Raw genomic sequence first — 222,568 nt, forward strand, 5'->3', positions numbered from 1 at the left:
TGACCTCGATCGCTCCGACGCCCGCATCGACCAGTGCCCGTGCGACCGGGACGATGTCGTCTTCCTCGAGCCCCCGAAGCACCGCGATGACGCCGTTCTCGACGATGCGATCGAGGACCTGTTGTTCGTTGGACATCAGTCTACCACCGGCTTCGCGCTCCGCCCTCAATACGGTTTCCCAGGAGGGTTCGGTGCCGGAGTACCACCGGGAGAACGACCGTAGAACGGGACGTCGGCCGCGATACTACTCGAGCGCGTCGCGAACGTCCTCGAGCGAGGCGTCGAAACCGCCACCCTGGGCGATTCGCTCGGAGCCACCCCCGCCGCCGCCGAACGTATCGGCGAGGTCGTCCACGACGGTCGTCGCGGATCGCTCACCGGGTGCGCCGACGACGACGTAGGTTCCGTCGACGTCCCCGACGGCGACAACCACGTCCGACTCGTCCTCGTTTCCGGACGTGTCGTCTCCCTCGATCGCGTCGATCCGTTCGCGGACGGCGGCTTTCGCTACCTCCGTGGAAAGATCGCCCGCGTCAGCGACGAACAAACGGTCGCCGTCGCTGTCGATCGGTTCGGCCTGCCGAAGCCGCTCAATCGCGAGTTCGCGTTCGCGGTCCTCGAGCCGATCGGCCAGGCGCTCGCGTTCGTCGACCACTCGCTCGAGATCGTCGGGGACGTCCTCGAGCGACGTGCCGAGTTGGCGCTTCGCGTCGAACGCGGCCCGCTTTTCGTCCGTCCGGTGATCGATCGCCGGTGGCCCGACGGCGAGTTCGACCCGGGTTACCCCGGCACCGGGGTTCGCCCGTCCGAGAACGGAAATCGGGCCGATCTCGCGGGTGTTCCTGACGTGGGTGCCGCCACAGGCGGCGACGTCCCAGACGTCCTCGGCGTCGGCTTCGGTCACCGACTCGCCGCCGTCGCTCGAGACGGCCACGGTCGTCCCGCTCCCGAATCCGGTCGTCCGGTCGGCCCCGTTCTCGTCGCCCCCGCCGATCGTGACCAGTCGAACGCGGCCCTTCCCGAACGCGCCGTCCTCGGTCGCCTCGTTGAACGCGACGTCCTCGCGCTCGCGGACCTCCGCGACCGGCACCGACTCCCACGAGACTGACTGGGAGTCCCAGACGACGCGGTTGACCCGCCGCTCGAGATCGATCAGCGTCTCGTCGTCGATCTCGGAGTCGGTCTCGAGGTCGACTCGAATCCGCTGCTCGTCGATGTCGAACCCGGCGTAGTCGAGATCGTCGAAGAGCCGACGGCCCGCACCGTAGAGGACGTGACTGGCGGTGTGTGCCCGCATGCAGTACATCCGGAACGACCAGTCGACGGCACAGAGGACGCGATGGCCGACCGAGAAGGACGGTTCCGCGGCCAGGTAGTGTACCGGTTCTCCATCCTCGAGCTGGACGTCGACGACGTCGACGTCGCCGATCGTACCGCGGTCGGCCGGCTGGCCGCCGCTCTCGGCGTAGAAGTAGCTGCGATCCAGCCAGACGCGGCGGCCGTCGACCGAGGTGACTTCGGTTTCGAACCGCGTGACGTAGGGCTCCGCTGCTGCCCGTTGCCCACTCATCGGTTGAACTCTGTCGGGAGGTCCTAAAAGTCTGCTCGCCGATTCGACGCCGTGGGGTGGTACTCGACCCGGGGGACGATGGACTTTTTTCGATCACGTCATCAGTTCGGTTCGATGGAAGCGAAACTCGAAACGGACGGTCTCTCGCGGGTAATCGACGGCGAGCGAGTCGTCGACGACGTCTCCGTCCGCGTCCGACCCTCGACCGTCGTTGCCGTCGTGGGACCGTCCGGTGCGGGCAAATCATCGTTTCTCCGCCTGCTCAACCGGCTCGACGAACCCACCGAGGGGACCGTCTTCCTCGACGGGACCGACTATCGGGAGTTCGACCCCCAGCACCTTCGACGACGGGTCGGTTTGATCCCGCAGGATCCAGCCCTCCACCCGGGTACGGTGGCCGAGAACGTCGCGGCCGGGGCACGCCTCGGAGACGATTCGATCGATCGTGAGCGCGTATCGACGCTCCTCTCGCGAATGGGGCTGTCGGGCTACGAGCATCGCGACGTCGCGGACCTCTCGGGTGGAGAGCGCCAGCGCGTGTCTATCGCACGGACGCTCTACGTCGATCCCGAGGTGCTCCTCCTCGACGAACCGACCGCCCACCTCGACGCTGAGACCGAGGCGCGGATCGAGGACCTCCTCGCGGAGTTGATCCGGGACGACGACCTGACCTGCGTTCTGGTCACCCACGACACCGCACAGGCGACGCGACTCGGCGACCGCGTCGTCAGATTCGCCGACGGCCGAATCGTCGAAAGCGGGGGTCCGGCGGAGGTTTTCGCCTGAATGACGACCACCGCAGACGCGCTCGAGAGTTTCTTCGAGCACGCGACCGACCCGGTCGTTCTCCGCGGGTTCGTTCAGATCCTGGCCGCCGTCTTCCTCGCGTTCCTCGTTTTGGGCGTGATCTACGTCCGGGATCTCGGGTTCGAACGGGAAGTCGTCCGGACGGCCGTGCAGGGACTCGTCCAGATTACCGCCGCCGGCGCAGTGATCGGCATGCTGCTGGTCGCACACATCGCGTGGGCCGCCGTGGCATTGTCGGTGATGCTCTGCGTCGCGGCGTGGATCTCCCACGAGCGCGGCGCTGCCATTCCGGGCGTCTTCCGCACGTCCGTCGTCTCGATCGGCTTCGGGGCTGGCCTCGTCATCGCGACGATGACGCTGGCGGGCGTCATCGACGCGACGATGCGGGACATGATCGTCATCGGCGGCATGATCATCGCCAACGCGATGCAGACGAACTCGCTGTTGCTCGACCGGTTCACGGGCGAACTCGTGGAGAACCGCTCGCGGATCGAGGCGGCCCTGAGCGTCGGAGCGGCACCGGAACGGGCGATCCGCGAGCACGTCTCGACGAGCATCTACGCGTCGCTCATCCCGGTGCTCGACAGCATCAGGAGCCTCGGGATCGTCAAGATTCCGGGGCTGATGGCGGGGATGATTATCGCCGGCGAAAATCCGATCTACGCCGCCCAGTACCAGTTCGCCGTCATGCTGATGCTGTTCGGAGCCAGCGGGCTGACGGTCGTCGCGAACACGATACTCGTCACTCGCAACGTGTTCACCGACGCGAAACAACTCGACGATGCCGTCCTCGACGCGATCGAGAGCTGAGTGGGATCCGTCTACAGCGATTCGTCACTCCGACAGCGTGACGTCGAGATACTCCTCCAAGGCCTCGATGAGGCCGCCGCCGATCCCGGCCTGAGTCGCCCGGCCCTGCTCGACCGCGAGGATGTCCTGCTCGCGGACGCCCAGTTCCTCGGCGAGCTCCTCGCGCTGGAGGCCAGCCTCCTGGCGGGCCTCGACCACGACGTCACCGTAGTCGGAGACGAGGTACGGAAGCGGGTCGTCGTCGTAGTTCGTTCCCTCCTTCTCCCAGTGTTCGGAGTCGCCGTCCCACACGGGGTTCGCTTTGGCGACGTTCTGGGCAGCCTTCTTCTTCCGGTTCGGCTCGTCGTCCTGCCCCGTTCCGCCGCCGTCCTGCCCGTTGCCCCCACGGCGCTCGCTGCCGCCTTTCCGGCTGTCGTCGTGGGGCGCACAGTCCGGACAGACCTCGAGTTCGGCACCGGCGACGTTCGCGCGCCTGAGCCTGTCGCTTTCGGCACCGCAGAGTTCGCAGTTCGTCCCTCCGCCGCCGGAGGACGAACCCGTCGAGTACTTGGCCATGGTAGCTTTTGGCAACTGTCGCATTTCAACTCTCCGTTCCGCTCAGTTCCGTGTGACCTCGGCGCAGGCAGCGGGGAAAAAGAAAGGGCTTTTGTAACCCCGATGGATACGATTGAGTGCGGACAGAAAGACACGGCGAGCGTGGGTAGCCAAGCCAGGCCAACGGCGCAGCGTTGAGGGCGCTGTCCCGTAGGGGTCCGCCGGTTCGAATCCGGTCCCACGCATCGCACGGGTGGACGCAGTCCACCTAAAAAGCGCGGCCGAAGGCCGCGAAACGCGAGGCGGGCGTGGAACCGTCAGGTCCCACGGAACGTCGAACGGGCCTTGCCCGTGAGACGGTCTGCCGCCGAGCGACACGATGCAGGTGATTCCCTCGAAGGGACATCACCCACGCACAACTTCCTTCGGGAACCCACACCGGATAGCGGCGAGTCTCGCGTCTCCCGACGAGCGGCCTCGCCGGCCACCGCCTCGAGTGCGGTCGGTCAGAGACGTCGTCGACGTGATCCGGCTAGTCCGATCCTACCGTACTGAACGCGGGACGTTACAATGTCCGTGGTAGTGGTGAGGCCGGTGCATGTGCGGTATCGTCGGCGCGTACGGGTGGGCCGATGAGAGCGTCCTCTCCTCGATGCTCGACTGGGTCGAACACCGGGGACCGGACGAAGAAGGGACGTATCTCGATCGAGACGCCGGGATAATGATGGGGGCACGGCGGCTCTCCATCGTCGACCTTTCCGGCGGTTCGCAACCGAAGGTCAACGAAGACGGGACGGTTAGCGTCGTCTTCAACGGAGAGATCTACAATCACGCCGCCCTCAGAGAATCGCTCGAACGGGAGGGCCATCGGTTCGAGAGCCGGTCCGATACCGAGGTCCTGGTCCATCTCTGGGAGGAATACGGCGAGGCGATGGTCGACCACCTCGAGGGGATGTTCGCCTTCTCCATCTGGGATCGGGATGCGGAGACGGTCTTTCTCGCTCGCGACCGACTCGGCATCAAACCGCTGTACTACGGACGGGCCGACGGCGGCTACGTGTGGGGGAGCGAACTCCCCGCCTTGCTGATCGGCGGCGTCGATCGCACGCTCGACCCGGCGGCCGTCTTCAATCACTTTTCGCTCGAGTACGCGCCCGGTTCGCAGACGCTGTTGCGGGACGTGAAAAAGGTACAACCGGGGCAGACGGTGCGGATCGACGCCGACGGCGTTCGGGAGCGAACGTACTGGAACCTGCTGGACGTCGAAACCGGCGGGACGACGCTCGACTTCGCGAGCGCGGCCGACCGATTGCGGGAACTGCTGGAGCGGTCGGTCGAAAAGCGACTCATGGCGGACGTCCCCGTCGGAGCGTTCCTGTCGGGCGGGCTCGACTCGTCGGCCATCGTCGGCATCGCCTCTGAGCGGACCGAGGACCCGCTCGAGACCTACGCCGTCTCCTTCGAGGACCCGCAGTTCGACGAGAGCGAGGAGGCCCGGCTCGTCGCGGACCACTTCGGAACGAACCACCACGAGGTCACCGTCGACCTGTCGTCGATGGAGCTGTTCGACGACCTGATTCGGTACCTCGGCGAGCCCACGGGCCACCTGCAGATGCTCCCGCTCTTTCTCCTCTCGGAACGCGCCAGCGAAGACGTCAAAGTCGCCCTCGCGGGTGAAGGAGCGGACGAACTGTTCGCGGGCTATCCCCGGTATCGACGGGTGTCGGAGTACAAACGAGCGGTCGATTTCCTCCCGCAGTTCACTCACACCGTCGCGGGCGCGATGGCCCCGGTGGCACCGGTCGGGGAGAAGTACCTCAGGTACTATTCGTGGCTCGAGGACAACGCCGAAGTGACGTTACACCACGCCTGCGGGTTCATGCCGTTTCGACCGGACCCCGAGGAGTTCCTCGACACCGGGGAAACCGCCGAAACGGCGGGGCTCCGCGGGTACGTCACCGACGTGACCGGGCGGGTCGACGACCCGGCTCCCGAACAGCACATGTCGGCGTTCGAAACGAGGTACACGCTGCCCAACTACCACCTGTTCAAGGCCGATCACACGAGCATGGCGCAGTCCCTGGAGCTTCGAGTCCCGTTTCTGTCGGCCGACATCGCCGAGTTCGCCCACTCGTTGCCGCTCGAGTACAAGATCACGGACGGGACTGCGAAGCGGGTGCTCAAACGCGCCGTCGGCGACCTGCTCCCCGACGACATCCTCGAACGGAAGAAGATGGGGATGCGACCGCCCGTCGAGGACTGGTTCCGGGAGGAGCACGAGGCGATCGAAACGTGGTTCGCCCGGGAGAAACTCGAGAACGCGCCGTACGTCGACGCCGACGAGGCGATGGCGCTCCGGACCGCCCACCGGCGCGGCGACGAGTCGGCGGGACGAACGCTCTGGCTGATCCTCACGTACGTCGCGTGGTACCATACGTTCATCGACGAGCGAACGTCGATTATCGACGGCCGGTTACCGGAGCGGAAGGTCCCGTGATACACGGAGTAGACGCCAGAATCACCCGATCCGGCGCTGGCAGGGTGAACCGTCGTGCCGGGGAGAGCCCGCCGACGAGCAGCGGGCCTCGCTCCCTCCCCTCGTCGTACCGCTCGAGGAAGGGACCTGTTCTCGAGCGCGCGAACACGGCCACGGGGATCGCGGAAGCGACTTCGTCGACGGCGGGGAGACGGTAACGACTTTCCTGCCGCGTCCGAAGGTCGAGACATGGACCTGCAGGTCGTCTCTCGAGAGCGCGTCGTCCCCCTGACCGCCGTCCTGAGCGTCGTCTCGCTCGCGGTCGTCTTCGCGGCCGCGGGCAACCGGATTCCCAGTTCGGCGGTGCCGATCGCACCGCAGTGGGTCCTCGACCTGATTCCGACGATCAACGCCGTGATCAGCGCGGTCGCCATCGCGACGATCGCAATCGGGTGGCGGGCGATCCGTCGCGGCGCGATCGATCGCCACCGGGTCGCGATGGTCGCCTCGTTCGGACTGTTCGCGACGTTTCTCGCCCTCTACCTCTATCGGCTCGTCGCGACCGGCGGTCCGGATCCCTTCCCCGGGCCGGAGGCGGTCGCGCTGTACGTCTACTATCCGGTCCTCGCGGTTCACATTCTGCTGGCGATCGTCTGCGTGCCGCTGGTCTACTACGCCCTCCTGCTGGCGTTCGCGTACCCGATCGAGGAACTGCGCCGTACCAGTCACGCCCGGTTCGGCCGCGTCGCGGCGAGCCTGTGGCTGATCTCGTTCTCGCTGGGGATCGTCGTCTACGTGCTGTTGCACGTCGTGTACTGATCTCCCCTGACTACCGATCACGTTTTTTACCGATCGGGCGAGAACACTGCCCGTGCTCTCCGATATCGGTTCCGCGGACGCCGCCACCGCCGCGTTCGTGCTCGTCGTCGGCGTCTGGGTGCTCTCCGACTGGTCCATCGCCTATCGCCGCGGGCGTCCGTCCGGGGCGGCGAGCGACCGCGGCTCGAGACACGCCGTCGGCGCGGGGATGATCGGCGGCGTTCTCGGCGCGGTGGCCGCGTCGGTGTTCGTTCCGTCGCTGGCCCTGCCGACCTCTCGGCTCCTCTTCTGGTGCGGTCTCGCGGTAATCCTCGCCGGCGTCGCCGTCCGACAGTACGCCGTTTGGACCCTCGGAGCGGCCTTCTCGCTCGAGGTAACGGTCGATGCGAACGACGAGGTGATCGAGAGCGGACCCTACGGATGGGTTCGCCATCCCTCCTACACGGGCGGGTTGCTGTCGCTCGTCGGGATCGGGATTACGACGGGCAACGCGTTGAGCGTGCTCGTGGCGCTCGCCGCCGGGCTGGCGGGCTACGGCTATCGAATCCGGGTCGAAGAACGGGCGCTACGCGAGGCGCTCGAGGAGTACGACGCGTACGCGGCGCGGACGCCGTATCGGCTCGTGCCGTTCGTCTGGTAGTCGACCGTCAGTCGTCGGCGTGGAGCGTTCGCTCGCCGACGTCGGGGCGGGTCACGTCGCGGTCGGTCTCCTCGTCCTCGATGTCGTAGGGGTACTCGCCGGTGACGCAGCCGAGACAGAGGTCGATGCGCTCCTTTCCCAGGACCTCGGCGACGGCGTCGGTCGAGAGATAGGCGAGGCTGTCGGCGTTGATCGCCTCGCGGATCTCGTCGGTCGACTTGTCCGAGGCGATCAGCTCCTCCCGGGTGGCCATGTCGATGCCCATGTAGCAGGGGGCGACGATCGCCGGCGCGCCGATGCGGACGTGGACCTCCTCGGCCCCGCAGTCTTTGAGTAACCCGACGAGTTGCGTCGAGGTCGTTCCGCGGACGATCGAGTCGTCGATGACGGTGACGGTCTTGCCCTCGATCGTCGACTTGATCGGGTTGAGCTTCAGCCGGACCGCGCGCTCGCGCTCGTCCTGGGTCGGCATGATGAACGTGCGACCGACGTACCGGTTCTTCATCAGCCCCTCGGCGAACTCGACGCCGTCGTCGTCCGCGTCGCGGGGCTCGCCGTCGGCCGTCGTCTCGCTCGCGGCGTCGGCGTAGCCGGAGGCGAACGCGCGCCCGGAGTCGGGGACGGGCATCACGACGTCGGTCTCGACGCCGCTTTCCTCCCAGAGCTTTCGGCCCAGGTTCCGGCGGGCCTCGTAGACCAGCGTCTCGTCGATGACGCTGTCGGGACGGGCGAAGTAGACGTGCTCGAAGAAGCAGTGGGCGGTGTGGTCTTTCTCGATAAGCTGATAGGAGTCGAAGCCCCGTCCGTCGTCCTGCAGGACGACGAGTTCGCCCGGCCGCACGTCACGGACCAGTTCGCCGTCGAGAGTATCGATCGCGGCCGATTCTGAGGCCAGCACGTAGCCGTCCTCGAGTTCGCCGATACAGAGCGGGCGGTTGCCCTGCGGATCGCGGACGCCGAGGACGGTCTCGTCGTGGCTGATCGTCAGGGCGTACGAGCCGTGAATCCGTTCCATCGTGTGTTTGACGGCCCGGACGAGGTCCTCCTCGAGCAGGTTGCGCGCGAGGTCGTGGGCGATGACCTCGGTGTCGCCGTCGCTGGTGAAGGCGTGGCCGACGGCGGCCAGTTCCTCGCGGATCTCGTCGGCGTTGACGAGGTTCCCGTTGTGGGAGAGACCGAGCGAGCCGCTCTTGAACGAGACGGAAAACGGCTGGGCACACGAGGTGTCGACCGACCCGGCGGTCGGATAGCGGACGTGGCCGATCCCCGCCGATCCGTTCAACGTCTCGAGGTCGTCCTCGCCGAAGACGTCGCCGACGAGCCCCATCTCGACGTGGCTGTGTTGCTGGAAGCCGTCGTGGGTGACGATGCCGGCCGACTCCTGCCCGCGGTGCTGGAGTGCGTAGAGCGCGTAGTACAACGGCCGCGCCGCCGATCGACCGTTCAGTGAGACGCCGACGACGCCGCACTTCTCGGTCATTCCTGTTCGCCGGGGAGTCTCGCCCCGCCCATCAGTCATGGGCGTCCGTAGGGGACCGGACCGATAAAAATCCCCGTGTTTGTGCTCTCAACAGTTGACATAGTCGGCGAGGTTATTCACGAACGTGAATATATCGAGGTTGCCCTCGTCGCCGTCGATGGCCGCGCGAACGACGGCAGGAGTGGGACGGTCGCTCGAGTCAGTCGACGGTCGGCACCGGCACCGACTCGAGCACGGACGAGACCACGTCCGCCTTCTCGATCCGGTCGACGGTCGCGTCGGGCGTCAATACGAGTCGGTGGGTCAACACGGGGTCGGCGACGCGTTTGACGTCGTCCGGCGTGACGAACTCCTGGCCCGAGATGGCGGCGTATGCGCGGGCGGCCTCGAACAATCGCTGGGTCCCGCGCGGGGAGACCCCGACCTCCACGCGGGCGTCCGTCCGCGTAGACCGGGCGATTTCGACCATGTACTCGAGCAGATCGGCCTCGACGTGGACCGACTCGGGCACCTCGCGCAACCGTTCGACCGTCTCGCGCTCGAGTACGGCGTCGACCGACGGGGTGGTCGTCTCGCGGGCCGCCCGTCGGCGGAGCAGTTCGGTTTCGTCCGCCTCGTCGGGATAGCCCATCGAGGTCTTCACGAGGAAGCGGTCGACCTGGGCCTCCGGCAGGGGGAAGGTCCCCTCCTGCTCGACGGGGTTCTGGGTCGCGATGACGAAAAACGGCTCCGGCAGCGCGTGCGTGTCGCCGTCGACGGTGACCTGTCCCTCCTCCATCGCCTCGAGCAGCGCGGACTGGGTCTTCGGCGGGGCGCGGTTGATCTCGTCGGCCAGCACGACGTTCGCGAAGATCGGTCCCTCGGTGAACTCGAAGGTCCCCTCCTGTTCGTCGAAGACGTGGGTCCCGGTCACGTCTGCCGGCAGCAAGTCGGGCGTGAACTGGATGCGCGAAAACGAGAGTCCGAGCGCGTCGGCGACGCTGCGGGCCGTCAAGGTCTTGCCGGTCCCCGGCACGTCCTCGAGCAGGACGTGTCCGCGGCCGACGAAGCCCACCAGAATCGTTTCGAGGAACTCGCGGTCGCAGATGACGGCGTCGCCCACCGCATCGGCGACGGACTCACACACCTCGCTCGCGCGGCGTACATCCATGCTCGTTGTCAGGTAACCGCCGCCCAAATCAGTTGCGTTCACCGATGGTGGGGCGAGTGACCCATTTCTCGGACGTGGGTCGTCAGTCGTGGCCGACGATCGGTACCGGTTCGTACGGTTCGGCGAGGTACTCGAGGTCCGATTCCGAGAGCGAGACGTCGACGGCTTCGGCGGCTTCCTCGAGTTGCTCGACGCTCGAGACGCCGACGATGGGCGCGGTGACGTGGTCGTTGTGGAGGTGCCAGGCGATCGTCAGCTGGGCCATCGAGACGCCGCGGTCGGCGGCCAGTTCCGCGACGCGTTCGTTGATCTCTCTGCCGCCGCCGCCCCGGTAGACGGCGTGGCGATCCCCACGCTCGTCGGCCTCCTCGCTGCCGCGAGCGGTCGTATCGAACTCGTCGTGCGGCCGGGTCAGGTAGCCCCGGGCCAGCGGACTCCAGGGAATGACGCCGATTCCTTCCGCGTCGCACAGCGGGAGCATCTCTCGCTCCTCCTCCCGATACACGGGGTTGTAGTGGTTCTGCATCGTGACGAACCGCTCGAGGCCGAGGCGGTCGCTCGTATGAAGCGCGTCGGCGAACTGGTAGGCCCACATCGAGGACGCGCCGAGATACCGCACCTGATTGCGCCGAACCGCATCGTCGAGGGTCCGCAGCGTCTCCTCGATCGGCGTCTCGTCGTCCCAGCGGTGGATCTGGTAGAGGTCGATCGTCTCGAGGCCGAGTCGCTCGAGCGAGTTCGCCAGTTCCCCCTCGATCGCCTTGCGCGACAGCCCCTGCGCGTTGGGGTTGTCGTCGTCCATCGAGCCGTAGACTTTCGTCGCGACGACCAGCGAGTCGCGGTCGTGCTCCGCGATCACGTCGCCGACGATCGATTCGCTCGCCCCGCCGCGGTAGACGTTTGCCGTATCGATGAAGTTGATCCCGAGATCGATGGCGCGCTCGAGAATCTCCCTGCTTTCCTCCTCGCCGAGCTTCCACCCCTCGCTCTGGTACCCCAGGTTCATCGTCCCGAGACAGAGCTGGCTGACCGTCGTGCCGGTCGATCCGAGCGTGGTGTACTCCATACCCCCACTCGGGAGGAACGGCCGTATAATACCCCGACCCGCGGCAACCCGCTCGAGCGTACGGCATCCGTCGTCGCCCGAACCCGGGAGCCGTCACCCGAACGACGGGAGCACGTCCGCCCCGAACGCGTCGATGAACGCCGGCTGGTTCGTGTTGACGTTGTGAACGAACACCCGATCGACGTCGTGCTCGAGGTCGGCCTCGAGCCACGCGAGGTGGTCGTCGAGGTCGGCCGAGACGCGGACGTTCTCCTCGACGTCCTCCCTGTCGATTCGCTCGGCGAGTTCGTCGTAGTCCTCGGGCGTCCGGAGTTCCTGGGTCACCGTTCCCGGCACACAGTTGGTGCGCCACTGGTCGTACGCGCCCTCGAGCGCGCCGTCCTCGTCCTCGGCGTAGGAGTGCTGGGCCTTCAGGTAGACCGGCTTCTCCGGTGCCTTCTTGTTGAACGACTCGATGCGGTTGGCGTCGTCCTCGTGGTCCGGCGTCCCGATGGTGATCATGCCGTCGGCCCACTCGGCGAGCCACGCGGCCGTCTCCTCGGATAGCGCCGCGCCGAAAAGCGGCGGCGGGGTCTCTGGCCGCGAGTACAGCGTCGCCCGTTCGACGTCGATTCGCCCGTGATGGATCACGTCCTCGCCGTCCCAGAGCCGTCGCATGATCTCGGCGCACTCCTCGAGACGGGCGTTTCGCTCGCGTTTGATCGGCCAGTCGGTGCCCGTGATCCCCTCGTTCAGCAGTTGGCCGCTGCCGACGGCCAGCCAGAACCGCCCGGGGTACATCTCGCGCAGCGTCGCCGCCCCCTGTGCGACGATGGCGGGATGGTAGCGATAGCCCGGCGCGTTGACCGTCCCGAACGTCATTCCGGTGGCCTCCATCGCCGATCCGAGCCAGGACCAGACGAACCCCGACTCGCCCTGTCGCTCACTCCAGGGGTGGAAGTGATCCGAGGCCAGCGCGTGGTCGAACCCCCGCTCGTCCGCGCGCCGGACCCACTCGAGGAGGTCGCTCGGCGCGAACTGCTCGTGGGAGACGTGGTAGCCGACGTCGGTCACGATCCGATCAGCTCCGGTGGCGGCGTCGACGCACCCGTTCGCTCCTCTCTCCGAACTGATCGAGAATACGACGGGAACACGGGTCCACACACCAGAAAACGGCACTTAGTTCCGCGGCACGCGTATGCATGATGAGCCCGCTCGAGTGATCGACGTGGGGTTTCAGCATCCGGTTCGCCGCGGCAAACCGCGACCGTCTCCGTGACGATCCCGCCGCGACAGACCGATCCGCCCCCTTTATGCTGCATTTGCGAGCAAGGAATGGAGATAATCACGCCTTTGGGAAACACTCGCATATGGTACACGGTGACGGGTTCTCGAGCGAAACTGCGGGGTGGTACCGTGGTGGGTGATTCGCTCGCCGATCCGGTCGTGGTGACGATGATCGCGTATTTCGCGCTGACGCTGGCAGTCGGCCTCTGGTACGGTCGCGGGGCGGGCGAGGGGTACGTGGAGTTTACGCTCGCCGGTCGGAACCTGAGCCTGCCGGTCTACCTGATGACCTACTTCGCGACGTTCACGGGCGGCGGGCTCACGATGGGGATCGCCCAGCAGGCGTTCGTCGAAGGGATCAGCGCCCAGTGGTACGCGATGACCCAGGGGCTGGCCTGGATGACGATGACGCTGTTCATCGGCTTCATCTACTCGTTCGAAGTCGTCAGCGTCCCCGAGTTGCTCGGCCGGGTGTACGGCGACTACACGAAGTACTTCGCCGGGCTGTTCACCGTCGCCGGCCAGGTCGCGCTCACGGCCGGACAGACGATCGGTATGGCCTCGGTCCTGTCGGTCGTCACCGGGATCGACCTCAACACCGCCTTCTGGGTGAGCGTCGCCGTCTTCGTCGGTCTCACCGCCTACGGCGGGATGAACACGGTCGCCTACACCGACACGCTCCACGGCGTCGTCATCATCGTCGGCATGATCGTCGCCATCCCGCTGGCCGTCTCGAGCGTCGGCGGCGTCGGGGCGATCACGGCCGACGTACCGACCGGCCACACGAACTGGCTCGGCGTCGGAATCGTCCAGATCGGCACCTGGTACCTGATGTACGTCACGGTCGCTGGCGCGCAACAGCAGATGCTCCAGCGCACGTGGTCCGCCCGGAGCCGCAAGGTCGCGATGTTCGGCACCTTCCTCGCGGGGACGATCATCGTCGGCTACGGGATCCTCACCGCGGCGGCCGGAATGATCGCCAACGCGCAGGGGGCCGAGATCGAGTCCTCGATGGCCTTCGCCTGGACGATCACCAACACGCTTCCCGACGCCTTCGCCGGATTGCTGCTGGCCGCAGCCGTCTCCTCCGTCATTACGGGTGCGGACTCGTTCCTGCTCGCCGGCGCGACGAGTTTCATCAACGACCTCTATATCCCGCTTCGGGGCGGGCGCGATACCCTCACGGACGCCCACCTCGTCCTCACGACCCGACTCACGATCGTCGGGTTCGGCGTGGGTGCGGCGCTGATCGCGTTCAGCGGCATCGAGATCATCGTCATCAACACGCTCGGCATGGGTATCATGTCCGTGCTCTTCGCCGGCTTGGTGATGATGCTCTGGGACGGTACCGTCCGCGAGGCGGGACTTCCGGGCTTCGTCGCCGGGGGGCTCGTCTTCGTGATCTGGGAGTTCGGCCTCGGCTCCCCCGAGTTCTTCGGGGAGGGGCAAGTCGAACCCGCGGTCCCCGCGACCCTCGCGGCAATCGTAACGATCTGGGCCATCAGCGTCACCTACGACGGTGAACGGTTCGACAACGACGAGATTCGCGACCACGCGAGCCGCGACATGGACCGGCTGACCGCCGGCGACGTGACCGACGTCGCGGACGACGACTGATGCGCGGCAGTCTCCGGCGGGGTCCCCGAGCGCCGCCGTTTCGACCCGAAACCGGAGAACTCTCCGGGAACTAACCTCCGCCGACCGCTTGCAGGTGTCGGGATGATCCTTACGCCGCTCATGCTGGACGGTGGAGTAAACCGGTCGCGTGACGGCGACGGCTCTCGAGCCGCGACGCGTCCGACGGGTCCCCGGAGCGATACCGACGACGCGTCCGACCTCCGCCGCGGATCGATCCAGCGTGGTCGGCCGTCGATCGATTTTCGAGGCCCCGATCGGAACGTGGCGGCCGCTCGAGGACCGAACGGTGGGCCGGCCGGTTCGACGCACAGTCTCGGCGCGGGTCGTCGGGCTGTGCGCCGTTCGTGAATCCGACCCGGTACGAATAATGGCACACGACGACTCCACATCCGACGGACGAACCGACGAACGATCGACGGGTGACGAGTCCGGTACAACCGACGATCGGTCCAGCAACGAGGGCGACGACGGGACCGCACGAGAGATGACCGACGGGAGCGGCACGGACGAATCGCGGTCCGACTCCGATCCCGGGCAGACCGGCACGAGCGACACCCACGAGGACGGGATGGACGAGAACAGCAAACAGGAGCAACTCGACGAAGTGCGGGAAACTCCGGACGGGGAGACGCTGACGACCGACCACGGCGTCGAGGTCAGCGATACGGACAACTCCCTGAAGGCCGGCGAGCGCGGGCCGACGATCATGGAGGACTTCCACTTCCGGGAGAAGATGACGCAGTTCGATCACGAGTCGATCCCGGAACGGGTGGTCCACGCCCGCGGCACGGGCGTCCACGGCTACTTCCAGCCCTACGAGGATCCCGATCTCGGCGAGTACGACGACCTCGAAGAACTGACGAAGGCGAACGTGCTGACCGATCCCGACCAGAAGACGCCGGTCTTCGTCCGCTTCTCTACGGTCGTCGGCTCACGCGGCTCGCCCGACACCGTTCGCGACGTTCGGGGCTTCGCGACGAAGTTCTACACTACCGAGGGCAACTGGGACCTCGTCGGGAACAACATCCCGGTCTTCTTCATCCAGGACGCGATGGAGTTCCCGGACCTGGTCCACGCGATCAAACCCGAACCCGACGACGGGACGCCCCAGGCGTCGGCTGCTCACGACACCTTCTGGGACTTCGCCTCCCTCAAGCCGGAGATCACGCACATGATCATGTGGGTCCTCTCGGGTCGCGCGCTCCCGCGCGCGTATCGGATGATGCAGGGCTTCGGCGTCCACACCTTCCGGCTGGTCAACGAGGACGGCGACTCGACGTTCGTCAAGTTCCACTGGACGCCGAAGTACGACACCAGCCAACTCGTCTGGGACGAGACCCAGAAGATCGCCGGCAAGAACCCCGACTTCAACCGGATGGACCTCTACGACGTTCTCGAGGAAGGGTACGAACCCGAGTTCGAACTGGGCGTCCAGATCTTCGACGAAGAACAGGCCGAAGCGTTCGACTTCGACGTCCTCGACCCGACCAAGATCGTTCCCGAATCGGAGGTCCCCGTGCGGCCGATCGGGAAGATGACCCTGAACGAGACGCCGGACAACTTCTTCGCGGAAGTCGAACAGGTCGCGTTCCACCCCGGCAACGTCGTCCCCGGCATCGACTTCTCGAACGACCCGCTCCTGCAGGGCCGGCTGTTCTCCTACCAGGACACCCAGCTCAACCGGTTCAACAGCGCCAACTGGGACGAGATCCCGATCAACCGGCCGGTCGCCGAACGGCACAACAACCAGCGCGCCGGCTTCATGCGCCAGGAGATCAACGAGGGGAAAGTCTCGTACAAGCCCAACTCGATCGGCGACGACGATCCGCAGGAAGCCCCCGCAGAAGAAGGGGGCTACGACCACTACGCCGAGAAGATCGACGGCGAGAAGATCCGCAACCGCTCGGAGAGCTTCCAGAACCACTTCGATCAGGCGCGGCTGTTCTGGAACAGCATGACCGAACCCGAGAAGGGGAACATCGTCGACGCCGCCCACTTCGAACTCGGGAAGGTCGACCGCACGGAGATCCGCGAGCGAATGGTCTACGACCTGTTCAACAACGTCGACCACGAGTTCGCCAAACGAGTGGCGGAGGGGATCGGCGTCGAACCGCCCGAGGAACCGGGCGACGAGATGCCGACCCACGACCGCGAGGACTCGCGGCTGAGCATCGAGCAACGACGAGACGCAGACTCCATCGAGACTCGCAAGATCGCCGTCCTCGTCGACGACGGCTACGACGGCGACCACCTCGAGACGATCCAGTCGACGCTACAGGACGAGGGCGCGCGCGTCAAGCTCGTCTCGAAGGTGCTGGGCGACAAGGAGGCCGAAAACGGTTCCACGGTCGCGGCCGACAAGAGCCACGTTACGACCGAATCGGTGCTGTTCGACGCCGTCTACGTCCCCGGCGGCGACCACGTAGACGCCCTCCTCGAGCAGGGCACCGCCAGGCACTTCGTCGCCGAGACGTTCAAACACAAGAAGCCGATCGCCGCGGTCGGCGACGGTACCGAGTTGCTCGAGGCAGTCGAACTGCCGGGCGTCGACGTGGCGAACGAGCGGGAGGGCGTCGTCTCGGACCAAGGCGTCGTGATGGATCCCGACGGGGAGGACCTCGAGTCGGCCGCCGAGGCGTTCGTCGACGCCATCGCCCGGCACCGCCACTGGGAGCGCGATCCGACGGAGGTGCCGGCGTAGCCGCTCGCCTCGAAGCAGTCCGCTCGGTCTCCGGAGCCCGACCAGGACGCGCTCGAGGCCGTCCATTGCCGCGGGTACGCTTTTCCCGGGCCGTGTGGAACGACTCCCAGTGTCGATTCGTGCGCGTAGTCCGCGATCGGTATCGATCGACGACGGGCGTCCCGTCTCCGAGCAACGATGACGGCTGAGAACGTCCTCCCCATCGACGACTACGGTCTCATCGGCAACGACGACCGCGCCGCGCTCGTCGGGCGCAACGGGTCGATCGACTGGTGCTGTTTCCCCCACCTCGAGTCCGCGAGCGTGTTCGCCGCGATCCTCGACCCCGACCGCGGCGGCCGGTTCGCCGTCACCCCCGCCGGCGAGTTCGAGGCGAGCCACGCCTACGTCGACGGGACCAACGTCCTCGAGACGACGTTCGAGACCGGCGACGGGACGGCCACCGTGACCGACTTCATGCCCGTCCGCGAGAGTGAACCGCCCGACGAGCGCTTCCAGCAGGCGATCTACCGGAAGATCGACGGGCAATCGGGGAGCGTCGACCTCGACGTTCACCTCCAGCCCCGGTTCGACTACGCGCGAGCGGTCACGAAACTCGAGCGCACCGACGATGGGGACGTCCTCGCCTCCGAGGCCGAGGTGGACGCGACGACCGACTCGAGCCTCGACGGTGCGCGGCCGGACGTCGACCGAGAATCCGACGGCGGATCGGGGGACCGCGAGCGATCTGCTCGCGGAGCCGACGGGCGATCGGACGACGAGCGCGGGCGTCTCTACCTCCACGCCGCGGACGCGGTCGACCTCGAGGTCGATTCCGAGGACGCCGTCGCGACGGGCTCCGTCACCGTGGACGGGGGCGAGGTCGTCTGGCTCTGTCTGCAGTACGGCGCGCCCGACTACCGGTCGGCCGACGAGTACGAGCGGATCCTCGAGGGAACGATCGACTACTGGTGCGACTGGCTCGAGGCCTGCGAGGCGTCCGGTCCCGGGCTGCTGGCGTTCGACTCGGCCTGGCGGGACGTCCTCGTCCGATCCGGGCTCGTCCTCAAACTACTGATCCACGAGGAGACGGGGGCGATACCGGCCGCGCCGACGACCTCCCTGCCCGAGGAGATCGGCGGCGGACTCAACTGGGACTACCGGTACAACTGGATCCGGGACGCGAAGTTCACCGTCCAGGCGCTCCACAGCGTCGGCCAGTCGACCGAAGCCGACCGCTACTTCGAGTGGTTCCGCGAGATCGGCCACGAGAAGCCCGCGGAGATCCAGCCACTCTACGGCCTCCACGGCGAGACCGACCCCGGAGAAGACGTTCTCGAGCACTTCGCGGGCTATCGGGGTTCGACGCCGGTCAGGGTCGGGAACGCCGCGGCTGACCAGGAACAACTCGACATCTACGGGACGATGATCCAGGGCATCTACGAGACGATCCGGTACGAGGACGGCCTCTCGGACCAGGACTGGGAGTCGATCCGTGCGTTGGCCGACTACGTCTGCGAGCACTGGGACGAGCGCGACCGGAGCATCTGGGAGTTCCGGGACCTCGAGGAACACTTCGTCCACTCGAAACTGCTGTGCTGGGTCGCGCTCGACCGGGCGATCCGGCTGGCCGACGAGTACGACCGCGAGGGGCCGCTCGAGCGCTGGGATCGCGACCGGGACGCGATCCGCGAGGCGATCGAAACCCGGGGCTACGACGCGGATCTGGGCAGTTTCGTCCAGTTCTTTGGCGCTGGCGACGCGCTGGACGCGACGGCCCTGCTGATCCCGCTGTACGACTTCCTCCCGCCGGAGGACGAGCGCGTCCAGGAGACGATCGAGACGATCCAGTCGGAGCTGGCGACCGACGACGGCCTCGTCTTCCGCTTCGCCAACAGCCCAGCGAGGCCCCGCGAACCCGGCGGCTTCGTCCTCTGTTCGTGCTGGCTGGTCGACGCGCTCGCCCTCTCGGGACGGGTCGAGGAGGCGACCGACCTCTTCGAGCGACTCCTCGAGCACTGCTCGGACCTCGGACTCCTCTCCGAGATGATCCGCGCCGACGACGGCACGTACCTCGGGAACTTCCCGCAGGCGTTCAGTCACATCGGCCTGATCAACAGCGCCATCTACCTCGCCAGCGCCCGCGAAGAAGACGAGGGGTTCCCGCCGGAGGCGCTCTCGAGCGGGCAAGCCTCGCCGCTGTTCAGACGCCACGGCCCCTAACGGACCTACCGTTGCCGATCTCGAGGGCTCGCGGCGTCGCCTGCCCGCTTCAACGGATATATCTCCATCAGGTCGAACAGGGAACTATGCAAACGGTCGAGATCGGCGATCTATCGATCGGCGACGGCCATCCGCCGAAGATTATGAGCGTCCTGAACATGAGCGACAACTCGGGGTACAAACCGAGCGTCGAGACCCGAGCCGAGCGGGCGGCGGCGATGGTCGACGAGGAACTCGTGCCCGCGGGTGCGGACATCATCGACGTCGGCCTCCAGTCGGCCAACCCGAAGTACGAGACCAAACCACCCGAGTATGAACTCGAACGCCTCGAGGAGGCCGCGAACGTGCTCGAGCACGTCGAGAGCGACGTCGTCTTCTCGCTCGAGACCCGCTACGCCGAAGTCGCGGAGGCGGGCATCCAGGCGGGCTTCGATATCATCAACGACGTCTGTGGCTTCGCGGACCCGGAGATGAAGCCCACCGTCGAGGCCTACGACGTCCCGGTCATCAAGATGGCCAGCCCGCCGGACCTCGAGAACCCGGGCGCGCTGAAGACTATCGACGACGTCTTCGAGGCACTGAGCCGTGACGGCTTCACCGACCGGACGATCATCGACCCGGCGTTCGGCGGCTGGTACGACGGCAAGACCTTCGAGGACAACTGGGAGATGTTCCGCCGGCTCTCGGAGTTCCGCGCCTTCGGCCGACCGATCCTGACCGCCACGAACCGCGAGGACTTCCTCGGCGACCTCGCCGACCAGCCCGAAACCGAGAACCAGCTGGCGGTGAGCCTCGCGGCCGCGACGCTCGAGGTCGACCGCGGCGCACACGTCATCCGCACCCACGACACCCGCGAGACCTACGACGTCGTCCAGGTCGCACACGCCCTCTCCGAGGAGCGCAGCGTCCGCTCCGACGGGGTGACGGTCGCCGAGTACCCCGACGCCTCCCGGCGCGAACTCGAGCGCTACCGGACCCTCAGCGAGCGAACGGTCGGCGACGCGGACCTGGGATCGGCGACCTCGTTCGTCGTCTCCGACCTCCCGAGCGAGGACGTCGACGTCCTCCTGAACGCCGCCGAGGTCACGGACGTCGCCGCCGGGGCGACCGACGGACGCGTCTATCTCTCCGGGACCCGCACCGCGTTCGTCGACTTCTTCGACCGGCTGCCGACGAACACGGACGCACTCGAGACGGTCGCTACGAGTCTTCGCGAATCGCTCGCTCGAGCGGACGAGTAACGGTTTCGACGACTCGTACTCGTGAGCCGTCGATCCGACTCGAGTAACTGCGGTCGGTCGTCTGCGCGACGTCAGTCGGCGGCGATCGAGGGTCGAACGAGGCGCAACGAGCCGTCGATGTCCCGCTTCTCACCGCGGCTTCGCAGACGGTCCACCTCGCGGATCACGGCCTCGCCGTCGACGTGGTCGGGAACGCCCATCGGAGACGGCACGTCGTCGAACTCGCAGTAATCGAGCGTGTACAGATCGCCGTTCCACCGACAGAGGTTCGACGGATCGGCCAGTTCGTCCCCTCGGAGGTCGGGGACGGCCTCGGTGACCGCGGTTCGGATGGCCCGCCGCTGCTCGTTCGTGATGTCGGATCCCTCGAGGGGAGTGGCCCGCGGGTAGACGGCGAACCCACCCCGGGGATCGCAGTACGACGACGGGAGGACGGGTGCGTCCGCGGCGGCGGTCGAGACTCGCGCTTCGACGAGGTTGTTCGTCCGTCCCGCGCCGTAGGTTTCGCCCATACCGCAACGACCGATCTTCACCACCAGCGGCTCGTCCCCCGTCAGCCGCGGGGGTACCCCACACGCGATCCGGCTGGCACCGACGCCCAGCATCTCGAAGCCGTCCTCGAGTAGCGGCTCGAGCGCCGCCCGTTCCGCGGGGAGCAACTCCGTGAACCCCTCGAAGGAGCCGCCGCTCAGGGCGGGCCAGCAGTAGTAGTCGTCGTCCGGGACGAAGTAGTAGGTGTCCGCGACGTAGCCGTCGAATCGCGACCGCAAGAACTCCCGGCGAGCGTCGTACACCCGGTCCGCGACCGACCGGAGCGTCTGCAACCGATCGCGGAGCCCGTCTGGGAGGCGCATTCGAGTAGGCCGTCTCGAGCCCAGCGAACTAACCCTTTCGCTGGCTCCGCCGCGTCGGTGCGCGGGTGACGACAGATTTAATCCCGCGTTGGCCAAGGTCCGGGTAGATGGACGACCTCACGGCTGGGGCGGACGAGACGGCCGACGGGGCGCTTACGATCGTCTCCAATCGTCAGCCGTACGGCCACCAGTACACGACGGCGGGCATCGAACCCGTCCGGTCGCACGGCGGCGTCATCACTGCGCTCAACGCGGTGTTGCAGTCGGCCGGCGGCGAGTGGGTCGCCTGGGGCAGCGAGTCGGCCGACTTCGATCCGGCCGTCGTCTCTGCGGACGGCGAACTCGAGGTCCCCCCGGCGGACCCCAGCTACACGCTCAAGCGGGTCGCGCTCGAACCCGACCAGGTCGACGACTACTACTACGGCTACAGCAACCAGGTGCTGTGGCCGCTGTTTCACGCCCACCTCGAACGGATCGACGTCCAGCCCTCGTTCTGGGACGGCTACCGCGAGGTGAACGAGCGGTTCGCCGACGTGCTCGCAGACCGCGACGCGTCGACGGTCTGGTTCCACGACTACCACCTCTTTCTCGCGCCGCGATACCTCCGGAACCGGCTCGAGGGTGACGTCCGAACGGCCCACTTCGTCCACATCCCCTGGCCACCGGCCGAACTGTTCGAGATCTGTCCACAGGGGAAGCAGTTGCTCGAAGGGATACTCGCTAACGATCACGTCGGTTTTCACATCGAACGCTATCGGCAGAACTTCCTCGAGAGCGTCGCCGAAACGCTTCCCGGGGCCGACGTGGATCGCTCGAGCGGCGTCGTCGAGTTCGATGACGGCGACGGGTCGGACGACGGGCGAACGGCGACGTTCGTTCAGCCGGTCGGGATCGATCCGGACGCGGTCGCCGCTCGAGCCGACTCCGCGTGCGCAGACGGCCGCTGGGAGGCGATCGCCAACGCCCACGAACTCCCCGAAGACGTCCCGGTGGCGGTCGGCGTCGACCGACTCGACTACACGAAGGGGATCGACAAGCGCCTCGACGCGCTCGAGTACGTCTGGGAGCGGTATCCCGACGCCCGGGGAACGTTCGCTTACCTGCAGAAAGGCGTCGAGTCCCGGACCCGCATCCCCGCCTACCGGCGGTATCGCAACCGGATCCGCGAGCGGGTCCACGAGATCAACGAGCGGTTCGGGACGAACGAGTGGCGGCCGATCACGTACGTCGAATCCGATCTGCCCTACGAGAGCGTACTCGCGCTCTATCGCGACGCCGACGCCGCAATCGTCAGTTCGACGAAAGACGGGTTCAACCTCGTCGCCCAGGAGTTCGTCGCCGCCTCCCGTGGGACCGGCGGCGCGCTCGTCCTGAGCGAGTTCGCCGGCGTCGCCGACGCCTTCGAGGACGAGGCGCTCACCGTCAACCCCTTCGACGTCGAAGCCCTCGGCGAGGCCATCCTCGAGGCCGTCTCCATGCCGAACGACGAGCAGGAACGACGGACGGCGAACCTACGAGCCAGGGTCGAGGCCGCGACCGTCGACGACTGGTGTGCGACGAACCTCGAGCGACTGTTCGCCGACACCGAGTGATCGGTCCCGACTGCCGTCACCGACGAGTACGTGTAGATGGTTCTGCAACCGGCGACGAGTCGCGTATCAGCCGTGATCGCTTCCCTGCGCTCCAAACCCTTCTTGGCAAGGGTTATACGCGCCCGTCCCAAACGCTGGTGCACGATGACACGTGAGTCTGCCGGAGATACCGGCACCGACGACGGGGATTCCGTCGTCTACGATCTCGATTCCGATTGTACCGCCGACGATCTCGAACGAGGGACACCGTATCTCGCCGAAATCAACGGCATCGTCGACTACGGCGTGTTCGTCGATCTCTCCGACTCCGTCTCCGGACTCGTCCACGAATCCGTTCTCGAGGGGACCTTCGCCGTCGGCGACGAACTCGTCGTCGAACTCGAGAGCGTCCGCGACAACGGCGACATGGCGTTCGAACCCGTCGACGTCGACGACTACACCGTCGAATCCGTCTCCCACGACTACTCTCTGACCGGCACGGATCGCCTCGAGGCCAACCTCGGCGACCAGATCCACCTCGAGGGTGAGGTCGTTCAGGTCAAACAGACCGGCGGCCCGACGATCTTCCACGTGGCCGACGAGGACGGCGTCGTCCCCTGTGCCGCGTTCGAGGAGGCCGGCGTCCGCGCCTACCCGCAGGTCGAGGTCGGCGACGTCGTCCGCGTCACCGGCACGCCGGAACACCGCGAGGAATCGGTCCAGGTCGAGGTCGACGGCCTCTCGACGCTCGAGGGCGAGGACGCCGAGGCCGCCCGCGAGCGTCTCGAGGAAGCGATCGAGACCCGTTCGGAACCCCTCGACGTGGAGCCGCTGATCGACTGGCCCGCCTTCGAGAAGCTTCGCCCGAACCTCCGCGAGGTCGCGCAACTGCTCCGGCGGACCGTCCTCGAGGGGCGGCCGATCCGGATCCGCCACCACGCCGACGGCGACGGGATGTGTGCGGCCGTCCCCGTCCAGATCGCCCTCGAGCGGTTCATCGGCGAGGTCCACGAGGATCCCGAGGCCCCGCGACACCTCATCAAGCGGCTGCCCGCGAAGGCACCGTTCTACGAGATGGAAGACGCCACGCGTGACCTCAACTTCGCGCTCGAGGACCGCGAGAAACACGGCCAGCAGTTGCCCCTGTTGCTCATGCTCGACAACGGCTCGACGGCCGAGGACGTCCCTGCCTACGAGACGCTGGCCCACTACGACATCCCGATCGCGGTCGTCGACCACCACCACCCCGATCCCGACGCCGTCGAGGAACTGCTCGACGCCCACGTCAATCCGTATCTGCACGACGAGGACTACCGGATCACGACGGGGATGCTCTGCGTCGAACTCGCGCGGATGATCGACCCGGATCTCGGCGAGGAACTGCGACACGTCCCCGCCGTCGCCGGCCTCTCGGACCGATCGAAGGCCGACGCCATGGAAGATTACCTCGCGCTGGCCGCCGAGGAGGGCTACGACGAGGATCGACTCCAGGACCTCAGCGAGGCGCTGGACTACGCCGCCTTCTGGCTGCGGTACAACTCCGGCGACCAGCTCGTCCAGGATCTGCTCCAGATCGACTCCGACGACGAACAGCGTCACCGCGAACTCGTCGACTTCTTCGCCGACCGCGCCCGCGAGGAGGTCGACGAGCAACTCGAGGCGGCGATGCCCCACTTGGAGCACGAGAACCTCGACAACGGCGCGCACCTCTACCGCATCGACGTCGAGAACTTCGCCCACCGATTCACGTACCCCGCGCCGGGCAAGACCACCGGCGAGATCCACGACCGGAAGATCGAGGAGACCGGCGATCCCGTCATCACCGTAGGCTACGGCCCCGACTTCGCCGTCCTTCGTTCCGACGGGGTCCGCCTGGACATCCCGCAGATGGTCTCGGAACTCGAGGAGGAGGTCCCCGGCGGCGGCGTCTCCGGCGGCGGTCACCTCGTCGTCGGCTCGATCAAGTTCGTCAAGGGCAAGCGCGAAGAAGTGATCGACGCACTCGTCGAAAAGATGGAAGACGCCGAGATCGACGAGGCGCTCTCGAGCGCCGCGCCGATCGACGACTGACGGCCGACCCCATGACCTGACCGTTCGACGACCCGCTGCCGTCGACGCGATCCGCCCGGGTCTCGACGACCCGCTGGATCGATATTTTAAATCAGAGTATAAATAGTCGAAAACGATCGTTCATTCGCCGGTTCGTCTACGATGTCCCCTCAGTCGGCACCGTGGCGCGGCGTGTAGCCGCACTCAGTGCACTCGAGGGAGTCGTACGGCGCGTGTAGCTCGCCACCGCACTCCTGACAGCGGTATCCGGTTTCGGTCGTGGACTGACTGATTGCCATGTGCGTACTGGCGAGATGCACGATAATAAGCTCGCCTATTACCAGGATTCGATTGTATATATGCGGTTAAATCGATATGGCAGAATCGATCGTTAAGGACCGTCTATAAGGGATAGGGCGACCCCAGATGGGAGCAGGACACGACCCCCAGCGAACCGAACGATCTGGCCCCTCAGAACTGGTAGCGGCGCTCGTCGTCCATGCTCGGGTACTGGTCCGCGCCGGTCATCTCGTCGAAGGTCATCCCCGAGAGGTACTCGTCGTAAGTGACGTCGTACCCCGAGCGCAGGTGGAAATCCAGGTTCCCGCGGTCGACGGTGCTCTGGAAGAGCATGTGGATCGCCCGCCGGACGAGTTCGTCGGTGTCCTCGGGGTCGAGCGCGGTCTCGAGCAGGGCGAGTTCGTTGCGCGTCTCCCGGTCGAGCGAGACGGTCAGTTCGTCGCCGAAGCCGGCGTAGGACTGTTCGACGTCCTCGGTGAGGTCCTCGAGGCTCATAGCCGAGTGCAGGCGAGCGCGGTGGTTAGGCCTTTCGTGGTCGGTTCGTTGCACGCAACCGAGGTTCGACGGCAAGATCGTCGCGAGGAATTCGGCGCGCAATCCGTCGACGACTCGCCGTTCACCTGAGTTTCGTCCGAGGCTACCGCCGTGGGATCGACTCGCGGGAGCACGCTCGTGCGCTCTCGTCCGTACTCCCGGAGCATCGAACCCTCACGGACCCACTCGAGCACGGTCGGACGCGGGTCGAACCCCGTCTCTCGCGAGCTACTGTCACACCTCCGTTACGTTTATCTCGTCGTACTGCGACGGTGAACTGTACCATCGTATGATCCGTCGGCTCGCGTGCCGCTCGGTGTACGATCCGCTCTCGCCCCCGGCCGCGTGACGGACCGGATAGCTGCAGCATTCTCAGTTCGTTCGTTTCGCTACGGTCCGTAGCCGCAGTGCTCTCAGCACACACGCACGCACATGCCGACATCCACCGAGTCGCCGGCACCGAGCCGGGACTCACTCGAGCACGTATCGTTCCGTAATCGACAGCCGGATCCGTCGAGGCCCCTGGGGGACGTACCGGTCGAATCGACGGTTCGACGGGGTGGGCAGTGATGGCCACCCTGCGCACCAGCAGCGAGGGGGCCTCGCTGTGGCACAATCGCTCGTTCCGGCTGTTCTTCACCGGCCAGTTCGTGACGAACGCCGGAGATAGCCTCTACACCGTCGCGGTCCTCTGGATCGCGCACGAACTCAGCGGCTCGACGGTCGTCACGGGCGCTCTCAACGCCGTCTTGCTGCTCCCCTGGCTGTTACAGATCTTCGCCGGCCCGCTGGTCGATCGGTACCGGATCGAACCGCTACTGATCGGCTCCCAGTTAGTACAGGGGGTCGTCGTCCTCGCCTTACCGTTCGCCGCCGTGACGGATCGGCTGAGCGTCGGCGTCCTGTTTACCGTCGTTCCGGTGCTGACGATGGCCCAGACCGTCATGTCCCCGATGCGAGCGGCGGTTCTCCCCAGGATCGTCGACGAGAACCGACTCTCGAGGGCGAACTCCGCGCTGGCAACGATCACCCTGGGACTGGACATGGTGTTCGACGCGCTGGGAGGGGTCTTCATCGCCGTCTTCGGCGCGACAGCCCTCTTCCTGTTCGATTCGGTCACCTTCGCGGTCGCCGCCGCCCTCTTCGCCGGGATCGCGATTCCGACCGCGGACACCTCGGAACCCACCCCCGAGACGAGCAACGGGTCGGTGATCGGTTCCTACGTCGCCGACCTGCGGGCGGGCGTCGACGTCCTCCGCGGGACGGTCTTCGTCGAACTGGTAGCGATGACGGCTATCGTCAACTTCGCGACGGGCGTCACGCTGGCAATCCTCCCGTCGTTCGGCGGTGAACTCGCCGGAGCCGCCGCTTACGGGTTGTTACTCGGGGCACTCGGTATCGGTCGGCTCGTCGGCTCCCTCGCCGCACCGTCCTTCGAAGGCGTCGGGTTCGGTCGCATCACGTTCGGGAGCTACGCGCTCACCGCGGGCGTCTGGCTCGCGGCCGTACTCGCCCCGTCGACGCCGCTCACGGTCGTCTGCTTCGGGCTCGCGTGGATCCCCATCGGGGTCACCAGCGTCCTCACGGCGACGCTGAACCAGACCGTCTTCGCCACGGACGTTCTCGGGCGGATCTCCACGATCAAGGGGACTGCCTCGGGTGCCACCCTCCCGATCGGCTCGCTGCTCGGCGGTGGGATCGCCGAAGTAGTGGGGACGACGACCACCATGGCGCTCGCTGCACTCGGCTTCGGAGTCGCAGGAGCCTACGTTCTGTCTCGATCCCACCTCCGACGGCTGCCAGCGGTCGGGAACGCAGATCCGGCCGCGTTCGGCGTTTCGGATCGGTCGAATCACTCCTCGGAGTAACGGACAGCGACGCTTCTCCCACCGAACCACCCGTTTTTACGAACTGAAAACTCGCCTCGGCTACAACGTCACCCGACCGCCTCGACGGACAGGTGCCGGTCGACTGCCTCACGCACCCGCTCGAGGACGGCCGGATCGTCGCTCGGACGACCGACGCTGACGGCGTCGGCACCGTAGTCGACGTACTCGCGAACGGTCTCGTCGTCCCGGACGCCGTTGTTGGCCACGACGAACAGGTCCGTCGCGTCCGCGACGTCCCGGATCACCGACTCGGAGTCCATCGCGTCCACGTGGACGAAGGACGCTCCCGCGTCCTCGAGCGCGCGAGCGGTCACCACGAGGTCGACGTCGGGGACCTCCGCGCGAACCTTGACGCCGACGGTCGCGCCGGTGGCGACCGTTCGCTCGACGTACGTTTGGAGGCGCTCGGTGGCCGCCAGGAGCGTCTCCCCGCAGCCGGCGGCACAGAGTTCGTCCTGGCGACAGTGGGCGTTGATCTCGAGAAGCGCATTTCGGTCGCGACAGACGCTCGCCGCCTCGACCAGCGGACCGGGCGTCGCGCTGCGAACGTTGAACGCCGGCTGGATCGGGACCGACTCGAGGGCGGCGAGCTGGCGATCGACGAACGCGAGCGGATCGGGCGGCAGGAACTCGGTGCGGTCGCGGTCGGCGACCATCTCCCGTGCGGCCGCTCTCGACGCGTCGTCGACCGCGATGCCGCCGAGGAACGCGGCCCCGGCGTAGTCGGCTCCCGCGCTCGCCCAGTCGGCGTCCGCCTCGCCGCTCAGGCTGGCCAGCGCGAGCCGTGGCGCGAACATCTCAGCCCGCGCGCTCGAGCGCGTCCTCGATCGCCTCGACGACGCGGCGGGCGTCCTCGGGCGACGTGATCTCGATGTCGGTGCGGATCGTCGGCCGGTCGAACTGGGTGTCGTCGCTCTCGTCGATGACGAACGCGTCGGCGAACGGGTAGGCGGTCGCCAGCCCGGCAGTACTGGGCGTCGCGTTGACCGCCTGCATCAGTTCGCCGGCGGGGCCGGAGAACGCCTCGTCGCCGAGAAACGGCGAGACGGCGACGACGGTCGTCTGAGCGAGCGCGTCGGCGACGCCCGGCAACGCGAGCATCGGTCCGATACTCGTCACCGGGTTCGACGGCCCGATGACGACCGGGTCCTCGAGCGCCTCGAGGACGCCCGGTGCGGGTTCGGCGCTCGAGGAGCCGCGGAACTCGACGTTCTCGACGGTCGGTTCGCCGTCGCGGCCGACCCAGTACTCCTGGAAGTGCATCATCCCCTCGTCGGTGTGGACGAGGCTCGCGACCGGATCGTCGCTCATCGGCAGGAGGTCGACGGAGAGTCCGAACGCAGTTGCGAGCCGTTCGGTGACCTCGCTCAGGGTGTAGCCCTGATCGAGCAGGCTCGTCCGCGTGATGTGGACGGCCCGATCCCGGTCGCCGATCGTCATGAACTCGCCGGCACCGGAAAACCGTCGCCAGTTCGCGATCTCTCGCCCGGCGGTCTGGCGCTCCTCCGAGAGGTACTGTGGCTCGGTGGGTAGATCCGCCGCGGAGGCCAGATCCATCAGCGCTGCGTTCGTCCGATGCGTATCGCCCTCGATGCCCCACCACGTCTCCCGGTCGAGTACACCGCCGCCCTGAAACAGCAACGTGTCGACGTCCGGCGAGACGAACAGCCCGCCGAGTTCGACGTCATCGCCCGTGTTGGCGACGATCGTAGTCTCCTCCGGCGAGAACGCGGTGCCGGCACCGTCGAGCAGTTTGGGGGTTCCGGTGCCACCGGAGAGGAAGGTAACCATACCCAACAGTGGCGGACCCGGGTACTTAATCACTATCGCTTGGTAGGCGGCGAACGAGGGCGATCGTGTCGCTTCACGAACGTTTGCGGGATCGAACGGCCACCGTCGTGATCGGTAGCTGACGATTGTTCGACCCTGCTCGCGGTCAGTCGCCCACCCAGTCGGCGAAACTCCCCTCGAGCAGCGTCTCGCGCTGGCGGGCCACGTACTCCCGTTGCATCGCCTCGAGCGCCGCTTCGACGGACGCGCCGCCCTCGAGTTCCGCCCGGACCCGGTCGTGTTTCCAGCGGGCCGGCGTCGTCCGCTGTCTGACGCGGCGACGGAGGGGATAGAGGTACTTCGCGGCCTCCTCGTCGCTCAGGCCCCGGTTGACCAGACCGTCTTCGGCGTGGGCGAGCAGGTCGTCGTACAGCGCCAGCGAGTCGGTCGTCTCCTTGCCGTCGTTCGTGATCCAGTGTAAATCGGCCTCGAGGCCGTCCTCCATCGCGGCGTAGAAGTTCTCGCGGGCGCGCGCCCAGTCGAGTTCGAGGACGGGATGTTCGAGCCGGGTGAAACTCTCGAGCACGCCAGCAAACGCCGCGAGGAAGGCCACGGAGTCGCGGACGGTCGGCTGGGCCGGGATCGGTCGAAACTCGATGCGGGCGTTGGCTGCCGACCGGGTCGGGCCGCCGAAGACCGGCCGCACCCACCGCCAGTAGGTGCCGTGTTTCTGCCGGAAGTACGGGAACTCGTCGTCGAACCGCTCGCCCGGTTCGATCGGCATCGGGACGATGGTGTCGTCGGCCACGACGCGGTCGATCGCCTCCTCGACGCTCTCGAGGTCGCGCGGGAACCGCACTTTCCCCTCCCCCGTGGTGGGATCGTTCAACACGGTCTCGAAGACGCTGATCCGGTGTTCCATCCAGGCGTCCTCGAGGATTCGCTCGGGCGGGACGTCGTCGTAGAGGTCGGCGGGGAAAAACGGCGAGTTGACGCCGAGCGCGAGCAGCGGGCCGGCCGCGCGGAGCGCGTAGTTGAAGTACAGCGGGAGGTCGATGGCGTGTGGCACCTGGTAGTGGGGCTGGATGGACGTGATCAGGCTCTCGGGCATCACCGTATCGGCCTCCAACGAGACGTTCGGCGCGCCGACGAACATCCCCGCGGCGTCGGCCTGATCGGTGTTGGCCATCGCGTGATAGCGCGCGGAGTCGCTCATGTTGGTCGCGATCCGGATCGAGCGCTCGTTGCCCGACTCGTCGACCGCAGTTCGCTCGACGCTGTCCGTGAGGTAGGTGGCGGCGTCTTCCCCCTCCGGCGGGAGCGTCCAGAGGCCGTCGCTGACCAGTCGCATCCCCTCGGTCTCGGTGACGGTCAGCGCCGTCTCGAGGCGGGCCTTGATCTCCGATTCCTGGGCGCGCAAGCCGTGGGCGTTCAGCGGCTGGGGGCTCGTCGTCATCTCGGCGTTGTGCAGGCCGAGTTCCTTCTCGAAGCCGATCAACTCGAGGAGGCGACGGGGAACCCGCCGCAGCGACGCGTCGTCGTCTTTGACCGCGTAGAACTCGTACTCGAAGCCGACGATCGCCTGGGGGTTGTCGAAGACGCCCTCCTCCACGCCCTCCGTAATCACCGCCGCATCTTCCTCCGCCCGCTGGCGGAACGTCGCGGCGTCGACGGAGAGGACGTCGGCGACCCGGGCGGCGAGTTCCTCCTCTGGCATAGTCGGCCCTTGCGGGAGCGACCGACTTGAATGCACGTCCATCGGTCGCGATCCGTCACCGACCCGCACGGCGTCTCAGAACCGTTTTACTCCCCACGTGAGTACACCAGCCCGATGGAGTTCGCCACGTTCGCCGATCGCGCCGGAACGATCGAAGCCGAGCCAGCCGACCTCGAGATCGTCGACCACGTCCGGGCACTGCTCGAGGAGGCGGGCAGCGCAGGCGAGAGCGAGTCCCCGAAGACTGCGAGGGAGCCGGCGACCATCGAGATCGTCGCGCGATTCGTCCAGGGGAGAGTGGTCCCGGCCTGGGACTCGACGAAACTCGACATCGGCCCGTCGACCTGTTACGAGGCCATCGCCCGCGCGGCGGGGACGAACGTCGACGCCGACGACGTCGAGGAACGCCTCGCGGACCTCGGCGAGATCGGCGACGTGGCCGCGAGCTACGACTTCGGCGGGCAGGCGGGTCTCGGCGCGTTCGCCGGAGGAAGCGGCGCGGGTGCTGACGGGGAAGACCTCACCGTTCGCGAGGTCTACGAGACGCTCGAGGACGTCGCCGCCGCCGAGGGATCGGGCAGTCAGGACCGGAAGATCGACCTGCTCTTCGGGCTGTTCAACCGCTGCTCGAGCGAGGAGGCCCGCTACCTCGCCCGGCTGGTCCTCTCAGAGATGCGCATCGGCGTCGGCGAGGGGACCGTCCGCGACGCGATTTCCGAGGCCTTCGACGTGCCCGAGGAGCGCGTCGAGCGCGCGCTGCAGGTGTCCAACGACTACGGGCAGGTCGCCCGCGTCGCCCGCGACGAGGGCCTCGAGGGGCTCGACGCGATGGACCTCGAGGTCGGCCGCCCCGTTCAGGCGATGCTCGCACAGGCCGGGACGGTGACGGACGCGCTCGGGGAGTGGGACGAGGCCGCCGTCGAGTGGAAGTACGACGGCGCGCGCATCCAGTTGCACTACCATCCCGCCGCAGGACCCGAGAACGGGGGCGGGGACGCCGAGACCAGCGTCTTCTCGAGAAACATGGAGGAGGTCACCGACGCCCTTCCGGAGATCGTCGAGTTCGCCGAGGAGACGCTCGAGGGGCCGGCGATTCTGGACGGCGAGGTCGTCGCCATCGACGAGGACGGCGATCCGCTCCCGTTCCAGGAGGTGCTCAAACGGTTCCGGCGCAAACACGACGTCGCGAAGGCCCGCGAGGACGTGGCCGTGCGCCCGGTCTTCTTCGACTGCCTCCACGCCGACGGCGAGGACCTGCTCGAGGAGCCGCTGACGGCGCGCCACGAGCGGCTCGAAGAGGTTCTCACCCCGCCGTCCGCCGACGGAGACGTCGATCCCGAGGACGTCGACGGACTCTCGCTACTGTGGCTCACCGACGACCCCGAGGAGATCGAGTCGATCGACGCCGACGCCCTCGAGTCCGGCCACGAGGGGATCATGCTCAAGAACCCCGACTCGACGTACTCGCCGGGGCGGCGCGGGAAACACTGGCGCAAGCGCAAACCCGACGTGGAGACGCTGGACTGCGTGGTCACCGGCGCGGAGTGGGGCGAGGGCCGGCGGGCGACGTTCCTCGGCACGTTCGAACTCTCGGTACGGGACGAGTCCACCGGCGAGTTGGAAACCGTGGGCAAGGTCGCGACCGGAATCACCGACGAGAAACTGGAAGAACTGACCGAGTTGTTGGAGTCACACATCGCCGCCGAGGAGGGCCAGGCGGTGGACCTCGAGCCGGCGGTCGTCTTCGAGGTCGGCTACGAGGAGATCCAGACCTCGCCGACCTACTCCGCGGGCTACGCGCTGCGGTTCCCGCGATTCCTCGGCGTTCGATCCGACAAGAACCCCGAGGACGCGGACACGCTCGAGCGGCTGGAATCGCTTCGGAGCGAGTAATCGTCGCCGAAGAAGACATAAGTGGGTATACGTCCAGACGTACGTGTATGGGGACGAAAAGTCTCACCATCACGGAGGAAGCCTACGAGCGGCTGAAAGCACACAAGCGAGAGGACGAGAGTTTCACCGACACGATTCTTCGGCTCACTGGTGACGAGCACGACCCGCTGAAGGGATTCGGCACGATGGAAGACGTGGACGGATTTCGGGACGCCGTCGAAGCGACCCGTGACGAACTCGACGACGATCTCCGGACGCGAGCAGATCGATGATCGCCTTCGACACTACGTTTCTTCTGGACTATCTCGACGGAGTCGAAGCCACTGCGGAGTATCTCGAAGCACACGAAGGGAAACCGTTCTGCGTACCGACGCTGGCACTCTTCGAAGTGTATCGTGGTGCAGCCCGCGCCGACGGTCGAGACGGCGTCGAACGCGTTGCAACCGGCCTGGACTGGGCCGACCCGCTTCCGATGACCGAACCGGCCGTTCGGGAAGCCGCGCTCGTCGAAGCGGAACTCCTCGACGCCGGAGAGTCGATCAATCTCGGCGAGACGCTCATCGCTGGAATCTGTCGCCACAACGGTGCCCGACTCGTTACGCGAGACAGCGACTTCGAGCGCGTTCCGGAAGTAGCGGTCGACTCGTACTAGTTGCCGCTCGGGTGAGCGTTCGAACGACCCCGCCGGGTACCGAACGCGGGATGCAACCGCGGCAACAGGTAAGCACCCTTAAGACCCGCCGCCGACAGGATGCTCGTATGCAACCGCGCGACCTGTCCGATCACGTCGCCTACGAGGCAGGCCGGGGGATCGAGGAGGTCGCCCGCGAACTCGACCGCGACCCCGACGAGTTCGTCAAACTCGCCTCGAACGAGAACCCCCACGGCCCCTCGCCGGCAGCGACGGTGGCCATTCGCGAGACCGCCGCGACCGTCAGCTCCTACCCGAAGGCCGCCCACGCCGACCTGACGGCCGAGTTGGCCGACCGCTGGGACGTCGACGACTCGCAGGTCTGGCTGGCCAACGGCGGCGACGGTGCGATCGACTACCTCCACCGGGCCGCGCTCGAGTCCGAGGACGGCGTACTCGTTCCCGATCCCGGCTTCGCTTACTACGGGATGAGCGTGCGCTACCACCACGGCACGGTCCGGGAGTACACGCTCTCGAAGGCCGAAGAGTTCACACAGGACGCCGAGACGGTGCTCGAGACCTACGACGACGAGCGGATGATCTGGCTGACCAGTCCGCACAACCCCACCGGATCGACGATGTCGCTCGCCGAGATCGAACGCCTGGCCGACGAGACCGACGAGGAGACGCTGGTCGTGGTCGACGAAGCCTACGGCGAGTTCGCCGACGGCGAGTCCGCCGTCGCGCTGATCGAAGGCCGGGAGGGCTTCGACGCCCGCGACGACGTCGCCGTCCTCCGGACGTTCTCGAAGGCCTACGGGCTGGCAGGGGTCCGTCTCGGCTACGCCGTCGTTCCCGAGGCGTGGGGCGAGGCCTACGCTCGCGTCAACACGCCGTTCGCGGCGAGCGAACTCGCCTGTCGCGCCGGACTCGCCGCGATCGACGACGACGAACACGTCGCACGGACCGTCGAGACGGCACGGACCGCCCGTGAGTACATGCGCGAGTCGATCGACGCTCGCGTCTGGCCGAGCGAGGGCAACTTCGTCCTCGTCGACGTCGGCGACGCCTCCGTCGTCACCGAGGCGATGAAACGACGCGGCGTCATCGTTCGCGACTGCTCGAGTTTCGGCCTTCCGGGCTGTATCCGGATCACCTGCGGAACCGAGGAGGAGACCGAACTGGCCGTCGAGACGCTGAACGACGTGCTGGCGGACCGCGAGCGCGAGCGTGACGGTGACGCTGCCGTCGAGGACGACGGCGAACCGGAGGTGTGCGACACGTGAGGATCGCCGTCACCGGCACGCCGGGAACGGGGAAGACGACCGCCACCGGGTTGCTCGAGTCCCGTCTCGGCGGCGACTCCGATCTCCCGGATCTCCAGGTGATCCACCTCAACGAAGTCCTGGAACGCGAGGGCTTCTACACCGAGGTCGACGCCGAACGCGAGAGCAAGGTGGCCGACCTCGAGGCGTTGGCCGACTGGCTCGACGGTCGCGACGACGTCGTCATCGAGTCCCACCTCGCACACCACTTCGACGCGGATCGAATCGCCGTGTTGCGCTGTCGGCCCGAGCGACTCGAGCAACGGCTGCTCGAGCGCGGCGAGAGCGAGGCGAAGGCACGGGAAAACGCCGAGAGCGAGGCGCTGGACGTCCTCCTCGCGGAAGCGGCCGAGGAACACGGCCTCGAGTCCGTCTACGAGATCGACACGACCGACCGCGATCCGGCGGACGTGGCCGACGCGCTGGCGGCCGTCGTGACCGGCGACCGCGAACCCAGCGCCGGCGAGGTCGAGTTCGTGGGGTATCTCGAATGACGCTCGACAGACTCCGCCCCTACGCCACGCGGTTTCTGGACCCGTTCGTCAGGGGGTTCGACCGCGTCGGCATGACGCCCAACGGGGTGAGCGTGCTGGCGTTCGGGATGGCCGTCCTCGCCGCGGTTGCGTTCCTGCTGGGCGGGCGCGCCGATCGGATCTGGTACGTCGTCGCCGCCGCGCTGGTGTTCGTGAACGGCTGGCTCGACGTCGTCGACGGCGCGCTCGCCCGCGAACAGGAGGTGGCCTCGGCCGCCGGCGACCTGCTGGATCACGTCCTCGACCGGTACGCCGACATCGTCGTCGTGGCTGGACTCGCCGCCGGGATCGGCAACTACTACCTGGGCTTTCTCGCGGTCACCGGCGTCGTGATGACCTCCTACCTCGGCACGCAGGCCCAGGCCGTCGGCCTCGAGCGCGTCTACGGCGGTCTCGTCGGCCGGGCGGACCGGCTGGCGATCATCGGCGCGGTCGGCTTCCTCGCCTATCCGCTCTCGGGAGAGTACGGCGGGTTCACGATCGTCGGCTGGCTGCTGATCTTCCTGGCCGCCGTCGGCCACCTGACCGCGCTCCAGCGCTTTTACTACTCCTGGCTCGCGCTCGAGTGAGACGACGGGGCTCCGCAAGTGGGAGCGCGCCGCATGGTTTATGGCTCGCCGCGATATAGTTTCGAGCATGGTTCAGTGCGAGATGTGTGGCGCGGAGACGTCGGCCCCGAAGACCATCAAAGTCGAAGGTGCGAAACTCGACGTGTGTTCGAACTGCACCGATTTCGGCACCGAGGTGAAACAGACCTCGAGCTCTAGCTCGTCGACCAAGTACTCGACCTCCTCCAGCGGCGGTTCGTCCTCCAGCAGCGGCAAGAGCAGCGGCGGGGGAACGACCAGCAGTAGTTCCGGCGGCTCGAGCCGCCGACAGACGGACATGTTCGACGACATGGACGAACTCGCGACCGACTACGACGAGCGCGTCCGTCAGGCCCGCGAGAACAAGGGCCTCAGCCAGTCCGATCTGGCCAACGAACTCAACGAGAAGGCGAGCCTCATCCGCAAGATCGAACGCGGCGACACCCTGCCGAGCGACCGCGTCCAGTCCAAACTCGAGCGGTTCCTCGACGTCGACCTCAGCGCGGAGGGTGGGTCGGCCGAGGATTCGGAGTGGTCGGGCGGCTCTTCCTCGGGCAGCTACACCCTGGGCGACGTCGTCAAACGGAAAGACTGACGCCCGGTTCCGGATCGCTCGCCTCGAGCGGCCGCCCGGGTCCCGAACGGTTGCTGCCCCGTCTCGACGCGGTTGCGCACGTCGGGGGCCGGTCGTGTCCCCCCTGATTCGACCGCCGTCGCCACCCAGCGGCGACACGCAAGCTATTTCTTCCGTGCGGCAGGCGTCTCACGTATGTTCATCCTCGTCAACCTGAAGACGTACCCCTGTGACCCCGTCGCGGTCGCCGAAGCCGTCCGCGACGTCGACGACCGAACGGACGCCCGCCTCGCTGTCGCCCCGCAAGCGGCTCACATAGCGCGCGTCGCCGACACCGGCGTCGAGACCTGGTCCCAGCACGTCGATCCGATCGACCACGGCAGCAACACCGGCCACACGCTCGCGGAGTCGGTCGCCGACGCGGGCGCGGTCGGCACGCTCGTCAACCACTCCGAGCAGCGGCTGAAACTCGCCGACGTCGACGGCGCGGTCGACGCCGCCCAGCGTGCGGACCTCGAGACGATCGTCTGTGCGAACAACCCGGAACAGATCGGCGCTGCCGCGGCGCTCGGTCCCGACGCCGTCGCCGTGGAGCCACCGGCGCTGATCGGTACCGGCACGCCGGTTAGCCAGGCCGACCCGGACGTCGTCGAGGACGCCGTCGACGCCGCCCGGGCCGTCGACAGCGACGTCTCGGTCCTCTGTGGGGCGGGGATCAGCACCGGTGAGGACGTCGTCGCGGCGGCCGACCTCGGTGCCGACGGCGTGTTGCTCGCCAGCGGCGTCGCGAAAGCCGACGATCCGGCAGCGGCCCTCGAGGACCTCGTCGAACCGCTGTAACGCCGGTACGGCCGTCCTCGACCGATGGGATTTCGTGTCGGAGAGACATTAGTTACATTGATAATATTGCATACGATTATTCTGATGAGGGGATGGAATGACGGGGGAGCGCGTTTACGTGTCACACACGCCTGGGGATCTCGAGCTGGTACAGGAACTGTTCGCGACTGTCAAGAACTTCCCGATCAACGTCCACGTCGCGCTCGAGGAGGTCGAATCGCGCCAATCGCGGGCGAGACTCGAGGGACGGCTCGCGAACAGTACGGTCGTCGTTCCGGTGTTGACCGAACGCGCCGCCGGGTCGGCGTGGATCAACCAGGAGATCGGCTACGCGCGGGCCAACGGGCTTCCGATCGTTCCCCTGTACGAATCCGAACGACTCCGACGGGGCTTCATCAGCGATCTCGAGGGCGTCTCGCTCGATCGGGAGGACGCCACCGTTACGGTGTTCAACCTGCTCAGTCGGCTACGAAGCGTGCTCGAACCGCTGGGCGCGCTCTCGGTGCCGAACTGGTACGTCCGGTTCCCGTGTACCGTACCCGAGTGCTCGGCCGACGTCACCCTCGAGATCGAGCGCAGCCAGACCAAGCTCTGGAAGCTTCACCGGCACGGAAAGCTCCTCAGCACGACCTGTGAGGGCTGTTCGTCGACGTACTACTTCGAGCCGGCGACGATCGGCTACGTGCGGCGCGAACCCGGCGATCGGTGATCGCTCCCCCGAATCGCTACCTCCGTCCGTTCCGCCGACCGTCGATCCGTTCTGTCGATCCCGATTCGTTCTACAGGCTGAGCAGGCCGAGTGCCTCGGGGCTTGACCCCGAGGCGGTTCACTGACCGCGACGGTGCGGCGTAGGTGTTCATTACGCTGTTGGATCGACCGAGTGAACGCGGCCAGGGGTTCCGATCGTGACGGGGTGACGACGGACACTCCCGCCCGCTACCCGGTCGTCGGATCGTAGCGTCGTTCGTCCCCGGCCCGATCGGGGTAGAGAAGGGGCCAGATAACGAAGGGGTGGCGCTACGATACCCCGAATGCGGGGGGGATTCCCTCGCACCGCTCCGTCCGTTGGACGATCCCCGGCGACCGTTCGTCGCCGGGCTCCGCCTCTCTCCGCCGCGACGAATCGGGACACAAATAGGGCACCGTTCCCGAGACTCCCGTATGGAATCGAGTGCCCAGTGGGGTCGTGGGTCCGGAGTGACCGACCGTCGCGTGCTGTCGCTCGTCGCGGTCGACCTCGTGGCTATCGTCGTGCTGATCGTCGTCGGACAACTCTCACACGGGGACGACCCGTTCGGGAACCCGATCGGCTTGCTCGAGACGGCACTCCCGTTCCTCGTCGGCTGGCTTCTCGTCGCCCCTCTCGCTGGAACGTACGCCCGTCGAGTCGCGACGTCCGCCTTCGAGGCCGCACGATTGACCGCCGTCGCCTGGATTGCAGCCGCGAACGTAGGCCTCCTCCTCCGGTCGTTCGAACAGGTGCCGGGTACGACCGAATGGCCGTTTCCACTCGTACTGACGACCACGGGTCTCGTCCTGCTGGTCGGTGTCCGGGTCGCCGTCGCCACGCTGGTCTTCACTCGGGAGTAGTCCCGATCCATCGCCGGGGAACTATCGACACGTTTCTCCGAGTTTATGGAGAATGTGTCAAAATCGACGCCGGAATTCTGGCATCGAAACCCGTGGTCGACACAGACGCACGTTGATAACTCCGCTTCGGGCTGACATCCACCCCGTCTACGTCTCGTGATTTCTCGATATTACTGCATCGTGAGCTCGTTTTCTCGTCGTGATAGGTCAGGGGGTGGAAGACGATCCCTTCGCGAGAATATATTTGCATAACTTATGGATTGCATACCAAGAACCAATGTGTTGAATATAGATCTTGAATGAATCCAGTATGAGCTAATTATGGGAAACACTTATATGCCTATCTCGCATAGAATTGGATAGATTATGACTGGATATTACGACCTCGTTCTTGGCCTCATCCCAGTCGCACTGCTCGGTACTACCGCTGCCCTGACGGTCGTGGGACTCTCGTTGACGGCAGCAGTACCGGTCGGGGCGCTCGTCGCGATGGCCATCATCGGTCACGCGATGTTCGTGAACGCGCCCGCCGACGTCTCCGACGAGGCCAAGTCGGCGCGCCCACCGCTCAACGCCGACTAACTCTCCGTCTCCGTTTCCCTGCCTTTTATCTCCGTTCCCGGTTCCGTTTTCACCATGACTACGACGCTGTTTTTGACCAGCGACGAGGTCACCGACCTGGCCGAGCCAGCCGACTACGTCGCCGCCGTTCGCGAGGGCTACCGCCAGCGCGGCGACGGTGCGCCGGCACAGCCCCGGTCGAAGTTCTTCCGCGAGGACCCACAGGGGATGCTCACCAGCTACGCCGCGATCCTCCCCGAGACGGGGGCGATGGGCGGCTACATGTACTCGGCGGGTTTCGGCGCGACGGACGCCTGGTTTATGACGCCGCTGTTCGACGCCGACAGCGGCGAACCCCTGGCCATCCTCGACGGCGCGAGCATGAACCCCCACAAGACCGGCGCTGCGGGTGCCGTCGCCGTCGACGAACTCGCCCGCAAGGACAGCGACACGCTCGCCGTCATCGGCAGCGGCTCTCAGGCCCGCGGCCAGTTGCGAGCGACCGCGACGGTGCGTGACTTCACCGAGGTCAGGGTTTACTCGCCGACTCGGGAAAACCGCGAGGCGTTCGCCGCCGACTTCGATTCCGCACTCGAGGCGGACGTACGAGCGGTCGACTCGAGCACGGCGGCCGTCGACGGTGCCGACGTCGTGATTACCGCGACGCAGGCGAGCGAGCCGGTCGTCGACGCCGACGACGTCGCCCCGGGCACGCACGTGACGGCCATGGGCCAGTACTCCCCCGACGCGCGGGAGCTCGACACCGCGACGATCGAACGGGCGACCTACGTGCCCGACCTGCGCGAGCGTGCGACGTTCGACTCCGGCGAGTTCCTGACGGCCCTCGAGGAGGGCGCGGTGACGGAATCCCACGTGCACGCGGAACTCGGCGAGGTCGTCGCCGGCCAGGCCCCCGGCCGAACCGACGACGACGAGATCACCGTCTTCGACAGCGGCGGCACGGGGATCGAGACGGTCGCCGCCGCACACATGCTCTACGAACGCGCCGACGCGGCGGGACGGGGCACGGAACTCGAGTTCGCCCCTGCGAGCGAGGCGCTGACGGGCGACTAACGGCTGGTTCCGAAGCGTTCGTCCACCGACCCCCCACGAACCTCTTGGGATCAGAACCACTCGATCTGCGCCGGCCGTAGACTCCGACGCCGTCGCGGCGTGATCACTGGCGAGCCACTGCAAGCAGTGGGTGAATACGGCAGGCCGAGGTACGGGGGAGCCACCACGCGAATGCAACGGTCGGAATCGACGACAGTCTCGAGCCTCCGGACGATCGGTCCGTCGCTCGCTCCGAGACTGGCCCGACGAGCACCCGGCGAGCGGTCGACTGCTCCTCGATGCGACGGGTCGGAAGCGATCGTGCGGAGCGACGACCGATGAAACGCCGGCACCTCCTGTTGCTCGGACTCGTCGTGCTCGCCGGCAGCTATCTGATAGCCGGCGGGATACTCGATCCGACGAGCGATCCGGACGAGCCCGAACGGCTGGATCGGGACCAGCTGGTCCAGCCCGCCGAGAACGACAGTTACATCTGGCCCTACACCAGCCGCGATCGGTCGACCGACGAACGAACGCTCGCGATCAACCTCCTGATTCACGGGTCCGACGAGCGGGTCCGTCAGGCGCTCGAGGACCAGGCGGAACTCGAGTGGGAGACGCTCGATTCCGATGACGAAGACGTGCCGGAGGGCTCCGAGCACCCCGAGGACCCGACCCGGTGGGACGACGCGCACGGCTCCACCCGATACACGTATTTCGACACCGAGCCCCACGGCGGCGAGGGCGTCTGGGTCGCCGAGCGCTACCAACTCCACGCCGGAACCTACCTCGGGAGTCGCCAGCACGTCCGCGCGTACACGACGGAACACGACGACTGGACGGCGATCCAGGTCCACCAGGAGTACTTCGACTTCTTCCGGCTGCGTCACTCGGTGACCGACATTCAGGACGCCCGGACCACGCTCGAGGGCGAGTTCCTCGAGGCCCCCTACGTCGAGGCGGTCAGCCGGGAGTATCACGGCACCCATCGGGGCTGGAACGACGGCTGGCTCTCGGTGATCGAACTGGCGATCCTTGGGCCGCTGGTGACCTCGGGACTCGTTTGGGTACTCGGATCCATCGGCGGCGAGAAGACGAAAGGGCTCGTCCGCGGAACGCGGCACTTGCTCGGCTGGATCTACCTGAATAGCAGGGGGTTCGTCCTCGCCGGAGCGCTCGTGGCGATCGTTCTCGGCGTGCGGAGCGCTGGGCTCGCCGTCGAGGCGGCGGTCCCGTGGATTACACCGCAGGCGTTCGTCGTCGTGCTCTACCCGGTCCTGGCAGTCGGGTTGCCGGTGACGGCGTTCGTTCTCACCCAGCCACTCGAGCGAGCGAGCCGGTTTCTCCGGCTGCAACGGGTCGCGAGCTGGCTCGGGGAGCCGCTCGAGCCCCAGGCGGCGTTCGGATTCACCGTCGTCGGGCTCACCGTGGGCTTCGTCCTGGATGTCGTCGCCATCGGCATCACGGCGCTGCCGCTCGAGTTGTTGCTCCACCGGTCCGGACTCATCGTCGCACTCGGCCTGCTCGCGGCGGGGACGGCCCGCAGCGACGCGGAGGGGGCGGTCCTCTCTACCATCGGACTCCTCGGATGGGTGGTCGGCCTCGTAATGCCGCTGTTGGGATACCTCTGAGGACTATTCCGTCGGTCGCACCTTGAACCCGTACCGGGTGACCCCTTCCTGGGTGTAGATGCGACGGATCGTCGTCTCGATCCGGTCGCCGACGGTGAAGTCGTCGGGCGCTGCGTCGGTACCCATCGCGGCGATGCTTGCGGTTTCAGCCCCGTCGTCCGCGTCAGCTTCGAGCGCGACGATCGCCGCCGCGTAGTCACCCGATCGGGCCTGCTGTTCGGCGAACTCCGGCGGCGCACCGCCCTGCGAGATGGTGGTGACCGCTTCGATCGTCCCCTCGCCGGAGAGCGTGACTGGCTCGTACTCGGCGAGCGTCCCACAACTGGAACAGGCACCTTCCGGCGGGAACTGCAACGCTCCGCAGTCCGGACAGCGGCCGGCCTCGAGCCGGTAGCGCTGAGGGATCGACCGCCGCCACGAGGGAACGCTGACGTACGCGCCGCCGCCCGCCGGCGGCCCGGTCGTCACGACGCCGCGCTGGCGCAGGTACTCGGCGTAGGAGAGCGCGTCGTCGCCCTCGAGGGCCGTCTCTGTTCGTACCGCGCCGTCGACCCTGACGAAAAGAGCGTCCGCGCCGGCACCGCCGCCGTGCGAGACCGCGAGGATAGACTCGTAGCCGTCCGCGAGCGCCGACGCCAGCGAGACGGGGACGCTGGCGGCCCCCAGATCGCCGAGGTCGTGGACCGTCGCCGCGGCCCGGATCTCGTCGGTGCTCACGCCGGCAGCACCGGCCGCCCGATAGGGGAGTTTGCCGTCGGGTGCCTGGATCGCCGCGGCCTCGGGGTCGGGATCGACCTCGAGACCGTCGACCGCGCCGCCGATCGTCTCGGTGAACGCCGCGCGGTCGTACTGGGTGACGCCCAGCCCCTGCGTCTCGTCCTCACCGGTGTTCCGGAATCGCGTGCCGGGGTAGGGAGTCGCGTACTCGGCGTGGTCGACGATCTCGGCCGGGCCGTCGCCGTGACTCCGGTGCGTCTCCGACGCACCGCTCTCGAGCACGAACGCGGCGGCCCCCGCGCCGGCCGCGTGATCGATGCCGTCGTCCGGGTCGCCCCGCGGCGCGTCCGCGGTGACGACGAGTGCGGTCGTCGAGTCGGCGTCGATCGCGTCCATCCCGGCCCAGATCGCGCGGGTGCCGGCGCGCGTACTGCCGGTGAACGTCTGGCGGGTCGCGGATTCGGAGAGCGCGAGCATCGCGCCCAGGCGCGCCGTGAGGTCCTCCTCGGCCTCGGGCGGTCGCGAGGCGGCGAACGCCAGCCAGTCGACGCTCGCGCCGTCGACGTCGGCGGCCTCGAGCGCCCGCGTGGCGGCCTCGTAGCCCATCGTCAGGGCGTCCTCGTCGGCGGCGGGGACGGCCTTCTCGTTCACGCCGGCGGCGTGGAACTGCCCCCAGGCTTCCTCGAACGCCTCGGCCGTGATGCGGAATCGCGGTGCGTACGCGCCGACGCCGGTGATCGCGGTCATCAGGCGCTCACCTCCGATTCCTTTTCAAAAACGTGAACGACGGCGGCACCACCGCTGCCGCCGACGTTGTGGGTCAGCCCCCGGACCGGATCCTCGACCTGGCGTTCGCCCGCCTTCCCGGTCAGCTGTTTGAACGCCTCGACGACCTGCCCGGCTCCGGTCGCGCCGATGGGGTGACCCTTGGATTTGAGGCCGCCGGAGGTGTTGACCGGGAGCTCGCCGCCGAGTTCGGTCGCGCCGGACTCGATGAGTTCGCCGGCCTCGCCGCGCTCGCAGAAGCCCAGGTCCTCGTAGGCGAGCAGTTCGGCGATGGCGAAGCAGTCGTGGACCTCCGCGAAGTCGAGGTCGTCCGGGGAGACGTCGGCCATCTCGTAGGCCTGTTCGCCGGCCCGCTGGCTCGCGGGGACGCCGGTGTAGGTGTCGCGCTGGAAGAGGCCGACGTTGTCGCTCCCCGCGCCGACGCCCGCGACGCGGATCGGGTCGTCCGTGTACTCGTCGACGACGTCCTCGCTGACGATCAGCGCGCAGGCCGCGCCGTCCGAGGTCGGACAGCAGTGATAGAGGTTGAGTGGATCCGCCACGATCGGGGCCGACTCGGCGTCCTCGAGCGAGCACTCGAACCCCAACTGGGCGTGGGGGTTCTTCGCCCCGTTGGCGTGGTTCTTGACGGCGACGCGGGAGAGCTGTTCGCGGGTGGTGCCGTACTCCTCCATGTGGACGGAGGCCATCTGGGCGTAGACGCCGGAGAACGTCGTTCCAGAGAGGCGTTCCCACTCGGTTTCGCCGGAGACGCCGAGCCAGTACTTCGTCGCGTCGGAACTCATGTCGGACATGATCTCGAAACCGCCCGCCAGCGCGACGTCGGCCATCCCGGACTTGACGGCCTGGACGGCCTGGCGCGTGGCGAAGCCGCTGGCCGCACAGGCGTTCTCGACCCTGGTGCAGGGGACGCCGTCGAGGCCGACGTGTTCGGTGACGGCGGGGCCCGAGAGGCCCAGTTGCCGGCCGCCGACGCCGAGGTTGCCGACGAAGGCCTCGTCGATCTCGTCAGCGTCGATCCCGTGGGGGACGCTGTCCGTCGCCGCCTCGAACGCCGTCCGGAACAGGGACCGGTAGCTCTCCTCCGGGAAGGCTCCATAGTCCGACTGTCCCGCACCGACGAGATACGCGTCTCGCATACCTGTCACTCGGTTCGCCAAAAGTGAAATAACTTCCGTGAAAGATTCACGACCGCGGGATCGTCAGCCTCGAGAACATCACGGATCGTCCGCGACGACGGGTCGCGAGGAGTTCTTGACGACGATGATGCTGCTGGTCGCCATCGCGACGGCGGCGAACAGCGGGTTGATCAGCCCCGCCGCGGCGAGCGGGATCGCGATCGCGTTGTACAGCAGCGCCCAGGCGACGTTCTCACGGATGCGCCGGCGCGTCCCGTTCGCGAGGTCGAAGACCGTCCGCACGTCGGCCAACCCGTCCGTCACGATCACGTCGGCCGCGTCCGCCGCTCGAGCGGTGCCGTTACCCAGCGCGATGCCGACGTCGGCCGCGGCCAGCGCCGGCGCGTCGTTGGTTCCGTCGCCGACCATCGCCGTCGTCCGGCCGTCGGTCAGTCGCCGAATCGTCTCGACCTTCCCGTCCGGCGGGACGCCCGCGAAGACCCGATCGACCGCGGGGTGGTCGCGAAACGTCGCGGTCGCGGCCGCGTCGTCGCCGGTCAGGACGACGACCTCCTTGTCGTCGACCCCCTCGAGGACGTCCTGCCACTCGTCGCGTTCCCGGTCGCCGACCACGGCGACGGCGCGCGCGCGGCCATCGTAGCCGATCACGATCGGGAGCCGACCCTGCTCGCGGGCCGTCTCGACGCGCGCCTCGAGGTCGTCCGGAACCGGCCCGACCTCCCGTTCGACTAACGCTTGCGTCCCGACGACGACCCGGTCGCCGTCGACGACGCCGCTGACGCCCTCGCCGGGGTGGCGTTCGAACGCGGTCGGTCCCTCGAGCGACTCTCCCTCTGCCGGAGCGGGCGCGACGTCACCGGCCGCGACGCCACCGTCGGTGGCCACGTCCCCGTCGCCGGCGGCGGGAACCTCGTCGACGAACGAGACGAGCGCCGACGCGGCCGGGTGATCGGAGAACCGCTCGACGGCCGCGGCCTTCCGGATCGCCTCGCGATCGCCCGCGACCGCGAACACCTCCATCTCGCCCTCGGTGAGCGTCCCGGTCTTGTCGAAGACGACCGCGTCGGCGTCGGGCGCGGACTCGAACAGTTCGACGTTGGTGACGACGACCCCGCGCTCGAGGCCGTCCCGGAGGCCGGAGGCGACGGCCAGCGGCGTCGCAAGCCCCATCGCGCACGGACAGGAGACGACGAGGACGGTCAGCCCGGTCAACAGGGCGTCCCCCACCGCGACGCCCGTCCAGAGCCGGTAGGCGGTGACCAGCGTCGCGACGGCGAGCACCAGCGGGACGAAGATCGTCGCGAGTTTGTCCGCCAGCCGCTGGACGCCGGGCGACCCGCTCTGGATCTCCCAGAGCATCGTCGCGATCCGGTCGAGGGTGCTCTCGGCCTCCTCGCCGACCGCGACGACGAGCGCGCTGTCGGTGACGATGGCTCCGCCGACGACCTCGTCGCCGACGGCTTTCGTCACGGGCAGTGACTCGCCGGTCAGCACCGATTCGTCGACTGCGGCGGTGCCCTCGCGGACGGTCCCGTCGATCGGCACCCGCTCGCCTGGACGGACGACCACCTCGTCGCCCGGCCCGAGGTCGTCGATCGGGACCGTCTCGGTGCCGTCCGCAGTTCGCCGGGTCGCCTCGCGGGCCCGCGCGGCCGTCAGGTCCGAGAGGAGGTCCGTCGCCCGCCCTTTGACCGTCCGCTCGTAGTAGGTGCCGAGCGTGACGACCACGATGACCGCGACGGTCACGTCGTAGTAGATGTGGGTGCTCCCCATCGCGAGTGCGACCGTGCTGTAACAGTAGGCCGCGAGCGCCGCGATGGCGATCAGCAGGTCCATGTTCGGCTGGCCGACGCGGAGACTGACGTACGCTCCCCTGAGAACCGGATACCCCGTATAGAAGAGGACGACGGTCGTCATCAGGCCGATCATGACCAGCGGGAAGTAGACGCCGAAGACCGTCGTCGCGTCGACCTCGAAGATGCCGGTCTCGATGCCGACGTAGCTGGGATAGAGGTAGAAGAGGTACCACGGCATGATCAGCATCGCCATCACCCCGCCGACGAGCAGTCGCTGGATGATCCGGTCGTCCCGACTGCGGCGGTCGCTTTCCTCGTCGGGGAAGCGCGCCCGATAGCCGTGACCCGAGATCACGTCCGGCAGTTCCTCGGCCGAAACCTCGTCGGGATCGTAGACGACCCGTGCCGTGTCCGTCGCGTAGTTGGCCTCGAGCCCGAGGATGCCGTCCTCGCGTTCGCCGAGCAGGGAGAGAAAGCCCTCGCAGGTCGAACAGTGCATCCCGTCGACCGCCAGGAACGTCTCCTCGGCACCGTCGGGGACCTCCCGGATCGCCCCCTCGGCGGCCCGCTCCCGGAGCGCTTCGCGATCGACGTCGTCGACGCCCTCGAGCGCCTCGTGGACCTCGAGACAGCCCCGGCAGCAGAAGCTCCCGTCGACGCCCTCCGCGGTGACGGGCGCGTCCGAGATCGGTAGGTCACAGAGTGAGCAGGTGGACATCCTCGTAGTCTCGTCTTCGGTCGGTCGTTCGTTAGCCGTACTGTCGAACATATTCTCCCCCGCTACCGACGAGCTGGAATCGCCGCTTTCGCGGCTCTATCGCCTGCACGTCCCGCTACGTCGTCCGGACGTCCTGGACGTAGCGCTTGAGCATCGTACCGTCCTCGTCGCGTAATTCGATCACGACCTGGTCGTGTTCGTCCGGGTCGATCGTGAACGCATACGGCGGATCGTGGACGGTTTCGATGGCGTCGCCGCCGCTCATCACCGCGACGTGATCGTAACCCGCCTCGTCGGTGAACGAACACTCGACGAGGTCGTCGACGGCTTCACACTGAAGCTCAGCGGTGATCGGCTCGCTCGTCCCGCTGTCGGCCCCGGATGCGCCGGGCTGGAAGTCGAGCACCATCGGTCCGAACGGGATCGACGCGAGCACGATCACGATCAGCAGAAACGTCGCGAAGTTGAGCTTCGAGCCGTGTCGCGAGATCGTCCGTGCGAGCGTCGATTCGCCGGCCTTCCCGCTTCGGCGCAATCTGATGATCAGCGGGACGACGACCAGGTGGGTCAGCGGTCCCCAGACGACGAGGACGAACCCGTAGGCCATCGTAACGTAGACGAACGTCCACTCGGGCTTGTACGAGAGCACCAGGTTCGAGAACGCCCACAGCATCAGCCCGAACCAGACGAGCGCGCCGCTTTTGAGGAACTGCCAGAACCGCGTGTTGAGGCAGTAGACGTTTACCAGGTTTCGCCACGACGCGTCCAGCAGGTGCCGAACGTACGCGAGCGGTGATCGGGAGTCGACTGACGTTGTATCGGTCATGGTTGTTGTGTGTACGAAAAGTCCCGCCGTCACGACGGTGTCAACGGCAGGCGGGGTCGATCACGCCCCGATCGACCACAGCTGCGTGAGCAGGAACCAGTTCAGGGCGTACGCGACGACGAAGACGCCGAGGAAGACCAGACAGAGGACGAACGTCCCACGCATCTCGTAGGCGTGGACCGGATCCTCCGGGTCCTCGGCCATCTCGAGGCCGCCGTCGGCCACGAGCGCGTCGTTGTCGCCCGGTTCGATGCGCTCGCCGAACAGCAGGGAGCCGACTGCCAGCAGCACGAACAGCGCGCCGCCGGTCAGCGCGAACACCGCGACGACGCCGAAGACGTTGAACAGCGGTGCCGCGCCGATCAGGCTGAAGTCCGCCGTGGGGATGTTCTCGACGACCTGCGCGGTCCGTCGCGGGACGCCGTAGAGGATGCCGAGGTACATCATCATCAGCGCGGTCAGCGCCATCCCGCCGGCGTAGAGGTACGGCTGGATCGTCGCCAGAATCCCGGAGACGAACTTCCGCATGAACATCGTCCGGATGACGAAGTAGACGACGCCCATGAACGTGATCGTCGTGCCGAGCACGACCGTGCTGTGGAAGTGCCCGACCGTCGCGAACGTGTTGTGCCAGCTCATGTTGAGCTGGAGCTGTCCCATGAGGACGCCGGTGATTCCCCCGAGGAAGCCAAAGAGGATCATCGCGAAGATCGACGTCGCGAACATGGGGTTCTTCCACGGTGCGGACGTGAGCCAGCCGAAGAGGCCGCCGCCCTTCCCGCGTTTGCGTCGACCGGCCTCGAGGCCGGCCGGGATCGTAAAGGCGTGGATGAGGCTCGCGAAGGTCGCCCCGTAGAACGCGTAGGAGGTGTTCCAGATGCGCCACCCGGTCGAGACGCCGGGGTCGACCATCAGGTGGTGCGCAGCGCCCATCGTGATGAAGAACAGGTAGAGGATGAACGCGGTCCGCGAGACCTTCTCGCTGACGACCTCCGCGCCGCCGATGACGTGCGTGAAGAGGTACCAGACGACGATCATCGCCACGAGGTTGATCTGCTGGGTGCCGTGGCCGATGATCCAGTACCACTGACGGTAGATACCGCCGTCGAACCACGGGAACAGTCCCATCTGCCAGCCCAGCGCGCCGCCGAAGGCCATGAAGCCGCCGAGGATCGACTGGACGGCGATGACGCCCGCGACGAACGCGCCGAAGGTGACCAGCGGGAGCGTCTTCCCGGGGTTCTCGCGCTTCTCGAACCAGAGCGCGAGGAAGAACGGCAGCGCCGCGACGGTGACCCCGACGAGGAAGACGAGACCGCCCGCGTAGAACAGCGGGTTGATCTCGAGGGGCACGTACGCGGTCAACAGCGGGGCGTTGTCGGTCGTCGGATTACCCGAGACGGTCCAGATGGCGTAGTAGATCACCAGCGCGCCAGCGAGCATCACCACGTAGCCGACCTTCGCCATCCACTGCTGAGGGAGTTTCCGCCCGAGGACCATCGGGCCACCCACGTAGAGGATGGCGACCTCCATGAAGATGATCCAGAAGATCAGCATGCTCCAGGCGTGCATGCTGAGGTGGCGGTAGTAGTCGCCCGGCTCGAGGAGTCCGATGGTCTCCCAGCGGGTCATCGCGATGGTGAGGGCGAACGTCCCGCCGATGAGCAGGAAGACCACGGCGGTCACGCCGAACAGTTTGACGTGGTTCTCGACCGACCGGTGGACGTCGAACCCGGTAACGGAACACTTGCGGAAGCCGTCCGAGTCGTACTCGTTGTCGAACCAGCCGAATACGTCCAGGTTACTCGCCATTGTCTCCCTCCTCCACGATGATCGTCCCGTGCATTCCTCGGTGACCAACGCCGCAGAACTCGTTACAGAGCACGTGGTAGGTCCCCGGCTCGTCGAACTCCATCGGGACGACCCACTCGTTGCCCGGCATCACGTGCAAGTTGATCTGCTGGCTGTAGGAGTCCTCCGGGCGGATCGAGAAGCCGTGCTGGACGTCGTAGGACCCGAGGTGGAAGTCGTACTCCTTCCCGGTCTCGAGGACGACCGGCAGGCCGTCCCAGTTGAACCGCATCCCGACGACGTAGACGTCGTCACCCGGCGGCACGTACGCGCCATCCTCGCGCTGTTCGGCTTCCTCTTTGAACGCGTCGACCTTCTCGCGGAGGTCCTCCTCCTCGACGTCGTAGGTCTCCCCGATCGGGTTCTGATCCCCGATGCGGGTGAAGGCGCTCATCCAGCCGAACAGCACGAGCGCCCAGCCGACGCCGAGGCCGAGCCAGATCGATTCGCGTCTGTTGACGGGTTGTTCCCACCAGTTTCCTTCGGGCGGTTTGATCGGTGACGTCATGGTTTCACCCCGTGGGCAGCGTCAGCAGGTCGATCAGGCCCCACCCGACGTACGACACCGCGAAGAAGAGTAGCGATGCCGCAGCGAGGAGCCAGATCCGGTCGTACAGCCGTTGCATGAACGGGATCTCGTCGCCGCGTTCTGTGGTCGTCATAGCTCGCTTCGTCCGACAGTCGGTACCTTATCTATCTATTGATTCCCCCGAACACATTCGATAGATCAGATCGGTATATATACTGATTTTAATTTCCTTTCATATGAGAACAGAATTAGCCGCCACGAACGGCCCCAGCCTGCCGGCGAAAGGAGGCTCGAGGGACCGCCCTCGAGCGTCACGTTCGACGGGTCGCCGAGCGACGACGGCCCCGCGAATCTACGGGGACGCCTCTCGGCCATTGGTTTCGACCGGACGGGCTAATAGGCGGCCGAAATTCCCGCGCGGTAGGAAGTCACCTGAACACGTTCGGCGTGTGGAGCGGAACCCGTCGTTCGACGGGATGCCGAACGACGACCGGCGAAACTGCTCGAGGAAGGGACTCGCGGCCGATCAGCCGACCACGAGCGTCTCGAGGACGATCGCGATCAGGATCGCCCCGAGGTAGTAGTTCGAGACGTAGAACGAGCGAAGCGCGGCCTCGTCGGTCTCGGTCCGGTACTGGCGAACGACCGACCGGAGGAAGGTCGCACCGAGGGCGACCGAGGTGGCGGCGTAGAGCCAGCCCAGTCCGGCCAGCCAGCCGAGCACGCTCGCCGCGAGCAGCGTCGCGCCGAGATAGAGCATGACGTGACGGCGGGCCGCGAGGACGCCCCGTGCGACGGGGAACATCGGGAACCCCCCGCGGGCGTAGTCCTCGCGGTAGGCAATCGCGAGGCTGTAGAAGTGGGCGGGCGTCCACAGGAAGATCACGGCCGCGAGCACGAGCGCCGGGAGCCCGACGCTTCCCGTCACGGCGACCCAGCCGATCAGCGCGGGCAGCGCACCGGCACCCCCGCCGAGCACCGTGTTCCAGGCCGTGTTGGGTTTCAACAGCACGGTGTACAGGACCACGTAGTAGCAGATGGCCGCGAACGTCAGCGCCGCGGCCAGGAGGTTCACCCAGGCGACCATGATCGCGACCGATCCGACCGCCAGCAGCGTGCCGAACGCGACGGCGTTGCGCACAGGGACGAGGTCGTGGACCAGCGGCCGGTCGCTCGTCCGGTTCATCTTCCGGTCCCGATCGCGCTCGTAGACGTGGTTGAACGTCCCGCTCGCGCCGATGGCGAGCACTCCGCCGGCGAGCGTCGCGATGGCAACGTCTAGCTCGAGCGCCGACCCGGTCAGCGTCGCCAGTCCCATACCTGCGACTGCGACGAGACAGAGCAACCACATCAGCTTCGGTTTGGTCAGCGTCAGGTAGGCCCCGGCCAGCCGTCGGAGGTGGGCGAGTCGCCCGTCCGACTCGAGCGTTCGCTCGCGGTCGACGGCGTCCTCGTCTACGTTGGCGGCGGTCGACGTGGGAGCCGCCGACTCGGGGGCCTCACTCGCCGGTGGTTCCGTCTGGATCGGTTCCGTCAGGTGGTCGTGTGCTGGGTCGTCGAGTGCGGCGTCCTCGAGCGTCAGCACCAGCGCGACCAGCAGCCCGCCGAAGATGGCCATCGCGAGGACGAGGTGGGCGACGCCGGCCGCGGGCGAGGTGCCGACGACGATGACGGCCCCGAGCGCGACCTGGACCGGGTAGAGGACGACGGCGAGGCCGACGGCGGCCGAGACCCGGCGATCGAGGTCGAGTTGCCTGACGGCGAGCGCCGTCGCCGCGAGCAGGACGCCCGTCAGGAGCGCGGCACCGCGGTGGGCCCAGAACAGCAGTCCCTCGCTCGTCACCGGTCCGAGCGTCCAGCCGCTCGAGCAACTGGGCCAGGTCGTACAGGTACTCCCGCTACCGGTGGTCGACACGGCCGTTCCCAGCGCGATCAGTACGTACGCCGCGACGGTGGTCGCAACGAGGAGTCCGCCGAACTGTCGTCGATCGAATCGTGGTATCATAGTTGTGGGCCAGAGGGGGTCGGAGGCGACGCGCAGTACGCGCTCGTATCCTCCGCTACTCACGTTCCGGCCCTATCTCTCCTCCCGAACCCGTTCGGACGCGTTCCAGGCCCGTGGGAAGAGAGTAACGACTGAAACGACTCACACCGATCGCACGATAGCTGTGCGCTCGGGTGTGCAGTGACGTTCAGTGGCTCCCATCCTTCCCCGAACCGGTTCGGGGTGGGTAGCGGATGACTACCGCGGCTCCAATCGCGCGTTGTCGTTCTCGTCGTCGCGACTCCGGCAGGAGCTTCAAGCCGGTCGAGATGGTACGACGGATCGTCGTATGTCCCGTGCGGCCGAGCTGGCGTCCGTCCTCGAGACGGCCGAGACGCTGGCGATCGTCTGTCACGACAACCCCGACCCGGACTGTCTGGCGAGCGCGCTCGCCCTCGAGGCTATCGCGACCGAGAACGACGTCGAGTCGGTGACGATCGCCTACGGCGGTGAGATTTCCCACCAGCAGAACCGGGCGTTCGTCAACATGCTCGACATCGACCTCGAGCACCTCGAGGAGACTGAGGTGGCCGGCTACGACAGCCTCGCGTTCGTCGATCACAGCCAGCCCGGGGCGACGACCCAGCTCTCCGATCGGATCGAACCGGACATCGTCGTCGACCACCATCCTGGCGACACCGTTGACGCCCGTTTCGAGGACATCCGGACGCGCTACGGCGCGACGGCGACGTTATTCGTGGAGTACATCGCGGACCTGGAGGTCGAACTGACGACCAGGCTGGCCTCGGCGCTGCTGTTCGCGCTCCATCGCGAGCGACTGGACTTCGTACGCGATCCGACCAGGCGGGAGTACGAGGCCGCGCTCGCGGTCTATCCGGACGCCGACCTCGAGACGCTCGAGCAACTGTACGGCAGCGCCTTCTCGCCGGGGACGCTCGACGCCATCGGCCGCGCCATCGCCTCCCGAACCCGTCGAGGGTCGTCGCTGGTCGCCAGCGCCGGCAAGACCGGCGAAACCGACGCCCTCCCCCAGGCTGCCGACTACCTGCTCAACCTGGAAGGCGTCGATACCGTCCTCGTCTACGGCATCGTCGGCGACGCCATCCGGCTGAGCGGCCGCTCGATCGACCCCCGCATCCACATCGGGGAGGCGCTCGAGGAGGGGTTCGGCGAACTGGGGGCGGTCGGCGGCCACCACGACATGGCCGGCGGCCGGATCGAACTCGGCCTGTTCGCGGACGAGGCCGACGACGTAACCGAACTGCTCGCGTTCGTCGACGGCCGGCTGACCAGACGATTCTTCGAGGCGCTGAACCTCGACGACTGACACGGATTCTGTACCGATGTACCGGCGCATCCGCCGCTCGGATCGCGGGTACGCCGGAAATGGCTTACAGTAAACCGTCCGGGACGGGTTGCTGTCGACAGTGCCGACACCCTACGGCCGAGATGGGGTTGGGGTGGTCCAGCGATACACCGGTCCGTCCGCTCGTGGCGTGGGTGTCACCTCGCACACCTTCCACTGTCGTCCGGACCGAAACAATCATTATCCGAGAGTTATTTACTTCTATATAACTCCGATCGAGGTTAATTGATCTGGTACGAGTGACACCGGATCGTCGAACGCGGAGACGAAATAGAGGGGTGCTCTCGACGGGTTTATTTCACACACGGCTGTCACCTCCGCCCGCGTCTACGGGTGGACGGTATTCGGCCATACCGCGGCTTCGTCCCGGGGTTTTGGATGCTAAGTCCGATCGCATCCTCGCTACCGGCCATAAATGAATACTATTTGTGGGTGGACGTGATCCAGTCGAAACCGGCCATCGAATCGGACGACGTAGCCGCAATTCCCGTCCACGATCAGTCCCTAATCAATGTTACAATTGGAATCAGTTTCACCTACCTGTCTGACTTTTTAGTTAATCGGTGTCTACCACCGCTTCCCAAGCGGCGGGTGGACTGGAGCAATGAACTGTGTAATCTGTGGTCACGAGTCGGGGTACAATCGAGCGGTGATCGATCGATTCAGCGGGGCCAAAATCGGCCAACTCTGCATGAACTGCGAACGGGACGAGTTCGGGAAGGTGTTCGAGTACGGCAGCCGGGGGGACGACCAGTGCGTGCTGTGTCGTCGCGACGGACACATCGCACTCCCGCGGTTCGTCCCGACGGAGGAACGAAACGGGAATACGATCGTCGTGCGATCGACGATCGACGACGGCGACGCGCCACAGCTGTGTGACGAACACTTCCACGCGATCACGGAGGACGAGCCGCCGAAGCGGGTGGTACGGCGATGAGCATCCACGTGCGAAAACAGGCCGACTGGATGTCGAAAAACGACGAACGGATCCTCGAGTACCTCTGCAAGAACGCCGATTCGCGGCCGCGCGAGATCCGCGACGGCCTCGACGACTACGGCATTACAGCGGTAGCGAGGCGAAAGCCCACCCCTTCAGGGGTGGGATGAAGCCGACAACTGGGAAGCAAACCATGGGTATCAGCCCGCCCGATATTCCCACGTTTTGAGGCCATCCAGGCATACATTACAATTGTAACCGTGGTCACGACGACCGTCACCACGACGTTCCACAACCCATCCCGCGACCGCCGCAGGGAGTGGCAACGCGCCACCCACTTGTACCGCGACACCAAGCAATTCTGCATCAATGGGTGGGAATCCGACAGGTTTGGGATGAGCGTGACCACGGCCAGCATCGATAATCCACTCTACTCAGCCATCCAGAACCAGGCCATCCGCGAAGCCAAGTCTGACTACAAAAAGGACGGCATCGTGGAATACCACGCCAGCCAGCCGTTCGCGGTCAACAACCAGAACTGGGAGATTGACCGAACCGAGAACGGTTCCGTTGTCGTTGGGTTCCCCTGTATCTCGGGTTGGTGGTACACGCCTATCGACGTGTACGACGACATAGCCGACGACGTAGCCCGGCTCGTGGACGGTGAAGCCGACAAGTCCCGATTGCAGGTGTACCGCCGAGGAGACGACTGGTTCTGTACGTTCACCGTCGAGTACGACGCCGAGACAGGCGAGGAGACGGCAATCGGCGTGGACATCGGCCACAATCACTTGCTTGCCGCCGACGCCGAAATGGGCGAGTCGATGTTGGTGTCCGGTCGTGAGGCGAAATACGTCCGCCGCAAATATCGTTCCCTACGCGAGTCGCTTCAAGAAGCGGGTGCGCTTCGCGCACGGAACCGCGTGGGTAACAAAGAGGAGCGCCGGATTCGCGATCTCAACCACAAAGCCTCCCGTCGCCTCATCGACTGGGCCAAACAGTTCGAGAATCCCGTGGTGAAAATCGAGGACTTGGAAGGTATCAGAGAGGGAAGCGACTGGCGTGGCGTTCACTCGTGGCACTTCCATCAGTTGCAGGAGTTCATCGTCTACAAGGCCGAGCAAGCCGGGATTCGCGTCGAACAAGTTGACCCGTTCGAGACGAGTCAACGCTGTTCGGCCTGCGGTGCTGAAGGGTCGCGTGACGGCGACTACTTCTCGTGTTCCGACTGCGACCGTGGCCGCCACGCCGACCTGAACGCCGCCGAGAACATCCGTCAACGGGAGGGAGAACCATGCACGGCGTAGCATCCTCGAAAACGCTCCGCGTTTTCGGGCGCTCGGAAATCTTTGATTTCCGAAGCCTTCGGGTGCCGCGACCCGTGCGGCCTCGTGGACTGAACACTCCACCGTCTGCTTCGCAGACGCCCGGCGTGACCGGGGAGGAAGGCCGCTTTGACCCGGCTGTACGCGCTGAAAAGCACGTCCGGGGTCGTAACCGGACGGCGACCGCTGACGCGGGACGCGAAAGCGTACTTCACCGCCGAGGAAACGCGCAACCTGAATATCCCCTTCGGGGAATCCCACCCCTTTAGGGGTGGGAGGAGGTCAAGCTGCGTCTCGAGTACGTCGACGGGCGTCTCGAGAAACTCGAGCGCGCCGGGATGATCGAACGTGAACAACTGCGGTATCGACTCGCCGACCCGGGGAAGCAGTATCTCGTCGGTGCCTTCGACGCGAGTTCGGTTCGACCGTCGTAACGGTAGCGCTTCGAGCGACCGGCTACTGACGGGAGGCAGGTTCGACGCCGTCGCGCCCGGTCGGTGTTATTGCTGGACGATCACGAGGCCGCTGCCGTGGACCGTGATCGTACACGTCTCGAGCGAGAACACCAGCCTGGCGTCCGTCGTGTGGCGATCCGTCCGGGCCTGGCTGAAGAGCGTGTTCAGCGACTCCGGATCGAGGCGGTCGTAGACGCGTTCGATCTCCGTCTCGTCGGTGTCGGTCACCGTCGCGACGGCGGAGACGATCTTGCCGACCAGTTCCTCGCGTTCCGTCCAGTCGTGCTGGAACACGACCGCGTCTGATGGTCCGTCGCCGGGCGTATCGTCGGGGGTTGAGTGTTTGGTCGTCATTGCCGGATCTATCACACCGTGTGACTGTCACAGTTGTATGCGAGACCGGCGCATAAATCCCTGTCAGACATATTTCACGAGATCGTCGTACAAAACAAACCTCGATCCCCACCCGGCACGGCGTTTGACCGGCCACGATTGTCTTACGCCGACCGACGACGCGCCCAGTCCGGAGCGCGGAGGGGAGTCACTCGATTTCGATGCGGCGCGACTCCGCGCCGAGTTTCCGCTTGGGCAATCGGACCGTCAACACGCCCTGCTCGAGACTCGCCTCGATTTCGTCGGTCTCGACCGGTTCCGGCAGTCGCAGTCGCCGACTGAACGACGCGACCTCGCGCTCGCGACGGAGGTACCGATCGTCCGCCGCGTCGACGGTGCGGTCGCGCTCGCCGCTGAGCAGGAGCCTCTCGCCGGTGAGTCGCACCGCGACGTCGTCGGGTTCGAAGCCCGGAACGTCGACCGTGACGACGAACGCGTCGCCCTCGTCGACGAGGTCGAGGCTCGTCTTCGACGGGCCGACGGAGAGGTCCAGTCGACTCCGATTTTCGAGGTCCTGTTCCCAGGTGCGCGCGGCGGTCTCGAGGCGCTGTGCGGCGCGCTCGAACAGTTCCCGGAGGTCCGTGAACGGATCGGATCGGTTCGGCATGGGCGTCACCGGTCGAGAGTACGCGGTCGGCGACGAAAAACGATACGCGGTCGGCGACGATCCCGTCACGTCGGGGCTCGAGCAATGTGCCACCGCGTGGGCCCGGCAGGCCGGATCGATCACCGGCCCGAACTGTTGCCGCGCACGGAAAGCGGCAGTACTGTGGCCCTGGCCGGGCGTTTTAACGCTGGGCGTCGTAGGAGTAGCTATGCGTTCTGCACTGTTCGTCGTCAGCGAGGAAGGCTACTGGGGAGAGGAGTGCGTCGAACCGCTCGAGACGCTCTCGGACGCGGGCCTCGAGATCACGGTCGCGACGCCGTCGGGTCGCCCGCCGAAGATCGACGAACGGTCGATCGATCCCGACGAGGTCGGCGAGGAGACCGCCGAACGCGTTCAGGAGGTCCACGAGAACGACGAGCGACTGAACGATCCGATCCCGACCGCACAGGCCGAGGCGGAGGGGTACGACGCCGTCGTCTTCCCCGGTGGCCACGGCACCGAATGGGACGTCAACCAGGATCACGACGCGCGGCGACTCCTGCGCGACGCCGTCGAGGGCGAGGACGGCAAAGCGCTGGTCGTCTGTCACGCCGTCGGCATCCTCGCGTTCGCCCGCGATAGCCACGGCGCGTTCCTCGTGAACGGCCGCGACGTCACTGGTTTCCCCAACGAGTGGGAAGAGGGAATCGTCGACGAGAGCGACCTGATGCCCAGCGGGCGCAAACTCCCCTACTGGGTCGAGGACGAGGTGAAAGCCGCGGGCGCGAACTGGGACGCCGAACTCGAGGCCGACACCAGCGTCACCGTCGACGGGGACCTGATCACGGCCCGCGGCCCCGAATCCTCGAGCGCGGCTGCCGAGACGCTGCTCGAGGAACTGGACGCGTAACTACCGCGGAGAAGGCACCGCCTACTCGAGACGGTCCGTTCGCGCCGGCGGGCGCGGACCGACTGAGTTATACGGATCGGTTCCTGAAGACGTGTGTGACCCCCGCCGAACAGAGTGCGACCGATCGAACCGATCCCATCGATCTGCAGAGCCGCAGTTATCGTATCACCGTCGACGACGGCCGAGAGTCGTTCTTCGCGCTCAGTATCGAGGACGACAGCCGCGAGGACGCCTGGCTGATGTCAGACACCGTCCGAGCGCTCGAGAACATGCGCTGATTCTCCGCGCAACCCGACGTCGTTTCTCTCAGGAACCGACAGTGGCCACTGACTGCGAGCAGCGTTCGGTTTCCTGTAGCTGGCGTCCTGGGCGGACGCGAGCGACCTCGAACCGTCCGCTCGACGCGTCGTCGGAATCAGTCCCTTTTTACGGGACGACGGGGAAGTTCCGGTATGAGCTTCGAGGAAGACGATCGCGTCGTCCTGAACGACAAGCACAGCGAGTTCGACGGCGAGACGGGGACCATCACCCAGACGATGGAGTCGATGTTCGGCGACGTCACCTACACGATCAGCTTCGAGGACGGCCAGGAGACCGGCGTCCCCGAAGACGCCCTCGAGCCGGCCGACGAGGACGCGGACGCCGACGCTGCTGACGACGAAGAGTAACTCCACGCGGCGTCGCCGGCGGTCGGCGACGGCCGGGCCGCGACCGCTCATCGGAGCCGACGATCCCAGATGCCACAGATTCCGCTACACTACGTCGACCTACGGACGTTCTGTTACGCCACCGAGGACGAAAAGCGCGTCGAGCAGGCCCTGCGAACGTTCCTCCCGGGCGACGAGGAGGACCCCTTCGAGATCGAGCGCATGGAGAACGAGGGCCACTACGGCGACCGCATCCTCGTTCTCTCGGCGCGCGTCGAGAACGCCGACGACGTCCGCCACGTCCTCTCGCGGCTGGCCGACCTCGAGAACTTCGAGACGCTGCTCGCGGAACTCGACGAACGGGTGACCGAGAACACCGAACTCTTCTTGCGACTCGACAAGCAGGCGGCGTTCAACGGCGAGGTCCGCCTCGGCGAGGGGATCACCTTCCGCGGGAAGGTCGAGGCCTACCCCGCGAAGAAAGAGCAGGCCGTCGAGAACGCCGAGGAGGTCCTCGAGCGCCTGCGAGACGAGAGCGACTGAGGCGTCCGCGAGCGACGACGAACCCGATCGCCGACGCTCGCCCGTCGAGCGCACGGACAAGCGTTTTCCCGCTCGAGCGTGTGTTCTGTGTGATGGATTCTCTCGCACACGTGCTCGTTCCCCTGCAAGCGGGACTCGAGGATCCGCTCGTCCTGGTCGGGGCGCTGGTCCTCGTCCTCGTAGTGGCGACCGTCTGGTCGATGGTCGAGATCGTCGACGCCTACGATCGTGGCGCGCTGACGGTCTTCGGGGAGTATCGCAAACTGCTCGAGCCGGGATTGAACATCATTCCGCCGTTCGTCTCGCGGGTCTACACGTTCGATATGCGCACCCAGACGATCGACGTGCCGAGCCAGGAGGCGATCACGCGGGACAACTCGCCCGTGACCGCCGACGCCGTCGTCTACATCCGCGTGATGGACGCCAAGCGGGCGTTCCTCGAGGTCGACGACTACCAGCGGGCGGTCTCCAATCTCGCCCAGACCACCCTCCGGGCGGTGCTGGGGGACATGGAACTCGACGACACCCTCAGCCGCCGCGAGAAGATCAACTCGCGGATCCGCCAGGAACTCGACCGGCCGACCGACGAGTGGGGCATCCGCGTCGAGAGCGTCGAGGTTCGCGAGGTCACCCCCTCGCGGGACGTCAAAGGCGCGATGGAGCAACAGACCTCCGCCGAGCGACGCCGGCGCGCCATGATCCTCGAGGCCCAGGGTGAACGCCGCAGCGCCGTCGAGAAGGCGGAAGGTGACAAGCAGTCGAACATCATCCGCGCCCAGGGGGAGAAACAGAGCGAGATCCTCGAGTCCCAGGGGGACGCCATCTCGACGGTCCTCCGGGCGCGGGCGTCCGAATCGATGGGCGAACGCGCGATCATCGACAAGGGGATGGACGCGCTCGAGGAGATCGGTCAGAGCGAGTCGACGACGTTCGTCATGCCCCAGGAACTCACGTCGATGGTCGGCCGCTACGGCAAACACCTCTCGGGCAGCGACGTCCAGGGCAACGGCGCAGAACTCGAGAGCCTCGAGTTCGACGAGGAAACCCGTGAACTGATCGGCCTGGACGACATCAGCGAGATCATCGGCGAGATCGATCAGGAGGCGGAGATGGACGTCGAGGCGATGGAACAGGAGGCCCAGGCGATCAAGGAAGGCGAGGACATACCGGCCGAAGGCGGCGACGTCATCGACATCGCGGAGACCCGGCAGGACACCGACGACGAGAGCGACCGGTCCTGACGGAAGCGGGATGCAGGCGAGCCCACTGCTCGAATCCGCGTGCGGAATCCGAACACGACGTTTTTGCCTCCCGCCTGTGACCGTTCCCGTATGCACGTCCACGTCGTCGGCGACGATCCGGTCCGCGAGGCCGTCGTCGCCGCGCTGGGAGACGTCGACGTTTCGATCGCAGACGCCGACCCCGCCGACCTCGAGGCGGCACGCTTCGGGGTCGTCGCCGGCGTCGCCGGTGCCGAGACGTTCACCAGAGCGAACGACGCCGCCCGGTCCGGAGGGACGCCCTGGATCGCCGTCGAGATCGGCGGCGTCGGCGGCCACCCGCTCGAGGGCGTCGACGCGGCGGTCAGCGGCTTCGCGCCCGCGACCGGCTGTTTCGACTGCCTCCGCGCCCGCGTCGCCTCGCACGTCGAGGGGGCGAGCGGATCGCCGTCGGCCGATCGGTCCACGGCGCGACTCGCCGGGGCGCTCGCCGGCCGGGAGTGCGTCCGGGTACTCTCTGGCGACGACCGCTCGGTGATGGGCCACGTCGTCGAACTGCCACACCGACGCCGACGCGTGTTGCCCGTCCCCGGCTGTACCTGTGCTGACGAGCGAGACCGGACGCTCGAGCGCGACGACGATCCCCTCGACCTCGAGACCGCCGTCGAGCGCGTCGAGGCGGCTATCGACGACCGTGTCGGGATCGTCGCCTCTATCGGCGAGGTCGAGTCGTTCCCGGCACCGTACTACCTCGCGACGAACGCCGACACCTCCGGATTCAGCGACGCGAGCGCCGCCGAGCAGGCCGCCGGCGTCGCCGACGACTGGAACGCGGCCCTGATGAAAGCCGTCGGCGAGGCCATCGAGCGCTACTGTGCAGGCGTTTATCGGGACGACGAGTTCGTCCACGCGAGCGAACGCGACCTCGAGCACGCCGTCGCGCCGACGGACCTCGTCCGCCCCGACGACGCACCGGCCTACGATCCCGAGGACACCCACCGGTGGGTCGAGGGAGAGACCCTCGCGACGGGCGAACCGACCCACCTCCCGGCCGCGGCCGTCCAGTTCCCCCAGCCAGGGGATCGGCTCGTCCCGGCGATCACGACCGGACTCGGTCTCGGTTCGTCGACCGCCGACGCCCTGCTCTCGGGGCTCACCGAGGTGATCGAGCGCGACGCCACGATGCTCGCCTGGTACTCGACGTTCGATCCGCTCGGTCTCGCCGTCGACGACGACCGGTTCGCGACGCTCGAGCGCCGGGCCGCGAGCGAGGGACTGTCCGTAACCCCGTTGCTGGTCACCCAGGACGTCGACGTCCCGGTCGTGGCAGTCGCCGTCCACCGCGACCCCGAAGAGACCGGGTCGGACGTCGACCCCGGCTCGGACGCCTGGCCCGCCTTCGCCGTCGGATCGGCGGCGGGGCTAGACGCGACGGACGCGGCGGTCGGCGCGCTCGAGGAAGCGATACAGAACTGGATGGAACTGCGGAACCTCGGCGCGGCGGACTCGACCGAGGCTTCCGGGAAAATCGGCGAGTACGCCGCGTTCCCCGATGCGGCGCGGTCGTTCGTCGACGTCGATCGGACGGTTCCCGCCGGGAGCGTCGGGCCGGACGACGTTCCCACGGGGAAGGCGGCGCTCGAGGAGATCGTCGAGCGACTCGAGGCCGTCGATCTGACGCCCTACGCCGCCAGGCTGACGACGCGGGACGTCGAGACGCTCGGGTTCGAGGCCGTTCGGGTGGTCGTCCCGGGGACCCAGCCGCTGTTTACCGGCGAGCCCTACTTCGGCGAGCGAGCCGAACGGGTGCCACGGGAGTTAGGGTTCGAGCCGCGGCTCGATCGGGCGTATCACCCCTATCCCTGACGGACGGTCTCCTGGGAGCGGACGGTTACGCGTCCTCGTCGTCTCCGTTGCCCTCGCCGTCCGCTGACGGCGGCGTTCCCAGAACCTCCTCCTCGTCACCGTGATCGACCCTGACGACCAGTTCGTCGTCGTAGAGCCGAATCAACAACAGCTGGGTGTCCTCCGTCACGGTGGTCTGGTGGGCCTGGAGTTCCGTCTGATCGTCCGGATCGAGCGTCGCGATGTAGACGTGCTGGTCGGACCGTTCCAGGTGGGACGGGTGGACCGTCCCGTCGACCTGCGAGACGGTGATCCCCTCTTCGTACGTCTGGCGGTCCGTCCGCCGTTCGTGGGCCTCGACGTAGACGGTCTGCGGTTCGCTGGCCTCGCTTTCGATCTCGATCGGGATGACGCCCTGCAGGCTCCCCTCGAAGTGTTCCATCACGCCATCCACACAGCCCGCGAGCGCGACGGTGCCACCGACAGCCGCGGACTGAAGTACCCTCCGACGATTCACACGTAGCGATCGGCACCGGACCCACGTATGCGTTGCGTTACCGGGCCGAGACGGACCGGATCGCGGACACCGGTGTGAGCGGTCGGGAGAGAGTCACTCCCACGATACTTTTGCGTTCGGACGTACAGCTTCGACCATGGAGAAAACAGCGATCGACGACGTCGAGATCGAAACCAACCCGATGGACGTCCACTCCGTCCGCCGACCGGTCTCGCAGGCGCTCGGCTTCACCGATTTCGCGATGAACTACTTCGAACTCGAGCCGGGCGAATCCTTCTCCGGTGGCCTGCACACCCACCACGACCAGGAGGAGGTCTTCTACGTGCAGGAGGGGACGGCGACGTTCGAGACGAGCGAGAGTCCATCGAGCGACGTCGAGGAGGTGACCGTCGAGGCCGGCGAGGTGATCCGCTTCCCGCCGGGCGAGTTCCAGCACGGCTACAACGACTCGGACGAACGGGTCGTCGGCTTCGCCTTCGGCGCGCCCGGCTCCCGACACGAGTGGGACCAGATCGAGTCGGTCGTCTACTGTCGCACCTGTGAGGCGGAACGCGGCCACGACACCGAACTCACCGACGAGGGCGGGTTCCGGATGACCTGCACCGAGTGTGGGACCGCCTTCACGACCGGGTGAATCGCCCGCGACCCCGGGTACGGCCCGACGACCCTCGCAAGCGACGCACGGGGTGGACCCACCGATCGATCCCGGCCCCCCGGACGTACTCGCAGCCGACGGGCGAAGTGGCCGCCATTTTTCACCTCGAGGGAGAGTACTTCGGTATGGGATCGACTGAGTCCACTACCGAGCGCATCGACACCAGCCTGTTCATCACCGTCTCCGGCCCGCCGGGCTGTGGTGCGACGACGCTCTGTGAGCGACTGGCCGACGCGATCGGCTGTCCGTACGTCTCGGGCGGCGACATCTTCCGTGAGATCGCGGAGGAACGGGACATGAGCCTGAACCAGTTGACGGCGAAGGCCGACGAATCCGACGAGATCGATCGGGCGATCGACCAGCGCCTCCAGCAGATCGCCGAGAAGTGGGGGATGGCGAACAAGCCGTTCATCCTCGAGTCGCGACTCGCGGGCTGGCTGGCCGGCGACCGCGCCGACCTGCGGATCTGGCTGGACGCCCCCGAGGAGGTCCGCCTCGACCGCATCGAGGACCGCGTCGAGACCGAAGCCGAGATGCGCGTCCGCGAGGTCAGCGAGGCCGGCCGCTACCAGTCGTACTACGAGATCGACATCGACGACCGCGAGTTCTACGACCTGCACGTCAACACGGCCCGCTGGGGGAAAGACGGCGTCTTCCAGCTGGTCCGGGTCGCCCTCGCGGAGTACGACCCCGAGGTCGACGAGGGAGCGTTCCCGACCCCGTCGATCGACGTCTAGGGGCGTCCCGGCCTCGAACGCTGCCGATCCCCCGTCTCACGTGCGGATCGGGTTCCCACCGATGGCAGCCTCGAGGGCGTCGCGGTCGTCGCCGGCGATAGCCCGTTCGAAGAACGTGCCGATATCGTCGATGGCCGGCGTCGGATCGTGACCGGTGTCGGGGTACGTCCGAAAGGCGGCCGGAACGTCACGCTCGCCACAGCGGAGCGAACGGTCCAGAACCGATCGTCGTGGTCAGTTATCCGGCGAGTAGTTCGGCGCTTCGTCGGTGATGACGACGTCGTGGGCGTGGCTCTCGGCCTGGCCGGCCGAGGAGACGCGGACGAACTCGCTTCGGTCCTTGAACTCGGGGATGGTCGCCGCGCCCACGTAGCCCATGCCGGACTGCATGCCACCCGCCAGCTGGTGGAGTTCGGACTTGAGCGAGCCCTTGTACGGCGTCGCGGCCTCGACGCCCTCGGGGACGTACTCCTCTTCCTCGTCGGGTTCCTCCTTGAGGTAGCGGTCGCTGTCGCCGGATTTCATCGCGCCGACCGACCCCATGCCGCGGTACTGCTTGTACTTCTTGCCGTTCATCGTCACGACGCGGCCGGGGGCCTCGTCGGTGCCGGCGAAGTACGACCCGAGCATGACCGCATCCGCGCCGGCGGCGATGGCCTTGATCGCGTCGCCGGAGTAACGGATGCCGCCGTCGGCGATGACGGGGACGTCGTGCTGGCTGGCGACGTCCGCAACCTGCGCGACCGCCGTGATCTGGGGCATCCCCGCCCCGGAGACGACGCGGGTCGTACAGATCGAACCCGGTCCGATACCGACCTTGATGCCGTCCGCGAAGTCGACCAGTTCCTGGGCGGCCTCGCGGGTGCCGACGTTGCCGACGACGACGTCGGCCTCGACGGATTCTTTGATCTCCTGTGCGCCCTCGATGACGTTCCGGTTGTGCGCGTGTGCGGTGTCGATGAAGAGGACGTCCGCGCCCGCCTCGTCCGCGGCGAGCGCGCGCTCCGTCTCGAACGGGCTGACGGCGACGCCACAGCGGAGGCGACCGTCCTCGTCGCGGACCGCTTCCTTGTACTCGCGGCGCTGGAGGATGCCCTGCATCGTCACGAGTCCCACGAGCAGGTTCTCGTCGTCGACGACCGGCACGCGCTCGATCTTGTGCTCGTACATCAGGTCGAACGCCTCCCGGGCGTCGACGTCCTCGGGCGCGGTGATGACCTCGTCGGTCATCGCCTCCGTCACGGGGTCGTCCTCGTTGACCTCGAGGTGCGGGCGGATGTCCGTGCTCGAGATGATGCCCAGCACTTCGCCGCGGGTGTTGACGACGGGCGCGCCGCCGACGCCTTCGCGAGCCATCAGTTCGTCGACCTCGCGGACGGTCATCTCGGGGTCGGCGGTGACGACCGACTCCTGGGGAATGATGAGTTCGTCCGCGGTCTTGACCCGCTCGATCTCCTCGACCATCTCGTCGACGTTCATGTTGCGGTGGAGGACGCCGAGGCCGCCGTGGCGGGCCATCGCGATGGCCATGTCGCTCTCGGTGACGGTGTCCATCGCCGCCGAGAGGATCGGCACCGATACCTCGACGTTCGTCGAGACGCGGGACGTGAGGTCGGCGTCGTCGGGTTCGACGCGGCTCTCCTTGGGCCGCAGCAGGACGTCGTCGAACGTCAGCGCTTCCGGTACGTCGAGTTTCGCAGAATAGGGCTCGTGCTCGGGAACGTCGTTCGCCATGTAAACCGTCCGGACCCGCGGGGGAAAAGCGTTGCGAGATAGGAATCGGGTGTGACGGGGTGACGTGGCCCTCGAGGGCGGAATTCCGCCCCGAAGCGGTCGCCGAAACGGGCGGTCCGACGACGGGTGATGGGGGAGCCGCGATCCGACGGCCGGCTCACGACTGCCACACCGACGGGTCTTCCCGGTGTCCGTTACCGGAGCGTTCCGGATCGTCTCTCGATACCCGGACTCTCCTGGCCGACGATTACCGGCTGCCGTTCTCGAGTTCGTCCGGCGGGTACCGCGTTCGGCAGTTCGGACACTGGTAGCCGCCCTCGATGTGCTCGTAGAGGCGTTCGCCGCAGTTGTTACACCGGCCGTACGGGTGTTTCATCCTGTATTGCCCTTGGGGCGAACCGGAATAAGTACTCGGCTTCGATCGTGTACGCACGACCTTCCACCTCGTAGTCACCGCCTACAGACGCGGGGTTTCCCGTCGGTAGTCGGTGGCACGACGACCGACGTCGAGACGGTGACCGATGCCGTTACCATCGTTCGTCCGCAACGAAGGGTATGGCCGACCACACGGCCGATCCCTCGGTCGATCCGCCGCCGGGATCGGCGTCGCCGACGGGCTGGAACCCCGACGCCGGGCGGTGGGACCACGCCACGCTCCGTGAGGCGACGGTCCACGGGGTGCGCCTCTACAACGCCGGTGCCTTCCACGAGGCCCACGACTGTTTCGAACTCGAGTGGTACAACTACGGCTCCGGCACCACCGAGAGCCAGTTCCTCCACGGGATGGTCCAGGTCGCCGCCGGCGCGTACAAACACTTCGACTTCGAGAACGACGACGGCATGCGCAGCCTCTTCGAGACGGCGTTGCAGTACCTCCATGGGGTTCCCAACGACTTCTACGGGGTCGACCTGCTGGACGTCCGCACGACGCTCACGAACGCGTTGAACGATCCCGCGGCGCTCGAGGGGTGGCGGATCGTCGTAGACGACGCACGCCCGGAAGCGACGGAGGCGGACTTCGCGTATATCGAGGCACTCGAGGAGTGATCGGGTACGCATCGGCGAGGCCTGTCGTCGGATCGTCCCCGTCACGATCGGCGCGATCGTCGACGGGCGCTAACGTGTCTGGGGACTGTCCAGTCGCCTCGAGAGAACCGAATCCCATTTGGGCGGTGAGTCCAAGGAAATACTGATGAGAGTTGCACAGCTCGGGTCGGGAACGCCGGAAGTCGCAGTCGTCGCAGGGGTCCACGGCGACGAGCCCTGCGGCGTTCGGGCCATCGAGCGGTTGCTCGAGGAACGCCCGACCGTCGAACGGCCCGTCAAGCTCGTCGTGGCCAACGAAGAGGCCCTCGAGCGACGGGTTCGGTTCCTCGACGAGGACCTCAATCGTGCGTTCCCGGGCGATCCGGACGCACAGACCCACGAGAAGCGCCTCGCCCATCGCCTCACCGAGGAACTCGCCGACTGTCTGACCTTCTCGATGCACTCGACGCAGAGCCACGGCGACCCCTTCGCCATCGTCAACGGGGTCAGCGCCACCGCACGCGATCTCGTCCCCCAACTGCCAGTCACGGCGATGGTCGAGACCAGCGAGTTCGCGGAGGGACGGCTGTTCTCCGAGATCGAGACCATCGAGGTCGAGTGTGGTCTCCAGGGGTCGGAGACGGCCGCCCAGAACGCCGACCGGCTGACGCGAGCGTTCTTGACCGCTGTCGGCGTGCTTCCCGGCGACACGATGCGTCGCGAACTCCCGGTCTACCGACTCACTGACGTCATCGAGAAGCAGACCGCCGACTCCTACGAGGTGTTCGTCGAGAACTTCACCGAAGTCGAAGCCGGCGAGACCTTCGCCGCCGCCGACGGCGACGAACAGATCGCCCAGGAAGCGTTCTATCCCGTCCTGATGTCTCCCTACGGCTACCGCGACGTCTTCGGCTACGCCGCCGAGAAAGTCGAGGTGCTGCCGTCGCAGACGGCCGCCGACTGAGACGACTGTCTACGAGGTTCCGGCGAGTCCGTTCTCGAGCGGCTCTAGGCTCGGCTTACAGGGCTTGCCCTGCCGTCGCAACCCCAATCGGAACGGCGAATCCCCTCGAGACGTCGGGTATGCCGACAGCGACGGTCAAACGGTGGTTGGTCAACGGAATCGTCATCACGATTCCGCTCGCGGTGACCCTGATCGTATTCAGCGTCGTGCTGAACTTCGTCCTGGGGATGCTCGAGCCGGTCGTCACGGCCGTGATCTACGTCTGGCCGAACGACCCGCCGACGGTCGTCGTCCAGTTCACGACGCTCGCCTCCCTGGTCGGATTCCTGTTGGCGGTCGGGTTCGTCGCGGAGCAGACGTCCGGCCAGCGCATCTCGCGGACGGTCCACGAGACGATCGAGTCGATCCCGGTCGTCAGCACCATCTACGCGAGCGTCCGCCGGGCCAGCGACATCCTCGCTGACGACGACACCGATCAGTTCCGCGAGGTCAAACTCGTCGAGTTCCCTCACGAGAACGCCCACATGCTCGGCTTCCTGACGGCCGATACTCCGGCGACTATCGAACGACGCCTCGGCGAGAACGACCTCCAGACCCTGATGATCCCCCTCGCACCGAACCCCACCACGAACGGTTTCATCGTCCACGTCCCTACGGAACACGTCCACGAGGTAGATCTGACCGTCGAAGACGCGGTTCGATCGATCGCGACGCTCGGCGTCGCGACCGATCCCAACGAGGACGACGGCAGGACTGACCGTTCGTCGGTGACAGCCGCCGACGACTGACGGTCGACGCGTCCACCGACCCGCGGCCCCGATGGTCGACGACGCGCGTCAGAGAGATACAAGTTTCCCCGCGGCAGAAGCCTTGATACGTCGGCATTCCCTTCGGGCGAGTGATGACAGGTCCAGTGCTGTTCGTCGCGACGGTCGCGGAGCTGTTCCCCAACGGGACCAGCCACTACGCGATCGGCGGGTTGCTCGTCGGGTTGGGAACGGCCGTGATCTATCTCGGAACCGGCATTCCGGCCGGCGCGAGTACGTTCCTCGAGTCGACGCTCTCGTACGTCTCGGACCAGTCGCGATTCCAGCGGTACCGGGCCTCCCGGGACTGGCGGGTCGTCTTCACGCTCGGCATCGTCGCCGGGGCGGCCGTCTATGCGCTGACGTTCCAGAGCGGCCTCGTCTCGCACGGGCTGGCCCAGCCCGCGACGATCGGTGAACTGGTCGACGTCGCCGGGATCACGCTCTGGTCGACCGACGTCCAACCCTGGCGGCTCTTCCTCGGCGGGATCCTCATCGGCATCGGCACCCGTCTCGGGAAGGGCTGCACCTCCGGTCACGGCGTCTGTGGCGTCGGCTCGGCCTCGAGCGCATCCGTCATTGGCGTCGCCACCTTTCTCCTCGTCGCGGTCGGCGTCGCCCAACTCGTCCAGGCGGTGGGGATGAGCCCATGAGCAGCGACGACAGGCACCCGCTGTTCATGCCGCTGGTGTTCGTCGGCGGCCTGCTCTTCGGCTTCGGCCTCGCGTTCAGCCACATGGCCCAGCCCGAGGTCGTGCTCTCGTTCCTCCAGTTCGCCGACTTCGGCCTGATTTTCGTGATGGCTGGCGCAGCGATCGTGACGGGCATCGCCGTCTTCGGCGCGAGCCTTCTCCGTAGCGAGGCCCCGCTCACCGGCTCTCCCTACCGCCGTCGCCTGAAGACGCTCGACCGGAACGTCGTCTTCGGCGGTGCGATCTTCGGCGTCGGCTGGGGACTCTCGGGCATCTGCCCCGGTGCGGCCTACGCCAGCCTCGGGGTCGGCAACGTGATCGTCCTCTACGGCGTCGCCGGCATGTTCCTCGGCGCGTACGTCCAGGGCTACGTCCGCTCGAGGGGCGTCGACACCGGTCCGGAGGCGACGACGACGGACTGACGCTCCCGGTTCGCGGATCGGGATCGATCGATCCGAGGCTCCTACTCGCCGGGACGCGAGAAAATACGCGTATTGATATCGACGTTTCCCCTCCTCTCGCCTCGAGCGGGTAGATCTCCCTGCGCTCGGATCGAAAGGTGGTAAACTTGATAGTAGTCGATACCGACCAATCCGGTACCGAGATGGCTCACCGAGACGACACGGATCGGGTGTTGGCTGCGTGTGCGGAGTGTGAATCGGTCTATACTGCGCGACAGTGGCCCGACGGGTCGATTCGGCTCATCGGTCAGGAGACCTGTTCCTGCGGGTCGAGCGAGTTCGAGGTCGTCACCGAAGGCGACGTCGTGCCGGACTCGGACGATTCGAACCCGTCGAGCGGCATGGGCGACGAGTAACCGGCTCCGACGCGGACAAGGCGACCGTTCCCGTGCCCGTCGCTATCCAACCGACTGATCGCGGAAAAACGTCAGGAGAGCGGGGTCGTCGGAACGACGAGACCGAAACTGCGCCGCGAATCGACGCTACTCTTCCTCGAGAGCCTGCCAGGAGAGTCGCGGGTTCCGAGCCGCGCTCGTCTGATCGATCCGGCGGGCGGTGGTCCGCTCGGGTGCGTCGGCGAGCGTCTCGTCGTCTTCAGCGGCGACGGCGTTGAACGCGGCCGCGAGCCGATCGAGCGTCTCCTTGCTCTCGACCTCGGTCGGTTCTGTCATCAGCGCCTCGGGGACGATCTCGGGCCACTTCGTCGTCGGCGGGTGGACGCCGTAGTCGAGCATTCGTTTGGCGACGTCGGCGGCGTCCTGCTCGCCCGCACTGGCGACGAACTCGTGGTGGAACGGCTCGTACGGAACGTCGTACTCGATCTGACTCGCGAGGTAGTTCGCGTTGAGCACGGCCGTGGCGCTCGCGTCCGCGAGTCCCTCGTCGCCCAGCCGCGCGATGTAGGCGAACGCTTTCACGAGGACGAGCCAGTTGCCGTGGAACCCGTGAACCTTGCCGATCGTGTGCTCGGGGTCGAACAGTTCGTAGGTGGGTTCGCTCTTGCCCGCTTCGTTCTCGCGCACCCGCGGCGCTGGCAGGAACGGGGCCAACTCCTCGACGACGCCGACCGGACCCGCGCCGGGGCCGCCGCCCCCGTGGGGCGTCGCGAACGTCTTGTGGACGTTGTAGTGCATCACGTCGAAGCCCATGTCGCCGGGCCGTGCGCGTCCGAGCAGGGCGTTCAGGTTCGCCCCGTCGTAGTAGAGCAGGCCGCCGACGTCGTGGACCATCGCGGCGATCTCCTCGATGTCGCGCTCGAACAGCCCCAGCGTGTTGGGGTTCGTGAGCATCAGCGCGGCCGTATCCTCCGAAAGTGCGGCCTCGAGTGCCTCGAGGTCGACCCGGCCGTCCTCGTCGCTGGGCAGCGAGACCACGTCGTATCCCCCCAGCGCGGCGCTGGCGAAGTTGGTCCCGTGGGCGCTCTCGGGGACGATCACCTCGTCGCGGTCCCCCTCGCCGTTGTGTTCGTGATAGGCCGCGGCGACGCGGATGCCGACGAACTCGCCGGCCGCCCCAGCGGGAGGTTGCAGCGTCACCGCGTCCATCCCGCCGATCCGGCCGAGGTAGTCCTGCAGCCGGTAGAGGAGTTCGAGCGTCCCCTGGACCGACTCCTCGGAGCGGTCCGGATGGACGGCAGCCGACGGCAGGGCGGCGACGTCCTCCGTGAACTTGGGGTTGTACTTCATCGTACACGACCCAAGCGGGTACGGGCCGCTGTCGATGCCATACACCATCTGGGAGAGCCGCGTGTAGTGTCGGGCCAGTTCGGGCTCCGAGAGGGCCGGTAGCTCGAGCGAATCGCGGGTGAGATCGTCCGGGAGCGGCGATTCGGCGCTCGTCTGTACACTCCCGGCATCTGCGGTCTCAGCGTCGGCGTCGTCGCCGCCAGTACCGTCGATCCGGACGCAGGTCAGGTCCTTCTCCGACAGTAGCGGTTCGTACTGGCCGTTCTCGACGTAGCGGGCCTGATCGTACCGGGCTTGCTCGTCAGCGCCGGTCGTCTCGCGGTCGTCGCTCATCGGACCACCTCCTCGAGCGCCGCGACGAAGGCGTCCAGTCGCTCGTCGGGGACGCCGGCGACGCAGACCTGAATCTCGTGGTCGCCGACGACGTGGACCGCGAAGCCGCGTTCCTCGAGGTCGTCGGCGATCGCTTCCGCGGGCTGGTCGACGCGAGCGACGAACTCGCGGAGGTGGTGGCGGTCGTGGACCGGAGCCTGTACGCCGACGAGGTCGTCGATCCGCTCCGCCAGGTCCCTCGCCCGAGTGACGCCGCGGTTCGCGAGGTCGATCATCCCCTCGGGACCCAGGGAGGCGGCGTGGATCGCCGTCCGCAGGGCCACCCAGGCCTGATTCGTACAGATGTTGCTCGTCGCCCGTTCCCGACGAATGTGCTGTTCGCGGGTCTGGAGCGTCAGCGTGTAGGCGCGCCGGTCGGTCGCGTCCTCGCTGGCACCGACCAGTCGGCCGGGAACCTGTCGCAGGTACGCCTCGCGGGTCGCGAACAGGCCCAGTCCCATCCCGTAACTCGTCGGCAGACCGAGGACGCTCGCGTCGCCGACGACGACGTCGGCACCGACGTCGACCGGCCGCTCGAGGACGGAAAGGGCGATTGGGTCCGACCCGAGGACGAACAGCGCGTCGGCGTCGTTCGCTACCGCTCCGACCTCGGCGAGGCGCTCCTCGACCGTCCCGCGGACGGTCGGGTTCTCGGCGTAGACCATGACGCACTCCTCGTCGACGGCCTCCTCGAGCGCCGCGACGTCGACGTTCGCGTCGTCGGTCGCGTAGGTCTCGACCGAGAGGTCAGTGCCCGCGACGTAGTTCGCGAGCGTCGAACGTCGTTCCTCGCGCAGCAGGTCGGGCACGAGGACGCGGTGGCCGTCGGCGTCGCGCACGCGGTCGGCCAGCGTCGCGGCCTCCCCCAGCGCCGTCGCCGCGTCGTACATCGAACAGTTGGCGACCTTGAGTCCGGTCAACTCGACCAGCAGGGACTGGTACTCGAACAGCGCCTGCAGGAACCCCTGGGAGACCTCCGGCTGGTACTGCGTGTAGGAGGTCAGAAACTCCGAGCGGTCGGCGAGGTGATCGACCAGCGACGGCACGTAGTAGCCGTAGTGGCCCCGACCGAGCAGTTCCGTCAGGTCGTCGTTGCGACCCAGTATCGACCGGACGAGACGCCGCGTCTCGCGCTCCGAACGCGGTTCGATCCCGAACTCGTCGTCGAACTGTACTGCGGACGGGATGTCGAAGAGGTCGGCGACCGAATCGGCCCCGATCGCCTCGAGCATCGCCGTCCGTTCCGCATCCGTGTGTGGTGCGTACGGACTCCCCGTAGCTCGTGATCCGTGCATAGTTAGTTCCGTCTCCGTCGAACGCGACCCGTCCGCGATACCCGACAGGTCGACCGCGACTCGATATCCACCCGTAGTTGCCAGGGGGTAATGAACACACCCCTTCTGTACTCAGAATGTCACGGATCGCGTCACGAGTTCGTATCCAAACCGCCCCCGAAGTCCCGCCGATACGCCGGCAACGTGAGGGACCCGCATCCGTCCGGACGGTCGTTCTTACTGACCGCTCGCGTCCCCGTGACCGCCGTTCCGATCCGGGGACTCGTCGGATCGCGATTCGTCGCCCGCGATACCGCTGTCGCCGTCGGATTCTTCGATCGAATCGTCCGCCGAACGTTGTGCGTCCGAATCGTCGTTCGGGTCGTCAGTGGCTACACGTGGGTCCGATCCGTCCGCGACGCCTTCGGAGGCACCCTCGGGCGCGCCGATTCCGGTGTCCGGATCCGTCTCGACGGCGGGTTCCTCGGCGTCGGCTTGGGGGCGAGCCATCCCGTTGCGCCGTTCTCGAGCGAACACGTCGAGCGTGACCTTCGCGCCGCCGAGAACGACCGGGCCGATGAACAGACCGACGGCCCCGAAGACGACGAGACCGCCGAAGATACCGACGACGACGATCGCGGAGTTGAACGCGCTCGAGCGGCCGATCAGCGCCGGCCGGAGGTAGGTGTCGGAGGCGCTGACGAGCGAGCCGTAGAGAACGAGGATCACGGCGGCTCCTATCGATCCGGTCGCCAGCAGGTAGAGCGTGACCGGGATCCAGACGCCGAACGCGCCCACGAGCGGGAGCAACGCGAGCACGAACGTCGCCACGGTGAGAAAGACCACCGCCGGGACGTCGAGCAGGAACAACCCGATTCCGAGCAGGATCGCCTGGACGCCGGCGACGGCGACGTTGCCGACGACCGAGGCCCACATGAGTCGATCGAGTTTCCGCCGCAGTTCCAGCTGGACGTCGTCCTCGATCGGGAGCACCTGCTGGAACCACGCGACGAGGGCGTCCCCGTCACGCAACAGCGAGAAGAGGACGAACAGCGTCACCGTGATACCGATAAACAGCGACGGGAGACCGCCCGCGAACTCCACCGTCCGCGTCGCGATCCCCTGTAAGCCGGTCGCGATCGGGTCCTGGTAGTTCTCGTACAGTTCGACCAGGTCGACGCTGTAGCCCGTCGACTCGAGCTGGGCTTCGATCGCGCCGACGTCGAGTTCGCCGTTCTGGAGGGCCGCCACGACGTCGAACGCCTCACGGATCGCGATCGCGAGGACGTACGCGAGCGGGAGCAAAATGGTGAGGATCGCCACGGCGACGAGCGTGAGCGCGGCGACCATCGAGCCGACGAGACGCTCGAGGCGTCGCTGCGCGGGCATGAGAATGTACGCGAGGACGACCCCGAGCAACACGTACTGGAGATAGGGGAGAATGACCAGCAGCCCCAACACGGCGCTGACGGCTGCGAGCGCGGTCAACGCCGGATTGTCGGAGAGCCACTCGCCGTCGATACTACCGGACATGCCGCCGGCTACGAGTCGGAGATCAATTAGTGTACTGACCTGTACACGCACAGCGGAATTGTCACGGGGATCGACGGCTGGCCCACGGGGAAGTAGAGGCGACGGACGACGGAGCGGTCACTCCTCGAGCAGCGGCCGCGACGAGTTCGTAACGACGAGAATGCTGCTGCCGGCCATCGCGAGCGCCGCCAGCAACGGGTTGAACAGGCCCGTGACCGCCAGCGGGATCGCAATCGCGTTGTAACAGAACGCCCAGCCGACGTTGCCCTTGACGCGGCGGTCGGTGGCGCGGGCCAGGTCGAAGACCGTTTCGACCGAGGCGAGGTCGTCGTCGACGAGCGCGACGTCGGCCGCGTCGGCGGCCATCGCCGTGCCACCACCGAGGGCGATTCCCAGGTCCGCCGTCGCGAGCGCGGGCGCGTCGTTCGTCCCGTCGCCGACCATCACCGTCTGTCCGCGGCCCTTGAGCCGGTCGATCGTCTCGGCCTTCCCTTCCGGCGGAACGCCGGCGAAGACCCGATCGACGGCCGAGTGCTCCCGGAGACGCCCGGTCGCCCGTTCGTCGTCGCCGGTCAGGACGACCACCTCGGTCTCCGTTGCGGCGATGGCCGAGAGCGTCTCGTCCCACCCCTCGCGGAGTTCGTCGCCGACGACGACGACCCCCTCCGCAGCGCCGTCCCGCCCGACCGCGATCGGAACTCGTCCCGTCTCGCGGCGCTCGGCGATCGTCCGCTCGATGGCGTCGGGAACCCGCCACCCGAGGTCGCGGAACAGGTCGGGGTGGCCGACGACGATTCGCTCGCCGTCGACGATCCCGGCGACGCCGTTACGGTGGCTCTCGAACTCCTCGACGCGGTCGTCGTCCGCGGGATCGTCGTCGCTCGTGGTAGCTCCCTCTGAGTCGGCAGTCGCGTCGACGGCACCACCGTCGGCGACTGGGTCGAGGTCGTCGGCCGGTCGGGCATCGGCGATCGCCCGTCCGATCGGGTGGGCCGACTGCGCCTCGAGCAGGGCGGCACGCTCGAGCAGGGCGTGGTCGCAGTCGGTCTCGACGACGGTCATGTCGCCGGTCGTGATGGTGCCGGTCTTGTCGAAGACGACGGTGTCGGCCTCGCGGATGCGCTCGAAGACGCTGTCGTCGAAGACGACGATCGAGCGTTCCAGGGCGTCGCGGATGCCGGCGGCGACGGCCATCGGGGTCGCCAGCCCGAGCGCGCAGGGACAGGAGACGATGACGACCGTCAGCCCGACGAGCAGGGCGTCGGCGAGTCCAGCGCCGAGGGCGAGATAGGCGACCGTGACGAGGACCGCGAGCGAGAGCACGACGGGGACGAAGATCGTCGCGAGTTTGTCGGCGAGCTTCTGGACGCCCCCGCTGGTGCTCTGGAGGTCCCAGACGAGTTCCGTGATCCGGTCGAGCGTGCTGGTGGCGTCCTCGCCGACGCGGACGGTGATCGCGCCGTCCTCGACCATCGATCCGCCGACGACGGGATCGCCGACCCCCTTCGTGACCGGCAGGGATTCGCCGGTGACGACCGCCTCGTCGATCGCCGCCTCGCCGTCGACGACGTCGCCGTCGACCGGGATCCGCTCGCCTGCCCGGACGATCACCTCGTCGTCCGCCTCGAGGTCGTCGATGCCGACGGTCTCGGGCTCCCCGTCGGGGCCGATCCGGCGGGCCTCGTCGACCTGAACGCTGGTCAGGTCCGAGAGGCGTTCGACGGCCTCGCCCTTGAGCGAGGACTCGTAGTAGTTCCCGACGGTGACGACGACCACGACCGCGACGGTCACGTCGTAGAAGATGTGCGGCCCGCCGACGACGATGGAGATGGTGCTGTAGAGCCACGGCCCGACGGCCGCGACGGCGATGAGCAGGTCCATGTTCGGCGAGCGCGTCCGGAGCGCGACGTACGCGCCCTGGAGGATCGGTTTCCCCGTAAACGCGAGGATGATCGTCGTCAGCGCGGCGATCATCAGGTAAAACGGCGTCGCGAGGTCGCTCGCCAGCGTCGCCTCGAAGAACTCCATCGTCCGCTCGTCGTAGACCCACTCGCCGAAGTAGGTGGGGTAGATGATGACGACGTACTGGAGCATCACCATCATCCCCATCAGGACGCCGACGGCGAGGCGAGCCATCTCCCAGTTGTCCGCCTGACGCCTGCTGAAGGTGTCGTCCCGGTCGTAGGCGCTGTAGCCGAGGCCGCTGATACGGTCTTTCAGGTCTTCGACCGACACCGCGTCCGGATCGTGGTCGATCCGGACCGTCTCGGTCACGTAACTCGAGCGCGCGTCGCTGACGCCGTCGGTCGCGGTCGCGACCGACTCGATGAACGCCTCGCAGGTCGCACAGTACATCCCGTCGACCTCGAGGAACGTCGTCTCGTGACCGGGTGGACGCTCCTGGTCCTCGGGTTCCTCGTCCGCCCGTCGCGTGCGGCGGACGTCCTCGGCGTCGACGTCCTCGACGTCGCCGAGGACCTCGTAGACGTCGCGACAGCCGACACAACAGAACTCGTTGCCGTCGGCGGTGACGCCGCTTCCCGCTACCGGGAGATCACAGAGCGTACAGCCCGTCTCGGTCGCGTGTTCGTCGGTCATCGGTTTGTGGTAGGTTACGTTCCGTGCGGTTCCGTTCGTTCGAGCGCGGTCGTCAGTGGTCGTGGCCGCCGTCCATCCCCGGCACGTCGAGGCCGTCGTAGAACGGCAGTTCCGGGTGCGGGACGTCGATTCCCAGGCTCATCAGTCCGTGGGCGAGCAGGACGTAGCCGAGGACGACGAACGCGACGCCCAGCAGTCGGTGGAGCCGTCGTCGGTGGGCGACGTCGACGCTCTCGATCAGCGTCCCGTAGGCGAAGACGGCCGGGATCGTCCCGATCCCGAGCGCGGCCAGCGCGATCGCACCGCCCGTCGGCGAGCCGATCGTGAACGCGTAGAGGTAGGCCGGGTAGAGGACCGGACACGGCAACAGTCCGTGCAGCGCGCCCAGTCCCACGATACCGGGACCGTTCGCCAGCCGGTCGACGTGGCCGGTGAGCCAGCCGGTGACGCGCTCGAGACCGGGCAGCGAGATCCCGCCGCCCGAGATTCGGCCCCCCAGGTAGTACGCGCCCGTGACGAAGACGAACCCGCCCACGAGGACCCCGACCACGCCGCGAACGCTCTCGACGACGGGAGTTAGCTCCGCCGTCGTCACGAACAGGGCACCCCCGAGCGCGCCGAACGCCGCCCCGAGCACGGTGTAACTCGCCGCCCGCCCGAGGTTGAACAACGCGTGTTGGCGGACGGCGTAGGTCGTCAGATAGCTCGACCGGCCCGACCGGCCGGATCGGCTCCGGGTCGGCGTCCCGCCGTCGGTGCCGACACCGCCGTCTTCCATCCGACTCGCGTAGACGGTCACGAGCGGCCCACACATCCCGATACAGTGGGCACCGGCCAGCAGGCCGATGAGGAGAAACAGGGCGACGTCGATACCGAGCAACGTGAACGGATCCATGGGGAGTCAACTCCGAAACCTCGCCGTTGCTCGGGCTAGCCGCCGGACGGGGTAGTGCGTTTCGCCTCCGGACGGCCGACGCGTTTTTCACCCCCTGGTGAGACCCTTTCATAACGATGCGTGACGTTCCCGAGTATTCGACCGACGCGCAAACAGATCGTCCCGGTGACGATACCGACGAGAGCAGTGGATTGCGTCGTCGGCAGCTACTCGGCACTGCAACGGCGCTGTCGGTCGGTGGACTGGCCGGCTGTTTGAACACGATCGCTTCCGTCGGGGGCGGCCGCGTCGCGGTCGAACCGGAACCGCCTGGCGAGGAACCCGACGCGTCCCCCGAGGAGTTCTACTACGTGCTCGAGGAAAACGGGATCACCGTCGACGAACTCTACCACGATCCTGGCGGGGACGCCGAGAGCGAGACGAACGAGGTGATCCTGTTCTACGAGAGCGAGGCCGAGACCATGGCGGAATCCGACGAGGAAGTCAGACGGATCTACCGGCTGTTTCGGGACGAAATCGTGGCCCACGGCACCGACCTCGAGGAACTCTACACCGAGAACGTCGCGTACGACGAGGACGTCTCGGAGTACTACCCCGAGAACGTCGACGAGTACGACGGCCAGGTCGGAGGGTGGGGTGCGAACGCCCGGTGGGCTCGGCGAGAACTGGACGGCGAGGTGACCGAAGACATGGTCTTCGCCGAAATCGTCGGATCGATGCAGTACCCGCCGGCCGGGCGTATCCGGGCCGACGATTACGGGGAAAGCACCGAGCAACGCGACGAGTCGATCGAGATCGAGATCGGCGACGAGAACGCAACCACTGGTGCGGAAGCGACGACCACGACCGACGCCGAAAACGAAGGCGACTCGGACGACGCCTGACATGACGGCACCGGTCACCCGGTATGACGACCACGAGTGTGGCACAGACGATCGAACCGGACGTGAAGGGCAACCGTGAATATCAGTCGAACGAACACCAAACTATGACACTGTCAGCGTGGGGCCGCTCCCGGAGGAGGTGAGCGCGGTGACGCTATTCGAACTCGAGCGAAACGCGGACTTCGACTCGCTGGTCACCTACCTCGAGCGGAGTTCGAACCCGGATATCCGCCGCCGTGCAGCGGACGTACTCGGCGGCCTCCACAGCGAGGCGGCCGACGAGCCGAGGGACCGCAAGAAGGTCGTCGACGCGCTCGTCGAGGTCGCCAAGGACGACGAGAACGACGAGGTCCGAGCGGCGGCGATCGACGCCCTCGACCAGTACGGCCAGGACGCCCTGGAGCAGTTCATCGGGGAGCTGTCGGGGACCGACATCGACGACGTCGCCACCTGGAAGAAGGCCCAGATCCTGGCCAAGGGACTCGACGCCGACGTTCCGGAACTCCGGATGGCCGCCGCGACGGGGCTGGGTCGGATCGGCGAAAACAACGTCGTCTCGACCCTGGTCGACGCCATCGACGATCCGGATCCACGCGTCCGGAAACGCGTCGCTCGAGCGCTCGGCCGGATCGAATCGCCGGAAGGCGTCCCCGCGCTGACCGACAAACTCCACGAGGACAAGTACGACGTCCGGATCGAGGTGGCCTACGCCCTCGCGGACATCGGGACGAACAACGCCCTCGGGGAACTGACGAGCATCGCCGACGACGAGGACGAGGTGTTGCGCCGCATCGCCGTCGACGCGCTCGGGCGACTCGGCAGTACCGAGGCCGTCGAGATCCTGGCGGGGGCACTCAGCGACGACTCCGACGCCGTCAGGCGGACGGCGATGTTCTCGCTCGTCCAGTTGCTCTCGGAGGCCCCGGCCAACGCGAGCCACCAGGTTCGCGAGAAGATCGTCGACGAACTCGCCGAGGCGAACGAACGCGAGGCGGTCGAACCCCTGATCGAGATTCTCGACCGCAGCACCGAGACGGCCCAGCGGCGGAACGCGGCGTGGCTGCTCGGACGGATCGCCAGGGACGAGTACCGCTCGAACGCCCAGGACGCGCTGATCGAGACGCTGGCCGACGACGACGAGATGACCTCGAAGTTCGCCGCCACCAGCCTCGCGCTGCTCGACGGGGGCGACCTCGAGGACCGGTTACTCGACATCCTCGATGACGACATGCGCGACGACGAGATGCGCGTGAAAGCGCTGTTCGTCCTCGGAAAGATCGGCGGCGACCGGGCGCGGGATCGCATCTCGTCGTTCGTCGACAGGACCGAGAACGATCGGCTGCGAAAACGTGGCTTCTCCGCGTTATCGAAACTCGGCGGCGTCGGCGCGCCGAGTGGTGATCTCGCATGAGCAAGTCCGAGCAGAAACTCGCCGACGTGACCGGGAAGTTCACACAGGTCGTCCGTGACGGCCGCAAACTGCAGGACACGAGTTGGTCGAACGGGCGGATCGTCCTCTCGAACAAGCGACTGGTGATCGTCGGTAACGACGGCAAGGAAACGATACCGCTGTCGAAAATCTCCTCCATCAGGGGCCGATACGACGTCAACCAGGCGATCGCGACGGTGTCGAACTACATCAGCGTCAACTACGGTCCCAACGTCTACCTCGTCTCGATGGACGAGGTCGACGCGTTCGAACTCAAGATCCAGCGAGCCATTCTCGACGGCGAGATCATCCTGATCAAACACCCCGCCGTGAAAGGCGGCGTCATTCAGGACTCCGACTGGCAGAAAGCTCGCGTCAAGATCAACGAGGGGGTTGCGAACTTCGCCCTCGAGAGCGGCAAACTGGTGCAAATCGAGGTCGACGACGTCGGCACCGTCGAGACCGACGAACGCACCATCCGCGGCAGCGATCGGCCGGTTATCGAGGCCGAACACACGGAAGACGACTCGAGCGTCCAGACCTACATCTCGGGGTCGAAACAGAACACGTCGCTCCTGAAGTCTGTCCTCGACAAGGGCGCGGAGAAAAACGCCTCGTCGATCGACCTCTCCTCGAAGGAAGAGGAGGTGCTGATGGCGATCTACTCGGGGGTGTCGCCGTTCGAAGTGCCGGAGTTCCTCGACATCGATACCGACGAGGTCGAGGAGATCTACGAACGACTGATCGAACTCGACGTCCTCGAGGAGGTCCGGGTCCGCCGCGAGGTCGCGCTGAAACCCCGCGGCCGAAACATCGCCAGCGAGGCGATGAACAACAAGTAGGTCCGTTCGTTTGACGACGGCTTCGGCGACCCGACGTTTCTCCTTGCTCACTCGACTCCGCCGACCCATCGACACCGCTCAGGCGACGGATCCCCGCGATGCGACCGGTCTCGAGCGCAGAACCAGTTACTGGGTAGAGACCGCGTAGTACTCCGTGTACTTCACCAGATCGCAGTCGTGAAAGCCGTCCACGACGGCCCCGTCGACCGACGTCTCGGCGTCGTCCATCAACGTCGGCAGTCGCTCCTTCGCCGGTTCGGCGAGTTCGTCGTAGTGGCAGACGCGCGACTCCGGCGGGACCTCCTCGACGCGCTCGAGTGTGACATTATCTCCCATAGTCGTATTCGATAATACGTGGTCGAGAGTACTTGAAACTTACCCACAGTATCGTTCATACGTCCATCGAGGGCGTTCCGTTGAGCCATCATCTGGACGGTTGCCCATTCAATCAGCCGAGAGAAGGCGGATCGTCCCGCGCTCACCGATCGTTCGACTGCATTCGTCCCGATCCGTTCCAACGAACCGGCTCGAAAACGCTTAGGTGGCTCTGGCCCGGATATCGAGGCGTGTCCGATAACCGAGTCGTTCAGGGCCGAATGGTGACCGCGGAGTCGCTGGCGGAACTGATCGAGGGCGAACCGGTGATGGAAGCCGAATCGATCGAGGAGGCCGACCGGGACTGCCCCGAGTGCGGCGGTTCGGTGTTGACAGTCGGCTACATGCCGTCGGTGACGGCGTTCGTTACCGGCTGGAAGTGCCAGGACTGCGACTGGAGCGACACCGACCGCGACTGAGGAGGGGACGAACGGATCGACCGGTTCGTCACCTCGAGAGCGGCCGTCGACGCCGAGGGAACTATTAGTAGCTGCCCGTCGTATTCGATCGCAAGCGCTTCATGGACGCCGACGACCTCCGCGAGCACTACCTGAGCGGCCGATATCTCCGCAACCGATTGGTGCTTCTGGCCTGTCTCACCGTGGTCGGTATCGTCGTCCGCCTAGCGGGGTGGCTCGAGCCAGACGTCGGGAGTGGAACGGCAGGCCGTGAACTCGTGTTGCAACTGGTAGTGGGCGGGATCGTCGTCGGCTGGCTGTTCGCCGCCGTCGTCGGACTGATCGGACTGCTCCGATGGCTCCGGTAACGGCTGACTGCAGCAGTAGACCGGTTAGAGCACGGTCAGCCAGTCCGCAACGAGGACGACCGCGGCGAGAAATACGTGTTCGCCGTCGACGACGAAGCCGTAGTAAAGCGGCGTGCGATCGGGCGTCGCGAACGGGATGTAGGTAGCGACGTACGCGTTCATCGCGAGGACGACGAGAAACGACGGCTCGAGGAGGTCCGCAGCGACGACGGCGACGACCCCGGCCGCGATGGCGACGTTCGCGACCTGGGCGCTGATCCGGGTCCAGCGCGGACCGACGACGATGGGGACCGTCGCGATACCCTCCTCGCGGTCGCCCTCGATGTCCTTGACGTCGAAGACGACGGCGGCGACGGTGATCATCGCGAACACGTAGGCAGCCAGAAACAGGATCCCGGGGGAGGCGAGGACGTCGTAGTAGTAGCCGACCCCGAGCGGGATCACCCCCCAGGCAGCGCCGACGAAGCAGTTTTTCACGAGGAAGACTCGCTTGAGTCCAACCATCGAGTAGAGGACCGCGGCTACGAGCGGCAACAGCAAGTAGCCGGCACCGGGGACGCCGGCCGCGACCGCCACCAGTATCGCGAGCACGTAGAGGGCCACGCCGAGCGCGAGCCAGCGGCGGCCGTACCGCTTCGTGAACGCGGCCCGGCGGGGGACGTTCCGTTCGTCCTCCGCGAGGTCGGTGATCCGGTTGATCGAGTAGACGAACATCGTCGCCGCGAAGACCAGAAATAGCGGCAACGGCTCGAGCGGGAGGCCGACGAGCCGCGCGGTCGTCACGGCGACCGAAACCGTCGCCAGCGAGATGAAGAGGTTGCTGTGAACGGCGTACAGGATGGTCGTGCGGACGCTCGCCGGCAGGGCCGGCACGTCCCGTCCGGGCGTCGAGGTCACATCAGTCGGGCCCCGTCTCGGGACGGGATAGTCCCGACCCGCGGAACCCTAACCTACGCCTGTCGATTCGACACGCCATCCGCCTGCTAGGCGGTAGCGGACCGACGGCCTTGTGCATTGTGGAGCGACGGGGATCACCCGGGAACTCGAGCACGGGGCCGACTGCGACTCGAGGTCCGAGTCGACGATCCGAGAAACCGGCAATCCAGAACAACTGAACGCGCGGCAGAACGCGTTTCTGCGGCAGACAACGCATGGTATAAAGTTCCGACGCCCCTGACGGTGTGTATGGGACGGATCGAGCTGACCAGTAGCCAACATCGGATCTTAACTGTACTCATCAACCGCTATCAGGCGGAGGACTCGCCGATACCGGCGAAGTCGATCGCGAGCGAGGTCGACCGCGAGCCACGCACCGTACGCAACCAGATGTCGAGCCTGAAGGATCTGGGCCTCGTCGAAGGGATTCCCGGACCCGCTGGGGGATACGAACCGACCTCGACCGCGTTCGACATCCTCGATCGGGAAGCGATCGACGATCCGGAGACGGCCGTTCTCGCGCGCGAGTTCGATCGCGTGGACGCGATCGTCGACGAGATCAGCTTCCCCAACGTCCACCATCCGGAGGCCTGTCGCGCGCGGATTCGCTTCCAGCAGTCGATCCGCGATTTCGACGAGGGCGACGCCATCGCTATCGGTGCGATGCCCGACGCGGAACTCCTGCTGGCCGGGGAGATCGAGGCGATCGAGACCACGCGCAACCAGATCATTCTCGACGTGGCCAGGATCGAAGCCTGACCGGCGGCTCGTCTCGCCGGACCCGTGGGGTCGGCCCGCGGAAATATCGTTATGCGGTCACTTCCCGCCGCTCCTCGCCCCGAAAGGCGGACGATCGTGGACAATCGTCGCGAGTACGTTGCGAGTGTTCACGGCAGTGACGAGTCCGCGAATCCGGCGGTACGAAATGTGAGCGCGGAACCGACGCTCGTTCGGTGATCTCGGTGGCGAGTGGAAACTGGCAGGATTTAAGCAAGGTCGGAACGGCCGTTCGAATGGCTATGAAACTTCACGAGTATCAGGCGAAGCAGGTCTTCGCCGACGCCGGCATCCCGACGCCGGCCTCAGAACTCGCCTCCGACGTCGACGGCGCCGTCGCCGCGGCCGAGGAGATCGGGTATCCAGTCGCCATCAAAGCGCAGGTACAGGTCGGTGGCCGCGGCAAGGCCGGCGGGATCAAACTCGCCGAGGACGAGGCCGAAGCCCGCGAGGCGGCCGAGGAGATCCTCGGCATGGACCTCAAGGGCTACCACGTCGATCGGGTCCTCGTCGAGGAGGCCGTCGACTTCGTGAACGAGCTGTACGTCGGGATCACCCTCGACCGCGGGGAGGGGAAGCCGGTCGCGATGGTCTCGACGAAGGGTGGCGTCAACATCGAGGAAGTCGCCGAGGAAGACCCCGACGCCATCGCTCGAGAGCACATCGATCCCTCGTTCGGCATGCACCCCTACCAGGCCCGCAAGGCCGTCTACGACGCGGGCGTCGACCAGGCCGTCGCGCGCGACGTCTCCAACGTCCTGATGACGCTGTACGACCTCTGGGAGAGCCGGGACGGCTCCGACGCCGAGATCAACCCGCTGATGGTCACGAGCGACGACGAGGTCATCGCGGCCGACGCCGTGATGAACATCGACGAGGACGCGCTGTTCCGCCAGCCCGAACTCGCCGAGATGGAAGAGGAAGCGGCGGGCGGCGACGAACTCGAGCAGAAGGCCGACGAGTACGGCTTCGACTACGTCCGCCTCTCGGGTAACGTCGGCATCATCGGCAACGGCGCTGGGCTCGTGATGACGACGCTCGACCTCGTCGACCACTACGGCGGCGAGCCGGCCAACTTCCTCGACGTCGGCGGCGGCGCGAAGGCCGAACGGATCGCCAACGCCCTCGACATGGTCTTCTCCGACGACAACGTCGACGCCGTCGTCTTCAACATCTTCGGCGGCATCACGCGCGGCGACGAGGTCGCCCGCGGGATCAACGAAGCCCTCGAGGCGTTCGACGAGATTCCCAAGCCGGTCGTGGTCCGGCTGGCCGGCACCAACTGGGAGGAAGGGATGGAGATTCTGAACGAGGACCTCGTGACGGTCGAACAGACCCTCGAGGACGCGGTCCAGCGTACTGTCGAGTACGCCCAGGAGGTGAACGAATAATGAGCGTTCTAGTCGACGACGACACGCGCGTCGTGGTACAGGGTATCACCGGCGGGGAAGGCAAGTTCCACGCCGAACAGATGATGGAGTACGGCACCAACGTCGTCGCGGGTGCGGTGCCGGGCAAGGGCGGTCAGGAGGCCGCCGGCGTTCCCGTCTACGACACGGTCCACGAGGCCGTCGAAGAGGAAGACGCCGACACGTCGGTCATCTTCGTCCCGCCCGCGTTCGCGGGCGACGCCATCTTCGAGGCGCTGGACACGGACCTCGATCTGGCCGTCGCCATCACGGAGGGGATCCCGACCCAGGACATGGCGCGGGTCAACAAGCGCCTCTCCGAGACCGACACGCGTCTGATCGGCCCGAACTGTCCCGGTCTCATCACGCCCGGCGAGTCCAAGCTCGGCATCCTCCCCGGCAACATCTTCTCCGAGGGGAACGTCGGGCTCGTCTCCCGCTCGGGGACGCTGACCTACCAGGTGGTCGACAACCTGACCGACCGCGGCCTCGGTCAGAGTACCGCCATCGGTATCGGCGGCGACCCGATCATCGGCACCGACTTCATCGACGCCCTCGAGCTGTTCGAGAACGACCCCGAAACCGAAGCGATCGTCATGTGCGGCGAGATCGGCGGCGAGGACGAGGAAGAGGCCGCCGCCTACATCGACGAACACGTCGACACGCCCGTCGCCGGCTTCATCGCCGGCCGCACGGCCCCGCCGGGCAAGCGTATGGGTCACGCCGGCGCGATCGTCTCCGGCTCCGGCACCGGCACCGCCGAGAGCAAGATCAACGCCTTGAACGACGCGGGCGTCCCCGTCGGCGACACGCCCGAGGAGGTCGCCGACCACATCGAGGAGTTCCTGGGTTAAGGTAGCTCGAAAGCCGCGACGATCGCGGGTCACGAACCGACGTTTCGGCCGTCTTTCTCCCCGATTTCTTCCGTTCAGCATCCCTACACCCTCAGCGGATTCGGACTCCCGCTCGCATTGCTCGGCGTGTACGAGACCGTACTGGCGTCGGTCGACGGCTCGGACGGCGCTGCGGAAACACTGACGCCCGCGATCGACCTCGCTAGGCAGAACGACGCGACCCTCGAGTTCCTCTACGGCGTCGAAGCCTGACGCCGTCGTCGATCGGGTCGGCCGTCAGCGGCCGGCCGAACGTCGATGGGGTCGTCAGTCGTACCGTAACTGTGGCCGTCAGTATCGTCTGTGACGACTGCGGTAACCGTCACACGATCCCCGATCGACCCCTCGGACCCGGAAGCGGGACGACCTGTCCGAACTGTGGCGGGGTGTCGTACTCCGTCCGATCTGCGGACCTCGAGTGGCATCCAGATCGGTAACCCTCGGGCCGTCGGTCCGTCGGCTCGTGGACAGGGTTCAGCCTCCCGGTGAGGGTCTATCGTCGCTCGATTCGAGTTCGAGGGGCGTCGCTATCGGCTCTATCGAACGACATCGAGAGCGTCGAAGCGAAAACGAGTGGGTGACCACAGGGGCCACGACCGACAGGTTGCAAGGCGTCTAGAACGGGAAGAGCTTCCCGAGCAATCGACGGAGGAACCCGGGACTCGAATCGTCGTCGGCGTCTCCCGTATCGTCCGTACCGGTGTCGGCGTCAGCACCGGTTCCGGAGTCGAGGGCGTCAGACTCCCCACCAGTCGTATCGTCGGTCGGGTCATCGACCGTCGCGGATCCGGTATCTTCCGGCGACGCCGAGTCGGTGTCCGACTCGAGACGCCCGAGGTCGAGTCCGACGTCGCCGTCGTCGGCCTCGTCGTTTGCCTCGACGTCCGTCTCCCCCGTTTCGTCGTCGGCCTCGTCGCCGGGCATCGGCAGATCCGGCGCGCGGTCGTTGTCGGCGATCCGATCGGTGTTCGAGTCCGTTTCGTCGGCGGTATCGGAGTCGCTCGAGCCGGTCCAGCCGTCCTCATCGTCCCCGAACACGTTCGCGACGTCGTCGTCGGTCGCACCCTTGGGCGTCTCGTTCCCGCCAAAGACGTCCGTCGCCGTCGTCGTGTCCGTATCGTCGGCCGCGTCGTTCGACTCGTCCGCCGGGTCGATCCAGAGGAACTCCTCGCCTTTCGTTCGGCCGGTCAACAGGAGGTCGGCGAGCTCCTCCTCGTCGGCGCGGAGGTCCTCGTCGATCGGATCGAGCTCCGGCTCGGGTTCGTCCGCGCTGGCGATGATGTCCTCGGGACTCTCGTCCTCGAGCAGCTCGTCGGTGTCGTCGCTCTCGACGTCGTCCTTGAGTTGGCCGAAGACCGAGGCCGCTGTCTGGTCCTCGATCCCGTCGTCCTCGTCGGGTTCTTCCCCCCGGTCGTCCGCGTCGTCCCCACGCTCGACGTCGGTCTCGAACGGCCCTTCGTCTATCCCCCCGAATAGCTCTTCGGCGCTCGAGCCGACCTCAACCCCACCGTCCGTCGATTTTTCGTCGCTCGTACTGTCGGTCATGGACTCGTTCGGTTAAACTACATTATCACACGTAATCAAGTTTTGGAATTATTTTCAGTTATCTCCCGGGAGATATCGAACATATGAGCCTAACGGCCGACGGGGCGTCGTCGCCGTCCACCGGGTGAACGATCGTGTGTTTTTCCACCAGCATCGATTCACAAACGGGGAGAAACGACTAGCGGATGGAGACCGCGGTGGGTGATCGGTTCCGGCGTGACGAACGGGGAACGAGGACGGGGGGAGGTCTCAGTCAGTCGATCCGCTCGAGGGGCGTTCGATCGACGAACTCGACGATGTGGTCGGCGATCTCCTCGCCGGCGTCCTCCTGGAGGAAGTGTGCGGCCTCGTCGATCCAGACGTCGGGTTGGTCGGTCGCCGTGGGAATGTGATGACGAAGCGGATCCCGATCGTGGGACGTGATCGGATCCTCCCTCGCGAACAGCACGAAGGCGGGTTTCTCCCACTCGCCGAGACGGTCCTGGGTTTCGGCCATCAGCTCCGCGCCGGGATCGTCGGGCGACGTCGGAACGAGGCCCGGGAACGTCCGCGCGGCGGCCATGTATCGCTCGTCGGGGAACGGCGCGCGGTAGGCCTCCACGACCTCCTCCGGGAGGTCACGGTAGCAGCCGTTGCGGACGAGTCTGCCGATATCGAGGTCCTCTGCGGTCGCCACCATCTCGGCGAACTCGTGCCACCGGTCGCTCATCTCCTGGGTGCCGTCCGGGACGCCGGTGTTCATCGGCACCAGCCGCGCGAACCGGTCGGACTGGTGGGCGGCGAGCGCCAATCCGAGGACGCCGCCCCAGTCCTGGCAGACGAGCGTGATATCGGTCAGATCGAGTTCCTCGACGAACGTTCGGAGCGCGTCGTAGTGCATCCGGACCGAGTACTCGTCGGGGTCCTCGTACCGATCCGACCGACCACAGCCGATGAGGTCTGGAACGACGACGCGGCCACGCTCGGCCAGGGTGGGGATCATCTTGCGATAGAGGAACGACCACGTGGGTTCGCCGTGCAGACAGAGGAACGTCTCCTCGCCCTCTCCGTCGGTTTCGACGTACGCCATCCGTAGCTCCCCGACGTCGACGTACTGCGGTTCGTACTCGAAGTCCGGAACGTCCTCGAAGTGCTCTTCCGAGATACTGACAACCATACGACGCGATACCATGTCACCATATTCAAAGATTGTGGAACGGAAAGAAACCGTTCACCCATTGCGGACGGCGGAAACGAGTCGCGTCCGCGTCTTCCGACCGGTGCGTCTCTCGAGCGTGCCTCCGATCGAAACACGCCGAACGCGGATGGAGGGGTTGCCATCCGTCACGGGGGTTCGCAAGAGCCGCGACCATCCACAATCATTATGGTCTCGTCAACCACACAATTGGACGTGGTTTACGAGACTGGAAACGCGACGGTCGACGACGCCCTCGAGCGGGTGTTCGCCGGCGAGCGACTCGACCGGACCGACGGGCTCGCGTTGCTGGCACAACCGGTCGACGTGCTCGCGGAGGCCGGTGCGGCCGTGCGCGATCACTTCGGTGACGGGACGGTCGACGCCTGTTCGATCGTCAACGCGAAGGCCGGCAACTGCGCCGAGGACTGTGGCTTCTGTGCCCAGTCGGTCCACTTCGACACCGGCATCGACACCTACGACTTCCTCGAGCCGGAGCGGATCCTCGAGGCCGCGAAGCGAGCCGAACGCGACGGCGCACAGCGATTCGGGATCGTCGTCGCGGAGAAGGGCGTTTCGAAGGAACGCCGTCCCGACGAGTGGGACGACGTCATCCGCGCGATTCGCCTCGTCCGCGAGGAGTGTGACCTCGAGATCGACGCCTCACTCGGGATTCTCACCGGGGAGGAAGCCGAGATCCTCGTCGAGGAGGGGATCAACCACTACAACCACAACATCGAGACCTCGCCGCGGTACTTCCCCGAGATCGTCGACACCCACAGCTTCGAGGACCGGGTGAAGACCCTCGAGATCGCCAAGGAGGCCGGAATGGACCTCTGTGCCGGCGTCATCCTCGGCATGGGTGAGACGCCGACCGACCGCGTCGAGGCGGCCATCGCCCTGCAGGAGATCGGAGTCTCCTCGCTGCCGGTCAACGTGCTCAATCCCGTTCCGGGGACGCCGCTGGCCGAGCAGGGCGTCGACATCACCACCGAGGAGATCGTCAAGACGGTCGCGGTGTACAAACTGCTCCACCCCGAGTCCCGCGTGCGCCTGACCGGCGGCCGCGAGGCCAACCTCGCGCCCGAGGAGCAACACCTGCCCCTCGAGGCCGGTGCCGACGGTATCCTGACGGGCGATTACCTGACGACCGAGGGCCAGTCGCCCGGCGAGGACATCGAGATCATCGAACGGGCTGGCCTCGAGCCCAATCGCGAGGCCAACGAGTTCGACCCCGAGGAGGTCAAGGCCCGCCACGGCGTCGACACGGAGTCGACCGAGACGACGGCGAGTGCGGCTGGCGAACCGACTGACGACTGACCAGCATCGACTGACGACCGCCTGGAGACGACACTACCGACAACAATGGACGACGTTACGTTCGCAGTACTGGGAACCGGAGGTATCGGCCGACGAGCGCTCGAGGTCAGCCAGCACAAGGACCACTTGACCCCCGTCGCGGCGTGTGATCGCCACGGCGTCGCCATCGACTTCGACGGACTCGACGTTGACGAACTGCTGGCCGCGACGGAGGGCAATATCGACAACGAGGTCGCCACGGACGGCGGCACGGGAACCGCAGCAGCCGAGAGCGAGGGCGGCGTCAAACAGCACGGCGAGGACAGAGGCGTCGTCGCCAGCGAACAGGCCCGTCCCAGCGAGGACCCCATCCAGGAGATCATCGATCACGGCGACGGCATCGACGCCGTGTTGCTCGCCCTGCCGAACTACGAGCACGACTTCATCCCGCGGACCGCGGACCGATTCGTCGAGGGTGGCTACTCGGGCGTGCTGATCGACGTGCTCAAACGATCGCGCGTGATCGAGATGCTCGACGAGCGCAGCGAGGCGTTCGAGGACGCGGGAATCACGTTCATCTGCGGCGCTGGTGCGACGCCCGGCCTGCTGACCGGCGCGGCGGCGCTCGCCGCTCAGTCGTTCGTCGAAGTCGAATCGGTCGACATCTGGTGGGGCGTCGGCCTCAAGTCCGGCTACGAGGACAACCGCGGCACCGTCCGCGAGGACATCGCACACCTCCCGGAGTACGACATCGAAACCGCCCGCGAGATGTCCGACGAGGAGATCGAAGCCGTGATCGACGACCACGACGGCGTCATCGAGTTCGAGGACATGGAACACGCCGACGACGTTCTGTTAGAGCGCGCCGGGATCTGCGACGCCGAAGACGTCGAGGTCGGCGGGATTCTCGACGTGCGCAGCGACGAGAAGCCCACGACGACCACGGTCCGGGTCACGGGTCGGACCTTCGACGGCGAGACGGCGACCAACACGTTCCAGCTCGGCGACGAGACGAGCATGGAAGCCAACGTCAACGGTCCCGCGCTGGGCTACCTCAAAGCGGGCGTGCGCCGGAATCGCGCCGGCGAGTACGGCGTTTTCGGACCCGCCGAACTGATGCCCGGCTTCTGAGCCGGCAGTTCGATTCACCGTCACGATCCGTCCATCAGTAAAAATGTCGCCAGCAGTGAATCGTGAAAGTAAAATCAGGTCACCGTCACGGTCCACTCGAATGGACGATCGCGGGTTCGATCTCGAGGACCGACTGGCCCGACGGGAAGCGGACGAACTGAAGCGGGAACTGGCTCCCGTCGATCGGATCGCCGAGCGGGGCTACTTCGCACACGCTGCGGGCAGTGACCTGCCGGTCCTCGACGGCGAGGAGGCGCTGGTGTTCGCCTCGAACAACTACCTGGGATTGACCGACGACGAACGCGTCGAAAACGCCGCGAGACAGGCGGCCTCGGTCGTGGGCACCGGGGCCGGCGCGAGCCGACTCGTCACCGGCGATACGATGGTCCACCGGGACCTGGAACGCCAACTCGCCGAAACGAAAGGGACCGAGCGAGCGCTCGCCTTCTCCTCGGGCTACGCCGCGAACGTGGGGACGATCACCGCGCTCGAACCGGACGTCGTCTTCTCGGACGAGTACAACCACGCCAGCATCATCGACGGCTGTCGACTCGCCGACGCCGAGACGATCGTCTACGACCACTGCGACGCCGCGAGCCTCGAGTCGAAACTCGAAGCGCGCGCCGAGGCGGCGGCCGACGGCGAGTCCTGGCTGATCGTCACCGATTCGGTCTTCAGCATGGACGGCACCGTCGCACCCCTCCCGGCGATCTGTGACCTCGCCGACGCCTTCGGCGCGTGGGTGATGGTCGACGAGGCTCACGCGACCGGACTCTACGCCAACGGCGGCGGAGTCGTCCAGGCCGAAGGCCTCGAGGACCGCGTCGACGTCCAGATGGGGACGCTCTCGAAGGCGCTGGCCAGCCAGGGCGGCTACGTCGCCGGCAGCGAAGCGTTGATCGAGTGGCTGGTCAACGACGCCCGCTCGTTCGTCTTCTCGACCGGCCTCACGCCGCCGGCCGCGGCCGCCGCGAGCGAGGCGCTCCACGTCGCCCGCCACGGCGACGTCCGCGAGCGCCTCTGGGACAACGTCGCCCACCTCAGGGACGGCCTCGAGTCGATGGGCTACCGGGTGCTGGGCGACTCACAGATCCTGCCGGTCCTCGTGGGCGACCGGGAGGACGCCCTCCTGCTCGCCGACGGCTTGCGCGAGCGAACCGTCGTCGCGCCGGCGATCCGTCCGCCGACGGTTCCCGAGGGAACCAGCCGTATTCGGGTGGTTCCGATGGCGACGCACACCCACGAGGACATCGTGGCCTGTCTCGAGGCGTTCCAGGCGGCCGGCGAGGAGGTGGGGCTGCTGTGAGCGACGCGACCCCCGTGGCCGTCGTCGGAACCGGCACCGGTATCGGCAAGACCGTCGTGACGGCCGGCCTCACCCGCTGGCTCCGGGACCAGGGGATCGACGCGCGGGCGATCAAACCCGCACAGACGGGGTATCCGCCCGACGACGACGCCGGGTTCGTCGCCGCGGTCTGCGACGACCCCGCGGCCGCCACCTGCCCGCGCTATCTCGAACCCGCGCTCGCCCCGCGGGTCGCCGCGGACGTCGCCGACGAACCGCTATCCTACGAGTCGGTTCTCGAGGCCTGTCGTACGGAAATCGAGGACGCCGAACTCCCGCTGGTGGAGGGCATCGGCGGCCTCCGCGTGCCCCTCGCCGGCGACGAGGAGGTGATCGACCTCGTGGCCGACCTCGAGGCGACGGCCGTCGTCGTCACGCGGTCCGGGCTCGGAACTCTCAACCACACGGCGCTGTCGGTCGAGGCGCTCGAACGACGCGGCGTCGAGGTAGCGGGAATCGTCGTCAACGGCTACGCGGGGGAGACGCTCGCCGAGCGGACGAACCCCGCGGAACTCGAGCGGCTGACCGGTCACACGGTCGAGACGGTGCCACCGGTCGGCGACGGCTTCACGCCCGGCGAGGACGTCTCCCCTGGCGAGTCGGGGCCGCCGCCCGAACGTCTCGCGACGGCGGTCCACGAGGGGCTGTCGGACGGGTTCCTCGAGCGTCTCGCGGCACTAACGCGCTGAATTGATCCGAACGGCGGATCAGACAGACGACTGCCGCCCGGAGCCGGTGGACGAGGCGTGCTCTACGGTATCGTCGCCGGCGACCGACGATTCGTCGGGTCGGGCGGCGTCAGTCGTCGACCGTTCGTCGACCTCGTCGGTGCCTTCTGCAGCGGCGTCGACGAGCGCGGAGACGACCTCGGACTTCCGGTGGCTGACCTCGAGGTGGACCTGGAGGTCGGTCCGGTCGGCGAACGTCTCGGGACAGAGCGGACAGCACTGTGGGTCGGTCATCTGGCCACTCACCAGTAGAACGAACGCTGGAACTCCCCGTAATAGTGTCGGTGTGTTCACATTCTAACCGTTCAGGTAGCGCTGACGAACGAATCGCCGATCCGCGGTCGGGCCACACCGGACGACCTTTCCCCCGGTAGAGCATTAGGTGTCGGTATGGCACGCGGTATCGGGGCGGTAGAAGCGATCCAGTCCGCGCTGCCGGACTGGCTGTCTGTCGTCTTCGCGTTGCTCACGCAGTTGGGGGACATCTGGTTTCTGGCCTGTCTCCTCGCCGTTCTGTACTGGTTCAACGTCCCCGACCAGGACGACGTCGCGACGCTCGCCGGCGTCTGGATCGCCGGGATGGGGCTGTACAAAGGCCTCAAATCGGTGTTCGGGTTTCCCCGACCCGATCGCCCGTTGCTCGAGGCCGACCTCCTTCCGTGGGTCGTCCGGCCGCTGTACGAGGCGACGGCGTTCGCCACGGGATACGGCTTCCCGAGCGGACACGCCGTCAACACGACCATCGTCTACGTCGGGCTGGCGTATCTCCTCTCCGTCGGAACGCCGCGCAGGCGCTTCGGCGTCGCCGGCGTGCTCGTCGCGACCGTCTCGTTCACCCGGGTCGCGCTCGGACTCCACTATCTGATCGACGTGCTCGCCGGCGTCGCGGTCGGCGTGACGTTACTGTGTGGCGCAGGGCTTCTGATCCGCTGGATGCCGAACAACCGAACGACGGTTCCGCTCGGCCTCGGCGTCGGATTCGCCGGCTTCTTTTTCCGGGCCAGCGATGCGGATCCGGACGCGATATTCCTGCTCGGCGCTGCCCTCGGCGCGTTCGCCGGCTGGCAGTTCGTCGTCCTCGGCCGCGAACTCGTCGCCATCTCCCGCCCGTCCGTGGCGCTTCGACCGCTCGCACTCCGGGGCGGACTCGCGACGATTGCACTCGCGCCAGTCGTCGCTGCGCTCGAGGTTTTCCCCTTCCTGTCCGTCTATTCGGTGGGCGGCGTCGTCGGACTGCTCGCGACCGGGATCGTCGTCGTCCCGGTGCTGCGCTACTCCGAGCGCGCCCGACGAGTCGGCGTCGCAGTGACGTTCTGGCTTCGGATGGCCGTCGTCGGCACGCGGTATCTCTGCAGACCGAGCACGTGGCGACGAGCCGGTAGGCTGGTGCGGCGTTACTCCGTCAAAACCGGTCGATGGCTCCGGAGTCGGTGGCGACGCGCCCGCTCGAACTCCGACAACGAGTGAACGGCTGGTCCCGACGCCGTCGAGTCGCCAGCGCTAGACGAAGTCGTTGAGTCCGGACTGGTTCTCGTCCGCCGGATCGTCGCTCGCGTCTACCTCGGCGTCGTCGTCGGCATCGGCGTCTCCAGCCGTACTCGCGGCAGCGAGCGTCTCCTGCTCGTCCTCGTCGGTTCCAGCGTCGTCCTCGACACTCGATCCGTCGGCGGCCCCCTCGCGCTCGAAGAAGGCCGCTCCCGAGTGTTCGACGGCCTGTTCCTCGAGCAGTTCCTCGGCGTCCTCGACGATGGACTGGACCTTGTTGGTGTCCTTCCCGCTGCCGGTGACGAACGAGACTTCCGCCTCGTCGAGTTCGTAGGTCGCGGCCATTCGGACCGTCAGGTCGCGGTTCTTGCAGTGATGGGTCATCGCCGAGAGGAACGGGAGGATCTCCCGGCGGGCCGTCGCGACGCTCGTGCCCTCGCGTTCGGCGATCCGCTCGGCGATGGAATCGCGAGTGTTGCGTGTCCCCTTGCTGCGGCCGAGTTTCGACCAGTAGCTCGGCGGGCCGTAGCGGGTCCAGCCGCCTTTCGGCTCGCGCCGGGCGGCGGCGACCCCGGCGGTCATGTTGTCGGTGGCGTACCGCCAGAACGAGTAGTTCTGCGTCGAGCGGACGCGACCGAGCCAGCGGTCGGCGTTCGCGAGGAACTCGTAGGCGTCGGCCAGTTCCGCGCCCTCGTAATCCTTCGGGACGTTGTCCTCGATCCAGTTCAACATCTCGTCGGGGTTCTCGTCGACGTCGTACGATGCCCGCAGCGCCCCCTCGGCGTCCTCCTCCTTGATGAGGGTATCGAGGAAGTCGAAGATCCCCTCGGTGGTGTCGCGCTGGCCGGTGACGACGTCGTCGACGGTTAGTCGCTCGGCCTCCTCGGCGATCGCCTGCAGGTCGTTGACCGCCGAGCGCAGGTCGCCGCTGGTGTCCTCGGCGATCCGCTCTAAGGCCGCGTCTTCGTACTCGATCCCCTCCTTCCGGCAGATGTCCCGGAGGACGGGGACGATCGAGCGCTTCGAGACGTCGCGGAACTCGATCGTCTCGCACGCGTTCCGGAGGGACTGGCTCATGTCGTAGAACTCGTTGGCCACGAGGACGATCGGCTGGTTGGCGTCCTTGACGACGCGTGTGACTTCGCGGGAGCCGCCGTAGTCGGCGTTGCCGTGGAAGTTGTCGGCCTCGTCCAGGACGACCAGTCGGCGACCCGCTTCCCCACCCGTGAGGGTCCCGCTCTTGGAGGCCTCGCCCGCGATGCGTTCGATGACGTCGGCCTGGCGGTTGTCGCTGGCGTTGAGTTCCATCACCGGCCAGCCCATGTCGTTGGCCAGCGCGTGGGCCGCGGAGGTCTTGCCCACGCCCGGACTGCCGTGGACGATCACCGCGTCCCGGTGCTCGTCCCAGGTCTCGGCCCACTCTTTCAGTTTATCGCGGGCCTTGTTGTTGCCGCGTACCTCCGACAGCGTCGTCGGACGGTACTTCTCGGTCCAGTCGCTCATTGGGACGTGGTTGGTGCGAGTCGCGTTTAGTGGTTGCGGAGCGTTACTCGTCGACCGTTTTCAGGTCGAGACGGGAGGCTACTCCATCGTACGTATCGTCGCTCGAGACGATGGTATCGCCGTTAGATTCGACGAGGTGAAGTGCGTCGAACGGGGTGAATCCTCGGTCTTCCACGTACGTCGCCGCCGTCACGACCGTCTCCACGTCACCGCGTACCTCGACGAGGTTGGCGGCGTTCGAAACGACGCGTTCGGTATCACGTTCCTCCCGGTAGGCGACCAGCAGGAGTTCGATGAGCGTGAACTGGGACGTCCACAACTCGTCACGGTGTTCCCGGTATACCGTTTCAGCAGCATCCCCAAGCCAGTCCTCGTCCTTGATGAGCGCGAGGAGAAAATCCGTCTCCGCATACATCTATCGTCCGGCCTCGTCGATGGCGTCGTCACGGGCCTTCTCGCGAAGTTCGTCGGCCGACTTATCGACGTCCGCGAATTCGTCCCTGAGTGCCTCGAGCGGGTTGTCGGCGATCGGTACCAGTTTGATCCCGTCAGGAAGCTGAACGACGTGATATCGGTCTCCGTATCGCTCTCGGACCTCCTTCGGGAGCGTGAGACGGCCACGGTCGTCCAGCGCTACGTCGGACATGCCGCCGTCTACGGTGGGCAAAAGCAAAAGTGTTCCCCGGTGTGACCACGATACCCACCACCGGCGTTACGCGTCGAGGGCGTTTCCGGGACCGAACGCCGCGTTCCCCGTGAGTCGAGCAGACCGAATTTACGTCGCGATCTATCGACTTCTCGGTCCGATCGCTCGGTGGGACGCGGGAGGGGTGCGCCGTGTCTGGCGGCTACGGAGCGTCGCTCCCCAGCGACCGTCTCCGGATCGAGCGAGACGCCCGCGTCCGTGGCGTCGCTCGAGACGAACGGAGGGAGCTACTGCGGCATCGGCATCGACGTCACGATCGGTGTGGCGTACTTCGCGTCGTTCGGGACCGCGCTCGAGTCGCCTGCACATTCCGGCTGAACTGGTTTCGCGTTCTCAGGTAGGGATTCGATGTGGTCCGAACCATCAACCGACGCGAACTCATTCGAACCGTCGGCGCGGTCGGTACAACGAGCGCGCTCGCCAGTTACGGCGTCTCCGCCCAGGACGACGAGGACGAAGGGGAGAGTCGTCCGGCGGAAGAACCGGACGTCGATACCGTCGCGGCCGATCCGGCGGACGTTCCCGACCCCGTCGACTGGAACGAGCCGCGGCGTCACGAGATCGAAATCGAGACGCGCGAACTCGTCGCGGAGGTCGAAAGCGGCGTCACCTACCCGTTCATGACGTTCGGCGGCGAGATTCCCGGACCGTTCGTCCGAGTGCGCGAGGGCGACGTGGTTCACCTGACGTTCACCGTTCCCGACGAGTTCAACGCGGACATTCACAACATGGACTTCCACGCGGTGTACGGTCCGGGCGGCGGGGCCGAAGATACGACCATCGCCCCCGGCGACGAAGCGGCGGAAATCGAGTTCACGGCCCGCTACCCCGGCGCGTTCTTCTACCACTGTGCGCCCGGCCAGCACGACTATCACATCGGGTCGGGGATGTTCGGGACCATCCTCGTCGAACCCCAGGAGGGACTCCCCGAGGTTGACCGCGAGTACTACCTCGGGCAGCACGAACTCTACACGGACATGGCGTACGGAGAGGAGGGCCACCACACCTTCGACTTCGACGCCGCGGCCGACGAGAACCCGACGTACGTCCTGTTCAACGGCGAACAGGGCCGGTTCACCGAGGACGGCGACTACGGCCCACTCGAGGCCGACACGGAGGAGACGGTCCGCATCTACTGGGCGAACGCCGGGCCGAACCTCGTGAGCGGCCCCCACCCCATCGGCAACGTCTGGACCCGCTGGTACGAGTACGGGGACGTCGTCTCCGAACCGGCACACTACGTCGAGGGGGCCGCGCTCCCCGCTGGCGTCACCGGCATCGGCGAGATCGACACTCCGGTTCCCGGGCCGATCAGCCTCGTCGACCACGCCCTGTCGCGGACCGTCCGAAAGGGCCTCCTCGCGCAACTGCACGTGGAAGGCGACGCCGACTACGAGACGTTCGATCCCGAGACGTAGACCGAATCGCCCGGATCTGGTCTGTTGACTCCGAGCGGAGTTAGCGAGGAACCCGGTCCGTCGTATTACGCCACATTTATGTTAACAATACTGAGTGTGTAGTGGCATGTCGAAACCGGCAGGCGACCTCCTCGAGCCGCTCTCGGAACTCGCCGTCCCGTTCCCGACCACGAACGATCTGACGGACGACCGACCAGTTGGTTGCGGTGGGGACGATACCCGAGGTCGACGCTCGCCGGCCGCGTTCTGTACTCGTTGCACGAACAACCATTATGCACTTCCCCATCGATATGTGGGATCATGGCCGACGCGGAGCGGATCCCGATCCCGGTCGGCACGGGAACGGTCGCCGGGATCGCGGCGTGGCTGGTCGGCTACGGCGGCACCTACCTGCTGGTCGGCGGGGTGCTTCGCGCGGAGTTTCGCGCCCTCGGCCTCGAGACGCTGGTCGACGCCGCTGGTCGGCCGACGCTCGTCGGCTGGCTGTTCTTCAACGCTCACGGCGTGGAGGTTCACAGCGAGGGCCTCGAGGTCGCGCTCGCACCGGGGAACGGGAACTTCGTCGCGGCCGGCGTCGGGAACCAGGTCGTGCTGTACCTCCTCGTTCCGCTCGTCTTGCTCGTCGCGGGTGCGGTCGTCGTCCGGCGGTATCGAACCCGACTGCCGACGCGAACCGATGCAGCGCTGGCCGGAGCGACGGTGGCCGTGGGCTACCTGCTGTGTACGGTGGTCGCGCTCGTCGCGTTCGCGGCGAGCCTCGACGGGGCGGTCGTCAGACCGGATCCGCTGTACGGCGTCGTACTCGCGGGGCTCGCGTCACCGATCGCGTTCGGGGCAGTCGGCGGCCTGCTCGCAGCCGGAGTGACGCGCGGCTCGGGATCGAATCGGGATACCGGACGAAACGCGACGGGGAGTTCCGACGATCGAGTCCGTTAGCGATACAGGGAGAGATAGAGCATCCCGAAACCGATGATGAACGGGACGGTTTCGACGATGTAGAAGAAAGTCACGGGGGACGATAGCTGTGAGACGATCGTCGTGAGTGCGACCCCCATGCTGAGGAAGGCGAAGCCGATGAACGCGGACTCGAGTCGGTCGGACGGGTTCGCCCGGTAGGACTGGAAACTGATGAGCGTCAACCCGAGTGCGAGGGCGAAGACGCTCAGTTGCATCAGCATCAAGACCACGTCGAGGAGTTCGGATGCGTCGATCATCGTCGATAGCGGTGTCGTGATCGGGAGCGTGCAGGCACTTAGTTCACCCCGAGTTCGTCCCACAGCTGGGAGAAGCGGTCGGGGAGGTTCTCCTCACGGAAGATCCGCACGTCGTACTCGTCGTCCTCGAGCGAGATGACGGTGCTGTTGAAGTTACAGTGGTACTCCTTGTAGTGGTTCCCGTCGTCCGCGACGAGCGTGCGATGTTTGATGAGGTCGTTCTCCTCGAGCAGTTCGAGTCGTCGATAGATCGTCGGCTGGGAGAGATCGAGACGCTCGGCCAGATCTTTCGCCGATCCGGGCTCGCGGCTGATGGAGGCGAGCACCGTCCGTGCGTGCTCGTCCCCGATCGTGTTGAGAATTTCCTCGATGGAGGACTCCTCGTCCATGAATACGTTGTAGCGGTACTCGAACCAAAAGAGTTTCCTAGTTCGCAGAATGCAATGACACTGACACACTCGCCGCGACCGACACCCTGTGGAAAAATCGCTTCCCGGCCACTGGTGGTAATTTCCACCGTCAGAGCGGTGTTTTCAGTTCGTGAGAACACCTATATATATCTCGTCTCGGACGGCGAAGTCACTGCTGTCGCTATAAGAGAAGGTGGTGCAAACGGGTGGGTATGGCAACAACGGATGGCGTATCAAACGGCATGACCGAACCCTGTGAAGAGTGCGAAACGGATACCCTTCACGACGTGTCTGTCCAGCTAGTGACCGAATCGACCAGCGAAAAGAACGCGCAGTACTCCCGCGAACCGTACCGGGTCAAGGAGTGTCTGCGATGCGGTAACCGCGAGAGCCAGCGGATGAACAACGCCTGATCGACGCCCCGACGGAAGTCCGACGGATCCGTCAGTTCGGACGCATACCCCCACGGACGGCGGCGACGTCGTCCGCCCGCCACGGACGGCGGCCCGAACTGGTCGGAACCACGTTTTTCGCCCGTTTCGTTCGGACGGTCTTCGAGACAGCAACGTGACTCGAGGGTTGTGATCCCCGGAGCCGTATGGCCACGTCACCGGTGTCCGATTCCGAACAGAAGCGACGTTCACAGAGTGCTTTTCCACCGGGCGCACGAACCCCGTCGTGATGACGTTCCAGCAGTACGTTACGGACGCGGATTGGATCGTGAAGTTCCTCGCGGGGGCGCTGGTGGGGGTGGGCCTTTCGCTGTTGATATCGGGCGATCCCGTCTCGGTTCCCGCCGTGGGTTCCGTAGACGCCGTCACGGTCGGACTCGTGGGCACCGCTGTCGGGATCGCTCTTCTCTCCCGGACCGGCGGGTGCAACTCGTGTGCCGAAGGGGCCTGCGCCTGTGGCGGAGACTGCCAGTAGCAACGGGGTCACCCGTCTGCGAGCGTGGATCGATCGGCGGACGTGACCTGCAGGTCGTCGTCGAGCCACACCGTGAGTCGCTCCTGGCCCAGTTCGAAGGGGACCGCGACCACGGGGGGCTCCTCATCGTGGACGCGCGTTCCGGCCTCGGCGTCGGCCACGACTGGCTCCCAGCGACGCACGGCACGAGCGTCCCGGTCGTGATCGGCGAAGAACCCGACGACGGCCGGGGCAGTCAGCGCGACCTGGGCCGGATGCCCGATACCGCCCGCGTTGCACGCCGAACACGCGAGTACGGCGTAGACGTCGAACTCACAGCGCTGCCCGCAGACGCCCGGGTCGTCGGACCTGAGTTCGCGCTCGACCGGTGCCGAGCAGGCGTGACAGACTCCTTCCCGGAGGAGGCTAGTCTCGTGGCGTCCGGTCCGCACCGCCGCGTCCAGCGCTTCTTCCCGACTCCGATCCCGCACCCCTCGGTTCGGAAGCCGATAGGTGTGGAAGAAGTCACCACAGTCACCACAGCGGACGTACAGGTAGTGATCCGCTGGGTACTCCGCGGTCAGTTCGGCACCACACGTTGGACAGTCGCCGGCACCGAACGGCTCGAGGCGCTCCCGCTCTGTCAGCGTGCCAGCGACGATCGCCCGATAGAGCAGGTTTCCGGGCGGATTGAGCCGGTATCCGCCGTCGACCTTCCGGACGAAGGTGTCCACGAGTCGATCGAGATGGTAGTTGAACCGGCCGCTGTCCTCGACGCCGACGCGATCCATCAGCGTGGAGAACTCGAGTACGCCCGGTCGCGCGTCGGCTGGGTCGACGGCCTCCCCCAGCGCGACGACGATCCGCGCTCGCGTCTCCTCGCCGATGATCGACAGCGCGTCCTCGAGCGAGAGCGCCGGTACAGGCTCGTATCGATCGGTCCACTCGCCCCCAGTCCCGCTCTCCTCGGCCATAGAAGCACCAACTGGTAGCGCATACGTAAACGTACGCCCCATCGCGGGGGTCCGGACTGGGCTCGGGCTCGGACGCCGGGACGATCCGGTCGTCCAGCGGTCGGTCTCCGGTAGCTACTTGGGTCGACCGTCCAAGGACCGTACATGGGCGGACGCGGACCGAAACGGGAACTGGCCGAGAAGATCGCCGGGGAGATCACCCTGAGCGACGACCCCGGGGCCACCCTCCGCAAGTGGCGGACCGACTTCGACGTCTCGCAGACCGATCTGGCGGCCGAACTCGGCGTCTCCTCCTCGGTGATCTCCGACTACGAGAGCGGCCGCCGCGAGAGCCCCGGAATCGGCGTCGTCGGCCGACTCGTCGAGGGGCTACTGGCCATCGACGAGCGCCGCGGCGGCGATCGCATTCGGCAGTACGGCCGGGTGCTCTCGGCCGGCTTCGACAGCGACGTCGTGCTCGACCTGCGCGAGTACGCGACGTCGATCCACCTCTCGCAACTGTACGACGACCTCGACGCGACCGAAATCGCGACGGGCAACACCGACCGCATCAGCGGCCACACGGTCATCGACAGCATCGAAGCAATCACGCGGCTCTCGAGCGAGGAGTTCTTCCGGCTCTACGGACAGAGCACCAATCGAGCGCTGGTGTTCACCGACGTGACCCGCGGGGAGTCGCCGCTGGTCGCGCTGCGCGTCGTCAACCCGACGCCGAACGCCGTGATCCTCCACGGCATCGACGAGGACGCTCTCTGGGACCACGCGGCCGACCTCGCCAGGATCGACGGCTACTCGCTCGCCATCACGTCCACGCCGCTCGAGGAGATGCTCGATCACCTCGTCACGCTCGAGTGACGATGGTCGATCGAACCGAACGACTGACGCTCGCCGTGACGGTCGTCTTCGGAGTCACGCTCGTCGCAACGGCCGTCGTCGGTCACCCGCTCGTGTGGGTGCTCTGGGCCGTCGCGATGGTAGTTCTGACTGGCGGCACGCTCGTGGCCGTGAACCGGGCCGATCGACGAGACGAGTAGCTACTCGCGGAGCGGCGTGTCGAGTCGTGGCGATCAGGAACGCGGAGAACCGGTTCAGGCGATCTGATCTTCGTACTCGTCGGCGGTCAGCAAGTCCTCGAGTTCGGCCGTATCGTCGGGATCGATCTCGAGCATCCAGCCGTCGCCGAACGGGTCCTCGTTGACGAGTTCGGGGGCGTCGAACAGTTCCTCGTTGACGGCCGTGACCTCGCCGCTCACCGGCGCGTAGAGGTCGGAGACGGCCTTGATGGACTCGATGACGCCGAACTCCTCCTCCTGCGTCAGGTCGTCGCCCTCGTCGGGGAGTTCGACGAAGACGACGTCGCCGAGTTCGTCCTGGGCGAAATCGGAGATGCCGACGCGGACGACGCCGTCGTCCTCGAGTGCCCATTCGTGCGATTCCAGGTATCGTCTGTCGTCGGGTACGTCGAAGGTCATGCTGTATCGATCGGGGTGGTGGTTTTCAACGATGTCGATTCGGTGATCGTTCGGTTCGGCGGGTCGTTAGACGGTGTCGACGAACGGCGTCCGTTCGACGCGCGCTTTCTTCCGTTGGCCGCGGACGACCACCTGCAGGGTCGTCCCCGGGTCGGCGTACTCGACGGGGACGTAGCCGAGTCCGATCGGCTGCTCGAGGGTCGGACTCATCGTCCCGCTCGTGACGGTCCCGACGACGCGACCGTCGGTGTTCGTCACGTCGTAGCCGTGTCGTGGAACGCCGCGATCGATGAGCTGGAAGCCGACGAGTTGCTCCTCGACGCCCTCGTCGTTCGCTCGCTCGAGCGCGTCGCGGCCGACGAACTCGGTCTCGAGGGCGACCGTGAAGCCGATGCCCGCCTCGTAGGGCGTCCGCGGGTTCGACTCCCGATCGAAGTCCTGGCCGGCCAGCAGGAGGCCGGCCTCGATACGAAGGGTGTCTCGAGCGCCCAGTCCGCATGGCTGGCAGTCGAACAGCGACCAGACCCGTTCGGCTTCTGCCGTCGGGACGAGCAACTCGAAACCGTCCTCGCCGGTGTAGCCGGTCCGGGCGGTCCAGCACTCGACGCCGTCGAACGTCGCGTAGGTCGCTTCAAATCGCGAGCGGTCGATCACCGACTCCTCGGCGACCGATTCGACGAGGTCCGGAGCCGCCGGCCCCTGCACGGCGAACATCGCGAACTCGTCGGTCCGGTTGTCGACGGTCGCCTCGAGGTCCCACTCGTTGCGGTAGCCGATCCAGCGTTCGTGGGCCGCCTCGTCCGTCCCGGCGTTGGGGACGAACAGGTAGCTCGGCTCGTCTGAGTCTGCCGCCGCACCGTCCCCGTCTGGGAGTCGGTAAACGACAGTGTCGTCGACGATGGTGCCGTCCTCGTCGGTGATCGCCGCGTACTGAGAGTCGCCGACCGCGAGCCGCGTGACGTCGTTCGTGGTGAGCCGTTGCATCAGTTCGGTCGCGTCCGGGCCGGTGACGTGGATCTGGCCCATGTGTGAGACGTCGAAGATGCCGACGTCCTCGCGGACGGCCTCGTGTTCCGTCCGGATCGAGTCGAACTCGACGGGCATGTCCCAGCCGCCGAACTCCGTGAACTTCGCCTCGCGCTCGCTGTGACGCTCCCACAGCGGCGGCTTCGACAGCGGCATACCAGAGCGGTCATCCGCCGGGTAGTAATGTCTTTTCGTCGACCCGCCAGTCCGCAGACGGATCAACCGACGCATCTATCGTAACCGGTTGCCGAAGCTATAAACCTAAAACTAACGTACCGTTCGAACGTATGAGCGGCCTTACGCTCGAGCCCCAGGCCGACTGGGACCGACAGTACATCGACGGCGAGTGGGTCGAAGCGACCGGCGGCGAGACGATCACGGTGGAGAACCCGGCGACGCAGGAGGCGTTCGCCGAGGTCCCGGCCGCGACGGTCGACGACGTCGACGCGGCCTACGACGCGGCAGAGGCGGCCCAGTCCGAGTGGGCCGCACGTCCCCGCGAGGAGCGCAACGAGATCGTACAGAACCTCCTCGAGGAGATCAACGACCGCTACGACGAGATCACCCAGTTGCTCGCGACCGAGGCCGGGACGCCGTCGTTCCGCGCGACGGCGGAGTTCGCTAGCGCGACCGGTGACGTCGAGATGGCACTCGAACTCGAACCCCCCGAGGAAGAAGTTCGCCCATCGACCTCGATCGAGGCCAAGGACAACCACGTCGTCTACGAACCGGTCGGCGTCGTCGGGATCATCTCGCCGTGGAACTTCCCGTTCCACCTCTCGATGCGCGCGCTCGCGCCGGCGATTGCACTCGGTAACACCGTCGTCCTCAAGCCCGCGTCGGACACGCCGATCACCGGCGGCCTCCTCATCGCGAAACTCTGTGAGGCCGCGGGCGTCCCCGACGGCGTCGTCAACGTCGTCACCGGCCGCGGCTCCGACATCGGCGACCGGATGACCGGCCACCCCACGCCGCGCGTGATTTCCTTCACCGGATCGACGAGCGTCGGCAAGAACGTCGCGAAAAACGCCGGCGAGAGCCTCGCACTACCCGCCCTCGAACTCGGCGGCAACGCCCCCTTCGTCGTCACCGACGACGCGGACCTCGAGGTGGCCGCCAAGGCCGGCGCTTTCGGGTCGTTCTTCCACCAGGGGCAGGTCTGTATCTCGATCAACCGCCACCTCGTCCACGAGGACCTTTACGACGAGTACGTCGATCGGCTGGTCGAGCACGCCGAATCGCTGTACGTGGGCGACCCCTCCGAAGACGAGTCGGTCACGTTCGGCCCCGTCCAGAACGAGACGCAGCGCGACGACATCCTCGCGTTCGTCGAGGAGTCGGTCGAGGCCGGGGCGACCCTCGAGACCGGCGGCGACGCCGACGGCCTGTTCGTCGAGCCGACGGTGCTCTCGGACTGTACCAACGACATGCCGACCGCGTGTAACGAACACTTCGGTCCCGTCGCACCCGTGATTCCCTTCTCCGACGACGAGGAGGCGATCGAACTCGCCAACGACACCGAGTACGGCCTCTCCGCGTCGGTCTTCTGCGAGGACGAAACGCGCGCCCGCGAGCTCGCAGACCGAATCGAGGCCGGGATGGTCCACGTCAACGACCAGCCGATCAACGAGGACCACAACGCGCCGTTCGGCGGCGTCAAACAGTCAGGCCTGGGTCGGTACCACGGCGAGTGGATCGTTCAGGAACTGACCGAACCCAAGTGGATCTCCGTCCAGAACGACGAGCGCGACTACATGATCTTCTGATCGAGGCGGCCCCCAGAGCGGGCTCCGGCCGCTACTCGAGCCGACGTTGCCGATTCTGACTCCTGTCCGTCGGTTTTGGAACCCTCACTGGAAGACGTAGCCACGACCGTTCGCCTCCACGACGATCGAATACGCGCCGTATTCGAACTCGAGGGAGCCGCCCGCGTCGCCGGGACGGGCCGACCAGTGCTCGAGGAGTCGGTTCAGCGCGTCCGGATCGAGCGCGTCGTACAGCGGCTCGAGCGCGTCCGGGGCGGCGTCGGTAACCTCGCTCACCGCCATCACGACAGCGTAACTGACGGTGGGGCTGTCGTGCCAGTCGAAGGAGTGGACCGGTTCGGAGCGGCTGGCGACGGGGAGGTCTGACGGGGAATCCATACAGTACGTGGACGGCCACGGGGGATACCTCGTCGCCCCCACGTGCTGAGCCATTTATATAGTCGATCGACGACGGGCCACGCGTTCGCCGCGGGTCGTCCACTCCCTCAGGAATCCGGGAGTCCGATCCCGGTCGTCCGACCGATGTTCAGGGTGTTGCTGACGAGGTTCGTCTGGCCCCGGCGAAGGCGTTCGGACGCCGATTTCGGGGAAATCCCGAGCGCGTCCGCGACCTCCTCGAGCGTCGTTTCGCGGGGGACCGAGAAGTAGCCCATCTCCAGGGCGCGGAGGACGGCGTCCCGCTGTTTCGCCGTGAGGTTGTACTGCCCCAGCTTCGGGGCCTCGAGTTCGTAGAGCCGAACGACGCGGTACCCGTGGTCGCAGTCGGAGAGCACGTCCTGAAAGTCGGAGAGGTCCTCGTGGGAGAGAAAGCGGATTTTCAGCCGCCACTCGTCACCGTGACCGCTCGCTTTCAGCAGCGTCGTCTTGTCCTGGTTGTTCGCACACCAGGAGAGCAACTCGCCGTCGGATCGATCCCACTCGAACCGGTAGAGGGCGGCGTCATCGAACGTTGCGATCCGGCTCGCGCGGCTCACCCGCGGATCCGTTTCGGCCGCCGTCGTGAACCGCGGTGGCGGTTGCTCGTTCGTCCAGAGATACGGGAGGGGCGGATCCGTCGTGGGGACGAACCGTTCGGCTTCGACGACGAGGTCCGGAAACTCGCGTAACGCGGCCTCGAGACCGATCGCCTCGCTCGGGACGACGAACTCGAACACGACGGTCGGTCCGTCCGCACCGCTGGGTTCCGACGCGGGCGTTCCTTCGTTTCGATCGGCGTGATCGTTCGGTGGTGGTGACATAGGGGCGTCGACGGGACGAAAAACGGGGCTACTGGTCCGCGAACGGGCTATCGGTCTCCTCGAGTCGGTCTTCGAGCCGTCCCGTCCGCTACGTGACGAACTGGGGGTTCGACTCGAGATACGGCCGGAGGCCTTCGAACGCCGCGGACGACGCCCGCAACGTCACCGAATCCTGTGCTTGACTGTAGCGAACGCAGTCCGCGTCGGCCAGTTTCGGGACGTGCGTGTGATACAGCGACAGGTAGACGCGCGTCACGTCCTCGGCGTCGATGTCGGGAAGCGCCGCGTCGTACTCGCGGACGGCGACCTCGTCGGCCAGATCGGCCAGCGCCATCGGGGTGTCGTGCTCGCGGAGACACTGGAGCGCGTGGCGACGACGGTGGTGAGCGAGTAGCTCGAAGGTGGTGGTGACGGTTTCGTGGTTCTGCTGTGACCCAACCATAGGTGTACCGAGCGGTGCTGCGGGGAAGAGGAGCCAGGTTGTATTGACCACGTGCAGTTGGCGACGCTGTGGGTCCACGCCCGGCGGTCGATCACTCCTCGGGGTGGCTGATCGTCAGCGTACTCGTGATGAGGTTCCGGTAGGCGGCGTGAAACCGTTTCGAGAGGGCCTGCTGGGAGATCTCCAGTCGATCCGCGAGGTCGCTCATCGTCACTTCCTGGGGGACCTCGTAGTAGCCCGCCTCGAGCGCGGTGACCAGCGTCTCCCGTTGTTTCGTCGTGAGATCGTACTGGGCGCTCGCCATCGGCTGTTCCTGCTCCTGGATCCGTTTGAGGTCGTACGAGATGTCGTTCCCCGAACAGTAATCCTGAAACTGTGAGAGGCTGTCCCGGTCGTCGAATCGCATGCGTAACTCCCAGCGGTCGGCTTTCCCGACGGCCTGCAGGATCGTCGCCCCGAGTTCCACGTAGGCGTAGACGATCGTCTCGACGTTCTGGGTCCACTCGGCCCGATACAACCGGGCGTCGTCCACCTCGTCGACCACGGTAACGCGTCGAACGGACTCGTCCTCGTGAAAGGCTGACTCGAACGTCTCCTGATCGCCGCCCGTCACCCAGAAGTACGGCATCACGCGGTCCTCCATCGTCGCGACGACTTGCTCGATCTCGACGACCATCCGGGGAACCGCCGTCAGCGCGTGATGCAACGCGAGGTCGGTGGACTTGACCGAGAATTCGGCGATGATGCTCACGGTGCGTCTACGAGTCGCATACACAAGAGTTCGCCGCGTCTACGGCGTCGGCGCAGTAACGCGTTCGATTCCCGATGTCCAACGGCCGCAGTCGTGCCAGGAGCTACCGGCTTCGGCTCGAGGTCGCCTCGAGTACGGGGTTCGGTAGTGCCGACTCGCGTGACAGTCACCGGCGACCGTGAATCGACAGTCACCGACGACCGTGAACCGGGAGACGGTCGTCGATCCACGGACCGTGAACGTTCAAAAGTTCCATACTGTCTCCGGTCCGAACCCTACGCATGATCCCGCCACTTGCGCGTCGGTTCGTCGCGGGAGAGTCGCCGGCGGTGGCGCTCGAGCACGTCCGGACGATCAACGAACGCGAGGTCAGCGCTATCGTCAATCTGCTCGGGGAACACTACGACGACCGGGCGTCCGCCCGTGCGGACGCCGAGGAGTACCGGGAACTGGTTCGCGATATCGGTACCTCGCCGCTGGACGCCTGCATATCGGTCAAGCCGACGCAGTTGGGACTCGACGTCGGGGAGGCCGTCTTCCGGGACCACCTCGAGTCGGTCGTCGCCGCCGCGGCTGAGCACGACGTCTTCGTCTGGATCGACATGGAGGACCACACGACGACCGACGCGACGCTCGAGGCGTACGTCGACCTCGCAGAGGAGTACGGGACGGAGCCGTCTTCGGACGCCGAGGCTGGCGTCGGCGTCTGCCTCCAGGCGAACCTGAGGCGGACCCGGGAGGACGCCGAGCGCCTCGCGGACGTCCCCGGCAAGGTTCGGTTCGTCAAAGGGGCTTACGACGAACCGGCCGACGTCGCCTACACGGACCCCGAACGGATCGATCGGGAACTCGAGACGTTGCTCACCTACGCATTCGAGGAGTTCGACGGCGGCATCGCAGTGGGGAGTCACGACCCCGCGATGATCGACCACGCTATCGACTGCCACGAGGAGTACGGGACCGACTTCGAGATCCAGATGCTCATGGGCGTCCGCGAGTCGCGACAGTACGACCTCGCGACCGACTACGAGGTGGCCCAGTACGTCCCCTACGGTGACCGGTGGCTGTCGTACTTCTACCGACGACTGTCCGAGCGGAAAGAAAACCTCATCCTCGCCGGACGCGCTCTTCTCGGTCGCTAAAGGGAAGCGCTCATTACGGCCCCGTGAGAGTGTCCCTACATGGCCTCGTGGAAACGGGACGTCGCGAGCGGGCTGGTCGTTCTCGGCCCGATACTCATCACCCTGTACGTCATCTACTGGGTGTACGGACTCGTCGCCGGGCTCACCCCCGGCGTCATCCTCGAACCCGGCGTGCTCGAGCCGGTGATTCCGGGACAGGGTGAGCAGGCCCAGCAGACCCGCGAACAGGTCGCCCAGTTCCTCCGGGTCGTCATCATCCTGACGGTCTTCGCGATCCTGACGCTGTCGGTCGGCTATCTGATGCGGACCACCATCGGCGGACTGGTCGAACACATCGTCGACGGCATCGCGAACCGCCTGCCGATCATGCGCGTCATCTACAACGCGTCGAAGATGGCGGCCGAAACCGCCTTCGGCGAACAGGAGTCCCTCCAGGAACCGGTCAAACTCGAGGTCTGGGACGGACTGCGGATGACGGCGTTCAAGACCGGTCGATCGACCGACGACGGACGAGACGTGCTCTTTTTGCCGACCTCGCCGAACATCACGACCGGCTACGTCATCGAAGTCGAGCCGGATCGCTACCAGGAACTCGACGAGGACGTCGAGGACGCACTCACGCGCGTCCTCAGTGCCGGCTTCGGCGACGCCGAGAAACGCGGGATGGACGCCGGCGTCTCAATCGACGTCGTCGACGAAGCCACGATGGAGTCGGGCGAGACGTCCGTCGGAAACCGCGACTCGAAAACCGACGACTGATCGCAACCGTTCGATGCGACCGATCCCGTCGACCACGGCCGTCTACGGCACGTAGATCCGAAAAATAGCTCACTCGAAGTGGGCTGGCAGTCGATCCCGGATCGACCTGCAGTCGATCACTTGCCGAGTTCCTCGAGCGACAGCGTGTAGGTGCCGCTGCCGCTGTAGCGATCGACGAGGATGCCGAGTTCCTCGTCGCCGGAGAGTTCGACCTCGATCTCCTCGTCGCCGCTGGGGGTCGTCGAACCCTCGTCGTAGTCGGAAGTGGTCGGTTGGCGACCGTCGAGCGTCAGGTACAGGTCGAAGTCCGCGCCGGACGGTCCGTCGAGAGTAACCGTCGCGTGGCACGGATCGGCCGTCTGGAGCGAGTAGGAGTAGGTGTCGCTCGGGTTGCCCCACCAGCCGCCGCTGAGTTCACCCTGGGCGCTTGCGGTGTTGACTTCGTCGCCACAGTCGCCCGGTTCCGGATCCGGGTCCGGGTCGGGATCGGGCTCCGTCCCGGGATCGGTGTGAACCGCGTTGTTGGCGTCGACGCGGCCGTACCCCTGTTCTTCGGGGGCGAGACCCACGTCGACGGCGGTCTGTTGCAGGTGTTCCCGGAGTTCGTCGTTCGAGAGGTTCGGCCACGCCGACAGGGCGAGGCCGGCGACCCCCGCGACGACCGGCGAGGCCATCGACGTCCCGGAGTAGGAGGCGTAATCGTTCCAGGTGACCGACGACAGGACGTTGCCACCGGGGGCTGCCAACTCGATCTCCGGACCGACGTTCGAGAAGTTCGACAGCGTCTCGCCCTCGTCGAGCGAGGAGACGGCAACGACCGTGTCGTAGGCGGCCGGATACGAGACGGGGTTTCCGTACCCGTTTCCGGCTGCGGCCACGATCAGCGAACCCTGCGAATAGGCGTACTCGCAGGCCTCCGCCATGAGGTTCGTGGAGCCGCCGCCACCGAGCGACAGGTTGATGATGTCGGCACCCTGGTCGGCCGACCACTGGATCGCGTCGGCGATGTCCGTCAGCGATCCGCCGCCGCTGGTGTCCAGCGCTCGTGCCGACAGCAGCGAACAGTTCGAGATGCCGGCGTGGCCCTCGCCGTTGTCCGTGGCACCGGCCGCGATACCGCCGACGTGGGTCCCGTGGTCCTCGTTGCCGCTTTCAGGATAGGGATCGCTATCCCGGTCGGCGAAGTCGTACCCGGAGTTGGAGACGCTGCCGTCCATGTTCTCCGCGAGGTCCGGGTGGTCGTACTGGATCCCCTGGTCGACGATCGAAATCGTGACGTCCGAGTCGCCCAGCGTTTTCTCCCAAGCGCCCTCACAGTTGACCTGCTGGGGCGCGTACTGACTGCTGTAGTAGGGATCGTTCGGCGTGTACTCCGGTTCGACGTCGCTGGTCGAAGCGTCGTCGTCGGATTCCAGCGACTCCATCTCGAGGGCCTCGAAGGTGACGTTCTCCTCGGCGTATTCGACGCCGTCCGCGTCGAGGACCTGCCGTTTGAAGTTCTCCTTGGCTTCGGCCGCCGCAGCCTCGGGGAACTCTACCGCCGCGTAGCCGAGCGTATCGTTGGTGTGTACGATCTCCGCGTTGCTCGGAATGTTCGATTCGACTGCAGCTTCCGCACTCGCGACCGACGCACCGACGCCGACGACGATCTCGTTCTTTTTCGGCCCTGGTTCCCGTCCGGGCGTGCCGGAGGCAACGCCACTGAGTCCGAAGACGGCACCGAGGGCACCGGTTGCTTTCAGGACTGAACGTCTGTTCATACCGGACCTGTCTTCTGACATAGTCCGGGATGAAGCATCACATGCAGGAATTAAATAATTTCCAAACGGGGAGAAAAATAATAATTCGTTGAAAGAAGGTCCGAAATCAACAGGGGTGTCCCACGGACCGTACCCGACATATTATTCATGGTATTGAGGGAATGACGCAGTAAATAAACTGATGGGACGTTTTCTTCTTTCTGTCCGTCGGAAAAAGTACCAATATTGTAAACAATTACCGCTATTCACGCATCGTACGTTCAAATTTCCACCAGAGATTTGCAACAGTAATTCGGATGAATGACACGATCTGGATCGGGACTGGAATCGGCGCTCGGTCGACAGTTCGATCGGGGACTCACGACTGGCTGGCTGCTGCTCGCGTCGAGTCGTCGTTCGAACGAGGAGCCCAGGCCGAAAACACTCCCAATCCCGCTATCGAGGCCGGATCGGTCCTACGCGCGCGTTATTCGACGTACTCGAACCACTCGTCGTACTCGTCGGTCTGCCGCTCGACGACGTCGAAGAATCGCGACTGGATGTCCTCCGTGATGGGACCGCGGGAGCCGTCGCCGATGACGACGTTGTCGACCTTGCGGATGGGCGTGACTTCGGCCGCCGACCCGGTGAAGAACAGTTCGTCGGCGGTGTTGAGTTCGCCCCGCGAGATCGAGACGTTATCGTGGACCGTGTAGCCCAGGTCCTCCGCGAGTTCGATCACGGTATCGCGGGTGATCCCGTCGAGGATCGACTCCGAGAGCCCGGGCGTGTAGAGTTCGCCGTCGCGGACGAGAAAGAGGTTCTCGCCGGGGCCTTCCGCGACGTTGCCCTCCTTGTTGAGGACGATCGCTTCGGCGTAGCCGTTCCGGCGGGCCTCCTCGCCGGCGAGGAGGCTGTTGACGTACAGCCCCGTCGTCTTCGCGTTCGTGGGAATCTGGCTCGAGGCGTGTTTTCGCCACGAGGAGATCATCACGTCGATCCCGTTCTCGAGGGCGTCTTCACCGAGGTAGGCACCCCACGGCCAGGCGGCGATGGCGACGCGGGTCGGACAGTCCTTCGGGCTGACGCCGAGGGAGTTGTAGCCGTAGTAGGCGATCGGTCGGATGTAACAGGAGGAAAGCTCCTGGCGTCGAATGAGTTCCTTCGTTGCCTCGGTCAGTTCCGCTTTTGAGAAGTCGATCTCCATGTCGTAGGGTTTGGCGGACTGGAACAGCCGTTCCAGGTGTTCCTCCCAGCGGAAGATGGCGGGGCCTTCCTCGGTGTCGTAACACCGGGCTCCCTCGAAGACGCCGCTCCCGTAGTGGAGTCCGTGCGTGAGGACGTGGATCTGTGCGTCGTCCCAGTCGACGAACTCCCCGTCCATCCAGATCGTGTCGACGTCCATCTCGTCGAATCCCATGATCGTAGGTGTTGAAAGCCACCGTACTAAGTGTTCGCGATTTTCGAGGCCGAAGGGACGTCGCGATTCGAGCCGACGTGGTGAGCCACCGCTCGAGGGGCGGGCGACGAGTGACCGACGACGGCTACGCCGACTCGCGGTCGCCAAGCCGGACCGTTTCGACGACGACGGCGACGGAGCCGACGATAGCGACCGCGATCGCGCCGAACTGCAGAACTGCGGCGAACGGCGAGCTCGGTTCGGCTCGGGACGGGCCGGCCTCTGCATCGTCGTGATCGTGGTCGACGTGCCCGTCTCCCGTACCCGCGGTCTCGGTTCCGCTTTCGCCCCCGCCCGTATCCTCGTCCGCCGGCGCGTTCGAGAGCCGGAACTCGTCGTCGATGAACGTCTCCCCGGTCCAGACGTTCAGCCGAACGGTCCACTCGCCGGACTCCGGCAAGATGAGCACGACACCGTAGCGACCCGGTTCCTCGAGCGGTTCGAGAACGGGGCCGATGGTGGTGTCGCTCTCCCCGTGTTCGGCGAGCAGTCGTTCCTCGGTCTCGAGTTCGATCGGCTCGCCGTCGGCTGACAGCGCGAGTTCGACGACGATCGGGGTTCCCTCGGCGGTCTCGAGGACGGGTGGGGCTCGATCCGCGTCTCCGCCACCGCGGCTCTCGCTTCCGTTTCCGTTCGCGTTTTCGCCGGCCGACCGGTCGGCCGGCAACACGGTGAGGGTCCCCTCGTGATCCCCCTCGAGGCCCAGGTCGATCTCGACCGAGTCGTGATCCGGCCCGTCCCCGGCCGTCGTGACGGCGACGACGCCCGGCACGGCAGCGGTGAGCGCGCCCGATAGCAGGAGGACGAGGAGGACGACGGCGATCTCGAGCCGAACGGCTCGGACGATCGACGCGATCGAATCGTCGCGGCCGCCGTCGCTCCGCACGCTCTCGCGCTCGTCGCGGTCCTGCCGGCCGCCGGGACGTACTCCACCGTCGTCGATCGCGGAATCGATCCGGCGGAGGAGGACGAACCGTGAGGCGGTTCCGAGCACGAGCGCGACCGCGACGAGGAGGAGTTTCGCGCCGAGGAGCGTCCCGTGGACCGTTCCGACGAACGCCTCGAGATCGGGGACGAGCCAGGCCGTCAGTCCCAGGCCGGTCGACGCGAGAAGCGTCACGCCGGCGATCGCCAGGACCGAGAACCGCCGGACGGCGGCAGCCGCGACTCGGCGGCGGTCGGGATCGCTCGAGTCCAGGTGGCGGAGCAATTTCGGAAGCACGAGGCCCAGCATCGCCAGGCCGCCGATCCAGACGGCGACGCCGAGTAGGTGTCCGAGCGTGACGACCGTTCCCGCGAGGAGGCCGACCTGACTCGCGGCGTGGCTCGTCGCGCCGATTCCGACGGCGAGACACAGTCCGCCTAGCGCGCTGACGGCCCCACCGAGTCGGACGCCGAGTCCGGGGCCGGAACTGGTGGGCCGATCCGCACCGTACCGGCGCGCGGCGACGGCGGCGACGACCAGCGCCGCCGCGACGGCGACCTGCGCCGCCAGGATTCCGCCCGTCCGACTCGAGCCCACCGTACCCGCGGCCTCGAGCGACCGACCGGTTCCGAGAACGGCTTCGAGGTACAGCGCGCCCGTCCCGACGAGGGCTGCGATAGCCGCACCGGCCAGGAGACGGCGTACGGCGACCTCGGGGACCGCACTCGAGCATCCGAACCGAGCCGCGACGGGGCGGACGACCCCGATCGTGGCCGTCGGAATCCCGATCAGCGCGATCACTGCAGCGTAGAGCACCCCCTTCGGGAGAATCTGCGCGTACTCGAGCCCGTCGTCGCCCGTTCCGCCGTCACTCTCGTAGGCCGCCCGGAGCGCAGCGGGATCGGACGGCTCGTCGCCGACGGTGAAGAACCACGTCCCCTGGACGACGTGGGTATCGGTCGAGCGAACCTCCCACTCGACCACGTAGATTCCATCGCCGCCGTCCGCGACGTCGACGAAGACGTCCCTCGAGACCTCGCCCTCCTTGTAGGCATCTTGCGTGACGTCCTCTCCGTCCGGGCCGGTCACCGTCACGTCGATGATCTCGTCGACCCCGTCGCCGGTGTAGGTCATCGTCATCGTCTCCGGGACCTCCTCGACGTGCCCGCCCTGCGCCGGATCGGTCTCGCTGAGAACGGCGTGGGCGCTCGCGACGGGGACGAGCGTCGCCGTTGCCACGAGGACGCCGAAGACGAGGACGATCGCTACTCCGGGGGCTGACGTCGACCGGCCGCGATCGCAGGTGGTGAGTTTGGCCACGGTCTTCGTTCCCCGTCAGGGCTCAGTACCAGGCACCCGATCCGTCCCCGACGTACGCGAGCGTGTCGACGCCCTCGCTAACCTCGACCTCGTGGCGGAGTTCGCGCGCCCCCACGTCGATGATCGGCACGGTCCCGTCAGCGCCGGACGTCGTGAAGTAGTTGCCGTCGGCGAGCGTCCCGGATCGGTGGAGGTGCTCCCCGTCCCGTGAGATCGAGCCCGCAGCGACGTGGGCGACGATTTCCAGGTCGTCGACGTTCACCACGGAGACTTCGCTCGAGGTCGTGTTCGCGACGATCGCGTACAGGGTGCCGTCCTCCTCGAAGTAATCGACGTCGTCCGGGCCGCGGCCCTCGAGGTCGAGGGTCCCGAGAATCTCGCTGTCCTCGTCGGTCGCGTCGATGAAGTGAACCTGATCGCCCTCCCAGACCGCGAGCCGCTCCAGGTTCGGTCCGATCGAGAGGCCACCGTTGATATCGAGGCGGTCGACGACCTCGTCGGTCGCAGGATCGACGACCGGCATGTCGTCGCCGCCCGAGCGCTCGACGTAGACGAGGCCGTTCTCGGGCGCGTACATCGCGTAGTGGGTGCCACCCTCGTCGCCGACCGCCTCGATCGAGTCGGGACGCTCGTGGGCCTCGAGGTCGATGACGTGGAGCGCGGAATCGTCCGTATTCGTCGCGTACGCCGTCGGATAGATCTCATCGTGGTGGATCAGCTTCCCGTGGCCGCTGACGTCGAACCCGGACTGGACGACGTGTTCGACCTCGTGGGAGTCGACGCCGATCACGTAGAACCGACCCTCGGCGTCCGCGTGGACCCAGATCTCGTCGTCGACGGGGTGGAACGCGTGGGTCGCGCCGGGTCCGACGTCGACCCAGTCGACGAACGCGCGGGCGTCGGTATCGACGACGCCGACGCGGTTGTTCCCCGACTCGACGGCGAACAGTTTGCGCTCGTCGTGCGTGAGTCGCGCGTCGCCCCAGTCGGCGTCGGATAGCTCCGCGTCGAGATCCGTGACGATCTCGCCGGCTTCGGGATCGATCAGAACCGCCCGATCGGGGGCGAACGCGTACAACAGTCCCTCGCTTCCCTCGCCGGTCGAGTCGTCGCCAGAATCGTCGTCGCTCGAGGGGTCCGTATCGGTTTCGTTGCCCTCGGACTCGTCACCTCCGTTACTGCCGGTTGTAGCGGGTTCTGAGTCGGTCTCGTCCTCCTCGTTGTCATCCATACAGCCCGCGAGTCCGATCGCGAGGCTGCCGGTCGCGGCCTGTACAAACCGCCGTCGATTGACGGGTCGATCCATACGTCCCCTCCACCCCGAATTGCAGTTATTATTCTGGTCCAACGGTCGAAATTATGGTCCGTCCGTCGAATTCGGATGGCGAAACACGGCCGTACCGACCGGTGAACGTCTCTGCCAACTGCAGCCCTATCCGCTTCAGACGCGCTCCGTTCCGGTTGCGTCCTCGAGCAGGCCGTCGACGAGCCGCGTGAACCGGTCGATCAGGCGATCGGGGACGGTCGGCTCCACTTCCGCGAGTAATTCGGCCGTTCGTTCGGGCGCAGCGAGTTCGAGCGTGACCCGGTTCCGATCGTCGTACTGTTTCTCGACGATCCCGCGTTCGACGAGTCGATCGAGGTGATACTCGAGTGTACTCCGGGCGATCTCGAGAGCGTCGGCGACCTCGCTCGGAACGGCGGACTCGTTGGCGATCAGGTGCATGACGATCTCGCGGGTCGTTTCGCGCCGGAACAGGGCCAGTGCGGCGCGTTCCCACTCGTCGTACGCCGGCGGATAGTAGTGCGTCCGGCCGTAGAACTCCTCGCGAACGAGTGCGCCCTCGTCGAGCAACCGGCGGACGTGATACTGGATCTGTCCCGGCGCGAACTCCGATTCGCGGACGAGTTCGTTGAAGTGGATTCCGGCGTTCGACTGGACGTGGGCTCGGATCGTACGTCGGGTATCGGTCATAGCAGTGATCGCGGCTCCGGTCGGTACCCGCGGCTAGCGATGCCGTACTGATAACGGGTTCCGTCGGTTCCCGACAACTGAGAACCGGTCATACGACGGGTCATGGTGTCAGTATCGAACTACGTCATCATGTCGGTATCGAACTACGGAAACCGCGCTGATTGTGGCGCGGCCTGCAACTGCACGCTGCGGGAGCTCACCTCGCTCCGGGGGCGAACGCCGGGTATCCGACCGAAGCACATACGTGACTCTCCCTCCGAGGTAGGATAGCGGCGATGGACCACACGAATCCGTTCGACGTCGGATGGCTGGATCCGAACCTCGCGCCGGTGTTACTCGCCATCATCGTCCTGGCGGTCGCCGGGACGACGGTCCTCTTCGGGTGTGGCGTCGTCGCCTACTTACGACGGCGATCACAGCGTTACCTGTTGATCACGGTCGTTCTCGGTTTGCTCGTCGGCCGATCGATTACGGGACTCGGAACCGTGTTCGGGCTCGTCCCGATGACCGTCCACCACCTCGTCGAACACAGTTTCGACTTTACGATCGCCGTCCTCGTTCTCTACGCGGTCTACCGGAGCGGCTCCGATGCCGACCGAACTGGCTTCGAGTCCGAGGGCGACTGACGCCGAAAACGGGGACGATCCGATCAACCCAGTCGCTCGAGGACGTCACGGCCCTCGAGGTAGACGAAGTCGTGGCGGTCGGCGTAGGCCCGTGCGTCGGCCGGGGAGCGGGCCTCGCCGGTCTCGTCGTCGAGCATCTCGCAGACGACGACGGCTGGCGGGAGGTCGGCGGCCTCGGCGAGTGCGACGCCCAGTTCAGTATGGCCCTCGCGCTGTGAGAGCAGGTCCGGGGCGGCTTTCAGCAGGTGGACGTGGCCGGGGACGCGAAATTCCGACGCGAAGTCGAACGACTCGGGGGCTGCGGCGGCCTCCGCCAGCGTCCGGATGGTCAGCGATCGGTCGGTGTCGGTGATCCCCGTGTAGGTATCCCGGTGGTTGACCGTCAGCGAGAACGACGAGCGCTCGTCGTAGCCGAGTTCGTGGTCGCCCGCGGCGGGGTGGTCGACGGTCTCCGCGTAGAAGGGGAGGTCGAACGCCTCCGCGACGTCGTGGCTCAGGGCGGCACAGACCAGGCCGCCAGCGTCGTTTCGCAGCCGGGCGACCGCCTCGGGCGTCACGGCGTCCGCGTGATAGATCAGGTCGGTCTCGCCCTCGCGGTCGGCCGCGTCGTGAACGAGGACCGGCTCGCCCGCTCTCAGGGCCTCGAGCGCGCGATCGACGGCGTCTGCCGCCCGTCGCGTCGCTTCCCCGTCGTCGGCCGTCGGCTGGGTACCGGCGTGATGGCCCGTCATTCGCGATCACCCACCGTGACCGTGACGTGATCGTCGTCCTCGAGGCCGAGTTCGTCCCGAAGCTTCACCGGTGCGATCACCTCGAGTTGGTCATCGTCGTGGTGCGTTCGTTCAGGCGCGATGGTGTGTGCGCCCTCGTAGACCGCGTCGTCGGCGGTCTCGATCGTCGCGGGATAACAGACGGCGGGGCCGTAGGTCCGCTCCTCGTCCTCCCAGCCGTCGATCGGCACCGGCTCGAGCGACGAGACGGCGCTACGGCGACGGACGCTCTCGTCGCGCAGTTCGACGTTCAGCGTCCCTGGGAACGGCTCGTAACCGAGCCGGTCCTCGAACTGGCGTTTGTAGCCCGGCAGCGAGATGTAGTGGCGTCCCTCGCCCATCCCGCTGGTAACGACGCCCTCGAGTTCGACCTCGGCGTCGCGTTCGAAGATGCGCCGGTAGTCCTCGTACTCGGCGTGGAGGGCGCGTTCGCCCTCGTCGGTGACCGCGACCCACTGGCCGTCGCTGACCGTGTCTCGTTCGAGCAGATCCGCGCTCTCGAGCCGTTGCAGTCGGCGGGAGGCGGTCTGGTTCGACGCGTCCAGCCGGTCAGCAAGGTGCGAACAGGAGATCTTGACGTCACCCTCGAGCCCGCCCTCGAGCGCGAGCAGTTTGAGAACGGCGAGTTCGTCGTGTCCGACGGTCGCCTGCGCAGTCTGTGACATACCTAGGCGTTTCGCCGGCTCCCCCAAAAGCATACCGAATGTGAGGAGCATCACGCAACTGTGATGGCGTTGTCGACAGTTTATTCGTATCTCGCGGTCGGTGCGTCGGCTGAAAAACCCACCGATGGCTCAGTACGCCCGATCGATCGCGTCGCGGACCCGCTCGACGCAGTCCGGATCGAACGTGAAGAAGCCGTCCCAGATGCGGGATTCCCGTTCCACGCAGACGAGTGCCCCTGCTCGGTCGGCGGCCTCGTCGGGGTCGAAGACGACGAACCAGGGGTCACGGTAGGCGGGGCCGACGCCCGCGTGGATCGTCGCCTCGAGCCCCAGGTCGGTCGCGTCGCCGACGCCGTAGCAGTGGCAGTCGACGTCGGTTCGCTCGAGTCGGTCGTAGACCTCCTTCGTCCCGATTTCGTCCTCGATGCGGGAAAGTCGCTGGAACCCCGCCAGAAGCGTGCCGGAACCGGCTTCCCAGGCCAGGCGTTCGACGTACCGCGACACCAGGATCAACAGGAGTTTCTCCTTGTGCGCGAGCGGATACCCCCGGAGGGACAACCGGGTTCCCGCCAGGCCGGCCAGCACGTCCGGCAGATCGATTTCCGAAAGCCCGCGGGACCCGGTTACGAACGCATCCGAGTTGATCGCGAGAATCGAATCGTAGAGGTCGGCCATCGCGGAGGCCGCCACCGGGTCTCCCTCCTCGAGCAACACTGCAGTCGCGCCCGCTCCCTCGAGCGTTCTGGCGTCGTCGTCGGACAGGCCGTCGAACGAGGCTGGTTCGAGTGTCTCGACCGATGCGACCGTGGTTCCATCGCCGACCGCGTCGTCGAGCATCATCTCGAGTTGCTCGGGACCGTCGCCGACGACGGCAATCGTCTGCGAGGTCCGCCCTACCTCGTCGACGACGGCACGGAGCAGCATCGCTCGAGGTGTTGCGGAGCCGGACGGGAAACCGTTCTGGCCGACGAGGAGTATCGAGGGCGATCAGTCGCCTGTGACCGGGTCACGCGCCCAGAAGTCGCTGTCTTTCTTCAGTTTCGGGACCCACGTATCGCTCGTCTTCGCGAGGAGGGCGACCCGCGAGGCAGGCACCTGCTTGCACTCGGTGAACGCGGGCATGTACTCCTGGACGGATTCGGCGAAGTCGACGACGTCCTCGTGCTCGGGCATCGACGAGCGATCGAGCCGGCCCTGGGAGTGTCCGACGTGCATGTACGCTTTCAGTTCGACGAAGTCGGGGTCGGCCAGACGGTAGAAGCCGGCGTACCAGTCGGGGTGGTGCATGTTCTCTCCCTGAACGAGCGTCGTCCGCAGGACGGTCCGGGTGTCGTCTTTCTCCCGGAGGACGTCCATCGTCTCGAGCAGTCGCTCCCAGGCGTCGTCCTCGACGGCCTTGACGACCCGGTCGAAGGTGTGGCGTTCGGGTGCGTCGACGCTGACGTAGAGTTGGGTCGGGTCGCACTCCCGGAGCACGTCGGGGTTGGTCCCGTTCGAGACGAGGAAGGTGGTGATGTCGCGCTCGTGGAACGCCTCGAGCAGTTCCGGCAGGTAGGGGTACAGCGTCGGTTCGCCGTCGAGCGAGATGGCGACGTGCCGGGGCTCCATCGCCTCCTCGAAGACCTCGCGTGGCACCTCGTCGTTGCCGCCGAACCCCGACAGGAGCTTCTTCTGCAGGTCGATGGAGGCGTCGGCGACGGCTTCGGGATCGTCCCACTCGACGTCGCCCAGTTCGTAGGCGTGGCCTTTGTGGTCGCGCCAGCAGAAGACGCAACGCTCGTTGCACTTGACCACGGGCGTCATCTGGATACAGCGGTGGGACTCGATTCCGTACCAGATGTTCTTGTAACACTTCCCCTCGCCGCGCAGGGCGTTGGCCGTCCAGCCACACGTCTGGGCGGCCGTGTGGTTCTCGCTGTGGTAGTCCGGACTCGAGACCTGTGCCGGACCCCCGTCGTCGTCCCCGTCGACGTCGGTGCCCGGTCCGACGCCGCTCTCGGCGGAATCGCTCATGTTGCTCCCGGTTGGGGAGGCGAACCCAAAAGGTGTGTGGTCCGCGAGACGGGGCCGGCAGTTCAGGGCAGCGTTCCCGGTTCGGCCGGCTCCTCCTCCTCGGTAGCCACCTCGCGCTCGAAGCCGTACAGCACTAGCCCGGTGTTGGCCGTCATGATGACGCCCGTGGTGGGGACGGTCGCGAAGAGATACATGGTGGCACCGAGAGCGACCGGGACGCTGACCACGAGGGACCACAACATCGGCCGCCCGACCTCGACGCGAAGGGCGTCTTGGTACGTCCAGATGAGCAGTCCGGGCGTCGCCATGACGGCAAGCGCGGCGACGAGGGAGTCCATACCGAACGTTCGGCTGGACGGAAGAAAAACGTTCTGTGTCCCGACGTCCGCTCACACAGTGAAAACCGACGACCGAAGCGGGCTCCCGTGCAATCGATCGCTCGATTCGCGTCTCGACCGGCTACAGCCCGACGATGAATCCCCAGGCCACGAAGAGGAAGTAGCCGAAGACGATGAGATAGAAGAAGACGATAAAGGCGTGTACCGGCAGGTTGGGATACTCGTCGAGGAGTTGTCGGAGGAGGCCCTGCTCCTCGACGCTGCCGTCGAAGGGGAGCCCGAAACTGTTGGCAGCTGCCATACGGGACAGTTAGGCTAGCAGTAATTAAACGTTTAGGGCCCGAATCCGCGTTCGAACCACGGCGTTCGCGGTTCGAATCACCGACGGCTCCGAGCGCCGGTCAGTCCTGCAGGAAGTCCGGCTCCGTCCGCTTCTCGTCGCGTTCGGCCCGGAGATGCCGTCTGAACGCGTCGATCGCGACGTCGTACTCCTGGTCCTCGAAGCGGTCGCGCACCGAGATGTTGCCGGCTTCCTCCTCGTTGTCGCCGACGATGATCTGGTAGGGGACGCGGTCGTCGTGGGCCGCGCGGATCTTGCGCTCTAAGGTCGCGTCCCGGTCGTCGACCTCGACGCGGAAGTCGTCGAACTCGCTCGCGACCTCGCGGGCGTACGCGAGGTTCTCGTCGGAGATGGGCAGCACGCGGACCTGCTCGGGCGCGAGCCACAGCGGGAAGTTGCCCTCGAAGTGCTCGATGAGCATCATGAAGAAGCGCTCGTAGGAGCCGTAGAGGGCGCGGTGAATCATAACGGGGCGGTGTTCCTCGTTGTCCTCGCCGACGTAGGTCAGGTCGAACCGCTCGGGCATGTTGAAGTCCAGCTGGACTGTCGGGCCGTCCCACTGGCGACCGATGGCGTCCTCGAAGGCGTAGTCGATCTTCGGCCCGTAAAACGCGCCGTCGCCCGCCTCGAGTTCGTACGCCATCTCGCGGTCCTCGAGGACTGACTCGAGTTGCGCTTCCGCCTTCTCCCAGATCTCGTCGGAGCCGACCGACTTCTCGGGTCGGGTCGCGAGGGCGACCTCGTACTCGAGATCGAACGTCTGTAGCACCTCGTCGATCGAGTCCATGATCGCCTCGACCTCGCTCTCGATCTGGTCGGGACGGACGAACAGGTGGCCGTCGTCGATGGTGAAGGCCCAGACCCGCGAGAGGCCCGACAGTTCGCCGCGCTGTTCCTTCCGGTACACCTTGCCGTCCTCGGCGTACCTGACGGGGAGATCGCGGTAGCTCCAGGAGCCGTCGTCGAAGATAGTGGCGTGGCCGGGGCAGTTCATCGGCTTCAGGCCGAACTCGTCGTCGCCGAGTTCGAAGACGAACATGTCGTCCTTGTAGTTCTCGTAGTGGCCCGACTTCTGCCAGAGATCCGTCTTGAACAGGTGCGGCGTCTCGACGTAGTCGTAGCCCGACTCCGCGTTGAGGTCGGTGACGAACGCGGACAGTTCGTTCAGGACGGTCTTGCCCGGCGGGTGATACAGCGGCAGGCCCGGACCGGTCACGTCCTGGATCGAGAAGAGGTTCATCTCGGAGCCGATCTTGCGGTGATCGCGCTCTTTGGCCTCCTCGCGCCGCTCTATGAACGCCTCGAGGTCGCTCTCGTCCTCGAACGCGGTGCCGTAGATGCGGGTCTGCATCTCGTTTTCCTCGTCGCCGCGCCAGTACGCGCCGGCGATCTCGAGTAGTTTCACCGCGCCGATTTCGCCCGTCGAGTCGACGTGCGGGCCGGCACAGAGATCCTCCCACTCGCCCTGTTTGTAGAAGGAGACGGTATCGTTCTCGTCGGCGAACTCCTCGAGCAACTCGAGTTTGTAGGGTTCGTCCGCGAGGCGTTCTTCGGCCTCCTCGATCGGGACTTCCTCCCGTTCGATGTCGTAGTCGGCTTCGACGATCTCCTTCATCTCCGCTTCGATCGCCTCGAGGTCCTCCTCGTCGACGTCTAAGTTGTCGAAGTCGTAGTAGAACCCCTCGTCCGTCGGCGGGCCGATGGCGAGTTTGACCTCCTCGGCGTCGAAGAGTCGTTCGACGGCCTGGGCGAGACAGTGCGAAGCGGAGTGGCGCATCACGCGCAGGTAGTCCTCGCCACCGTCGTCGGTGACGATCTCGAGTTCGGCCCCGTCGTAGACGGGTTCCTCCTTGGCGACGAGGTCGCCGTCGAGTCGGCCCGCGACGGTGTCGCTCCCGAGGCCGGGACCGATCTCGTAGGCGCAGTCCTCGACGGTCGCGTCGGCGTCGACCTCGAGTTCCGAGCCGTCCGGCAGTACCACTGTAACCGTTTCCTGTGGATCTGATTCTGACATGTGTGTAGCTACCGCTGGGTGGGGAACTTCGGTGAGAAGTTCGATCGCGTGTCCGCCGGTACCGCTCGACTGCGTGGGAACGACACAGCGAGCGGTAGGTGGTGATGGTTAGAAGCGGGCGAGAGCCCCTGTAAAGCGGACACCTACCATCGTGGATACGCGTAGTCTCGAGCAGGTTAAAAACATTGTGATGGCCTGCGAGACGCGGGACAGCGTCGTCGCGCCGAACGGGACTGCCGAGACCGTCTCGGATCGGTACTCGTTTTTCCCTGCCCTACGAGGGCCAGCGTATGGCAACCGTCGTCCTGTTCGACCTCGACGACACGCTCTATCCGTACCCGCCCTGTAATCGCGCGGGGAAAGCCGCCGCGCTCGAGCGGGCCAGAGAGCTGGGATACGACTTCGATCGCGACTCGTTCGCGGAGTTCTACCAGGCCGGTCGCCGCGACGTGAAACGCGAAATCGACGGCACTGCTGCCTCACACGAGCGGTACCTCTACTTCAAGCGAGCCCTCGAGCGCCACCTCGGCGAGCCCCGACCGAGCGACGCGCTGGCACTGGGTGACGCCTACTGGAGCGCCTACCTCGAGGAGATGACCCTCGCCCCCGGGGTCGAGGAGACGCTCGAGACGCTGCGGGAGCGCGGGATCGACGTCGCGATTACGACCAACCTCACGACGACGATCCAGCTCGCGAAACTCCAGCGGCTGGGGCTGACACCGTACGTCGACCTGGTGCTCACGTCCGAGGAGACGGGCCGAGAGAAGCCCGCGTCGGTCATGTTCACGCTCCCGCTCGCACGACTCGATCGACGCGTCTCCGAGGCGGTGATGGTCGGCGACGACGTCGACGCCGATATTGCAGGTGCGAACGCGGTCGGCCTCGAGACCGTGCTGTTCGATCCTCGGGACGAGGTCGACGAATCGCTGTCGGGCGAGCGCGAGCCGGACCACCGGATCGACGCCGTCGCGGACCTGGCTGAGGTGATCGCATGAGCGTCGCGACCGCGGGGACGCCGGAACTCGTTCCGGAGGTGGTCGTATGATCCTCGCCGAGGAGCGCCGGCAGGTCGTCGAGTACGCCTCGGAACTCGCCGACCTGACGCCGGGTCGAACGGGGAACCTGAGCGTCCGCGACGGGCGCGACGGCGACGCCTTCGCGATCACCCCCACCGGCGTCCCCTACGACTCCTTCGACGCCTCGGACGTCCCGGTCGTCGGCGTCGACGGCGAGCAACGCGACGGCGCGATGAAACCCAGTAGCGAGGTGCCGATGCACGCCTCGATCTACGAACGCGAGGACGTCGGCGCGATCGTTCACACCCACTCGCCGTGGTCGACGGCGCTGGCCGTCGCCCGCGAGGAACTGCCGCCGATCCACTACATGATCGTCGCCGTCGGCAAGCGGGTCCCCGTCGCGGAGTACGCCCCTTACGGCACGGACGAACTCGCGGCGAACATCGTGCAGGCGATGGACGAGGCCGACGCCACCGCGTCGCTGATCGAGAACCACGGCCTCGTCGTCACCGCCGCGGACCTCGAGACGGCCCTCGAGAACACCGTCCACGTCGAGAGCCTGGCGCGGCTCTACCTCCAGACCCGGGCGGCCGGGCTCGAGCCGGCGACCCTGAGCGACGAGCAACTGGAGACGGTACTCGAGCAGTTCGAGTCCTACGGGCAGTAACCCCGCCGCCGAACCGTCGTCACAGGTATGGGCGAAGCAGGTCCCCGTCGTGTAACTCGTCGGGAATCGATGCGAACCACCGCGCCGCGGCGATCTCGTCCGGTCCTACGCCCAGCCGTTCCGGGTCGGGGATGTCGCCGTCGGCCCGGGCGGCAAACACGACGTACCGGGCCGAGAACCGGTGGGTTCCGTCCCGTTGCGATCGATACGTCTGCTCCACGACCAGGATCGGATCGCCGACCGTCGCCTCGAGTCCGGTCTCTTCCCTGACTTCGCGACGGACGGCCGCAACGGGTCGTTCGCCCGGTTCGACGCCGCCACCCGGCAGGATCCAGCCGTCCGACCACCGGTTCTTCACGAGTGCGATGCGGTCGTCGGCGTCGCGCACTCGAGCCGCGGCCGTGAGCGCGGTCCCCTCGACGGCCCACTCCCGGAGCTCGGCCAGTTTCGACTCGGGGAGGGAGAGTTGCTGGCGTTCCCGGGGCACGTCGGCATCGACGTCGAACTCCATGTCCGTTCGAAAGCAGCTAAGCGACGGCTCAGTCGGTCAGTCCCGATCCGCGAGCAGTTCGCTCGCGGTCACCAGCGCTTCCATCTCGACGCCCGCGTCCTCGACGTTCTCGCGGCCGCCCTCCTCGCGGTCGACGACGACGAGAGCGCGTTCGACCGTCGCGCCCGCCTCGCGCAGCGCCTCGATGGCTTCGACGAGGCTCGTCCCTGTCGTCACGATGTCCTCGAGGACGACGACCTCCTCGCCATCCTCGAGGCGGCCCTCGATCAGGTTGGCCGTGCCGTACTCCTTGCGCTGTTTGCGGGCGATGACGTAAGGGACGTCGGCCGCGACGCTCGTGGCGGCCGCGAGCGGGACCGCGCCGAGCGCGACGCCGGCGAGTTTGTCGTCGGAGTCGATCCGCTCGGCGAAGGCCTCGGCGATGGCCTCGAGGCAGGTCGGATCGGTCTCGAAGAGGTACTTGTCGACGTAGTACTCGCTCGTCCCCCCGTGGGAGAGTTCGAACTCGCCGAACTCGACCGCGTCCGCGGCCCGCAGTGCGTCGATGAGTTCCTGATTGGGCATGCTCGAAGGGCCGCGGCCCGACGAAATAAGCGGTGTGGAAACGCGCCGAGTCCGATCGGACCGGGGCGGAGTAGATTTTTACTTCCCAGCGGCGACAGTGTGAACAGATGACACCAACGCGAGCCGACGAACCACATCCGAAGGTCCAGGAGTTCCTCGAGATGTACGAATCGTTCGACGCGCCGGACTTCTCCGCGGTCTCCGCCCAGGAGGCCCGCGAGATGTTCGAGCAACTGCGGGTCGGCGGGACGGCGGCCGTCGACCTCGAGTCGATCGAGGACCGGACGATCGACGGCCCCCACGGCGATCTCGACGTTCGCATCTACGAACCCGGATCGGCAGACGGGGGCGGCGACCGCCCGCTGATTTGCTACTTCCACGGGGGCGGCTGGGTCATCGGCAGCATCGAGACGCACGACGACGTCTGTCGGAAACTGGCCGACGAGACTGGCTACCCCGTCGTCAGCGTCGACTACGGACTCGCACCCGAACACCCGTTCCCCGAGGGACTCGAGGACTGCTACGCCGCCCTCGAGTGGGCCGCCGCCTCTGCGGCCGACCTCGGGGCCGACCCGGATCGCATCGTCCTCGCGGGCGACAGCGCCGGCGGCAACCTCGCGGCGGCGACGGCGTTGCTCGCGCGGGATTACGGCGGCCCCGACGTGGCCTACCAGTTGCTCGTCTACCCGGGGACCGGCGACGTCACCCGGACGGATGCCTACGAGGAGAACGGCGAGGGGTACTTCCTCACCAGCGACGATATGGAGTGGTTCCGCGGCCACTACTTCGAACGCGAGATCGATCAGGGGAACGTCTACGCGATGCCCCGGCGTGCCCACGACCTCTCGAACCTCCCGCCGGCGACGGTCATCACCGCCGGGTTCGATCCGCTCCGCGACGACGGCGCTGCCTACGCCGAGCGACTCGAGGAGGCGGGCGTCCCCGTCTCGCATCACCACTACCCCGACATGATCCATGGCTTCTTCAACATGGTCGCCGAGCCGTTGCGACTCGAGGCCGCCCACGAGGCCTACGACGCGGCGGTCGCCGACCTCGAGGCGGCCCTCGAGTAACGCGGTCGGCTCCCGCCGATCGCTCGGTTACGGTGGGAGAAACACGAGCGTATGGCCGTTACCAGGGTTCGTTCTTCAGTCCGAGTTTGTACGCGATCACGTTCGTCGTCACGTGCAGGACCGGCGTCAACACGACGACGACGAGGATGACGTCCCACGTGAACCACGTTCGGAACCAGTCGGTCGCCAGCAGCGCCGTCAAGGGCAGAGAGACGACGACGAAATCCAGTTGGTCGACGCCGGGGAACATCGCACCCCGCTGTCGCCCGGTTCGGCGCTTCAGGAAGGAGGCGAGGATGTCTCCCAGCATCGCTCCCGCGGCGAGAGCGACGGCGGCAGGGACCGTGAACTCGGGGACCTCGATGTCGATCGCGGCAGAAACCTCCGGAGCGAGCAGCGTCAGGACGGCCGCGAGCGCGAGTCCCGCGAGAATCCCCGCTGCCGTCCCGCGCCAGGTCTTCCCGTCCCCGAGCAGGCGGGTACCGTTCCAGGTCCGGCCGCCGTCGATCGGTCGGCCGCCGCCGGCCAACACCGCTGCGTTGTTCGGGACGTAGGCGGGCAACATCGCCCAGAACGCGACGACGATCGTCTCGAGTACTGCCATGATCGGCGCGAAGAACCGACGCGTCTTAATCGTCGGTGGTTCGCCGCCGATCGGTGAAGCGTTAAGCGATTGGAAAACCAACATCAACGTATGCTCGTGGTCGGCCGATTCCGGATCGCCCTCGAGGCGCTGACGGCTCTGCTGAACGTCGCGTTCGCTCGTCGAATCGGGGATGGCGTTCGCCCGACGTCGATCGTCCTGGGATGGGTCGGAGGCCTCGGTTATCGGGTCGTCGAGGGAAGATACGTCGGTCGATTTCGGGACCGTCCGCTTCGGTATCTCGTCTTCCTGACGATCTGGTCAGCGATCGTCTGGGCCGCGTTGATCCCGAACGACGACTCGACCGACCACTCGCTCGCGGCCGGCATCGGGGCCGGATCGGTCACCTATCGGATCGTCGCCCGAATGCGGGAGTCGTGACCGTCGGCCACGTCGGTTTCCCACGGACGGTAGTCGATGGCGATCGTACCGACCGCGGCCGTCATCGCTTCGCACTGGGACGCGCCGGAAGCGACCCCAGGCAACTCCGGCAGTAGGTGTAGAAGCCGTCGTTTTCCGTTCCACAGACGCGACACGTCACGCGATTCGTCCCGGACCCTCCGTGCGAACTCATCGGGGGAGGTACTCGTGGCCGCCGGAAATCGTTCGGCCAGACGATCGCAAGCGTCCCGAGCCCGGTTCCTTCGACGACGGAAACCGATCACGGTCACCCGGTCCCGGGCTCGAGCACGACGTTCTCGAGTTCGTCGCCGGTCTCGAGGGCTGCGACGTTGCCGGCGACGATGTCGGCCAGCCGCTCCCAATGTTTCGGGGTGTGACCGCCGGTGTGGGGCGTGATCAGACAGTTCTCCAGATCCCACAGCGGGTGATCGCCGGGCAACGGCTCCGGGTCGGTAACGTCGAGCGCCGCGCCGCGGATCGCGTTCGATCGCAGCGCCGCGACGAGCGCGTCCGTGTCGACGACGCCACCCCGGGCCGCGTTCACCACCACCGCGTTCGGGGGCAACGTCGCGAGTTCCGCCTCGCCGACGAGTCCGCGCGTCAGGTCCGTCAGCGGACAGGCGAGCACCACGTAGTCGCTGCGAGCGAACGCCTCGTGGACGTCGGCTTCGTCGTACCCCCGCACCTCGTCGGTCGGTCCGCCCTTCGACGGGGTGTGACGGATGCCGATCGTCTCCACGTCGAACCCCTCGAGGCGCTCGGCGATCGCCGTCCCGATGGAGCCGAGGCCGACGATCGTGACCGTCGAGCCGGCGAACTCCGTCGACTGGAAGTGTCGCCACTCGCCGTTTCGCTTCCGCCGCCATCCCTCGTGGAGCCGGCGGGCGAACACCAGCATGTTCGCGATCGACTGCTCCGCGATCCCGGGCGCGTGAATCCCGCCCGCGTTGGTGACCGTGACGCCGTGTTCGGCGAAGGCCTCCAGCGGCAGGTGGTCCGTGCCGGCGAAGGTGCAGGCGAATAGCTCGAGCCGATTGGCGTCCTCGAGCAGCGCCGGATCGATCGAGATGCCGGTCACGACTCGAGCCTGGGGAACGAGGTCGCGCTCAGCCTGTGGCGTTCGCGCTAGTTCGACGGTGGCGTCGGGAAGCCGCGCGTACAACGCGTCCGCGTACGATTCCATCGATAACCCTTCCGTGCCCTCGCGAAGCACGACGACGTCGGGGGCTGTCATATACGGAGGGCGACGCCGCGGACGCTTTGGGTTATCGGCTCGGGATGGCGATGGGAACGGACGTCGTCGACGAAGGAGTCGGTCCCGGATCCGTCAGTGCTCGAATCGGTCCGACGACTAGGCCGGCGATTCTCGATCCGTCACTGCCGTCGGCTTCGGGGCGGAATCGACTCGGAAAAAACGAACGCGTCGGTCGGTCGAACTGCCTCAGTCCTCGAGCAGCACGGCGTTGACCTGGCCGGTCTGGCCGGGTCGGGACGTGACACGCGCGCGACCCTCGCTGGTCTCGATGACCGCGCCCTTCGTGATGATGTTCCGTCGGACGTAGTTGGGGTTGGCGTCGTTCTCGACGACGTCCTCGATGTCGGCCGAGACGGTCTCGTCGCCGGTGTTGACGCTCGCGACGTTCGTCGCCAGCGCGCGGGTCTTCGTGTCGTTCCCGCGTGCGTCGACCGTCCGGAAGCGGGGCTCGCCGACCTGCGTCTCCGTCGGCTGACGCCCGAGTTCGTTCTTCCGGCGCTTGCGGACGTTCTTCAGTCGGCCTCCGGTTCGCTTGCGCGTAGAGCGTCCCTGATCTTGCATACTTCGAGCAACGGGCCGGGCGATACTTGAATGCACGCTTTCCGCTCGAGGGCGCGTTCAGGTACTACCGCTGAGTAAGCTTCGGTAGTGCTGAACACCACGAAAGCCCCTGCTCCGCTCGACTCCCGCGACTCGCTGCGCGCCGCCTGCGGCGGTGCTTGCATCGTCACGTACGTCGAGCGGGCGGTCGGCTCTGCCGACCGCCTGTTACGTGGCGGGGAAGCCGCCACGCGTGTCAACCTTCATTCCCACCCGTATCGGCTGGCCAGTCGGGTCACAGTTGGGTGGGAAGGAAAGGACTGGCGCTGAGCGTACGCGAAGCGTTCACTCGACGCCTGGGGGGCACGTGGAGGTCGCACTCGTTCCGGACTCCGGGAACGTAACCCGAACACTACAGATCTCGGACACTCCACCCTCGGCGTAGCAACCGGTCACACCGCCCGAATCGGGCGTTCACTCCTCGCTCGAGGTCGGCGGCCGACCGAGTTCCGACTCGACGGCGTCGACCTTCGCCGACGCGGATTCGTCGCGCGTGCGTTTGTCGTCGATCTTGAGCACCGTACTCACGCGGTCGGCGTCGACCGCTTCGTGGGCCGCCTGCGCCGCGGCGAACAACTCGTCGATCTCTTCGGCCTCGATCACCGTCCCCATCGGGTTCGTCTCGTACTCGACGTCGTAGGCCTCGAGCGCGTCGACCGCCTTCGCGATTTCGCCGGCCATGCTGTCCTCGATTACCGGTGCGACGCTCAACAGTGCGATTACCGTCATGGACGACAGTGACGAGCCCCCGGTTCCTAAAGCCGCCCCATGCGAGGGGCCGATCGGTGCAGGCGGGACTCGAGCGTGGGCGATGACGAGAGAAAACGGGAGGGCTAGTTCTCGGGGCTGGGACGGGTCGCGTCGGCGGGCGGGTAGATGATGACGTCGCCGTTCGCGTAGACGTAGACCTCGTGCTCGAGGGCGGTGAACGCGACGTGGCCACCCGTTCGCTTGCTCCCGTCGGCCTTGGTGCTGAACAGGCGCTCGAGGGCGTCGGGGTCGACGCTGTCGTAGAGCGAGAACTCACCCTGCGAGACGTCGGTGTCGGCGATGGAGGCCAGGGCGTGGACGACCGTCGTCGTGATGGTCGCGGTGCCCTCGTCGTCGTGGTGGAAGACGTAGCGATCGTTGGTCTGGTCGTATCGAAGGTCGGACGTGCCCTCGTCGGGCGAAAGTTCGGTTTGCATAGTACTCGAAGGCTGGTAATCGACTACCGATCCGTAGTCCGTTGAGGTATAAAAGCCAATCGCAGGCAGTATCAGTAGACGTCCGTGAGAGATAACGGCACTAACGGTTCACGTTCGGAAACTCTCCGCTCGAGCGACCGGTCCCCGGTTCGCGTCGCTTCTGTACAGCGAGTTCTTTCGTTGAGCTGTCGGAGAACGGTGCTAACGGATGGGCAAACACACCGGAGAAATGCGCTGGCTGGGATTTGAACCACGGTCAGACGGTCGCCTCGCGTTGCTCGGCGCTACGACTGACCTGATTCAAATCCAGGACGCGTTCCCGAATTCATCGCGTACTCGCGACACGCTATCGCGGTCGCTCGTGGGATTGAATTCGGAGAAATGCGCTGGCTGGGATTTGAACCCAGGTTGTGACCATGGCAAGGTCACGTGATACCACTACACTACCAGCGCCCTGTTGCACTTACATCTACTCGGGGGTGGATGTATAAGGGTTGCGAATCGACGCCGCATCGGTACGAGACACCACGCCGTACCACGGTTTTCGATCGGCCGGAACGTGTCAGTTGGCTCGAAAATCGCTGGCCGCTCGAGACCGTTCGGTCGGCGAAGGTGTGTGGACGGTAATCACGGATTTCCGGGGTGTGAGCGGTTCACAGCCGGGATGGAATCCGCTATCCTTTTAAGACCCTATCCGCAACACATCGCTACAGTCTAGTGACGCGGCGCCGAAGCGTTACGGCATGACCGTCAGCGTGCTCGTGCCGTCGTCGCTCACCCGGGAAGCCGAGGACAAACGCGAGGCAACTCGCAAACTCGGATACGTCGCCCGCGCGGCGACGGTCTTCCGGGCCGATCGCCTGATCGTCTTCCCCGATCCGGAGGGCGAAACCGGGCGATTCGACGGCGGGTTCGTCAGTACCGTCCTGCGGTACGCCGCGACGCCCCCGTACCTCCGAAACGAGGTCTGGGGCAAGCGGGACGAACTGGAGTACGCGGGCGTCCTGCCGCCGCTCCGCGCCGTGTCACGGACCGGCTCCGAATCGAACGATTCGGGGTCGTTAAGACAAGGGATCGTGACCGAGGTCGGACCTGATCATCGCGTCCGGGTCAATTGCGGCTTGCAACACCCGATCTCGCTCAACGTACCGCCCGAAATGGCGGTCGCTGAGGGAGAACGCGTGACAGTCAGGATCTCTTCGCGACGACCGGTCCGGGCGAAGCTCGTCGACCGGCCCCTTCCGGGGCTGTCGGTCGAGCGGACGGACCTTTCGGCAGCACTCGGCCGTGAGGACGCCGGCGTCCGCATCGCCGCCTCCCGCTACGGTGAACGGCTCACCGTCGGGCGGCTCGAGACGCTGGCCGGACGCGTCGAGGCCGACGGGATGACCGTCGCCTTCGGCGCGCCCGAGAGAGGGCTGCCGAGCATCCTCGGAATCGAGGCGTCGGCCGTCGAGTCGTCGTCCACCGGGGACGACGCCGGACGATCGTCCAACCGGGACGACGCCGACGACGGAGTCGAACCCACAGACCCCGGGTTCGACCTCTGGTTGAACACGGTTCCGAACCAGGGAAGCGAGGTCGTGCGAACGGAGGAGGCTCTGTTCGCCACCCTTGCTCCCCTCTCACTCAGAGAGTGATAGAATGCCACAGAAAAACGCACCACGCAAAGGCTCACTCGGGTTCGGCCCACGAAAGCGCGCCTCCTCGGAGGTTCCGCGCTTCAACTCGTGGCCGGACACTGACGGACAGCCGACGCTGCAGGGCTTCGCGGGCTACAAGGCCGGCATGACCCACGTCGTCATGGTCGACGACCAAGCGAACTCGCCGACCGAGGGGATGGAGACGACCGTCCCCGTGACGATCGTGGAGACGCCGCCCATGCGCGCCGTCGCCCTGCGAGCGTACGAAGACACGCCGTATGGAAAACAGCCGGTCACCGAGGTCTGGACCGACGAGTTCGTTCCCGAACTCGAGCGCGTCCTCGACCTCCCCGGCGACGACTACGACGCCGACGCCGCCGAAGACGAGCTTCGGGGCTACCTCGAGGAAGGACGCGTCGACGACGTGCGCGTCATCACGCACACGGTTCCGGCCGAGGTCCCCTCGGTCCCGAAGAAGAAACCGGACGTGATGGAGACGCGCGTCGGCGGCGGTTCCATCGAGGAGCGCGTCGACTACGCCCTCGAGACGCTCGAGGACGGCGGCGAACACGTCATGAACGACGTGTTCCGCGCCGGCGAGTACGTCGACGCAAGCGGCGTCACGAAGGGTAAAGGGACCCAGGGCCCCGTCAAGCGGTGGGGCGTCCAGAAACGCAAGGGCAAGCACGCCCGGCAGGGCTGGCGCCGCCGCATCGGGAACCTCGGTCCCTGGAACCCCAGCCGCGTCCGGTCGACGGTCCCCCAGCAGGGCCAGACCGGCTACCATCAGCGGACGGAACTGAACAAGCGCCTCGTCGACATCGGCGACGGCGCGGACGCGACGGTTGAGGGCGGCTTCGTCAACTACGGCGAAGTCGACGGACCGCACGCGCTGATCAAGGGCTCGCTCCCCGGGCCGGAAAAGCGGCTCATCCGCTTCCGCCCGGCGATCCGACCCGGAGACCAGCCGCGCCTCGATCCCGAGGTGCGCTACGTCTCCACCGCATCTAACCAGGGATAACATATGGAAGCAACAGTACGCGACCTGGACGGCTCCGAGGCGGGCTCGGTCGAGCTCCCGGCGGTCTTCGAGACCCAGTACCGCCCGGACCTGATCGCCCGCGCCGTGCAAGCCGCCCAGGCAAACCGGAAGCAGGACTACGGTGCCGACGAGTTCGCCGGCATGCGCACGCCGGCCGAGTCGTTCGGCAGCGGGCGCGGTATGGCCCACGTCCCGCGACAGAACGGTCGCGGTCGCCGCGTTCCCCAGACCGTCTCGGGACGCAAGGCCCATCCGCCGAAGGCAGAGAAGGACTGGACCGAATCGATCAACACGAAAGAGAAGAAGCTGGCCGTCCGCAGCGCCATCGCGGCGACGACCGACGAGGAACTCGTCGCCGAGCGCGGCCACGAGTTCGACGACGACGCCGAGATTCCGGTCGTCGTGGACGACGAGTTCGAGGACCTCGTGAAGACGAAGGAGGTCGTCGAATTCCTCGAGGCCGCCGGCCTCCACGCGGACGTCGAACGCGCCGACGAGGGTCGCAGCATCCGCTCGGGTCGCGGGAAGACCCGCGGACGCAAGTACAAGACGCCCAAGTCGATCCTCTTCGTCACCTCGAGCGAGACCGGCCCGTCGCGGGCCGCCCGCAACCTCGCCGGGGCCGACGTCGCGACGGCTGCGGAGGTCAACGCCGAGGACCTGGCACCCGGCGCACAGCCGGGTCGCCTGACCGTCTGGACCGAAAGCGCACTCGAGGAGGTGGCAGACCGATGAGCACATTGATCGAACACCCGCTGGTCACGGAGAAAGCGATGAACGACATGGACTTCGAGAACAAGCTCCAGTTCGTCGTCAACCCGGAGGCAAGCAAGCCGGAGATCCGTGACGAGGTCGAGGAGCGGTTCGACGTGTCCGTCGAGGACGTCAACACGCAAGTAACCATGAAGGGCAAGAAGAAAGCGACCGTCAAACTGTCCGAGGACGACGACGCCCAGGAAGTCGCCTCGCGAATCGGGGTGTTCTGACGATGGGACGACGCATTCTCGGACAACGACGCGGGCGCGGCGGCTCGACGTTCCGTGCCCCGTCCCACCGGTACAAGGCAAAGCTCGACCACAAAAAGGCCGAGGACAGCGACGTCGTCCGCGGTGAGGTCGTCGACATCGAACACGACCCCGCCCGCTCGGCACCGGTTGCGGCCATCGAGTTCGAGGACGGCGAACAGCGCCTCGTCCTCGCACCGGAAGGCATCTCCGTCGGCGAGGAGATCCAGGTCGGCGTGAGCGCGGAGATCAAGCCGGGTAACACGCTCCCGCTGGCGGAGATCCCAGAGGGCGTGCCGGTCTGTAACGTCGAGGCGAACCCGGGCGACGGCGGCAAGTTCGCCCGCGCCTCCGGCGTCAACGCGGACCTGATCACCCACGACCGCAACGCCGCGGTCGTCCAGCTGCCAAGCGGCGAGGTCAAGCGCCTCGATCCGCAGTGTCGTGCCACCATCGGCGTCGTCGCCGGTGGCGGCCGCACGGAGAAGCCGATGGTCAAGGCCGGCAACAAGTATCACAAGATGAAAGCCCGCGGGGGCAAGTGGCCCCGCGTCCGCGGTGTGGCGATGAACGCCGTCGACCACCCCTTCGGTGGCGGCGGTCGCCAGCACCCCGGCAAGCCCAAGTCCGTCTCGCGGAACGCCCCGCCGGGACGGAAGGTGGGCGACATCTCCTCGCGCCGCACCGGCCGAGGTGGTAACAAATGAGCCAGGAGTACAGAACCGGCCGCGAAGGTGAGGAGTTCACCTACCGCGGTCACACGCTCGAGGAGCTGCAGGAGATGGAGCTCGAGGAAGTCGCGGAACTGTTGCCCGCTCGCCAGCGGCGAAGTATCGAACGCGGTCTCTCCGTCCAGCAGGAGAAGCTGCTGGAGGAGGCCCGCGAGAAGGACGAGGAAGAAACCGCGAACGCGCCGATCCGGACCCACCTGCGGGACATGCCGGTCCTGCCGGAGTTCGTCGGCCTCACGTTCGAGGTGTACGACGGGCAGTCGTTCGAACGCGTCCGGATCGAGCCGGAGATGATCGGCCACTACCTCGGCGAGTTCCAGCTGACCCGCACGTCCGTCGAGCACGGCCAGGCCGGCATCGGCGCGACGCGATCGTCCAAGTTCGTGCCACTGAAGTGATCGACACATGGGAATCAACTACTCAGTCGACGCGGATCCGGACACGACCGCGAAAGCGATGCTCCGGGAGCGTCCCATGAGCCACAAGTACAGCAAGGAGGTCGCCCGCGAGATCAAGGGCAAAACGGTCGCGGAGGCCCAGGAGTACCTCCAGGACGTCATCGACGAAGTCCAGTCGGTGCCGGTCAAGTCCCACAACAGCGGTGCCGGACACCGGTCCGACGTCGAGGGCTGGGACGCCGGCAAGTACCCCGAGAAAGTTTCCGGGGAGTTCCTCGACCTGCTCGAGAACGTCGAGGCCAACGCCGAACACCAGGGCTTCGACGGCGGGTCGATGGAGATCGTCCACGTCGCCGCCCACAAGGTCGGCGAGTCGACCGGCCGCAAACCCCGAGCGATGGGCCGGGCGACCGCCTGGAACACGCCGGAGGTCGACGTCGAGATCGTCGTCGAGGACGTCGACGAGACGCGAACCGTACAGGACGACGAGGACGAGGAGGGTGATAGCTAATGGCTGACGAACACCAATTCATCGAGAACGGCCTGCAGCGGTCCCAGATCGACGAGTTCTTCGAAGAAGAACTCGGCCGCGCAGGCTACGGTGGCATGGACGTCGCCAAGACGCCGATGGGAACCCAGATCGTCCTCAAGGCCGAGAAGCCGGGGATGGTCATCGGCAAAGGCGGCGAGAACATCCGGAAGGTCACGACGGCCCTCGAGGAGAAGTTCAACCTCGAGGACCCCCAGATCGACGTGCAGGAGGTCGACGAACCCGACCTCAACGCGCGGATCGTCGCTGACCGCCTGGCCAACGCCCTGGAACGGGGCTGGTACTTCCGCAAGGCCGGTCACACGACGATCGACCGGATCATGGAAGCCGGCGCGCTGGGTGCCGAGATCGTCCTCTCCGGGAAGGTCACGGGTGCCCGCTCGCGCGTCGAGAAGTTCAACCGCGGCTACATCAAGCACAACGGCGAACCCGCCGAAGAGATCGTCGACGAGGGCCAGGCGACGGCCGTCATGAAGCTGGGCACGATCGGCGTGACGGTGAAGATCATCCCGCCGGACGCCGAACTGCCCGACGACTTCACCATCCGCGACGACGTCGACCCCGAGGAACTCGTCCCCGACGCCGTCGAGGCCAACGAGGCCGAAGGCGTCGAGGAACTCCTCGAGGGCGAACCCGAGGAGGCCGAGGCCGCCGCCGAGGGCGTCGAAGCCCCGGCCGACGAGGCCGTCGAAACCGCCGGTGACGAGGACGACCTCGACGAGGAGGTCGTCGAAGAGGTCATCGAGGAAGAGGTCGAGGCCGACGCCGACGAGGAGTTCGAAGAAGTCGAAGTCCCCGGCGAAGACGACGACGTCGCGGAAGAACTCGAGGAACTCGAGGAAGACGTCGAGGCGGAAGCCGAGGAACTCGTCGCCGAGATGGACGAGGAAGCCGACGCCGACGACGAAGACGAGGGAGGTGATGCCTGATGGCGATCCTGCACGTCGAAGAGATCCGCGACATGACCCCTGCCGAACGGCAGGAGGAACTCGAGGAGCTCGAGACCGAACTGCTCAACCAGAAATCCGTCCTCGCGGCCGGTGGTGCCCCGGAGAATCCGGGCCGCATCGGCGAGCTGAGTCGCACCATCGCGCGGATCAAGACGATCCAGCGCGAAGAGGGCGATCTGGACGAAGACGAGGAATAAGAGATGGCACTGACACCCGAGACGCTGCCGCGACACGAACTCAACGGACTGCCCGTCCGCGTCGTCGAGAGCGACGACGAGGGACGGGTGGGCCTCGAGGGGCGCGTCGTCGTCGAGACGACGAACACCCTCTCGGTTGAAGTTCGTGAAGACGGCGAGTCTCGGGTCGTCACGGTGCCGAAATCGGGCTCGACGTTCGAGTTCGCGATCACAGATGACGCCGCCGACCTCGCCAAGGGGTCGGGGACCGCGTCCAAACTGGCCGAATCCCAACCCTCCGAGGCCGAAACCGGCGAGGAGGAGCGAGCCGGCGGTGACCCCGTCGGCTGTCGTGGCGACGATCCCTCGCGAGGTCGTCGTGACGACGCCGGCGAGGACGTGGCCTACGTTACGGTCGATGGATCGCGACTGCTCTCACGACCCGCCCGACGCACGGAAACGAGTGGTGACTCACCATGGCAATAGGACTAGACGTTGAAACCCCTCCGGAACCCGAAAACCCGGAGGAATACGACTACGAGAAGTGTCCGTTCTACGGCGACCTTCCCGTTCGAGGCCAGATCCTCGAGGGAACCGTCGTCTCGACGGACATGGACAAGACCGTCGTCGTCGAGCGAGAGTACGACGTTGCCGTACCGAAGTACGACCGGTACATGAAACGTCGCTCGCGCATCCCGGCTCACGTGCCGGGCGTGCTCGAGCCGCTCTCGGTCGGCGACTCGGTCAAGATCGCAGAGACCCGACCACTGTCGAAGACGAAATCGCACGTGGTCGTCGAAGTAACCGAAGAAGCGACCGCGGAGGACGTCGCGGAGCTGACCGGCCAGACCGAACCCGAGCCGGAGCTCTCCGACGAGGACTTCGCGGCCGAAGCCGACGAGGGTGATCAGTGATGGAGGCGATGAAAGCCGACGTCACGCAGGGCCTGAAGAAGGGCTCGCTGGTCACGTGCGCCGACAACACCGGCGCGCGTGAGCTGAAGGTCATCAGCGTCTCGGGCTACCACGGCACCAAGAACCGCCAGCCGAAGGCGGGACTCGGTGACAAGGTGACCGTCTCGGTCACGAAGGGTACCCCCGAGATGCGACGGCAGGTCCTCGAAGCGGTGATCGTCCGCCAGCGGAAATCGGTCCGCCGACCGGACGGCACGCGCCTGAAGTTCGAGGACAACGCGGCCGTCATCATCGACGAGAACGAAGAGCCCCGCGGCACGGAGATCAAGGGGCCGATCGCTCGAGAAGTCGCAGAGCGCTTCGGAGCAATTGCCTCCACCGCGACGATGATCGTATAGATATGAGCGAGCAACCACACAAACAGCGAACCCAGACGGAGCGTGCGCCGCTGCACCAGCGACACAAGCAGCTCCACGCGACGCTGTCCGACGAGCTCCGCGAGGAGTACGGCACCCGTCGCGCCCGCGTCAACGCGGGCGACACGGTCGAGGTCATGCGCGGGGACTACGCCGGCGAAGAAGGCGAGGTCCTGCGCGCGATCCTCGAGGACGGGACGATCCACGTCGAGGACGTGACGATCGAGACGGCCGACGGCGAGGAAGTGCCGCGACCGCTCGACCCGTCGAACGTCCGGATCACGGAGCTCGATCTGGAGGACGAGCGTCGCGAGGCGCGCCTCGAAGAACGAGGTGACAGCGAATGACGAAACACCAGAAGCGACTGTCAGTACCGAAGTCCTGGCCGGTCGAGCGCAAGACCGACGTGTTCACGGTCAAGGCCGGTGCCGGCCCGCACGGCGAAGAGGGCGTTCCCCTCGTCGTGTTGCTGCGGGACGTGCTCGGCTACGTCGACTCGGCGAAGGAAGCACGATTCGCCCTCAACGAGGACTCCATCCTCGTCAACGGGCAGGCGATCAACGACGAGAAGCGGCCGATCGGGATCTTCGACATCATCGCGTTCCCCGGCCGCGAGGAGTACTACCGCGTCTTCCCCGACGAGGGCGGTCGGCTCGCGCTGACCGAGATCGACGCCGACGCCGCGGGGAGCCGCCTCGGCAAGATCGAGAAGAAACAGCACGTCCCCGGCGGCGACGTCCAGCTGACGCTGCACGACGGAACCAACGTCACCGTCGAGGGCGACGGCGAGTACAGCACGAACGACTCGATCGTCGTCGACAACGACGACAAGTCGATCGTCGCGCACTTCCCCTACGAGGAAGGTGCACTCGTCACCGCCATCCGCGGCAACCACGGCGGCAAGATCGGCGAGATCGAGACGATCGACGTCACGCCGGGCAGCGGCTCGAACACCGTCGGCGTCTCCACCGACGACGGCGGCTTCGAGACCGTTGAGGAGTACGTCGTCGTGATCGACGAGAACTTCACGGGCGACGACTCGTCGTCGGAAGACGCGAGCGGTGAAACCGTGAGCGCGGGTGATGACGAATGAGCGAGGCCGAAGCCGACTTCCACGAGATGCGCGAACCGCGCGTCGAGAAGGTCGTCGTCCACATGGGCGTCGGTCAGGGCGGTCGCGAACTCGGCCACGCCGAGGACATCATCGAGGAGATCACCGGCCAGGAGAGCGTCCGCACCCAGGCACAACGGACCGAACCCGACTTCGGCATTCGCCAGGGCGACCCGATCGGCACGAAGGTCACCCTTCGTGGCGAGGACGCCACCGACTTCCTCGAGACCGCCCTGCCGCTCGCGGAGCTCTCCGCGAACCAGTTCGACGACACGGGCAACTTCAGCTTCGGCGTCGAGGAACACACCGAGTTCCCGAGCCAGGAGTACGACCCGAACGTCGGGATCTATGGGCTGGACGTCACCGTCAACCTGGTGCGTCCGGGCTACCGCATCTCCAAGCGCGACAAGGCCACCCGCTCGATCCCGTCGAAACACCGACTGACGCCCGAGGACGCGATTTCGTATCTCGAGGCGAACTTCGACGTCACCGTCGAGGAGGCAGACGATGAGTGAAAGCGAACCAGACGAGCGCGAGCGCGAACGCACGGGCGAGCACGCCGCCAAGCGCACCGGCCAGATCGAGGAGTGCCAGCGCTGTGGCCGCAAGCAGGGGTTGGTGGGCAAGTACGACATCAACCTCTGTCGGCAGTGCTTCCGTGAGATCGCTCGCGACATGGGATTCAAGAAGTACCGATAACATGACAGGGAACGATCCACTCAGCAACGCGCTCTCGGGCATCGACAACGCCGAGAGCGTCGGGAAACTGAGCCACGAGGTAGCGCCCGCCTCGAACGAGATCGGCAGCGTACTCGAGGTCTTCTACGACCGCGGGTACATCGACGGCTTCGAGTTCGTCGACGACGGGAAAGCCGGTCGGTTCGAGGTCGAACTGAAAGGAGCGATCAACGAGTGTGGCCCCGTCAAGCCCCGCTACAGCGCCGGTGCCGACGAGTTCGAGAAGTGGGAGAAGCGATTCCTCCCGGCTCGAGACTTCGGTGCCCTCGTCGTCACGACGAGCAGTGGCATCATGAGCCACTACGAAGCGCGCGAGCAGGGCATCGGGGGCCAAGTGATCGCGTACGTCTACTAACCATGCGAGTCGAACTGGACATCCCCGACGAGGTAACCGTCGAGAAAGACCACCTCGACGTGACCGTCGACGGACCGGAAGGCAGCGTCACCCGCCGCCTCTGGTACCCCGACGTGAGCGTCACGGTCGACGACGGACAGGTAGTGATCGAAAGCGAGAACGAGGACGCGAAGACCACGGCGACGGTCGGGACCTTCGAGAGTCACCTCGAGAACGCGTTCCACGGCGTCACCGAGGGCTGGGAGTACAAGATGGAAGTCTTCTACTCCCACTTCCCGATGCAGGTTCGCGTCGAAGGCGACGACGTCGTCATCGAGAACTTCCTCGGTGAGAAGGCCCCGCGACGGACGCCGATCCACGGCGACACGGACGTCTCCGTCGACGACGAGGTCATCGTCCTCTCCGGTCCCGACAAGGAAGACGTCGGCCAGACGGCCGCGGACATCGAGCAGTTGACGAAGGTCAGCGGCAAGGACACCCGCGTCTTCCAGGACGGTGTCTACATCACCGAGAAACCCGCGACAGGAGGTGCCTGATAGATGGCTGACGAGGAACAATCCAACGACGAACAGGCGGCTGCCGACGAGCCGGACTCGCTCGAGGACATCAGCGGCGTCGGCGCGAGCAAGGCCGACGCGCTGCGCGACGCCGGCTTCGAGACCATCCAGGACGTCAAGGAAGCCGACCAGGACGACCTGGCCGAAGCCGAGGGCGTCGGCAACGCGCTCGCCGCGCGTATCAAAGCCGACGTCGGTGACCTCGAGGTCACCGAGGAGACCGAGGCCGAGATCGAAGACGAAGCCGCGCCGGAGGAGCCGGCCGAGGACGTCGAGACGGAACTGCAGGCCCGCGGACTGACCGAGAAGACGCCCGAACTCAGCGACGAGGAACAGCGCCTGCTCCAGCGCCGGCGCGAGGTCGGCAAACCGCAGTTCAACCGACAGGATTACCACAAGAAAAAGCGGACGCCCGAATCCTGGCGTCGACCGCGCGGCCAGCTATCCAAGCAGCGCCGCGGTATCAAGGGCAAAGGCCCGAAAGTCGAAGCCGGCTTCCGGTCGCCCACCGAGGTTCGGGGCAAACACCCCAGCGGCTTCGAGGAAGTCTACGTCGAGAACCCCGACGACCTCGAGGGCGTCGACGGTTCTCGCGAGGCCGTTCGCATCGCCTCCTCGGTCGGCGCGCGCAAGCGCGAGCGCATCGAGGAACTCGCCGAGGAAGAAGGCATCCGCGTACTGAACCCGACCTACGAGGAAGTGGAGGTGGAATCAGATGACTGATCTCTCCGCACAGAAGCGACTGGCAGCCGACGTCTTAGACGTCGGCAAGAATCGGATCTGGCTCGACCCCGACGCCCAGGGCGAGATCGCCGAAGCGATCACTCGCGACGAGGTTCGCGAGCTGATCGACGAGGGGATCATCCAGGCCGAGGACGCCGCGGGCAACTCCCGTGGCCGCGCCCGCGAACGGAACGCGAAGCGATCCTACGGGCACCAGAAGGGTCCGGGGAAGCGCAAGGGCAAGAAGGGCGCTCGCCAGGATCCGAAACAGGAGTGGCAGGACAAGATTCGCGCACAGCGCCGGAAGCTGCGCGAACTCCGCGACAAGGGCGAGATCACGCCCACGCAGTACCGCGAGCTCTACAAGAAGGCTGGCGGCGGGGAGTTCCGTAGCGTCCGGTACCTGTTGAACTACATCGACGAGAACTACGGTGATCAATAATGGCGACAGGACCACGATACACGGTGCCGATGCGACGTCGGCGCGAGGTCCGGACGGACTACCACCAGAGGTTGCGCCTGCTGAAGTCGGGTAAGCCCCGCCTCGTCGCTCGAAAGAGCAACAAGCACACCACGGCGCAGCTGATCGTTCCCGGACCCCAAGGCGACGAGACGCTCGCGAGCGCACACTCGAGCGATCTCGAGGAGTACGGCTGGGAAGCACCCACGAGCAACATTTCGGCGGCGTACCTGACCGGCCTGCTGGCCGGCCAGCGTGCCGTCGAGGCCGGACTCGAGGAAGCAGTGCTGGACATCGGCCTCAACACGGCGACGCCCGGCAACAAGGTGTTCGCCGTCCAGGAGGGTGCCATCGACGCCGGCCTCGAGATCCCACACAACGATAGCGTGCTCGCGGACTGGTCGCGTACCCGGGGCGAACACATCGCCGAGTACGCCGAACAGCTCGACGAGCCGCTGTACAGCGGCGAGTTCGACGCAACCGACCTACCCGAACACTTCGACGACGTACGAGAGGCGATTCTCGAATGAGCGCAAACGACTACAACGACGACGGATGGGAACCCGTCACCCGTCTCGGCCGGAAGGTCCAGGAGGGCGACATCGACACGATGGACGACGCCCTCAACTCGGGACTCCCGCTGAAAGAGCCCGAGATCGTCGACCAGCTCCTGCCGGGGCTTGACGACGAGGTGCTGGACATCAACATGGTCCAGCGGATGACCGACTCCGGACGCCGCGTGAAGTTCCGCTGCGTGGTCGTCGTGGGCAACCGCGACGGCTACGTCGGCTACGCGGAAGGCCGGGACGACCAGGTCGGGTCCGCCATCCAGAAGGCGATCGGTATCGCGAAGCTGAACATGATCAAGGTCCCCCGTGGCTCGGGGTCGTGGGAGGACCGCTCGGACCGGCCCCACTCCCTGACCCGAAAGACGACGGGGAAGGCCGGCTCCGTCGAGGTCGAGGTCATCCCCGCCCCCGAAGGGCTGGGCCTGGCCGCCAGCGACACCGTCCGCGCGGTGCTCGAGCTGGCCGGCATCGAGAACGCCTGGACCAAGAGCCACGGCAACACCCGAACCACTGTCAACCTCGCGAAGGCGACGTTCAACGCGCTCGAGAACGCCTCGCAGTCGCGCATGCCCGAGACGCGAGGCTCCGACCGGGAAGAAGCCGAGGTGAGTGAGTGATGCGAGCAGTCGTCCAAGTTCGCGGTGAGGTGAACCGCAAGCAGGACATCCAGGACACCCTGGAGATGCTGAACATCCACAACGTCAACCACTGCGCGCTCGTCCCCGAGACCGACACCTACCAGGGGATGGTCGACAAGGTCAACGACTACGTCGCCCACGGCGAACCCGACGCCGACGTGCTCGAGACCGTGCTGGAAAAGCGCGCCGAGCCCCTGGAGGGTGACCAGTCGGACGTCGACGAGGAGTGGCTCGCCGAGAACACCGACTACGACGACTTCGGTGCGCTCGCCGAGGCGCTGCTCGAGGAGGAGACGACGCTGCGCGAGGAGGGCCTCTCCCCGACGCTGCGACTGCACCCGCCACGGGGCGGTCACGACGGTATCAAGAAGCCGACCGCGGAAGGAGGCCAACTCGGAAAGCATACAACAGAGCAGATTAACGACCTGCTAGAATCGATGCGATAACCATGACGAGCAAGAAACGACGCCAGCGCGGCTCCCGAACCCACGGCGGTGGCTCCCACAAGAATCGACGCGGTGCGGGCCATCGCGGTGGCCGTGGCCGTGCCGGGCGCAGCAAACACGAGTTCCACAACTACGAACCGAAGCAGAAACACGGCTTCAAGCGTCCGCAGGACGCGCGACCGGACGTCGTCGAGATCGACGTCCGCAAGCTCGACGAGGACGCGATCCTCTACGTCGCCGACGGCGACGCCGAGGAGACCGACGACGGCTACCGTATCGACGCCCGTGACGTCGTCGAAGACGGTCACGAGGTCGACGTCGTGAAGGTCCTCGGCTCCGGCCAGGTCCGCAACGCCCTCGAGGTGACGGCCGACGCCTTCTCGGATGCGGCCGAGGAGAAACTCGAGGCTGCCGGCGGCGAGGCCGTCCTCTCGGAACGAGCCCAGGACGCCGAATCCGACGACGAAGCCGAGGACGCCGACACTGAACAGACTGAGGACTAACTATGGGATGGAAGGAAGTCGCCGAACCGGTCTTGACGCGGATGCCAGCAGTGCAGCGTCCGCAAAAGCACGTCCCGTTCAAGCGCAAGCTCGCGTGGACTGCCGGCATCCTGATGTTGTACTTCTTCCTGACGAACATCGCGCTTCTCGGAATGGAAGCCGGCGGGGGAGAAGACCTCTTCAACCAGTTCCGTGCCGTGCTCGCCGGCGAGTTCGGCTCGGTGTTGACGGTCGGTATCGGCCCGATCGTCACGGCGAGCATCGTCATGCAGTTGCTCGGCGGTGCGAATCTGCTCGGGCTCGATACCGACGACCCCCGAGACCAGGTCCTCTACCAGGGCCTCCAGAAGCTGCTCGTCATCGTGATGACCGCACTGACAGCGCTGCCGATGGTGTTCGCCGGCGGCTTCCTGCCAGCCCAGGAATCGCTGACGCTCGGCGGGATCACCTTCAGCCAGTCCCAGATCCTGTGGATCATGTTCCTCCAGATCTTCGCTGGCGGGATCCTCATCCTCTACATGGACGAGGTCGTCAGCAAGTGGGGGATCGGTAGCGGGATCGGGCTGTTCATCGTCGCGGGCATCAGCCAGCGGCTCGTCACCGGGTTCATCCAGCCCACGGAGGGTGGGTTCTTCTACAACTGGTACCTGATCCTCACCCAGCAGATGGAGGTCGGCTCTATCACCTCCCTCAACGGGCTCTCGACGCTGCTGCTGGCGGACGGCGGGATGATCATCCCGCTCCTGACGACGCTGCTGATCTTCGGCATCGTCGTCTACGCGGAGTCCGTTCGCGTCGAGATTCCGCTCAGTCACGCCCGGGTCAAGGGCGCCCGCGGTCGCTTCCCCGTGAAGCTCATCTACGCGAGCGTCCTGCCGATGATCCTCGTTCGGGCGCTGCAGGCGAACGTCCAGTTCATCGGACAGCTCCTGCACAACCAGCTCGGCGAGAGCATGCCGGCGATTCTCGGCGTGTACAACGCCCAGGGACAGCCGGTGAGTGGGTTCTTCTACTACACCGCGCCGATCTACTCGTACGAGGACTGGATGTGGTGGACCGGTCAGGTCTCCCAGGACGCGTGGATGGTCATGCTCCGCGTCGGCATCGACCTGACGATCATGGTCGTCGGCGGTGCGGTCTTCGCCATCTTCTGGGTCGAGACCACCAACATGGGGCCCGACGCGACGGCCCGGCAGATCCAGAACTCCGGGATGCAGATCCCCGGATTCCGACAGAACGTCGGGGTCTTGGAGCAGGTCATGCACCGCTACATCCCGCAAGTGACCGTCATCGGCGGTGCGCTCGTCGGCCTGCTGGCCGTCTGGGCGAACATGCTGGGGACGGTCGGCGGCGTCTCGGGAACCGGCCTGCTGCTCGCAGTCTCCATCACCTACAAGCTCTACGAGGAGATCGCCGAGGAGCAGATGATGGAGATGCACCCGATGATGCGCCAGATGTTCGGCAAAGAATAGCGAATATCCGGCTCTTTTTCCGTTCTTTCGAGGGAGCAGACGAATCTATTCGATCTCCGCACTCGAGCCAGGGGATAGTCGCAGTACCCACGTGCAAGCTCCTGGTAGTACTACGCGTTCGGCAGACGCGTTCACACGGTCCGGAACGGGCTGAAACCGACCTCCGCGGTCACGGCCGGTGATCGTTACCGACATCGACCCAGCTGGAGGAACGCCCATGACCGGACGGGTGGAAACGGCCGCTCCGAGAGCGTGTGGAGGGTTCGACTGCGTTCGAGGGTTTCAGGAACGCGACGCTCGGGCTGCAGAAACACGGTCAACGGTTATGCCCTCCGGAGTACTGTCGTGGAACGGATCCGATTCCGATGACACTGCTCTCAACGCGAACGTCCCGGTCGATCGATACGCGCGTCTGGACTCTCGCGAACCGCCTCCTGCAGTTCGGCATCGTAACCGGACTCGTCGCGGGGATCCGGCGACGCGATCCGAGTGTGATCGTCAACGGCGTCATCTCGCTCGCGTTCGTCTCGCTTCCACAGTACGTCGAACGGCGGTACGACGTTACCGTTCGTCCGTGGCAGCGAGGCTGGATCTCGACGTCGGCGCTGGTCCACACGATCGGAATGCTCGGTCCGTACGACCGCGTCTGGTGGTGGGATCATCTCGCGCACACGCTCTCGAGCGTCGTCGTCGCCGGCGCGGCTGACGTGCTCTACCAGTCCGAGTCGAACAGCGAACTTCCCAGTCGCTCCCGGCCCGCGTTCGTCGCCGGCGTGACGTTCGGACTCGGGTTCGTCTGGGAACTGTTCGAATACGTCGTCCACAGGGTCGGAGACCGAATCGGGTTCGAACCGCTGCTCGTCCACTACGGGCGACTCGATGCAATTGGAGATCTCGTCTTCGACCTGTTCGGTGCAGCGATCGTCGTTCAGTTCGGGCGGGACAAAGCGGCGAAGATCATCGATTCGAGAGCGACGAGTTCCGAGGCAGTAGACGCGACTCGCTCGAGATAGCCCGTCGGTTCGAGACGCTAAAAGGCTTGGTCCGGAGTGTCGGCACGCGAGGACTGCTGGAAACGCGTACCGGTTATGGCGCTTTTCCCGTCCAGTAAGCGAGCGTTACGGTGATCAGTTCCCGTAGGCGCTGGCATCGACACACCCCAGGCACCGCTGCTCGAGTACGCGTTCCACGACCGACCGTTGGGTCCGGATCTCGAGTACGATCATCGGAACGCGAGTTCGCTCGAGTACCGAGTGTCCTGACACCACCGAGACCGGCCGTCGGATCGGGGCCGACTCACGATCCGGCGATCGACGAGGGGGACCGAAACCGTCGCCCTGGAACGTATGAGGAAGGTATAAGTGCCCGTCACACAGAGGATGGGATAATGGCTGACGTTCGAACCTACACCCTCATTTACGTCGCCCTGTTGTTACTGGGTACGGGCAAGTTCGTCTTCTTCGAGGCACCGATGATCGGCTACCAGACGGCGTTGGCGGCGACGTTCGTCTTGGCGATCATCAAGGTGTTGCTGATCGCCGGCTACTACCAGCACCTGCGGGAGGAACCGCGTTCGGTTACGTACATGATGGTCACGGCGCTGTTCATGGTTCTGCTGTTGACCGTCGCCGCCGGCTACTCGATCCAGTAACGTTCGCCCGCCCCGTCCCCCGTTCGATTCTACGCTTCGGTCGTCGACCCGAGACGCGTCTATCGTCGCGATTTCTATCAATCGAGAGAGACGGTCACGCGACCCGGAATGTCTTTGGTCACGGACGCCCAGTGACGGGGCATGGTCGGCAGTTGGCCACCGCGCCACCGCGTCCTCGTCTGTCTCGTCTGCGTCCTGCTCGTCGCAGCTACAGCACCGCTGCCCGCCGCGTCGGGACCTCCCCTCGACGACGATAGCGAGCCGGTCGACGTCGACGTCGACGACGAGACCCTCGAGGCCGAGGAGACGCTGTCGGTCGTCGTCAGACTCGAGGACGCCCCCGTGGACGACCGGTCGGCGTCCGAGGCCGAACGGCTCCTCGAGGCCCACGCCGAGGAGACCCAGGCACCACTGCTCGAGTACGCGTCGTCGACGGCGGGAATCGACGTGCTGGAGACGTTCTGGGTCACCAACGCCGTCCTCCTGGAGATCGAAACGGATCGCGTCGACCTCGGGACGTTCGAGCGGTTCGACGCGGTCGAACGGATCCACGAGAACGTGGCCTACGACCGACCGGAGCCGCCGAAAGCGAACGCGACGGCCGTCTCCGAGCCCGACGGAACCGCTGCCGCCGATCGGTATCGAACGACGAGAACCGTCGCGTCGATCGGCGCGCCGTCCGTCTGGGAGGCGTACGAGACGCGAGGCGAGGGGACCCGCGTCGCGGTCCTCGATACGGGAGTTGCGGTCGATCATCCCGACATCGACCTGTATACGGACGACCCGTCGGATCCGACCTACCCGGGTGGGTGGGCCGAGTTCGACGAACACGGTGACCGCGTCGAGGGGTCGACCCCACACGACACCGGGAGACACGGCACGCACGTCAGCGGAACCGTCGCCGGCGGGGCGACGACGGGAACGACCGTCGGCGTCGCCCCCGACGCCGAGTTGCTCCACGGACTGGTACTGGACGAAGAGGGCGGGACCTTCGCGCAGATCGTCGCCGGAATCGAGTGGGCCATCGCCGCCGAGGCCGACGTGATCAACCTGAGTCTCGGAACGACGGGGACTCACGCCGCGTTGATCGACCCCGTCCGCAACGCCAGGGAGACGGGGGCGCTCGTCGTCGCTGCGATCGGCAACGAAGGCGTCGACACGTCCGGATCGCCCGGCAACGTCTACGAGTCGACGAGCGTCGGGGCCGTCACGGTCGACGGCGAGGTCGCGCCGTTCTCCGGGGGAGAACCGATCGCTCGTTCCGATTGGAACGGAGCGCCCGACGAGTGGCCGGAGACGTACGTCGTCCCGACCGTCACAGCGCCGGGCGTCGAAGTCGTCAGCACCGTTCCCGGCGGCTACGCCCGTCTGCCCGGCACGTCGATGGCCGCACCACACGTCGCGGGAACCGCGGCACTGTTGCGGTCGATCGCTCCCGAAGCGACCGGCGACGAGGTCGAGCGTACTATCGTCGAGACGGCCTGGAAACCGGAGGGCGAGTCGCTCGAGCAGGACCACAGATACGGCTACGGGATCGTCGATGCAGTGGCCGCTGCAGACGCGCTGATCGCCGAGCAGGAGCGACTCGCCCGACAATCAGAAGGTGAGAGGGCAAGCAACGAAACGCTGGCTGGCGGCGACGTACGCACCCAGGGCGACGATCACGACGACCCGATTCGCTCGCTGGGTCTGCTGGGTGTCGGCGCGGTCGTCGTCGGTCTCCTCGTCTCGCTTGCTCTCGTTGCCCGGTATCGAGAGGGCGTTCTCGAGCGGTGAGTCGAGGCTGTGACGCCAGGATCGGAGCGACCAGAGGTTCCCCGCCCGAAATACCGGAGCGCTGTGATCGTTCTGAGGGGCGTACTCGGCAGTGATTCGGACTCGGGTACCGATGTAGTGACGCTCACCAACCCGGTTAGAGCACGCTGTATCGCCACCGAGGACCGGCCACGAGACGGTGACGAACGCGAGTGAACTCCCGTCGGTGGAGGGACGAAGACCGGAGAGCCGGTGGCTACTCGGTCGGGAAAGCCGGTGGCTACTCGGTCGGGAAAGCCGGTGGCTACTCGGTCGGGAAAGCCGGTGGCTACTCGGTCGGGAAACGAAGAACCCCACGTCGCGTGGGCCTTACATCAGGTAGAACAGCGGGAAGAGGAAGACCCACACGATGTCGACGAAGTGCCAGTAGAGGCCGAAGTACTCCACCGGCCGATGGTCCTCGAGGTAGGCGTCCACGCTGACGATCCGGTAGATCATGAAGAGCGCGATGAGGACGCCGATGATCACGTGCAGGGCGTGGAGCCCGGTCGTGACGTAGTAGATCGAGTACTCGATACTGTACCACCAGTACTCGCCTTCGGAGATCTTCGAGCCGTACTCGAAGGCCTTCACGCCCATGAACGTGAACGCGAGCAGCAACGTCGCCCCCATCGAGGCGAGCAGGCCTTTCTTGTTGCCGCGTTCGGCGAACACCAGCGCCAGGATGACCGTGAAACTCGAGGTGAGCAACACGTAGGTGTTCAACAGCCCAGCCTCGGTGATCGTCTCGATGTGCCAGTCACCCCACCCCAGATGGAGCCGCATGAAGATGTACGCGCCGATGATAGCGCCGAAGACGACGACGTCGGACGCGAGGAACACCCAGATACCGAACTTGGTGTTCCCGATACCGTCGAACGGCCACCGCTCCGCGATGGGCATCTTCGGGGCGTCGAACTGCTCGACGCCGAACTTGAACAGGGTGACGCCGAGCATGACGAGTCCGATCCCCGTCAGCGCGGGGTAGATGACACTGGGTTCGGGCGCCGTGTTGAGCGACTGCCCGAGCGTGTCCGGCACGCTCTCGGCGAACTGGAACACGTAGGACGTGATCCCCGACAGGCCGAGGAAGAGCACGAACGTCGAGATACCGATGCCGAACGGCCAGATGCTGGCGTGGTCGGCGTGTTCCTCCTCGTGGGCGTTGACGGCGTCGGCTTCGTTGCCGTGGGCGACGCCGCCGTCGGTCGCAGCGCTCGAGTCGTCGACGAACTCGAGGCGACCGCTGGCGTAGCTCGGGCGACCGCTCCAGTTCTCGAGCGGCGGCGGCGAGGGAACTGCCCACTCGGCCGTGCGTGAGTACTCCCACGGGTTGTCGGGTGCCTTCGGCCCGTACAGCAGGCTGTGGACCAGCGTCCCGAGCAGGATCAGGAACGACGCGCCGAAGACGAACGCGCCGACCGTCGAGAGCTGGTGGTAGAACTGCACGTCGTCGGCGAAGTGGAAGACGCGCCGGGGGGTCTCCCAGGCGAGGAACTGTGGGAAGTACAGCAGGTTGAAGCCGACGAAGAAGACGGCGAAGTTGAGCTTCCCGAGCGCCTCGGAGTACATCTTCCCGGTGATCTTCGGCCACCAGTAGTAGAGGCCGCCGACGAGGGCGGTCGCCCCCGAGACCATCACGTAGTGGAAGTGGGCGACGACCCAGTAGGTGCCGCGGAACTCGTAGTCGAGTACGACGGCCCCGAGGAAGACCCCGGTGATGCCGCCGAGGATGAACAACACGAGTGCACCGAGTGCGAACAGGAACGGCGTCGTGAACCGTACCCGTCCCTTGACCATCGTGTAGATCAGCGCGAAGACCATCAGGTCGAACGGCAACGAGATCCCGATGGTCGTCGCCATCATCAGCGTCTTGATCTCGAGGTTGATGGTCGTCAGGAACATGTGGTGCATCCAGACGAGGAACGACTGGACGGCGACCAGCACCATCGCGATGATGACCCACTTCCGGCCGACCAGACGCCGTCCGGTGAACGTCTGGAACACCTCGAACATGATCCCTAGCGCGGGGAAGAAGACGATGTACACCTCCGGATGGCCGAAGAACCAGAAGATGTGGGCCCACAGTAATCCCGACCCCTGTTCGCTCGCGAAGTACTGGGTCAGGAACAGTCGGTCGGAGAGTAACAACAGCGCCGCGGCCAGCAGCGCCGCGAACGCGAACAGCATCATCCAGACCGTCAGCAGCCACGACCAGGTGAAAAGCGGCATGTTCCACAGGCCCAGCCCTTCGGCGCGCGAACGGTGAATCGTCACGAGGAAGTTCACCGTCCCGATCGTGATCGAGATCACGAACAGGGCCAGCGCCAGCACCATCGCGTTCCCACCGGTCGTCGCCTGCATCGCGGGCGTGTACGTCGGCACGTTCAGCGGCGCGTACATCGTCCAGCCGCCGGCGAGCGTGCCGCCCTGGAAGAACGAGATGCCCGCGAGGATTCCCGAGAAGAGGTAGAACCAGTAGCTCAGGGCGTTCAGGCGCGGGAACGCGAGGTCGTCGGCCCCGATCTGTAGCGGGACGAAGTAGTTCGCGAACCCGGCCGCGAACGGCGAAAGGAACCAGAAGACCATTATCAGCCCGTGGGCTGTGACGGCCTGGTTGAACTCGACCGCGTCGAGAATGCCGGCTCCACCCGCCTCCCAGAGGTGGGCGCGGAACAGCAGCGCCAGCACCCCGCCCAGTAGCAGGAAGAACAGGGCAGTCGACAGGTAGAGGATGCCGACGTCTTTGTGGTTCGTGGTCACCAGCCAGCGCTTGACTGAGCGCTTCGGTGGTAGGTCACCCATCAGTTGTCACCTCCGTCGTCAGCGTCGTCGGATTCGTCATCGGTTTCTTCGGTCTCTTCGACCAGTCCTTCGAGGGTGTACGTTTCGTCGACCGGTTCGACGAACTCGACCGAGTCCTCGACCGGTTCGAACTGATCGTCGGTCGGGGTGATCTCCAGGTCGTAGTCTCCACCCTGTTCGATCTCGGTGATCGAGATCGTTCCGTTCTCGAAGTCGGCCTCGTCGTAGGAGAAGCTGAGATCCTCCTCGTACTGATCGTTCTCCTGGTGTTCGAGGCTGAGTTCGAAGCCTTCGGTCACCCGATCACCGTTCTCGTCCTCGAGGGTGATGTTCATCGTGAGCATTTCGTCGAGCCACTCGTCGTAGCGATCCTGCTCGACGACCTCCACGGGGGCGTTCATCCCGGAGTGGCCGAAGCCACAGAGTTCGAAACACTCGACGGTGTGTTCACCGGTCTCTTCGGCCATGAACCAGGTCTCGTCCTGTTCGCCCGGGATCGCGTCGGCTTTCGCCCGTAAGCCGTTGATCCCGAACGAGTGCCAGACGTCGTCGGAGGTCACCTGGACGCGAACCGGTTCGTCGACCGGAACGACCAGCTCGTCGGATTCGACGCCGTTCTCGTAGTAGAAGTTCCAGCCGAACGCGAAGCCTTCGACATCGATCTCGATGGCCTCTTCGGGTTCGTCCGGGCCGTCCTCGACGTAGAGCAACATCCCGTACGTCCAGACGACTAACGAGATGACGATGATGGCACTCAGACCAAACGAGAGGAACAGCTTCTTGCCGCCCTTTCCACCTGTCGGAAGTTCCCCGACTGACGGGAGGTCCTCGTCGTCGCCGGGATCGCCGGTATCCCGGTACTTGTACGCGTTGTACAAGGTGTAAGATATGACGACGACGCCGACGATCGTCCCGAGTCCGAGGAACACCAGAAAGATGTCCTCGAACACGTCGACGCGCGTCTGCACCTCCATCGGGTACGTTAGTGCGCTGAAGATTGTATTCACCTCTATTGAAGTCCGTCTATATGTCGGTCGATGGTCGCCGGGGGCACTTATCTATTTGGAAACTGGCCGACGACGGTCTGCTCTCCGACCTCCCCGCGACGAATACGACCGTCGTTCGCCGGTGATTCCACATGCCAGTCCTCGACGGATGTCAAGGGTTCCTCCACCTTTGTTCTAACGCCATTCCATCCGGTTAATTGTGGAAAATAAGCCAATGAGGGCGCGTTACGGGAAGTTTTCCCGAACCAGTTCGGGATGGCAGACCGGACGGTTCCCTGGCGCGGATCACCCACGACCGTACTCCCCTCGCGCGCGACCCCCGACGGAAGACTCTAACGCCACGACGGTCAGGTATGCCAGAAGACGTCCTCTTCGAGTTCGAGCGCCGTCTCTCCGCCGACGACATCGCCTCGTACCTCCGAACCGTGGCCGACACGCTCGAGGAGGGTGACGCGATCACCCTCGAGGCCGGCGAGGAGTCCGTGACGATGACGCCGCCGCCCCGGCCCGCCTTCGAGATCAACGCCGAGCGGGAGACTCCCAGCGACGGCCTGGCGAACTCAGTCTCGAGTTCGAACTCGAGTGGGCGGTAGCGAGGACCGAACGGACGACGTCGACCTCACGATCGGGTAGCCCGTTTTCGAGGGGACCGGTTCCACGAGAACGGGTACCCATTTCTTTAAGCCTTTATGCGACGGGGGAGAACGAGGGCGTATGGCTCAGCCACACGTCCTGATCCTGGGAGCACCGGGCGCAGGGAAAGGGACCCAGAGCGCGAAGATCAGCGAGGAGTTCGACGTCGAACACGTCACCACGGGCGACGCGCTCCGGGCGAACAAGGAGATGGACATCTCCGACATGGACACCGAGTACGACACGCCGGGCGAGTACATGGACCAGGGCGAACTCGTTCCGGACGAGGTCGTCAACGCCATCGTCGACGAGGCCCTCTCGCAGGCCGACGGCTACGTCCTGGACGGCTATCCGCGCAACCTAGAACAGGCCGAGGAACTCGAGGGGATGACCGACCTCGACGTCGTCCTCTATCTCGACGTCAGCGAGGAGGAACTGGTCGATCGACTCACCGGCCGTCGCGTCTGTTCTGAGTGTGGCGCGAATTACCACGTCGAATACGACCAGCCCGAAGAGGAGGGCGTCTGCGACGAGTGTGGCGGCGAGTTGATCCAGCGCGACGACGACACCGAGGAAACCGTCAAAGAGCGACTGCGCGTCTACCGGGAGAACACCGAACCGGTCGTCGACCACTACGAGGACCAGGGCGTTCTCGAGCGTATCGACGGCGAACAGGCCCCGGACGAGGTCTGGGAGGACGTGAAACACACGATCGAGACCGTCGCCTGACTAGGTGTTGTCGACCTCGATCTCGTGGTGAGCGACGTTGAGATAGGTTAGCTGTGGCGGCAACGTGTACTCGTCGGGATAGAGATCGATGTCGCTGTCCCGAAGCGCTTCGTCGTACTCGAAGTCGACGCTCGCCGAGTGGACGTTCGTCGAGGCCGCGATCAGCGCACCGGTGAACTCGACGTTCGACTGCATACAGACCTGTTCCTGGCACTGCCCCTGGTGGAACACCTCGTTGTCCTTGTCACCCCACTCGGCTTCCCTCGAGACGTACATCGTGCCGGTGTAGGAACTCGATCCGGGACCGATCCCGACGTGCGTTTCGGAGGTCCCGTACACCTGCAGTTGGGCAGTCTCTCCACCGACCACGGAGACGTGCCCACCCTCGATGTCGAGGTTGCCCGTCGTGTAAATCTTCAGTTCGTTATCCGTCCCGCCAGGGACGGCGCGCAACTCACCTTCGATGGTGATGTCGTCGTCGACGATCAGCGTCGCGTTCCCCTCCGAGAGGTCGAACTCGAGTTCGTCCCCGATGTACAGTTCCTCGTCGGTCCAGTAGGTGCCATTGCCCTTCGCGGTGTCGCTGCTCGAGATGGGATCGGCGTCGGCTTGCTCTTCCTCGACCATCTCCTCGATCACCTCGTCGAGTTCGGGCATCGTCCCGTGGCGGACGGAGCCGTCCTCGACGTCCGCGTTGTCGAACCCGTCGAAGTTCTCCGAGACCACGATGCCGTCCTCGTAGGCCTGATCGATGTCGAGGTATCCGACTTCGATCTCCACCGTGCGGTTGTCGTGATCGACGTCCTGCACTGACGTATCGCCGGCCTCGTTCTTGAAGAACCGCTCCCAGCCGCGATAGTAATCGCTGTGGATCGTGATCGTCACGCTCTCGTTCTCGACGACGTTGACGTTCCGGAACGGCTCCGTCCGATTGGTCGCGAACGTGACGTCGCCGGAGGAGAGGTGGTCCTCTCCGACCGTAGTGATCACCGGCAGGTGAAGCGTGTTGGTCTCGTGCGTGTAGTGGATCCGCGGTGTGGAGACGAGCTGGGTCTCGTTGCCCGTTTCGCGGAACACGGCTCCCGACTCGTAAGCGATGGTCGTCCCACCGCTGCCCACGTACTCGATCGTCCCGATCGTCATGTCCGTCAGGTCGCCCTCCGCGAGGGCGTCCGAGGTGACGTTGATCCAGCCGCTATCCTCGCGGACGACCGCGCCGTCCTGGCCGACGTCGAGGTCGATCGATCGCGGGCTATCGGCGGTCATCGTCGTGGTCGTCAGTTCCTGACTCATCTCGACGAACGCGGTCTCGATGCGTTCCTGTTCGCTTTCCTGCTCGAGGCTCGTTGCGGCATCGCTGGCGACGAAAAAGAGTCCGACGCTGATCGTCGCGGCCATGCCGATCAACAGCACCATCCCGAGGACGGCCGACTGGCCGCGGCTCGGGAGATCCACCCGCCGGTCATCACGCCGGATACTCATGGCTTGAGGTATTTCGCGCCGAGGATTATGACGTTTGCCCTGGAATAGTTGGGGAAGGGACAGGAATGCTGGCGAGGCTCGGGACGACCGAAGAAAAACACTTGTATACCGCACGTGCGCTAGCCCAACCAGATGACGCGTACAGCCGAGAAGGTCAACTCCCTCGTCCGCGAGGACGCCGAGATGGTCGACGCCCTCGAGACCATCCGCGAGACGGCCGACGAGAACGGCGGCGAAATACAGTGGGGGGACGTCAGCGACGATCTCTCGACCGGGCAGTGGGGGCGGTTGATCGAGAAGGGTGTGTTGGTCGACGGCGACGAAGGGTTCGAGATCGCGGACCGAGAGGCCTTCGACGAGGCACTCGACGGCGACACCGACTCGATGGTCCCCGAGGTCGACATCGACGACGAAGCGACGAAGTGGTCCCAGTGGGACAAACTCGCCGGCGTCGGCGCACTCATGCTGATGGTCGGCTACTGGTTCGACTCCGTTCGAAACACCGTCGGCGGAACGATCGACATCGTGCTGGCACCGCTCGATGCCGCTCTGCCGTTTTACGCCGTGATTCTCTCCGTCTCCCTCCTGACGGGGCTATACTCCACGTTGCTGCAGGCGAACCTGATGAACCCCGAGATCATCGGGAAGTACCAGGAGCGGATGCAAGCGATGCAGGAGAAGCAGAAAGACGTCCAGGAGCGTCTGCAGGAGGCCAAAGAGCGCGACGCACCGGAGGCCGAGATCGAACGCCTCGAGAACGAACAGGAGCAGGTTCGGGAAGAACAGATGGAGGCTATGGCCGAGAACCTCGGCATGTTCAAAGAGCAGTTCCGGCCGATGGTCTGGATCATGCTGTTGACGATCCCGCTGTTCCTGTGGATGTACTGGAAAATTCTCGGGAACCACGGCTCGGCCCTCGGTGAGGCGGAGTTGCAGATGGTCATGCCGATTGCCGGCCACGTCCACCTCGACAGCGGCCTCCTCGGTCCGATGTGGGGCTGGATCGTCTGGTACTTCCTCTGCTCGATGGGCTTTACGCAGTTGCTCCGCAAGGCGCTGAACGTCGACATGAGCCCGTCGAGTTCCTGATCCCGCGGCACGCGCTCGAGCGATTCAAAACCCCTTTTACTTGCCCCGTCGCAGATCGAATATGTTACTGACCGTCTCCGGCCCGCCGGGAAGCGGGAAGAGCACGACTGCGGAGTTGCTCGCCGACGCGTTCGATCTCGATCACGTCAGCGGCGGAGACATCTTCCGGGAACTGGCCGACGAACGCGGTTATACGCCCCTCGAGTTCAACAAACTCGCCGAGGAGAACGACGAGATCGATCGCGACCTCGATCGCAGACTGCGCGAGATCGCCATCGAGGAGGACGACCTCGTGCTCGAGTCCAGACTCGCCGGCTGGCTGGCCGGCGACCAGGCGGATTTCCGGTTCTGGCTCGACGCCCCAGCACGCGTCCGCGGCGAACGGATCGCCGAGCGCGAGGAGAAAGACCCCGCTCGAGCGACCGAGGAGACCCAGGCCCGGGAGGCCAGCGAGGCCCAGCGCTACGAGGAGTACTACGGGATCGACATCCGCGATCTGACGATCTACGACCTCTCGGTGAACACGGCCCGCTGGGAACCCGACGCCGTCCTCGACATGCTCGTCACCGCCGTCGAGGAGTACGACCCCGCCGGCGACGAAGGGAAGGCCCCCATCGACCTCGACTACGAGTTCGAATGACGGCCCCGCTACGTGGACCGCCCGACGAGCGATCACCCGCCGAGTTGCTCACATTCGGCGTCGTCAACCTCGACAAACCGCCGGGGCCGTCCTCGCACCAGGTCAGCGGCTGGCTCCGGGACGCCGTCGCCGGCGCGCTGGCCGACGCCGCGGACGCGTCGATCGACCAGGCCGCCCACGCCGGGACCCTGGATCCGAAGGTCACCGGCTGTCTCCCGGTCATGCTCGGCGACGCGACCCGGCTCGCACAGGTCTTCCTCGAGGGACCGAAGGAGTACGTCGCCGTCCTCGAGTGTCACGGCCGCGTCCCCGAGGACGCCGGATCCGTCGTCGCCGCGTTCGAGGGACCGATCTACCAGAAACCGCCCCGGAAGAGCGCCGTCTCGCGACGCCTGCGCGTCAGGGAGGTGTACGACCTCGAGGTCCTCGAGCGCGAACAACGTCGGCTCCTCTTGCGGATCCGCTGTGAGAGTGGCACCTACGTTCGCAAACTCTGTCACGACCTCGGCCTGGCGCTGGGGACGGGCGCACACATGGGGGATCTGCGGCGAACCGCCACGACGCCGTTCGACGATACGGACCTCTGCTCGGCGACCGAGTTCCTCGACGCGCTCGCGTTCTGGCTCGAGGACGACGACCCCGACCCCCTCTACGAGGTCGTCGACCCGGCCGAGCGCATCCTCGAGGGGATTCCACGGGTCGTAATCGCCGAGTCGGCCGCCCGCGAGGTCGCCAACGGTGCGCCGATCTACGCCCCCGGCGTCCTCGAGGCGGACGACGCGGCGGGCGAGGAGGACCTCGTCGCCTGTGTCACCCCCGACGAGGCAGCAGTCTGTCTGGGGACGATGGTCGGCGATCCGAGCGCCGACTCCGGCGTCGTCGTCGACCTCGAGCGCGTGCTCGTGTAACGACGGGCTCCCGGTCGGCCGGCCACGCCGGAACGAAACGACACCCTTAAGCGGCAGACGGCCATCGATCCAGATGCGGGACCGTGGGGTAGTGGTATCCTCTGCGCATGGGGTGCGTAGGACCCGAGTTCGACTCTCGGCGGTCCCATATTCTGTCGCAAGCAAATTCGCAAGCGACAGCAGTGGAAGAGCCGGGATCGAACATGCGAGTCGCAGCCCACGAGCGACCGTAGGGAGCGCACCGGACCGTCTTGCTCCTGTTCGAGTCTCGGTGGTCCCACGAACGTGGTGACTGGGTCCCCGTTGCATCATCGACGTAACAGGAGCCCATATTCTGCTGCGAAGTACACAGTGAGCAACAGATTCCTGTAGTGAACCGACAGCGTGAACTACTCGAGATCGCGGGGATCGATGTGATCGATCTCTTCGATGGTTGGATACAGCGTGTCGGTCGAAACGATCGGTTCCTCGAGAACCGTCGCGACGCCGAGGTGGATGGCGTCGAACAGGTTTAACCGATCGTACGAGAGTTGCAACGCCGACCCGGCAGCGACGTGTTCCGGTCGCAGTGGGACGAACGTAATTCCCTCGTCGGCAATCAGTTCGTGAACCGTCGCTCGTTGCTCCCGGTCCCATTCGCCCTGCATCGCGTACTGGACCTCGATACACGTCGCAACCGAGGTCTTTGGATCGTCGATCGTCTCGAGGTCGACGACCGAACTGAGCCAGTCGTCTGCCTTCAGAACTGCGAGAACGACATCTGTGTCAACGTACACGTTTCCGCTCCAGTCGGTCTTCGATGTCCTGCTCGGCGGCGTCACCCGTTCGCTCGTGCATTCGTTTCTGCTGTGCTTCGCGCGCGACCAGCCGGGCACCGTATCGGAGGGCCTCGGACCGTGATCCGAACTTCCCCTCGTCGACGAGTTCGTCGAGTTCCTCGACGAGACCCTGGGGCAACGAGACTGGGATCGACTTTCTATCCGTGCTCATGTGTATACATATGTATAGGGACCGTATATGATTTTCGAACTCGCCACCGTCACTGGTCCGGTAGTCGTCTCTTTCCCTCGACGAAACGTCAAGATACCGTCCGTAGAACACGAGTCGCTGACCGCGGCGGAGCCGACCTATACTGGGTAGCTGAGGGTGTTCACACGCCCGAAGACCGGACGCCCGGTTGCAGAAACATTAAAGACCCGGTGTGATAATCCTAGCGTGACACTATCGAGAATCCTGACGATGCCGACCGGATCCGTCGTGACGACCGCCCGTACCGAACCCGAGCCGATCGACGGTTCCACCCTGCGCTCGAGCTAGCGATGATTCAACGACTGGACGACGCACTGCCGCCGGCGATAACGAAGACGACCCTCTATCACGTCGTCCGCCTCGGACTGCGCCTCTACGTCGCCTGTCTCCTGTTGCTGGGCACGTACAGCGTCTTCTGGCTCGCCGAAGTCGCCGGAATCCTGCCCGGACAGTTGCTGTCGACGATCTGGATCGGCATCGCCGTGATGGGGTGTGTCTTCCTCGTGTTGCTGGTCGTCCTCTTCTACAACGCCCGCTCGAGCGCCCGATGAGAGTCCGAGCCGAGCGACAGTCGGGACGCTTAACCCCGCTCGCTCGAAGGATCGGGTGATGACGGTCGTCCTCGCCGGCGTGGGTGCCGACACGACGAACCTCGGCGCGCTGGCACCGCTGTACGACGACGGACGGTTCGAGTACGTTCCGATCCCCGAGAAGACTCGGGAGACGAGCGAAACGGAGACGCTGGGGTCGTGGACGCTCCGGGCCGACGGCCGTACCGCCGCGGATCTGACGACCAGGATCGACCCCCAACCCGTGCGGGGCGAGGCCGATCCGGTGACGGGCGAGGCGCTCGAGTCCTGGCCGCTGCACCGCGACCCGAACTTCACGGCGTTGACCTACGGCGAACACCGGACGAGCGGCTACGTCTCGCGGCTCCGGGCGCTCGAGCCGGGGGATATCGTGGGGTTCTACGCGGGCCTGCGAGGTCCCGACGGGAACCGCTCCCACCGGTACCTGATCGGCTACTTCACGGTCGCGGACGTCGCGGTCGTCAGGCCCGAGACGCCCCGTGAACGACGCGAGGCGATTCTCGAGGCCAATCCCGAGAACGCTCACGCGAAGCGCGCTCGAGACGGCGACCTCTACCGCGCGGACAAGACGGTCGTCATCGTCGACGGCCGCGAACCCGGCGGGCTGTTCGATCGCCATCCGATCCGGCTCAGCGACTACTACGTCAAGCCAGGTAACGAGCGGGCGCAGTACTACCTCCGCGAGGAACTGGCGTCGGCCTGGGACGTCAGAGCGGGGGGCGAGAACATGATGTACAAACCGGCCTACCGGTGTGCGATCGACAGCGCGGCGTTTCGAGAGCAGGTTGGGCCGCTCGAGGGACGGACGCCCGCCGACGCCCGGATCGGAAAAACGTGAACGACCGCTCGCCAGTACTCCCACGCCAGGGCGAGCGAAACCGGTCGGTTTCTTGTAGCGTTCGCTCGAACCCCCGTCAGTGACGGACGACAGTTCCCGCCACGAGCGCATCCGGCACCACGCGACCCCGGGGAGTCGGAACTCGCTGGCCTTCTGGACGGATGCCAAGTCGCCCCTGCGGATCGCGTACAACTACGTGCTCGTCTGGCTAGCGCGGATCGCGCCGAGCCTGCGGCTTCGACGCTGGTTCCTCCGACGCCTCGGGATCACCGTTGGAACGGGCGTCTCCTGGGGCCTCGAGGCCACGCCGGACGTGTTCTGGCCCGAGTTGATCACGCTCGAGGACCACGCCATCGTCGGCTACGACGCGACGCTGCTCTGTCACGAGTTCCTCCAGGACGAGTACCGGACCGGCGAGGTCGTGATCGGCGAGCGTGCGATGATCGGCGCGGGAGCGATCGTCCTGCCCGGCGTGGAGATCGGCGACGAGGCACGCGTAGCGGCGAACTCGCTTGTGACGCAGGACGTGCCGCCGGGCGAAACTGTCGCCGGCGTTCCGGCCCGACCGATGGGGACCGACGCGGACGACGAACGCTCGTCGAAAGGGTCGAACGTCGAGGAGTAGCGGTTGGACTGACTACAGCGACGACCAGGACTTGCGGGCCGTGTTCCAGGACGTGATCGACGCGATCCAGCGGGCGGCGATGAGCTTTTTCAGCGTTTGAGCGGGCTTGCCACCGAACGTATCGACGGGCAAGGAGAGGCCAAGCGCCGGCTTGACCTCGTGGGCGACGGCTTTCTCACCGACCGAGATGACGGTCCCCTTGTCGGTGAACTCCCAAGTCTTGAGTGGGCGTCCCTCGATCGCACGCGCGATGTTTTCACCGACGACTTCGGCGGCCTGCCAGGCGGCCTGGGCGGTCGGCGGGGCGGGCTGGTCGCCTTGATCGACGATCGCCGAGTCGCCGATGGCAAAGACGCGCTCCTCGGAGGTCTGGAAGGTAGCCTCGGCGTTGACGCGGTTGTGCTCCTTCTCGAGGTCGGCGTCGTCGAGCGCGTCGCGCCCGGTGATGCCGCCGGTCCAGACGAGTACGTCGTGCTCGAGCGGTTCACCTTCGTCGAACTCGATGTGGTCCTCGGTGGCCTCGGTGATCGGGTCGTCCGTGTGGATCTGGACGCCCGCGTCCTCGAGCAGGTCGCGCAGGGCCTGCTGGATCTCCGGATCGTTCCCCGGGAAGATCTCCTCTAAGGCCTCGACGAGATGGATTTCGATGGGCGCGCGGTGGTTGTCGCGGAACTCCGCGATTTCGCCGGCAGTCTGGATGCCCGAGAGGCCGGCACCACCGATGACGACCTGCGCGGGTTCGCCGCGGGTTGCCTCCTCGCTGGCTTCTTTGACGGCCTCGTGGATCTCGAGGGCGTCGTCCAGGCTCTTCAGCGTCAGCGAGTGTTCCTCGAGGCCGGGGATCCCGTAGTAGGCGGTCTGACTTCCCAGCGCGACGAGGACGTAGTCGTACTCGACGTCCTCGGCGTCGGCCAGTTCGACGACCTGTTCGTCGACGTCGAGTCCGGTTACGTCGGCCTGGATGAACTGAGTCGACGGATCGGCGATCTCTTCGACCGGGAACGTGATGTCCGAGCGGACGTCGGGGTCGCGGATCACGCGGTGGGCCTCGTGCAGGACGAGGTGGTAGTCGACGTCTGCGATCCACGTGAGCCGCGCGTCCTCCCCGAGTTCCGACTGGAGCGTGTTAATCGCACCCGCACCGGCGTATCCGGCACCGAGTACGACGACCTTTTCAGTCATAGTCCACAGTCAGAAACACTCTGTTACAAAGGTGTTGAAACGCGAATGGGTATGATAGATGATGACACAACGAAACGATGATGAACGATTCCGGCGCGCCGGCCGCTCGCGCTCGCACCGACGGGAGCGGACGTACCGGAGGGTTCGACCCGACTAGAGGATCCGCTTCCCGAACGCGCTCGCCGCGAGTTCGGCCGCCAGGATCGCCGTCTCGTTGCCCTCGTCGAGGATGGGGTTCACCTCGACGACGTCCATCGAGCGAAGGACGTCGTCGCGCTCGTGGCGTTTGGAGACGGTCTCGAGCGCGGAGTGGGCCTCTCGGTAGGTGACACCGCCCCGTACTGGCGTTCCGACGCCGGGCGCGGCCGTCGGGTCGAGCCAGTCGAGATCGAGGCTGACGTGGATTCCGTCGGTCCCGTCGGTCGCGACCTCGAGGGCGTCTTCGACGACGGCGGTGATCCCGCGCTCGTCGATGTCGGCCATCGTAAAGGCAGTCATCTCGCTCTCCCGGACGAGTTCACGCTCGCGGTCGTCGATGCTCCGGAGGCCGACGTAGGCGATCGACTCCTCGCGGACGGTGGGGGCGTTTGCCCAGTCCATCTCGCCGAAGACGCCACGGCCGAGCACCGCGCCGAGGGGCATCCCGTGGACGTTCCCGCTCGGCGACGTCTCGGGGGTGTTGAGGTCGGCGTGGGCGTCGAACCAGATCCCGCCGAGGGTCGCGTCTTCGGCCGATCCGACCATCGATCCGATCGCGACCGAGTGATCGCCGCCGAGGACGAGCGGGAACTCGCCGTCGGCGAGCGTCGCCGCGACCTCCTCCGAGAGGCGCGAACAGACGTCTTCGATCTCGCGGAGGAACTTGGCGTCGCCGCGGACCGGTGGATCCGCGTCGGGATCGCGTTCCTCGGCACGAGGGACGAACAGATCACCGCTATCGACGGTGTCGACGCCGGCTTGCTCGAGTTCGTCGCTCAACCCCGCGTATCTGATCGCCGACGGGCCCATGTCGACGCCGCGGCGGTTCGCCCCGTAGTCCATCGGTGCGCCGATGATTCTGACGGTGGACATGGTCGGTGGTTCGACCCCAGGTGATTTGACCGTACTGGATTCGTTCGATCGGTGCCGATAGGTTTAGGGTTAGACGGGTCTAAATTAGGATCGATGATGCTGAGCGACGTGATGGAAGACTACCTCAAGGTCATCTACCAGCTCCAGCGGGAGACCGACGGGCGGATCAAGACCTCCGAGATCGCTACGGAGCTGGACGTCACGTCGCCGACCGTCACGAGTATGATCGAGAAACTCGAGGAGCGGGACCTCGTGGACCGCGAGAAGTACCGCGGCGTCAGGCTCACCGAAGAGGGCGAGACCGTCGCGCTCGAAATCGTTCGCCACCACCGGCTGCTCGAGTCTTACCTCACCGAACACCTGGATTACGACTGGTCGGAGGTCCACGACGAGGCCGACCGACTGGAACACCACATCAGCGAGGACTTCGAAGCCCGCGTCGCGGACGTCCTCGGCGAACCGGACGTCGACCCGCACGGCTCTCCGATCCCGAGTGCCGACCTCGAGCCCCCGGAACGACCCACGGGCGAGCCAGTGACCGAGTTCGACGAGGGCGAGACCGTCGTCGTTGAAGAGGTCGCGGACCGGGACGCCGACGTCCTCTCGTACCTGGCCGACCACGGCGTCGAACCGGGTATCGAACTCGAGATCGTCGAAATCGCCCCGTTCGGCATGGTTACGGCTCGTCCAGCGGACGACGACGGGACCGTCTCGCTTCCCGAGCGCGTCGCTCACCACGTCCGCGTCTCCCGTCCGGCAGAAGTCGAACTCTAGTTCGATTCGCTACCAGTTTGTGACGTGTATCACTCGTCCGCTACCTTTAGAGAGAGTCTAATCCGTTTATCGGTAGAAAAGATATAAGTTTAGACCCATCTAATCCACACTCGATGAGAGCGACGCGCGGCCACCGCTCCGCTCGAGGTGATGACGACGGATGAGCGATCGCTCCCGCTACGACCTCCCGCGATGGATTCTGGCGATCGGTCCAGTATTCGTTTTGCTCGCCGTCTGCAGCCTGCTCTATCTCACGTCGCCGTTCGGTGATCTGTCCGGTGGAAGCGATGCGACCACGCTCGAGGTGCTCTGGATCGTGACCGTCATCGGTATTCTCGCCGGTATCGTCCCGGTTGCGATCGGGATGCTCTGGTTTCCCTTCATCCGGAACCTCGAGACGCGATACGTTCACGGGTTTATGACCCTGGCCGCCGGCGTCCTCGTGTTCATCGGGCTTGAGATCGTCAGAGACGTCGTCGAACTCACGGGAGCGGTCGGCGCGTCCGCGCTCGCAGCCGGAATCGCCGTCGGAAGTGGTGGGCTGACGTTCGGCGTGATGTACGTCGCGAGCAGGTGGCGACAGCGAACGATGGTCACAGGTGGGAAAAGCGGCGTCGAGATCGCCTATCTTGTCGCGATCGCGCTGGGTCTTCACAGCATCGGCGAAGGGCTCGGTATCGGCGTCTCCTACGTGCAGGGCGATACGGCGACGCTCACGTTGCTCGTCCTGGCGTTCGTGATGCACAACGTCATGGAGGGACCGACCGTCGTCGCCGCCGTCGCCCGCGAACGAGCCACCCCACCGCTGCGTCACTTCGCCGCGATGGGCGTGATCGCGGGCGGCCCCGTCATCCTCGGGGGCTGGATCGGAAGCTTCGCACAGTCCGACCTGCTGGCCATCCTGTGTTACGCGATCGCCGTCGGTGCGATCGTACAGGTACTGATCGAGGTCGGCCAACTCATCCGGATCGACGCCGAAGCAGTGCTCACACGAACGAACGCGGCGAGCTTCGCCGTCGGGTTCGCCCTCATGTTCCTCCTCGAGGACGTGCTCACCGAGGCCATCCTCGACGGCTGGTTGCTCACCGGTTGAGACGGCCAGCCGCCAGCACGGGCCGAGACGGCGGCCGAAACGCGAATCCGACGTGAGCCTACCGAATCCGGTTCTCGGGACGGTTTCGAACGGAAATCGTCGGAGTTGCGCGGCCTCCAACCCGTCGGGTTTAAGGAATCCAATTACGAATAATTCGCTATGTCATCCATCGAATTGACCCCGAGTCAGAAAAAGATTCTTCGCGCACTGACGAACCTACACAAAGAGTCCGAAGACGCGATCAAGGGGGAAGACATCGCCGATCAGGTCGACCGCAACCCGGGGACGATCCGCAACCAGATGCAGAGTCTGAAAGCCCTCCAGCTGGTAGAGGGCGTACCGGGACCGAAAGGCGGCTACAAACCGACCGCCGCCGCGTACGAGGCCCTCGAGATCCAGCAGATGGACGACCCGGCCACCGTCCCGATCGAACACGAGGGCGAAGCCGTCGAAGACGTCATCGTCGAGGAGATCGACCTCTCGAGCGTCCACCACCCCGAACTCTGTCGAGCCGAGATCCACCTGCAGGGGACGATCGGCGACATCGACGAGGACGACTCCGTCGTCGTCGGTCCCACGCCACTCTCGAAACTCGTCGTCGAAGGCCGCGTCGACGGCAAGGACGACACGAACAACATCCTCATTCTGCGTATCGAGGACATGACCGCGCCCGCCGAAGAACCCGAACACTAACGCTCCCACTGCTCGATCTCTTCTCTCTGCTCTGTCGGCAGCGACGGCACACAACTATCCGCGTCCCGTCTCTACTCGAGGTCGGCTCACGCGACCCGAAACCCGCGGAAGTCGGAACGAACAGTCAGGCCGACTCGTCGGCACCGTCGTCCATCGACGCTGCCGGGATCTCGTCGACGCTGGCGACCGCGTCACCCCCCTCGACGTCCATCACGATCACGCCCATCGTGTTCCGACCCACGGTCGAAATCTCGTCGACGCGGGTGCGCATGATCTGGCCGTCCTCGCTCATCACGACGAGGTGATCGTCGTCGTCGACCGCTTTGACGGCCGTGACGGGTCCGTTCCGGTCGCCCGTCTTGATGTCGATCAGCCCCTTGCCGTAACGGGACTGCGTGCGGTACTCCGAGAGCCGGGTGCGCTTCCCGTACCCGTTGCGGGTGACGGTCAGCAGCGCCTGGCCGTCCTCCTCGTCGGTCGCGACCAGGCCGGCGACGGCGTCGTCGCCCTCGAGTTTGATGCCGTTGACGCCGCGAGCGTTCCGGCCCATCGCGCGGACCTCGTCCTCGTCGAACCGGATCGTCATGCCGCCCTCGGTCGCGATGACGAGGTCCTGCGTACCGTCGGTGACCTCGACGTCGACGAGTTCGTCGCCCTCCTCGAGGTCGGCCGCGATGATGCCCGTCGAACGGATGTTGTCGAACTCGTCGCCGGCGGTGCGCTTGACGTAGCCGTTGCGCGTGACCATCGTCACGTACTCGCCGTCGCCGAAGGCGTCCGTGTCGACGATGGCGGTGATGTCCTCGCCGTCGTCCAACTCGAGGATGTTGACCGCGGACTTCCCGCGTGCAGTCCGGCCCATCTCGGGGATCTCGTAGGTCTTGAGCTGGTAGACCTTGCCCTGGTTCGTGAAACAGAGCAGGTAGTCGTGGGTGTTAGCCCGGAACACCGTCGAGACGCGATCGTCCTCCTTGACGTCCGCGCCGATGATGCCCTTGCCGCCCCGACCCTGGGGGTCGAACGCCTCGATGGGCATCCGCTTGACGTAGTCGTCCTCGGTCATCACGACGAAGACCTCCTCCTCGGGGATGAGATCCTCGTGGGTGACGGTGCCCTGGTCTTCGACGATCGAGGTTCGGCGGTCGTCGTCGTACTTCTCCTTGACCTCGCGGAGTTCCTCCTTGATGACGGAGAGCAGTTCCTGCTCGCTCTCCAAGATCTCGGTCAGGCGCTCGATCTCGGCCTGGACCTCCTCGTACTCGTCCTCGATTTCGGCGGCCTCCATCGAGGTGAGGCTGCCCAGTTGCATGCGGACGATGTGATCGGCCTGGTCCTGCGAGAAGCCGTACGCGTCCTGAAGCGCCTCTTTCGCGTCGTCTCGCGTCTCGCTGTCGCGGATCAGTTCGACCACGTCCTCGGCGTTCTCGACGGCCTTCAGCCGGCCCTCGAGGATGTGCGCACGGTCCTCGGCCTCGGCGAGGTCGTACTCGCTACGCCGGCGGACGACCTCGCGGCGGTGGGCGACGTACTCCTCCAGGGTCTCCTTCAGGGAGAGGACCTGTGGCTGACCGTCGACTAAGGCGAGGTTGATGACGCCGAAGGTCCGCTCTAAGTGGTTCTCGAGCAGTTTGTTCTTGACGACCTCGGTGTTGGCACCGCGCTTGAGTTCGACGACGATGCGGACGCCGTCGCGGTCGGACTCGTCGCGCAGGTCCGAGATACCCTCGAGTTCGCCCTCGTTGACGTCGTCGGCGATGCGTTCGACCAGTCGCGCCTTGTTGGACTGGAAGGGCAGTTCCGTGATGACGATACGCTCGCGACCCGACTTCCACTCCTCGACCTCGAACTCGGCGCGGACGCGGATGCGGCCGCGGCCGGTCTTGTAGGCCGAGTAGATGGCGTCGCGGCCGACGATGTTCGCGCCGGTGGGGAAGTCCGGCCCCTTGACGTGTTCCATCAGGTCCTCGACGGTCGCATCGGGGTTGTCGATCAGTTCGATCGTCGCGTCGATGACCTCCCCGAGGTTGTGCGGCGGGATGTTGGTGGACATCCCGACGGCGATCCCCGAGGAGCCGTTCACGAGCAGGTTCGGGAACGCCGCCGGCAGGACGTCCGGCTCTTGCAGGCGGTCGTCGTAGTTCGCCGAGAAGTCGACGGTGTCCTTGTCGATGTCCTCGAGCAGTTCCTCGGAGATGGGCGACATCCGGGCCTCCGTGTACCGCTGGGCGGCGGCCGGGTCGCCGTCCATCGAGCCGAAGTTCCCTTGGCCGTCGACCAGCGGATACCGCATCGAGAAGTCCTGGGCCATCCGGACGAGGGTGTCGTAGATCGCGCTGTCGCCGTGTGGGTGGTAGTCACCCATCGTCTCTCCGACGATCGAGGAGGACTTGCGGTGCGAGGAGCCCGAGGTGACCCCCATCTCGTGCATCGCGTACAGGATGCGTCGATGGACGGGCTTGAGGCCGTCCTCGACGCGGGGGAGCGCCCGCCCCGCGATGACGGACATCGCGTAGTCGATATACGACTGCTCCATCTCGTCCTCGATGCGGACGTTCTCTACCGCTCGCGCTTCGACGTCAGTCGGATCGGGTACGTCTGAGCTCATGTTTCATTGAGTTTTGTGGGTTCCATTGGTTCACTTGCTGGTTGAGAAGCACTGCATCCGTGATAGCGTCCGCTCTGCGGACGCTCGAGCGGGCCGACGACCGACCCGGAGAGCGCGGTGCGAAGCACCGCGGAACGGCGAACGGCCGAAGGCCGTGAGCCCGAGCGCGGCTTGCCGCGCGGAGGGGAGGGAGGAGTGCTTTTCATCGAAGCTAAGCGGGAGCGAAGCTCCCGCGAGGTCCGAGAGAGCGCGTGGCGCTCTCTCGAGATTTTACCGAGCGCGGTCGCGAAGCGACCGAACGCAGGGTGAAAGTTCGTCTCTAGATATCGATCCATTCGGCTTCGGGGGCGTTCTCCTTGATGAACTGCTTGCGCGGCTCGACGGCGTCGCCCATCAGGACGGAGAACATCTTGTCAGCCGCCGCCGCGTCCTCGATGGTGATCTGCTTGAGGATGCGGTTGTCCGGGTCCATCGTCGTGTCCCAGAGCTGTTCGGGGTTCATCTCGCCCAGCCCCTTGAACCGCTGGACCTGCGAGGGCGACCCGTTGCACTCCTCCTCGATAATTTCGTCGCGTTCCTGGTCGGTCATCGCGTCGTAGGTCTCGCCGCGGTAGCGGATCCGGTACAGCGGGGGCTGGGTCGCGTAGACGTAGCCACCCTCGAGCAGCGGCCGCATGTGCCGGTAGAAGAACGTCAACAGCAGCGTCCGGATGTGGGCACCGTCGACGTCGGCGTCCGTAGCCATGATGATCTTCTTGTAGCGGACGTCCTCGATGTCGAACTCGTCGCCGATGCCCGCACCGATCGCGGTGATCATGTTGCGGATCTCGTCGTTCTCCAGAATGCGGTCCAGACGGTGTTTCTCGACGTTCAAGATCTTCCCCTTGATGGGGAGGACCGCCTGGAACTCCGGATCGCGAGCCTGCTTCGCGCTGCCGCCCGCGGAGTCACCCTCGGCGATGAACAGTTCGGCTTCGTCGGGATCCTTGGTCTGACAGTCCGCGAGTTTGCCCGGCAGCGACGTGGAATCGAGCGCCGATTTCCGACGGGTCAGCTCCTCGGCCTTCTGGGCGGCCTTGCGGGCCTTCGCCGCCTCGACGGCCTTGGCGACGATGGCCTCGGCGGTGTCGGGGTGTTCCTCGAAGTAGGTGCCCAGCCCCTCGTGCATCGCGCTCTCGACGATGCCCCGCACTTCCGAGTTGCCGAGTTTGGTCTTCGTCTGCCCCTCGAACTGCGGATCGGGGTGTTTGACCGAGATAACCGCGGTCAGCCCCTCGCGGATGTCCTCGCCCTTGAGGTTGTCCTCGAGGTCGGAGAGCAGGTCGTTCTCGTTCGCGTAGTCGTTGACCGTCCGAGTCAGCGCCGTTTTGAAGCCGGTGAGGTGCGTGCCGCCCTCGCGGGTGTTGATGTTGTTCGCGAAGGCGTGGATCGAGCCCTGGAGTTCCTCGGTCGCCTGCATCGCGACCTCGACCTGGATGTTCTGCTCGGTGTCCTCGAAGTAGATGACGTCCTCGTGCATCGCCGAGCGCGTCTCGTTCAGGAACTCGACGAACTCACGGATGCCGCCGTCGTACTCGTAGGTCTCCTCGACCGGCGGCTCCTCCTCGTGGGCTGCCGGACGCTCGTCGCGGAGCGTGATGCGAACGCCGGAGTTGAGGAAGGCCAGCTCCCGCAGCCGGTTCGCGAGCGTCGAGAACGAGAACTCGTCGTTCTCGAAGATGCCCGTATCGGGCCAGAACCGGATCGTCGTCCCGGTCTCCTCGTCCGGCTCCATATCGCGAACCCGTTCCATGTCGCCGACGGGTTCGCCCGCCTCGAACGCGTGGCGGAAGACGCCGCCGTCGCGTTTCACTTCGGCCTCGAGCCGTTCCGAGAGGGCGTTCACAACGGAGACGCCGACGCCGTGAAGTCCGCCGGAGACCTGGTAGGACTTGTTGTCGAACTTGCCCCCGGCGTGGAGGACGGTGAGGATCACCTCGAGGGCCGGCCGGTCGTACTCGTCGTGCGTGTCGACGGGGATGCCACGACCGTCGTCCGAGACACTGACCGACTCGTCGTCGTGGATCGTGACGGTGATGTCGTCACAGTGGCCGGCCAGGGCCTCGTCGATCGAGTTGTCCACCACCTCGTAGACCAGGTGGTGGAGGCCTCGAGAATCCGTAGAGCCGATGTACATCGCGGGCCGTTTCCGTACGGCCTCCAGGCCCTCGAGGACCTGGATTTGTCCTGCGCCGTACTCGCTTTCCTGGGACATGTAAAACCTGCTTTCGGATAGTGGTTGGCCACTAATAAAGCTTCACGTACGCGCGCGAGCGCGAGACGCCACGGTCGGCTTTGGGGCAGCGATTAGAGGGGGTTCGAACGCCGCTCGCCGGCCCCACGCGTCGGTTGGTCACGTCGGACTACGCACGAGGGCCGGTATCGTGTGTCCGCGCGGGCTGGACGGTGCCAGCTTCCGACCCGTGGGGGGAACGGATCGGCCGACATCGCGGCGACGACCGCCGACGAGCCGCGCGACGGTGTCTCGATCCCTCACCGGTTTCGGTTCGCTCACTTCGAGCGACGAATCCGTCGGCGACAGGCCGACTGTCCGGTACCGGTTCCTCAGCAGATCCGACATACGACATTTCAAGCTCCGACCTCTTGCGAGTCCTCGCCGTTACCGTTGTTACGCAACACGGTACACCCGTCCGGTCCCCCGGGGTCGTCCTCGACTACCGACGCCGCCATCTCGAGAGCGACGCGACCCTCGGCTGCTCGCGGGGCGACCGCGTTCCGGGTGAGTCCATACACATGTCTACCGATACCAGTACGGCGGTCGACGTTCCGGTCAGTATCGCAAAAGAAACCATTCACCAATACGGGCTCGGTCTCCTGTTCGCGGCCAACATCTTCGGAGCCGGGTCCGTCTACATTCTGACGGAAGCCGGCATGGTCTTTGGCTTCGCGCTGTTGTGGGTGTTGCCGCTCACGCTCGGGGTCGGCCTCGTGATGCACGAGATGTCGGCCAGGCTGGCGGCCGAGAACAGACCGCTGATGGAGTACATCGCGGACGTCATCGGCGAACGAGCGGCGAAATCGTTCGCCGTAGGAATTTCGTTCATCATGCAGTTCTGGAGCGTCGCTAACTACGCGCTCGCGGGTGCCGCGCTCGTGTACCTCACCCCGCTATCGAACCTGTACCTGGGGATCATCGTCGCCGCAGCGCTCGGTATCTCGCTCGTGGAACTGCGCGTCTACAGTCGGGTCGAGGGCGTCATCGCCGTGCTCGTACTCGCGATCTTCGCGTCGTACGCCGTCATCGTCGCGAACCTACAGCCGCCGGTCAGCGCCGTCGCGAGCGGGTTCGTTCCCGGCATCGTCGACGACTTCGAGTACACGACGATGATCATCGCCCTGCTCGGGACGACCGTCTACTACCCGAACTTCTTCATTCAGACGAGCATGCAACACGAGAAAAACTGGGAGCTCGTCTCGCGATACCGGCGGGACCACACCGTCGGCCTGGCCGCGGTCGTGTTCCTCTCCGCGACGGTGATCGTCGCGGCCGCGATGGCCGTTCCCGACGGCGATCTGACGCTGACGGCACCCGCCGAGCCGTTGATCGACCTGATCGGGCCGTGGGTGCTTGGCGTGTTCATGCTCGCCGTCGGCGCGGCCTCGTTCAGCAGCGCGACCGGCACGCTGTTTGCGGCCGGGTTCATGGTGCCCCAGTCCTACGGACTCACGACTCGGTTCGGAGACGTCCACTTCCGCCGGACGGTCCACCTCCTGATCGCCCTCTCGGTCGCGCTGGCGATCCCGATCCTCGCGCTGACCGATTTCACGCCGGTGAGCCTCGCCCTCCTGATGCCCGCCGTCAACGGGGTCGTCGGATTGCCGATCACTGCGCTGGCGCTGTACGCGGCGATCGAACGGTACTACGAGCCGTCCCGACTCGAGCGGGCAGTCTTCCTCGCGGCGGTCGTGCTCATGTTCGTCACGTCGCTCGTGACCGCCGAATCGCTCGCCCGCTCGATCGCGCAACTCATCTGATCGGCGACGCTTCCGAATTCGCAATCGGAAGAGTCACGAGGCCTGGTCAAATGGCGACGATAACGACGCCCCATGCTCGGCTTCCCGTTCGACCTCTCGCTCGTGCTGTTGCTCGTCGCCATCGCCTTCTTCTCCGGGATCGGCATCACCACCATCGGCCCCGGTGGGATCTTCGTGACCATCGCGCTGTACTCGCTGACCCCGCTGGCCTCGAGCGAGGTCGCCGGCACCGCACACGCGACGTTCGTGGTCACCGGCCTCGTGGGCAGCGCGGCCTACCTCCACTCGGGCGAGATGCGTACGGGCGAAGGCCGCGCACTCGCCATCGTGTTGAGTACCTCGAGCGTCCTCGGGGCGCTTGCTGGCGCAGCGATCAACGCCGTCGTCCCGCGGGCCGTGTTCGGGCTCTTGCTCGGTGGCGTCGCGATAGCCGTCGGCGGGATCATCCTCTATCGCGAACGGCGAGGTTTCAATCCGATCTACGAACTCCGTGCCGAGGAGCCGTCGGGGCGAGTGGCCCTCGCCGGTCTCGGGTTCGGGCTGGGCGTCTGCAGCGGCCTGCTGGGGATTGGCGGCCCGGTACTCGCCGTGCCGGCGTTGGTACTGGTCGGGATACCCATGCTGCTCGCGGTCGCCGTCGCGCAGGTCCAGTCGATCTTCATCGCGGCGTTCGCGACGGCGGGCTACGCGTTCCAGGGCACCGTGATCCTCCCGATCGCCGTCGTCGTCGGGACGCCGCTGTTGCTGGGCGTGATCGTCGGCTGGAAGGTCGCTCACGCCGTCGATCCAGAACGGCTGAAGGTCGCACTCGGCGTCGTCCTGCTCGGCGTCGGCCCGTATCTGGCGCTCTAACGAGTGCCATCGCACTCCACACTCGAGAAACGCGTCGATCGCTCCGGCGTTCGAGAGTCGAGCCAGAACGCCGTTTGCCGTCGGCTTCCACAGCACTCCCATGGCGGACGAAGCGGACTGGGAACCGCGAGTACCGACGGCCGAACCCGACGTAGTGACGACAGCGTACGTCGAGAACGATCGTGCACCGGACGAACTCGCGGTGTTCAGCCGCGGCGAACGGATGGCAAGCGAGTGGCTCGTCGCGACCGGCGAGGCGTCGTTCGTCCACCTCGAGTCGGTTCGCTGACGGTCGCCGACCGGCTCCCGGGACGCCTGCGACGCGGACCCGGGTCGCGTAAGTAGCAGACTCAAGGGGATCGCCCGTCCCTAGTGACGACATGGCACGGGTTCTCGTCCCGTTCGACGACTCCGACCCCGCCCGCTCGGCCCTCGAGTACGCGTTCGACCTCTTTCCGAACGGCGAGTTCGTCGCGCTCACCGTCGCCGACACGGCCGCGGTACCGTTCATCCCGAACAGCGCCGACGACGAGACCGACGAGCAGATCGAAACACTCCTCGGCGAGGCGGCCGAGCAGATCCGCGTCGCCGAAGCGATCGCGAGCGACCACGGCGAGGACCTCGAGACCTACACCCGGGTCGGCTCGCCCGCCCAGGAAATCGTCGATTTCGCGGCGGCCGACGACGTCGATCACGTCGTGATCGGTAGTCGCGGCCGATCGGGGTTCAAGCGGCTCTTGCTGGGTAGCGTCGCCGAAGTCGTCGTCCGTCACTCCCCCGTGCCGGTCACCGTGGTTCGCTGACGAGCCTCGACGACGGCGGCGGCCTGCAACCTCGGGCAGCAGACTCACCGCCTCGAGACCCCGAGGATCGGCGAGAGACCAATGACCCGACCGACCTGGGACGCCGACGAACACGCACCCGATCGCAAACACGACGAACGTGGCCACGACGAGGGGGAGCCGACCGACCGCGATACGATCGAACACGAGCCGAATCCGGGGCGTCGCGGCAGGTGGCTCGCCGCCCTCGTCGCCGTCCTCGGTGCCGCCCTGATCGGACAGGCGATCGTACTCGAGACTCCTGCGAGCGCGTTCTGGAACGAGGTTTTGGTCGGCGCGACGCTCGTCGCCCTCGGGGCCTACAACTACTATCGTCGGTCCAAACGGGAACTCGGGAGCGCGAGCGTGGCGATGCTGGCGGCGGTCCTCGGAGCGTGGCTCGTCGCTTCGCCGTTCGCGATCGGCGACGGCGGGACGCTCGAGGCGAGCGCCTGGCCACCGATCGTGATCGGCCTCCTGGCGATCGTCCTCGGTTCGTACAGCGCCGTCGCCACACGGAGGCGACGCCGGAACGCCGACGCCCGCCCGACGGCCGTCTACGATCGGCGCGGGCAGTGATCGGCGGCAGGGAACGGGCCGCCGCTCGCGGCTCCGTTGGCGCATCGCAGACGGATCGGAACGCGAGCACGTCGGGTTCGAGCTTCGTCCGAGAACTGTCACGGAAACCGAACATACAACCGGTAGTGACCGTCTCTCGTTCGTCGAATGGAGTTATCCGTTCGGACGGAATCGGTTTACGTGCAGGCCTTCGTCGGGGCTTGCGTGCACTGTGAACGTTTCGTCGCGGCCGGTCCGATTCACCGGCCGCTTTTCGTACCGGAGACGGCAGTGACCGGTACGTACCGGGGACGACGATCGACGCGACCGGTGGCCGCAAATGCCGGGGCAATTCCCTTCCCTCGAGTCCGCATAGTCCGGATTCCGATGCTTCCGTACGTCGCGCTCGCGATCGTCCTCGTCCTCGCCGCCGTCGCGCTCGAGCGAGTGTCGTACGTCGCGCTCGAGCGGCTTCCGTCGGTCGCGACCGAGGAGTTCCCCGAGATCGATCGGACGTTGCTCGAGAAGTTCAGTAGTTTCGACCCGGAACTCGGCTGGGTTCCCCAGCCGAACCGCGAGAAACAGAAGGATACGGGCGACCACCTGCCGGGCGAGGAGGTCCGGACGACGGTCACCTACTCGACCGACGCCTACGGGAGTCGGATCTGTCCCGCGAGGGACCGGGACGAAGACGCCAACCTGACGGTCTCGACCTACGGCGACTCCTACTGTTTCTGCCGCGAGGTCGACAACGACGAGACCTTCCAGCACTACCTCGCGCAGGAACTCGACACGCACGTCGGCAACTACGGCGGTGGCAACTACGGCCTCGATCAAGCACTCATGCGTCTCGAGCGCAACTACCCCGAGGACCCGACCGACTACGTGTTCGTGGTCGTCACGGCCTCCTCGATCGCCCGGATCCTCTCGGTGTGGAAACACTACCAGGAGTTCGGCAACGTGCTCGCGGTCAAGCCGCGATTCGTCCTCGAGAACGGCGACCTCGAGCGGATCGACAGTCCCATCGACGAGAAGGAGGACCTGCTCGACCTCGAGTCGAAGGCTGACTTCCTTCGGGAGTACGACTTCCACTACGAACACTGGTTCCGCCCTCACTACGCGACGCGGCCGTACGTGACGGACTTCCTCGACGACCCGGAGAAACTTCGGTACGCGGCGCTCGAGGCGGGGATCGAGTTCGAGAAGCGAACGGGGCGGCCGATCCCCGGCATCGACCTCGACCAGGCCCAGACCCAGTCGTCCCTCCGGCTGGAACGGCCCCGCGTCCGGTACCACGAGCGACTGTTCGATACCCACGAGGGGCTGTTCGACGCCCTCGTCGGGCGGTTCGTCGAGTACGCCGACGAACAGGAGTTCACGCCGGTGTTCGTGATGGTCCAACAGCTTCGCTACGCGGCGTACGAAGCCGACCACGGCCCCATCTACGGCGACCTGCTTGACCGACTCGACGAGCGGTACGAGTCCCTCGAGACGATCGACATGGCCCGCCACCTCTCCTCCGACGACGGCGACGTCGAGTCGCTGTACGTCGAACGGGGCGAAGGCGGCCACTACAGCCCCGAAACAAACCGTGAAATCGCGTCGGTACTCGCCGACGTCGTCGAACGCGCGGAAGCACCCGAATCGGCGCGGGGCCACGCGACGGACCGGTCCGTGTGACGGACGCCGGGTCACTGCCAACGCCAACGTGACCAAACTTGTTTGGCACCACTCGTATGTCGGTTCCCCACGACGATTCGTGTACGGCAGGGCGTTGCTCCACGTTCTGCGCCATACACGCACTGGGACGGAACCCTGTTCGGTCTTCGGCGTAACCCCAGCCCGGATCGCGGGTACGACGAAACCGACGTACGGGAGCCCGTGCAACGCCCCTGCCGGGTCCCCTTTCCGTTCGAAACCGTGTCAGAGGGACGGCCCCGTTAGCGGGCCTCGAACCGAGCGCTCGAGCGACGTCTCTACTCCCGAATTGGTGTCTCGAGTGCCAGAAATCCCCGGGTAGTTCGGACCTCGAGGGCGACGAACGCTCACTCCGTCTGCAGGAGCAACGACGCACAGAGCGCGTCGGGGCCGTCCTCCTCGAGCACCCGCCGCTGCCGTTCGGCCCCGCTCTCGCGCTCGTAGACGGTTTTGATGCCGTCGATCCCGAGCCGTTCGCACTCGCGGTCGACGAGTTCGCCCAGATCGACCGTCTCCTCGAGCGTGCGGTCCAGCAGTTGCGCGTCGTGTCCGTAACGCATGGCGCGCCACTTGTGCTCGTCGAGCAACTCCCGGCGGTGGTCACGGGCGTACCCGGAGGCACCGTCCTCGTACTCCTCGGCCAGCGCGCAGACGAGCGCGTGCGCGTACTCGACGAACGCCATCACCACGTCGGGGTCGGCCTGGCCGTCGGGCGTGCGCAACTCGACCGTCCCGTGGGCGGTGTGTGGGCGGACGTCGTACCAGAGTTCGCCCCGATCGTTGATCGACTCGGTCTCGAGCATCCGTCGCTCGAACCGGTCGAAGTCCGCGAAGTCCTCGAAGTAGGTCGGCATGCCCGTGTTCGGCAGTCCCTCGAAGATCTTCGCGCGGGCGGACTGGAGGCCGGTGTCGAACCCGTTCCAGAACGGCGAGTTGGCCGACAGCGCGAGCATGATCGGCACGTGCCACCGTAGTTCGTTGGCGATCCAGACCGCCTTGTCGGCGTCGTCGACCCCCACGTGGACGTGGACGCCCGCGGTCGTGTTGCGGTGTTGGGGATACTGGATGCGGTCCAACTGCGAGCGGTAGCGGGGTTTCTCGGCGTGTTCCAGATCGCGCCACTTCGCCAGGGGATGCAGTCCCGCCGCCGCGACGTCGAAGCCGTGGCCGCGGGCGTACTCGAGCAACGCCTGGCGCATCTCGAGCAACGACGACCGGGCATCGCCGAGATCTTCGATCAGCGGCGTCTGGCTCTCGATCACGAACTTGAACAGTTCGTGGTCGATGCGGTTCTCCAGGATCGCGGGGGGATCGTTCTCGTAGACGAGTTCGTCGGAGCCGCTCGTCGGTCGACCGGCCTCGTCGACGACGAAGTACTCCTCCTCGATCCCCAGCGTGCCCATGCGCTCGAACGATTCCCGCGACCCGCGTTCCATCGTGGAAGCCTTGCGTCGCCGGTATTAAATAGCGTTTGGAGTCGGCGCGTTCGACCGGCTCGTCCCGGCCCCTTCGCGCGAACTGCCGTCGCTCCGCCAGTAGCACTCCGTCGGTGTCGACGCCGATAGCCCGTCGTTACGCCGGTGTACGAAACGGGTACTTCGGACGACTCGAGCGTCCATCCGGACCGCTCGCGTGCTGCTCGAGCCAACCGTGTCGCCCAGGGAGCGTTCCGGGTACTCACTCGAGGATTCGAATTCCGAGAACGCCTCCGTACTCCCGTCCGGGGTCGGTAGCCTGGACCGACGAAGCCCGGGTGATCGGTCGGTGACAGCAAGCGTCCGCATAACAAGGAGGTCCGAGGGCGTCCCTCCGACTGGCACTTTCCATGAAACGACGGTCCTATCTCGCGACGGCCATCGCCGGGACCGCGCTCGCCGGCTGTATGGGCATGATTCCCGACGAGTCGTCCGACGGCTCGGACGGCAACGCCGACGGCGGCGAGGGACAGGCCGACGACTCGGCCGAGGACGTCCCCGACGGCGACCCGGTCTCGACGGGGACCTTCGACGACTTCGAGGACCTCGAGCCGTGGGAGACGATCGTCGGCTCGCTCGAGGCCGATACGGACCACGCCTACGCGGGGTCCCAGTCGGCGCTGATCGGAACGACCGAGGACGAGGAACAGGTCCGGATCAGGCGGCAACTCTCCGAGCCGATCGACGTTCGGGACGTCGTTCCCGCGCTCGCGCTCGACACCGACAGCGTCGGGAACCCGATCATCCAGCTCCAGGACGAACGCGGCGACTACCTCCAATTCAAACAGCACGTCCGAGAGGGACACCCGTTCGTCCGCCGGAACTTCGGTCACACGGCGGTCAGCGGCGATCCCGACCTGCAATCGATCACCGAAATCCACGTCGGCCTCTGGACCGGCGACGCGGAGCGATCGGTTCGGGTCGACGACTTCCACTTCGTTCCGCGAGTCGATCAGGGTCGGGTGTTGATCCAGTTCCAGGGCGGCTTCGAGTCGGATTACACGCTCGGCTACCCGGTCCTCTCCGAGTACGACATCCCCGCGTCGACGTTTATCGCCACGGATCGGATCCGCCCGCACGCGGACGCGACGGGTGACCGGTTGACCGAGGACCAGGTCGCCGAACTCGCAGACGCTGGCTGGACCCTCGGCACCGTCGGCGCGCGACACCGCCACCTCCACGAGGTCGACCCCGACCGCCTCGAGTCGGACCTCCTCTCCCCGCTCGAGTGGTTCGCGGAACGCGGCTACGACGACGCGCGGTACTTCGGCTTCCCCGGCGGGCGGTTCGACGGCGAGATGCTCGAGATCGTCGGCGAACACTACGACCTCGGGTTCGCGGACCGCCACCGCGCCCACGGCTACGCGACCAATCACCTCACCCTGCCGCGCATCTCGGGCGACGTCGAGCGACGCAACCTCTCCGCCGAGCAGATGATCGACGCGCTCGACTGGACGGCCGAATACGGCGGCATCACGACCATCGTCTTCTACGAGATGGACGAGGACGACGCCGAGAACCTCGAGGAGACGGCCGCCCACCTGGCCGACCTGCGCGAGTCGGGCGACCTGGAACTGGTCTCGCCGCGGGAACTCGCCGACGAGTTCGTCTACGAGGGCGATTGAGAATCCGTCGGGTCGCCGCCCCCATCGCCCTACTTCGGGCGAGCGACGATCCCGAGGTGATCGTCGTGGTACGAATCGAGTCGCCGACGCTCGAGCACTTCGTATTCCTCCTCGAGTTCTTCCCGGACGTCCGCGAACACCGTCCCTGGATCCTGAGTGACGTCCTCGCTGCGTGCCTTCACGGCGAGCAGCAGGCGGCCGTCGTCGGCGAGGAACCGCCGGTTCTCGAGCGCGACGCGGGCCTGGCCGCGCGTGGCGACGTCCTGGACGATCGCGTCGAGGTCGGCTTCGACGACGTGCGCGTAGGTTTCGGGCTTGCGGGCGTCGGCGAGCAGGGGGAACAGCCGCGGCCGCGACGCGGCGACCTCGAGCAGGTCTCGCGCGGGCCGGGGGGCGAACTCGACCGCGTAGGTCGGGCCAGCGAAGTCCGCGACGTGGCTGACGGTCGTCCCGCTCGCCGCGCCCAGATAGAGGACCGTCTCGCCGCCCGCAAGTCCGGTGTCCATCCCCAACTCGAGCATCGCGCCGAGTTTCGACCGGTCGGGATTCCAGGCGCGCCACTCGCCGTCCGTCGGCTCGCCGTAGACGGGTTCGCCGCGGGTGGCGAGGCGGTCGGTGCCGTCGAACCCTCGGCGCTCGACGCCAGACGGCAGGTCGTCACTCATCGGCGGCACCTCCGTCCCCGTCGCCGCCCTCGCTCCCGTCGGTCGTCCGGGCCTGGATCGTCTCGATGCGCTCCGCGAGTTCGGCCTCGAGTTCGGGTTTCAGTTCGCCGGAGTAGTGGTCCACGCGGGCGGCGATGGCGAGTTTACCCGCCAGCGCGCGGGCTGCGGAGCCGCGGTTGTCGGGGTGGGTCCCCCGGACCGCCTCGTGGACGTAGATGATCCCGTGTTTCGGCGAGGGGGCGTGACCCCGGAGGTGGGCGAACAGGGCGTCCTCCGCCCCCAGCACCTGGATCGTCCCGCTGGGTTTCTTCGCCAGCGACTCGAGGCCGCCGGCCAGCGAGATCAGCCGGGCGGCGAGGATCGGCCCGGCGAGCGCACTCAGGTTGGGCGCGACCGTCGGCGTGCGCTCCTCGAGGGAGGCACGGAGCGCGTCGGCCTCGTCGTCGAGCGCGACGACCCGTTCGGCCAGCGATCGGAGCCGGTCGTTCGACACGTCGTCTCGAGCCGCGAGGTCGCGGGCGTACTCGATACCCGTCCCCGCGTCGGGGTCGACGGTGCCGGCCCACTCGGCGAGCCGTTCGGCGAGTTCGTTTGCCGTGCGCTCGCAGTCGTCCATCGCACGGACGACGTGGACCACCTGGCGGTCGTCGGCGGCCTCGCGCTCGCGGACGGCCGCGCGGGTCGCTTCGACCGTGGCCTCGTGCAATCGGTCGTAGTAGTCGTCGGCGGAGTCGGCGAAGCCGCGCTCGACGGCGAGTCCGGGCCAGTCGTCCGGTTCGGCGGTTTCGCCCTCCGTGATCGCCGCGGCGGCCCCGTCGGTATCGCCCGGTTCGACGTCTGCGAACCAGCCCGATTCCGCGGGATCGGTCCCGTCGCTCATTACGCCGACCTTGGAGGCGTGTTCGTATATGCGTCCCGAAACGCGCTCCGGAACGGCAATCCGTCCACGGACTGCAGTCGGGTTCGTCCGGGATCGACTGGGTCCTCGAACCGGAACCCTAGCTGCGCGACGGTGCGGGTCGGGTCCGGGTTCGGCCGTCGGTGACGGCTCACGGACCGTCGGCGCGACGCGTCCGGACTACTCGATCTGACGGTCGTCGGTCAGCAACGTCTCTTCGACGAGCGATCCCGTAGCTCGCCGAATGCGCTGTGACAGTGCGCTGTCGCTGATCTCGACGGCGTCGGCGAGTTCGGTGAGCGTCGTGCGCCGCGGTACCTCGAAGTACCCCTGCCGGTACGCCGTCAGCAACGCGTCGCGCTGTTCGGCCGACAGCTCCGACTCCTCGTCCGGGAGCGTGGGGTTGTAGATGTGCCGCAGCGTGACGGGAATGTCGTTCTCGGTGAGCGCCACGTTAAAGGACGACAGGTCCTCGTGGGACGAGAACCGCAGACGGAAGTCCCAGGTGTCGGCGGTTCCGGTGGCCTCGAGGACCTTCGCACGCGTGTCGATCAGCGCCTGAATGAGACCGTTGATCTCGGTGCTCCAATGGACCTCGAACAGCGTCCTTTCCTCGGCCGACGTGAGCGGCTCGACCGATTCGGTTTCGGGATGATCGGCTAACGTCGTCTCGATCGTCGCCGGATCGTCGCCGGAGATCCAGAACAGCGGAATGATCGCCTCCTGGAGCGGAACGATGCGCTCGAGTTCGATCTCGACCTCGGGAACGTCGTCCAGCACGCGGCCGAGCGGAAACGCGCCGGCGGGAACGGTGATGTCGGCGATGACAGTCATTGGTTTCGACGAACGTCTGGCGGGTACGCGACGGCGGTACGGGCGAACACGGGTCCGGACTTCGAGGTCGAACACCAAAACGCTCCGGGGCCGATCGTCGCGGTTCGACCTCGAACGAGACGCCGATCTCGCGTGGCTCCTCGAGGTTCGGAAACACAGCGGTCGGCCGCCGGAATCGGAATCGACAGTGAAGGCAACGCTTGTCGTCGCGTCGGCCGGACGGACGGTAGAGGGAACCCATGACGACACCACACGACTCCGCGGTCGCGGACGGTGCCGACGGTACCGTTCCGCGAGAGCGGCTGTGGGAACGGATCCGAAACGTCGACCGGAACTGGGACGCAGGGCGAGAACGCGACCAGGCGGCGACCGGACCGTCGCGAGTGCTGGTGCCGTTCGACGACTCGCCGCCCGCCCGGAGTGCGCTCGAGTACGCCTTCGAACTGTTTCCGGACGCGGATGTAACCGCGTTAGCGATCGTCGAAGAGTCGACGATCGACTACGCTCCGGCTCCGCCAACCGAGCGGGGCGGGGACGGTGCGAGCGAACTCCTCGAGGCCCGCCCGCGGGAACTCGCGAGCGCGATCGAACTCGCGGAGCGCGTCGACGGCGAACTCCGAACGGCTGGACGGGTCGGAACGCCGACCCGGGGAATTCTCGAGTACCTCGAGAGCGGGTCGGTCGATCACGTCGTCATCGGTAGCCACTGTCGATCCGGCCTCGATCGCGTCCTCCGGGGCAGCGTCGCCGAGGTCGTCGTCCGCCACTCGCCGGTGCCGGTCACCGTGGTTCGCGCCGGACCGGATCGGGGTGACTGACCGTGTCCCCAGCGAGAGACCAGCGTGAGAAGGGCGTCGCGATCTGCGAGCAGTGCCGAGAGGTGTACTCGGTCTGGATCCGTCCGGACGGAACGGTTTACGCGATCAGTTCGCACAACAGTTGCACGTGCGACGAACGGAACGCGAACGTCGTCGACGACCTGTGACCGGACGCGGTCGCGACCGCAACCGGGGCCGCGTTCACTCGCGGCCGAACAGCCGCTCGCGCAGCGACCGCGACGTGGGACGCTCGGCGAGAACGACCGAACAGTCGACCTCGTGGACGATGTCGTAGGCGAGCGAGCCCCTGAGGAGCCGCGAAAGCAGACCTCGCTCGGTCGCGCCGATGACCAACAGCGAGTAGTCCGCGGCCGCGGATTCGATAGCCGTCTCGACGTCACCCGAGGCGTCGACGCGGATCGTGGCGTCCGAGAGGTCGTGTTCGTCGGCCCACTCGGTCAGGAACTGCTCGCCCGCGGTACGTTCGTCCTCGCCGTCGACGACGTGCAACAGCGTGATCTCCGAATCGAGCTGGTCCCGCAGGTCGCGGGCGACCTCGGCACTGAGGTCCGAGTCCGGACCACCGGCCGTCGGCACCAGCACGCGGTCGGTCTCGAGGCCGCGGTCGTCGAAGACGAGGAAGTCACAGGGGAGGTCGTGGGTGAGTTCGTCGAGCGGCCCCTCGACGCGGCCGGCCGACCAGGCGCGGTCCGGTCCCCAGCCCATGACCGCGGCGTCGGCGTTCTCGCGGCGGACCACGTCGAAGATTTCCTCGAACGAGCGGTGCGAGACCACGGTTTTGACGTCGACTGGGACGTCGAGCGTCTCCGTGCTCTTTCGGACCCCTTCCATCAATTCCTGGGACTCCGCGTCGATGCGCTGGACGTGGTCGGACCCCTCCTCGAGGGGAGTCTGGTCCGGGACCTCGACGATGTGGACGGCCGTGACCGACCCCTCGTTGGCCTTCGCGAGGACGCTCGCGAACGACAGCAGGTTGGATTCGGTCCGCGGATTCGATACCGGGACGACGACCGTGTACTCCCCGTTACCGGACGGTTTCGCCGCCGTCGCGGCCGTCACGGCGACGTCCGGCATCGCCTCCGACCGCGAGAGGATGTAGTTGCTCAGCACGCCCTCGCGGTCGGTCTGGTGGCGGGCATAGAGGCCGTACCAGAGGACGGCACCGACGACGAACACCATGCTGAGTGCGATCTCGATCTCCTTCATGAAGCCGATCAGGCCCAGGGAGAAGACGATCCCGAGGATCGGCGTGATCGGATACAGCGGCACGGTGAAGTCGGGATCGTAATCGGGCACGTCCGCTTCCCGGAAGACGATCAACGCCGCGTTGATGAGCGCGTAGACGACCAGATGGAGGATGCTCGCGGCCTTCGAGAGGACCTCGAGGTCGTCCCCGAGGACGACGATGAACAGCAGGATCATCCCGCCGGTGACGGCGATCGACCGGTACGGCGTCGCGAACCGCGGGTGGATCTCGTTGAGCCACGCGGTGACGATCTTGTCCCGACCCATCGCGAAGTTGATACGGGCGGAGGCCAGAATCGACGCGTTCGCGCTCGAGGCGGTCGCGAGCAACGCACCGAGCGTGATCGAGGTGACGCCGACGACGCCGAGGTTGGACTCGAAGATGATCTCTGCGGCGTCGGCCATCGGCGTCTCCTGGTTGATCGCGTCGTAGGGAATGATCCCGACGAGGAGACCGACGATGACCGCGTAGATGACGGTCGCGATGACGACGCTGCCGACGATCGCGATCGGGAGGTTCCGGCCGGGGTTTTTCAGTTCCTCGCCGATCGTCGCGATCTTCGCGTAGCCGAGGAACGAGACGAACACGAGGGCAGTGCCGGGCAGTATCTCGCCGTAGCCGAGCGGTGCGATGGTGTCGTCGACCATCACGGTCCCCCAGTCGAACGAGAAGAACCCGAGCACGGAGAAGACGGTGAGGATCGTCAGTAACAGGGCGACGATGGCGGTCTGGACGCCGCCGGTCTCTTTCGCGCCGATGTAGTTGACGCCGACGAACGCGAGGCCGGCCAGGAACGCACCGACCTGCACCTCCGAGAGGACGAGCGGACCGAGCACGATCGTCGGCAGTAACGCGACCTCGCCGACGAGCGGTAGCTGGACGGCGATACCGTCGAGGAACGTCGCAAGATAGCCGCCGAACCCGATGCAGTAGAAGGCGCTCGCGAAGGCCAGCCCCATCCAGTCGCCCATGCCGGAGATCGACCCGAACAGCGGCCCGAGCGCCCGGTTGATGTAGTAGTACGCGCCACCGGCTTTCGGCATCGCCGTGCCGAGTTCGCTCACCGAGAGTGCGTTGATCAGGGCGATCAACCCGCCGACCACGAACGAGAGCACGACGACGGGGCCGGCTTCCTTGGCCGCGACGCCCGGGAGGACGAAGATCCCTGCCCCGATCATCGTCCCGATACCGATCGCGAGGGCAGAGATCAGCCCCAGGTCCTTGGCCAGTTCCTCGTCGCTCATCGTACACCTCCGCTCCGGTTCGGAAAGCGAGAGCAACCTGTGTTACGTATCATGGTGGATAGAGAACTCCCTAGCTCGCGGTTCCGCCCACATACCGAACCGAAGCGTCACCTTCCCCTTAACTGATTTGTTTGCCGGCCGCGAGCGGCTGGATTTCCGGTAATCGTACACGATTCAAAACGGGGATTGTCGGGGCCTTCGACGGAGCGGTTCGGACGTTCCGGAACGAGACTCGAGGCCGTCAGCCCGCGTCTGCGGTCGAGTACGGGCGGCTCCGATCCGTCGGAGAGAATCACCACCGCTTACAATGGAGCGAATAGATACCCCGAGCAGATGCAGATAGTAATCGTTGGGGCAGGCGAGGTCGGCCGGTCCATCGCCCGCAATCTCGAGACGGCCCACGACGTGGTGGTGATCGATCGCGACGCGGGCGTGGTCGAGGACCTCACGTACTCCAGGGACGTCCTCGCGGTCCACGGTGACGGCACCGAACTCGGGACCCTCGAGGACGCCGACGTGAGGGGGGCCGATCTGGTCATCGCGTGTACGGACGACGACGAGGCGAACGTCGTCATCTGTGGCGCGGCCAAAACCGTCAGCGACGCGTTCACGATCGCGCGCGTCCGGAGGCGGGGGCTGCTCGAAACCTGGGAGGGGTCCCAGGGTGCGTTCGGCGTCGATTTCATGGTGTGTACGGACCTGTTGACCGCGCGGGCGATCGTTCGCATCTCGAACCTGCCGGGCACCCAGGACGTCGACACCTTCGTCGGCGGCCTCGTCAGGATGGCGGAGTTCGAGATCACGGCCGAGAGTTCGGTCGCCGGACAGACCGTCCAGGAGGCCGATCGGTACGACTCGCTGACGTTCGCCAGCGTCTTCCGGAACGACGAGATGATCGTCGCGACCGGCGAGACGGAACTCCGGGCCGGCGACCGCCTCGTGGTCATCGGCAGTTCGGAGTCGGTCGCCGACTTCGCCAGGGACATCGTCCCGACGGTGACCGACGACGGTAACGAGGTCGTCATCGTCGGTGCCAGCGAGGTCGGGTTCCAGGCGGCCCGCGAGTTCGAAGAGCACGGCTACCGGCCCCGCCTGATCGAACGCGACCACGAACGGGCCCGGGAGGCCGCCGAGAAGCTCCCGAACACGATGGTGCTCGAGAGCGACGCGACCGACTCCGAGTTCCTCGTCCGCGAACACGTCGACGAGGCGGACGTGGTCGTCGCCGCCCTGGACGGCGACGAGAAGAACCTGCTCGTGTCGTTGCTCGCGGAACGGATCGGCGTCGACCGAACGGTCGCCGTCATCGAGAACCTCCAGTACGCGGACCTGTTCGAGACCGTCGGCGTCGACGTGGCAGTCAACCCGCGCGAGGAGACCGCCGAGGAGATCGTCCGGTTCACCCGGGCCAACCACACGGAGAAGGTCGCCATGCTCGAGCACGACCGTGCCGAGGTCATCGAGTTCGAGGTCAACGCCGATAGCGCACTCGCGGGACGACCGATCGTCGAAGCGACCGACGAACTGCCCGACGGCGTCGTCGTCGGCGCGATCTCCCGGCAGGGGGACCTCGTGACTCCCCGCGGTGAAACCATCGTCCAGCCGGGCGATCACGTCGTCGTCTTCGTCGACGCGGCCGTCCTCGACGAGGTCGTCGAGGCGATCTAGATGCGACGGCTGCACGTCGACTGGCGGGCCGGGCTGAGCCTCGTCGGAACGCTGCTGGCCTTCCTCTCGGTCTCGTTCGTCGTGCCGATCCTCGTCGCGCTCGCCTACGGCGGGACCGATCTGTGGGTGTTCGTCGTCTCGATGGTCGCGACCGCCGGCTTCGGACTGGGACTGCGACGGCTCGATCCGGAACCGGATCCCGGTGCTCGAGAGGCATTCATGGTCGTCGCGCTGACCTGGCTACTCGCGGCAGTCTTCGGCGCGCTCCCGTACGTGCTCGCCGGTAATGGCACCGTCGCCCACCCGATCAACGCCCTCTTCGAGAGCATGAGCGGGATCACGACGACCGGGGCGACCGTCATGGGCGACATCTCCTTCGATACCCACTCGCGGGCGCTGATGATGTGGCGTCAGCTCACCCAGTGGCTCGGCGGGATGGGAATCATCGTCCTCGCGGTCGCCATCCTCTCGCAGATGGCCGTCGGGGGTGCTCAACTCATGCGCGCCGAGACACCCGGTCCCGGTGTCTCGAAGCTGACGCCCCACATCGCGGAGACCGCCCGCGTGCTGTGGATCGCGTACGTCGTGCTGACGGTGGTCTACATCGTCCTGCTGTTCGGACTCAACAAGTTGGGCGTTGCAGATGATATGGGCCTCTACAACGCCATCGCCCACGGGTTCACGACGCTTCCGACGGGCGGATTCTCCCCCGAAGCGCGCAGCATCGAGGCGTTCTCGCCGATCGTCCAGTGGCTCGTGATCCCGTTCATGTTCGCCGCCGGGGTCAACTTCGTGCTCTGGTGGCACGTCATCACCGGGGACGCGAAGACGCTGCTGCGGGACAACGAGTTCCGCCTCTACCTCGGCGCGACGGCCGTACTCTCGGTCGTCACCACGGTCGTCCTGTTCGTCTCCGCGATCGAGACGGAGAAGACCGGGATGATCGGCGGCCACCTCGAGCGATCGGCCCGGTACGCCACCTTCCAGATCGCGTCGCTGGTCAACTCCACCGGGTACGCGAACATGGACTTCGACGCCTGGAACGGGGCCGCCAAGGGGCTGTTGCTGTTCGCGATGTTCATCGGCGGCTCGACGGGATCGACCGGCGGCGGGATCAAGATCCTCCGGTGGCTCGTGATCCTCAAGTCGCTCCGCCGCGAGGTGTTCACGACGATCCACCCCGAGGCGGTCCGTCCCGTCCGGATGAACGGCCGCGTCCTCGACGAAGACGCGGTTCGGGGGATCTACGCCTTCACCCTGCTGTACCTCGTGATCTTCTTCGTCGGCGTCGCGCTCTTCGCCGCCGATGCCGCCCGCGCCGGACTGTTCGAGCTTCCCGAATTCGGGCTGATCGACGTCGTCAGCGCGTCGATCGCGACGCTCGGGAACATCGGTCCGGGACTGGGGACGATGACCGGGCCGATGGGCGGCTACCTCGAGTTCCCATCCACCTCGAAGCTCCTGATGATCCTCTACATGTGGATCGGCCGCCTCGAGATCTTCCCGGTGCTCGTCCTGCTGACGAAGGCCTACTGGACGGACTGACGCGAGGCGGTCGTCCGGCCTCGATTCGGTCCCTCGACGTCCGTCGCTCATCCGAGCACCCGTTCCCACAGGATCAGCGTCGGCGGCAGGACGACGATCGCCGTCACGTACGAGTAGATGACGCTGATGAACATCAGGAAGCCGAACTGGCCCAGAAGCGGCGTAATCGCGAGCACGAGCGATCCAGCACCACCGAGCGTCGTCAGCATCGATCCCGTGAGGGCACCGCCGGTCCCCCTGAGCGTAGTCAGCAGGGACTCGTAGGCGTCGTCGCACTCGTTGTACTCGTCGATGAACCGGTGGGTGACGTGGACGGAGTAAGCGACGCCGACGCCGATCGTGATCGACAGGACGGTCCCCGTCAGGGCGTTCAGCGGGACGTTCAACACCGGCATCGTCCCGCCGAGCACCGCGACGGTGACGACGATCGGCACCAGATTCGCCACGCCGAGCGAGGCCCGGCCCTCGAGGACGTGGTAGATCACCATCAGGAAGACGGCGGTGAATACCAGCGCGAGCGCGAGGCTGAGCAGCGAGGACTCGAGGATGAGCTGTGACACCTCGTGGAAGACGACGACTTCCCCGGTCGGCGTCGCCTCGAGGCGGTAATCGTCCGCGAGTTCCTCCGCGTCGTAGGTCACCTCGGCCTGGGTCGCGTCGGCCTCGACGGTGTAGACGATGCGGGTGCTGCGCTGGTCCTCGGTGACGTACTCGAGGGCCGCCTCGCTGGAGTCCGACGATAGCAGTTCGTCCAGGACGTGGCCGACGTTTCGGTCGGGGACGCCGTTACCGTTCACGTCGTTTTCCTCGAGCAACCGGGCGAACTCCCGATCCTGCTGGGCGTGGTCGTGCATTACGTCGACGACGCTCTCGCTGTCGGCGACGGTGCCGTCGGTGACGATCGTCGACGGCGGGTCCTCGCCCGCGCGATGGATAGACTCCAGGGTGTGATCGGCGTATATCGGCCCCTCGACGTAGATCGTCACCTGGTCGTCCTCGCCGCTCTCGAAGGTGTCCTCGAGGTAGTTGAGCGTCTCCGTCGCGGTGTACTCGGACGGTGCGAGCGGTCCCGGAGCGGCATCGACGTAGTCGGGCAACTCCTCGGGCGGCAGGAAGTCCTCCTGTTCGAACGTCGTATCGACGGTCGTCGCGTACGCGCCGGCACCGGCCGTCACCAGGAGCGCGGCCAGCAACATCGCGATCGGTGCGCGGTCGGCGAGGTGGGCACCGGCCGGAAGGGATCGGCCCAGCAACGAGTCCTCGGAGCCGATGGGCGTCGTCCCGAAGTCGGGAACGTCGTGGCGGTCCCGGAACCGGTCCAGCTCGACTTTCGCCGCTGGCAGGAAGACGCCGAAGATGAGGAACGTGAAGATGATCCCGACGCTCGCGACGAACCCGAAGTCCCGGATCGGCCCGAGTTCGCTGGTGACGTTCGCGCCGAAACCGATGACCGTCGTCCCGGTCACGATGAAGAAGGCGACGAGCAACTGCTCGGCCGCGTCACGCATCCCGTCGTCGATTCCGGCCCCCGCGACGCGCTCCTCGCGGTATCGGTTGACCGCGTGAATGCCGAAGTCGATCCCGATCGCCAGCAACAGTGGCGGGATCGCGATCATCATGTCGGTAAACGCGATGCCGGCGTGGCCGGTGAACCCGAACGTCCAGACGACGGCCATCACGAGCGCGATCAGCCCGAGTACCAGATCGAACGGATCCCGGTAGGCGACGATCAAAAAGACGAGGATGAGGACGATGACGACCGGAACGATGATGGCCAGCGAGTCCGCGATGACGTTCTCGAACTCCGCGTCGAAGATCCCGTTCCCGAAGACGACGAACTCGCCGTCCATCGAGGCGGCCGCCTCCTGTGCGCGGAACTGGACCGTCGCCTCGTCGACCCCGTCGGCGTGGGTCGCCGTCGCGATCGTCGCCGAGGCGTAGGGCTCCTGCGGCGAGAAGTCGTCGCTGAGCGAGGCTGCAAAGGCCGACTCCTCGCCCAGTTCCCGAACCGCCTCGCGCACCTCGCCGTCCGAGGCGTGCTCGAGCGTCCGGATCTGGGCCGACAGCGTGTCGGCCGTCGGATCGATCGACTGGGCGACGCCCTGGGCGCTGCTCGAGGTCTCGACGACGCGATAGTCGTCGTTTCCCTCGAGATGCTGCTGGAACTCGAGCATCCGCAACAGGGCGTCCCTGGTGAGGACGTTCTCGCCGCGGTGGATCAGCTGGGTCGTAGGACCCTCCTCTTCGAACGGCGGTTCGAACTCCTCGTTGATCCGGTCCTGTGCCTCCTGGGCGTCGACCCCCTCGACGAAGGTGTCGAGCCCTTCCTCCATCTCGATGCCGCCGAGACCGCCGGCGAACAGCGCCGTGACTAGCAGGAAGGCGACGATCACGGCCCGCGGCCGCTCCGTGATCCAGTAGTTGGAGGCGTCGAGCGTCCGCTGGAGGAGTCCGTCGGCCATCGTTTCAACGATCGCGGTCGATGGAGCGGTCGCCCTCGTCCTCGAGCGGGTCGTCGGTTCGCTCCCGACCACCGATCTCGCTCTCGTCGAACCCGGTCTCGGTTCCGGTCGACCCCTCGTCGTACTCGTAACTGCGGCCGACGCCACCGGAGCCGCTCGACGACCGCCGTTCCGCCGACGAGGAGCCACCGCCGACGTAGGGCAGTTTCGCGGCGTAGGGCGCGAGCCGGTCGCGGAACCACCACGTGGCGGCCGCGACGAACCCGAGGAGCCCGACGACGGCACCGACGGCGAGCGCCGAGAAGCCGTCGTCTTCGGGTTCGACGACCTCGATCGGCACGCGGTAGGTGTCCGTCAGCTGGGAGTTCGACCGTTCGTCGTCGTACCGGAAGTCCAGCTGGAGCCGGTAGGTCTGTGGCGTCGCGCCGTCGGCGACGGAGACCTCGAACGAGATCGTCGCGCTCTCGCCCGGGCCGAGTTCCGGCACGAACGGGTCGTCGTCCCCGCCGTCCAGGGGCTCGTTGGTGAACAGCTTCGGCTCGATGTCGGTGAGGGTCTCGTCTTTCTGATTGGTTATCTCGAGGTCGACCGTCCGGGTCTCGCCGGCTTCCTGGGTCGGCTCGAGGACCTCGACGGCGAACTCGTCGCGTTCGGGGGCGACGTCCAGGGTGAGGTCGACCGGATCGTTCGTCATCCGGACGTCGCCGTGGGCGTTCCGGTAGCGCACGTCGGCCTCGAGGATCCGCGGACCGGGTTCGGCCTCACCACCGACGCCGATCCGGAACTCGAAGGGGGCCGACTCGCCGGGTTCGAGGTCGCCGACCGCGTACTGGGTCTCGCGCGGGTAGACGTTCGAGGCCGCACCGAGTCGCTCGTCGGGGTTGACGGAGAGGTCGATCCCGTCGCCGTCCTCGAGAACGAGTACGCCGTTCTCGATCGGTTTGGGTCCGTGGTTGACGAGTTCGCCCGAGACCGTGCCGTCCTCGCCGACGTAGAGGTCGGTCGTCACCGACTTCACGTCGAAGGACTGTTCATGTACCGACTCGGCCCCGACCCGAAGCTCGCGGGAGGTGCGGTCGACGCCCTCGCCGTCCCGGAACTGGACCGTCATCGTGACGGGGTAGGTGCGAGCGACGGCGTCGTCGGCGAGTTCCATTCCGGCCTCGACCGTGACCGTCTCGTTGATCTCCCAGTCGCCGACGAACGCCTCGCTACCGCTCGTGAGTTCCGATTCGTCGGTCGTCGGCGTGATGGTCGCGAGGTTCTCGTCGGGCGAGTCGAACTGGACGACCGCGTCGGAGGCGTTCTCGACGCCCGTGTTCGTCAGTTCGACCGCGACCGTCCCCCGGTCGCCGACGACGAGGTCGGACGCGACGTCGCCGGTCTCGAACCGCGCCTGCTCGGCCACGATCAGTTCCACCGTCTCCGTGTCCGTGCTGGTAGAATCGTCGTCGTGCGTGTACTCGATCTCGGCCTCGAGGTCGTAGACGCCGGCCGTAGCGTTTTCGTCGACGGCGACCGTGAACGTCTCGGAGAGCAGCGTTTGAGCTGACATCTCCGGGAGCGCGGTTTCGTTCGTCTTCACGTCGACGGGCGCGCCGTCTTCGTGCAGTTGGATGGTCACGTCGCGGGCCTCCGTCGACGGGGCCTCGCCGACGTCGCTGTCGTCCTCGTACGGCGATGCACCGTTGCGAATCTCGAGTTCGAGATCGGTCTCCTCGCCGGGTTCGACGATGTTTTCCGGGGCGTACACGTCGAAGTCGGGTTCGTCGGATGCAGAAACGAGCAGCGGGGACCCGGCCAACAGCACCACGAACACCAGGGCGACGAGCTGGATCCGTCTCATTACCAGTCTGTTCCGACAGCTTACTTATCAACCTTACTATTACAAACCACAAGCTTGTTGTTTCTTCTGACCGAGGGTCGCGTATGGACGACGAGCGGGCCGAGTTACTGTCGGAACTCGGGCTCTCGAACTACGAGGCCCGTGCGTACGTAACGCTGGCCAGAAACGGGGCCATGACGGCCGACGACGTGGCCGACGAGTCGGGCGTGCCGACCGGACGGATCTACGACGTGTTGAACTCGCTGGTCGACCGGTCCCTCGCCAGGGCCGACGACGGTCGACCCCGGACCTATACGCACGTCGAACCCGGCGAGGCCGTCGGGAGGCTCCTCGAGCGCCGCGTCGAGGAACTCGAACAAGAGCGCTCGAGCTACGAACGGACGGCCGCTGCCGCCGAGGACGTCCTCTCGGACCTCCAGAGCGAGGCGAGCGGCGAGGGGTTCGCCACCAGCGCGCTCCACGACGACGCTGCCCGGGACCTCCTGCTCGAGCGATTCGCGGCAGCCGACGAGTCGGTACGGATCGCCATCGACACCGTCGACTTCGATCCCGAGTGGAGCCACCCCTTCACGAAACGCGTCGAGGACCTCCTCGAGGTCGGCATCTCGGTGCGACTGCTCGCGACCGACTTCACGACCGCAAGCGAGCGGACGAAAGCGTTGCTCGACGCCGGCCTCGAGGTCCGCCGTGCGGACGCCGTACCCAGCCAGCGGTTCATCGTCTTCGACGAACGGGAGGTCTGTCTCGAGGTGCCCAACCCTGCCGCCGAGAGCGAACTGCTGGCCGTCGTCAACTTCCGGGACGAAGACCTCGGCGGGCGACTGGCCGACAGTTTCGACGATCTCTGGGCGGACGCGGAACCGCTGTCGCTCGAGGGCGACGAAAGCGCAGCCGAATCCCCCGGGGACGCCGCGTAACGCCCGATTCACTGGATTTCGAGACGACTCGATCGCCGGAGGAGCTACGCCGACATCGAACGACGTATATGGCAGTGCGAACGGGTTTCTGTCATGACAGATGACGCGATCACCTTCCGCCTCAACGGTATCATCGCCCTGCTGCTCGCCGTCTTCGCTCTCCAACTCGTGACGGTATTCTCTGGGGACGTGTTGATCCCGGCAGGGGTGAACGCCCTCATCATCATTGGCATCCCGGGACTCGCACTGGCCACGATTTACCTGCTCACGTAACGACCCGGTCGGAATCCCCACGCCCGACCTGCCGGTCGGCCCGCTGTTGGATTCGGGTACAGACGAGTGACAGTCGTCGTTCGAACCCGGGTTGTGGCCGATCAGACGCCGAACGTCGCCCGGAGCATGTCCCTGGTTCCGGGGCCGAGTCCGACCGCGACGACGGTGATCATCAGGAGGTACGCGTAGCGGGGGCTCTCCTCGAAGACCTCCTCGTTGAAGATCCAGACGACGACGACGGCCGCCGCCAGTTTGACCAGCAGGAACGGCCACGCCTGTCCGGTGACGTCGGTGACGTACTGGGGCAGCAGCGACCCCGTCAGATCGACGATGGCCGCGTTGATCGGGTGTTTCGGCACCAGGTTGGACGCGTGGCCGAACGCCGTCGCCCAGTCGAGACCGATCACGTTCGCGACGCCGTCGACCGCGTGCGCCCAGATGACGACGATCCCCATGTACCGCGTCCCGTCGTTGATCCAGGGTGCGAGTCGATCGATCAACAGCCAGACGATCGCCGTCGCGAGCGTCGCCCCACCGAGGGTCGTCAGCAGCAACAGCCCGTAGAACTCGGCGTAGGGCTTAACCGCCGCGAGATAGCTCAGGTACGCCAGCGTCGTCGCGAGCAACGTCGCGCCGATGCCGAAGAGGGGATACTCGTAGCCCGAGACGACGTCGCGGCGCTCGAGCCAGATCGAGACCACGAGCGCGACGAGCGCGACGACGAAGACGACGAAGTAGATCAGCGGGCTGATCAGGAGGCCCGACCAGGGGAGTTCGATCGCGAGTTCGCCCGTCTCGCGGTAGGCGGCGACGTTCGAGTCCTCGACCACGCGAAGAGCGCCGCCGAACAGCATGAACGGGAACAGTCCGTAGAAGCCCGCCCGGTAGCGCTGGATGTCCAGCCGGCGGATCAGGAGGACGATCCCGATCACGAACAGGATAAGCGTCGGGATGTAGCCGGCGTAGGAGACGAACGTGTAGCCGGGTTCGGCGAACGGACCGTCGCTCGGGCTCGCTCGAGCGCCCTCGATCTGTTCGCCGCCGGCCCAGGCGACCTCGCTCCAGCCGTGTGCGTCGGCGACGACCGGTCCCCAGTAGTACTGCCAGATAATGTCGATGTAGACTCGCTGCGGGAAGGCGTAGGCGGCCAGCGCGACCGCAGCAGCGAGCGCGAGGACGGCAGCGGCCCAGACTTTCAGCGGGCCGTACCGTTCGATCCGCTCGTACATATTGGACACCCGTTGCGGCGGGTGCTTACCGTTTCCGGTTTCCGACGTGTTCAGGTCCGGTCCTCGATCGCGCGGGCCGCCGCGAGCACCTCGTCGTGTACCGCGCCGTTCGAGGCGACCAGCCCCTCGCTGTCGTGTTGCCAGCGCTCGCCTTCGAGGTCCGTCACCGTCCCGCCCGCCTCGCGGACCATGGCGACGCCCGCGACGGTGTCCCACGGGTTCGCGTGCAGGTTCGTGAACACGCCCTCGAGCGTGCCGGTCGCGACCATCCCGAGCTCGAGCTGGGCACAGCCGTACCGGCGCAGGTCGCCGAAACGGGTGACGAGTTCCCGCGCGGCGGCGGCGTACTGGTCGCGCTGGTCGTAGTCCCACCAGAACGTCGGACAGACGGTCGCGGCTTCGGGATCGGTGCAGTCGCTCACCGTGACCGGCGTCCCGTTGAGAAACACTCCCTCCGGGCCGACGCGGAAGGTATCCGACAGCGCGGGACAGACGGTTGCGGCGGCGACCGGTTCGCCGTCGACGACCGCCGCGACGGCGGTCCCGAACGTTCGCGAGCCGTCGACGTAGTTGTTCGTCCCGTCGATCGGATCGACGATCCAGGCCGGACCCTCCTCGGGGACCTCCTTCAGCGCACCCTCCTCCTCGCCGACGATGGGATCGTCGGGGAACGTCTCGGTGATCACGTCGATGACGGCCGCCTGGGCGTCGCGATCGGCCTGCGTGACGACGTCCGTCTTCCCGTCCTTGTGTTCGACGTCCAGTCCCGTCCGAAACGCCGCACCCGCGATCTCGGCACCGGCTTCGGCGGCCTCGCGGGCGACGGTCGCTCGTCGCGTCGGCTGGTTCATAGTCGCCGTCGGGGTGCCCCGGGAAAAGAAGTAGCGATTTTCGCGCCCCGTCGGTCCCGTGACACCTATCTCCAGGGCCAAGGCGGTGAGGCATCCGGAGACACGGCTCACGACGGCAAATCCGCCAGTACGTTTATAGTATCACGCCGGCCCGTAACGAACGACGTTCGACGGGAATTCGTATGCACGGTTACGGACCGACGCGCGGGGAGTGGGGAAGCGGACGGCGTATCGACGGGGATCGACCGAGCGGCGTGGGGAACCAGCATGACACGACGTGACACTCGAGACGGCAGCCTGGACGGACGCGGGGCCAGTCCCCAGCGGTCATTTCACGTGCTGTACGTCGACTCAGACTGTGATCGGTGCGCCAGAATCGACGACGCTCTCGATCCGGCCTACCGGGTTACGACGGTCGAATCGTTCGCGGGCGCACGCGTGGACAGCTTCGAGGACGTCGACGCCGTCGTCGTCGGCGAGGACCTCTCGGCCCACGGCGGAGACGCCGTTCTCCGGTCACTGGAGGACGACGGGTCGACACGTCCCGTTCTCGCGTTCGGTCCCGAACCCGATGCCGACGCGTTGCGAACCCTGCTCGAGTTCGAGCACGCCGACCTGCTGGTGCGCTCGGGGGACGACCTCGCATCGACCGACCTCGAGCGACTCCGGGAGCGCCTCGAGGAGTACTATCAGCGCTCGATCTCGGACGTCCGCGAGACCGTCCTCGAGATCGCCAGTTCGCTGATGGGCGCTGCGCCCGACGAGATCGACGTCGAGATCGAGTGGGGCCTCCAGTTGATCGGGAATCGCCTCGACGCCGACCGCTGTCTGGTCTTTACCCTGGAAGACGGCGTCTTCGAACGGACCCACCAGTGGGACCACCGCGGCAGCCGTCGCGATGACGACGGTCAGATCCCGGCGAACTCGTTCCCCGGCTACGACTCGCTGCAGGCGTTCGACCCCTACGCCGTCCCCGGCAACGACGGCGTCGACGTCGAGGTTCCCGAGGGGTTCGTCGGGTCGATCGTCCAGACGGTCCACGACGACCGCCCGGCCGACGCCCGACCGGCGACCAGACGCTACCTCCAGAACCGAAACCTCGAGTCGTTGCTGGCCGTCCCCATCGTCATCGACTGGGAACTCCGCGGCGCGATCGTCGTCGAGCAGGACACCCGACGGCCCTGGCCCGTCTCCCTCCAGCAGCAGGTGACCACGCTCGGGGAACTGATCGGCCACACCCTCGAGCGAGAACGGCGACGGCGTGAACTCGCCCGGCAGAACGAGCGCCTCGAACGATTCAGTTCCGTCGTCAGCCACGACCTCCGGAACCCCCTCAACGTCCTCACCGGGTACGCCGAACTCGTCGAGGAGACCGGCGATCCCGACTACATCGACGACGTCCTCGTCTCGGCACGACGCATGGAGACGATGATCGACGACCTGCTGGCCCTCGCTCGCGACGGGAGAGACCTCGACGAGCGCGAGCACGTCGTCCTCGCGGACGTCGTCGAGCAGGCCTGGAACGGCGTCAGGACGGACGACGCGACGCTCGAGACGCGCGACCTCGGCTCCGTGGAAGGCGATCCCGCTCGCCTTCGGCGACTCTTCGAGAACCTCTTCCGAAATGCCGTCGAGCACGCCGGCCCTGCGGTTACCGTTCGCGTCGAAGGGACCGACGACGGGTTCGCCGTCGAGGACGACGGTCCGGGCATCCCGCCAGACGAGCGCGAACAGGTCTTCAACGAGGGCGTGACGATGGGCGGCGGAACCGGCCTCGGCCTCGCCATCGTCGATACGATCACCACCGCACACGACTGGGAGGTCACGGTCGAGACCGGCGACCTCGGCGGCGCACGGTTCGCGTTCCGAACCGATACCGGGGCGACGTTCGGCTCGGGGCAGTAACCCGACGGGCCACGGCTCGAGAAGGAGTCGACACTCCCCGACTCGTTTACTTCCGCAGAAGTGATGCGAGGGCAAGACGCTCCGTCTTGCCGCACTTGTGCAGTGCGAGGGGAGGGAATCGAACCACCGCCGGGAACCTGCGCTTCGCGCAGAACCCCGGCGTCGTTCGATCCCTCCTGCATCTCGCTCAGCACGTCTTGTGCTTCGCTGCGAAGCGAGGGGAGGGAATCGAACCACGGTCGCGGGAAACCTGCTCCCTGATTCGAGGTTCGCAAAGCGAACTTCGAACCCACGAACTACGGGAAGACGATCACGCTCGCTCCGCTCACGCGCTGCGACTTCCCTGCCTTCGCTCGCTTCGCTCACGAAGACCCTACGAGAGCGGATCTCGAGTTACGTCGCTATTGGGTCGTCGACTTCCGCAGAAGTGATGCGAGGGCAAGACGCTCCGTCTTGCCGCACTTGTGCAGTGCGAGGGGAGGGAATCGAACCCACGAACCCCTACGGGAGCGGATCTTGAGTCCGCCGCCGTTGACCGCTTGGCTACCCTCGCACGCGTCACCAGTTCCGTCGTTCGACGGGCGGCGGGGTATGCGTCCAGAGCTACGGGATGGGGACTACAAACCAGCTACGATATCGGACGACCGCGGCGGCACGCGAGCGAGCAGGACCAGGTAGCATCGGACACGTCCGGCTCCCGCCACCTGCCGGGAACCCGTCAGGACTCGAGACCGACGTCGACCCCGTCTCCTCGCCGACACGGCCCGGAAACGCGATCGCTCCACCGAAACCGAGGACTGCTCGCCTCGAGCCCAGCGAGCCGGACCGGACGATTCGGCCCGAAAAGGGTCCTGGAACGTCCCTCAGGCCAACCGCCGGTAGTCGGTTCCGTGGGACGAACGACGGGACAGTGTCACTCACTCGCATTCGACACGCGTTCGGAAATACGACGCGGACAGTTCGTTCGTCGCGCAACACCGTACACACCTGGTCGTTTTTGAACGGCGGTGTCGCAACGCTAATCGATCGTGGAACGCTGTCTCACACAACGTTTATTGAATTACCCCTCCTCCGATTAGGTATGTACGCTGTGAGTTCCAGCGAGTCCCGAATCGGTGGTCGGACGAGTGCTGACGTCGCCTCCACCTTCACATTCGGGAAATTCTTCAATAAACTCACAGCACGAGGCCCCAATTGGACGAACTGGCCGACCCTCTCCGTTCGCCGCAGGTCAGTCCGGTATCGTCCACCCCATCACCCATCGGCCTCGGGTCACGGCCATCGCCCCTAAGCGATGAGCACCTCACAACACCCGGTCGCCCTCCGCCTCGAGCGACTGGTAGGGGGTGACGCCAAGCTGCTGGCGCTGGTGATGATGCTGCCGTTGATCGACGGCGTCTTTCCCGCCCTGATCCTCGCCGGGGCGCTCGACGATCCCCTGAGTGCCGTGCAGGTCGGGCTGCTGATCTTCGGCGGCAGCGCCACCGTCGCGGTCATCCTCGCGGAGATGTCCGGGACGCCGCGCGAGCAGGCCACCGTCGTCCTGCTGGTCGGCATCCCGCTCATCCTGCTGGCGGGCGTTCAGGCCGCTCTCGCACCCGCGATCGGAAGCGTCCTCGACGACGCGATCATCACCCGGTTTGCGGCGCTCGTCATCCTCGCCATCGCGGCCAAAACCGCGAGCGCCACCATCGGCGAGTACCTCCCCAGTCCCGGGGTCATCATCGGGCTCGGCCTCGTCGCCAGTATCGACCTGAACGGCGTCGCCTTCGTCGTCCTCGACGACCTCACGCTCGTCGCCAACGCCGTCCTCGCGGCCGGCATCGGCGTCGCCTTCGCGCTCGCCATCGCACTCGGCGGGCCGTACCTCCGACAGTACATGGACCTCGATCGGTTCCGCTTCGGCAGCGCCGTCGCGCTGGGGCTGCTCCCGCTGTCGTTGCTCGGGATGGCGTTCGGCCAGGCTCCGCTCGCCGCGCTCGTCGTCGCCGGCCTGTTCGCACTGGATATTCCCCTCGAGTGGCGCACCGCCGACGGGGAACTCGAGGCCGAGGAGGCCGACCCCGAGGAGGACGCTATCGGCGTCCGCGAACTGGGGACGCTCACCGACGGCGGTAACGAGACCGAACCGGTCTTCGGCGGCTGGGTGGCCTCCCGCCCGGAGGAAGACGAACCGGCCCAGGACGACGTCGCCCCCGACGACTCGAGCGAGGGCGACGGGCGCGCGCCCTGGCTGTAGTCACCGGTTGTGACAGGTCCGAGTTAGTGGCCGCTCGAGCGGGCCGTTGTAGGCCGACGACACGAGACCGATCGTGGTCAGGCCGTCGTCGAAGTCGGGGACGCGATCCAGGTTCGATAGTCCGAATCGAAACCGCTTTAGGCCCCATCCCCCAACGTGGACTCGAGGGGTCGTGGCCAAGCCAGGGATGGCGACTGACTCCAGAGGCACCGCGCCCGGGACGACACTCCAGACTGATATACTGATCGGGCACCTGATCAGTGTCCGTGTGATGACCCTCTGGAGTTCCGAGGCGCACCGGAGATATCAGTCGATCGGGGGTTCAAATCCCTCCGACCCCATACTTCTGTCGCGAGCAAATTCGCGAGCGACAGGTATGTCGCGGAGGGATTTGAACTAGACGAGACGCGCACAGCGAAGCGAGCACGTCTCGGCGTGGTTCAAATCCTCCGACCTCATTTCTCGTCCCTGCGAGTCGGCTGGACGACGTCGAGAGTCGGATCCCCATAGTCTATCCGCCCCATCAAGCGACCGACACCGACGTTCGCGATACGCTCGAGAAGCGGGACGTTCGGGCCGACGGTGAACAGCGTTCGAGCGAGAATGACCACTTCATCCTGAAAGAGGCCGACGGCATTCTCGAGTCCATCGAGCGGGACGGCCTCACTCGCGAGCAGTGACTTCCGACGTCGAGACGTCGGGTACCGGACACGAAACGCGGGAAATAGCGCGTCGGCTTCACCAGCAGGCTTTTGCAACGCACACCTGTATGCTCGAGCATGACCCTCACGACCGACGATTTCACCGAATTCCTTGACAGGGACCCCGAGGACGACGAGGAGGTCCCCCTCGGTGATGCACTCTAGGAGCTGGCCGTGGATGTCGAGATGGATTCCGTCGAAGCAGTTCGGGACGTTCGCGAACGGTTATGAGGCTCTTTCTCGACACGAACGTTCTCGTCGCGGCCGTCGTCCGGGATACTGAACGGTCCGATGCTGCCGTCACAGCACTCAACGAGTCCGACGAGACGTACACGTCCATGCTGAATCTCATGGAGCTTCGAACCGTCCTCGCGAAAAAGAAACGGGTCGAGCGGGATCACGTCGAGTAAATCGAAAAGCGAGTGTCGGCCCGGACGACGGTTACGTTCCCGGACGCCTCCGACTTCGTTGAAGCGAACCGTCTCTAGGAGGAGACGCTACTGTACCCGATGGACGCGATTATCCTCTCTGCAGCGAACGCCGTCGATGCGACGCTCGTCACCTTCGATGGCGAGCTTCGAGAACACGGGGCGAAAACACCGCAAGACGTCATCTAATCGGATCGCTCGCAGAACCATCCGAAATACGGGCGGTTCGAGCGCGGTTACGACGATCGCCTGTTTCAGGGACCCCAGCTCGTCGGGTACGGCTTTTCTGGCGGCTCGATCACCGCCGAGCCGTATCGACCGTCGGTCGCACCGAATCACCGCGGCAACGACTCCCGAGTGATCTGCAGTCTCGAGCGGACCGGCGTCGAGTGTGACCTCGAGACCGATCGGACCGATCGCGCCGACGGGGCAGTGATGGACCAGGCCCTGTCGACCCGCGTCACGTCGCCCGAGCCGAAGACCGGCCATCGATATCGGTCCGATTCGAGTCAACGCGACGGCAACAACGATCCGCCGGCACTGCTACCGAACCGCGGGACGGGAGGATCCCGAGGCGAATCCCCCACGCGCAGACGACCAGTCAGGGGTCGCTCCGTTCCTCGTCGATGAGTTCCGCCTCGTCGATCTGTCGTGGCGTCGGCGCTTCACAGCCACAGACGTTGTTGGGACTGATCGGGTAGACGGACCCGTCGTCTCGAATCCACACGGTAAAGAGTTCACCGCAGTCCTCACAGACGCCGAGGGCCTTCTCTTTGGTCTCATCTCGAGTAGTCACTGAACTGCGCCGTTCCGAGTACAACCACAAGGATTGCCAGACGGAAAATACCCGGGTCATCGGGCCACCGAATCGATCCCTCACCGGACGGAACTGATCGAGACGAAAGCGAACTCTCGGATCGGCTCCCGGGAAGGGGGCAACCGGACTCCAGGGGCCGCACTCGATCGTCGGTGACCGATCCTCGACCGCGCGGAGGGACCGACCGACAACTAACGGCGAGTGCTGACTGAAACGTCCGTTTCACTCTGCGTCGGTTTTTATACACGGTGGTGAAACGTTCGAGTCATGCATCGACGGACGATGGTGACCGCAGTGGGGATCGCGATGGGTGCGATCGCCGGCTGCTTGAACGACGATTCGACAGGAACCGGAACCCCGGGGGACGACGGCTCCGACGGCGAGGACACCGATGGACCGATTCGCGAGCGATTCGCGGACGAACCCTCCCGCCCGGAGTGTGAGAAAGAATCCGAGTCGGTCGAGATCGAAATGGGTGACGAGACGGACACCGCGGAGACCGCGGCGACGATTCCCTATCCCGACCCGCCGACCGAGGTCACCGGTGAGGCCGTCCTCGAGTACCTCGAAGCGTTCGACGAGGCGTACCTCACCCACGACATCCTCTGTAACGATCGGCGGTCGGGAGCGATCCTCTCGATCGGGTACAGTCTGGAGCGACGGGAGACGTTCGACTGGTACGACGACGTGACGGTCGTCTTCCTGCAGCGGGCCGCCGGCGCGACCAGCGGGGTCGACGAGGACGGTATCATGTGGCAAGCGGACATCGGCTACAGCAGTGTCGTCTACGCCATCGACGAAACAGGCCTAGTGAGAGCCGAGGTCGACGACCCGATCACCGGCGACGAGGACCTCGAGTCACAGCTACCGGATCCGCTCGAGGCGGGGACGCTGGTCGCGGCCTTCGAGTGACGCGGAGGACGAAAACGGAAGTACAACCCTGGCCGAATCAGGCGTCCGCAGTGCTGGTATCGACGCCGTCGTCGCCGTCGATTCGGACGAAGCCGTAGTCACAGTCGGGGCAGTGCCACTTGACCTTCTCGCCGAGGTGCAGCGTCGTACTCGCGGCCCGGTAGAAGGTCTTGGATTCGCCGCACTCGGGACAGTCGTGCTCGAGTTCCATGGCTCTGTGCTGGCGTTGGAACCGAGGCGTGTTTAACGTACTGTTTCCGGCGTGGACCGTAACGTGGCCGAATCCGTGCCCGCTAGTCATTAAGTTTCGGCCGTCCGTCCTGACACCCATGTCGATCTACACCGGCCGCGGCGACGACGGGGAGACGGACCTGCGGGACATGACCCGCGTTTCGAAGGCTAGCGCGCGAATCGAGGCCTACGGAACCGTCGACGAACTCAACGCGCTCATCGGAACCGTCCGCCCGACGGGCTACGAGGACGTCGACGAACGACTGCGGACGGTCCAGAACCACCTTCACGTCGTGCAGGCGGACTTCGCGAACCCTGATCCCGAAGAGGACGACCCCGTGATCCGGGCCGAGCACGTCGAGACCGTCGAGGCGTGGATCGACGAGTACGACGAGGAACTCGAGCCGCTGACGTCGTTCATCCTGCCGACGGGCAGCGACGACGGCGCACGACTGCACCACGCCCGGACGGTCTGTCGGCGTGCCGAACGCCGCGCGGTCGCACTGGCGTCGGAGGAGGAGATCAACGAGCAGGCGGTCCAGTACCTCAACCGGCTTTCGGACGGCCTGTTCACGCTCGCGCGGGTCGTGAACCAGCGCGACGGCGAGCCGGAAGAAGCGCCGCAGTACTGACCCACGCGTAGGGCGGTAAGCCTACAGCCGCGCCACCACGACCGGAACGGTAGACGGAACGGGAACTCCGGCCGAGAGCCGCTCGATCAGCTGACGAAGAGCGTCTCCCGAGTCGCCGTTTCGATGAGCGTCCAGGCGGCCTGGAGGTTCTCTCCCGGTTCGATCCGGTCCCGAGAGCGGTCGTACCGGATCACGTTCGCGTCCGCGAGCAGCGGCAGGTGGGTGTGATGCAGTTCGATCTCGAGGGAACGGCGGGAGCGATCGCCGTCGTTCGTCGTCTCCTCGAGCAGATGGGCCGTCGCGTCCCCGACCCCGATCGAGGCTCCACGATCCGCCAGGTGTGTACAGAGCAAGCGACGATCCCGATCCGACAGCGCCGTAAACAACACGTCGTGGCGATGGGTATGTGTCGTCGCAGTAAAAATCCGATGGTTGGAACCGTAAGCAATCGACCTTGCTCTCCAGGGTTTTATCCGTTACCGGCGGCGGAACACCGACTCGATCAGGGAGGCGATCGCCCGACGTAACCGTTCCGAGACGGATTGGGAGGAGATTCCGAGTCGATCGGCGAGTTCCGTCTGGGTCGCCGATCGGGGGACGTCGAAATAACCCGCTTCGTACGCCAGTAGCAGCGCTTCCCGTTGTCGTGGCGAAACTTCCGGCAGGGTCAGTTCGTCGGGATCAGTTCGCTCGTAGAGCGACAACAGCGTGAACGAACAGCCCAGTTCGGCGTACGCCCGGCGGTAGGAGAGGAGGGTCTCTCGATCCGGAACGCACATCCGCATCCGCCACCCCTCCTCGGTGCCGATGGCCTCGAGAAGTATCACGTCGTCCTCGGCCCACGACGAGAACGTCGTCCGTCGTCGGCCGGTCGCCGTCAGATCGACCCGGTAGAGGTGCTGTGAATCGACCGAATCGAGCCGGACCGGGTTCGTAACCGTCGGATCGGCTTCGAGTGCCCGGTCGAACGACTCGACGTCAGTCCCGGACATCCAGAACAGCAGTCGAACGGTATCGTCGATCCGATACCGTTCCTCGTTCCGAAGCGTCACCTCATCGCACGTCGTCAGCGTCCGCTGGAGTATCGACGACCCGACGAGGTATTCGGCGACCAACACGGGTAAAGAATTAGGCCCAATATTTATAAATCTCTTTTAATGAACGATGTGAGGAAACGACGGATCGACACCCGAAATAGCGCGCTCTCGACGGGTTTCGGGCCGTCGACCCGAGGACTCGAGCGCGACGGTCGTCCGCTCGAGTCGCCGTCTGCTGATCGGTCCCGCGTCAGGCCCGACGCGGGATTCCTGCGGCCGATGGCGGTCGGCCCTGCGACAGGGCTATATCCTCGCGACGCCTCTCAATACCTGATTGTTCCATGAGCAAGCACTTCCACGACAGCCGGTACTACCTCCAGCGCGCCGTCCACCACGCCGTCCTCGGCGTCCGCGAACACCTCGATCCCCACCTCGAGCGCGTTCGGACTCGTCTCGGATCCGAACCCGAACCGGAGCCCGAACCCAGCCGCCTCGAGACCGTTCGCGAGGACGTCGTCGCCCTCGAGCGAGGCGTCGAACGCCGAGCGCGCGAGACGGTCGCCGAGGCTCGAGCGCGCGTCGATGCTCGCCGGCCCGACGGCCGGTGAAAGGAAGCCTTAAGTCGACCGCACCGATACTCCCTCGTGCGGGTTGGTGATCTAGTCCGGTTATGATACCTCCTTCACACGGAGGAAGTCGGCAGTTCAAATCTGCCCCAACCCATTTTTGCCGACGCAACGACGAGGAGCACAGCGACGAGTCCGCGTCGGCAAAAATTGTCCGGCAGATTTGAACTAGACCGAGGTTCTGCGAGCGAAGCGAGCAGGTTCTCGGGCGGAGTTCAAATCTGCCCCAACCCACTCGAGTCGTTCGTGAGGTGGACCAACCCAGTCTCCACGCCGTATCACCACCGCATTTCCACGTTTCCGTCGGCGTCCCACCTGCACTTGTTTCTCTCAACTGCATCCTCGGGACCACTCACGGAGATCGTCTCGTCGTCGACTCGCAGAACGTACCCGGCTCCAAACTCGTCTACCGCCCACGTGGTTTCCGCCGAGAGTTTCTCCGTTTCCACTTCGACGTCTATCGTTCCGTACCGGTAGTCCACTTCGGGAGGAAGATCGACCAGTTCCTCGGAAGGGAGGTCGAACTCGTCTACAAAGAAGCGATCGCCACCAGCACTCAAGCGAAGGGTGATCTCCCGCTGTTCCGCCGCTTCATTTACGACGGCCAAACCGAGATCTAATGCCGTTTCTGGATACGCCTCCTCGAGTCGAAGCGAATACCCGCTCCCCTCCGACTCGAGAACTGGCTCGTAGTACGCGACCGGTTCGTCGGATCCGCTTAGATACGAGCTGTCGGTATCCATCACCTCGTCGAGAACCAGCGGCTCGTCACTCTCGTAGACGTCGTCGTCGAGTGCCGCGCTGACCTCCTTCGCTGCGGGGTCTGGTAATGACGTGATCGCGAGTATCGTCTGCGAACAGCGTTCGTACGGTTGTTCATCGCTCGAAGTCCCGGGTCCAGTATCCACACATCCTGCGAGGAGATTTGGAAGGGGAATAGCAGCACCAGCGAGGACCGTGCGGCGGTTCATATCCACACGACCGGTGGGGTGGGTAAGTGTTTTCTCTCGTGTGAGAGATCGACGACACGTGACGGGTCGTGAGCGGATCGCCGAGTGTCGGTTCCACACATCTCGGCGGTGAAGACGACCGAAAGCCGGGGTTGCAACGGGAGAACCGACAGTCGAAGCGCCTCCCGCCCGGAGACGCCGATGTTGGTGCGGTACCGGAGCATCACTCGAGCGCGCCCGAATCGAACGGCAAAAGAACCCGAGTCGACTCGGACGAGGTATGGAGGTGCTCGGCCGGCTGCTCGCGCTACTCGTGATCCTGTTGGTGGGGACCGGCCTCCGGACGGTCGGCGTGCTAGATCACGGGCGGACGGCGCGGCTGAACGCGGCGGCGTACTACGTCGCGCTGCCGGCGCTGATCTTCGTCTCGACGTACGACCAGGCGATCGACGAACTGGTCTCGGTGCCGTTGCTCGCGGGGCTGGTGGCCGTCGTCCTCGCGACGGCGGGCATCGCCTGGTTCGTCCACCGGCGTCGCGCCTCGAGCGCACGCCGGAGCGTGGCCATCGTCCAGTCGTATCACTCGAATCTCGGCTATCTCGGATTGCCGCTGGTCGCCGCGACGTTCGACGCTGAAATCACGGCCATCGCGAGCGTCGTCCTGGGCGTCGTCACGCTGGTGCAGTTGCCGCTGACCATCGTCGTCCTCTCGACGCTCAACGGAGCCGACGCCGCGCTGGGGAACCAGCTTCGGGGCCTCGCCACCAACCCCGTGTTGCTCGCGCTGTTCGCCGGGCTGGCGCTGGGCTCGAGCCCGATCACTGCGCCGACGGTCGTCGCCACGGGCCTGGACGTGATCGGCGCGTTCGCCCTGCCGCTCGCGTTGCTGTGTGTCGGCGCGTCGCTCGAGGTCGATCGCCCGTCGATCGATCCGGGGGCGACGGGATCAGTGATCGCACTGAAGATCTGCTGTATGCCGCTTCTCGCGTGGTTCGTCTTCGGCGCGCTCTCGGTCGATCACGCGACGTTCACGGCCGCGGTCGTGATGCTGGGCACGCCGACGGCCGTCTCCACGTTCGTCTTCGCGAACGCGCTGGGCGGCGATCGGCAGTTCGCCTCGTTGAACGTGTTCACGACGACGCTGGCCTCGATCGCGACGCTGTTCGTCCTCATCACCGCCGTTGGGTAACGGCGACGGTGGCGACGAGCGCCGCGACGGACGCTAGCCGAAGAAGAACCGCTTCACGCGACCGAGGACCCCTGGTTCGGACGCCTCGTCGTCGTCCGGTTCTGCTTGTGCGTCGGAATCGATCGATCCCGCCAGCGGACCCGCGTCCTCCGTTCCAGACGAGTCGTCGGACGTGACCGTCCCGTCGGCGGAATCGCCGACCGTCTCCTCGAGGTCGTCCATCGTGAGGTCGATCTCGCCGACGTCGGGCGTCGATTCGCGGTCCGGGTCGGTCTCGGCGGCGCGGACGTCCGCGCCGGTGATCTCGGTACGCTGGGCGCTCTCGAGTCGATCGGCGATCTCGTCGGGTGACGGTTGCGTCGCGTCCCCATCCCCGTCGGCCGACTGCGATGGGTCGTCCTCACCGTCGGTAGTGGCTTCGGCCGTCGACTCCCGTTCCGCCTCCTCGACCAGGGAGTCGGCGGCCGACGTCGACTGTGCCTCCGCCGACGAATCCGCCCCGTCGCTCGCGCCGTCGGCGTCGCGCTGTTCGCTTGCCGCGGGTTCGGCGTCGTCCGTTCGTTCGACGGTCCTGACGGCCGATTCCTCGTAGGTCATCGTCTGTCCGCCGTCGTCGGGGGTCGACCCCGGCGTTTCCTCGAGCGAGTTCAGGATGTCGTCGACGCTCTGGTCGGAGACGACGCGACGCGGGCCCCCACCTGGCTCGAGGGAATCCGTGCCCGGTTCGTCGTCGGTGGAGTCGGCGTCCTCGGCCGACGACGGTCGGTGTGATTGCTCGTCGCCCATCGTTCGCCAATGTCGACCCCGACACCATAACCTTTCCCCCACAGGAACGTCGCGATAATTGAACAGACACGAACGCTGAGACCTTCGGCGAGAATCGGGGGCAGTCGGGCGGCTGGTCGCGACTGCTACTCGGCGAGGGACGGCCGGAAGAGGACGACGTTGACGATGGCCCCGACGAGGACGAGCGCCCCGGCGAAGTAGAGCCAAGTGACGAACAACAGCACGGCACCGACGGCCCCGTAGGCCTGGTACCGGCCGGCGTTGGCGGCGTAGAGCTGGAAGCCGGCCTGGAGGAGCACCCAGCCGACGGCGGCGACCAGCGTTCCAGGGAGGATCTCGCGGATCGTGACGCGAACGGGCGGCAGGACGTAGTAGATCGGCAGGAAGACGATTACGAGACCGACGAGGAGCGCGAGCCAGCCCAGAACGCCAGCGAAGGGGAGATCGTGAGCGACGAGCCCCAGCACCGCGCCGACGCCGACCATCAGCGCCAGGCCGGTCGCGATCGCCAGGACGACCGTGATACCGTCACGCAACTGCTCGAGCAGCGGATCCCTGGCAGCCTCGTCGTAGACCCTGTCGAACGCGAGGCTGAGGCCCCGGAACACCTTGAGCCCGCCCCACGTCGCGACCAGCAGGGCGACGACGGTGGCCTCGGCGCGGCCTGCCTCGGTCGTCAGCGTCGTGACGAGCAACTCCTCGCCGGCCGCCGGGAGGAAATCGCCGGCCAGCAGGACGAGCCGTTCCGCGAGCGCTTCGCCGCCGACGAGCGAGCCGACGACCAGCGCGAGCAACACCAGCGGGAGCAACGAGACGAAGGCGTAGTAGGCGACCCCGGCCGCGAGAAACGTGAGTTCGCGATCCGTAGCCGTCCGGTAGACCGACTCGAGGAACGCCCTGGCGTCCATACCCGCTGTACGAACCGGACCACTAAGTACGTGGGATTCCGTCGCGAATACTGATACGCTACTGGCGGCCGGTCACACCGCTGAGCGGGGCGGTGACGTGGCCCTGCGGCCGGTCACAGGCGGCCGACGAACTGGTTACGTCCGGCTGACTGACCGATCACCAACCGGTATCCACGCCCCACTCGGTACAGAAGTTGTGCGAGGCGTAGACGGACCCGTCGTCGGCGATGTAGACCCCGACGCCGCCGCGGTCCCAGGCGGGACCGCCGTGTTCCTCGAGGATGGCCTCGCGGTGCTCCGTCGAATTCATCCACTGGTCGACCAGCCCCTCGCCGAGCCCTTCGGCGGTGTAGAAGGTCGTCGGCTCGCCGTCCGGGCGGTCGACGGGTCGATCGACCCACGTCAGGGCGATGTTCTCGCCGTAGCCCCGACAGTAGTCGTCGACGTCCCGGAACCGGTCGAACGGGCCCTCGCCGTCGGGGTTCGTGTGCGCGAAGTAGTCGCGCTCGGCCATGTCGTAGCTGTGGGCGCGGGCGACCGAAGCGACGGTACCGTCCCACTCGAGGGGGGCGAGGCCGTGTTCGTCGCGACGCTGGTTGACCTCGGCGTGGACGAAGTCCTCGACGTCGTCCGACGAGACGGTCTCGACCCCGGTTTCGTAACGCGAAACGCCGGGATCGGCGGGATCGGTCACGGAGGGGTCGCGCTCGCCGGCCGGCGGCGGGTCGGAACTGGGGTCCGGTCGGTCGACGATGTCGACGTCCTCGAGCGACTCGAGGTCGTCGAACACCGTCGGCGCGACCGTCACTGCGCCGAGTACGAGCCCCGCGACGAGGACGGCGAACACCAGCAGGCGGGCGAGCGATCGGAGCAACGCCCGGGGCGACTGCCCTGGTCCGGGCACTCGATCGTCGGGCGTCCGGGGCGGGTCGCGATCCATCACTAATCACGTCCACGGAGCGAACCAAGAGGGCCGTGGCGAGTTGCAGTCGGTGATACTCGCTCGCTCCGATTAGAAGTCTCCGATTACTCGGCCGGATCACCGAAGATCGTCTCGTGGAACGCGATCACCAGTCCGGGGACGACGGCCATGAAGAGGTGTTCCTCGAGCGGGATGCCGGCGACGTCGATCCCCGTCCGGAGTTCGACGTCGAAGATGCCGACGGCGAGGGTGTACCGATCCCAGACGTAGGCGACGGGATACAGCGCGAGGATCGTTACCGCGGCCTTGCGGAGTGCGCCGGCCCGGCGGAGCAACGCGAACGCGACGGTCCCCCAGAACAGTTCGGTCGCGAGGTAGGTGTACCGGCCGAAGACGCCGATGTCGGGCACCGGCCGGTCGGTCTCGAGAGTCACTCCTGCCACCACCACGGGCGGCCCCAAAACCGTTCCCCCTGACCGTCACGACGCCACGACGGTGTGGGAACAGGCAGTATGTTAAAAACCCCGGCGGCAGTAGGTCCACGTAGGACGATGAATATTGCTGATATCGCCACCCAGGAGTACATCGAAGTCGACGTCGGCACGCGCATGGGGAAAGTCCGGTCCACCTTCGAGGACGACAACCCCAAGGGAATTATCGTCACCGACGACGGGGAGTACGAGGGGGTCATTAGCGAGCGGGAGGTCCTCCAGTCCCACGTCGAGGACGACGCCAAGGTGGCAGCGCTGATCAAGCCGAGTCGGAGCGCGCCCTCCCCCCGGGTCGACCGCGAGGAAGACGTCCGCGAGACCGCACGCATCCTCATCGAGAGCAACGCGAAGGTCGCACCCGTCTTCGAGAACGGCGACCTCTGGGGCGTCATCACCGACGATGCCATCCTCGAGGCCGTCCTCGACAACCTCGATACCCTCACCGTCGAGGACATCTACACGGCCGATCCCGTCACGCTCGAGGAGGACGACGGCATCGGGCGCGCCATCAACCAGCTGCGGGAACACGGCATCTCCCGACTGCCCGTGCTCAACGAGAACGGCTACCTCTCGGGCGTCGTGACGACCCACGACATCGCCGACTTCGTCATCCGCAAGAGCAACTCGACGACGACCGGCGACCGCGTCGGCGACACCCAGCGAATGCTCGACGTGCCGGTTTACGACATCATGAACAGCCCCGTCGAGACGACCACCCTCGATGCGACCGCGAAGGAGGCCGTCGAGACGATGCTCGATCGGGATTACGCGGGCCTGGTCGTCACCCCGGAGGACGACGACCGGGTCGTCATCGGCGTCATCACGAAGACCGACGTCCTGCGCGCGCTGACGTTCACCGAGGAAGAGCGCATGGACGTTCAAATCTCGAACGTCTCGATGCTCGATACGATCACCCGGGAAGGCGTCGTCGAGGGCATCGAGGAGGTCGCGGACAAGTACGCCGACATGCAGGTCCACCACGCCCACGTCCGCTTCAAGGAACACAAGGAGAAACTCCGCGGGACGCCGCTGGTCCACTGTCAGATCCGCCTGCGGACGAACAAGGACCAGGTCGCCGGCACCGGCGAGGGCTACGGGGCCGAGAACGCCTTCCGCGTCGCCCTCGAGAAGCTCGAACGCCGCGTCCTCGAGATGAAAGGCATCACCAGCGACGAGGAGTACCGGGGCCAGCTACTCCGGAAGCTCAACGAACTGTAACGGCGGCCGCGTTCGCTGTTTTTCGCAGCCAGCCTCACCGAGTGGCGTCGCCGCTCTCGAGACCCGTTTCGGTGATCCGGAACTGGGCGCTCTCGCCCGCGGGTTTCGAGCGGTGTTTCTCGAGGGTCGCCCGGCGGTTGCCGCCGCGGAAACGCTCGAGGCGGAGGACGACGCCGGTCCAGTGCTCTAAGGTGTTGCCGCCGAGGGCGCGGGTCCGATCCGACTCCGGGTCCGAGAACACCTGGTTCGTCAGGACGACCGCGAGGTCGTGTTTCCGGGCCAGCGAGAGGAGATGCGTCACCTGCCGGGCCACCCGGCGGAGCGCCTCCCCTTCGTCGCCGTCGCCGGTGCGCTCGAGGCGGTAGAAGCCGGTCGCGCTGTCGAGGACGACCAGGTCCGCGCGCTCGGCGAAGGCCTCGACGTCCCGGACCGCTTCGGCCTGCTCCTCGAAGTCCAGCGCGTCCTCGACGACGATCCGGGAGGCGAGCGTCTCGACGTCGGATCCCGCCTCGAACGGCTCGTCGTCGAGGTCACCCGACTTCGCGGCGTCGACGAGCGCTCGAGGCGGCGCGTCCGCGTCCGTCCGGGCCGACAACAGCTGTTCGAACCGATCCACGGAGACGCCCTCGGTGTCGATGTAGACCGTGGTTCCGCCCGCGGCGGCGGTCTCGACGGCCGCCGAGAGCGCGAGATTGGTCTTGCCGGCCGCCGGCGGGCCGTAGACCTGCGTCACGGTGCCGCGCTCGAAGCCGCCGCCGAGCAGCTCGTCGACCGCCCTGCAGCCGGTCGGGATCGCCTCGTCGTTCACGGTCGTCCTTGGAACGGTCGGCGCAAAAACCCCCCGGAACGTCCCCGGAGCCGCTCGCGTACGCCGACCGACCCGGTCGGATACGCTTATTCGGATCGGGAGCGAACCCTCCGACGTGATCGTCGTCGCCACGGAGGACTTCGAGGTGTACCACGGCGTGGTCAACGAGCTCCGGGACCGCGGGACCACGTTCACCACGATCGAACCCGACGACGACCTCCCCGAACGGACGACCGTGATCGTCACCGACGAGGATCACGCCGACGACTTCGCGGAGACGGACGCGACTACCATCGTCGCCGAACCCGACGCGGCGCGCCGGGTCGTCGATCAGGCGCTGACCGCACTCCGGGGGTCGGGCGGTCGCACCGTCGTCGGCGTCGACCCCGGCCGCAAACCCGGCATCGCCGTCCTCGCGGGCGAGACGGTCGTCGCGGCCTTCCAGGTCCCGATCGGCGACGCCGTCGAGGTCGTCCAGCGGGAGGTCCACGAGGCGGCCGACCCCATCGTCAAGATCGGCGACGGTGCCCGGCTCCAGAGCGCGAAACTCGTCAACGAACTCGAGGACGTCCGCGTCGAACTCGTCGACGAGACCGGGACGACGCCGTACCTCGGCACGGGCACCCGCGGAATGGGCGACGTCCTCGCCGCCGTCAACATCGCCCGCCTCGAGGGCGAGGTCGTCGACGCCCGCGAAATCGAACCGACCGACGGCGAACTCCAGGTCATCAAGGACCGTTCGCGCGAACGCAGCGACGAGAACCGCGCGATCGACGCGGGACTGGCTCGGCGGGTCGCGACGGGCGAGTTGACGATCGACGAGGCCCTCGAGCAACACCGCGCGGACTCGTCGGCGTCCGGTTCGGACGACGGCTGACCTCCTGGCTGCTCGATTCTCGCTGGTCCCTAGCTGGGCGCTACGGATCCTGTACCGTCCGATTACTCGCTCGATATCCGGCGGTTCCCCTTCGGCGCTACCGGATTGAGGGTCCGAATCTCCCGATATCGGGTCCCTCGAGAGCGCAAGGTGACCGTTTTAGCCATCGATCGTGCCACTGTCGACGGCACGCGTATGGCCCCCGCACTCGTCCACTTTCTCGTCGGTGCCGCCCTGGCCCTCGTGGTCGGCCTGCCGTTCGTGCTCCGGTCGGGACGACAGCAGCACGCCCTCTGGGTCGTCGTGAGCGGTGGGATCTGGGGCATGTTGCCGGACGTCCACCGCGTAACCCCGCTGTTCGCTGACCTGCTTTCGGTGCTGCACGACTCGCGGTGGGGGAACGTCTTCGCCGCGCACTACACGCTCGATCGGCCGCCGTTCGACAACCGTCCACTCGGCTCCATCGCGGGGGCGGTACTGACGTTCGTCCTCGCCGTCGGCCTGTTCTCACTCGCCGGGTCCGTCGGTGGGGGCGACCGTCCGTCGTCGGCCGCGGACGGCACCGATCGCCGACTCGTCGCGCGCGTTCTCGTCGCGGGGTACGCAGCGACCGTCGCCGGTCTCGTCGCCGGCCTCGCACTGGCGGCCGTCGTCGGAACGGCCACCGTCGAATCGCTCGGAATCCTCGCTGGGTGGGACAGCGCCGGCGCTGGCGTCGTCGTGCTGGGTATCGCGTGCGTCGCAGGGGGCACCGTCTTCGCTGCGTTCCTCGAGGCCATCGAACCGGTCGACCGGCGGCTGGCTCCACACTGGGGTGGCGTCCTCGGGGCGGTGTTCGGGATCGTCTGCTGGGGCATCGGCGTCGCCCTCGCACTGCCGGTCGTGCTGGCCGCCATCGCCGATCTCCCGCGACCGATTCCGTACCTCCATCGTCCCGGGTTCGTCGCCCTCCTCGCGTACGGGTTCGTCCTCGGCTGGTCCTATCCCGTCGTTCGCGGATTCGTCGAGCCGGGTACGTACGACCCGTAGTACTCGTAGCCGCCACGTCCCGGGACGAGACGCCCACGATCGACGTCGGGTTCCTCACGGTACCGGCCGATAACGTCTCACTAACGACGAAACCGTACGGATCAACTGAACAACAGTTAAGGGCCGGGGCGAAGTTCGCTGGCCCGAACGAGTCTCTCGAGGGGAGACGATGAGTAACTCGCGCCCAGCCACCACAGCGACCGAGAGCGGCTCGAAGGTCCCACGAGCCGTCATTCACAAACAGATCCTCGACCGCGCAGCGGAGGAACCGGACGCGTCGATGGCGGACATCGCCGACGACGTCAGCGGTGCGACGACGGGTATCGTCGAGCACGTGCTCGAGGAGTACGGCGATCCAGCCACCGGAGACGGTCCCGACGGGGAGGTGTCCGTCCCACCGCTCGAAGACACGCCGGATAGCGTGAACGAGCATTCGACCGAACCCGGGTCGGAGCCCGACGAGGAGACGCTCCCGAACGACACGACCGAGAGTACGATGCCGTCGAACGACCACGACCCAACGATGAGCGAGCGTTCGGACCGATCGGAGACCGACCACGAGACGCCACCGGATCCCGACGACGTCACGGAGAAACAACTGGAGACCTTGCGGGCGATTCAGGCGTACCCGGACGCGACGCAAGCCGATCTCGGGGATCGGTTAGGCGTCAGCAGCGCGACGATCAACCAGCGCGTGAACGGCATCGACGGCTTCGAGTGGTCGGACCGCCACCGGTTCGTCGCCGAACTGTTCGACGGGGCGCGGTTTACGACGGACGGCGGCCCGATCGAGACCGAGGACGATCCGACTACGAACGTCGACGACGCCGCTCACGAGCGGGACGCCGACGCGTCCGACGGGGATGCCGCCTCGTCCGTCGATCGTCCGTCGGCGGACGAGCGCCGAACCGGCATCGAAACGCCCAACCCCGCGTCGCCGGCGAGGGCCGACCCCCACGAGGAACTGGTCGAGCAGCTCTCGACGGTCACGGCCCGGCTCGAGGACGTCGCACAGCACCTTCCAGACGAGGAGACCGCCCGGGGGAACGGGACCGGACTCGCGTCGGATCCGGAACTGACGCACAAAGTCCTCCACGCCTGCCTCGAGGCGGATCACATCTCCGAGAGCGAGGAACTGGAGATCGTGAAGGCGGTGACGACCGGATCGACTGCCGGTTCCGACTAGCTCTCCGCCGTCGTTCGAATCCCCCTCGCTGGCCGATGCCGGAGCCGTCTCGAATGCGGTTACTAGCACCCGGTACTGGAACGAACCACGACTCCTCACGAGGAACGGGCCACTGATCTGAGTAGCGGTGTGGTAACTGGAACCTACAGCAGACACGTCCCGACAGGGAACGGACCGTCGGGGAGTTGCCCCTCGAACGGTCCTTCGATCGGTGCAGGTCGCGACGAACGCCGCCCGGAGCGACAGTCGGTCCACGCCTCGGACGCGCACGTTCAGTGCCTCGACGCGCACGTTCAATGCATCGGACGCACACAGTCAGTGTCTCGGACGCACACAGTCAGTGCCTCGACGCGCACGTTCAATGCCTCGGACGCGTACGTTCGGTCGACGAACGCTACCCGCTCGCCGACCTGTAAGCGGATACAAACAAAATCGGTCTCGGTGATACGGCTACCGAACCAGCCACGCCGGCGGACGACTCGCCAGGACCGGGGTGACGGTTCCGGCCCGTGGGGAAGCGAGTGCTCCGTTCCGGTACGATCCGAGGCGAGACCATGACCTCCGACGCAGATCCAGCGGCGGTCGCCGAGGCGGCTGCCGAGTTCCGCGACGCGTACGACGACGGCGAGCAGGCGCTCCGGACGGTTCTCGAGATCGACGCCGACCACGAGACCTGGGAGTTCGAGGACCAACCCCTCGACTCGGGGACGTTCGGGGAACTCGTCTCCCGGGGGATCGTTACCAGCGTCGACGACGGCTATCGACTCGCGAGTCGCGAGGGCGTGCAGGCCGCGCTCGACGGAGACGAGGTGCCGACCCAACGGGTATCGGCCGAACGCGACTCGAGCGAGGAAGTCGGACCCCACGTCGGGTTCGACCCGCGAGCCGCGGTCGCGCTGATCGGAGCGCTCGGCTTGCTCTTCGTCACCCGGAGCCTGAACTACGCCGCCGTCGTCCGTGAGGGAGACGTCGTTCCGCCGGCGAACGACCCGTACTACTATCTCTACCGGCTCGAGGGACTGGTCGAGGTGGCCGACGGGCCGACCGACTGGAGCGTCCTGACGGCGATTCCCGACGGCGAGCGCAGACCGCTGACGCACGCTACCAACTGGTTCGTCGCCGAGTTACTCGGCGGGGATCAGTGGGCCGTCGATCAGGTCGTCACGTGGCTTCCCGTCGTGTCGACGATCGCACTCGGCGTCGTGGTCTACTGTCTCACAGTCCTGGTCACCGACGACGCACGCATCGGGGTCCTGTCGGTCGTCCTCCTCGCGCTCACGCCCGTCCACGCCGTCTACACGGGGGTCGGCTTCCTCGAGCACCGTCTCCACCAGTACTTCTGGATGGGCGTGACGCTCCTGACCCTCGCCTGGCTGGCGGTCGACGTCCAGCAACGGCGGCAGCTGAACTCGCCCCGGACTGCTGCCTGGGGACACGTCCGGACCCCCTGGGCGTGGCTCGCGGCCGTCGTCCTCGGTATCGCGGCCACCTGTTCGGCGTACGCGTGGGGCGGATCGGTTCTGATGTTCGTTCCGGTCGCGGCGTACGTCGGCTGTAAGGTACTGCTCGACCTCCGGGCCGACCTGTCACCGGGGCTGGCGAACGCCCCGTTGTTGGCCGGACTAGGCATCTCGACGCTGTTGTCCGGCCTCTTTCACCTCGGGTTGGGCTGGCACGAGCCGTTTACCGCGTCCGTTCCGGTCCTCGTATTCCTCGGTGCGCTCGTGGCCGTGGGATTCGCCGAGGTGGCGAGAGCGATCGACGTCGCTCCGGGCTGGCTCCTCGTGGCCGAGGGGCTCCTCTTCGTTCTGGGGCTCGCCGCGTTCAGGGTGATCCGTCCGGACGACTGGCTCCGGCTGTGGGACCGCGCGATGGACCTGTACTTCAGACCGGGCGTCATCGAATCCGTCTCGCTGTTCGGCCTCCACGACTGGATCGTACTCGGGCCGCTGATCCAGGTCGGCGTCAGCTTCTTCGTCGGTCTGGTCGTCCTCGGATGGGCCTGCTGGCTCTCCGTTCGGCGATACGAACCCGGCTGGACGTTGCTCGCCGTGTACGTCCTCTTCTGGCTCGGACTCGCCGCTTTGCAGGGCCGGTTCGCCGCCCAGCTATCGATCCCCCTGTCGATACTCGGTGCCGTCGGCGTGGTGTACGTCCTGGCGGTCGTCGATCTGGCCCGAGTACCGATGCCGTTTCACCGAACCACGATCACCGAGTCGATGCCCTCGAGTCCGAACCCACGGCGCAGCGACGGCGGACGGAGCGATGATGGAACCGATCGGACGACGAGCATCGGGATACCGGACGGTGCGGTGCAAACGGTCGGCGTCGTCTGGATCGTCCTGTTGATCTGTGGCGTCAGCGTCTTCTACGTGCCCTCGCTGGTCACCGACACGGCCTACACAGACGGCGAGTACGAGACGGCACAGGTCATCGACACCCACGCATCAGCGGTCGACCGGGAGTATCCCGAGAACTACGTCTTCAGTCCGTGGACCCCCAACCGGATGTACAACTACTTCGTGAACGGGGAGGCGCGATCGTACCGGTACGCGTTCGCAAACTACCGCGATTTTCTGGCCGACGACTCACCGGACGAGTGGTATCAGCGCTTCCAGGAGGACGACGTCGGCTACGTCGTGTTGACGAACGCCGTCGGCTACCCCGAAACGAGTACCCACACGCAGTTACACGCGGAGCTCGGCACTGGGGGGGAGGACGGCGACCCGCTCGAGCATTATCAGGCGATATGGATCACGGACGATACG

229 protein-coding genes, 6 tRNA genes and 2 pseudogenes (2 of these 237 only partly in view) are annotated in these 222,568 nt (G+C 66.1%); 139 read left to right on the forward strand and 98 right to left on the reverse strand.

Features of this window, described 5'->3' with window-relative positions:
• Positions 1-136: the start of a bifunctional 4-hydroxy-2-oxoglutarate aldolase/2-dehydro-3-deoxy-phosphogluconate aldolase gene (locus TX79_RS09265; protein ID WP_049927167.1), read on the reverse strand. 518 nt of this gene lie to the left of the window's left edge; the window shows 136 of its 654 coding nt (coding positions 1-136); its start codon is at positions 134-136; the stop codon falls past the left edge of the window.
• A 108-nt stretch (positions 137-244) separates the two neighbouring features.
• Complete coding sequence (locus TX79_RS09270) at positions 245-1,570, reverse strand: serine-tRNA(Ala) deacylase AlaX (protein ID WP_049927168.1); 1,326 nt, start codon at positions 1,568-1,570, stop codon at positions 245-247.
• Positions 1,571-1,684: 114 nt separating this feature from the next.
• Between TX79_RS09270 and TX79_RS09275 the strand changes: the two genes are divergently transcribed.
• Positions 1,685-2,356 carry an ABC transporter ATP-binding protein gene (locus tag TX79_RS09275; protein WP_049927169.1) on the forward strand — a complete coding sequence of 224 codons (672 nt, stop codon included), beginning with the start codon at positions 1,685-1,687 and terminating at the stop codon, positions 2,354-2,356.
• On the forward strand, positions 2,357-3,187 hold the full coding sequence (locus tag TX79_RS09280; protein WP_049927170.1) for an ABC transporter permease: 831 nt from the start codon (positions 2,357-2,359) through the stop codon (positions 3,185-3,187). It abuts the gene before it with no gap.
• Between the two features lie 24 nt (positions 3,188-3,211).
• On the opposite strand, the gene TX79_RS09285 is transcribed toward TX79_RS09280, so the two are convergent.
• Positions 3,212-3,742 carry a helix-turn-helix domain-containing protein gene (locus tag TX79_RS09285; protein WP_049927171.1) on the reverse strand — a complete coding sequence of 177 codons (531 nt, stop codon included), beginning with the start codon at positions 3,740-3,742 and terminating at the stop codon, positions 3,212-3,214.
• A gap of 139 nt (positions 3,743-3,881) precedes the next feature.
• On the opposite strand from TX79_RS09285, the gene TX79_RS09290 reads away from it, so the two are divergent.
• From TX79_RS09290 to TX79_RS09305, 4 genes are all read left to right on the forward strand, one after another.
• Positions 3,882-3,966, forward strand: a tRNA-Leu gene (locus tag TX79_RS09290).
• Between the two features lie 353 nt (positions 3,967-4,319).
• Positions 4,320-6,218 (forward strand): asparagine synthase (glutamine-hydrolyzing), encoded by a 1,899-nt coding sequence (asnB, locus tag TX79_RS09295; protein ID WP_049927172.1) that lies wholly within the window; start codon positions 4,320-4,322, stop codon positions 6,216-6,218.
• Between the two features lie 234 nt (positions 6,219-6,452).
• A complete protein-coding gene (locus TX79_RS09300; RefSeq protein WP_049928341.1) occupies positions 6,453-7,016 on the forward strand; it encodes a DUF420 domain-containing protein in 564 nt (187 codons plus the stop codon).
• A 52-nt stretch (positions 7,017-7,068) separates the two neighbouring features.
• Positions 7,069-7,656, forward strand: a complete 588-nt coding sequence (locus TX79_RS09305) for a methyltransferase family protein (RefSeq protein ID WP_049927173.1) — start codon at positions 7,069-7,071, stop codon at positions 7,654-7,656.
• Positions 7,657-7,663: 7 nt separating this feature from the next.
• Here the strand turns inward: TX79_RS09305 and purF are convergent, their stop codons facing one another.
• The 4 genes from purF to TX79_RS09325 all read right to left on the reverse strand — a co-directional run bounded on the left by purF (position 7,664) and on the right by TX79_RS09325 (position 12,405).
• Positions 7,664-9,136, reverse strand: a complete 1,473-nt coding sequence (gene purF / locus TX79_RS09310) for an amidophosphoribosyltransferase (protein ID WP_049927174.1) — start codon at positions 9,134-9,136, stop codon at positions 7,664-7,666.
• Positions 9,137-9,335: 199 nt separating this feature from the next.
• Positions 9,336-10,286, reverse strand: coding sequence for an AAA family ATPase (locus TX79_RS09315; protein ID WP_049927175.1), 951 nt, complete (start codon positions 10,284-10,286; stop codon positions 9,336-9,338).
• Between the two features lie 82 nt (positions 10,287-10,368).
• Positions 10,369-11,352 (reverse strand): aldo/keto reductase, encoded by a 984-nt coding sequence (locus tag TX79_RS09320; protein ID WP_049927176.1) that lies wholly within the window; start codon positions 11,350-11,352, stop codon positions 10,369-10,371.
• Positions 11,353-11,445: 93 nt separating this feature from the next.
• Positions 11,446-12,405 carry a TIGR03885 family FMN-dependent LLM class oxidoreductase gene (locus TX79_RS09325; protein ID WP_049927177.1) on the reverse strand — a complete coding sequence of 320 codons (960 nt, stop codon included), beginning with the start codon at positions 12,403-12,405 and terminating at the stop codon, positions 11,446-11,448.
• Positions 12,406-12,750: 345 nt separating this feature from the next.
• Between TX79_RS09325 and TX79_RS09330 the strand changes: the two genes are divergently transcribed.
• The 4 genes from TX79_RS09330 (at position 12,751) to TX79_RS09345 (ending at position 20,400) form a co-directional block, all read left to right on the forward strand.
• Positions 12,751-14,235, forward strand: a complete 1,485-nt coding sequence (locus TX79_RS09330) for a sodium:solute symporter family protein (RefSeq protein WP_049927178.1) — start codon at positions 12,751-12,753, stop codon at positions 14,233-14,235.
• Positions 14,236-14,740: 505 nt separating this feature from the next.
• Entirely contained in the window at positions 14,741-16,957 is a 2,217-nt protein-coding gene (locus tag TX79_RS09335; RefSeq protein WP_230198588.1) for a catalase, read from the forward strand.
• A 177-nt stretch (positions 16,958-17,134) separates the two neighbouring features.
• Positions 17,135-19,159 (forward strand): glycoside hydrolase family 15 protein, encoded by a 2,025-nt coding sequence (locus TX79_RS09340; RefSeq protein WP_049927179.1) that lies wholly within the window; start codon positions 17,135-17,137, stop codon positions 19,157-19,159.
• A gap of 86 nt (positions 19,160-19,245) precedes the next feature.
• A complete protein-coding gene (locus tag TX79_RS09345) occupies positions 19,246-20,400 on the forward strand; it encodes a dihydropteroate synthase (protein ID WP_049927180.1) in 1,155 nt (384 codons plus the stop codon).
• A gap of 71 nt (positions 20,401-20,471) precedes the next feature.
• Here the strand turns inward: TX79_RS09345 and TX79_RS09350 are convergent, their stop codons facing one another.
• Positions 20,472-21,254: a hypothetical protein gene (locus tag TX79_RS09350; RefSeq protein ID WP_049927181.1), complete on the reverse strand. Its 783-nt coding sequence runs from the start codon at positions 21,252-21,254 to the stop codon at positions 20,472-20,474.
• A 107-nt stretch (positions 21,255-21,361) separates the two neighbouring features.
• On the opposite strand from TX79_RS09350, the gene TX79_RS09355 reads away from it, so the two are divergent.
• Complete coding sequence (locus TX79_RS09355) at positions 21,362-22,846, forward strand: alpha,alpha-trehalose-phosphate synthase (UDP-forming) (protein WP_049927182.1); 1,485 nt, start codon at positions 21,362-21,364, stop codon at positions 22,844-22,846.
• A 144-nt stretch (positions 22,847-22,990) separates the two neighbouring features.
• On the forward strand, positions 22,991-24,895 hold the full coding sequence (locus TX79_RS09360; protein WP_049927183.1) for a DHH family phosphoesterase: 1,905 nt from the start codon (positions 22,991-22,993) through the stop codon (positions 24,893-24,895).
• A gap of 149 nt (positions 24,896-25,044) precedes the next feature.
• Here the strand turns inward: TX79_RS09360 and TX79_RS20000 are convergent, their stop codons facing one another.
• Together TX79_RS20000 and TX79_RS09365 are read right to left on the reverse strand one after the other, a co-directional pair.
• Positions 25,045-25,173 (reverse strand): hypothetical protein, encoded by a 129-nt coding sequence (locus TX79_RS20000; RefSeq protein WP_268257983.1) that lies wholly within the window; start codon positions 25,171-25,173, stop codon positions 25,045-25,047.
• Between the two features lie 172 nt (positions 25,174-25,345).
• Positions 25,346-25,669 (reverse strand): hypothetical protein, encoded by a 324-nt coding sequence (locus TX79_RS09365; protein WP_049927184.1) that lies wholly within the window; start codon positions 25,667-25,669, stop codon positions 25,346-25,348.
• 608 nt (positions 25,670-26,277) lie between these two features.
• Between TX79_RS09365 and TX79_RS09370 the strand changes: the two genes are divergently transcribed.
• Complete coding sequence (locus TX79_RS09370; RefSeq protein ID WP_049927185.1) at positions 26,278-27,576, forward strand: MFS transporter; 1,299 nt, start codon at positions 26,278-26,280, stop codon at positions 27,574-27,576.
• 68 nt (positions 27,577-27,644) lie between these two features.
• Here TX79_RS09370 and TX79_RS09375 read toward each other — a convergent pair whose 3' ends face one another.
• The 3 genes from TX79_RS09375 to TX79_RS09385 all read right to left on the reverse strand — a co-directional run bounded on the left by TX79_RS09375 (position 27,645) and on the right by TX79_RS09385 (position 31,084).
• Positions 27,645-28,394, reverse strand: a complete 750-nt coding sequence (locus TX79_RS09375) for a tRNA-dihydrouridine synthase (protein WP_049927186.1) — start codon at positions 28,392-28,394, stop codon at positions 27,645-27,647.
• A gap of 1 nt (position 28,395) precedes the next feature.
• Positions 28,396-29,388: a 2-phospho-L-lactate transferase gene (cofD, locus tag TX79_RS09380; protein WP_049927187.1), complete on the reverse strand. Its 993-nt coding sequence runs from the start codon at positions 29,386-29,388 to the stop codon at positions 28,396-28,398.
• A gap of 145 nt (positions 29,389-29,533) precedes the next feature.
• On the reverse strand, positions 29,534-31,084 hold the full coding sequence (locus TX79_RS09385) for a hypothetical protein (RefSeq protein ID WP_049927188.1): 1,551 nt from the start codon (positions 31,082-31,084) through the stop codon (positions 29,534-29,536).
• A 114-nt stretch (positions 31,085-31,198) separates the two neighbouring features.
• Between TX79_RS09385 and ligA the strand changes: the two genes are divergently transcribed.
• From ligA to TX79_RS09455, 13 genes are all read left to right on the forward strand, one after another.
• Positions 31,199-32,977: an ATP-dependent DNA ligase LigA gene (gene ligA / locus TX79_RS09390; RefSeq protein WP_049927189.1), complete on the forward strand. Its 1,779-nt coding sequence runs from the start codon at positions 31,199-31,201 to the stop codon at positions 32,975-32,977.
• 47 nt (positions 32,978-33,024) lie between these two features.
• Positions 33,025-33,249: an antitoxin VapB family protein gene (locus TX79_RS09395; protein WP_049927190.1), complete on the forward strand. Its 225-nt coding sequence runs from the start codon at positions 33,025-33,027 to the stop codon at positions 33,247-33,249.
• On the forward strand, positions 33,246-33,629 hold the full coding sequence (locus TX79_RS09400; RefSeq protein ID WP_049927191.1) for a type II toxin-antitoxin system VapC family toxin: 384 nt from the start codon (positions 33,246-33,248) through the stop codon (positions 33,627-33,629). Before TX79_RS09395 ends, TX79_RS09400 begins: the two co-directional genes overlap by 4 nt.
• Before the next feature lie 107 nt (positions 33,630-33,736).
• Entirely contained in the window at positions 33,737-34,894 is a 1,158-nt protein-coding gene (hisC, locus tag TX79_RS09405; RefSeq protein ID WP_049927192.1) for a histidinol-phosphate transaminase, read from the forward strand.
• A complete protein-coding gene (locus TX79_RS09410; RefSeq protein ID WP_049928343.1) occupies positions 34,891-35,427 on the forward strand; it encodes an adenylate kinase family protein in 537 nt (178 codons plus the stop codon). Before hisC ends, TX79_RS09410 begins: the two co-directional genes overlap by 4 nt.
• Positions 35,424-36,035 (forward strand): CDP-alcohol phosphatidyltransferase family protein, encoded by a 612-nt coding sequence (locus TX79_RS09415; RefSeq protein ID WP_049927193.1) that lies wholly within the window; start codon positions 35,424-35,426, stop codon positions 36,033-36,035. The genes TX79_RS09410 and TX79_RS09415 overlap by 4 nt, the downstream gene beginning before the upstream one ends.
• Positions 36,036-36,102: 67 nt before the next feature.
• Positions 36,103-36,648 (forward strand): multiprotein bridging factor aMBF1, encoded by a 546-nt coding sequence (locus tag TX79_RS19005; RefSeq protein WP_081655527.1) that lies wholly within the window; start codon positions 36,103-36,105, stop codon positions 36,646-36,648.
• Between the two features lie 174 nt (positions 36,649-36,822).
• Positions 36,823-37,467 carry a triose-phosphate isomerase gene (gene tpiA / locus TX79_RS09430; RefSeq protein ID WP_049927196.1) on the forward strand — a complete coding sequence of 215 codons (645 nt, stop codon included), beginning with the start codon at positions 36,823-36,825 and terminating at the stop codon, positions 37,465-37,467.
• 97 nt (positions 37,468-37,564) lie between these two features.
• Entirely contained in the window at positions 37,565-38,176 is a 612-nt protein-coding gene (locus tag TX79_RS09435) for a toll/interleukin-1 receptor domain-containing protein (RefSeq protein WP_049927197.1), read from the forward strand.
• A 453-nt stretch (positions 38,177-38,629) separates the two neighbouring features.
• The gene (locus tag TX79_RS09440) at positions 38,630-39,058 is read left to right on the forward strand and encodes a DUF3054 domain-containing protein (RefSeq protein ID WP_049927198.1); all 429 of its coding nucleotides are present in this window, start codon (positions 38,630-38,632) and stop codon (positions 39,056-39,058) included.
• Positions 39,059-39,424: 366 nt separating this feature from the next.
• Positions 39,425-39,640: a hypothetical protein gene (locus tag TX79_RS09445; protein ID WP_049927199.1), complete on the forward strand. Its 216-nt coding sequence runs from the start codon at positions 39,425-39,427 to the stop codon at positions 39,638-39,640.
• Positions 39,641-39,694: 54 nt separating this feature from the next.
• Positions 39,695-40,693 carry an ornithine cyclodeaminase family protein gene (locus tag TX79_RS09450; protein WP_049927200.1) on the forward strand — a complete coding sequence of 333 codons (999 nt, stop codon included), beginning with the start codon at positions 39,695-39,697 and terminating at the stop codon, positions 40,691-40,693.
• Positions 40,694-41,010: 317 nt separating this feature from the next.
• Positions 41,011-42,303, forward strand: coding sequence for a hypothetical protein (locus TX79_RS09455; protein WP_049928344.1), 1,293 nt, complete (start codon positions 41,011-41,013; stop codon positions 42,301-42,303).
• Positions 42,304-42,306: 3 nt separating this feature from the next.
• On the opposite strand, the gene TX79_RS09460 is transcribed toward TX79_RS09455, so the two are convergent.
• The 8 genes from TX79_RS09460 to cyoE all read right to left on the reverse strand — a co-directional run bounded on the left by TX79_RS09460 (position 42,307) and on the right by cyoE (position 52,670).
• Positions 42,307-43,767: a zinc ribbon domain-containing protein gene (locus TX79_RS09460; RefSeq protein WP_049927201.1), complete on the reverse strand. Its 1,461-nt coding sequence runs from the start codon at positions 43,765-43,767 to the stop codon at positions 42,307-42,309.
• On the reverse strand, positions 43,767-44,945 hold the full coding sequence (locus TX79_RS09465; protein ID WP_049927202.1) for a thiolase domain-containing protein: 1,179 nt from the start codon (positions 44,943-44,945) through the stop codon (positions 43,767-43,769). Before TX79_RS09465 ends, TX79_RS09460 begins: the two co-directional genes overlap by 1 nt.
• A 78-nt stretch (positions 44,946-45,023) precedes the next feature.
• The gene (locus tag TX79_RS09470; RefSeq protein ID WP_049928345.1) at positions 45,024-47,459 is read right to left on the reverse strand and encodes a heavy metal translocating P-type ATPase; all 2,436 of its coding nucleotides are present in this window, start codon (positions 47,457-47,459) and stop codon (positions 45,024-45,026) included.
• Positions 47,460-47,574: 115 nt separating this feature from the next.
• Entirely contained in the window at positions 47,575-48,285 is a 711-nt protein-coding gene (locus TX79_RS09475) for a hypothetical protein (protein WP_049927203.1), read from the reverse strand.
• A gap of 60 nt (positions 48,286-48,345) precedes the next feature.
• Positions 48,346-50,097 (reverse strand): cytochrome c oxidase subunit I, encoded by a 1,752-nt coding sequence (locus TX79_RS09480; RefSeq protein WP_049927204.1) that lies wholly within the window; start codon positions 50,095-50,097, stop codon positions 48,346-48,348.
• Positions 50,087-50,644: a cytochrome c oxidase subunit II gene (locus TX79_RS09485; RefSeq protein WP_049927205.1), complete on the reverse strand. Its 558-nt coding sequence runs from the start codon at positions 50,642-50,644 to the stop codon at positions 50,087-50,089. Before TX79_RS09485 ends, TX79_RS09480 begins: the two co-directional genes overlap by 11 nt.
• 4 nt (positions 50,645-50,648) lie before the next feature.
• A complete protein-coding gene (locus TX79_RS19660) occupies positions 50,649-50,798 on the reverse strand; it encodes a hypothetical protein (protein ID WP_195892481.1) in 150 nt (49 codons plus the stop codon).
• Positions 50,799-51,191: 393 nt separating this feature from the next.
• Positions 51,192-52,670 (reverse strand): heme o synthase, encoded by a 1,479-nt coding sequence (cyoE, locus tag TX79_RS09490; protein ID WP_049927206.1) that lies wholly within the window; start codon positions 52,668-52,670, stop codon positions 51,192-51,194.
• Between the two features lie 328 nt (positions 52,671-52,998).
• Here cyoE and TX79_RS09495 point away from each other — a divergent pair, with 328 nt between their 5' ends.
• From TX79_RS09495 to TX79_RS09505, 4 genes are all read left to right on the forward strand, one after another.
• Entirely contained in the window at positions 52,999-53,997 is a 999-nt protein-coding gene (locus TX79_RS09495) for a DHH family phosphoesterase (RefSeq protein WP_049927207.1), read from the forward strand.
• Positions 53,998-54,640: 643 nt separating this feature from the next.
• A complete protein-coding gene (locus TX79_RS09500) occupies positions 54,641-54,973 on the forward strand; it encodes a hypothetical protein (protein ID WP_154660493.1) in 333 nt (110 codons plus the stop codon).
• Positions 54,970-55,143: a hypothetical protein gene (locus tag TX79_RS19665; protein ID WP_195892482.1), complete on the forward strand. Its 174-nt coding sequence runs from the start codon at positions 54,970-54,972 to the stop codon at positions 55,141-55,143. The genes TX79_RS09500 and TX79_RS19665 overlap by 4 nt, the downstream gene beginning before the upstream one ends.
• Before the next feature lie 90 nt (positions 55,144-55,233).
• Positions 55,234-56,280: an RNA-guided endonuclease TnpB family protein gene (locus TX79_RS09505; protein WP_049927209.1), complete on the forward strand. Its 1,047-nt coding sequence runs from the start codon at positions 55,234-55,236 to the stop codon at positions 56,278-56,280.
• Between the two features lie 518 nt (positions 56,281-56,798).
• On the opposite strand, the gene TX79_RS09510 is transcribed toward TX79_RS09505, so the two are convergent.
• Together TX79_RS09510 and TX79_RS09515 are read right to left on the reverse strand one after the other, a co-directional pair.
• Positions 56,799-57,107, reverse strand: coding sequence for a HalOD1 output domain-containing protein (locus TX79_RS09510; RefSeq protein ID WP_049927210.1), 309 nt, complete (start codon positions 57,105-57,107; stop codon positions 56,799-56,801).
• 187 nt (positions 57,108-57,294) lie between these two features.
• Positions 57,295-57,753 (reverse strand): Hsp20/alpha crystallin family protein, encoded by a 459-nt coding sequence (locus tag TX79_RS09515; RefSeq protein WP_049927211.1) that lies wholly within the window; start codon positions 57,751-57,753, stop codon positions 57,295-57,297.
• A 208-nt stretch (positions 57,754-57,961) separates the two neighbouring features.
• Between TX79_RS09515 and TX79_RS09520 the strand changes: the two genes are divergently transcribed.
• From TX79_RS09520 to TX79_RS09545, 6 genes are all read left to right on the forward strand, one after another.
• Positions 57,962-58,642 (forward strand): type 1 glutamine amidotransferase domain-containing protein, encoded by a 681-nt coding sequence (locus tag TX79_RS09520; protein WP_049928346.1) that lies wholly within the window; start codon positions 57,962-57,964, stop codon positions 58,640-58,642.
• Positions 58,643-58,737: 95 nt separating this feature from the next.
• Complete coding sequence (locus TX79_RS09525) at positions 58,738-58,920, forward strand: hypothetical protein (RefSeq protein WP_049927212.1); 183 nt, start codon at positions 58,738-58,740, stop codon at positions 58,918-58,920.
• A 174-nt stretch (positions 58,921-59,094) separates the two neighbouring features.
• Positions 59,095-59,310, forward strand: coding sequence for a hypothetical protein (locus tag TX79_RS09530; RefSeq protein ID WP_049927213.1), 216 nt, complete (start codon positions 59,095-59,097; stop codon positions 59,308-59,310).
• A gap of 69 nt (positions 59,311-59,379) precedes the next feature.
• Positions 59,380-59,832 (forward strand): RNA-binding protein, encoded by a 453-nt coding sequence (locus tag TX79_RS09535; protein WP_049927214.1) that lies wholly within the window; start codon positions 59,380-59,382, stop codon positions 59,830-59,832.
• Between the two features lie 92 nt (positions 59,833-59,924).
• Positions 59,925-61,073, forward strand: coding sequence for an SPFH domain-containing protein (locus TX79_RS09540; protein ID WP_049927215.1), 1,149 nt, complete (start codon positions 59,925-59,927; stop codon positions 61,071-61,073).
• Positions 61,074-61,163: 90 nt separating this feature from the next.
• Positions 61,164-62,918, forward strand: a complete 1,755-nt coding sequence (locus TX79_RS09545; protein WP_049927216.1) for a YcaO-like family protein — start codon at positions 61,164-61,166, stop codon at positions 62,916-62,918.
• Between the two features lie 25 nt (positions 62,919-62,943).
• On the opposite strand, the gene TX79_RS09550 is transcribed toward TX79_RS09545, so the two are convergent.
• Positions 62,944-63,414 (reverse strand): twin-arginine translocation signal domain-containing protein, encoded by a 471-nt coding sequence (locus tag TX79_RS09550; RefSeq protein WP_154660494.1) that lies wholly within the window; start codon positions 63,412-63,414, stop codon positions 62,944-62,946.
• Positions 63,415-63,550: 136 nt separating this feature from the next.
• Between TX79_RS09550 and TX79_RS09555 the strand changes: the two genes are divergently transcribed.
• Together TX79_RS09555 and cmk (TX79_RS09560) are read left to right on the forward strand one after the other, a co-directional pair.
• Positions 63,551-64,048 carry a cupin domain-containing protein gene (locus TX79_RS09555; RefSeq protein ID WP_049927218.1) on the forward strand — a complete coding sequence of 166 codons (498 nt, stop codon included), beginning with the start codon at positions 63,551-63,553 and terminating at the stop codon, positions 64,046-64,048.
• A gap of 146 nt (positions 64,049-64,194) precedes the next feature.
• Positions 64,195-64,806: a (d)CMP kinase gene (gene cmk, locus TX79_RS09560; RefSeq protein ID WP_049928347.1), complete on the forward strand. Its 612-nt coding sequence runs from the start codon at positions 64,195-64,197 to the stop codon at positions 64,804-64,806.
• Between the two features lie 234 nt (positions 64,807-65,040).
• Here cmk (TX79_RS09560) and guaB read toward each other — a convergent pair whose 3' ends face one another.
• Both guaB and TX79_RS20005 read right to left on the reverse strand, forming a co-directional pair.
• The gene (gene guaB, locus TX79_RS09565) at positions 65,041-66,540 is read right to left on the reverse strand and encodes an IMP dehydrogenase (protein ID WP_049927219.1); all 1,500 of its coding nucleotides are present in this window, start codon (positions 66,538-66,540) and stop codon (positions 65,041-65,043) included.
• A 247-nt stretch (positions 66,541-66,787) separates the two neighbouring features.
• Positions 66,788-66,916 carry a hypothetical protein gene (locus TX79_RS20005; protein ID WP_268257984.1) on the reverse strand — a complete coding sequence of 43 codons (129 nt, stop codon included), beginning with the start codon at positions 66,914-66,916 and terminating at the stop codon, positions 66,788-66,790.
• Between the two features lie 179 nt (positions 66,917-67,095).
• On the opposite strand from TX79_RS20005, the gene TX79_RS09570 reads away from it, so the two are divergent.
• The 6 genes from TX79_RS09570 (at position 67,096) to TX79_RS09595 (ending at position 70,845) form a co-directional block, all read left to right on the forward strand.
• Positions 67,096-67,587 carry a DUF309 domain-containing protein gene (locus tag TX79_RS09570; protein WP_049927220.1) on the forward strand — a complete coding sequence of 164 codons (492 nt, stop codon included), beginning with the start codon at positions 67,096-67,098 and terminating at the stop codon, positions 67,585-67,587.
• A gap of 145 nt (positions 67,588-67,732) precedes the next feature.
• Positions 67,733-68,530: a succinylglutamate desuccinylase/aspartoacylase domain-containing protein gene (locus TX79_RS09575; RefSeq protein WP_049927221.1), complete on the forward strand. Its 798-nt coding sequence runs from the start codon at positions 67,733-67,735 to the stop codon at positions 68,528-68,530.
• Between the two features lie 119 nt (positions 68,531-68,649).
• Positions 68,650-69,318, forward strand: a complete 669-nt coding sequence (locus TX79_RS09580; RefSeq protein WP_049927222.1) for a DUF502 domain-containing protein — start codon at positions 68,650-68,652, stop codon at positions 69,316-69,318.
• Positions 69,319-69,431: 113 nt separating this feature from the next.
• The gene (locus TX79_RS09585; RefSeq protein ID WP_049927223.1) at positions 69,432-69,989 is read left to right on the forward strand and encodes a YeeE/YedE family protein; all 558 of its coding nucleotides are present in this window, start codon (positions 69,432-69,434) and stop codon (positions 69,987-69,989) included.
• Complete coding sequence (locus TX79_RS09590; protein WP_049927224.1) at positions 69,986-70,450, forward strand: YeeE/YedE family protein; 465 nt, start codon at positions 69,986-69,988, stop codon at positions 70,448-70,450. Before TX79_RS09585 ends, TX79_RS09590 begins: the two co-directional genes overlap by 4 nt.
• A gap of 182 nt (positions 70,451-70,632) precedes the next feature.
• Entirely contained in the window at positions 70,633-70,845 is a 213-nt protein-coding gene (locus TX79_RS09595; RefSeq protein WP_049927225.1) for a hypothetical protein, read from the forward strand.
• A 126-nt stretch (positions 70,846-70,971) separates the two neighbouring features.
• Here the strand turns inward: TX79_RS09595 and gcvPB are convergent, their stop codons facing one another.
• From gcvPB to TX79_RS09620, 5 genes are all read right to left on the reverse strand, one after another.
• A complete protein-coding gene (gene gcvPB / locus TX79_RS09600; protein WP_049927226.1) occupies positions 70,972-72,507 on the reverse strand; it encodes an aminomethyl-transferring glycine dehydrogenase subunit GcvPB in 1,536 nt (511 codons plus the stop codon).
• On the reverse strand, positions 72,504-73,841 hold the full coding sequence (gene gcvPA, locus TX79_RS09605; protein ID WP_049927227.1) for an aminomethyl-transferring glycine dehydrogenase subunit GcvPA: 1,338 nt from the start codon (positions 73,839-73,841) through the stop codon (positions 72,504-72,506). The genes gcvPB and gcvPA overlap by 4 nt, the downstream gene beginning before the upstream one ends.
• A gap of 216 nt (positions 73,842-74,057) precedes the next feature.
• Positions 74,058-75,353, reverse strand: a complete 1,296-nt coding sequence (locus TX79_RS09610; protein ID WP_049927228.1) for an AI-2E family transporter — start codon at positions 75,351-75,353, stop codon at positions 74,058-74,060.
• A 117-nt stretch (positions 75,354-75,470) separates the two neighbouring features.
• On the reverse strand, positions 75,471-77,951 hold the full coding sequence (locus TX79_RS09615; protein ID WP_049927229.1) for a heavy metal translocating P-type ATPase: 2,481 nt from the start codon (positions 77,949-77,951) through the stop codon (positions 75,471-75,473).
• A gap of 52 nt (positions 77,952-78,003) precedes the next feature.
• Entirely contained in the window at positions 78,004-78,846 is an 843-nt protein-coding gene (locus TX79_RS09620) for a sulfite exporter TauE/SafE family protein (protein WP_049927230.1), read from the reverse strand.
• A 116-nt stretch (positions 78,847-78,962) separates the two neighbouring features.
• On the opposite strand from TX79_RS09620, the gene TX79_RS09625 reads away from it, so the two are divergent.
• From TX79_RS09625 to TX79_RS09635, 3 genes are all read left to right on the forward strand, one after another.
• Positions 78,963-79,730 carry a hypothetical protein gene (locus tag TX79_RS09625; RefSeq protein ID WP_049927231.1) on the forward strand — a complete coding sequence of 256 codons (768 nt, stop codon included), beginning with the start codon at positions 78,963-78,965 and terminating at the stop codon, positions 79,728-79,730.
• Positions 79,731-79,878: 148 nt separating this feature from the next.
• Complete coding sequence (locus tag TX79_RS09630; RefSeq protein ID WP_049928348.1) at positions 79,879-81,141, forward strand: HEAT repeat domain-containing protein; 1,263 nt, start codon at positions 79,879-79,881, stop codon at positions 81,139-81,141.
• Positions 81,138-82,001 carry a CheF family chemotaxis protein gene (locus TX79_RS09635; protein ID WP_049927232.1) on the forward strand — a complete coding sequence of 288 codons (864 nt, stop codon included), beginning with the start codon at positions 81,138-81,140 and terminating at the stop codon, positions 81,999-82,001. Before TX79_RS09630 ends, TX79_RS09635 begins: the two co-directional genes overlap by 4 nt.
• 126 nt (positions 82,002-82,127) lie before the next feature.
• Here the strand turns inward: TX79_RS09635 and TX79_RS09640 are convergent, their stop codons facing one another.
• Positions 82,128-82,337: a hypothetical protein gene (locus TX79_RS09640; protein ID WP_049927233.1), complete on the reverse strand. Its 210-nt coding sequence runs from the start codon at positions 82,335-82,337 to the stop codon at positions 82,128-82,130.
• 230 nt (positions 82,338-82,567) lie between these two features.
• Between TX79_RS09640 and TX79_RS09645 the strand changes: the two genes are divergently transcribed.
• Positions 82,568-82,795: a DUF5795 family protein gene (locus TX79_RS09645; protein ID WP_049927234.1), complete on the forward strand. Its 228-nt coding sequence runs from the start codon at positions 82,568-82,570 to the stop codon at positions 82,793-82,795.
• A 101-nt stretch (positions 82,796-82,896) separates the two neighbouring features.
• Positions 82,897-83,142 (forward strand): hypothetical protein, encoded by a 246-nt coding sequence (locus tag TX79_RS09650; RefSeq protein WP_049927235.1) that lies wholly within the window; start codon positions 82,897-82,899, stop codon positions 83,140-83,142.
• A gap of 24 nt (positions 83,143-83,166) precedes the next feature.
• Here the strand turns inward: TX79_RS09650 and TX79_RS09655 are convergent, their stop codons facing one another.
• The gene (locus tag TX79_RS09655) at positions 83,167-84,015 is read right to left on the reverse strand and encodes a UbiA family prenyltransferase (protein ID WP_230198590.1); all 849 of its coding nucleotides are present in this window, start codon (positions 84,013-84,015) and stop codon (positions 83,167-83,169) included.
• A 312-nt stretch (positions 84,016-84,327) separates the two neighbouring features.
• Between TX79_RS09655 and TX79_RS09660 the strand changes: the two genes are divergently transcribed.
• The 4 genes from TX79_RS09660 to TX79_RS19670 all read left to right on the forward strand — a co-directional run bounded on the left by TX79_RS09660 (position 84,328) and on the right by TX79_RS19670 (position 87,370).
• Positions 84,328-84,837 (forward strand): Rrf2 family transcriptional regulator, encoded by a 510-nt coding sequence (locus TX79_RS09660; protein WP_049927237.1) that lies wholly within the window; start codon positions 84,328-84,330, stop codon positions 84,835-84,837.
• Between the two features lie 260 nt (positions 84,838-85,097).
• The gene (gene sucC / locus TX79_RS09665) at positions 85,098-86,246 is read left to right on the forward strand and encodes an ADP-forming succinate--CoA ligase subunit beta (RefSeq protein WP_049927238.1); all 1,149 of its coding nucleotides are present in this window, start codon (positions 85,098-85,100) and stop codon (positions 86,244-86,246) included.
• A complete protein-coding gene (sucD, locus tag TX79_RS09670) occupies positions 86,246-87,118 on the forward strand; it encodes a succinate--CoA ligase subunit alpha (protein ID WP_049927239.1) in 873 nt (290 codons plus the stop codon). Before sucC ends, sucD begins: the two co-directional genes overlap by 1 nt.
• Before the next feature lie 126 nt (positions 87,119-87,244).
• Complete coding sequence (locus TX79_RS19670; RefSeq protein WP_195892483.1) at positions 87,245-87,370, forward strand: universal stress protein; 126 nt, start codon at positions 87,245-87,247, stop codon at positions 87,368-87,370.
• A gap of 402 nt (positions 87,371-87,772) precedes the next feature.
• Here the strand turns inward: TX79_RS19670 and TX79_RS09675 are convergent, their stop codons facing one another.
• Positions 87,773-88,702: a hypothetical protein gene (locus TX79_RS09675; RefSeq protein ID WP_049927240.1), complete on the reverse strand. Its 930-nt coding sequence runs from the start codon at positions 88,700-88,702 to the stop codon at positions 87,773-87,775.
• Positions 88,703-88,955: 253 nt separating this feature from the next.
• Positions 88,956-89,858 (reverse strand): haloalkane dehalogenase, encoded by a 903-nt coding sequence (locus TX79_RS09680; RefSeq protein WP_049927241.1) that lies wholly within the window; start codon positions 89,856-89,858, stop codon positions 88,956-88,958.
• Between the two features lie 234 nt (positions 89,859-90,092).
• Here TX79_RS09680 and bioB point away from each other — a divergent pair, with 234 nt between their 5' ends.
• The 4 genes from bioB (at position 90,093) to bioD (ending at position 94,340) form a co-directional block, all read left to right on the forward strand.
• Entirely contained in the window at positions 90,093-91,196 is a 1,104-nt protein-coding gene (bioB, locus tag TX79_RS09685) for a biotin synthase BioB (protein WP_049927242.1), read from the forward strand.
• 45 nt (positions 91,197-91,241) lie between these two features.
• Positions 91,242-92,306, forward strand: a complete 1,065-nt coding sequence (locus tag TX79_RS09690; protein ID WP_049927243.1) for a hypothetical protein — start codon at positions 91,242-91,244, stop codon at positions 92,304-92,306.
• A gap of 100 nt (positions 92,307-92,406) precedes the next feature.
• On the forward strand, positions 92,407-93,612 hold the full coding sequence (locus TX79_RS09695) for an aminotransferase class I/II-fold pyridoxal phosphate-dependent enzyme (protein WP_049927244.1): 1,206 nt from the start codon (positions 92,407-92,409) through the stop codon (positions 93,610-93,612).
• Positions 93,609-94,340 (forward strand): dethiobiotin synthase, encoded by a 732-nt coding sequence (gene bioD / locus TX79_RS09700; protein WP_049927245.1) that lies wholly within the window; start codon positions 93,609-93,611, stop codon positions 94,338-94,340. Before TX79_RS09695 ends, bioD begins: the two co-directional genes overlap by 4 nt.
• Before the next feature lie 18 nt (positions 94,341-94,358).
• Here the strand turns inward: bioD and TX79_RS09705 are convergent, their stop codons facing one another.
• Entirely contained in the window at positions 94,359-94,613 is a 255-nt protein-coding gene (locus TX79_RS09705; protein ID WP_154660495.1) for a C2H2-type zinc finger protein, read from the reverse strand.
• Positions 94,614-94,769: 156 nt separating this feature from the next.
• On the opposite strand from TX79_RS09705, the gene TX79_RS09710 reads away from it, so the two are divergent.
• Positions 94,770-95,846 carry a phosphatase PAP2 family protein gene (locus TX79_RS09710; RefSeq protein ID WP_049927246.1) on the forward strand — a complete coding sequence of 359 codons (1,077 nt, stop codon included), beginning with the start codon at positions 94,770-94,772 and terminating at the stop codon, positions 95,844-95,846.
• 33 nt (positions 95,847-95,879) lie between these two features.
• Here the strand turns inward: TX79_RS09710 and TX79_RS09715 are convergent, their stop codons facing one another.
• From TX79_RS09715 to TX79_RS09725, 3 genes are read right to left on the reverse strand one after another with little or no spacing between them, the layout of a single operon-like run.
• Positions 95,880-97,367, reverse strand: coding sequence for a replication factor C large subunit (locus tag TX79_RS09715; RefSeq protein WP_049927247.1), 1,488 nt, complete (start codon positions 97,365-97,367; stop codon positions 95,880-95,882).
• A 43-nt stretch (positions 97,368-97,410) separates the two neighbouring features.
• Complete coding sequence (locus TX79_RS09720; protein ID WP_049927248.1) at positions 97,411-97,782, reverse strand: PIN domain-containing protein; 372 nt, start codon at positions 97,780-97,782, stop codon at positions 97,411-97,413.
• The gene (locus TX79_RS09725) at positions 97,783-98,013 is read right to left on the reverse strand and encodes an AbrB/MazE/SpoVT family DNA-binding domain-containing protein (RefSeq protein WP_049927249.1); all 231 of its coding nucleotides are present in this window, start codon (positions 98,011-98,013) and stop codon (positions 97,783-97,785) included.
• A 168-nt stretch (positions 98,014-98,181) separates the two neighbouring features.
• On the opposite strand from TX79_RS09725, the gene TX79_RS19300 reads away from it, so the two are divergent.
• The 3 genes from TX79_RS19300 to TX79_RS09735 all read left to right on the forward strand — a co-directional run bounded on the left by TX79_RS19300 (position 98,182) and on the right by TX79_RS09735 (position 100,427).
• Complete coding sequence (locus TX79_RS19300) at positions 98,182-98,391, forward strand: hypothetical protein (protein WP_154660496.1); 210 nt, start codon at positions 98,182-98,184, stop codon at positions 98,389-98,391.
• 32 nt (positions 98,392-98,423) lie between these two features.
• Complete coding sequence (gene nirK, locus TX79_RS09730; RefSeq protein WP_049927251.1) at positions 98,424-99,491, forward strand: copper-containing nitrite reductase; 1,068 nt, start codon at positions 98,424-98,426, stop codon at positions 99,489-99,491.
• A gap of 300 nt (positions 99,492-99,791) precedes the next feature.
• Positions 99,792-100,427 carry a hypothetical protein gene (locus TX79_RS09735; RefSeq protein WP_049927252.1) on the forward strand — a complete coding sequence of 212 codons (636 nt, stop codon included), beginning with the start codon at positions 99,792-99,794 and terminating at the stop codon, positions 100,425-100,427.
• Here the strand turns inward: TX79_RS09735 and TX79_RS09740 are convergent.
• The gene (locus tag TX79_RS09740; RefSeq protein WP_049927253.1) at positions 100,424-100,705 is read right to left on the reverse strand and encodes a DUF7521 family protein; all 282 of its coding nucleotides are present in this window, start codon (positions 100,703-100,705) and stop codon (positions 100,424-100,426) included. The two genes, TX79_RS09735 and TX79_RS09740, sit on opposite strands and share 4 nt — an antisense overlap.
• 38 nt (positions 100,706-100,743) lie before the next feature.
• Positions 100,744-101,094 (reverse strand): ArsR/SmtB family transcription factor, encoded by a 351-nt coding sequence (locus TX79_RS09745; protein ID WP_049927254.1) that lies wholly within the window; start codon positions 101,092-101,094, stop codon positions 100,744-100,746.
• A 233-nt stretch (positions 101,095-101,327) separates the two neighbouring features.
• On the opposite strand from TX79_RS09745, the gene TX79_RS09750 reads away from it, so the two are divergent.
• Both TX79_RS09750 and TX79_RS09755 read left to right on the forward strand, forming a co-directional pair.
• Complete coding sequence (locus TX79_RS09750; RefSeq protein WP_049927255.1) at positions 101,328-101,528, forward strand: DUF7835 family putative zinc beta-ribbon protein; 201 nt, start codon at positions 101,328-101,330, stop codon at positions 101,526-101,528.
• A 268-nt stretch (positions 101,529-101,796) separates the two neighbouring features.
• Positions 101,797-102,042, forward strand: a complete 246-nt coding sequence (locus TX79_RS09755; RefSeq protein WP_049927256.1) for a hypothetical protein — start codon at positions 101,797-101,799, stop codon at positions 102,040-102,042.
• Positions 102,043-102,050: 8 nt separating this feature from the next.
• Here the strand turns inward: TX79_RS09755 and TX79_RS09760 are convergent, their stop codons facing one another.
• Positions 102,051-102,995: a DUF7351 domain-containing protein gene (locus tag TX79_RS09760; RefSeq protein WP_049927257.1), complete on the reverse strand. Its 945-nt coding sequence runs from the start codon at positions 102,993-102,995 to the stop codon at positions 102,051-102,053.
• Positions 102,996-103,139: 144 nt separating this feature from the next.
• Here TX79_RS09760 and TX79_RS09765 point away from each other — a divergent pair, with 144 nt between their 5' ends.
• Both TX79_RS09765 and TX79_RS19675 read left to right on the forward strand, forming a co-directional pair.
• Entirely contained in the window at positions 103,140-103,850 is a 711-nt protein-coding gene (locus TX79_RS09765; protein WP_049927258.1) for a helix-turn-helix domain-containing protein, read from the forward strand.
• Positions 103,851-103,852: 2 nt separating this feature from the next.
• Positions 103,853-104,029, forward strand: coding sequence for a hypothetical protein (locus TX79_RS19675; RefSeq protein WP_195892484.1), 177 nt, complete (start codon positions 103,853-103,855; stop codon positions 104,027-104,029).
• 54 nt (positions 104,030-104,083) lie between these two features.
• On the opposite strand, the gene gcvH is transcribed toward TX79_RS19675, so the two are convergent.
• Positions 104,084-104,467, reverse strand: coding sequence for a glycine cleavage system protein GcvH (gene gcvH, locus TX79_RS09770; RefSeq protein ID WP_049927259.1), 384 nt, complete (start codon positions 104,465-104,467; stop codon positions 104,084-104,086).
• A 66-nt stretch (positions 104,468-104,533) separates the two neighbouring features.
• Complete coding sequence (gene gcvT, locus TX79_RS09775) at positions 104,534-105,649, reverse strand: glycine cleavage system aminomethyltransferase GcvT (RefSeq protein ID WP_049927260.1); 1,116 nt, start codon at positions 105,647-105,649, stop codon at positions 104,534-104,536.
• 131 nt (positions 105,650-105,780) lie between these two features.
• Between gcvT and TX79_RS09780 the strand changes: the two genes are divergently transcribed.
• Positions 105,781-107,259 carry an aldehyde dehydrogenase family protein gene (locus TX79_RS09780; protein WP_049927261.1) on the forward strand — a complete coding sequence of 493 codons (1,479 nt, stop codon included), beginning with the start codon at positions 105,781-105,783 and terminating at the stop codon, positions 107,257-107,259.
• 84 nt (positions 107,260-107,343) lie between these two features.
• Here TX79_RS09780 and TX79_RS09785 read toward each other — a convergent pair whose 3' ends face one another.
• From TX79_RS09785 to TX79_RS09800, 4 genes are all read right to left on the reverse strand, one after another.
• Positions 107,344-107,637: a HalOD1 output domain-containing protein gene (locus TX79_RS09785; RefSeq protein WP_049927262.1), complete on the reverse strand. Its 294-nt coding sequence runs from the start codon at positions 107,635-107,637 to the stop codon at positions 107,344-107,346.
• Positions 107,638-107,744: 107 nt separating this feature from the next.
• Positions 107,745-108,497 (reverse strand): helix-turn-helix domain-containing protein, encoded by a 753-nt coding sequence (locus TX79_RS09790; protein WP_049927263.1) that lies wholly within the window; start codon positions 108,495-108,497, stop codon positions 107,745-107,747.
• Between the two features lie 88 nt (positions 108,498-108,585).
• Positions 108,586-108,939 carry a DUF7344 domain-containing protein gene (locus TX79_RS09795; protein WP_049927264.1) on the reverse strand — a complete coding sequence of 118 codons (354 nt, stop codon included), beginning with the start codon at positions 108,937-108,939 and terminating at the stop codon, positions 108,586-108,588.
• Positions 108,940-109,030: 91 nt separating this feature from the next.
• A complete protein-coding gene (locus tag TX79_RS09800) occupies positions 109,031-109,690 on the reverse strand; it encodes a helix-turn-helix domain-containing protein (protein ID WP_049927265.1) in 660 nt (219 codons plus the stop codon).
• Between the two features lie 281 nt (positions 109,691-109,971).
• On the opposite strand from TX79_RS09800, the gene TX79_RS09805 reads away from it, so the two are divergent.
• Both TX79_RS09805 and TX79_RS09810 read left to right on the forward strand, forming a co-directional pair.
• A complete protein-coding gene (locus TX79_RS09805) occupies positions 109,972-110,832 on the forward strand; it encodes a proline dehydrogenase family protein (RefSeq protein ID WP_049927266.1) in 861 nt (286 codons plus the stop codon).
• Positions 110,833-110,871: 39 nt separating this feature from the next.
• The gene (locus tag TX79_RS09810) at positions 110,872-111,591 is read left to right on the forward strand and encodes a DUF502 domain-containing protein (protein WP_049927267.1); all 720 of its coding nucleotides are present in this window, start codon (positions 110,872-110,874) and stop codon (positions 111,589-111,591) included.
• A 116-nt stretch (positions 111,592-111,707) separates the two neighbouring features.
• Here the strand turns inward: TX79_RS09810 and TX79_RS09815 are convergent, their stop codons facing one another.
• From TX79_RS09815 to TX79_RS09835, 5 genes are all read right to left on the reverse strand, one after another.
• Positions 111,708-113,351 carry a S8 family serine peptidase gene (locus TX79_RS09815; RefSeq protein WP_394324994.1) on the reverse strand — a complete coding sequence of 548 codons (1,644 nt, stop codon included), beginning with the start codon at positions 113,349-113,351 and terminating at the stop codon, positions 111,708-111,710.
• A gap of 466 nt (positions 113,352-113,817) precedes the next feature.
• Positions 113,818-114,750, reverse strand: a complete 933-nt coding sequence (locus TX79_RS09820; RefSeq protein ID WP_049927269.1) for a branched-chain amino acid transaminase — start codon at positions 114,748-114,750, stop codon at positions 113,818-113,820.
• A gap of 124 nt (positions 114,751-114,874) precedes the next feature.
• Positions 114,875-117,034, reverse strand: a complete 2,160-nt coding sequence (locus TX79_RS09825) for a copper resistance CopC/CopD family protein (RefSeq protein ID WP_049927270.1) — start codon at positions 117,032-117,034, stop codon at positions 114,875-114,877.
• Between the two features lie 22 nt (positions 117,035-117,056).
• A complete protein-coding gene (locus tag TX79_RS09830; protein ID WP_049927271.1) occupies positions 117,057-118,340 on the reverse strand; it encodes a YncE family protein in 1,284 nt (427 codons plus the stop codon).
• 135 nt (positions 118,341-118,475) lie between these two features.
• Entirely contained in the window at positions 118,476-119,009 is a 534-nt protein-coding gene (locus tag TX79_RS09835; RefSeq protein WP_049927272.1) for a winged helix-turn-helix transcriptional regulator, read from the reverse strand.
• 275 nt (positions 119,010-119,284) lie between these two features.
• On the opposite strand from TX79_RS09835, the gene TX79_RS09840 reads away from it, so the two are divergent.
• Positions 119,285-119,635 (forward strand): DUF7471 family protein, encoded by a 351-nt coding sequence (locus TX79_RS09840; protein ID WP_049927273.1) that lies wholly within the window; start codon positions 119,285-119,287, stop codon positions 119,633-119,635.
• 23 nt (positions 119,636-119,658) lie between these two features.
• Here the strand turns inward: TX79_RS09840 and ribB are convergent, their stop codons facing one another.
• The 7 genes from ribB to thrS all read right to left on the reverse strand — a co-directional run bounded on the left by ribB (position 119,659) and on the right by thrS (position 125,775).
• Positions 119,659-120,366, reverse strand: coding sequence for a 3,4-dihydroxy-2-butanone-4-phosphate synthase (ribB, locus tag TX79_RS09845; protein WP_049927274.1), 708 nt, complete (start codon positions 120,364-120,366; stop codon positions 119,659-119,661).
• On the reverse strand, positions 120,363-121,070 hold the full coding sequence (locus TX79_RS09850) for a DUF120 domain-containing protein (RefSeq protein WP_049927275.1): 708 nt from the start codon (positions 121,068-121,070) through the stop codon (positions 120,363-120,365). Before TX79_RS09850 ends, ribB begins: the two co-directional genes overlap by 4 nt.
• 129 nt (positions 121,071-121,199) lie before the next feature.
• Positions 121,200-121,994, reverse strand: coding sequence for a histidine kinase (locus tag TX79_RS09855; protein ID WP_049927276.1), 795 nt, complete (start codon positions 121,992-121,994; stop codon positions 121,200-121,202).
• 63 nt (positions 121,995-122,057) lie between these two features.
• Complete coding sequence (twy1, locus tag TX79_RS09860; protein ID WP_049927277.1) at positions 122,058-123,083, reverse strand: 4-demethylwyosine synthase TYW1; 1,026 nt, start codon at positions 123,081-123,083, stop codon at positions 122,058-122,060.
• Positions 123,084-123,145: 62 nt separating this feature from the next.
• Positions 123,146-123,421: a hypothetical protein gene (locus TX79_RS09865; RefSeq protein WP_049927278.1), complete on the reverse strand. Its 276-nt coding sequence runs from the start codon at positions 123,419-123,421 to the stop codon at positions 123,146-123,148.
• Between the two features lie 121 nt (positions 123,422-123,542).
• Positions 123,543-123,722 carry a hypothetical protein gene (locus TX79_RS09870; RefSeq protein WP_049927279.1) on the reverse strand — a complete coding sequence of 60 codons (180 nt, stop codon included), beginning with the start codon at positions 123,720-123,722 and terminating at the stop codon, positions 123,543-123,545.
• A gap of 100 nt (positions 123,723-123,822) precedes the next feature.
• Positions 123,823-125,775, reverse strand: coding sequence for a threonine--tRNA ligase (thrS, locus tag TX79_RS09875; protein ID WP_049927280.1), 1,953 nt, complete (start codon positions 125,773-125,775; stop codon positions 123,823-123,825).
• Positions 125,776-126,065: 290 nt separating this feature from the next.
• On the opposite strand from thrS, the gene TX79_RS09880 reads away from it, so the two are divergent.
• Both TX79_RS09880 and TX79_RS09885 read left to right on the forward strand, forming a co-directional pair.
• Entirely contained in the window at positions 126,066-126,770 is a 705-nt protein-coding gene (locus tag TX79_RS09880; protein WP_049927281.1) for an HAD family hydrolase, read from the forward strand.
• Positions 126,771-126,816: 46 nt separating this feature from the next.
• Complete coding sequence (locus TX79_RS09885; protein ID WP_049927282.1) at positions 126,817-127,458, forward strand: class II aldolase/adducin family protein; 642 nt, start codon at positions 126,817-126,819, stop codon at positions 127,456-127,458.
• A 19-nt stretch (positions 127,459-127,477) separates the two neighbouring features.
• Here TX79_RS09885 and TX79_RS09890 read toward each other — a convergent pair whose 3' ends face one another.
• On the reverse strand, positions 127,478-127,969 hold the full coding sequence (locus TX79_RS09890) for an NUDIX hydrolase (RefSeq protein ID WP_049927283.1): 492 nt from the start codon (positions 127,967-127,969) through the stop codon (positions 127,478-127,480).
• Between the two features lie 36 nt (positions 127,970-128,005).
• Positions 128,006-128,533, reverse strand: coding sequence for an orotate phosphoribosyltransferase (gene pyrE / locus TX79_RS09895; protein WP_049927284.1), 528 nt, complete (start codon positions 128,531-128,533; stop codon positions 128,006-128,008).
• A gap of 107 nt (positions 128,534-128,640) precedes the next feature.
• Between pyrE and TX79_RS09900 the strand changes: the two genes are divergently transcribed.
• The gene (locus TX79_RS09900; RefSeq protein ID WP_049927285.1) at positions 128,641-129,606 is read left to right on the forward strand and encodes an alpha/beta hydrolase; all 966 of its coding nucleotides are present in this window, start codon (positions 128,641-128,643) and stop codon (positions 129,604-129,606) included.
• Between the two features lie 58 nt (positions 129,607-129,664).
• On the opposite strand, the gene TX79_RS09905 is transcribed toward TX79_RS09900, so the two are convergent.
• On the reverse strand, positions 129,665-130,210 hold the full coding sequence (locus TX79_RS09905; protein ID WP_049927286.1) for a CDP-2,3-bis-(O-geranylgeranyl)-sn-glycerol synthase: 546 nt from the start codon (positions 130,208-130,210) through the stop codon (positions 129,665-129,667).
• Positions 130,211-130,300: 90 nt separating this feature from the next.
• On the opposite strand from TX79_RS09905, the gene TX79_RS09910 reads away from it, so the two are divergent.
• On the forward strand, positions 130,301-130,630 hold the full coding sequence (locus tag TX79_RS09910; RefSeq protein ID WP_049927287.1) for a hypothetical protein: 330 nt from the start codon (positions 130,301-130,303) through the stop codon (positions 130,628-130,630).
• A gap of 61 nt (positions 130,631-130,691) precedes the next feature.
• On the opposite strand, the gene TX79_RS20140 is transcribed toward TX79_RS09910, so the two are convergent.
• The 6 genes from TX79_RS20140 to TX79_RS09935 all read right to left on the reverse strand — a co-directional run bounded on the left by TX79_RS20140 (position 130,692) and on the right by TX79_RS09935 (position 134,146).
• On the reverse strand, positions 130,692-130,823 hold the full coding sequence (locus TX79_RS20140) for a DUF7577 domain-containing protein (protein ID WP_449271621.1): 132 nt from the start codon (positions 130,821-130,823) through the stop codon (positions 130,692-130,694).
• Between the two features lie 93 nt (positions 130,824-130,916).
• On the reverse strand, positions 130,917-131,885 hold the full coding sequence (locus tag TX79_RS09915; RefSeq protein ID WP_049927288.1) for a D-2-hydroxyacid dehydrogenase: 969 nt from the start codon (positions 131,883-131,885) through the stop codon (positions 130,917-130,919).
• A gap of 207 nt (positions 131,886-132,092) precedes the next feature.
• Positions 132,093-132,467, reverse strand: a complete 375-nt coding sequence (locus tag TX79_RS09920; protein WP_049927289.1) for a 30S ribosomal protein S8e — start codon at positions 132,465-132,467, stop codon at positions 132,093-132,095.
• Between the two features lie 453 nt (positions 132,468-132,920).
• Positions 132,921-133,235: an MTH1187 family thiamine-binding protein gene (locus TX79_RS09925; RefSeq protein WP_049927290.1), complete on the reverse strand. Its 315-nt coding sequence runs from the start codon at positions 133,233-133,235 to the stop codon at positions 132,921-132,923.
• Between the two features lie 104 nt (positions 133,236-133,339).
• Positions 133,340-133,693 carry a HalOD1 output domain-containing protein gene (locus TX79_RS09930; RefSeq protein WP_049927291.1) on the reverse strand — a complete coding sequence of 118 codons (354 nt, stop codon included), beginning with the start codon at positions 133,691-133,693 and terminating at the stop codon, positions 133,340-133,342.
• A gap of 382 nt (positions 133,694-134,075) precedes the next feature.
• Positions 134,076-134,146, reverse strand: a tRNA-Gly gene (locus TX79_RS09935).
• 290 nt (positions 134,147-134,436) lie between these two features.
• Between TX79_RS09935 and TX79_RS09940 the strand changes: the two genes are divergently transcribed.
• From TX79_RS09940 to TX79_RS10075, 28 genes are all read left to right on the forward strand, one after another.
• Positions 134,437-135,333, forward strand: a complete 897-nt coding sequence (locus TX79_RS09940; RefSeq protein ID WP_049927292.1) for a putative RNA uridine N3 methyltransferase — start codon at positions 134,437-134,439, stop codon at positions 135,331-135,333.
• 4 nt (positions 135,334-135,337) lie between these two features.
• Positions 135,338-136,357 carry a 50S ribosomal protein L3 gene (locus tag TX79_RS09945; RefSeq protein WP_049927293.1) on the forward strand — a complete coding sequence of 340 codons (1,020 nt, stop codon included), beginning with the start codon at positions 135,338-135,340 and terminating at the stop codon, positions 136,355-136,357.
• A 3-nt stretch (positions 136,358-136,360) separates the two neighbouring features.
• Entirely contained in the window at positions 136,361-137,113 is a 753-nt protein-coding gene (rpl4p, locus tag TX79_RS09950; protein ID WP_049927294.1) for a 50S ribosomal protein L4, read from the forward strand.
• Complete coding sequence (locus tag TX79_RS09955) at positions 137,110-137,364, forward strand: 50S ribosomal protein L23 (RefSeq protein ID WP_049927295.1); 255 nt, start codon at positions 137,110-137,112, stop codon at positions 137,362-137,364. Before rpl4p ends, TX79_RS09955 begins: the two co-directional genes overlap by 4 nt.
• A 2-nt stretch (positions 137,365-137,366) precedes the next feature.
• Positions 137,367-138,089, forward strand: a complete 723-nt coding sequence (locus tag TX79_RS09960) for a 50S ribosomal protein L2 (RefSeq protein WP_049927296.1) — start codon at positions 137,367-137,369, stop codon at positions 138,087-138,089.
• Positions 138,086-138,511 carry a 30S ribosomal protein S19 gene (locus tag TX79_RS09965; RefSeq protein WP_049927297.1) on the forward strand — a complete coding sequence of 142 codons (426 nt, stop codon included), beginning with the start codon at positions 138,086-138,088 and terminating at the stop codon, positions 138,509-138,511. The genes TX79_RS09960 and TX79_RS09965 overlap by 4 nt, the downstream gene beginning before the upstream one ends.
• 7 nt (positions 138,512-138,518) lie before the next feature.
• Positions 138,519-139,022, forward strand: coding sequence for a 50S ribosomal protein L22 (locus TX79_RS09970; RefSeq protein ID WP_049927298.1), 504 nt, complete (start codon positions 138,519-138,521; stop codon positions 139,020-139,022).
• On the forward strand, positions 139,022-139,990 hold the full coding sequence (locus TX79_RS09975; protein ID WP_049927300.1) for a 30S ribosomal protein S3: 969 nt from the start codon (positions 139,022-139,024) through the stop codon (positions 139,988-139,990). Before TX79_RS09970 ends, TX79_RS09975 begins: the two co-directional genes overlap by 1 nt.
• Complete coding sequence (gene rpmC, locus TX79_RS09980; RefSeq protein WP_049927301.1) at positions 139,990-140,208, forward strand: 50S ribosomal protein L29; 219 nt, start codon at positions 139,990-139,992, stop codon at positions 140,206-140,208. Before TX79_RS09975 ends, rpmC begins: the two co-directional genes overlap by 1 nt.
• Positions 140,209-140,211: 3 nt before the next feature.
• Positions 140,212-140,673, forward strand: a complete 462-nt coding sequence (locus TX79_RS09985) for a ribonuclease P protein component 1 (RefSeq protein WP_049927302.1) — start codon at positions 140,212-140,214, stop codon at positions 140,671-140,673.
• The gene (locus TX79_RS09990; RefSeq protein WP_049927303.1) at positions 140,664-141,101 is read left to right on the forward strand and encodes a 30S ribosomal protein S17; all 438 of its coding nucleotides are present in this window, start codon (positions 140,664-140,666) and stop codon (positions 141,099-141,101) included. The genes TX79_RS09985 and TX79_RS09990 overlap by 10 nt, the downstream gene beginning before the upstream one ends.
• The gene (locus TX79_RS09995; protein WP_049927304.1) at positions 141,101-141,499 is read left to right on the forward strand and encodes a 50S ribosomal protein L14; all 399 of its coding nucleotides are present in this window, start codon (positions 141,101-141,103) and stop codon (positions 141,497-141,499) included. Before TX79_RS09990 ends, TX79_RS09995 begins: the two co-directional genes overlap by 1 nt.
• Before the next feature lie 2 nt (positions 141,500-141,501).
• On the forward strand, positions 141,502-141,864 hold the full coding sequence (gene rplX, locus TX79_RS10000; protein WP_049927305.1) for a 50S ribosomal protein L24: 363 nt from the start codon (positions 141,502-141,504) through the stop codon (positions 141,862-141,864).
• Positions 141,861-142,610 (forward strand): 30S ribosomal protein S4e, encoded by a 750-nt coding sequence (locus tag TX79_RS10005; protein WP_049927306.1) that lies wholly within the window; start codon positions 141,861-141,863, stop codon positions 142,608-142,610. The genes rplX and TX79_RS10005 overlap by 4 nt, the downstream gene beginning before the upstream one ends.
• Positions 142,607-143,143, forward strand: a complete 537-nt coding sequence (locus tag TX79_RS10010; RefSeq protein ID WP_049927307.1) for a 50S ribosomal protein L5 — start codon at positions 142,607-142,609, stop codon at positions 143,141-143,143. The genes TX79_RS10005 and TX79_RS10010 overlap by 4 nt, the downstream gene beginning before the upstream one ends.
• The gene (locus TX79_RS10015; RefSeq protein WP_049927308.1) at positions 143,136-143,327 is read left to right on the forward strand and encodes a 30S ribosomal protein S14; all 192 of its coding nucleotides are present in this window, start codon (positions 143,136-143,138) and stop codon (positions 143,325-143,327) included. The genes TX79_RS10010 and TX79_RS10015 overlap by 8 nt, the downstream gene beginning before the upstream one ends.
• A 1-nt stretch (position 143,328) precedes the next feature.
• Complete coding sequence (locus TX79_RS10020; protein WP_049927309.1) at positions 143,329-143,721, forward strand: 30S ribosomal protein S8; 393 nt, start codon at positions 143,329-143,331, stop codon at positions 143,719-143,721.
• Between the two features lie 2 nt (positions 143,722-143,723).
• Complete coding sequence (locus tag TX79_RS10025) at positions 143,724-144,257, forward strand: 50S ribosomal protein L6 (protein ID WP_049927310.1); 534 nt, start codon at positions 143,724-143,726, stop codon at positions 144,255-144,257.
• 3 nt (positions 144,258-144,260) lie between these two features.
• On the forward strand, positions 144,261-145,001 hold the full coding sequence (locus TX79_RS10030) for a 50S ribosomal protein L32e (protein ID WP_049927311.1): 741 nt from the start codon (positions 144,261-144,263) through the stop codon (positions 144,999-145,001).
• A complete protein-coding gene (locus tag TX79_RS10035) occupies positions 144,994-145,443 on the forward strand; it encodes a 50S ribosomal protein L19e (protein ID WP_049927312.1) in 450 nt (149 codons plus the stop codon). The genes TX79_RS10030 and TX79_RS10035 overlap by 8 nt, the downstream gene beginning before the upstream one ends.
• Positions 145,443-145,991 carry a 50S ribosomal protein L18 gene (locus tag TX79_RS10040; RefSeq protein ID WP_049927313.1) on the forward strand — a complete coding sequence of 183 codons (549 nt, stop codon included), beginning with the start codon at positions 145,443-145,445 and terminating at the stop codon, positions 145,989-145,991. The genes TX79_RS10035 and TX79_RS10040 overlap by 1 nt, the downstream gene beginning before the upstream one ends.
• A complete protein-coding gene (locus TX79_RS10045; protein ID WP_049927314.1) occupies positions 145,988-146,647 on the forward strand; it encodes a 30S ribosomal protein S5 in 660 nt (219 codons plus the stop codon). Before TX79_RS10040 ends, TX79_RS10045 begins: the two co-directional genes overlap by 4 nt.
• Complete coding sequence (gene rpmD / locus TX79_RS10050) at positions 146,647-147,114, forward strand: 50S ribosomal protein L30 (protein ID WP_049927315.1); 468 nt, start codon at positions 146,647-146,649, stop codon at positions 147,112-147,114. The genes TX79_RS10045 and rpmD overlap by 1 nt, the downstream gene beginning before the upstream one ends.
• Positions 147,115-147,116: 2 nt before the next feature.
• Positions 147,117-147,617, forward strand: coding sequence for an uL15m family ribosomal protein (locus tag TX79_RS10055; protein ID WP_049927316.1), 501 nt, complete (start codon positions 147,117-147,119; stop codon positions 147,615-147,617).
• Between the two features lie 2 nt (positions 147,618-147,619).
• The gene (secY, locus tag TX79_RS10060; RefSeq protein ID WP_049927317.1) at positions 147,620-149,089 is read left to right on the forward strand and encodes a preprotein translocase subunit SecY; all 1,470 of its coding nucleotides are present in this window, start codon (positions 147,620-147,622) and stop codon (positions 149,087-149,089) included.
• Positions 149,090-149,454: 365 nt separating this feature from the next.
• Complete coding sequence (locus TX79_RS10065) at positions 149,455-150,102, forward strand: hypothetical protein (protein ID WP_049927318.1); 648 nt, start codon at positions 149,455-149,457, stop codon at positions 150,100-150,102.
• A gap of 374 nt (positions 150,103-150,476) precedes the next feature.
• Complete coding sequence (locus tag TX79_RS10070) at positions 150,477-150,740, forward strand: cytochrome C oxidase subunit IV family protein (RefSeq protein WP_049927319.1); 264 nt, start codon at positions 150,477-150,479, stop codon at positions 150,738-150,740.
• A gap of 141 nt (positions 150,741-150,881) precedes the next feature.
• The gene (locus TX79_RS10075) at positions 150,882-152,516 is read left to right on the forward strand and encodes a S8 family serine peptidase (protein ID WP_049927320.1); all 1,635 of its coding nucleotides are present in this window, start codon (positions 150,882-150,884) and stop codon (positions 152,514-152,516) included.
• 348 nt (positions 152,517-152,864) lie between these two features.
• Here the strand turns inward: TX79_RS10075 and TX79_RS10080 are convergent, their stop codons facing one another.
• Together TX79_RS10080 and coxB are read right to left on the reverse strand one after the other, a co-directional pair.
• Positions 152,865-155,339 (reverse strand): cbb3-type cytochrome c oxidase subunit I, encoded by a 2,475-nt coding sequence (locus tag TX79_RS10080; protein WP_049927321.1) that lies wholly within the window; start codon positions 155,337-155,339, stop codon positions 152,865-152,867.
• On the reverse strand, positions 155,339-156,313 hold the full coding sequence (gene coxB / locus TX79_RS10085) for a cytochrome c oxidase subunit II (RefSeq protein ID WP_049927322.1): 975 nt from the start codon (positions 156,311-156,313) through the stop codon (positions 155,339-155,341). The genes TX79_RS10080 and coxB overlap by 1 nt, the downstream gene beginning before the upstream one ends.
• 386 nt (positions 156,314-156,699) lie before the next feature.
• Between coxB and TX79_RS19860 the strand changes: the two are divergent.
• Positions 156,700-156,979: pseudogene (locus TX79_RS19860) on the forward strand (amphi-Trp domain-containing protein).
• Between the two features lie 81 nt (positions 156,980-157,060).
• Entirely contained in the window at positions 157,061-157,708 is a 648-nt protein-coding gene (locus TX79_RS10095) for an adenylate kinase (RefSeq protein WP_049927323.1), read from the forward strand.
• Here the strand turns inward: TX79_RS10095 and TX79_RS10100 are convergent, their stop codons facing one another.
• The gene (locus TX79_RS10100; protein ID WP_230198564.1) at positions 157,709-159,190 is read right to left on the reverse strand and encodes a DUF7289 family protein; all 1,482 of its coding nucleotides are present in this window, start codon (positions 159,188-159,190) and stop codon (positions 157,709-157,711) included.
• 132 nt (positions 159,191-159,322) lie between these two features.
• Between TX79_RS10100 and TX79_RS10105 the strand changes: the two genes are divergently transcribed.
• The 4 genes from TX79_RS10105 to TX79_RS10120 all read left to right on the forward strand — a co-directional run bounded on the left by TX79_RS10105 (position 159,323) and on the right by TX79_RS10120 (position 161,975).
• Positions 159,323-160,279 carry a DUF106 domain-containing protein gene (locus TX79_RS10105; RefSeq protein ID WP_049927324.1) on the forward strand — a complete coding sequence of 319 codons (957 nt, stop codon included), beginning with the start codon at positions 159,323-159,325 and terminating at the stop codon, positions 160,277-160,279.
• Positions 160,280-160,340: 61 nt separating this feature from the next.
• Positions 160,341-160,919: a (d)CMP kinase gene (cmk, locus tag TX79_RS10110; RefSeq protein ID WP_049927325.1), complete on the forward strand. Its 579-nt coding sequence runs from the start codon at positions 160,341-160,343 to the stop codon at positions 160,917-160,919.
• A complete protein-coding gene (locus tag TX79_RS10115) occupies positions 160,916-161,827 on the forward strand; it encodes an RNA-guided pseudouridylation complex pseudouridine synthase subunit Cbf5 (protein ID WP_049927326.1) in 912 nt (303 codons plus the stop codon). Before cmk (TX79_RS10110) ends, TX79_RS10115 begins: the two co-directional genes overlap by 4 nt.
• Positions 161,828-161,904: 77 nt before the next feature.
• A tRNA-Pro gene (locus TX79_RS10120) sits at positions 161,905-161,975 on the forward strand.
• 241 nt (positions 161,976-162,216) lie between these two features.
• Here the strand turns inward: TX79_RS10120 and TX79_RS10125 are convergent.
• The gene (locus TX79_RS10125; protein ID WP_049927327.1) at positions 162,217-162,603 is read right to left on the reverse strand and encodes a type II toxin-antitoxin system VapC family toxin; all 387 of its coding nucleotides are present in this window, start codon (positions 162,601-162,603) and stop codon (positions 162,217-162,219) included.
• Positions 162,593-162,817 (reverse strand): ribbon-helix-helix domain-containing protein, encoded by a 225-nt coding sequence (locus TX79_RS10130; RefSeq protein ID WP_049927328.1) that lies wholly within the window; start codon positions 162,815-162,817, stop codon positions 162,593-162,595. The genes TX79_RS10125 and TX79_RS10130 overlap by 11 nt, the downstream gene beginning before the upstream one ends.
• Before the next feature lie 329 nt (positions 162,818-163,146).
• Here TX79_RS10130 and TX79_RS10135 point away from each other — a divergent pair, with 329 nt between their 5' ends.
• The 3 genes from TX79_RS10135 (at position 163,147) to TX79_RS10145 (ending at position 164,909) form a co-directional block, all read left to right on the forward strand.
• The gene (locus tag TX79_RS10135) at positions 163,147-163,407 is read left to right on the forward strand and encodes a hypothetical protein (RefSeq protein ID WP_049927329.1); all 261 of its coding nucleotides are present in this window, start codon (positions 163,147-163,149) and stop codon (positions 163,405-163,407) included.
• 58 nt (positions 163,408-163,465) lie between these two features.
• Positions 163,466-164,284 (forward strand): Nmad3 family putative nucleotide modification protein, encoded by an 819-nt coding sequence (locus TX79_RS10140; RefSeq protein ID WP_049927330.1) that lies wholly within the window; start codon positions 163,466-163,468, stop codon positions 164,282-164,284.
• A gap of 79 nt (positions 164,285-164,363) precedes the next feature.
• On the forward strand, positions 164,364-164,909 hold the full coding sequence (locus TX79_RS10145; RefSeq protein ID WP_049927331.1) for an acyltransferase: 546 nt from the start codon (positions 164,364-164,366) through the stop codon (positions 164,907-164,909).
• Between the two features lie 12 nt (positions 164,910-164,921).
• Here TX79_RS10145 and TX79_RS10150 read toward each other — a convergent pair whose 3' ends face one another.
• Positions 164,922-166,091 (reverse strand): NAD(P)/FAD-dependent oxidoreductase, encoded by a 1,170-nt coding sequence (locus TX79_RS10150; RefSeq protein WP_049927332.1) that lies wholly within the window; start codon positions 166,089-166,091, stop codon positions 164,922-164,924.
• A gap of 153 nt (positions 166,092-166,244) precedes the next feature.
• Positions 166,245-167,162: an arginase gene (rocF, locus tag TX79_RS10155; protein WP_049927333.1), complete on the reverse strand. Its 918-nt coding sequence runs from the start codon at positions 167,160-167,162 to the stop codon at positions 166,245-166,247.
• 93 nt (positions 167,163-167,255) lie between these two features.
• Between rocF and TX79_RS10160 the strand changes: the two genes are divergently transcribed.
• From TX79_RS10160 to TX79_RS10170, 3 genes are all read left to right on the forward strand, one after another.
• Entirely contained in the window at positions 167,256-167,936 is a 681-nt protein-coding gene (locus tag TX79_RS10160; protein ID WP_049927334.1) for a metal-dependent transcriptional regulator, read from the forward strand.
• Positions 167,937-168,096: 160 nt separating this feature from the next.
• Positions 168,097-169,029, forward strand: a complete 933-nt coding sequence (locus TX79_RS10165) for a ZIP family metal transporter (RefSeq protein ID WP_049927335.1) — start codon at positions 168,097-168,099, stop codon at positions 169,027-169,029.
• Positions 169,030-169,188: 159 nt separating this feature from the next.
• Positions 169,189-169,722 carry an Rrf2 family transcriptional regulator gene (locus tag TX79_RS10170; protein ID WP_049927336.1) on the forward strand — a complete coding sequence of 178 codons (534 nt, stop codon included), beginning with the start codon at positions 169,189-169,191 and terminating at the stop codon, positions 169,720-169,722.
• 124 nt (positions 169,723-169,846) lie between these two features.
• Here TX79_RS10170 and gyrA read toward each other — a convergent pair whose 3' ends face one another.
• A complete protein-coding gene (gyrA, locus tag TX79_RS10175; protein ID WP_049927337.1) occupies positions 169,847-172,327 on the reverse strand; it encodes a DNA gyrase subunit A in 2,481 nt (826 codons plus the stop codon).
• Positions 172,328-172,646: 319 nt separating this feature from the next.
• Positions 172,647-174,581, reverse strand: a complete 1,935-nt coding sequence (gene gyrB, locus TX79_RS10180) for a DNA topoisomerase (ATP-hydrolyzing) subunit B (protein WP_049927338.1) — start codon at positions 174,579-174,581, stop codon at positions 172,647-172,649.
• Positions 174,582-175,120: 539 nt separating this feature from the next.
• On the opposite strand from gyrB, the gene TX79_RS10185 reads away from it, so the two are divergent.
• The 6 genes from TX79_RS10185 to TX79_RS10210 all read left to right on the forward strand — a co-directional run bounded on the left by TX79_RS10185 (position 175,121) and on the right by TX79_RS10210 (position 180,273).
• The gene (locus tag TX79_RS10185) at positions 175,121-176,362 is read left to right on the forward strand and encodes an NRAMP family divalent metal transporter (protein WP_049927339.1); all 1,242 of its coding nucleotides are present in this window, start codon (positions 175,121-175,123) and stop codon (positions 176,360-176,362) included.
• A 72-nt stretch (positions 176,363-176,434) separates the two neighbouring features.
• Complete coding sequence (locus TX79_RS10190; RefSeq protein ID WP_049927340.1) at positions 176,435-177,214, forward strand: sulfite exporter TauE/SafE family protein; 780 nt, start codon at positions 176,435-176,437, stop codon at positions 177,212-177,214.
• 100 nt (positions 177,215-177,314) lie between these two features.
• The gene (locus TX79_RS10195) at positions 177,315-177,503 is read left to right on the forward strand and encodes a hypothetical protein (RefSeq protein WP_049927341.1); all 189 of its coding nucleotides are present in this window, start codon (positions 177,315-177,317) and stop codon (positions 177,501-177,503) included.
• A 91-nt stretch (positions 177,504-177,594) separates the two neighbouring features.
• The gene (locus tag TX79_RS10200) at positions 177,595-178,017 is read left to right on the forward strand and encodes a universal stress protein (protein WP_049927342.1); all 423 of its coding nucleotides are present in this window, start codon (positions 177,595-177,597) and stop codon (positions 178,015-178,017) included.
• Between the two features lie 81 nt (positions 178,018-178,098).
• Positions 178,099-178,614, forward strand: a complete 516-nt coding sequence (locus tag TX79_RS10205; RefSeq protein WP_049927343.1) for an SPW repeat protein — start codon at positions 178,099-178,101, stop codon at positions 178,612-178,614.
• A gap of 366 nt (positions 178,615-178,980) precedes the next feature.
• The gene (locus TX79_RS10210; RefSeq protein ID WP_049927344.1) at positions 178,981-180,273 is read left to right on the forward strand and encodes a hypothetical protein; all 1,293 of its coding nucleotides are present in this window, start codon (positions 178,981-178,983) and stop codon (positions 180,271-180,273) included.
• 365 nt (positions 180,274-180,638) lie between these two features.
• Here TX79_RS10210 and TX79_RS10215 read toward each other — a convergent pair whose 3' ends face one another.
• Positions 180,639-181,727, reverse strand: coding sequence for a glutamate--cysteine ligase (locus TX79_RS10215; protein ID WP_049927345.1), 1,089 nt, complete (start codon positions 181,725-181,727; stop codon positions 180,639-180,641).
• 389 nt (positions 181,728-182,116) lie between these two features.
• Here TX79_RS10215 and TX79_RS10220 point away from each other — a divergent pair, with 389 nt between their 5' ends.
• Complete coding sequence (locus TX79_RS10220) at positions 182,117-183,391, forward strand: polysaccharide deacetylase family protein (RefSeq protein ID WP_049927346.1); 1,275 nt, start codon at positions 182,117-182,119, stop codon at positions 183,389-183,391.
• 29 nt (positions 183,392-183,420) lie between these two features.
• Here TX79_RS10220 and TX79_RS10225 read toward each other — a convergent pair whose 3' ends face one another.
• The 3 genes from TX79_RS10225 to TX79_RS10235 all read right to left on the reverse strand — a co-directional run bounded on the left by TX79_RS10225 (position 183,421) and on the right by TX79_RS10235 (position 185,788).
• Positions 183,421-184,056: a fibrillarin-like rRNA/tRNA 2'-O-methyltransferase gene (locus TX79_RS10225; protein ID WP_049928350.1), complete on the reverse strand. Its 636-nt coding sequence runs from the start codon at positions 184,054-184,056 to the stop codon at positions 183,421-183,423.
• Positions 184,049-184,936, reverse strand: a complete 888-nt coding sequence (locus TX79_RS10230) for an NOP5/NOP56 family protein (RefSeq protein WP_049927347.1) — start codon at positions 184,934-184,936, stop codon at positions 184,049-184,051. Before TX79_RS10230 ends, TX79_RS10225 begins: the two co-directional genes overlap by 8 nt.
• A 198-nt stretch (positions 184,937-185,134) precedes the next feature.
• The gene (locus TX79_RS10235) at positions 185,135-185,788 is read right to left on the reverse strand and encodes a helix-turn-helix domain-containing protein (protein WP_049927348.1); all 654 of its coding nucleotides are present in this window, start codon (positions 185,786-185,788) and stop codon (positions 185,135-185,137) included.
• Positions 185,789-186,171: 383 nt separating this feature from the next.
• On the opposite strand from TX79_RS10235, the gene TX79_RS10240 reads away from it, so the two are divergent.
• Entirely contained in the window at positions 186,172-186,606 is a 435-nt protein-coding gene (locus TX79_RS10240; protein ID WP_049928351.1) for a universal stress protein, read from the forward strand.
• Between the two features lie 201 nt (positions 186,607-186,807).
• Here the strand turns inward: TX79_RS10240 and TX79_RS10245 are convergent, their stop codons facing one another.
• Positions 186,808-189,117, reverse strand: coding sequence for an amino acid permease (locus TX79_RS10245; protein ID WP_049927349.1), 2,310 nt, complete (start codon positions 189,115-189,117; stop codon positions 186,808-186,810).
• Positions 189,118-189,450: 333 nt separating this feature from the next.
• Between TX79_RS10245 and trkA the strand changes: the two genes are divergently transcribed.
• Both trkA and TX79_RS10255 read left to right on the forward strand, forming a co-directional pair.
• Positions 189,451-190,785: a Trk system potassium transporter TrkA gene (trkA, locus tag TX79_RS10250; RefSeq protein ID WP_049927350.1), complete on the forward strand. Its 1,335-nt coding sequence runs from the start codon at positions 189,451-189,453 to the stop codon at positions 190,783-190,785.
• Complete coding sequence (locus TX79_RS10255) at positions 190,786-192,330, forward strand: TrkH family potassium uptake protein (RefSeq protein ID WP_049927352.1); 1,545 nt, start codon at positions 190,786-190,788, stop codon at positions 192,328-192,330.
• Between the two features lie 47 nt (positions 192,331-192,377).
• Here TX79_RS10255 and TX79_RS10260 read toward each other — a convergent pair whose 3' ends face one another.
• Positions 192,378-194,792, reverse strand: coding sequence for an efflux RND transporter permease subunit (locus TX79_RS10260; protein WP_049928352.1), 2,415 nt, complete (start codon positions 194,790-194,792; stop codon positions 192,378-192,380).
• A 4-nt stretch (positions 194,793-194,796) separates the two neighbouring features.
• Positions 194,797-196,638 carry a COG1361 S-layer family protein gene (locus tag TX79_RS10265; RefSeq protein WP_049927353.1) on the reverse strand — a complete coding sequence of 614 codons (1,842 nt, stop codon included), beginning with the start codon at positions 196,636-196,638 and terminating at the stop codon, positions 194,797-194,799.
• An 83-nt stretch (positions 196,639-196,721) separates the two neighbouring features.
• Here TX79_RS10265 and TX79_RS10270 point away from each other — a divergent pair, with 83 nt between their 5' ends.
• On the forward strand, positions 196,722-197,555 hold the full coding sequence (locus tag TX79_RS10270) for a TrmB family transcriptional regulator (protein WP_049927354.1): 834 nt from the start codon (positions 196,722-196,724) through the stop codon (positions 197,553-197,555).
• A gap of 93 nt (positions 197,556-197,648) precedes the next feature.
• Positions 197,649-197,828: a hypothetical protein gene (locus TX79_RS10275; RefSeq protein WP_049927355.1), complete on the forward strand. Its 180-nt coding sequence runs from the start codon at positions 197,649-197,651 to the stop codon at positions 197,826-197,828.
• A 101-nt stretch (positions 197,829-197,929) separates the two neighbouring features.
• On the opposite strand, the gene TX79_RS10280 is transcribed toward TX79_RS10275, so the two are convergent.
• On the reverse strand, positions 197,930-199,057 hold the full coding sequence (locus tag TX79_RS10280; protein ID WP_049927356.1) for a DUF63 family protein: 1,128 nt from the start codon (positions 199,055-199,057) through the stop codon (positions 197,930-197,932).
• Between the two features lie 50 nt (positions 199,058-199,107).
• Complete coding sequence (locus tag TX79_RS10285) at positions 199,108-199,908, reverse strand: inositol monophosphatase family protein (RefSeq protein ID WP_049927357.1); 801 nt, start codon at positions 199,906-199,908, stop codon at positions 199,108-199,110.
• Between the two features lie 267 nt (positions 199,909-200,175).
• Here TX79_RS10285 and TX79_RS10290 point away from each other — a divergent pair, with 267 nt between their 5' ends.
• Positions 200,176-201,813: a GAF domain-containing sensor histidine kinase gene (locus TX79_RS10290; protein WP_081655530.1), complete on the forward strand. Its 1,638-nt coding sequence runs from the start codon at positions 200,176-200,178 to the stop codon at positions 201,811-201,813.
• A gap of 470 nt (positions 201,814-202,283) precedes the next feature.
• On the opposite strand, the gene TX79_RS10295 is transcribed toward TX79_RS10290, so the two are convergent.
• Positions 202,284-202,366, reverse strand: a tRNA-Leu gene (locus tag TX79_RS10295).
• Positions 202,367-203,107: 741 nt separating this feature from the next.
• Between TX79_RS10295 and TX79_RS10300 the strand changes: the two genes are divergently transcribed.
• The 3 genes and pseudogenes from TX79_RS10300 (at position 203,108) to TX79_RS20095 (ending at position 205,370) form a co-directional block, all read left to right on the forward strand.
• Positions 203,108-204,052, forward strand: coding sequence for a DUF5794 domain-containing protein (locus TX79_RS10300; RefSeq protein ID WP_049927360.1), 945 nt, complete (start codon positions 203,108-203,110; stop codon positions 204,050-204,052).
• A 166-nt stretch (positions 204,053-204,218) separates the two neighbouring features.
• Positions 204,219-204,393, forward strand: a tRNA-Trp gene (locus TX79_RS19305).
• A 587-nt stretch (positions 204,394-204,980) separates the two neighbouring features.
• Positions 204,981-205,370 (forward strand): annotated as a pseudogene (locus TX79_RS20095) (type II toxin-antitoxin system VapC family toxin).
• A gap of 412 nt (positions 205,371-205,782) precedes the next feature.
• On the opposite strand, the gene TX79_RS10315 reads toward TX79_RS20095, so the two are convergent.
• The gene (locus TX79_RS10315; RefSeq protein ID WP_049927362.1) at positions 205,783-205,977 is read right to left on the reverse strand and encodes a hypothetical protein; all 195 of its coding nucleotides are present in this window, start codon (positions 205,975-205,977) and stop codon (positions 205,783-205,785) included.
• 288 nt (positions 205,978-206,265) lie between these two features.
• Between TX79_RS10315 and TX79_RS10320 the strand changes: the two genes are divergently transcribed.
• Positions 206,266-206,910: a hypothetical protein gene (locus tag TX79_RS10320; protein WP_049927363.1), complete on the forward strand. Its 645-nt coding sequence runs from the start codon at positions 206,266-206,268 to the stop codon at positions 206,908-206,910.
• Positions 206,911-206,947: 37 nt separating this feature from the next.
• Here the strand turns inward: TX79_RS10320 and TX79_RS19680 are convergent, their stop codons facing one another.
• On the reverse strand, positions 206,948-207,121 hold the full coding sequence (locus tag TX79_RS19680) for a DUF7838 family putative zinc beta-ribbon protein (RefSeq protein ID WP_195892485.1): 174 nt from the start codon (positions 207,119-207,121) through the stop codon (positions 206,948-206,950).
• Positions 207,122-207,239: 118 nt separating this feature from the next.
• Between TX79_RS19680 and TX79_RS10325 the strand changes: the two genes are divergently transcribed.
• Positions 207,240-207,773 (forward strand): cob(I)yrinic acid a,c-diamide adenosyltransferase, encoded by a 534-nt coding sequence (locus TX79_RS10325; RefSeq protein WP_049927364.1) that lies wholly within the window; start codon positions 207,240-207,242, stop codon positions 207,771-207,773.
• A gap of 86 nt (positions 207,774-207,859) precedes the next feature.
• On the opposite strand, the gene TX79_RS10330 is transcribed toward TX79_RS10325, so the two are convergent.
• Positions 207,860-208,162, reverse strand: a complete 303-nt coding sequence (locus tag TX79_RS10330; protein ID WP_049927365.1) for a DUF7344 domain-containing protein — start codon at positions 208,160-208,162, stop codon at positions 207,860-207,862.
• 87 nt (positions 208,163-208,249) lie between these two features.
• A complete protein-coding gene (locus TX79_RS10335; protein WP_049927366.1) occupies positions 208,250-208,891 on the reverse strand; it encodes a helix-turn-helix domain-containing protein in 642 nt (213 codons plus the stop codon).
• 260 nt (positions 208,892-209,151) lie between these two features.
• Between TX79_RS10335 and TX79_RS10340 the strand changes: the two genes are divergently transcribed.
• Both TX79_RS10340 and TX79_RS10345 read left to right on the forward strand, forming a co-directional pair.
• Complete coding sequence (locus TX79_RS10340) at positions 209,152-209,418, forward strand: DUF7553 family protein (RefSeq protein WP_049927367.1); 267 nt, start codon at positions 209,152-209,154, stop codon at positions 209,416-209,418.
• 40 nt (positions 209,419-209,458) lie between these two features.
• A tRNA-Val gene (locus TX79_RS10345) sits at positions 209,459-209,533 on the forward strand.
• 181 nt (positions 209,534-209,714) lie between these two features.
• Here the strand turns inward: TX79_RS10345 and TX79_RS10350 are convergent.
• Positions 209,715-210,407 carry a hypothetical protein gene (locus TX79_RS10350; RefSeq protein WP_154660498.1) on the reverse strand — a complete coding sequence of 231 codons (693 nt, stop codon included), beginning with the start codon at positions 210,405-210,407 and terminating at the stop codon, positions 209,715-209,717.
• 259 nt (positions 210,408-210,666) lie between these two features.
• Between TX79_RS10350 and TX79_RS10355 the strand changes: the two genes are divergently transcribed.
• Positions 210,667-211,575 (forward strand): AEC family transporter, encoded by a 909-nt coding sequence (locus TX79_RS10355; RefSeq protein ID WP_049927369.1) that lies wholly within the window; start codon positions 210,667-210,669, stop codon positions 211,573-211,575.
• A 33-nt stretch (positions 211,576-211,608) separates the two neighbouring features.
• Here TX79_RS10355 and TX79_RS10360 read toward each other — a convergent pair whose 3' ends face one another.
• The 4 genes from TX79_RS10360 to TX79_RS10375 all read right to left on the reverse strand — a co-directional run bounded on the left by TX79_RS10360 (position 211,609) and on the right by TX79_RS10375 (position 214,625).
• The gene (locus TX79_RS10360) at positions 211,609-212,361 is read right to left on the reverse strand and encodes a hypothetical protein (protein WP_049927370.1); all 753 of its coding nucleotides are present in this window, start codon (positions 212,359-212,361) and stop codon (positions 211,609-211,611) included.
• Positions 212,362-212,486: 125 nt separating this feature from the next.
• Positions 212,487-213,269: a YihY/virulence factor BrkB family protein gene (locus tag TX79_RS10365; protein WP_049927371.1), complete on the reverse strand. Its 783-nt coding sequence runs from the start codon at positions 213,267-213,269 to the stop codon at positions 212,487-212,489.
• 157 nt (positions 213,270-213,426) lie between these two features.
• Positions 213,427-214,209, reverse strand: coding sequence for a CAP domain-containing protein (locus TX79_RS10370; protein WP_049927372.1), 783 nt, complete (start codon positions 214,207-214,209; stop codon positions 213,427-213,429).
• A gap of 86 nt (positions 214,210-214,295) precedes the next feature.
• A complete protein-coding gene (locus TX79_RS10375; RefSeq protein ID WP_230198566.1) occupies positions 214,296-214,625 on the reverse strand; it encodes a lycopene cyclase domain-containing protein in 330 nt (109 codons plus the stop codon).
• Between the two features lie 117 nt (positions 214,626-214,742).
• Here TX79_RS10375 and TX79_RS10380 point away from each other — a divergent pair, with 117 nt between their 5' ends.
• Positions 214,743-215,900: a CBS domain-containing protein gene (locus TX79_RS10380; protein WP_049927373.1), complete on the forward strand. Its 1,158-nt coding sequence runs from the start codon at positions 214,743-214,745 to the stop codon at positions 215,898-215,900.
• 34 nt (positions 215,901-215,934) lie between these two features.
• Here the strand turns inward: TX79_RS10380 and TX79_RS10385 are convergent, their stop codons facing one another.
• Positions 215,935-216,708 (reverse strand): AAA family ATPase, encoded by a 774-nt coding sequence (locus TX79_RS10385; RefSeq protein ID WP_049927374.1) that lies wholly within the window; start codon positions 216,706-216,708, stop codon positions 215,935-215,937.
• A gap of 115 nt (positions 216,709-216,823) precedes the next feature.
• Between TX79_RS10385 and TX79_RS10390 the strand changes: the two genes are divergently transcribed.
• From TX79_RS10390 to TX79_RS10405, 4 genes are all read left to right on the forward strand, one after another.
• A complete protein-coding gene (locus tag TX79_RS10390) occupies positions 216,824-217,585 on the forward strand; it encodes a hypothetical protein (protein ID WP_049928354.1) in 762 nt (253 codons plus the stop codon).
• Positions 217,586-217,780: 195 nt separating this feature from the next.
• Positions 217,781-218,614: a hypothetical protein gene (locus tag TX79_RS10395; protein WP_049927375.1), complete on the forward strand. Its 834-nt coding sequence runs from the start codon at positions 217,781-217,783 to the stop codon at positions 218,612-218,614.
• 169 nt (positions 218,615-218,783) lie between these two features.
• Positions 218,784-219,800, forward strand: a complete 1,017-nt coding sequence (locus tag TX79_RS10400; protein WP_049927376.1) for a winged helix-turn-helix domain-containing protein — start codon at positions 218,784-218,786, stop codon at positions 219,798-219,800.
• 554 nt (positions 219,801-220,354) lie between these two features.
• On the forward strand, positions 220,355-222,568 hold the 5' portion of the coding sequence (locus TX79_RS10405) for a hypothetical protein (protein ID WP_049927377.1). Its footprint extends 255 nt past the window's final position; only the first 2,214 of its 2,469 coding nucleotides appear in the window; the start codon lies at positions 220,355-220,357; its stop codon lies off the right edge, out of view.

It is taken from the genome of Halopiger goleimassiliensis (genome assembly GCF_000455345.1).
Taxonomy (GTDB): Archaea; Halobacteriota; Halobacteria; order Halobacteriales; family Natrialbaceae; genus Halopiger_A; species Halopiger_A goleimassiliensis.

Excerpts from the sequence above, each read along its gene's own strand:
- TX79_RS09440 (WP_049927198.1), top strand. The coding sequence starts at position 38,630 with ATGGAATCGAGTGCCCAGTGGGGTCGTGGGTCCGGAGTGACCGACCGT.
- gcvT (WP_049927260.1), bottom strand. The coding sequence starts at position 105,649 with ATGCCGCTGTCGAAGCCGCCGCTGTGGGAGCGTCACAGCGAGCGCGAG.
- TX79_RS20140 (WP_449271621.1), bottom strand. The coding sequence starts at position 130,823 with ATGAGTTCGCACGGAGGGTCCGGGACGAATCGCGTGACGTGTCGCGTC.
- TX79_RS09750 (WP_049927255.1), top strand. The coding sequence starts at position 101,328 with ATGGCAACAACGGATGGCGTATCAAACGGCATGACCGAACCCTGTGAA.
- TX79_RS09280 (WP_049927170.1), top strand. The coding sequence starts at position 2,357 with ATGACGACCACCGCAGACGCGCTCGAGAGTTTCTTCGAGCACGCGACC.
- TX79_RS09660 (WP_049927237.1), top strand. The coding sequence starts at position 84,328 with ATGGGACGGATCGAGCTGACCAGTAGCCAACATCGGATCTTAACTGTA.
- TX79_RS09495 (WP_049927207.1), top strand. The coding sequence starts at position 52,999 with ATGTCCCGTGCGGCCGAGCTGGCGTCCGTCCTCGAGACGGCCGAGACG.
- TX79_RS10065 (WP_049927318.1), top strand. The coding sequence starts at position 149,455 with ATGACACTGCTCTCAACGCGAACGTCCCGGTCGATCGATACGCGCGTC.
- gyrB (WP_049927338.1), bottom strand. The coding sequence starts at position 174,581 with ATGTCCCAGGAAAGCGAGTACGGCGCAGGACAAATCCAGGTCCTCGAG.
- TX79_RS10210 (WP_049927344.1), top strand. The coding sequence starts at position 178,981 with ATGCTTCCGTACGTCGCGCTCGCGATCGTCCTCGTCCTCGCCGCCGTC.
- TX79_RS09900 (WP_049927285.1), top strand. The coding sequence starts at position 128,641 with ATGACACCAACGCGAGCCGACGAACCACATCCGAAGGTCCAGGAGTTC.
- TX79_RS09640 (WP_049927233.1), bottom strand. The coding sequence starts at position 82,337 with ATGGGAGATAATGTCACACTCGAGCGCGTCGAGGAGGTCCCGCCGGAG.
- tpiA (WP_049927196.1), top strand. The coding sequence starts at position 36,823 with ATGTTCATCCTCGTCAACCTGAAGACGTACCCCTGTGACCCCGTCGCG.
- TX79_RS20005 (WP_268257984.1), bottom strand. The coding sequence starts at position 66,916 with ATGAAACACCCGTACGGCCGGTGTAACAACTGCGGCGAACGCCTCTAC.
- TX79_RS09375 (WP_049927186.1), bottom strand. The coding sequence starts at position 28,394 with ATGTTCGCGCCACGGCTCGCGCTGGCCAGCCTGAGCGGCGAGGCGGAC.
- TX79_RS10070 (WP_049927319.1), top strand. The coding sequence starts at position 150,477 with ATGGCTGACGTTCGAACCTACACCCTCATTTACGTCGCCCTGTTGTTA.
- TX79_RS10320 (WP_049927363.1), top strand. The coding sequence starts at position 206,266 with ATGCATCGACGGACGATGGTGACCGCAGTGGGGATCGCGATGGGTGCG.
- TX79_RS09995 (WP_049927304.1), top strand. The coding sequence starts at position 141,101 with ATGGAGGCGATGAAAGCCGACGTCACGCAGGGCCTGAAGAAGGGCTCG.
- TX79_RS10370 (WP_049927372.1), bottom strand. The coding sequence starts at position 214,209 with ATGGATCGCGACCCGCCCCGGACGCCCGACGATCGAGTGCCCGGACCA.
- TX79_RS10205 (WP_049927343.1), top strand. The coding sequence starts at position 178,099 with ATGACCCGACCGACCTGGGACGCCGACGAACACGCACCCGATCGCAAA.
- TX79_RS09810 (WP_049927267.1), top strand. The coding sequence starts at position 110,872 with ATGGCCTCGTGGAAACGGGACGTCGCGAGCGGGCTGGTCGTTCTCGGC.
- TX79_RS09475 (WP_049927203.1), bottom strand. The coding sequence starts at position 48,285 with ATGACCGATACAACGTCAGTCGACTCCCGATCACCGCTCGCGTACGTT.
- TX79_RS10360 (WP_049927370.1), bottom strand. The coding sequence starts at position 212,361 with ATGGGCGACGAGCAATCACACCGACCGTCGTCGGCCGAGGACGCCGAC.
- TX79_RS09880 (WP_049927281.1), top strand. The coding sequence starts at position 126,066 with ATGGCAACCGTCGTCCTGTTCGACCTCGACGACACGCTCTATCCGTAC.
- rpl4p (WP_049927294.1), top strand. The coding sequence starts at position 136,361 with ATGGAAGCAACAGTACGCGACCTGGACGGCTCCGAGGCGGGCTCGGTC.
- TX79_RS09745 (WP_049927254.1), bottom strand. The coding sequence starts at position 101,094 with ATGGACGAGGAGTCCTCCATCGAGGAAATTCTCAACACGATCGGGGAC.
- TX79_RS09340 (WP_049927179.1), top strand. The coding sequence starts at position 17,135 with ATGACGGCTGAGAACGTCCTCCCCATCGACGACTACGGTCTCATCGGC.
- TX79_RS09705 (WP_154660495.1), bottom strand. The coding sequence starts at position 94,613 with ATGACCGACCCACAGTGCTGTCCGCTCTGTCCCGAGACGTTCGCCGAC.
- TX79_RS09910 (WP_049927287.1), top strand. The coding sequence starts at position 130,301 with ATGCTCGTGGTCGGCCGATTCCGGATCGCCCTCGAGGCGCTGACGGCT.
- TX79_RS09755 (WP_049927256.1), top strand. The coding sequence starts at position 101,797 with ATGACGTTCCAGCAGTACGTTACGGACGCGGATTGGATCGTGAAGTTC.
- TX79_RS10055 (WP_049927316.1), top strand. The coding sequence starts at position 147,117 with ATGACGAGCAAGAAACGACGCCAGCGCGGCTCCCGAACCCACGGCGGT.
- TX79_RS10035 (WP_049927312.1), top strand. The coding sequence starts at position 144,994 with ATGACTGATCTCTCCGCACAGAAGCGACTGGCAGCCGACGTCTTAGAC.
- TX79_RS10380 (WP_049927373.1), top strand. The coding sequence starts at position 214,743 with ATGAATATTGCTGATATCGCCACCCAGGAGTACATCGAAGTCGACGTC.
- cofD (WP_049927187.1), bottom strand. The coding sequence starts at position 29,388 with ATGGTTACCTTCCTCTCCGGTGGCACCGGAACCCCCAAACTGCTCGAC.
- TX79_RS09615 (WP_049927229.1), bottom strand. The coding sequence starts at position 77,951 with ATGACCGACGAACACGCGACCGAGACGGGCTGTACGCTCTGTGATCTC.
- TX79_RS09435 (WP_049927197.1), top strand. The coding sequence starts at position 37,565 with ATGACGGGGGAGCGCGTTTACGTGTCACACACGCCTGGGGATCTCGAG.
- ligA (WP_049927189.1), top strand. The coding sequence starts at position 31,199 with ATGGAGTTCGCCACGTTCGCCGATCGCGCCGGAACGATCGAAGCCGAG.
- TX79_RS09370 (WP_049927185.1), top strand. The coding sequence starts at position 26,278 with ATGGCCACCCTGCGCACCAGCAGCGAGGGGGCCTCGCTGTGGCACAAT.
- asnB (WP_049927172.1), top strand. The coding sequence starts at position 4,320 with ATGTGCGGTATCGTCGGCGCGTACGGGTGGGCCGATGAGAGCGTCCTC.
- TX79_RS10130 (WP_049927328.1), bottom strand. The coding sequence starts at position 162,817 with ATGAGCACGGATAGAAAGTCGATCCCAGTCTCGTTGCCCCAGGGTCTC.
- TX79_RS09350 (WP_049927181.1), bottom strand. The coding sequence starts at position 21,254 with ATGCGCCTCCCAGACGGGCTCCGCGATCGGTTGCAGACGCTCCGGTCG.
- TX79_RS09680 (WP_049927241.1), bottom strand. The coding sequence starts at position 89,858 with ATGGTTGTCAGTATCTCGGAAGAGCACTTCGAGGACGTTCCGGACTTC.
- TX79_RS09855 (WP_049927276.1), bottom strand. The coding sequence starts at position 121,994 with ATGCTGCTCCGTGCCGTCGTCGACGAGGTAGGGCGGACCTCGCAGACG.
- TX79_RS10100 (WP_230198564.1), bottom strand. The coding sequence starts at position 159,190 with ATGAGTATCCGGCGTGATGACCGGCGGGTGGATCTCCCGAGCCGCGGC.
- secY (WP_049927317.1), top strand. The coding sequence starts at position 147,620 with ATGGGATGGAAGGAAGTCGCCGAACCGGTCTTGACGCGGATGCCAGCA.
- TX79_RS09975 (WP_049927300.1), top strand. The coding sequence starts at position 139,022 with ATGGCTGACGAACACCAATTCATCGAGAACGGCCTGCAGCGGTCCCAG.
- TX79_RS10160 (WP_049927334.1), top strand. The coding sequence starts at position 167,256 with ATGATGCTGAGCGACGTGATGGAAGACTACCTCAAGGTCATCTACCAG.
- hisC (WP_049927192.1), top strand. The coding sequence starts at position 33,737 with ATGCAACCGCGCGACCTGTCCGATCACGTCGCCTACGAGGCAGGCCGG.
- TX79_RS09835 (WP_049927272.1), bottom strand. The coding sequence starts at position 119,009 with ATGACCGATACCCGACGTACGATCCGAGCCCACGTCCAGTCGAACGCC.
- TX79_RS09715 (WP_049927247.1), bottom strand. The coding sequence starts at position 97,367 with ATGAGCGACTGGACCGAGAAGTACCGTCCGACGACGCTGTCGGAGGTA.
- TX79_RS09540 (WP_049927215.1), top strand. The coding sequence starts at position 59,925 with ATGGATTCTCTCGCACACGTGCTCGTTCCCCTGCAAGCGGGACTCGAG.
- TX79_RS09595 (WP_049927225.1), top strand. The coding sequence starts at position 70,633 with ATGGCTCACCGAGACGACACGGATCGGGTGTTGGCTGCGTGTGCGGAG.
- TX79_RS10220 (WP_049927346.1), top strand. The coding sequence starts at position 182,117 with ATGAAACGACGGTCCTATCTCGCGACGGCCATCGCCGGGACCGCGCTC.
- TX79_RS10325 (WP_049927364.1), top strand. The coding sequence starts at position 207,240 with ATGTCGATCTACACCGGCCGCGGCGACGACGGGGAGACGGACCTGCGG.
- TX79_RS10075 (WP_049927320.1), top strand. The coding sequence starts at position 150,882 with ATGGTCGGCAGTTGGCCACCGCGCCACCGCGTCCTCGTCTGTCTCGTC.
- TX79_RS09725 (WP_049927249.1), bottom strand. The coding sequence starts at position 98,013 with ATGTCCGACGTAGCGCTGGACGACCGTGGCCGTCTCACGCTCCCGAAG.
- TX79_RS10015 (WP_049927308.1), top strand. The coding sequence starts at position 143,136 with ATGAGTGAAAGCGAACCAGACGAGCGCGAGCGCGAACGCACGGGCGAG.
- TX79_RS10270 (WP_049927354.1), top strand. The coding sequence starts at position 196,722 with ATGGACGACGAGCGGGCCGAGTTACTGTCGGAACTCGGGCTCTCGAAC.
- TX79_RS09945 (WP_049927293.1), top strand. The coding sequence starts at position 135,338 with ATGCCACAGAAAAACGCACCACGCAAAGGCTCACTCGGGTTCGGCCCA.
- sucC (WP_049927238.1), top strand. The coding sequence starts at position 85,098 with ATGAAACTTCACGAGTATCAGGCGAAGCAGGTCTTCGCCGACGCCGGC.
- cmk (WP_049928347.1), top strand. The coding sequence starts at position 64,195 with ATGGGATCGACTGAGTCCACTACCGAGCGCATCGACACCAGCCTGTTC.
- TX79_RS09345 (WP_049927180.1), top strand. The coding sequence starts at position 19,246 with ATGCAAACGGTCGAGATCGGCGATCTATCGATCGGCGACGGCCATCCG.
- thrS (WP_049927280.1), bottom strand. The coding sequence starts at position 125,775 with ATGTCAGAATCAGATCCACAGGAAACGGTTACAGTGGTACTGCCGGAC.
- TX79_RS10395 (WP_049927375.1), top strand. The coding sequence starts at position 217,781 with ATGGCCCCCGCACTCGTCCACTTTCTCGTCGGTGCCGCCCTGGCCCTC.
- TX79_RS10185 (WP_049927339.1), top strand. The coding sequence starts at position 175,121 with ATGTCTACCGATACCAGTACGGCGGTCGACGTTCCGGTCAGTATCGCA.
- TX79_RS09690 (WP_049927243.1), top strand. The coding sequence starts at position 91,242 with ATGGACGACGTTACGTTCGCAGTACTGGGAACCGGAGGTATCGGCCGA.
- TX79_RS09960 (WP_049927296.1), top strand. The coding sequence starts at position 137,367 with ATGGGACGACGCATTCTCGGACAACGACGCGGGCGCGGCGGCTCGACG.
- cmk (WP_049927325.1), top strand. The coding sequence starts at position 160,341 with ATGTTACTGACCGTCTCCGGCCCGCCGGGAAGCGGGAAGAGCACGACT.
- cyoE (WP_049927206.1), bottom strand. The coding sequence starts at position 52,670 with ATGATACCACGATTCGATCGACGACAGTTCGGCGGACTCCTCGTTGCG.
- TX79_RS09590 (WP_049927224.1), top strand. The coding sequence starts at position 69,986 with ATGAGCAGCGACGACAGGCACCCGCTGTTCATGCCGCTGGTGTTCGTC.
- TX79_RS10095 (WP_049927323.1), top strand. The coding sequence starts at position 157,061 with ATGGCTCAGCCACACGTCCTGATCCTGGGAGCACCGGGCGCAGGGAAA.
- TX79_RS09400 (WP_049927191.1), top strand. The coding sequence starts at position 33,246 with ATGATCGCCTTCGACACTACGTTTCTTCTGGACTATCTCGACGGAGTC.
- TX79_RS09815 (WP_394324994.1), bottom strand. The coding sequence starts at position 113,351 with ATGAACAGACGTTCAGTCCTGAAAGCAACCGGTGCCCTCGGTGCCGTC.
- TX79_RS09820 (WP_049927269.1), bottom strand. The coding sequence starts at position 114,750 with ATGGGATTCGACGAGATGGACGTCGACACGATCTGGATGGACGGGGAG.
- TX79_RS10230 (WP_049927347.1), bottom strand. The coding sequence starts at position 184,936 with ATGAGCGACGGGACCGATCCCGCGGAATCGGGCTGGTTCGCAGACGTC.
- TX79_RS09535 (WP_049927214.1), top strand. The coding sequence starts at position 59,380 with ATGCCACAGATTCCGCTACACTACGTCGACCTACGGACGTTCTGTTAC.
- TX79_RS09465 (WP_049927202.1), bottom strand. The coding sequence starts at position 44,945 with ATGCGAGACGCGTATCTCGTCGGTGCGGGACAGTCGGACTATGGAGCC.
- TX79_RS09515 (WP_049927211.1), bottom strand. The coding sequence starts at position 57,753 with ATGCCGAACCGATCCGATCCGTTCACGGACCTCCGGGAACTGTTCGAG.
- trkA (WP_049927350.1), top strand. The coding sequence starts at position 189,451 with ATGCAGATAGTAATCGTTGGGGCAGGCGAGGTCGGCCGGTCCATCGCC.
- gcvH (WP_049927259.1), bottom strand. The coding sequence starts at position 104,467 with ATGACCTTCGACGTACCCGACGACAGACGATACCTGGAATCGCACGAA.
- TX79_RS10170 (WP_049927336.1), top strand. The coding sequence starts at position 169,189 with ATGTCATCCATCGAATTGACCCCGAGTCAGAAAAAGATTCTTCGCGCA.
- TX79_RS10355 (WP_049927369.1), top strand. The coding sequence starts at position 210,667 with ATGGAGGTGCTCGGCCGGCTGCTCGCGCTACTCGTGATCCTGTTGGTG.
- TX79_RS09740 (WP_049927253.1), bottom strand. The coding sequence starts at position 100,705 with ATGATCGACGCATCCGAACTCCTCGACGTGGTCTTGATGCTGATGCAA.
- TX79_RS09850 (WP_049927275.1), bottom strand. The coding sequence starts at position 121,070 with ATGTCACAGACTGCGCAGGCGACCGTCGGACACGACGAACTCGCCGTT.
- TX79_RS10005 (WP_049927306.1), top strand. The coding sequence starts at position 141,861 with ATGACGAAACACCAGAAGCGACTGTCAGTACCGAAGTCCTGGCCGGTC.
- TX79_RS09415 (WP_049927193.1), top strand. The coding sequence starts at position 35,424 with ATGACGCTCGACAGACTCCGCCCCTACGCCACGCGGTTTCTGGACCCG.
- TX79_RS09580 (WP_049927222.1), top strand. The coding sequence starts at position 68,650 with ATGCCGACAGCGACGGTCAAACGGTGGTTGGTCAACGGAATCGTCATC.
- TX79_RS09915 (WP_049927288.1), bottom strand. The coding sequence starts at position 131,885 with ATGACAGCCCCCGACGTCGTCGTGCTTCGCGAGGGCACGGAAGGGTTA.
- TX79_RS09520 (WP_049928346.1), top strand. The coding sequence starts at position 57,962 with ATGCGTTCTGCACTGTTCGTCGTCAGCGAGGAAGGCTACTGGGGAGAG.
- TX79_RS10010 (WP_049927307.1), top strand. The coding sequence starts at position 142,607 with ATGAGCGAGGCCGAAGCCGACTTCCACGAGATGCGCGAACCGCGCGTC.
- pyrE (WP_049927284.1), bottom strand. The coding sequence starts at position 128,533 with ATGCCCAATCAGGAACTCATCGACGCACTGCGGGCCGCGGACGCGGTC.
- TX79_RS09355 (WP_049927182.1), top strand. The coding sequence starts at position 21,362 with ATGGACGACCTCACGGCTGGGGCGGACGAGACGGCCGACGGGGCGCTT.
- TX79_RS10265 (WP_049927353.1), bottom strand. The coding sequence starts at position 196,638 with ATGAGACGGATCCAGCTCGTCGCCCTGGTGTTCGTGGTGCTGTTGGCC.
- TX79_RS09990 (WP_049927303.1), top strand. The coding sequence starts at position 140,664 with ATGGCAATAGGACTAGACGTTGAAACCCCTCCGGAACCCGAAAACCCG.
- TX79_RS19665 (WP_195892482.1), top strand. The coding sequence starts at position 54,970 with ATGAGCATCCACGTGCGAAAACAGGCCGACTGGATGTCGAAAAACGAC.
- TX79_RS09455 (WP_049928344.1), top strand. The coding sequence starts at position 41,011 with ATGAAACGCCGGCACCTCCTGTTGCTCGGACTCGTCGTGCTCGCCGGC.
- sucD (WP_049927239.1), top strand. The coding sequence starts at position 86,246 with ATGAGCGTTCTAGTCGACGACGACACGCGCGTCGTGGTACAGGGTATC.
- TX79_RS09940 (WP_049927292.1), top strand. The coding sequence starts at position 134,437 with ATGACCGTCAGCGTGCTCGTGCCGTCGTCGCTCACCCGGGAAGCCGAG.
- TX79_RS09545 (WP_049927216.1), top strand. The coding sequence starts at position 61,164 with ATGCACGTCCACGTCGTCGGCGACGATCCGGTCCGCGAGGCCGTCGTC.
- TX79_RS09830 (WP_049927271.1), bottom strand. The coding sequence starts at position 118,340 with ATGGATCGACCCGTCAATCGACGGCGGTTTGTACAGGCCGCGACCGGC.
- TX79_RS10150 (WP_049927332.1), bottom strand. The coding sequence starts at position 166,091 with ATGACTGAAAAGGTCGTCGTACTCGGTGCCGGATACGCCGGTGCGGGT.
- TX79_RS09920 (WP_049927289.1), bottom strand. The coding sequence starts at position 132,467 with ATGCAAGATCAGGGACGCTCTACGCGCAAGCGAACCGGAGGCCGACTG.
- TX79_RS10105 (WP_049927324.1), top strand. The coding sequence starts at position 159,323 with ATGACGCGTACAGCCGAGAAGGTCAACTCCCTCGTCCGCGAGGACGCC.
- TX79_RS09510 (WP_049927210.1), bottom strand. The coding sequence starts at position 57,107 with ATGACGACCAAACACTCAACCCCCGACGATACGCCCGGCGACGGACCA.
- TX79_RS10290 (WP_081655530.1), top strand. The coding sequence starts at position 200,176 with ATGACACGACGTGACACTCGAGACGGCAGCCTGGACGGACGCGGGGCC.
- TX79_RS09905 (WP_049927286.1), bottom strand. The coding sequence starts at position 130,210 with ATGGCAGTACTCGAGACGATCGTCGTCGCGTTCTGGGCGATGTTGCCC.
- gcvPB (WP_049927226.1), bottom strand. The coding sequence starts at position 72,507 with ATGAGCGACGACCGCGAGACGACCGGCGCTGACGAGCAAGCCCGGTAC.
- TX79_RS09470 (WP_049928345.1), bottom strand. The coding sequence starts at position 47,459 with ATGTCCACCTGCTCACTCTGTGACCTACCGATCTCGGACGCGCCCGTC.
- TX79_RS10080 (WP_049927321.1), bottom strand. The coding sequence starts at position 155,339 with ATGGGTGACCTACCACCGAAGCGCTCAGTCAAGCGCTGGCTGGTGACC.
- TX79_RS10275 (WP_049927355.1), top strand. The coding sequence starts at position 197,649 with ATGACAGATGACGCGATCACCTTCCGCCTCAACGGTATCATCGCCCTG.
- TX79_RS10200 (WP_049927342.1), top strand. The coding sequence starts at position 177,595 with ATGGCACGGGTTCTCGTCCCGTTCGACGACTCCGACCCCGCCCGCTCG.
- rpmD (WP_049927315.1), top strand. The coding sequence starts at position 146,647 with ATGCGAGCAGTCGTCCAAGTTCGCGGTGAGGTGAACCGCAAGCAGGAC.
- TX79_RS20000 (WP_268257983.1), bottom strand. The coding sequence starts at position 25,173 with ATGGCAATCAGTCAGTCCACGACCGAAACCGGATACCGCTGTCAGGAG.
- TX79_RS10195 (WP_049927341.1), top strand. The coding sequence starts at position 177,315 with ATGGCGGACGAAGCGGACTGGGAACCGCGAGTACCGACGGCCGAACCC.
- TX79_RS09965 (WP_049927297.1), top strand. The coding sequence starts at position 138,086 with ATGAGCCAGGAGTACAGAACCGGCCGCGAAGGTGAGGAGTTCACCTAC.
- TX79_RS10245 (WP_049927349.1), bottom strand. The coding sequence starts at position 189,117 with ATGAGCGACGAGGAACTGGCCAAGGACCTGGGGCTGATCTCTGCCCTC.
- TX79_RS09760 (WP_049927257.1), bottom strand. The coding sequence starts at position 102,995 with ATGGCCGAGGAGAGCGGGACTGGGGGCGAGTGGACCGATCGATACGAG.
- TX79_RS09320 (WP_049927176.1), bottom strand. The coding sequence starts at position 11,352 with ATGGAGTACACCACGCTCGGATCGACCGGCACGACGGTCAGCCAGCTC.
- TX79_RS09635 (WP_049927232.1), top strand. The coding sequence starts at position 81,138 with ATGAGCAAGTCCGAGCAGAAACTCGCCGACGTGACCGGGAAGTTCACA.
- TX79_RS09270 (WP_049927168.1), bottom strand. The coding sequence starts at position 1,570 with ATGAGTGGGCAACGGGCAGCAGCGGAGCCCTACGTCACGCGGTTCGAA.
- TX79_RS10030 (WP_049927311.1), top strand. The coding sequence starts at position 144,261 with ATGGCTGACGAGGAACAATCCAACGACGAACAGGCGGCTGCCGACGAG.
- TX79_RS19680 (WP_195892485.1), bottom strand. The coding sequence starts at position 207,121 with ATGGAACTCGAGCACGACTGTCCCGAGTGCGGCGAATCCAAGACCTTC.
- TX79_RS10115 (WP_049927326.1), top strand. The coding sequence starts at position 160,916 with ATGACGGCCCCGCTACGTGGACCGCCCGACGAGCGATCACCCGCCGAG.
- TX79_RS10260 (WP_049928352.1), bottom strand. The coding sequence starts at position 194,792 with ATGGCCGACGGACTCCTCCAGCGGACGCTCGACGCCTCCAACTACTGG.
- TX79_RS09840 (WP_049927273.1), top strand. The coding sequence starts at position 119,285 with ATGGACCACACGAATCCGTTCGACGTCGGATGGCTGGATCCGAACCTC.
- TX79_RS09485 (WP_049927205.1), bottom strand. The coding sequence starts at position 50,644 with ATGACGTCACCGATCAAACCGCCCGAAGGAAACTGGTGGGAACAACCC.
- TX79_RS10300 (WP_049927360.1), top strand. The coding sequence starts at position 203,108 with ATGAGCACCTCACAACACCCGGTCGCCCTCCGCCTCGAGCGACTGGTA.
- gcvPA (WP_049927227.1), bottom strand. The coding sequence starts at position 73,841 with ATGCACGGATCACGAGCTACGGGGAGTCCGTACGCACCACACACGGAT.
- TX79_RS09500 (WP_154660493.1), top strand. The coding sequence starts at position 54,641 with ATGAACTGTGTAATCTGTGGTCACGAGTCGGGGTACAATCGAGCGGTG.
- TX79_RS19660 (WP_195892481.1), bottom strand. The coding sequence starts at position 50,798 with ATGACGACCACAGAACGCGGCGACGAGATCCCGTTCATGCAACGGCTG.
- ribB (WP_049927274.1), bottom strand. The coding sequence starts at position 120,366 with ATGACGGGCCATCACGCCGGTACCCAGCCGACGGCCGACGACGGGGAA.
- TX79_RS09785 (WP_049927262.1), bottom strand. The coding sequence starts at position 107,637 with ATGGATTCCCCGTCAGACCTCCCCGTCGCCAGCCGCTCCGAACCGGTC.
- TX79_RS09620 (WP_049927230.1), bottom strand. The coding sequence starts at position 78,846 with ATGGATCCGTTCACGTTGCTCGGTATCGACGTCGCCCTGTTTCTCCTC.
- TX79_RS09735 (WP_049927252.1), top strand. The coding sequence starts at position 99,792 with ATGGCCGACGCGGAGCGGATCCCGATCCCGGTCGGCACGGGAACGGTC.
- TX79_RS09765 (WP_049927258.1), top strand. The coding sequence starts at position 103,140 with ATGGGCGGACGCGGACCGAAACGGGAACTGGCCGAGAAGATCGCCGGG.
- TX79_RS09610 (WP_049927228.1), bottom strand. The coding sequence starts at position 75,353 with ATGTCCGGTAGTATCGACGGCGAGTGGCTCTCCGACAATCCGGCGTTG.
- TX79_RS10135 (WP_049927329.1), top strand. The coding sequence starts at position 163,147 with ATGATTCAACGACTGGACGACGCACTGCCGCCGGCGATAACGAAGACG.
- TX79_RS10225 (WP_049928350.1), bottom strand. The coding sequence starts at position 184,056 with ATGAGTGACGACCTGCCGTCTGGCGTCGAGCGCCGAGGGTTCGACGGC.
- rpmC (WP_049927301.1), top strand. The coding sequence starts at position 139,990 with ATGGCGATCCTGCACGTCGAAGAGATCCGCGACATGACCCCTGCCGAA.
- TX79_RS09720 (WP_049927248.1), bottom strand. The coding sequence starts at position 97,782 with ATGTATGCGGAGACGGATTTTCTCCTCGCGCTCATCAAGGACGAGGAC.
- TX79_RS09955 (WP_049927295.1), top strand. The coding sequence starts at position 137,110 with ATGAGCACATTGATCGAACACCCGCTGGTCACGGAGAAAGCGATGAAC.
- TX79_RS09795 (WP_049927264.1), bottom strand. The coding sequence starts at position 108,939 with ATGGTTGGGTCACAGCAGAACCACGAAACCGTCACCACCACCTTCGAG.
- TX79_RS09480 (WP_049927204.1), bottom strand. The coding sequence starts at position 50,097 with ATGGCGAGTAACCTGGACGTATTCGGCTGGTTCGACAACGAGTACGAC.
- TX79_RS09970 (WP_049927298.1), top strand. The coding sequence starts at position 138,519 with ATGGGAATCAACTACTCAGTCGACGCGGATCCGGACACGACCGCGAAA.
- TX79_RS09870 (WP_049927279.1), bottom strand. The coding sequence starts at position 123,722 with ATGGCAGCTGCCAACAGTTTCGGGCTCCCCTTCGACGGCAGCGTCGAG.
- rocF (WP_049927333.1), bottom strand. The coding sequence starts at position 167,162 with ATGTCCACCGTCAGAATCATCGGCGCACCGATGGACTACGGGGCGAAC.
- TX79_RS09335 (WP_230198588.1), top strand. The coding sequence starts at position 14,741 with ATGACCGACGGGAGCGGCACGGACGAATCGCGGTCCGACTCCGATCCC.
- TX79_RS10215 (WP_049927345.1), bottom strand. The coding sequence starts at position 181,727 with ATGGAACGCGGGTCGCGGGAATCGTTCGAGCGCATGGGCACGCTGGGG.
- TX79_RS09315 (WP_049927175.1), bottom strand. The coding sequence starts at position 10,286 with ATGGATGTACGCCGCGCGAGCGAGGTGTGTGAGTCCGTCGCCGATGCG.
- twy1 (WP_049927277.1), bottom strand. The coding sequence starts at position 123,083 with ATGAGCGATTCCGCCGAGAGCGGCGTCGGACCGGGCACCGACGTCGAC.
- rplX (WP_049927305.1), top strand. The coding sequence starts at position 141,502 with ATGAGCGAGCAACCACACAAACAGCGAACCCAGACGGAGCGTGCGCCG.
- TX79_RS19675 (WP_195892484.1), top strand. The coding sequence starts at position 103,853 with ATGGTCGATCGAACCGAACGACTGACGCTCGCCGTGACGGTCGTCTTC.
- TX79_RS09695 (WP_049927244.1), top strand. The coding sequence starts at position 92,407 with ATGGACGATCGCGGGTTCGATCTCGAGGACCGACTGGCCCGACGGGAA.
- TX79_RS09385 (WP_049927188.1), bottom strand. The coding sequence starts at position 31,084 with ATGCCAGAGGAGGAACTCGCCGCCCGGGTCGCCGACGTCCTCTCCGTC.
- TX79_RS09710 (WP_049927246.1), top strand. The coding sequence starts at position 94,770 with ATGGCACGCGGTATCGGGGCGGTAGAAGCGATCCAGTCCGCGCTGCCG.
- TX79_RS10365 (WP_049927371.1), bottom strand. The coding sequence starts at position 213,269 with ATGGACGCCAGGGCGTTCCTCGAGTCGGTCTACCGGACGGCTACGGAT.
- TX79_RS09285 (WP_049927171.1), bottom strand. The coding sequence starts at position 3,742 with ATGGCCAAGTACTCGACGGGTTCGTCCTCCGGCGGCGGAGGGACGAAC.
- TX79_RS10400 (WP_049927376.1), top strand. The coding sequence starts at position 218,784 with ATGAGTAACTCGCGCCCAGCCACCACAGCGACCGAGAGCGGCTCGAAG.
- TX79_RS09555 (WP_049927218.1), top strand. The coding sequence starts at position 63,551 with ATGGAGAAAACAGCGATCGACGACGTCGAGATCGAAACCAACCCGATG.
- TX79_RS09625 (WP_049927231.1), top strand. The coding sequence starts at position 78,963 with ATGCGTGACGTTCCCGAGTATTCGACCGACGCGCAAACAGATCGTCCC.
- TX79_RS09925 (WP_049927290.1), bottom strand. The coding sequence starts at position 133,235 with ATGACGGTAATCGCACTGTTGAGCGTCGCACCGGTAATCGAGGACAGC.
- TX79_RS10235 (WP_049927348.1), bottom strand. The coding sequence starts at position 185,788 with ATGACTGTCATCGCCGACATCACCGTTCCCGCCGGCGCGTTTCCGCTC.
- TX79_RS10140 (WP_049927330.1), top strand. The coding sequence starts at position 163,466 with ATGACGGTCGTCCTCGCCGGCGTGGGTGCCGACACGACGAACCTCGGC.
- TX79_RS10255 (WP_049927352.1), top strand. The coding sequence starts at position 190,786 with ATGCGACGGCTGCACGTCGACTGGCGGGCCGGGCTGAGCCTCGTCGGA.
- gyrA (WP_049927337.1), bottom strand. The coding sequence starts at position 172,327 with ATGAGCTCAGACGTACCCGATCCGACTGACGTCGAAGCGCGAGCGGTA.
- TX79_RS09585 (WP_049927223.1), top strand. The coding sequence starts at position 69,432 with ATGACAGGTCCAGTGCTGTTCGTCGCGACGGTCGCGGAGCTGTTCCCC.
- TX79_RS09460 (WP_049927201.1), bottom strand. The coding sequence starts at position 43,767 with ATGACCGCGATCACCGGCGTCGGCGCGTACGCACCGCGATTCCGCATC.
- TX79_RS09360 (WP_049927183.1), top strand. The coding sequence starts at position 22,991 with ATGACACGTGAGTCTGCCGGAGATACCGGCACCGACGACGGGGATTCC.
- TX79_RS10350 (WP_154660498.1), bottom strand. The coding sequence starts at position 210,407 with ATGAACCGCCGCACGGTCCTCGCTGGTGCTGCTATTCCCCTTCCAAAT.
- TX79_RS10285 (WP_049927357.1), bottom strand. The coding sequence starts at position 199,908 with ATGAACCAGCCGACGCGACGAGCGACCGTCGCCCGCGAGGCCGCCGAA.
- TX79_RS10020 (WP_049927309.1), top strand. The coding sequence starts at position 143,329 with ATGACAGGGAACGATCCACTCAGCAACGCGCTCTCGGGCATCGACAAC.
- TX79_RS09790 (WP_049927263.1), bottom strand. The coding sequence starts at position 108,497 with ATGTCACCACCACCGAACGATCACGCCGATCGAAACGAAGGAACGCCC.
- TX79_RS10190 (WP_049927340.1), top strand. The coding sequence starts at position 176,435 with ATGCTCGGCTTCCCGTTCGACCTCTCGCTCGTGCTGTTGCTCGTCGCC.
- TX79_RS09275 (WP_049927169.1), top strand. The coding sequence starts at position 1,685 with ATGGAAGCGAAACTCGAAACGGACGGTCTCTCGCGGGTAATCGACGGC.
- TX79_RS10165 (WP_049927335.1), top strand. The coding sequence starts at position 168,097 with ATGAGCGATCGCTCCCGCTACGACCTCCCGCGATGGATTCTGGCGATC.
- TX79_RS09780 (WP_049927261.1), top strand. The coding sequence starts at position 105,781 with ATGAGCGGCCTTACGCTCGAGCCCCAGGCCGACTGGGACCGACAGTAC.
- TX79_RS09805 (WP_049927266.1), top strand. The coding sequence starts at position 109,972 with ATGATCCCGCCACTTGCGCGTCGGTTCGTCGCGGGAGAGTCGCCGGCG.
- TX79_RS19005 (WP_081655527.1), top strand. The coding sequence starts at position 36,103 with ATGGTTCAGTGCGAGATGTGTGGCGCGGAGACGTCGGCCCCGAAGACC.
- TX79_RS09395 (WP_049927190.1), top strand. The coding sequence starts at position 33,025 with ATGGGGACGAAAAGTCTCACCATCACGGAGGAAGCCTACGAGCGGCTG.
- TX79_RS09570 (WP_049927220.1), top strand. The coding sequence starts at position 67,096 with ATGGCCGACCACACGGCCGATCCCTCGGTCGATCCGCCGCCGGGATCG.
- TX79_RS10280 (WP_049927356.1), bottom strand. The coding sequence starts at position 199,057 with ATGTACGAGCGGATCGAACGGTACGGCCCGCTGAAAGTCTGGGCCGCT.
- TX79_RS09365 (WP_049927184.1), bottom strand. The coding sequence starts at position 25,669 with ATGAGCCTCGAGGACCTCACCGAGGACGTCGAACAGTCCTACGCCGGC.
- TX79_RS09890 (WP_049927283.1), bottom strand. The coding sequence starts at position 127,969 with ATGGAGTTCGACGTCGATGCCGACGTGCCCCGGGAACGCCAGCAACTC.
- TX79_RS10045 (WP_049927314.1), top strand. The coding sequence starts at position 145,988 with ATGAGCGCAAACGACTACAACGACGACGGATGGGAACCCGTCACCCGT.
- purF (WP_049927174.1), bottom strand. The coding sequence starts at position 9,136 with ATGACCGAGAAGTGCGGCGTCGTCGGCGTCTCACTGAACGGTCGATCG.
- TX79_RS09575 (WP_049927221.1), top strand. The coding sequence starts at position 67,733 with ATGAGAGTTGCACAGCTCGGGTCGGGAACGCCGGAAGTCGCAGTCGTC.
- coxB (WP_049927322.1), bottom strand. The coding sequence starts at position 156,313 with ATGGAGGTGCAGACGCGCGTCGACGTGTTCGAGGACATCTTTCTGGTG.
- TX79_RS09865 (WP_049927278.1), bottom strand. The coding sequence starts at position 123,421 with ATGGACTCCCTCGTCGCCGCGCTTGCCGTCATGGCGACGCCCGGACTG.
- TX79_RS09530 (WP_049927213.1), top strand. The coding sequence starts at position 59,095 with ATGAGCTTCGAGGAAGACGATCGCGTCGTCCTGAACGACAAGCACAGC.
- TX79_RS10025 (WP_049927310.1), top strand. The coding sequence starts at position 143,724 with ATGCGAGTCGAACTGGACATCCCCGACGAGGTAACCGTCGAGAAAGAC.
- TX79_RS10340 (WP_049927367.1), top strand. The coding sequence starts at position 209,152 with ATGAGCAAGCACTTCCACGACAGCCGGTACTACCTCCAGCGCGCCGTC.
- guaB (WP_049927219.1), bottom strand. The coding sequence starts at position 66,540 with ATGGCGAACGACGTTCCCGAGCACGAGCCCTATTCTGCGAAACTCGAC.
- TX79_RS09445 (WP_049927199.1), top strand. The coding sequence starts at position 39,425 with ATGACTGGATATTACGACCTCGTTCTTGGCCTCATCCCAGTCGCACTG.
- TX79_RS09650 (WP_049927235.1), top strand. The coding sequence starts at position 82,897 with ATGGACGCCGACGACCTCCGCGAGCACTACCTGAGCGGCCGATATCTC.
- TX79_RS10040 (WP_049927313.1), top strand. The coding sequence starts at position 145,443 with ATGGCGACAGGACCACGATACACGGTGCCGATGCGACGTCGGCGCGAG.
- TX79_RS09985 (WP_049927302.1), top strand. The coding sequence starts at position 140,212 with ATGGCACTGACACCCGAGACGCTGCCGCGACACGAACTCAACGGACTG.
- TX79_RS09450 (WP_049927200.1), top strand. The coding sequence starts at position 39,695 with ATGACTACGACGCTGTTTTTGACCAGCGACGAGGTCACCGACCTGGCC.
- TX79_RS09885 (WP_049927282.1), top strand. The coding sequence starts at position 126,817 with ATGATCCTCGCCGAGGAGCGCCGGCAGGTCGTCGAGTACGCCTCGGAA.
- TX79_RS09930 (WP_049927291.1), bottom strand. The coding sequence starts at position 133,693 with ATGCAAACCGAACTTTCGCCCGACGAGGGCACGTCCGACCTTCGATAC.
- TX79_RS09675 (WP_049927240.1), bottom strand. The coding sequence starts at position 88,702 with ATGACCGACAGTACGAGCGACGAAAAATCGACGGACGGTGGGGTTGAG.